Annotated in this window: 216 protein-coding genes, 2 tRNA genes and 10 pseudogenes (1 of these 228 only partly in view); 108 read left to right on the top strand and 120 right to left on the bottom strand. The window is 57.3% G+C overall.

The window, feature by feature from the left end; translation table 11 throughout:
* From KP808_RS25175 to KP808_RS25160, 4 genes are all read right to left on the bottom strand, one after another.
* Window positions 1-339, bottom strand: the 5' end (the start) of a protein-coding gene (locus KP808_RS25175) for a DUF3050 domain-containing protein (protein WP_005734794.1). It extends 438 nt beyond the left edge of the window; only the first 339 of its 777 coding nucleotides appear in the window; its start codon is at window positions 337-339; its stop codon lies off the left edge, out of view.
* An 813-nt stretch (window positions 340-1,152) separates the two neighbouring features.
* Window positions 1,153-1,890 carry a GntR family transcriptional regulator gene (locus tag KP808_RS25170; protein ID WP_122281625.1) on the bottom strand — a complete coding sequence of 246 codons (738 nt, stop codon included), beginning with the start codon at window positions 1,888-1,890 and terminating at the stop codon, window positions 1,153-1,155.
* A gap of 318 nt (window positions 1,891-2,208) precedes the next feature.
* The gene (locus KP808_RS25165) at window positions 2,209-3,216 is read right to left on the bottom strand and encodes an aldo/keto reductase (RefSeq protein ID WP_230017166.1); all 1,008 of its coding nucleotides are present in this window, start codon (window positions 3,214-3,216) and stop codon (window positions 2,209-2,211) included.
* 20 nt (window positions 3,217-3,236) lie between these two features.
* Window positions 3,237-3,926: an HAD-IA family hydrolase gene (locus tag KP808_RS25160; protein ID WP_004660956.1), complete on the bottom strand. Its 690-nt coding sequence runs from the start codon at window positions 3,924-3,926 to the stop codon at window positions 3,237-3,239.
* Between the two features lie 153 nt (window positions 3,927-4,079).
* Here KP808_RS25160 and KP808_RS25155 point away from each other — a divergent pair, with 153 nt between their 5' ends.
* On the top strand, window positions 4,080-5,561 hold the full coding sequence (locus KP808_RS25155) for a YdgA family protein (RefSeq protein WP_230017165.1): 1,482 nt from the start codon (window positions 4,080-4,082) through the stop codon (window positions 5,559-5,561).
* Between the two features lie 63 nt (window positions 5,562-5,624).
* On the opposite strand, the pseudogene KP808_RS26280 reads toward KP808_RS25155, so the two are convergent.
* The 4 genes and pseudogenes from KP808_RS26280 to KP808_RS25140 form a co-directional block, all read right to left on the bottom strand.
* Window positions 5,625-5,981: pseudogene (locus KP808_RS26280) on the bottom strand (methyl-accepting chemotaxis protein); the annotation flags it as partial.
* A 555-nt stretch (window positions 5,982-6,536) separates the two neighbouring features.
* Window positions 6,537-7,643, bottom strand: a pseudogene (locus KP808_RS26275) (FIST signal transduction protein); the annotation flags it as partial.
* A 102-nt stretch (window positions 7,644-7,745) separates the two neighbouring features.
* A pseudogene (locus tag KP808_RS25145) lies at window positions 7,746-8,556 on the bottom strand (mechanosensitive ion channel family protein).
* A gap of 172 nt (window positions 8,557-8,728) precedes the next feature.
* Window positions 8,729-8,965 carry an acyl carrier protein gene (locus KP808_RS25140; protein WP_230017163.1) on the bottom strand — a complete coding sequence of 79 codons (237 nt, stop codon included), beginning with the start codon at window positions 8,963-8,965 and terminating at the stop codon, window positions 8,729-8,731.
* A 152-nt stretch (window positions 8,966-9,117) separates the two neighbouring features.
* On the opposite strand from KP808_RS25140, the gene KP808_RS25135 reads away from it, so the two are divergent.
* From KP808_RS25135 to KP808_RS25125, 3 genes are all read left to right on the top strand, one after another.
* Window positions 9,118-9,450, top strand: coding sequence for a hypothetical protein (locus KP808_RS25135; protein ID WP_058400007.1), 333 nt, complete (start codon window positions 9,118-9,120; stop codon window positions 9,448-9,450).
* A gap of 182 nt (window positions 9,451-9,632) precedes the next feature.
* The gene (locus KP808_RS25130) at window positions 9,633-10,115 is read left to right on the top strand and encodes a hypothetical protein (protein ID WP_057401981.1); all 483 of its coding nucleotides are present in this window, start codon (window positions 9,633-9,635) and stop codon (window positions 10,113-10,115) included.
* The gene (locus KP808_RS25125) at window positions 10,108-12,552 is read left to right on the top strand and encodes a PEP-utilizing enzyme (protein ID WP_230017162.1); all 2,445 of its coding nucleotides are present in this window, start codon (window positions 10,108-10,110) and stop codon (window positions 12,550-12,552) included. Before KP808_RS25130 ends, KP808_RS25125 begins: the two co-directional genes overlap by 8 nt.
* Window positions 12,553-12,844: 292 nt before the next feature.
* Here KP808_RS25125 and KP808_RS25120 read toward each other — a convergent pair whose 3' ends face one another.
* From KP808_RS25120 to KP808_RS25050, 15 genes are all read right to left on the bottom strand, one after another.
* Window positions 12,845-13,396, bottom strand: a complete 552-nt coding sequence (locus tag KP808_RS25120; RefSeq protein ID WP_230017161.1) for a hypothetical protein — start codon at window positions 13,394-13,396, stop codon at window positions 12,845-12,847.
* Between the two features lie 63 nt (window positions 13,397-13,459).
* On the bottom strand, window positions 13,460-14,170 hold the full coding sequence (locus KP808_RS25115) for a hypothetical protein (protein ID WP_230017160.1): 711 nt from the start codon (window positions 14,168-14,170) through the stop codon (window positions 13,460-13,462).
* Between the two features lie 82 nt (window positions 14,171-14,252).
* A complete protein-coding gene (locus KP808_RS25110) occupies window positions 14,253-15,125 on the bottom strand; it encodes a hypothetical protein (protein ID WP_230017159.1) in 873 nt (290 codons plus the stop codon).
* Between the two features lie 271 nt (window positions 15,126-15,396).
* Window positions 15,397-15,747: a hypothetical protein gene (locus tag KP808_RS25105; RefSeq protein ID WP_230017158.1), complete on the bottom strand. Its 351-nt coding sequence runs from the start codon at window positions 15,745-15,747 to the stop codon at window positions 15,397-15,399.
* Window positions 15,748-15,758: 11 nt separating this feature from the next.
* Window positions 15,759-16,475, bottom strand: a complete 717-nt coding sequence (locus tag KP808_RS25100) for an RHS repeat domain-containing protein (protein ID WP_407692665.1) — start codon at window positions 16,473-16,475, stop codon at window positions 15,759-15,761.
* A 235-nt stretch (window positions 16,476-16,710) separates the two neighbouring features.
* Complete coding sequence (locus tag KP808_RS25095) at window positions 16,711-17,055, bottom strand: hypothetical protein (RefSeq protein WP_230017157.1); 345 nt, start codon at window positions 17,053-17,055, stop codon at window positions 16,711-16,713.
* 11 nt (window positions 17,056-17,066) lie between these two features.
* Window positions 17,067-18,479, bottom strand: coding sequence for an RHS repeat domain-containing protein (locus KP808_RS26270; RefSeq protein WP_407692689.1), 1,413 nt, complete (start codon window positions 18,477-18,479; stop codon window positions 17,067-17,069).
* 1,275 nt (window positions 18,480-19,754) lie between these two features.
* Window positions 19,755-20,075 carry a DUF7716 domain-containing protein gene (locus KP808_RS25085; RefSeq protein WP_230017156.1) on the bottom strand — a complete coding sequence of 107 codons (321 nt, stop codon included), beginning with the start codon at window positions 20,073-20,075 and terminating at the stop codon, window positions 19,755-19,757.
* A 258-nt stretch (window positions 20,076-20,333) separates the two neighbouring features.
* Window positions 20,334-20,879 (bottom strand): hypothetical protein, encoded by a 546-nt coding sequence (locus KP808_RS25080; RefSeq protein ID WP_230017155.1) that lies wholly within the window; start codon window positions 20,877-20,879, stop codon window positions 20,334-20,336.
* The gene (locus KP808_RS25075) at window positions 20,864-22,318 is read right to left on the bottom strand and encodes an RHS repeat domain-containing protein (RefSeq protein WP_230017154.1); all 1,455 of its coding nucleotides are present in this window, start codon (window positions 22,316-22,318) and stop codon (window positions 20,864-20,866) included. Before KP808_RS25075 ends, KP808_RS25080 begins: the two co-directional genes overlap by 16 nt.
* 246 nt (window positions 22,319-22,564) lie before the next feature.
* Entirely contained in the window at window positions 22,565-23,035 is a 471-nt protein-coding gene (locus KP808_RS25070) for a hypothetical protein (RefSeq protein ID WP_230017153.1), read from the bottom strand.
* Complete coding sequence (locus tag KP808_RS25065; RefSeq protein WP_230017152.1) at window positions 23,023-27,189, bottom strand: RHS repeat-associated core domain-containing protein; 4,167 nt, start codon at window positions 27,187-27,189, stop codon at window positions 23,023-23,025. Before KP808_RS25065 ends, KP808_RS25070 begins: the two co-directional genes overlap by 13 nt.
* Before the next feature lie 5 nt (window positions 27,190-27,194).
* On the bottom strand, window positions 27,195-27,662 hold the full coding sequence (locus tag KP808_RS25060) for a DcrB-related protein (protein WP_230017151.1): 468 nt from the start codon (window positions 27,660-27,662) through the stop codon (window positions 27,195-27,197).
* Window positions 27,663-27,695: 33 nt separating this feature from the next.
* Window positions 27,696-28,277 carry a hypothetical protein gene (locus KP808_RS25055; protein ID WP_230017150.1) on the bottom strand — a complete coding sequence of 194 codons (582 nt, stop codon included), beginning with the start codon at window positions 28,275-28,277 and terminating at the stop codon, window positions 27,696-27,698.
* Between the two features lie 11 nt (window positions 28,278-28,288).
* The gene (locus KP808_RS25050) at window positions 28,289-30,139 is read right to left on the bottom strand and encodes a type VI secretion system Vgr family protein (RefSeq protein ID WP_010195599.1); all 1,851 of its coding nucleotides are present in this window, start codon (window positions 30,137-30,139) and stop codon (window positions 28,289-28,291) included.
* Between the two features lie 653 nt (window positions 30,140-30,792).
* On the opposite strand from KP808_RS25050, the gene KP808_RS25045 reads away from it, so the two are divergent.
* From KP808_RS25045 to KP808_RS24995, 12 genes and pseudogenes are all read left to right on the top strand, one after another.
* Entirely contained in the window at window positions 30,793-32,280 is a 1,488-nt protein-coding gene (locus KP808_RS25045) for a DUF6861 domain-containing protein (RefSeq protein WP_058409574.1), read from the top strand.
* On the top strand, window positions 32,277-33,356 hold the full coding sequence (gene tri1, locus KP808_RS25040) for an ADP-ribosylarginine hydrolase Tri1 (protein WP_058409573.1): 1,080 nt from the start codon (window positions 32,277-32,279) through the stop codon (window positions 33,354-33,356). Before KP808_RS25045 ends, tri1 begins: the two co-directional genes overlap by 4 nt.
* A gap of 339 nt (window positions 33,357-33,695) precedes the next feature.
* Window positions 33,696-33,776, top strand: a pseudogene (locus tag KP808_RS26345) (DUF6861 domain-containing protein); the annotation flags it as partial.
* A 139-nt stretch (window positions 33,777-33,915) separates the two neighbouring features.
* The gene (locus KP808_RS25035) at window positions 33,916-34,239 is read left to right on the top strand and encodes a hypothetical protein (protein ID WP_058409579.1); all 324 of its coding nucleotides are present in this window, start codon (window positions 33,916-33,918) and stop codon (window positions 34,237-34,239) included.
* Between the two features lie 145 nt (window positions 34,240-34,384).
* Window positions 34,385-34,696, top strand: a complete 312-nt coding sequence (locus KP808_RS25030) for an immunity protein Tsi6 family protein (RefSeq protein WP_230017149.1) — start codon at window positions 34,385-34,387, stop codon at window positions 34,694-34,696.
* A 123-nt stretch (window positions 34,697-34,819) separates the two neighbouring features.
* Window positions 34,820-35,125 carry a hypothetical protein gene (locus KP808_RS25025; RefSeq protein WP_058396566.1) on the top strand — a complete coding sequence of 102 codons (306 nt, stop codon included), beginning with the start codon at window positions 34,820-34,822 and terminating at the stop codon, window positions 35,123-35,125.
* Window positions 35,126-35,284: 159 nt separating this feature from the next.
* Window positions 35,285-35,593 carry a hypothetical protein gene (locus KP808_RS25020; RefSeq protein WP_005759842.1) on the top strand — a complete coding sequence of 103 codons (309 nt, stop codon included), beginning with the start codon at window positions 35,285-35,287 and terminating at the stop codon, window positions 35,591-35,593.
* 39 nt (window positions 35,594-35,632) lie between these two features.
* The gene (locus KP808_RS25015) at window positions 35,633-36,019 is read left to right on the top strand and encodes a hypothetical protein (RefSeq protein ID WP_230017148.1); all 387 of its coding nucleotides are present in this window, start codon (window positions 35,633-35,635) and stop codon (window positions 36,017-36,019) included.
* A 106-nt stretch (window positions 36,020-36,125) separates the two neighbouring features.
* Window positions 36,126-36,382: pseudogene (locus KP808_RS25010) on the top strand (immunity protein Tsi6 family protein).
* Between the two features lie 123 nt (window positions 36,383-36,505).
* A complete protein-coding gene (locus tag KP808_RS25005) occupies window positions 36,506-36,808 on the top strand; it encodes a hypothetical protein (RefSeq protein ID WP_058428079.1) in 303 nt (100 codons plus the stop codon).
* Window positions 36,809-36,939: 131 nt separating this feature from the next.
* The gene (locus KP808_RS25000; protein WP_230017147.1) at window positions 36,940-37,494 is read left to right on the top strand and encodes an HD domain-containing protein; all 555 of its coding nucleotides are present in this window, start codon (window positions 36,940-36,942) and stop codon (window positions 37,492-37,494) included.
* A gap of 3 nt (window positions 37,495-37,497) precedes the next feature.
* Entirely contained in the window at window positions 37,498-37,845 is a 348-nt protein-coding gene (locus tag KP808_RS24995) for a hypothetical protein (RefSeq protein WP_003343680.1), read from the top strand.
* 43 nt (window positions 37,846-37,888) lie between these two features.
* Here KP808_RS24995 and KP808_RS24990 read toward each other — a convergent pair whose 3' ends face one another.
* The 18 genes from KP808_RS24990 to KP808_RS24905 all read right to left on the bottom strand — a co-directional run bounded on the left by KP808_RS24990 (window position 37,889) and on the right by KP808_RS24905 (window position 61,408).
* Entirely contained in the window at window positions 37,889-38,314 is a 426-nt protein-coding gene (locus tag KP808_RS24990; protein WP_057430490.1) for a DUF2628 domain-containing protein, read from the bottom strand.
* Window positions 38,315-38,491: 177 nt separating this feature from the next.
* On the bottom strand, window positions 38,492-39,589 hold the full coding sequence (gene tssA, locus KP808_RS24985; protein WP_230017146.1) for a type VI secretion system protein TssA: 1,098 nt from the start codon (window positions 39,587-39,589) through the stop codon (window positions 38,492-38,494).
* 92 nt (window positions 39,590-39,681) lie between these two features.
* On the bottom strand, window positions 39,682-40,200 hold the full coding sequence (locus KP808_RS24980; protein ID WP_003318810.1) for an Hcp family type VI secretion system effector: 519 nt from the start codon (window positions 40,198-40,200) through the stop codon (window positions 39,682-39,684).
* 154 nt (window positions 40,201-40,354) lie between these two features.
* A complete protein-coding gene (tssM, locus tag KP808_RS24975) occupies window positions 40,355-42,847 on the bottom strand; it encodes a type VI secretion system membrane subunit TssM (protein WP_057401784.1) in 2,493 nt (830 codons plus the stop codon).
* Entirely contained in the window at window positions 42,844-43,767 is a 924-nt protein-coding gene (gene tagF / locus KP808_RS24970; RefSeq protein ID WP_057401783.1) for a type VI secretion system-associated protein TagF, read from the bottom strand. The genes tssM and tagF overlap by 4 nt, the downstream gene beginning before the upstream one ends.
* A gap of 31 nt (window positions 43,768-43,798) precedes the next feature.
* The gene (locus KP808_RS24965) at window positions 43,799-47,719 is read right to left on the bottom strand and encodes a type VI secretion protein IcmF/TssM N-terminal domain-containing protein (protein WP_230017145.1); all 3,921 of its coding nucleotides are present in this window, start codon (window positions 47,717-47,719) and stop codon (window positions 43,799-43,801) included.
* Window positions 47,720-47,749: 30 nt separating this feature from the next.
* A complete protein-coding gene (icmH, locus tag KP808_RS24960) occupies window positions 47,750-48,463 on the bottom strand; it encodes a type IVB secretion system protein IcmH/DotU (RefSeq protein ID WP_044321978.1) in 714 nt (237 codons plus the stop codon).
* Complete coding sequence (gene tssK, locus KP808_RS24955) at window positions 48,460-49,803, bottom strand: type VI secretion system baseplate subunit TssK (RefSeq protein WP_057401781.1); 1,344 nt, start codon at window positions 49,801-49,803, stop codon at window positions 48,460-48,462. Before tssK ends, icmH begins: the two co-directional genes overlap by 4 nt.
* Window positions 49,800-50,555 carry a type VI secretion system lipoprotein TssJ gene (gene tssJ / locus KP808_RS24950; RefSeq protein WP_080396181.1) on the bottom strand — a complete coding sequence of 252 codons (756 nt, stop codon included), beginning with the start codon at window positions 50,553-50,555 and terminating at the stop codon, window positions 49,800-49,802. Before tssJ ends, tssK begins: the two co-directional genes overlap by 4 nt.
* A 25-nt stretch (window positions 50,556-50,580) precedes the next feature.
* The gene (gene tssH, locus KP808_RS24945; RefSeq protein ID WP_230017144.1) at window positions 50,581-53,184 is read right to left on the bottom strand and encodes a type VI secretion system ATPase TssH; all 2,604 of its coding nucleotides are present in this window, start codon (window positions 53,182-53,184) and stop codon (window positions 50,581-50,583) included.
* Window positions 53,181-54,251 carry a type VI secretion system baseplate subunit TssG gene (tssG, locus tag KP808_RS24940; protein ID WP_002551422.1) on the bottom strand — a complete coding sequence of 357 codons (1,071 nt, stop codon included), beginning with the start codon at window positions 54,249-54,251 and terminating at the stop codon, window positions 53,181-53,183. The genes tssH and tssG overlap by 4 nt, the downstream gene beginning before the upstream one ends.
* Window positions 54,215-56,047, bottom strand: coding sequence for a type VI secretion system baseplate subunit TssF (gene tssF / locus KP808_RS24935; protein ID WP_044324050.1), 1,833 nt, complete (start codon window positions 56,045-56,047; stop codon window positions 54,215-54,217). The genes tssG and tssF overlap by 37 nt, the downstream gene beginning before the upstream one ends.
* On the bottom strand, window positions 56,047-56,529 hold the full coding sequence (tssE, locus tag KP808_RS24930; RefSeq protein WP_003420335.1) for a type VI secretion system baseplate subunit TssE: 483 nt from the start codon (window positions 56,527-56,529) through the stop codon (window positions 56,047-56,049). Before tssE ends, tssF begins: the two co-directional genes overlap by 1 nt.
* A 25-nt stretch (window positions 56,530-56,554) precedes the next feature.
* Window positions 56,555-58,057: a type VI secretion system contractile sheath large subunit gene (gene tssC, locus KP808_RS24925; RefSeq protein ID WP_057404876.1), complete on the bottom strand. Its 1,503-nt coding sequence runs from the start codon at window positions 58,055-58,057 to the stop codon at window positions 56,555-56,557.
* A gap of 14 nt (window positions 58,058-58,071) precedes the next feature.
* Window positions 58,072-58,605 (bottom strand): type VI secretion system contractile sheath small subunit, encoded by a 534-nt coding sequence (gene tssB / locus KP808_RS24920; protein WP_002551425.1) that lies wholly within the window; start codon window positions 58,603-58,605, stop codon window positions 58,072-58,074.
* A 68-nt stretch (window positions 58,606-58,673) separates the two neighbouring features.
* Window positions 58,674-59,423, bottom strand: a complete 750-nt coding sequence (locus KP808_RS24915) for a hypothetical protein (protein WP_002551426.1) — start codon at window positions 59,421-59,423, stop codon at window positions 58,674-58,676.
* A 423-nt stretch (window positions 59,424-59,846) separates the two neighbouring features.
* Window positions 59,847-60,086, bottom strand: coding sequence for a hypothetical protein (locus tag KP808_RS24910; RefSeq protein ID WP_219170618.1), 240 nt, complete (start codon window positions 60,084-60,086; stop codon window positions 59,847-59,849).
* Window positions 60,087-60,586: 500 nt separating this feature from the next.
* Complete coding sequence (locus tag KP808_RS24905; RefSeq protein ID WP_057401778.1) at window positions 60,587-61,408, bottom strand: hypothetical protein; 822 nt, start codon at window positions 61,406-61,408, stop codon at window positions 60,587-60,589.
* Window positions 61,409-61,583: 175 nt separating this feature from the next.
* On the opposite strand from KP808_RS24905, the gene KP808_RS24900 reads away from it, so the two are divergent.
* The gene (locus KP808_RS24900) at window positions 61,584-63,512 is read left to right on the top strand and encodes a RecQ family ATP-dependent DNA helicase (RefSeq protein ID WP_230017143.1); all 1,929 of its coding nucleotides are present in this window, start codon (window positions 61,584-61,586) and stop codon (window positions 63,510-63,512) included.
* Window positions 63,513-63,578: 66 nt separating this feature from the next.
* Here KP808_RS24900 and KP808_RS24895 read toward each other — a convergent pair whose 3' ends face one another.
* From KP808_RS24895 to yrfG, 5 genes are all read right to left on the bottom strand, one after another.
* Window positions 63,579-64,040: a glycine zipper domain-containing protein gene (locus tag KP808_RS24895; protein ID WP_230017142.1), complete on the bottom strand. Its 462-nt coding sequence runs from the start codon at window positions 64,038-64,040 to the stop codon at window positions 63,579-63,581.
* 209 nt (window positions 64,041-64,249) lie between these two features.
* On the bottom strand, window positions 64,250-66,586 hold the full coding sequence (locus KP808_RS24890) for an FdhF/YdeP family oxidoreductase (RefSeq protein WP_005734100.1): 2,337 nt from the start codon (window positions 66,584-66,586) through the stop codon (window positions 64,250-64,252).
* On the bottom strand, window positions 66,583-67,419 hold the full coding sequence (gene fdhD / locus KP808_RS24885) for a formate dehydrogenase accessory sulfurtransferase FdhD (protein WP_058407929.1): 837 nt from the start codon (window positions 67,417-67,419) through the stop codon (window positions 66,583-66,585). The genes KP808_RS24890 and fdhD overlap by 4 nt, the downstream gene beginning before the upstream one ends.
* A 103-nt stretch (window positions 67,420-67,522) precedes the next feature.
* Entirely contained in the window at window positions 67,523-68,404 is an 882-nt protein-coding gene (locus KP808_RS24880; protein ID WP_002551430.1) for a LysR family transcriptional regulator, read from the bottom strand.
* A gap of 41 nt (window positions 68,405-68,445) precedes the next feature.
* On the bottom strand, window positions 68,446-69,123 hold the full coding sequence (gene yrfG, locus KP808_RS24875; protein ID WP_057401776.1) for a GMP/IMP nucleotidase: 678 nt from the start codon (window positions 69,121-69,123) through the stop codon (window positions 68,446-68,448).
* Between the two features lie 96 nt (window positions 69,124-69,219).
* On the opposite strand from yrfG, the gene nudE reads away from it, so the two are divergent.
* Together nudE and cysQ are read left to right on the top strand one after the other, a co-directional pair.
* The gene (gene nudE / locus KP808_RS24870) at window positions 69,220-69,786 is read left to right on the top strand and encodes an ADP compounds hydrolase NudE (protein WP_058400028.1); all 567 of its coding nucleotides are present in this window, start codon (window positions 69,220-69,222) and stop codon (window positions 69,784-69,786) included.
* Window positions 69,783-70,625: a 3'(2'),5'-bisphosphate nucleotidase CysQ gene (gene cysQ / locus KP808_RS24865; protein ID WP_230017141.1), complete on the top strand. Its 843-nt coding sequence runs from the start codon at window positions 69,783-69,785 to the stop codon at window positions 70,623-70,625. Before nudE ends, cysQ begins: the two co-directional genes overlap by 4 nt.
* 169 nt (window positions 70,626-70,794) lie before the next feature.
* Here cysQ and KP808_RS24860 read toward each other — a convergent pair whose 3' ends face one another.
* The 5 genes and pseudogenes from KP808_RS24860 to rfbB all read right to left on the bottom strand — a co-directional run bounded on the left by KP808_RS24860 (window position 70,795) and on the right by rfbB (window position 76,328).
* Window positions 70,795-71,268 carry a thioesterase domain-containing protein gene (locus tag KP808_RS24860; protein ID WP_230017140.1) on the bottom strand — a complete coding sequence of 158 codons (474 nt, stop codon included), beginning with the start codon at window positions 71,266-71,268 and terminating at the stop codon, window positions 70,795-70,797.
* Window positions 71,255-72,640: a sigma-54-dependent transcriptional regulator gene (locus tag KP808_RS24855; protein ID WP_058407924.1), complete on the bottom strand. Its 1,386-nt coding sequence runs from the start codon at window positions 72,638-72,640 to the stop codon at window positions 71,255-71,257. The genes KP808_RS24860 and KP808_RS24855 overlap by 14 nt, the downstream gene beginning before the upstream one ends.
* Window positions 72,637-74,449 (bottom strand): annotated as a pseudogene (locus tag KP808_RS24850) (sensor histidine kinase). The gene KP808_RS24855 and the pseudogene KP808_RS24850 overlap by 4 nt, the downstream one beginning before the upstream one ends.
* Before the next feature lie 170 nt (window positions 74,450-74,619).
* Window positions 74,620-75,165: a dTDP-4-dehydrorhamnose 3,5-epimerase gene (gene rfbC, locus KP808_RS24845; protein WP_058407923.1), complete on the bottom strand. Its 546-nt coding sequence runs from the start codon at window positions 75,163-75,165 to the stop codon at window positions 74,620-74,622.
* An 80-nt stretch (window positions 75,166-75,245) separates the two neighbouring features.
* Window positions 75,246-76,328 (bottom strand): dTDP-glucose 4,6-dehydratase, encoded by a 1,083-nt coding sequence (gene rfbB / locus KP808_RS24840; RefSeq protein ID WP_230017139.1) that lies wholly within the window; start codon window positions 76,326-76,328, stop codon window positions 75,246-75,248.
* Window positions 76,329-76,568: 240 nt separating this feature from the next.
* On the opposite strand from rfbB, the gene KP808_RS24835 reads away from it, so the two are divergent.
* The 5 genes from KP808_RS24835 (at window position 76,569) to KP808_RS24815 (ending at window position 83,953) form a co-directional block, all read left to right on the top strand.
* Window positions 76,569-79,481: an aminotransferase gene (locus KP808_RS24835; RefSeq protein WP_230017138.1), complete on the top strand. Its 2,913-nt coding sequence runs from the start codon at window positions 76,569-76,571 to the stop codon at window positions 79,479-79,481.
* A 536-nt stretch (window positions 79,482-80,017) separates the two neighbouring features.
* The gene (aguB, locus tag KP808_RS24830) at window positions 80,018-80,896 is read left to right on the top strand and encodes an N-carbamoylputrescine amidase (protein ID WP_004654103.1); all 879 of its coding nucleotides are present in this window, start codon (window positions 80,018-80,020) and stop codon (window positions 80,894-80,896) included.
* A gap of 5 nt (window positions 80,897-80,901) precedes the next feature.
* The gene (gene aguA / locus KP808_RS24825; RefSeq protein WP_230017137.1) at window positions 80,902-82,008 is read left to right on the top strand and encodes an agmatine deiminase; all 1,107 of its coding nucleotides are present in this window, start codon (window positions 80,902-80,904) and stop codon (window positions 82,006-82,008) included.
* Window positions 82,009-82,230: 222 nt separating this feature from the next.
* Entirely contained in the window at window positions 82,231-82,464 is a 234-nt protein-coding gene (locus KP808_RS24820; protein ID WP_080394820.1) for a hypothetical protein, read from the top strand.
* A 214-nt stretch (window positions 82,465-82,678) separates the two neighbouring features.
* Window positions 82,679-83,953 carry an OprD family porin gene (locus KP808_RS24815; RefSeq protein ID WP_004667253.1) on the top strand — a complete coding sequence of 425 codons (1,275 nt, stop codon included), beginning with the start codon at window positions 82,679-82,681 and terminating at the stop codon, window positions 83,951-83,953.
* 37 nt (window positions 83,954-83,990) lie between these two features.
* Here the strand turns inward: KP808_RS24815 and KP808_RS24810 are convergent, their stop codons facing one another.
* Window positions 83,991-84,485, bottom strand: a complete 495-nt coding sequence (locus KP808_RS24810) for a hypothetical protein (protein ID WP_058400036.1) — start codon at window positions 84,483-84,485, stop codon at window positions 83,991-83,993.
* A 159-nt stretch (window positions 84,486-84,644) separates the two neighbouring features.
* Here KP808_RS24810 and KP808_RS24805 point away from each other — a divergent pair, with 159 nt between their 5' ends.
* The 4 genes and pseudogenes from KP808_RS24805 to KP808_RS24790 all read left to right on the top strand — a co-directional run bounded on the left by KP808_RS24805 (window position 84,645) and on the right by KP808_RS24790 (window position 87,991).
* Entirely contained in the window at window positions 84,645-85,193 is a 549-nt protein-coding gene (locus KP808_RS24805; RefSeq protein WP_122281600.1) for a GNAT family N-acetyltransferase, read from the top strand.
* A 157-nt stretch (window positions 85,194-85,350) separates the two neighbouring features.
* Window positions 85,351-85,987: pseudogene (locus KP808_RS24800) on the top strand (DUF4062 domain-containing protein).
* The gene (locus KP808_RS24795; RefSeq protein WP_230017136.1) at window positions 85,980-87,419 is read left to right on the top strand and encodes an RNA-binding domain-containing protein; all 1,440 of its coding nucleotides are present in this window, start codon (window positions 85,980-85,982) and stop codon (window positions 87,417-87,419) included. The pseudogene KP808_RS24800 and the gene KP808_RS24795 overlap by 8 nt, the downstream one beginning before the upstream one ends.
* Window positions 87,420-87,517: 98 nt before the next feature.
* A complete protein-coding gene (locus tag KP808_RS24790) occupies window positions 87,518-87,991 on the top strand; it encodes a GNAT family N-acetyltransferase (protein ID WP_230018983.1) in 474 nt (157 codons plus the stop codon).
* A 10-nt stretch (window positions 87,992-88,001) separates the two neighbouring features.
* On the opposite strand, the gene KP808_RS24785 is transcribed toward KP808_RS24790, so the two are convergent.
* The 3 genes from KP808_RS24785 to KP808_RS24775 form a co-directional block, all read right to left on the bottom strand.
* Complete coding sequence (locus KP808_RS24785) at window positions 88,002-88,739, bottom strand: hypothetical protein (protein WP_058400043.1); 738 nt, start codon at window positions 88,737-88,739, stop codon at window positions 88,002-88,004.
* Window positions 88,740-88,883: 144 nt separating this feature from the next.
* Window positions 88,884-89,969, bottom strand: a complete 1,086-nt coding sequence (locus KP808_RS24780; protein WP_005746663.1) for a type I restriction endonuclease — start codon at window positions 89,967-89,969, stop codon at window positions 88,884-88,886.
* 551 nt (window positions 89,970-90,520) lie between these two features.
* Window positions 90,521-90,943, bottom strand: a complete 423-nt coding sequence (locus KP808_RS24775; RefSeq protein WP_122280848.1) for a DUF1493 family protein — start codon at window positions 90,941-90,943, stop codon at window positions 90,521-90,523.
* A gap of 189 nt (window positions 90,944-91,132) precedes the next feature.
* On the opposite strand from KP808_RS24775, the gene KP808_RS24770 reads away from it, so the two are divergent.
* Both KP808_RS24770 and KP808_RS24765 read left to right on the top strand, forming a co-directional pair.
* Window positions 91,133-91,474, top strand: a complete 342-nt coding sequence (locus tag KP808_RS24770; protein ID WP_230017135.1) for a DUF5713 family protein — start codon at window positions 91,133-91,135, stop codon at window positions 91,472-91,474.
* 103 nt (window positions 91,475-91,577) lie between these two features.
* Entirely contained in the window at window positions 91,578-92,192 is a 615-nt protein-coding gene (locus KP808_RS24765) for a histidine phosphatase family protein (protein ID WP_230017134.1), read from the top strand.
* Between the two features lie 232 nt (window positions 92,193-92,424).
* Here the strand turns inward: KP808_RS24765 and KP808_RS24760 are convergent, their stop codons facing one another.
* Window positions 92,425-92,991: a nucleotidyltransferase family protein gene (locus KP808_RS24760; RefSeq protein WP_230017133.1), complete on the bottom strand. Its 567-nt coding sequence runs from the start codon at window positions 92,989-92,991 to the stop codon at window positions 92,425-92,427.
* A 112-nt stretch (window positions 92,992-93,103) separates the two neighbouring features.
* The gene (locus tag KP808_RS24755) at window positions 93,104-93,376 is read right to left on the bottom strand and encodes a hypothetical protein (protein WP_230017132.1); all 273 of its coding nucleotides are present in this window, start codon (window positions 93,374-93,376) and stop codon (window positions 93,104-93,106) included.
* A gap of 230 nt (window positions 93,377-93,606) precedes the next feature.
* Here KP808_RS24755 and KP808_RS24750 point away from each other — a divergent pair, with 230 nt between their 5' ends.
* Both KP808_RS24750 and KP808_RS24745 read left to right on the top strand, forming a co-directional pair.
* Window positions 93,607-95,115 carry a DEAD/DEAH box helicase gene (locus tag KP808_RS24750; protein WP_230017131.1) on the top strand — a complete coding sequence of 503 codons (1,509 nt, stop codon included), beginning with the start codon at window positions 93,607-93,609 and terminating at the stop codon, window positions 95,113-95,115.
* On the top strand, window positions 95,051-96,619 hold the full coding sequence (locus KP808_RS24745) for a hypothetical protein (RefSeq protein WP_230017130.1): 1,569 nt from the start codon (window positions 95,051-95,053) through the stop codon (window positions 96,617-96,619). The genes KP808_RS24750 and KP808_RS24745 overlap by 65 nt, the downstream gene beginning before the upstream one ends.
* Window positions 96,620-96,828: 209 nt before the next feature.
* On the opposite strand, the gene KP808_RS24740 is transcribed toward KP808_RS24745, so the two are convergent.
* The 6 genes from KP808_RS24740 to KP808_RS24715 form a co-directional block, all read right to left on the bottom strand.
* Window positions 96,829-97,701, bottom strand: coding sequence for a hypothetical protein (locus tag KP808_RS24740; RefSeq protein WP_230017129.1), 873 nt, complete (start codon window positions 97,699-97,701; stop codon window positions 96,829-96,831).
* Between the two features lie 310 nt (window positions 97,702-98,011).
* Complete coding sequence (locus KP808_RS24735; RefSeq protein ID WP_230017128.1) at window positions 98,012-98,287, bottom strand: hypothetical protein; 276 nt, start codon at window positions 98,285-98,287, stop codon at window positions 98,012-98,014.
* Complete coding sequence (locus tag KP808_RS24730) at window positions 98,284-99,264, bottom strand: integrase domain-containing protein (RefSeq protein ID WP_230018981.1); 981 nt, start codon at window positions 99,262-99,264, stop codon at window positions 98,284-98,286. The genes KP808_RS24735 and KP808_RS24730 overlap by 4 nt, the downstream gene beginning before the upstream one ends.
* A gap of 528 nt (window positions 99,265-99,792) precedes the next feature.
* Window positions 99,793-100,707, bottom strand: a complete 915-nt coding sequence (locus tag KP808_RS24725) for an ImmA/IrrE family metallo-endopeptidase (protein WP_230017127.1) — start codon at window positions 100,705-100,707, stop codon at window positions 99,793-99,795.
* A gap of 17 nt (window positions 100,708-100,724) precedes the next feature.
* Window positions 100,725-101,036 carry a hypothetical protein gene (locus tag KP808_RS24720; protein ID WP_024667575.1) on the bottom strand — a complete coding sequence of 104 codons (312 nt, stop codon included), beginning with the start codon at window positions 101,034-101,036 and terminating at the stop codon, window positions 100,725-100,727.
* Between the two features lie 9 nt (window positions 101,037-101,045).
* Entirely contained in the window at window positions 101,046-101,282 is a 237-nt protein-coding gene (locus KP808_RS24715) for a colicin E3/pyocin S6 family cytotoxin (RefSeq protein WP_074844158.1), read from the bottom strand.
* Window positions 101,283-101,787: 505 nt separating this feature from the next.
* Here KP808_RS24715 and KP808_RS24710 point away from each other — a divergent pair.
* From KP808_RS24710 to KP808_RS24700, 3 genes are all read left to right on the top strand, one after another.
* Window positions 101,788-102,006 (top strand): hypothetical protein, encoded by a 219-nt coding sequence (locus KP808_RS24710; protein WP_024681392.1) that lies wholly within the window; start codon window positions 101,788-101,790, stop codon window positions 102,004-102,006.
* A 161-nt stretch (window positions 102,007-102,167) separates the two neighbouring features.
* The gene (locus KP808_RS24705) at window positions 102,168-102,458 is read left to right on the top strand and encodes a hypothetical protein (RefSeq protein WP_230017126.1); all 291 of its coding nucleotides are present in this window, start codon (window positions 102,168-102,170) and stop codon (window positions 102,456-102,458) included.
* Window positions 102,455-102,700 carry a hypothetical protein gene (locus KP808_RS24700; protein ID WP_005730142.1) on the top strand — a complete coding sequence of 82 codons (246 nt, stop codon included), beginning with the start codon at window positions 102,455-102,457 and terminating at the stop codon, window positions 102,698-102,700. Before KP808_RS24705 ends, KP808_RS24700 begins: the two co-directional genes overlap by 4 nt.
* 9 nt (window positions 102,701-102,709) lie before the next feature.
* Here KP808_RS24700 and KP808_RS24695 read toward each other — a convergent pair whose 3' ends face one another.
* The 9 genes from KP808_RS24695 to KP808_RS24655 form a co-directional block, all read right to left on the bottom strand.
* The gene (locus tag KP808_RS24695) at window positions 102,710-103,858 is read right to left on the bottom strand and encodes a site-specific integrase (protein ID WP_230017125.1); all 1,149 of its coding nucleotides are present in this window, start codon (window positions 103,856-103,858) and stop codon (window positions 102,710-102,712) included.
* Window positions 103,855-104,067 (bottom strand): hypothetical protein, encoded by a 213-nt coding sequence (locus tag KP808_RS24690; RefSeq protein WP_230017124.1) that lies wholly within the window; start codon window positions 104,065-104,067, stop codon window positions 103,855-103,857. The genes KP808_RS24695 and KP808_RS24690 overlap by 4 nt, the downstream gene beginning before the upstream one ends.
* 76 nt (window positions 104,068-104,143) lie before the next feature.
* On the bottom strand, window positions 104,144-104,377 hold the full coding sequence (locus tag KP808_RS24685; RefSeq protein WP_230017123.1) for a hypothetical protein: 234 nt from the start codon (window positions 104,375-104,377) through the stop codon (window positions 104,144-104,146).
* A 72-nt stretch (window positions 104,378-104,449) separates the two neighbouring features.
* Window positions 104,450-104,845 (bottom strand): hypothetical protein, encoded by a 396-nt coding sequence (locus tag KP808_RS24680; RefSeq protein WP_230017122.1) that lies wholly within the window; start codon window positions 104,843-104,845, stop codon window positions 104,450-104,452.
* 22 nt (window positions 104,846-104,867) lie between these two features.
* Window positions 104,868-107,561 carry a toprim domain-containing protein gene (locus KP808_RS24675; protein WP_230017121.1) on the bottom strand — a complete coding sequence of 898 codons (2,694 nt, stop codon included), beginning with the start codon at window positions 107,559-107,561 and terminating at the stop codon, window positions 104,868-104,870.
* Complete coding sequence (locus KP808_RS24670; protein WP_230017120.1) at window positions 107,558-107,797, bottom strand: hypothetical protein; 240 nt, start codon at window positions 107,795-107,797, stop codon at window positions 107,558-107,560. Before KP808_RS24670 ends, KP808_RS24675 begins: the two co-directional genes overlap by 4 nt.
* Before the next feature lie 76 nt (window positions 107,798-107,873).
* A complete protein-coding gene (locus KP808_RS24665; protein WP_230017119.1) occupies window positions 107,874-108,239 on the bottom strand; it encodes a hypothetical protein in 366 nt (121 codons plus the stop codon).
* Window positions 108,236-108,715 (bottom strand): YmfL family putative regulatory protein, encoded by a 480-nt coding sequence (locus tag KP808_RS24660; RefSeq protein WP_326839568.1) that lies wholly within the window; start codon window positions 108,713-108,715, stop codon window positions 108,236-108,238. Before KP808_RS24660 ends, KP808_RS24665 begins: the two co-directional genes overlap by 4 nt.
* Before the next feature lie 29 nt (window positions 108,716-108,744).
* Complete coding sequence (locus KP808_RS24655) at window positions 108,745-108,945, bottom strand: DNA-binding protein (protein ID WP_010204977.1); 201 nt, start codon at window positions 108,943-108,945, stop codon at window positions 108,745-108,747.
* 180 nt (window positions 108,946-109,125) lie between these two features.
* Between KP808_RS24655 and KP808_RS24650 the strand changes: the two genes are divergently transcribed.
* Window positions 109,126-109,413, top strand: coding sequence for a transcriptional regulator (locus tag KP808_RS24650; RefSeq protein WP_230018979.1), 288 nt, complete (start codon window positions 109,126-109,128; stop codon window positions 109,411-109,413).
* A gap of 327 nt (window positions 109,414-109,740) precedes the next feature.
* Here KP808_RS24650 and KP808_RS24645 read toward each other — a convergent pair whose 3' ends face one another.
* From KP808_RS24645 to KP808_RS24635, 3 genes are all read right to left on the bottom strand, one after another.
* Window positions 109,741-110,001, bottom strand: a complete 261-nt coding sequence (locus KP808_RS24645; RefSeq protein ID WP_003373152.1) for an ogr/Delta-like zinc finger family protein — start codon at window positions 109,999-110,001, stop codon at window positions 109,741-109,743.
* A gap of 75 nt (window positions 110,002-110,076) precedes the next feature.
* On the bottom strand, window positions 110,077-110,928 hold the full coding sequence (locus KP808_RS24640; RefSeq protein ID WP_230018977.1) for a phage portal protein: 852 nt from the start codon (window positions 110,926-110,928) through the stop codon (window positions 110,077-110,079).
* Window positions 110,855-112,909 (bottom strand): terminase large subunit domain-containing protein, encoded by a 2,055-nt coding sequence (locus tag KP808_RS24635; RefSeq protein WP_230017117.1) that lies wholly within the window; start codon window positions 112,907-112,909, stop codon window positions 110,855-110,857. The genes KP808_RS24640 and KP808_RS24635 overlap by 74 nt, the downstream gene beginning before the upstream one ends.
* A 161-nt stretch (window positions 112,910-113,070) precedes the next feature.
* Here KP808_RS24635 and KP808_RS24630 point away from each other — a divergent pair, with 161 nt between their 5' ends.
* From KP808_RS24630 to gpM, 3 genes are read left to right on the top strand one after another with little or no spacing between them, the layout of a single operon-like run.
* Window positions 113,071-113,994 (top strand): GPO family capsid scaffolding protein, encoded by a 924-nt coding sequence (locus tag KP808_RS24630; RefSeq protein ID WP_230017116.1) that lies wholly within the window; start codon window positions 113,071-113,073, stop codon window positions 113,992-113,994.
* Window position 113,995: 1 nt separating this feature from the next.
* Window positions 113,996-115,018, top strand: a complete 1,023-nt coding sequence (locus tag KP808_RS24625) for a phage major capsid protein, P2 family (RefSeq protein ID WP_087673223.1) — start codon at window positions 113,996-113,998, stop codon at window positions 115,016-115,018.
* Complete coding sequence (gene gpM, locus KP808_RS24620; protein ID WP_230017115.1) at window positions 115,015-115,737, top strand: phage terminase small subunit; 723 nt, start codon at window positions 115,015-115,017, stop codon at window positions 115,735-115,737. The genes KP808_RS24625 and gpM overlap by 4 nt, the downstream gene beginning before the upstream one ends.
* A gap of 141 nt (window positions 115,738-115,878) precedes the next feature.
* Here the strand turns inward: gpM and KP808_RS24615 are convergent, their stop codons facing one another.
* Window positions 115,879-116,160 carry a hypothetical protein gene (locus KP808_RS24615; RefSeq protein WP_230017114.1) on the bottom strand — a complete coding sequence of 94 codons (282 nt, stop codon included), beginning with the start codon at window positions 116,158-116,160 and terminating at the stop codon, window positions 115,879-115,881.
* A gap of 35 nt (window positions 116,161-116,195) precedes the next feature.
* Here KP808_RS24615 and KP808_RS24610 point away from each other — a divergent pair, with 35 nt between their 5' ends.
* From KP808_RS24610 to KP808_RS24510, 21 genes are read left to right on the top strand one after another with little or no spacing between them, the layout of a single operon-like run.
* Window positions 116,196-116,657: a head completion/stabilization protein gene (locus KP808_RS24610; RefSeq protein WP_230017113.1), complete on the top strand. Its 462-nt coding sequence runs from the start codon at window positions 116,196-116,198 to the stop codon at window positions 116,655-116,657.
* Window positions 116,654-117,097 (top strand): phage tail protein, encoded by a 444-nt coding sequence (locus KP808_RS24605; RefSeq protein WP_230017112.1) that lies wholly within the window; start codon window positions 116,654-116,656, stop codon window positions 117,095-117,097. The genes KP808_RS24610 and KP808_RS24605 overlap by 4 nt, the downstream gene beginning before the upstream one ends.
* A complete protein-coding gene (locus tag KP808_RS24600; protein WP_230017111.1) occupies window positions 117,087-117,755 on the top strand; it encodes a phage virion morphogenesis protein in 669 nt (222 codons plus the stop codon). Before KP808_RS24605 ends, KP808_RS24600 begins: the two co-directional genes overlap by 11 nt.
* 14 nt (window positions 117,756-117,769) lie before the next feature.
* Window positions 117,770-118,882, top strand: a complete 1,113-nt coding sequence (locus KP808_RS24595) for a DUF2586 domain-containing protein (protein ID WP_230017110.1) — start codon at window positions 117,770-117,772, stop codon at window positions 118,880-118,882.
* A 3-nt stretch (window positions 118,883-118,885) separates the two neighbouring features.
* Window positions 118,886-119,338, top strand: coding sequence for a phage protein (locus tag KP808_RS24590; protein WP_230017109.1), 453 nt, complete (start codon window positions 118,886-118,888; stop codon window positions 119,336-119,338).
* A complete protein-coding gene (locus KP808_RS24585) occupies window positions 119,338-119,550 on the top strand; it encodes a TraR/DksA family transcriptional regulator (protein ID WP_230017108.1) in 213 nt (70 codons plus the stop codon). Before KP808_RS24590 ends, KP808_RS24585 begins: the two co-directional genes overlap by 1 nt.
* Window positions 119,547-119,753 carry a hypothetical protein gene (locus tag KP808_RS24580; protein WP_003342302.1) on the top strand — a complete coding sequence of 69 codons (207 nt, stop codon included), beginning with the start codon at window positions 119,547-119,549 and terminating at the stop codon, window positions 119,751-119,753. The genes KP808_RS24585 and KP808_RS24580 overlap by 4 nt, the downstream gene beginning before the upstream one ends.
* On the top strand, window positions 119,750-120,277 hold the full coding sequence (locus KP808_RS24575; RefSeq protein WP_230017107.1) for a lysozyme: 528 nt from the start codon (window positions 119,750-119,752) through the stop codon (window positions 120,275-120,277). The genes KP808_RS24580 and KP808_RS24575 overlap by 4 nt, the downstream gene beginning before the upstream one ends.
* Window positions 120,274-120,753 (top strand): lysis system i-spanin subunit Rz, encoded by a 480-nt coding sequence (locus KP808_RS24570; protein WP_230017106.1) that lies wholly within the window; start codon window positions 120,274-120,276, stop codon window positions 120,751-120,753. Before KP808_RS24575 ends, KP808_RS24570 begins: the two co-directional genes overlap by 4 nt.
* A 33-nt stretch (window positions 120,754-120,786) precedes the next feature.
* On the top strand, window positions 120,787-121,077 hold the full coding sequence (locus KP808_RS24565) for a putative phage tail assembly chaperone (RefSeq protein ID WP_230017105.1): 291 nt from the start codon (window positions 120,787-120,789) through the stop codon (window positions 121,075-121,077).
* 20 nt (window positions 121,078-121,097) lie between these two features.
* Complete coding sequence (locus tag KP808_RS24560; protein WP_003342293.1) at window positions 121,098-121,241, top strand: DUF6890 family protein; 144 nt, start codon at window positions 121,098-121,100, stop codon at window positions 121,239-121,241.
* 5 nt (window positions 121,242-121,246) lie between these two features.
* Window positions 121,247-123,538 (top strand): phage tail tape measure protein, encoded by a 2,292-nt coding sequence (locus KP808_RS24555; protein ID WP_230017104.1) that lies wholly within the window; start codon window positions 121,247-121,249, stop codon window positions 123,536-123,538.
* Window positions 123,538-123,855, top strand: a complete 318-nt coding sequence (locus KP808_RS24550) for a DUF2590 family protein (protein WP_230017103.1) — start codon at window positions 123,538-123,540, stop codon at window positions 123,853-123,855. Before KP808_RS24555 ends, KP808_RS24550 begins: the two co-directional genes overlap by 1 nt.
* The gene (locus KP808_RS24545) at window positions 123,852-125,021 is read left to right on the top strand and encodes a baseplate J/gp47 family protein (RefSeq protein WP_122278817.1); all 1,170 of its coding nucleotides are present in this window, start codon (window positions 123,852-123,854) and stop codon (window positions 125,019-125,021) included. Before KP808_RS24550 ends, KP808_RS24545 begins: the two co-directional genes overlap by 4 nt.
* Window positions 125,018-125,542, top strand: coding sequence for a phage tail protein (locus tag KP808_RS24540; RefSeq protein ID WP_230017102.1), 525 nt, complete (start codon window positions 125,018-125,020; stop codon window positions 125,540-125,542). The genes KP808_RS24545 and KP808_RS24540 overlap by 4 nt, the downstream gene beginning before the upstream one ends.
* Before the next feature lie 8 nt (window positions 125,543-125,550).
* Window positions 125,551-127,995, top strand: a complete 2,445-nt coding sequence (locus KP808_RS24535) for a phage tail protein (protein WP_230017101.1) — start codon at window positions 125,551-125,553, stop codon at window positions 127,993-127,995.
* Window positions 127,996-128,595 (top strand): phage tail assembly chaperone, encoded by a 600-nt coding sequence (locus tag KP808_RS24530; RefSeq protein ID WP_230017100.1) that lies wholly within the window; start codon window positions 127,996-127,998, stop codon window positions 128,593-128,595. It abuts the gene before it with no gap.
* A complete protein-coding gene (locus tag KP808_RS24525; RefSeq protein ID WP_230017099.1) occupies window positions 128,592-129,518 on the top strand; it encodes a hypothetical protein in 927 nt (308 codons plus the stop codon). The genes KP808_RS24530 and KP808_RS24525 overlap by 4 nt, the downstream gene beginning before the upstream one ends.
* Window positions 129,515-130,051: a baseplate complex protein gene (locus tag KP808_RS24520; protein ID WP_230017098.1), complete on the top strand. Its 537-nt coding sequence runs from the start codon at window positions 129,515-129,517 to the stop codon at window positions 130,049-130,051. Before KP808_RS24525 ends, KP808_RS24520 begins: the two co-directional genes overlap by 4 nt.
* On the top strand, window positions 130,048-130,758 hold the full coding sequence (locus KP808_RS24515) for a hypothetical protein (RefSeq protein WP_230017097.1): 711 nt from the start codon (window positions 130,048-130,050) through the stop codon (window positions 130,756-130,758). Before KP808_RS24520 ends, KP808_RS24515 begins: the two co-directional genes overlap by 4 nt.
* A complete protein-coding gene (locus KP808_RS24510; RefSeq protein ID WP_230017096.1) occupies window positions 130,731-131,702 on the top strand; it encodes a hypothetical protein in 972 nt (323 codons plus the stop codon). Before KP808_RS24515 ends, KP808_RS24510 begins: the two co-directional genes overlap by 28 nt.
* On the opposite strand, the gene KP808_RS24505 is transcribed toward KP808_RS24510, so the two are convergent.
* The 4 genes from KP808_RS24505 to KP808_RS24490 form a co-directional block, all read right to left on the bottom strand.
* Entirely contained in the window at window positions 131,699-133,111 is a 1,413-nt protein-coding gene (locus KP808_RS24505) for a hypothetical protein (protein WP_230017095.1), read from the bottom strand. The two genes, KP808_RS24510 and KP808_RS24505, sit on opposite strands and share 4 nt — an antisense overlap.
* Window positions 133,112-133,192: 81 nt before the next feature.
* Complete coding sequence (locus KP808_RS24500) at window positions 133,193-134,758, bottom strand: SIR2 family protein (RefSeq protein WP_230017094.1); 1,566 nt, start codon at window positions 134,756-134,758, stop codon at window positions 133,193-133,195.
* 488 nt (window positions 134,759-135,246) lie between these two features.
* Entirely contained in the window at window positions 135,247-135,717 is a 471-nt protein-coding gene (locus KP808_RS24495) for a hypothetical protein (RefSeq protein ID WP_011269305.1), read from the bottom strand.
* Window positions 135,718-136,297: 580 nt separating this feature from the next.
* Window positions 136,298-136,373: transfer RNA gene (locus KP808_RS24490), tRNA-Thr, on the bottom strand.
* A gap of 103 nt (window positions 136,374-136,476) precedes the next feature.
* Between KP808_RS24490 and KP808_RS24485 the strand changes: the two genes are divergently transcribed.
* From KP808_RS24485 to KP808_RS24475, 3 genes are all read left to right on the top strand, one after another.
* Window positions 136,477-136,719, top strand: a complete 243-nt coding sequence (locus tag KP808_RS24485) for a hypothetical protein (protein WP_230017093.1) — start codon at window positions 136,477-136,479, stop codon at window positions 136,717-136,719.
* Window positions 136,720-137,130: 411 nt separating this feature from the next.
* Window positions 137,131-138,144, top strand: a complete 1,014-nt coding sequence (locus KP808_RS24480; protein ID WP_230017092.1) for a J domain-containing protein — start codon at window positions 137,131-137,133, stop codon at window positions 138,142-138,144.
* Between the two features lie 431 nt (window positions 138,145-138,575).
* Window positions 138,576-138,899 carry a DUF6124 family protein gene (locus KP808_RS24475; protein ID WP_058400054.1) on the top strand — a complete coding sequence of 108 codons (324 nt, stop codon included), beginning with the start codon at window positions 138,576-138,578 and terminating at the stop codon, window positions 138,897-138,899.
* A 295-nt stretch (window positions 138,900-139,194) separates the two neighbouring features.
* Here KP808_RS24475 and KP808_RS24470 read toward each other — a convergent pair whose 3' ends face one another.
* The 5 genes from KP808_RS24470 to KP808_RS24450 all read right to left on the bottom strand — a co-directional run bounded on the left by KP808_RS24470 (window position 139,195) and on the right by KP808_RS24450 (window position 143,467).
* Window positions 139,195-140,466 carry a methyltransferase gene (locus KP808_RS24470; RefSeq protein WP_230017091.1) on the bottom strand — a complete coding sequence of 424 codons (1,272 nt, stop codon included), beginning with the start codon at window positions 140,464-140,466 and terminating at the stop codon, window positions 139,195-139,197.
* 1 nt (window position 140,467) lies between these two features.
* Complete coding sequence (locus KP808_RS24465) at window positions 140,468-141,157, bottom strand: ABC transporter permease (RefSeq protein ID WP_002555785.1); 690 nt, start codon at window positions 141,155-141,157, stop codon at window positions 140,468-140,470.
* Entirely contained in the window at window positions 141,154-141,849 is a 696-nt protein-coding gene (locus tag KP808_RS24460) for an ABC transporter permease (RefSeq protein WP_117140104.1), read from the bottom strand. The genes KP808_RS24465 and KP808_RS24460 overlap by 4 nt, the downstream gene beginning before the upstream one ends.
* A 66-nt stretch (window positions 141,850-141,915) precedes the next feature.
* A complete protein-coding gene (locus KP808_RS24455) occupies window positions 141,916-142,680 on the bottom strand; it encodes an ABC transporter substrate-binding protein (RefSeq protein ID WP_230017090.1) in 765 nt (254 codons plus the stop codon).
* Window positions 142,681-142,693: 13 nt separating this feature from the next.
* Window positions 142,694-143,467, bottom strand: coding sequence for an ABC transporter ATP-binding protein (locus KP808_RS24450; RefSeq protein ID WP_016981246.1), 774 nt, complete (start codon window positions 143,465-143,467; stop codon window positions 142,694-142,696).
* 525 nt (window positions 143,468-143,992) lie between these two features.
* Between KP808_RS24450 and gabP the strand changes: the two genes are divergently transcribed.
* Window positions 143,993-145,384, top strand: a complete 1,392-nt coding sequence (gene gabP / locus KP808_RS24445) for a GABA permease (protein WP_058400057.1) — start codon at window positions 143,993-143,995, stop codon at window positions 145,382-145,384.
* Window positions 145,385-145,441: 57 nt separating this feature from the next.
* Here the strand turns inward: gabP and KP808_RS24440 are convergent, their stop codons facing one another.
* The 9 genes from KP808_RS24440 to KP808_RS24395 form a co-directional block, all read right to left on the bottom strand.
* On the bottom strand, window positions 145,442-145,927 hold the full coding sequence (locus tag KP808_RS24440; protein ID WP_058400058.1) for a hypothetical protein: 486 nt from the start codon (window positions 145,925-145,927) through the stop codon (window positions 145,442-145,444).
* 142 nt (window positions 145,928-146,069) lie between these two features.
* The gene (locus KP808_RS26010; protein WP_054995674.1) at window positions 146,070-147,416 is read right to left on the bottom strand and encodes a methyl-accepting chemotaxis protein; all 1,347 of its coding nucleotides are present in this window, start codon (window positions 147,414-147,416) and stop codon (window positions 146,070-146,072) included.
* A 312-nt stretch (window positions 147,417-147,728) separates the two neighbouring features.
* Window positions 147,729-148,007, bottom strand: a complete 279-nt coding sequence (locus KP808_RS24425) for a hypothetical protein (RefSeq protein WP_044324586.1) — start codon at window positions 148,005-148,007, stop codon at window positions 147,729-147,731.
* Window positions 148,008-148,187: 180 nt separating this feature from the next.
* A complete protein-coding gene (locus KP808_RS24420; RefSeq protein ID WP_230017089.1) occupies window positions 148,188-148,631 on the bottom strand; it encodes a helix-turn-helix domain-containing protein in 444 nt (147 codons plus the stop codon).
* A complete protein-coding gene (locus tag KP808_RS24415; RefSeq protein ID WP_005781631.1) occupies window positions 148,628-148,945 on the bottom strand; it encodes a DUF4258 domain-containing protein in 318 nt (105 codons plus the stop codon). Before KP808_RS24415 ends, KP808_RS24420 begins: the two co-directional genes overlap by 4 nt.
* 360 nt (window positions 148,946-149,305) lie before the next feature.
* A tRNA-Phe gene (locus KP808_RS24410) sits at window positions 149,306-149,381 on the bottom strand.
* 101 nt (window positions 149,382-149,482) lie between these two features.
* Window positions 149,483-149,755 (bottom strand): oxidative damage protection protein, encoded by a 273-nt coding sequence (locus tag KP808_RS24405; protein ID WP_002555777.1) that lies wholly within the window; start codon window positions 149,753-149,755, stop codon window positions 149,483-149,485.
* Window positions 149,752-150,819 (bottom strand): A/G-specific adenine glycosylase, encoded by a 1,068-nt coding sequence (gene mutY, locus KP808_RS24400; RefSeq protein WP_230017088.1) that lies wholly within the window; start codon window positions 150,817-150,819, stop codon window positions 149,752-149,754. The genes KP808_RS24405 and mutY overlap by 4 nt, the downstream gene beginning before the upstream one ends.
* Window positions 150,820-150,915: 96 nt before the next feature.
* On the bottom strand, window positions 150,916-153,141 hold the full coding sequence (locus tag KP808_RS24395; RefSeq protein ID WP_230017087.1) for an AsmA family protein: 2,226 nt from the start codon (window positions 153,139-153,141) through the stop codon (window positions 150,916-150,918).
* Window positions 153,142-153,565: 424 nt separating this feature from the next.
* On the opposite strand from KP808_RS24395, the gene KP808_RS24390 reads away from it, so the two are divergent.
* The 8 genes and pseudogenes from KP808_RS24390 (at window position 153,566) to KP808_RS24355 (ending at window position 160,860) form a co-directional block, all read left to right on the top strand.
* A complete protein-coding gene (locus KP808_RS24390) occupies window positions 153,566-155,227 on the top strand; it encodes an OFA family MFS transporter (protein WP_058400062.1) in 1,662 nt (553 codons plus the stop codon).
* A 267-nt stretch (window positions 155,228-155,494) separates the two neighbouring features.
* On the top strand, window positions 155,495-156,694 hold the full coding sequence (locus KP808_RS24385) for an amino acid aminotransferase (protein ID WP_122258795.1): 1,200 nt from the start codon (window positions 155,495-155,497) through the stop codon (window positions 156,692-156,694).
* A 92-nt stretch (window positions 156,695-156,786) separates the two neighbouring features.
* Window positions 156,787-157,380, top strand: coding sequence for an imidazoleglycerol-phosphate dehydratase HisB (gene hisB, locus KP808_RS24380; RefSeq protein ID WP_002551454.1), 594 nt, complete (start codon window positions 156,787-156,789; stop codon window positions 157,378-157,380).
* On the top strand, window positions 157,380-158,018 hold the full coding sequence (hisH, locus tag KP808_RS24375) for an imidazole glycerol phosphate synthase subunit HisH (RefSeq protein ID WP_005745046.1): 639 nt from the start codon (window positions 157,380-157,382) through the stop codon (window positions 158,016-158,018). Before hisB ends, hisH begins: the two co-directional genes overlap by 1 nt.
* Window positions 158,019-158,022: 4 nt before the next feature.
* Window positions 158,023-158,283 carry a DUF2164 domain-containing protein gene (locus KP808_RS24370; protein WP_002551456.1) on the top strand — a complete coding sequence of 87 codons (261 nt, stop codon included), beginning with the start codon at window positions 158,023-158,025 and terminating at the stop codon, window positions 158,281-158,283.
* 107 nt (window positions 158,284-158,390) lie between these two features.
* The gene (gene hisA / locus KP808_RS24365; RefSeq protein WP_058400064.1) at window positions 158,391-159,128 is read left to right on the top strand and encodes a 1-(5-phosphoribosyl)-5-[(5-phosphoribosylamino)methylideneamino]imidazole-4-carboxamide isomerase; all 738 of its coding nucleotides are present in this window, start codon (window positions 158,391-158,393) and stop codon (window positions 159,126-159,128) included.
* 19 nt (window positions 159,129-159,147) lie between these two features.
* Window positions 159,148-159,920 (top strand): annotated as a pseudogene (gene hisF, locus KP808_RS24360) (imidazole glycerol phosphate synthase subunit HisF).
* Between the two features lie 184 nt (window positions 159,921-160,104).
* Entirely contained in the window at window positions 160,105-160,860 is a 756-nt protein-coding gene (locus KP808_RS24355; RefSeq protein ID WP_122258840.1) for a substrate-binding periplasmic protein, read from the top strand.
* A gap of 4 nt (window positions 160,861-160,864) precedes the next feature.
* Here the strand turns inward: KP808_RS24355 and KP808_RS24350 are convergent.
* Window positions 160,865-161,155: pseudogene (locus KP808_RS24350) on the bottom strand (serine protease); the annotation flags it as partial.
* A 270-nt stretch (window positions 161,156-161,425) separates the two neighbouring features.
* On the opposite strand from KP808_RS24350, the gene KP808_RS24345 reads away from it, so the two are divergent.
* Both KP808_RS24345 and KP808_RS24340 read left to right on the top strand, forming a co-directional pair.
* A complete protein-coding gene (locus KP808_RS24345; protein WP_005781617.1) occupies window positions 161,426-161,608 on the top strand; it encodes a type II toxin-antitoxin system HicA family toxin in 183 nt (60 codons plus the stop codon).
* Between the two features lie 31 nt (window positions 161,609-161,639).
* A complete protein-coding gene (locus KP808_RS24340; RefSeq protein WP_058400065.1) occupies window positions 161,640-162,065 on the top strand; it encodes a type II toxin-antitoxin system HicB family antitoxin in 426 nt (141 codons plus the stop codon).
* Window positions 162,066-162,120: 55 nt separating this feature from the next.
* On the opposite strand, the gene KP808_RS24335 is transcribed toward KP808_RS24340, so the two are convergent.
* From KP808_RS24335 to gpmI, 4 genes are all read right to left on the bottom strand, one after another.
* Entirely contained in the window at window positions 162,121-162,903 is a 783-nt protein-coding gene (locus tag KP808_RS24335) for a divergent polysaccharide deacetylase family protein (RefSeq protein WP_230017086.1), read from the bottom strand.
* Between the two features lie 3 nt (window positions 162,904-162,906).
* On the bottom strand, window positions 162,907-164,244 hold the full coding sequence (locus KP808_RS24330; protein ID WP_230017085.1) for a S41 family peptidase: 1,338 nt from the start codon (window positions 164,242-164,244) through the stop codon (window positions 162,907-162,909).
* 33 nt (window positions 164,245-164,277) lie between these two features.
* Window positions 164,278-165,600 (bottom strand): murein hydrolase activator EnvC family protein, encoded by a 1,323-nt coding sequence (locus KP808_RS24325; RefSeq protein ID WP_029240926.1) that lies wholly within the window; start codon window positions 165,598-165,600, stop codon window positions 164,278-164,280.
* 153 nt (window positions 165,601-165,753) lie between these two features.
* Entirely contained in the window at window positions 165,754-167,286 is a 1,533-nt protein-coding gene (gene gpmI / locus KP808_RS24320) for a 2,3-bisphosphoglycerate-independent phosphoglycerate mutase (RefSeq protein ID WP_230017084.1), read from the bottom strand.
* Window positions 167,287-167,442: 156 nt separating this feature from the next.
* Here gpmI and KP808_RS24315 point away from each other — a divergent pair, with 156 nt between their 5' ends.
* From KP808_RS24315 to secB, 3 genes are read left to right on the top strand one after another with little or no spacing between them, the layout of a single operon-like run.
* Window positions 167,443-167,856: a rhodanese-like domain-containing protein gene (locus tag KP808_RS24315; protein ID WP_002551466.1), complete on the top strand. Its 414-nt coding sequence runs from the start codon at window positions 167,443-167,445 to the stop codon at window positions 167,854-167,856.
* A gap of 2 nt (window positions 167,857-167,858) precedes the next feature.
* Window positions 167,859-168,110: a glutaredoxin 3 gene (gene grxC / locus KP808_RS24310; protein ID WP_058400067.1), complete on the top strand. Its 252-nt coding sequence runs from the start codon at window positions 167,859-167,861 to the stop codon at window positions 168,108-168,110.
* A 40-nt stretch (window positions 168,111-168,150) separates the two neighbouring features.
* A complete protein-coding gene (gene secB, locus KP808_RS24305; RefSeq protein ID WP_002551468.1) occupies window positions 168,151-168,639 on the top strand; it encodes a protein-export chaperone SecB in 489 nt (162 codons plus the stop codon).
* A gap of 61 nt (window positions 168,640-168,700) precedes the next feature.
* Here secB and trmL read toward each other — a convergent pair whose 3' ends face one another.
* Complete coding sequence (gene trmL, locus KP808_RS24300) at window positions 168,701-169,156, bottom strand: tRNA (uridine(34)/cytosine(34)/5-carboxymethylaminomethyluridine(34)-2'-O)-methyltransferase TrmL (RefSeq protein ID WP_058407890.1); 456 nt, start codon at window positions 169,154-169,156, stop codon at window positions 168,701-168,703.
* Between trmL and KP808_RS24295 the strand changes: the two genes are divergently transcribed.
* Window positions 169,155-169,595 (top strand): hypothetical protein, encoded by a 441-nt coding sequence (locus KP808_RS24295; RefSeq protein WP_004655063.1) that lies wholly within the window; start codon window positions 169,155-169,157, stop codon window positions 169,593-169,595. The genes trmL and KP808_RS24295 overlap by 2 nt on opposite strands.
* A gap of 347 nt (window positions 169,596-169,942) precedes the next feature.
* Here the strand turns inward: KP808_RS24295 and tauC are convergent.
* From tauC to tauA, 3 genes and pseudogenes are all read right to left on the bottom strand, one after another.
* A pseudogene (tauC, locus tag KP808_RS24290) lies at window positions 169,943-170,707 on the bottom strand (taurine ABC transporter permease TauC); the annotation flags it as partial.
* 107 nt (window positions 170,708-170,814) lie between these two features.
* Complete coding sequence (gene tauB, locus KP808_RS24285) at window positions 170,815-171,600, bottom strand: taurine ABC transporter ATP-binding subunit (RefSeq protein WP_230017082.1); 786 nt, start codon at window positions 171,598-171,600, stop codon at window positions 170,815-170,817.
* Window positions 171,601-171,625: 25 nt separating this feature from the next.
* Entirely contained in the window at window positions 171,626-172,603 is a 978-nt protein-coding gene (gene tauA / locus KP808_RS24280; RefSeq protein ID WP_058407888.1) for a taurine ABC transporter substrate-binding protein, read from the bottom strand.
* A 770-nt stretch (window positions 172,604-173,373) separates the two neighbouring features.
* On the opposite strand from tauA, the gene KP808_RS24275 reads away from it, so the two are divergent.
* The 7 genes from KP808_RS24275 (at window position 173,374) to KP808_RS24245 (ending at window position 179,996) form a co-directional block, all read left to right on the top strand.
* A complete protein-coding gene (locus tag KP808_RS24275) occupies window positions 173,374-174,738 on the top strand; it encodes an OprD family porin (RefSeq protein WP_230017081.1) in 1,365 nt (454 codons plus the stop codon).
* A 169-nt stretch (window positions 174,739-174,907) separates the two neighbouring features.
* Window positions 174,908-175,546, top strand: coding sequence for a peroxiredoxin (locus tag KP808_RS24270; RefSeq protein WP_058407887.1), 639 nt, complete (start codon window positions 174,908-174,910; stop codon window positions 175,544-175,546).
* 427 nt (window positions 175,547-175,973) lie between these two features.
* Window positions 175,974-176,939, top strand: a complete 966-nt coding sequence (locus tag KP808_RS24265; protein ID WP_002555773.1) for a sulfonate ABC transporter substrate-binding protein — start codon at window positions 175,974-175,976, stop codon at window positions 176,937-176,939.
* A 28-nt stretch (window positions 176,940-176,967) separates the two neighbouring features.
* Window positions 176,968-177,765, top strand: a complete 798-nt coding sequence (gene ssuC / locus KP808_RS24260; protein ID WP_004655051.1) for an aliphatic sulfonate ABC transporter permease SsuC — start codon at window positions 176,968-176,970, stop codon at window positions 177,763-177,765.
* Window positions 177,762-178,574 carry an aliphatic sulfonates ABC transporter ATP-binding protein gene (ssuB, locus tag KP808_RS24255; RefSeq protein WP_002555771.1) on the top strand — a complete coding sequence of 271 codons (813 nt, stop codon included), beginning with the start codon at window positions 177,762-177,764 and terminating at the stop codon, window positions 178,572-178,574. Before ssuC ends, ssuB begins: the two co-directional genes overlap by 4 nt.
* 26 nt (window positions 178,575-178,600) lie before the next feature.
* Window positions 178,601-178,816 carry a TOBE domain-containing protein gene (locus tag KP808_RS24250; protein WP_002555770.1) on the top strand — a complete coding sequence of 72 codons (216 nt, stop codon included), beginning with the start codon at window positions 178,601-178,603 and terminating at the stop codon, window positions 178,814-178,816.
* Window positions 178,817-178,949: 133 nt separating this feature from the next.
* A complete protein-coding gene (locus KP808_RS24245) occupies window positions 178,950-179,996 on the top strand; it encodes an RHS repeat-associated core domain-containing protein (protein WP_230017080.1) in 1,047 nt (348 codons plus the stop codon).
* A 6-nt stretch (window positions 179,997-180,002) separates the two neighbouring features.
* Here KP808_RS24245 and KP808_RS24240 read toward each other — a convergent pair whose 3' ends face one another.
* Both KP808_RS24240 and KP808_RS24235 read right to left on the bottom strand, forming a co-directional pair.
* Window positions 180,003-180,635 carry a TetR/AcrR family transcriptional regulator gene (locus tag KP808_RS24240; RefSeq protein WP_219170578.1) on the bottom strand — a complete coding sequence of 211 codons (633 nt, stop codon included), beginning with the start codon at window positions 180,633-180,635 and terminating at the stop codon, window positions 180,003-180,005.
* Window positions 180,636-180,928: 293 nt separating this feature from the next.
* The gene (locus tag KP808_RS24235; RefSeq protein WP_003413528.1) at window positions 180,929-182,305 is read right to left on the bottom strand and encodes a glutamine synthetase family protein; all 1,377 of its coding nucleotides are present in this window, start codon (window positions 182,303-182,305) and stop codon (window positions 180,929-180,931) included.
* A 593-nt stretch (window positions 182,306-182,898) separates the two neighbouring features.
* Between KP808_RS24235 and KP808_RS24230 the strand changes: the two genes are divergently transcribed.
* The 7 genes from KP808_RS24230 to KP808_RS24200 all read left to right on the top strand — a co-directional run bounded on the left by KP808_RS24230 (window position 182,899) and on the right by KP808_RS24200 (window position 191,193).
* Window positions 182,899-184,257, top strand: coding sequence for a glutamine synthetase family protein (locus KP808_RS24230; protein ID WP_002555767.1), 1,359 nt, complete (start codon window positions 182,899-182,901; stop codon window positions 184,255-184,257).
* A 69-nt stretch (window positions 184,258-184,326) separates the two neighbouring features.
* Window positions 184,327-185,694, top strand: a complete 1,368-nt coding sequence (locus KP808_RS24225) for an aspartate aminotransferase family protein (protein ID WP_230017079.1) — start codon at window positions 184,327-184,329, stop codon at window positions 185,692-185,694.
* 142 nt (window positions 185,695-185,836) lie between these two features.
* Complete coding sequence (locus tag KP808_RS24220) at window positions 185,837-186,934, top strand: polyamine ABC transporter substrate-binding protein (protein WP_230017078.1); 1,098 nt, start codon at window positions 185,837-185,839, stop codon at window positions 186,932-186,934.
* A 171-nt stretch (window positions 186,935-187,105) separates the two neighbouring features.
* Entirely contained in the window at window positions 187,106-188,200 is a 1,095-nt protein-coding gene (locus KP808_RS24215; protein ID WP_230017077.1) for a polyamine ABC transporter substrate-binding protein, read from the top strand.
* 55 nt (window positions 188,201-188,255) lie between these two features.
* Window positions 188,256-189,398: a polyamine ABC transporter ATP-binding protein gene (gene potA, locus KP808_RS24210; protein WP_230017076.1), complete on the top strand. Its 1,143-nt coding sequence runs from the start codon at window positions 188,256-188,258 to the stop codon at window positions 189,396-189,398.
* Window positions 189,395-190,315, top strand: a complete 921-nt coding sequence (locus KP808_RS24205; RefSeq protein ID WP_003372160.1) for an ABC transporter permease subunit — start codon at window positions 189,395-189,397, stop codon at window positions 190,313-190,315. Before potA ends, KP808_RS24205 begins: the two co-directional genes overlap by 4 nt.
* Window positions 190,312-191,193 carry an ABC transporter permease subunit gene (locus KP808_RS24200; RefSeq protein WP_003318275.1) on the top strand — a complete coding sequence of 294 codons (882 nt, stop codon included), beginning with the start codon at window positions 190,312-190,314 and terminating at the stop codon, window positions 191,191-191,193. Before KP808_RS24205 ends, KP808_RS24200 begins: the two co-directional genes overlap by 4 nt.
* A 334-nt stretch (window positions 191,194-191,527) precedes the next feature.
* Here KP808_RS24200 and KP808_RS24195 read toward each other — a convergent pair whose 3' ends face one another.
* Window positions 191,528-193,915 (bottom strand): penicillin acylase family protein, encoded by a 2,388-nt coding sequence (locus KP808_RS24195; RefSeq protein WP_230017075.1) that lies wholly within the window; start codon window positions 193,913-193,915, stop codon window positions 191,528-191,530.
* A gap of 270 nt (window positions 193,916-194,185) precedes the next feature.
* Between KP808_RS24195 and KP808_RS24190 the strand changes: the two genes are divergently transcribed.
* Window positions 194,186-195,127: a phospholipase BipL gene (locus KP808_RS24190; RefSeq protein WP_219170568.1), complete on the top strand. Its 942-nt coding sequence runs from the start codon at window positions 194,186-194,188 to the stop codon at window positions 195,125-195,127.
* 14 nt (window positions 195,128-195,141) lie between these two features.
* Here the strand turns inward: KP808_RS24190 and KP808_RS24185 are convergent, their stop codons facing one another.
* A complete protein-coding gene (locus tag KP808_RS24185; protein ID WP_058400080.1) occupies window positions 195,142-195,894 on the bottom strand; it encodes a DUF2059 domain-containing protein in 753 nt (250 codons plus the stop codon).
* 141 nt (window positions 195,895-196,035) lie between these two features.
* Here KP808_RS24185 and KP808_RS24180 point away from each other — a divergent pair, with 141 nt between their 5' ends.
* Both KP808_RS24180 and KP808_RS24175 read left to right on the top strand, forming a co-directional pair.
* Window positions 196,036-196,671, top strand: coding sequence for a 2OG-Fe(II) oxygenase (locus KP808_RS24180; RefSeq protein WP_193601293.1), 636 nt, complete (start codon window positions 196,036-196,038; stop codon window positions 196,669-196,671).
* 136 nt (window positions 196,672-196,807) lie between these two features.
* Complete coding sequence (locus KP808_RS24175; protein ID WP_057453652.1) at window positions 196,808-197,245, top strand: DUF4399 domain-containing protein; 438 nt, start codon at window positions 196,808-196,810, stop codon at window positions 197,243-197,245.
* Between the two features lie 184 nt (window positions 197,246-197,429).
* On the opposite strand, the gene serA is transcribed toward KP808_RS24175, so the two are convergent.
* Window positions 197,430-198,659, bottom strand: coding sequence for a phosphoglycerate dehydrogenase (serA, locus tag KP808_RS24170; RefSeq protein WP_002555754.1), 1,230 nt, complete (start codon window positions 198,657-198,659; stop codon window positions 197,430-197,432).
* A 161-nt stretch (window positions 198,660-198,820) separates the two neighbouring features.
* Here serA and KP808_RS24165 point away from each other — a divergent pair, with 161 nt between their 5' ends.
* The 4 genes from KP808_RS24165 to KP808_RS24150 all read left to right on the top strand — a co-directional run bounded on the left by KP808_RS24165 (window position 198,821) and on the right by KP808_RS24150 (window position 203,079).
* Window positions 198,821-200,215, top strand: a complete 1,395-nt coding sequence (locus tag KP808_RS24165; RefSeq protein ID WP_230017074.1) for an FAD-binding oxidoreductase — start codon at window positions 198,821-198,823, stop codon at window positions 200,213-200,215.
* Between the two features lie 67 nt (window positions 200,216-200,282).
* A complete protein-coding gene (locus KP808_RS24160) occupies window positions 200,283-200,948 on the top strand; it encodes a fumarylacetoacetate hydrolase family protein (protein ID WP_058400082.1) in 666 nt (221 codons plus the stop codon).
* A gap of 182 nt (window positions 200,949-201,130) precedes the next feature.
* Window positions 201,131-202,063: an SdiA-regulated domain-containing protein gene (locus KP808_RS24155; protein WP_230017073.1), complete on the top strand. Its 933-nt coding sequence runs from the start codon at window positions 201,131-201,133 to the stop codon at window positions 202,061-202,063.
* A 110-nt stretch (window positions 202,064-202,173) separates the two neighbouring features.
* Window positions 202,174-203,079 (top strand): SdiA-regulated domain-containing protein, encoded by a 906-nt coding sequence (locus KP808_RS24150; RefSeq protein WP_230017072.1) that lies wholly within the window; start codon window positions 202,174-202,176, stop codon window positions 203,077-203,079.
* Window positions 203,080-203,124: 45 nt separating this feature from the next.
* Here KP808_RS24150 and rpiA read toward each other — a convergent pair whose 3' ends face one another.
* On the bottom strand, window positions 203,125-203,796 hold the full coding sequence (gene rpiA, locus KP808_RS24145) for a ribose-5-phosphate isomerase RpiA (protein WP_058400085.1): 672 nt from the start codon (window positions 203,794-203,796) through the stop codon (window positions 203,125-203,127).
* A gap of 162 nt (window positions 203,797-203,958) precedes the next feature.
* Here rpiA and ilvA point away from each other — a divergent pair, with 162 nt between their 5' ends.
* Window positions 203,959-205,473 (top strand): threonine ammonia-lyase, biosynthetic, encoded by a 1,515-nt coding sequence (gene ilvA, locus KP808_RS24140; RefSeq protein ID WP_230017071.1) that lies wholly within the window; start codon window positions 203,959-203,961, stop codon window positions 205,471-205,473.
* Between the two features lie 276 nt (window positions 205,474-205,749).
* Window positions 205,750-206,178 (top strand): DUF2269 family protein, encoded by a 429-nt coding sequence (locus KP808_RS24135; RefSeq protein ID WP_058402565.1) that lies wholly within the window; start codon window positions 205,750-205,752, stop codon window positions 206,176-206,178.
* Between the two features lie 13 nt (window positions 206,179-206,191).
* Here the strand turns inward: KP808_RS24135 and KP808_RS24130 are convergent, their stop codons facing one another.
* Window positions 206,192-206,848 carry a histidinol-phosphatase gene (locus KP808_RS24130; RefSeq protein WP_058402566.1) on the bottom strand — a complete coding sequence of 219 codons (657 nt, stop codon included), beginning with the start codon at window positions 206,846-206,848 and terminating at the stop codon, window positions 206,192-206,194.
* 142 nt (window positions 206,849-206,990) lie between these two features.
* Here KP808_RS24130 and KP808_RS24125 point away from each other — a divergent pair, with 142 nt between their 5' ends.
* The 6 genes from KP808_RS24125 (at window position 206,991) to KP808_RS24100 (ending at window position 214,473) form a co-directional block, all read left to right on the top strand.
* A complete protein-coding gene (locus KP808_RS24125) occupies window positions 206,991-207,470 on the top strand; it encodes an RNA pyrophosphohydrolase (protein WP_002555745.1) in 480 nt (159 codons plus the stop codon).
* 21 nt (window positions 207,471-207,491) lie between these two features.
* Window positions 207,492-209,771 (top strand): phosphoenolpyruvate--protein phosphotransferase, encoded by a 2,280-nt coding sequence (gene ptsP, locus KP808_RS24120; protein ID WP_002555744.1) that lies wholly within the window; start codon window positions 207,492-207,494, stop codon window positions 209,769-209,771.
* 1,691 nt (window positions 209,772-211,462) lie between these two features.
* Window positions 211,463-212,275 (top strand): prolipoprotein diacylglyceryl transferase, encoded by an 813-nt coding sequence (lgt, locus tag KP808_RS24115; protein ID WP_003432384.1) that lies wholly within the window; start codon window positions 211,463-211,465, stop codon window positions 212,273-212,275.
* A 52-nt stretch (window positions 212,276-212,327) separates the two neighbouring features.
* On the top strand, window positions 212,328-213,299 hold the full coding sequence (locus tag KP808_RS24110; protein ID WP_010434504.1) for a thymidylate synthase: 972 nt from the start codon (window positions 212,328-212,330) through the stop codon (window positions 213,297-213,299).
* A gap of 76 nt (window positions 213,300-213,375) precedes the next feature.
* A complete protein-coding gene (locus tag KP808_RS24105; protein WP_004654998.1) occupies window positions 213,376-213,573 on the top strand; it encodes a hypothetical protein in 198 nt (65 codons plus the stop codon).
* A gap of 3 nt (window positions 213,574-213,576) precedes the next feature.
* Entirely contained in the window at window positions 213,577-214,473 is an 897-nt protein-coding gene (locus KP808_RS24100; protein ID WP_230017070.1) for a hypothetical protein, read from the top strand.
* Window positions 214,474-214,494: 21 nt separating this feature from the next.
* Here the strand turns inward: KP808_RS24100 and cadR are convergent, their stop codons facing one another.
* A complete protein-coding gene (gene cadR / locus KP808_RS24095; RefSeq protein ID WP_230017069.1) occupies window positions 214,495-214,941 on the bottom strand; it encodes a Cd(II)/Pb(II)-responsive transcriptional regulator in 447 nt (148 codons plus the stop codon).
* 85 nt (window positions 214,942-215,026) lie between these two features.
* On the opposite strand from cadR, the gene KP808_RS24090 reads away from it, so the two are divergent.
* Window positions 215,027-217,285 (top strand): heavy metal translocating P-type ATPase, encoded by a 2,259-nt coding sequence (locus tag KP808_RS24090; protein ID WP_230017068.1) that lies wholly within the window; start codon window positions 215,027-215,029, stop codon window positions 217,283-217,285.
* A 186-nt stretch (window positions 217,286-217,471) separates the two neighbouring features.
* Here the strand turns inward: KP808_RS24090 and hutG are convergent, their stop codons facing one another.
* The 9 genes from hutG to hutU form a co-directional block, all read right to left on the bottom strand.
* The gene (gene hutG, locus KP808_RS24085) at window positions 217,472-218,272 is read right to left on the bottom strand and encodes an N-formylglutamate deformylase (RefSeq protein ID WP_230017067.1); all 801 of its coding nucleotides are present in this window, start codon (window positions 218,270-218,272) and stop codon (window positions 217,472-217,474) included.
* 11 nt (window positions 218,273-218,283) lie between these two features.
* The gene (gene hutI / locus KP808_RS24080; protein ID WP_230017066.1) at window positions 218,284-219,489 is read right to left on the bottom strand and encodes an imidazolonepropionase; all 1,206 of its coding nucleotides are present in this window, start codon (window positions 219,487-219,489) and stop codon (window positions 218,284-218,286) included.
* A gap of 15 nt (window positions 219,490-219,504) precedes the next feature.
* A complete protein-coding gene (locus tag KP808_RS24075; protein ID WP_230017065.1) occupies window positions 219,505-220,881 on the bottom strand; it encodes an amino acid permease in 1,377 nt (458 codons plus the stop codon).
* A gap of 106 nt (window positions 220,882-220,987) precedes the next feature.
* Window positions 220,988-222,535 (bottom strand): histidine ammonia-lyase, encoded by a 1,548-nt coding sequence (hutH, locus tag KP808_RS24070; protein WP_058401827.1) that lies wholly within the window; start codon window positions 222,533-222,535, stop codon window positions 220,988-220,990.
* A 55-nt stretch (window positions 222,536-222,590) separates the two neighbouring features.
* Window positions 222,591-224,132, bottom strand: coding sequence for an HAL/PAL/TAL family ammonia-lyase (locus tag KP808_RS24065; RefSeq protein WP_230017064.1), 1,542 nt, complete (start codon window positions 224,130-224,132; stop codon window positions 222,591-222,593).
* A gap of 12 nt (window positions 224,133-224,144) precedes the next feature.
* A complete protein-coding gene (locus KP808_RS24060) occupies window positions 224,145-224,975 on the bottom strand; it encodes a quaternary amine ABC transporter ATP-binding protein (protein WP_007247035.1) in 831 nt (276 codons plus the stop codon).
* Complete coding sequence (locus tag KP808_RS24055; RefSeq protein ID WP_003343849.1) at window positions 224,972-225,823, bottom strand: ABC transporter permease; 852 nt, start codon at window positions 225,821-225,823, stop codon at window positions 224,972-224,974. Before KP808_RS24055 ends, KP808_RS24060 begins: the two co-directional genes overlap by 4 nt.
* A gap of 73 nt (window positions 225,824-225,896) precedes the next feature.
* Window positions 225,897-226,865 (bottom strand): ABC transporter substrate-binding protein, encoded by a 969-nt coding sequence (locus KP808_RS24050; protein WP_122280908.1) that lies wholly within the window; start codon window positions 226,863-226,865, stop codon window positions 225,897-225,899.
* A 112-nt stretch (window positions 226,866-226,977) separates the two neighbouring features.
* Window positions 226,978-228,675 carry a urocanate hydratase gene (gene hutU, locus KP808_RS24045; RefSeq protein WP_230017063.1) on the bottom strand — a complete coding sequence of 566 codons (1,698 nt, stop codon included), beginning with the start codon at window positions 228,673-228,675 and terminating at the stop codon, window positions 226,978-226,980.
* Window positions 228,676-229,075 lie beyond the last annotated feature (400 nt).

The following is a 229,075-nucleotide window of genomic DNA, read 5'->3' as shown; positions in this document are numbered from 1 at the left end:
CTCGATCTGTAACGTGCTCGCGCCAATCTCGCGCATGGCGTCCAGGTACAGCTCGAAGTGGCTGTAATGACCTGAATCCAATCGGTCGTCGGACTCTTCCCCCAGCACGATCTCGTTGATCAGGCGGGCGGCGCAGGCATCGGTCGGTGGCAGCCACGGCAGTTGCGTGCAGGTCAGTTCCTGTTGCAGACGTTTGGTCAGAGACATGAAATCCCAGACGGCGAATACATGGGTTTCCATAAAGCGTCGCAATACGCCCAACGTCGTGATTTCGGCAAAAATCGGGTGACGGCTAAGTTCAACTTTCTTTTGGTCGAGCAGCGTTTTCTCACAATGCATGGTGATGTCCCTATGGTCATGGTAGCGGTAGGTGGCAGTACAGTTATTCGAAGTTTTAACGTGTCGTCCGTGCAGGATGAATGTGATGAAAGACCTGAATGCAAGGCGAACAAAGGCCTGAAGGCAGGGGCGATAATTAGCCGCAACTGCACGTCGGTTATAGCCATTCAAGAGCGTCCATAACTTCAACTTGCCGGTCTGTAGCCCTTATGGATTGCGGCTTTGCGTCCGGCTGCCGTCAATTACGCTGACGGCGAAGAAAACTTAAAACAAATTTAATGCAGTGCGCAATTCTTTTTTAATAATATTTAATTTGTTGTTTTTGCGGCGTGTAAGTTGCCATATAAAACACGTGGAATATGTTTTATAGGGACGCAGGCAACCCTTCCGACTGATTGAGTCAGAATTATCAATAATGAGTGAATGCCTCACTCAGCGTTGCCGTTATGCTGAATAATCAGGTGCCTGGGTTTTTTAATGGGCAATGTTGGAAATGACTTCCCATGTCGGTTTGCCCCGTTCAACAACTCCTTGTTCATTGGGTTCAAATGAACACAGAACTGCTCCGGTGCTGCGTGGACAGTTCAGCCGTAGCCAGAGAACACCCTCAGGTTGAGTCCTCTGGGCCTCACCCGAGTTTGCCTGATTCCTGTGTCGGGCCACCCGGCAGATCAGGAAAATAGCTATAAAAACGCCATGCCAGGCGTCGGGCCTGACCGGTGTTGAAGGCAGGTTGGGAAAGCGCGGGGGAAATGCGAGCGGCTAATCCGCAGGCGTCATGCCATTGCCTGGTGGATAAGCCGTCTCAATGATTCAGGCGGGGGTTTTCTTTGAGGTACGGGCTGGTTTGGCGTTGATGGCCTTGTTGCTGCTCAGGTACTGGGTAACGGCCTGCACGCCTCGGTTGAGGTGGTGCTGCAGCGCTTCGACACATGGCTCGACCGCTTTCTGTTCGGCGAGCCGCAGCAGATGCCAATGGTCATCCTGAGAAAGCTTGCCCAGCCCCATGGCGGAAAGATTGAAACGCAAGAAGCGCTCTTCCTCGTTCAGACCTTCTTCAACCAGGCGCATCAGGCGCTTGTTGTGAGTCTTGGCATACAACGACAAGTGGAACATCCGGTTGAGCCTGCCGATCTGACCGAAGTCCGTCTCGACTTCAAGCTGCTCGATATAGCCTGCAGCCGCTGCCAGATCGTCCGCGTCCAGCAACGGAATGGACAAGCGCAACGCCTCGGACTCCAGAAGGATCCGCAAGGCATAAGCGTCCACGGCGTCTTCGGTAATCAACGGTGCGACTACTGCGCCCTTGTGCGTTTCGACCCGCAACAGCGACTGTGCCTCAAGCTGGCGCAGTGCTTCGCGCACAGGCATGCGGCTGACGCCAAACAGTGTGGCCAGCTCCTGTTGGCGCAGGGCCGTGCCACTGGGAAGACTGCCATCGATAATGGCATTTCGCAGCTTTTCTTCAATCACGGTTCTGGCAAGGTGCGCCGGAGGCTGCTCGTTGCCCAGTACGGAGCTTAGAAAGGCTTCTCTATCTGATTTGCGCATCGGTCTACTTCTTCATCAACCTTGGCTGGATAAAGTCCAATTAATCGCTGGATTGCCGACAGACTAGCCAAGACTTGCCAGTAAGTCGCGAAAATAGAAGCATCATCATGTTTTGCTGCAAGTGCCGGGTTGCGGTTCAGCCCTGCGAGCCTCAATGAGTACGCGCCTATCTTAGCGCTCATTCGCTCCGTGTACCGAGTGGGCATTCGTAGGTAACAGGAGTTTCACGTTATGTTTTTATGAAATAACGCTCTGAAACGGGCGTTTCAGAGCGCAGTAGAGTGGCGTTCGCGGCATAAGGCCGCAGGCGGAATCGCTTCAGCGGGTCAGGCGGCCAGACACAAAGTGCTGAACGTCATTGAAACCGGGCGTCGACGCATGCCCAGGTGTTACCAGCGAATCGATAAATGCCTCGTCCTCGGCGGTAATATCAACCGTTAGTGCCTTAGTGTAACCGTCCCACTGCTGTTCGGTCCTTGGGCCAACGATTGCCGATGTCACGGCCCGGTTGTTGAGCACCCAGGCAATGGCGAACTCGACAATACCTACACCCTTGTCCTGCACGTACTCTTGAATTCGCTGCGCAATACGCAGCGACTCCACGCGCCATTCGGTTTCCAGCAGCCGCTTGTCCTGACGCCCGGCCCGGCTTTCACTGTCGGGGGCGATGTCCGGGGCGTATTTACCGCTGAGCACCCCGCGTGCGAGCGGGCTGAAAGGCACCACACCCAAGCCGTGATAAGCCGCTGCGGTGATCTGCTCGACTTCGGCCTGACGGTTGACGATGTTGTACAGCGGCTGGCTGATGACCGGCTTGTCTACGCCCAGGCGCTGCGCGACGTTGACGATTTCAGCGATTCGCCAGCCGCGAAAGTTCGACACACCCCAGTGGCGGATCTTGCCCTGACGGATCAGATCGCCAATGGCCGAGACGGTCACTTCAAGTGGTGTGTCCTGATCTTCCTTGTGCAGGTAGTAGATATCCACATAGTCGGTGTCCAGACGCCGCAGGCTGTTCTCGATGGCATTGAAGAGGTGCTTGCGGTTCAGACCGGCGCGATTGGGCACGCCGTCGGCTGGCCCGATGGCGACCTTGGTGGCCAGCACCCAGTCACTGCGTTGGGCGGCGATGGCCCGGCCCACGATTTCTTCCGAGCGCCCACCGTTGTAGACATCCGCCGTGTCGATGAAATTGATGCCCTGATCCCTGGCCTTGTCGATGATGCGCAGGGACTCTTCGGCACCGGTCTGCTCGCCGAACATCATCGAGCCGAGTGTCAGGGTGGAAACCTTGAGGCCGGACTGGCCGAGGGTTCGATAATTCATGCTCAACATCTCCATGTCATTCAGACGAGTTCAGGCAGCCCCCACGCCTTGAGCGGGAAGTCGGCCAGCGAGGCAAGCAGCAGGTCTGCATGCTCGTATTGCTCGACCGGCATATGCGAGTCCGGTACGGCAACAGCGTACATGCCCGCAGCCTTGGCGGCCGTCACACCGAACGGCGAGTCTTCGAAGACCAGGCAATCACTTGGCGAGACGCCAAGGCGGCGGGCGGCGACCAGAAAGATATCCGGGGCCGGTTTGGCAGCGCCGACTTCCGGGTCGTCTGCGGTCACGACGGTATCGAACAGCTCGAACCACGCGCGGTGCAGCGTTGTTTTGGCTTCGAAGTAATGCACCGACGAGCTGGTGCCTACGGCGATGGGAATATTGTGGGCTGCCAGATGCCTGACCAGCGCCTCGGCTCCGGGCATTGCCGGCGCTTTGGGGAAACGCTCTTCGAGCATCGGTTCACGGGTTTCGAGAAACTCGTCGATCGACATCGGCAGTTCAAGCGTCTTGATCACGTAATCCGAGAAATCCCGGGCACCGCGGCCGATAGTGTGCTGTTTGATGGACCAGTCGAAAGTGCGCCCGTGGCGGCTGGCGATCAAGTGGGTGACTTCGGTATAAACCCCCTCGGTGTCCAGCAACAGGCCATCCATGTCGAAAATGACGGCCTTGATCGGGCCTCGTTCGGTGTGTTGCTCGCTCATGTGATCACATCCCGTTCTCAAATTCGTTTCAGCCTAACGTTTCCGTGAATACCGTGGCTACCCTGTGTTTCTGATAATCTTTCGCGGTTTTCAACTGTGCTGCCAGTCCCGGTACGACTTTCCCACCATCAGAACGGATATCTTCACGTCACTATGAATAAATCAGCAGGTATAGCGATTGGCGTCATCGTCGTAGCGGGCGCACTGGTTACGGCGGGCGCCTGGTACACGGGCAATCAACTGGAAGGCGCGCTGACCGACTCCATCAGCAAGGCCAACCAGGAACTCGCGAAGTCGTTCAAGGGCACCGACACCAGCGTCAAACTGGAAATGCTCTCGCTGGAAAAGCACTTCTTCAGCAGCACGGCGCACTATCGCGTGGACATCCAGAACCTGTCCGATAGCACCCAGGGCGGCCAGTTCCTGTTTGTCGACCAGATCGAGCACGGGCCCATTCCGTTGTCGCACCTCAAGACCCTGAACCTGCTGCCCGTCATGGCCTTGAGCAATTTCCAGATGGAGAAAAGCCCCAGCGCCGAAAAGTGGTTCGCCATGAGCAAGGATGTTCCACCGCTCAAGGGGCAAGCCAGCATCGGCTATGACCGCGCCACCAAAGGCACGCTGCAGATGGCCCCGCTGGAAATGACCGACGTCGACGGTACGTTCAGGTTTTCCGGGCTCGACCTGAATGCAGAGTCGTCCGCCGACGCCGAAAAATTCAGTCTGGCCGGTAACATGGAAAACCTGCAGCTCAACGTCGCGTCGCCTGACGGCCCGGTCAGCATCGACGTCAAAGGCATGACCTTTGACACGGGCGGCACCAAAGGCCAGTCCGGTTTCTATCTGGGCCACACCAACATGAAAATCCAGAGCTCGGGCTTTCAGGTGGTGGGCAAGCCGCCGGTGCAGATCAAGGACTTCACCAACACCAACCTGGCGCAGGAAGATGCCGGTAACCTGGCTGCCCAGATCAACTACGATGCCGGCATGATTTCCTATGCAGGCAAGGACGTTGGTTCAGCGCATATGGGCTTCAAAATAGCCAACTTCGATGTGGTGGCCACGCAGGCGCTGTATCAGTTGTATCAGGATAAAATCCTGCCTCAACAGCAGCAGGCCGCGCTGGAGAAACGTCCGTTTCGTCTTGAACTGAACGCGGCTGATCAAGAGCTGATGAACACCCAGATGAAAAAGCTGCTGATCGCCAAGCCGCATATCGAACTGGAAAAACTCTCGCTCAAGACCAGCAACGGCGAAAGCCACATGCGCATCGCGGTGGACCTGGCCGATCCAGGCCCGCTCGATCAGCCTTCCGATTCGCTGCTCTTGAAAAGCCTCGGCGAAGTCAACGCCAGGGTTGTCCTGTCCAAGCCGATGATCCGCGATCTCGCTACCCAGCAAGCCATTCGTGAAGGCCAGACCGACCTCAAGGTCATCGCTGATCAGGCCAAGGCCGCTGGCGACATGGCCAGCGCCATGGCGGAGATGATGCAACTGGCCAAGGTCGATGGTGACAACATCGTTTCCGACCTGCGTTATGCCAACCAGATGGTCGACTTCAATGGCCAGAAAATGACCGTGCAGCAATTCATGAGCAACGTGATGGGCAAGGTCGGCGTGCTGGGCAACCAGTAAGCCGCCTGCAACACGGTCTGCTGTCAGGGCGGGCAATCTACCGTCCTGACAGCAGAGGCCCTGCTACCGAGTCAGCCCGCGCAGGGTATCCGCCAGTTGCCGGGTACGTTGCGAGGTGCCCGCCGTCATGTCGCTGGAGCCTTCCAGCTCCGCCAGCAGGCTGGTGAGCGTGCCGACTTCCAGGGATTGCTCTTCGATATGCTGCGCAACCTTGCGAATCTCCTCGGCCAGACGCTCGATATCCGTGCCGATGTCATTCGCGTTTTGCGTGGTTTTCTGCGCCAGCTGACGCACTTCATCGGCGACCACTGCAAAGCCACGGCCCATTTCGCCGGCCCGAGCTGCCTCGATGGCGGCGTTCAGCGCCAACAGATTGGTCTGCCCGGCGATCTGCTGAATCATCTGCACGACTGACTGGATGCGCAGGCTGGACTTGGCCAGCTCCCGAGAGCCAAGCACGACCTCGTCGGCCTGGCTGACCAGGCTCTTGACGGTATTACCCGCCTTGTCGATGACCGTTTCCTGCTGCGTGATGGTCTGGGACAGTTCATCCATCGAAACATGCAGCTCGCCTGAGTAGTGGCGCAACTGATCGGCGATTTCTTCCTGATCCTGATGAGCCTTGACCAGTACATCGCACAGATCGCTCAGGCCGCCGAACACCGGGCGGATCTGCTCGTCCAGACCACTCGGGTCAATGGTTTGCACAAAGTTACGCTGCTTGAACTGGTCGATCTGCTTGACCACCACATGGCTCAAACCGGCCAGCTTCTTGATCTGCCGACGCAGGAAGAACGCCTTGAATTCGCCGTAATAGGCAATGAAGTTATCGATGTAATCGTCGCGGAACGGCTGACCTTCCGGCACCTTGAAAAAGAACACTGCGGTGAGGGTCTGGTTGAGGTTCAAACCCAGAATCTCGCCGAAGGTCGAGAAGCCCACCACTGGCGTCTCGCCGAACACATCATTCATGCGGCCCAATTCACTGCCGTTGTTCAGACGACGCAGAATGCAGTCGCTCAACAGACCGAGCAGCGGCTTGCCGGACTTGCCCTGTAGAAAGCGCGTGAAGTCCTTGCGCGTGGTGTCGATCATCGACGTCCGTTTGACCATCACCAGTTCTTCGCCGGGTGCCACGTCGCAGAACAGATGAACCCGCTCGCTTTCATAATCGATGCGCGCAATGGAGCGTACGAACAATTCCTCGCCTACCCGAATGGCGAACGAATATTGCGCCAGCTTGCTTTCCAGCTCATGCCGCTCGCACTTCAGCGCATCACACAGCGCTGCAACCATCGTGGCAATCTCGCCTCTGGAATTGACCACCTGGCTGATGTAGCGCTCTTCCAGCGAGGCGGTCAGGACACTCAGACTCAGTGGCGTTGGCTCGAAGTTCTGGCTCTTGAAGACGCCAAAGCGCACATTCTTTGCGCTCTTGAGAAACACCACCTGAGCATGGTTCTCGTAGCTGCGTTTACCGTCGTGAATCAGCGTCTTCTTGAAGTCACTTTTGCCGCCTGCAGAGCCACCCACGAACAGGCATGGGAAACGCCCTGACTCGTAGAGCGCTTCCATGAAAAACGACTCCGAGGCCGAAAGGCCGTCAAAGGTGACGTAGGCCAGCGTATCCCTGTGGTCGATAGGCGTGCTGACCTGAGTGCGCTTGATCGAGTCGGTCAGCCGCGCAATGCGCTCACGCATGGACAGTCGCTTGCCCGTGCCGCGAATGTCTTCGCTGTGCAGGGGAATATGCACCACCTCGGCACTCTGGATAACGCTTGAGTCGAACAGCGCCAGCACGATCCGGTCCCACTGATTACCCGCCGCGCAATACAGCGAATCATTGTTGGAGCACAGTTCGCCGGATGTTGTGCACAGGCTGATCTTGGCGTTGGGAAAGCGTGCCGCGACAGACTGGGCAACCTGACCGAAGTCGACGTGAGGTGAAACGAAGCCTGTCAGGTAGACCGGGTCAAAACTTAACGCCGACAGCGTGTCGTTCAATTCCCGCGCGGACGTAATGACACTGAGTACGCCTCCGGTCCGCGAAGTGCCGGCCCGAAAACGAGATAGAAAGCTCATGGTTGAATCCGTAAGAGTAAAAGGCAGGGGCCATAAAAAAGGCCGAGGTCTTTTAATCGGCTGCTGACGGGTTCAGGTTAGCCGGTGGGCGATGAATTTTGCCTATGCGTGCCGCTCAGACATGTTCAGCATCAACGCTCTGATCAGGGCAAGCGTCTGGCGATGCACCGAATCATAGTGATTATTGTGGCAATAGGGCCGTACTCACAGGGTGATGGAATCGGCTATCGTAGAGGACAGATGCACATCGACCGCGGGGCTGCTCAGTACATTGGGGAGGCGGGCGATTTGATCCTTGAGGCGCGGAATGATCGCCTGCTCGTCGGCAGTGCCTGGCAATTGCGGTCAGTTCGACGCTGCGGAAATCATTGCTGGAAAAATTGATGATCGTGTCAGAGAAGATCTTGTTGTTGCCCACCAGATTCAACACGTTTTCCGAGGTGTTGATCGATGTGACGAACAGTCCGATTTCGACCACTGTCCCGGTCACACCCGCAGCCGAAATCATATCGCCGACCTTAAAGGGCCGCAGCACGATGATGAAACCACCTGCCGCCAGATTGGCCAGCAAACCCGACCACGCCATGCCGATCGCCAGCGCCACGGCCGCCAGCAATGCCGCAAAGCTGGTGGTCTCGATGCCGCAATAGCTCAAGATGGCGATCACCAGAATGATATTCAGCGTCACCGTGATGAACGAGCCGACATAGCGCAGAACCGTCGGATCAAACCGCTGCCGCGTCAGCGAACGCTGCGCCATCCTCACCAGCACGCCGATCACCCAGCGACCCACTATCCACAACAAGGCTGCGATCACCAGCCTCAAAACGACAGTTGTTCCGTACTGCAGAACGATATTGAACAACGAGTTGATTCCGTCAGTGCCGATATTGATGACATTCAGCGCATCCATCACCGCAACTCCCGACCGCAGGGCTCGCCCGGCAGATGGCCTGCGGAGCGGAGCCGTACATTGAAGGGCAAAGCAGGGCGGTGGCTACTGGTAGTTTTGACTGGAGGCAAAGGGCTTTCAAGTGGCGCTGGTCGCCGACTCGGTGATAGGCAGTAACCAGCGTACGTTGAGTTTATTTTTTGTTTTTTGATACGTAGTCAACGATGTCTTGTACAGTTTTCAGTTCGAGAAATTCTTTGTCCAGGATCATGAATCCAAACTCGTCTTGTAGAGCCATAACGGCTTCTGCGGAATCCAGGTCGTCCGAATTTAAGTCTTCGACTAACCTGTCTGTCGGTTTTATTCTTGATTCTGATAGGCCAAGTTTCTCGGACAAAATTGCTATCACTTTTGCTTCAGTGTCGCTCATGATCATGCGCTCCTTGCATGTAGATTTACAGCCATTTAAAAGAACGTTAGTCCACCTCAAAAACGCTGTCTACTGTCAGAAATAGCAGGTATTCGGGATTAATTCAGCATAGGCTTGAACCTCAATAGCCAAACGCCGAAAGAGGGTGACTCGTGACGTTTAAAGAACTCAAGGGGTATGTGAGCAGCGCTGACGCCGACCTGGTCCGTCTTGAGTCGGTCGACCAGAGCCATTACCAGACGCTGCTCAGGCTTGGATTTGTGGCCGCCGGTGAGCCGGGTATCCATGTGCTGGGTGTCATGGACGAGCAGCACAAGGCAAGAGTATTCGATGCATTGCGCCTGGAAGGTATCGCCTTTTCTGGCGGTCGAGAGTGGTGCCCTGCGCAGGTATTTGAATACATGAGAGACAAGGGACTGCTGAGCGGACCTTTCTTGACAGTCGTCTGGACAGCGCCGGGCCAATATCGGGTTGTCCATGGTTGAAAAGGGCATGACTATTTACGATGTTCTTACTGTTACGCCATTCCAGCTGACGATCAGCCCTTGTACTGCATAGGCATGCAACCCTTCAATCTAAAACGGGAAAAGCGGTAAGGCGGTCAGTATTAAGCCCCTCCCGAAATCGCTACACTCGCCACCTCACAAGGACGAACCAAGGACCTGCAATGCCGCTCCCTTCTACCACGCTGCGCCGCACGCTTGTGATCTGGTTGTATGCCGTCGCAGTCGCGCACGTGCTGGGCAGTATCGTGTTCACCTGGGCGGGTTTTTCCGGCTTGCTCGACGGCTACCTGACTACGCTTGAGCAGGCCTTCTGGACCGATGCGGTTCCCGCCGCTGCTCGCGCGCAACAGGTCTGGTGGATGGCGCTGTTTGGCGCAACCTTGCAAACGTATTCCGTGTACATGCTGGCGCTTGTGCATTTGGGCAATCGTCTGAAAAGCGCCATGCCTTGGGGCTGGCTGATCGCAGGCCTGCTGCTCTGGGCGCCTCAGGACATAGCGATTTCCGTGCGTGGGGGCGTTTGGTCGCATGTGTGGCTTGATCTGGCGGCGCTGCTGGCATTACTGCCGCCGTTATTCTGGCTGTATCGCCATGATCGCCGTACTTCTGCTGCCAGCGCGTTGAAGGAGCCCCGTGATGTCTGACTTGCCCCTTCTGTACCTGCTGGCGGGCAACGGCAGCAGTGCCGAATGGTGGGATGATGTGCTGCCGCATTTTCAGCAGCATCAGGTCGTGCCGCTGGAACTGCCAGGCTTCGGCAACAATCCCCAGCCACCCTGCGAAGACCTCGCCGCCTATGCCGATGCGCTATTGGCAGCGACGGTCAGGGGCAGTGCCATCGTCGCCGTGGGCGTCAATGCCTTGCTGGTCATGCATGCCTTGCAGCGCCAGCCGGGACACTTCTGCAGAAGCGTGCTGCTGGCGCCGGTGGGAGCTTTTCTGTGGCAGCGGCGCTTGCCTGCGCTGATGTCGCCGCTGCCCATTCGCAAGACCATTCACTGGCTGCTGGCCAACAAGCCCAGGCTGTTTGCTCACAAGTTCTCCAAGCAAGCCTGGCCTGCGGCGCACTACCAGCGCATGGGGGCCGGTTACGCCCGCTGCCGCGCCTTTGTACCGTATTGGGGCCTGTTGCGCGCCGACACTGCGCTGCCGCTTCTGGAATGGGTGCAAGACCCGATAGAGCTGGTCTGGGGCGATCAGGACGAGGTGTTGGGTATCGAGCAGGCGGCAGCGTGGTCGGCCATTCTGGCGCGTGCCGACCTGAGCATCAGTCTGAAACCGGGTTGGGGTCATTACCCGTGGATTGACTCGCCGGCCGAGTTTGCGCAGTGGCTGGAGTCGGGCGAGCGCGGCTTCGTCGCACACACCAAAGGTGGCCGCCTGCGTCTGGCAACCATCGCCGGGCAACCGGTGCCCGCAGCACTGTCGTTGGTGCAGGGCGATGACTCGGCCTTGCCCGCGTTTCTGGCCAGCCAGCCGGAGGCTATCTGGGCGGTGCGCTCGTCCAGCTTCGGCGAGGATCAGGCCGATGCGGCCAACGCTGGCCTGAGCACCACTTTCCTTCGCGAGCCCACCCAAAACGTACCTGCACGTATCGCAGAACTGCACGGCGCTGGCGTCGAAGAAGTCGTGGTGCAGCGGTTCATCACGCCGGTGCTTTCCGGCATCGCGTTTGCGCGTCACCTGTCGGTCGAGCTGGAGTGGGTCGAAGGGCATCTGGAGTCGCTGGCCGACGGTCAGGCAAGCCCGGAGCGAGCGATCATTTCCCGCCTCGGCGATGCCTGGAGCAGCTGCAGCTTCACACCATCCCACGGTTTGACACAAGAAATGCTCTGGGACTTCCTGCAAGGCGTGCTGCGCGTTTTCCATTACGTGCCGGGCGATGTCGAGTGGGCGTGGGATGGCCGCCAGCTTTGGCTGTTGCAGTACCGCCCGATCAGTGATTACGGCTGGCGCCGACACCTGACCGCCGCCAATATTGCGGAGATCCTGCCGCCGCAGCCCAGCAGGCTGGTCGAGTACGCACAGCGGCGTGCTGCAGGCAGCATCCCGGCGATCATGGCGCGTTGGGATTCACGCGTGTTGCAGGACAACGAGCCATTTACCGCACTGTTTGGCGCAGCGTCCTACATCAACAATGACCTGTTTCTCGCACGTCTGGCTGATTGGGGCGTCGCGTCCAGCAGTTACGCCGATGAAGTCGGCGGCGCAGCACCGCATCTGCCTTGGCGACCTCTGCGTTTGCTGCGCTCGTTGCCGGTATTCCTGCGCATGCAGCGTATCGCGCGCGGCCACCTGCTGACCCTGGAAAAGCAACTGCACCGTTTCGACCGAGAGCTGCATGCCTTGACGGCCCAAGGGGCTGACGGCCAGCAATTGGCTGACTGGTTCACGCGTTTCTACGTGTTCGTCGTGCAAGGTAACCTGTGTATCGCCACCTCGCTGGCCAGCAGCGGCGGTGACTTGCTGGGACGTCCGCCAACCGCTTACGACGACCTTGAACACTGCCCGCATCGGCTACCCTGGGAAACCGACCCCGCTACGCCACGCCCAGCACAGACCGACCTGCCGCTACAGGCCTTTCCGACCTGGCCGGGTATCATTCGCGTCGCTCACCGCGCAGGCCTGCCGGGCATGCGCGGCTACTACCTGCAAGTGCGCGAGTGGTATCGCGACAACCTGATGCGCCTGTTCTTCCGCCTGCATCACGCTATGCCCAGCGCCGACAGGGCACCCTGGTTTGCGCCTCATCCAGACATTCGCAGCCGCGCAGGCAGTTTCTGGCAGGACGGCCGCGAAGGCACCGAGCAGGCCGCCGGCTTCATGATCTATCCGGGCCAGGTCCAGGGCATTCTGGGCGACGACATCCTGCTGGAAGACACCCTCGACCCCGGACGCCACGCGCACTACCAGAACGCACGCGCCGTGATCGCGCGCATGGGCGGGCGTCTTTCCCACGGGTCTACGTTGCTGCGCGAACTGCGCAAGCCTTCGGCGGTGCTGCCGAATGTTGATATGGCGTGGGTGGGGAAGGAGGTGCGGTATAGGGATGGGGAATTGCTGCTGGTCGAGGGGCAGTGATAAAGCCAGCAGGTGATTTATTCACAGCGAACCCGCACGCTCATTGAAATGCAAGGTTGTGCTTCGCCGAGGTATAGCGAAAGGCTTACACGCGGTGGAGGGGTTTGGCCATTTCCGACCTGGTCCGTCCTCCGTAAGATTGGATCCATCAAGTGGTGAACAGGAGTTCACCAGGATCAAGGATGATCGACCATCGCCTCGGAGGCAGCCGACAGGGAGTCGGGATGGTCTTGGAAAAACCCGCTTCGGCGGGTTTTTTGTTGGGCGCGAGAAAGTCCTCGTTGAGCCTGGGCTACTTGCGCAGTGCCTTTCTCTTGCGCAGGCTTTCACGATGCACCTCGAGATCCCTGCGCCGCCGCATCTCCTGACGCGTCTCCTTGCGTTCGGATCGAATAATCCTCCATTGCATGCGCAACTCCCGGCCGCGCTCGCTGTTGAGCGATAAAAGGCCCAGCAACGGGAAAAGCAGCCCCAGCACGTAAAGCATCAACTCGAAACGCCGCCAGTGCGCATGGGCAGTGGGCAACACGGCAAAAAAGCAGCTCACCAGAATGGCCGCCAATATCCACATCCCACAGGCATGCCCGCGACTCATCATGATGCCGCCGAAACTCAAAACCAGTGATACGCCCATCATGAGCATCATCGACTGGCCGGTTCTCTCCGGCTCATTTGGAAAGTACGCATCGACCACCGTGCCTGCGGTAATGGCGAGGGAAAATATGCCCATGAAGATCGGAGTCAGAAAGGACAGCAGATAACGAGAGCGGAAAGCGGCAACGTGGCTGCGGTAAATCACCATTGGCTCCGGCGAGGCCCGCTTGCTGCGAGATTGTTTACCCATTTTTCTTCCTTGGTTGGGTTCGGCGGTTAGTTGTCTTCTTCGCTGATGGTCTGCTACCTGGCTTCATTTGCTGAGCGATATTACCCATTTCAAAAACCTACCTAACCACCAGCGACTGCGTGCTTCACGAAGCTGTTCGACGTACTCGAACGTGTAAGACCGATTGTGCTTCTTTTCCAGCGTCAGGATTTTTTTCAGTATTCGGATGGCGTCCCTGTTCCAGTAAAGAAGGTAAAGATTGCTCAGTGCTATCCAGATACTGACCATAATGATCAGTTCTATAGGCCACACGATCATTGCAGCGATTCCGGCCACAATGACGCCTCCGCTCAGTAAGTTTCCGTTTCTCGTGCTGACATAACCGTGCACCATATATACCTTGTTATCCCTGGTCTCAAAAGACAGCTGACCTGATCTCGATTTTGTAAAGTAAATAAATAAAAATGAAACGAGCATCAGTAAGGCCGGAATCATCGCCCACGATAAAGCATCTGTCGTTGAAGCGCCGTATTCAGATTTTGCTATAAGATAAATAACGCTTGTATTCATGAGTAGAAATGAAGAGAAAAGGCCTGTGAAAGAATGAACTGCGATTGCAGTGAAGCTTTCGCTCAGGTAAATCAAATATATTGTTCGCATGAGCAGGGTAAAGAGACCGAGGCATACCAGCCAGAAAAAATCCGATTTAAACGTCGACATTGTGCCAAATAAGGCAATCAGGAAGAAAGACCCGTAAAGTCCCTTTTTTATTGCGTTGGGTTGTGGTTCGATCATATGATTAACTCGGATTTTCAAGGCAGAAAGCTTATTGTGCCGGCTGAGGTATAACTAAAATTACTAGCTTGAGATGAAAAAGTCATGTTTCAAATATGTCACCACGCTGTTTGGTATCTTCAAGGAATATAGACATCCACGTATCCATTATTTCGAAAAAAACCACACATGATTCAGGCTCCAGCGGCTGCTCATGCCACCATATCAAGCCGTTGTCATTAGCTGCATTAATTGTATCTACAGCAAGATAGTCACCGCCGCCATTTGAAAATACTGCCAGCCATTTTGCCGCGAAATCAGTGTCGTGCTCGTCTATCAAATCAGAGACAAATACACAATCCTCTATTTTTTGTGGGCCCATCGATTGAGCAGGGTAAAAAGTGAAGCCGTTATGAATAGTGTAATAAAAATCCGCTATTCGCCCTCCAAAGATCAACGCATTGTCAGACCTGCTCAACGGCTCGCCTCCAATGTAATAGTAGAGGCCATTATTGTCATGAAATATATATAACAGCTCTATGGATGAACCGACCAGAATAGCGGTGCCAAGCAAACACTTGTCCATTAATGACGTTACCCACGGTAACTCATCAGAAAATGTTTGCCAGGCAAGAGGAAATGAGGGCGTTATTGATGAAGCGATTCCAAAATTTTGCCACTCACTACGAATCTCCAGGCCAGGCGGCAGTTGCACAGGTGAGAAGTAAATATCTCTTCCTGCGAACGCTGCCTTCGTTGCTTCAATGATTGCAGTGGCGTTTATCACCCAGTATCCCTCTTGGATTTGACTACTACGTTGTCTCTCGAACTTTTCACCCGCAACATCAAGAATACTACTGACGAGATCAGCAGTCACCTCACATTTTTCAAGGTGTTTGTAGCTCGTATAGTGCTCACCATAAGGGATTTCATAAAATTTTGCTGGCACTTGTTCTTCATAAATTATTTTTAACACACCACGTACGAGTTTTGACGTTTCTTGAAGGTCCCCCGTCGAAGAGCTCAATTTCTAGAACTGGATGAACGCAGTCGCAAAAGCTTAATGGTCTGCACAGGCAGTGATAAGTGTTAGCAGCCTCTCTTTCGACTTGATTTTTAAAGAGCTTTAATTTATATCTAAAAAATGCACTTTAAGAAGTTAATCTACTAGCTAAAAGCTCTACTTTGATTTATTCAAAATAAAAATCAATTGGATCTTTTAGTATTTTCAGTTTATAGCTCGCGAACTATTCGTAAACCCCGGCATCTTGTGCCTTTCCAATGAAAATATCAGCAAGACTACCCTGAATCTCTTTGCCGTCGCAAAGAAGCAAAAAGTCTCCATCTAAATCATCGGGAAAATGTACGCCATCCAAAGTTCCTAAAATCACAGATGCACTATCAAACATCACCACTTTAAAAAAATTTATTACTTGAGATCTTTCAGTTTCATCCAGCAATGCTAGAGCGTTTCTAGCTCTAGCAAAGGAGTCTTTGCCATCATCGATAGGCTGGCTTAAAATCTCCTTATAACGGTTGAAATTCTCCTCGAACAGCTCATCATATATAGCACGCACAAAATTTTCATCTAAAGACATAAGGACTCCGGCTAACGCATTTCTGGATACATAGATTTATTGAGTTGAATGAGTTCTTGTAGCTTTGTATTAGGCACTTCTGGGTAAACTCGTCTGAGTTCTTTAATGTCACGCGCCAAAACATCTCTTGCGCTCGTGAATGGTAGCCTTGTTGTAGGGTTTATTTTGCTGCGAGAGACTACTCCAAGGTTACCTTTTAAACTAGTGTGTCCGACTTTCGGCACCAGCATTGCTGGCCCAGTTGCAGGATCATAACCTTCGACCAAGTCCTTCATCAAGTCTTTCTGACCCACATGATGAGAATCCAAGCCGAGTTTTTTGCCTTTCACAGCGCTTTTATTTGCTTTATGTGAACTGACTGTCCATTTATCACACGCTAGCCCTAGAGCATCAATCCAAGATTGCGTGTTTGGAGCATATTGGTAAAGATTCTCCCCACCCAACAACCCAATCGGATCCTGCGTAGTAAACCGCCCAATCTCCGGGTCATAATACCTAAACGTGTTGTAATGCAGCCCCGTCTCGACATCAAAATACTGCCCCTGAAACCGCAGGTTCTGCTCAACCTCGTTCACCACCAGCTTCTCAACCGCCCCCCAGGCCCGGTACTTCGCCTGCCAGACAATCTGCCCTTCGGCATCAGTCATTTCCAGCGGTGTGCCGATCTGGTCGGTATGGAGATAGTAAACCTTGTTCTCTACCTCGCCTTCTTTCTCATCAACAATCATTAAAGAGGTGAAAACTTTAAAAAGTTGCTGATTTATTTAAAGCATAATTTATTACCCGGTTGGGAATTCAACGCATTCACGTCAGTCACAGCGTTGCCGGATCTAAATGATTTTGGCCAATCTCTCGTCTTGATGTTCCATTACGGTAGTAAAAGTTCGAAGCTTCTGTCTCCTGTCCCCCAATAACAGTATATTGAGGGGCGCTGAGTTTTTAGTTTATATGCCAAGCTCGGTATTAATTGTTGTAGCGATCATGAAGGTCGGCATTGGCATTCAGCTCTGTCGTCATGTTTCCTTCGTAGAGAAGGGATAAGGTCCCTTTATTTTCCGGATCTTCAATTGCGCGTACTCCATCTAATACGCAAAAAAAACCGAAAACAGCTTCCTCTACTGATTTTCTTATTATTTCTTCAATGTGTTTTTTTTCAGTTGCGCCTTGTTGATTGTAAAATTCGGAGATTTCTACTAGCTTTTTACTTGGCTTCCTTCCTGGAGGAGAAGATATTACATCTATAGTGTCAGATATAGCAGCATCACTGACAACCAGTCTAATAGCGTCAACAAATTCTTGAGGGGTCATTTTTATCAGTCCTACTTCAGAAAGGCTTCTGGGAACATCTCTTTATTCAGATTAATGAGTTTTCTAATTGCTGATGGAGGCGTGTTGGTATAGTTTCTAAGGTCTTGAACGTCTTTTGCCAACAAACTTCTTGGTGTGCCTGTAAACTCTCCTTTAATAGTTGGGATTAGTTTATGCTCTGCTCTAGGCAAAGCTATCGATGGAGCTGTTTTCGGATTGTAGCCTGGAATCACTTGACCTGCCGGATGCTTTTGTGCGGCATGGTGAATATCTAACCCATCACCTACCGAAGATTTTTTCTGTAACTTATCGAATGGGCCTACTTCGTATTTTTTTGTTGGCTCGCAACTGAGTCCCCACGAATCAATCCATCCAGTAGAGTTAGGCGCATATTGGTAAAGATTCTCCCCACCCAACAACCCAATCGGATCCTGCGTAATAAACCGCCCAATCTCCGGGTCATAATACCGAAACGTGTTGTAATGCAGTCCCGTCTCGCCATCAAAATACTGCCCCTGAAACCGCAGGTTCTGCTCAACCTCGTTCACCACCAGCTTCTCAACCGCCCCCCAGGCCCGGTACTTCGCCTGCCAGACGATCTGCCCTTCGGCATCGGTCATTTCCAGCGGCGTACCGATCTGGTCGGTGTGGAAGTAGTAAACCTTGTTTTCTACCTCGCCTTCTTTCTCATCAACACGCGCCAACGGTGCATAGCTGCCGGGCTCGTAAAGGTACAGGCTGCTCTGGCCGGGGCTTTCTTCGCGCAGCATGCGCAGGCCTTGCCAGAGGAAGCGTTTGTGAGCGGTCTGGCCTTTGATCTCGGACTGTTTGGCAACGCGTCGGCCCAGGCTGTCGTACTGATAGCTGCTGGTGCTTTCGACCTGCGTGTCGGCCATGGTTTCGGTTTTGACCAAGCGGTTTTCGCAGTCGTAGGTGAAGGTCTGCCAGCGCACGATGCCGACGACTTTTTCGATCAGGTTGCCCCAGGCGTCGTATTTGTACTCGTGGTTCGCCCATTGTTTTAGGCGGTTGTCTTTGACGTGGTCGAAGCGGCTGGTGTTGAAGTTCAGGCGGTTGGCCGCTGCGTCGTAGCGGAACTCTTCTCCATCGACCACTCGGCCGGTGTTGCGCGCCAGCAACTGGCCGTTGGCTTCGTATTCGTACTGGGTTTCGCCGCGCAGTTTGTCGAGGGTGCGGCTCAGTTCACCAGCCGGGTCGTATTCGTAGCGGCGGTGGACCGGGTTGTAAGCGTGTTCGACGTAGCGCTCTGGCTTTATGAGCGGGTTCTGGATCTGCGATAGCTTTTCCGCGGGCAGGGTGGTTGCGTACTGCCACGCTTTGCGGCCCATGCTGTCGTAGCCGAAGCAACTGGTGAGTTTGCCCTGGGTGCGGTAGACCTCGCGGTGCAGGTCGTCGCGCTCCATGTCGCTGATCAGCTGGCCATCCAGATTCAACTGGTGCAGGTGACCGCTGCCGTAGTACAGGTGGTTCAGGTGTTGACCGGTGGGCAGGGTTAGAGTGGTCAGGTTGCTGAGTGGATCGTACTCGTAGGCCAGCGCGCCTTGGGGTGTGGTCTCTTTGACGACGCGGCCCAGCAGGTCGTAGGCAAATTCCAGTTTTTCGGCGGTGACGCCCAGTTTTCTGCCGGTGTCCGTCGGTTTGCGCTCGATTGACAGCAGTCGGTCGCCGTCGTCGTAGGCGTAGTCCTGACGCGCGTCGTCGTTGAGTTTGGCCAACAGGCGACCAATCGGGTCGCGCTCCAGGTGGGTGCTGCGCCGTGGCTGTTCGCCTTTCTCGCCGTAGCCGATTTCCTCGACCTGTGTCAGGTGTCCGCCGAGGTTATAGCTGAAACGACGGGTCAGGTTGTCGATTCGCTTTTCTTCGATCAGACGGTCTGCGTTGTCGTAGTCAAAGCGGTAAGTGGCGTCGTTTTCGTTGGTCAGGGCGACGAGGCGAATGGCCTTGTCGTATTCGTAGGTGATGGTTTGCCCTTTGGCATCCTGTCGCCATTTGGGCAAGCCACGACCGTTGCGCAGCAGCTGGGTGGTCTGGCCTTTGCAATCGGTGTGGGTCAGGACCTGGCCCAGCTCGTTGTAGGTGAAGGTCTCGCTGGTGCCATCCGGATGGTTGATGCGCAGCACTTCGCCGTCGGGTTTGCGTTCCAGCGTGGTGGTGTTGTTCAGGGCATCGGTGACGGCCACCAGGTGGTGGCGCTCGTCATAGCGGTAATAAGTGCTTTTGCCCGAACAGTCCTGAAAGCGCTGCACTTGCGCCAGGGTGTTCCACCACAGGTATTTGGACTTGAGCGTAGGGTCGATGGTTTCCCAGTAGCGTGTTGCTGTGGCGGGTCGCCATGTCTTCGGTGTAGGTGAGACGAAGCGCACTGAGTCGCCGTTACCATTGAACACCTCGGCGAGCTTGCTGTTGCTGTCGGTAGTACAGTTTGATGTGGCGCGAGCGATAGCACAGCACTAATTCAAGAGAAAGTGGCAGCTGACTGAGACAAAGTGGGCAGTCATGCTGCGGTATACCTTATTAAAGAGCAATAGAGCTTTAGATATATGTGCGGTAGATTGCAAATGTGTTACAACGCATAAATTGTTTTTCACGCTTCTTATATCTGTGCCTTTCGAGCTAATAACTAGCCATGCATACAATTCTGGCTAGATTATTTTATTTTAAAGTTGCTTGAGATTTTTCTAGGTTTTAAAAATCTTAAATGCATCATTTTCATAATAAAACTTAAATGCATCGAAGTAATTTTCAACGCTTGACTGAGATAATTGCTCATTAACATTAGATATTATATCTTCGATAATAGGTGTTTCCAGGGCCTCCTTCCAACCCTCACTTAATACTTGTGGAGGCAAGTAGTCTGTGGAGTCGGGCGGAAAATCGCGACTATCTAGTGAAAATGCCCCTTTAGTATCCAATGTCCATGGTGTGTCAGGAAGATAAAACCATGAATCCGGCATCTCTGATATATTTAAAATAACTTCTCTAATGCTGTAAGTTTTCATTTTTACCTCAACATGATGAGCTTTGCTTCTTTTGAAATTACCCAGCTGGTTAGGGTGGTATCTGTTCTGCTCTTGGCTTGGAACCTTATGTTGCGCTCTAGAAATCAATTAAAAATCTTTAAGACTTTCAGCATTACGAAGCCACTAATGGTTTGGAAGACGCCTATCACTGAAATCTCCTCTAACACCAAGTTGAATGTGCTCTGTTGCTTCTGGAAGAAAAGCTGGCTTTAGTTAGGAATATAATGCTATGGCGTATTAAAGCATATGGCTGGTTACTAATTTTTCTAGCTCGCTAATACTTATGCCGGAAAAGGTTTTTGTATTTGATATCTTTATGGCTAGATCTAGCACAACGGCAATCTCATGTGAGGTCACTTTGTTTTCATCATATAGCTCGTCAAGCTCATAGTTCAACAAGTCTAAATTCTGCATGGCCATGTCTATGCATTTATGAAGTTTGGAAGTGTCGGAGTCAATAAGGAATAATAAAAAATAATCTAATGCAATCATCAGATTTTGTGCATAGCTACCTTCTTGCTCAGAAAATTCCTCGGTATCCGGTATGCTTTTCTTTACAGCATGCTCAATTCTTATAATAGAATCTTTCTTTGCGGATAGCGAGGTTTTGAGCGCTTCTAAAACTAAACCTTCAAGATTTTCTGAATAGCAATTATCAAAAGCTTTTATAAGACGTATTTGCCTATACAAATAGCTTGCTATCAGCAAGATTTTTTGTTGAGGGTTAAGTTTTTCGATATAGGACGACACGGTGGCGTCCTCAAAAATCAAATTCCACTGCATGTGCTTCCTCCTAACCGTTTTCGACTCTTTTTACCAGTTGTATGTGTGTCAGTCTTAACGCCGTGCTCCTTCATTAAGTGTTCACAGTCCAAACACACCCCTCTCGATGCATCTATATTGGTCGCGCCTTTACCCGCTTTTATTATAGTTTCCTCCGCATGGCCCTGCCCATTTACGACGTTAATCCCTTTACCTTGGGCCCACTCTCGTTGAATTTTAGGCACTGTCTTATCGCTTGATGCAATGAATAATCCCCCTTTGCTATCCATTCCCAAAGCAGTAGTCTTGAACTTTTGCGCGGTAGGATCAAGCAAAGCGTGAGCTTCGTTCACGAGGCCTAGTAATTCAGATAAGCCCCATGGATCAATCCAAGCTGCTGGGTTATGTGCATACTGATATAAATTAAACCCACCTTCCAACCCAATCGGATCCTGCGTTATAAACCGCCCAATCTCCGGGTCGTAATACCGAAACGTGTTGTAATGCAGCCCCGTCTCGACATCAAAATACTGCCCTTGAAATCTTAGGTTCTGCTCAACCTCGTTCACCACCAGCTTCTCAACCGCCCCCCAGGCCCGGTACTTCGCCTGCCAGACGATCTGCCCTTCGGCATCGGTCATTTCCAGCGGTGTACCGATCTGGTCGGTGTGGAAGTAGTAAACCTTGTTTTCTACCTCGCCTTCTTTCTCATCAACACGCGCCAACGGTGCATAGCTGCCGGGCTCGTAAAGGTACAGGCTGCTCTGGCCGGGGCTTTCTTCGCGCAGCATGCGCAGGCCTTGCCAGAGGAAGCGTTTGTGAGCGGTCTGGCCTTTGATCTCGGACTGTTTGGCAACGCGTCGGCCCAGGCTGTCGTACTGATAGCTGCTGGTGCTTTCGACCTGCGTGTCGGCCATGGTTTCGGTTTTGACCAAGCGGTTTTCGCAGTCGTAGGTGAAGGTCTGCCAGCGCACGATGCCGACGACTTTTTCGATCAGGTTGCCCCAGGCGTCGTATTTGTACTCGTGGTTCGCCCATTGTTTTAGGCGGTTGTCTTTGACGTGGTCGAAGCGGCTGGTGTTGAAGTTGAGGCGATTGGCGGCGGCGTCGTAGCGGTAATAAGTGTCTTTGCCTGAACAGTCCTGAAAGTGCTCAACCTGAGCGAGGCTGTTCCACCACAGGTATTTGGATTTATAGGTCGCATCAATGATGGTGTATGGCAGGCCATCTTCACTGTTGAGGTATTCGGTCTTGTTCCCGAGTGCGTCGGTTTCGACCAGAAGATTGCCTCTGGAATCGTAACGGGCCTTCCACGTGCTGCCATCACGGAAAGTCGTCTGGGTCACCAGCGTGGTCGCCAGATGATGCTTGTAGGTGATCTTGCGCCCTAGCGGGTCGGTTTCTTCAACTAGTCGCGAGAGGTGGTCGTACTTGAGTGCCAGCCAATTATCGTCGGGCAACGCAACAGGAAAGGTGCTGAAAATATCAGCACTCTCCGATAATCTAGATTTTTAAATAGCGTATAACTAATTTGCGTAAGATTTTAAGAGAGGCTTTAAATATGCAATATATATTTGCGGGCCCCTGCCTGCTTGATTGTCGTGCAGCGCGTTGTAAAAACAAGGTGTCATCACGTTTTTAATAATACATGGCAACACCCGTGTAATATTAAATTACTGGGCTCGACAAGGTTTTGTTGAGCATTTTTAAGTTATCAATTCATAGATAGATCTTAGTTGCTTGGCATAAAGTTTAGATTTGGGTATTCTGATTTTTTTTAAGTAAGAGTCGAGTGCTTCTGGATTTTCTTTAAGGATGAATAGCTCAAGAAGATATATGTTCAGAAAATTTCTATAAAATGGAAGGGTTTCTACTAGAGTATCTTCTTCATCTTCCTCATGTTTACCCTCCTGCTGATTCTCAGTGCCTTCGATTTCTTTCAGTTTAGTAAGTATGTATAGTTCACATAAATGCTTGTCGTTAGCTATTTTTTTTAGATCTTCTATAGTTGCATTTGCGGCATTTATATTTTCAATATCATACTCCAGGAGTATATCAGACACTCTCTTCTCATTCACGGCCAGCCCTAGCTTAAGAGCAATGTGAGAAAGAAGACTCGAATAAGTTTCTCCCTCGACCCAATCCCGGACCTCCTGCAAGCTTATCATTTGACCCATGTGTCTAGCCCCTTAATCATATCTACGAACCTATATCCCGTATGCCTAAATGTATCTACTGACTCGTGTGCCCATGGAGTTAAAGCATCAAGATTTCCTGCCTGATGTACTCCGTCCCCTCCGACTCGCTGAGGTATATCTCTATGATGCAGTTCCATAGAAACGTCTTTAATTTCAGGTTTGCCGGTTTTTCTATTTATAACCTCAACCTTCATTCTTGGCGCTTGACCTTTTGTCATTCGCGCCATGTTAGCTGGTGAGTATGTTTGAGTTGGATTCTTTGCTTCGGCTTTCCAGTAGTTTTTACGAGCCGTGCTCCAACATTCCCATCCCCATGGATCTACCCATGTTGTTGGGTTTGGTACATATTTGTAAAGATTTTCCCCACCCAACAGCCCAATCGGATCCTGCGTAGTAAACCGCCCAATCTCCGGGTCATAGTACCGAAACGTGTTGTAATGCAGCCCCGTCTCGACATCAAAATACTGCCCCTGAAACCGCAGGTTCTGCTCAACCTCGTTCACCACCAGCTTCTCAACCGCACCCCAGGCCCGGTACTTGGCCTGCCAGACGATCTGACCTTCGGCATCGGTCATTTCCAGCGGTGTACCGATCTGGTCGGTGTGGAAGTAGTAGATCTTGTTCTCTACTTCGCCTTCTTTCTCGTCAACACGGGCCAGCGGCGCATAGCTGCCGGGTTCGTAAAGGTACAAGCTGCTCTGGCCGGGGCTTTCTTCGCGCAGCATGCGCAGGCCTTGCCAGAGGAAGCGTTTGTGGTCGGTGTGGCCTTTGATTTCGGACTGTTTGGCGACTCTTCGGCCTAGGCTGTCGTATTGGTAGCTGCTGGTGCTTTCCACCTGCGTGTCAGCCATGGTTTCGGTTTTGACCAGGCGGTTTTCGCAGTCGTAGGTGAAGGTCTGCCAGCGCACGATGCCGACGACTTTTTCGATCAGGTTGCCCCAGGCGTCGTATTTGTATTCGTGGTTCGCCCACTGTTTGAGGCGGTTGTCTTTGACGTGGTCGAAGCGGCTGGTATTGAAGTTCAGGCGGTTGGCCGCTGCGTCGTAGCGGAATTCTTCGCCGTCGACCACGCGGCCGGTGTTGCGCGCCAGCAACTGGCCGTTGGCTTCGTATTCGTACTGGGTTTCGCCGCGCAGCTTGTCGAGGGTGCGGCTCAATTCGCCAGCCGGGTCGTATTCGTAGCGGCGGTGAATCGGGTTGTAGGCGTGTTCGACGTAACGCTCCGGCTTTATGAGCGGGTTCTGGATCTGCGACAGTTTCTCTGCAGGCAGGGTGGTTGCGTACTGCCAGGCCTTGCGACCCATGCTGTCGTAACCGAAGCAACTTGTCAGCTTGCCTTGGGTGCGATAGATCTCGCGATGGAGATCGTCGCGCTCCATGTCGCTGATCAGCTGGCCATCGAGATTGAGCTGATGCAGATGACCGCTGCCGTAATACAGGTGGTTCAGATGCTGGCCTGTCGGAAGGGTCAGCGTGGTCAGGTTGCTAAGTGGATCGTACTCGTAGGCCAGCGCGCCTTGGGGTGTGGTCTCTTTGACGAGGCGGCCCAGCAGGTCGTAGGCAAACTCCAGTTTCTCGGCGGTGACGCCGAGTTTTCTGCCGGTATCCGTCGGCTTGCGCTCGATTGACAGCAGTCGGTCGCCGTCGTCGTAGGCGAAGTCCTGGCGCGCGTCGTCGTTGAGTTTGGCCAGCAAACGGCCTATCGGGTCGCGCTCCAGATGGGTACTGCGCCGTGGCTGTTCGCCTTTCTCGCCGTAGCCGATTTCCTCGACCTGTGTCAGGTGCCCGCCGAGGTTGTAGCTGAAACGGCGGGTCAGGTTGTCGATGCGTTTTTCTTCGATCAGACGATCTGCGTCGTCGTAGGCAAAGCGGTAGGTCGCATCGTTTTCGTTGGTCAGGGCGACGAGGCGCATGACTTTGTCGTATTCGTAGGTGATGGTTTGCCCTTTGGCATCCTGTCGCCATTTGGGCAAGCCACGACCGTTACGCAGCAGCTGGGTGGTCTGGCCTTTGCCATCGGTGTGGGTCAGGACCTGGCCCAGCTCGTTGTAGGTAAAGGTCTCGCTGGTGCCATCCGGGTGGTTGATGCGCAGCACTTCGCCGTCGGGCTTGCGTTCCAGCGTGGTGGTGTTGTTCAGGGCATCGGTGACGGCCACCAGGTGGTGGCGCTCGTCATAGCGGTAATGCGTGCTTTTGCCCGAGCAGTCCTGAAAGCGCTGCACTTGGGCCAGGGTGTTCCACCACAGGTATTTGGACTTGAGCGTCGGGTCGACGATGGTGTGCGGCAGGCCGTCCTCACCGTTGAGGTATTCGGTCTTGTGGCCCAGCGCATCGATCTCGGCAACGAGGTTGCCTTTGGCATCGTAGTTGGCCTTCCAGGTACTTCCATCCGGGTAATCGACCTGAGTGATCAGCGTCGTCAGGTGGTGGTACTGGTAGCGAATACTGCGGCCCAGCGGATCGGTCTCCTTGAGCAACCGGGCGAACTCGTCGTACTCGAACGCCAACTGATTGCCATCGGGCAGGGTCAGCCCGGTCATGTTGCCGGTGTCGTCGATCTCGATGACGTAGTGATCGCCACTGTAGTCGCGGCTCGAGGTGACGCGATGGTCCTTGTTGTAATGAATCTCCAGCTCGCGGCCCAGTACGTCGGTGACCCAGGTGGTGCGGGCCTCGCGGTCGTAGCGGAAGTGGAAATGCTCACCATCGCTAGTCTGGTGTTCGACGACACGCGGCTGGCCGTCGATGGTTTCCCAACGGTACTCGCAGGTCAGGCCCAGTGCGTTGCTGTGGCGGGTCATGACGCCGTCGTTGTAGCTGAAGCGGCGCACGGAATCGCCGTTGCGGTTGAACACTTCACTCAACTGGCCATTGCTGTCGTAGCGGTACTGCACCAGTGTTTCGACGGCCTCGTGGTTGACGATGCGCTTGACCGAGTCGAGGCGTGTGGTCACTTCGTCGTAATGCAGGTGCACGCGCACGCCGCCCGTGGCGCTGATGTCTGTCAACGTGCCTTGTTCTGTGCGGGTGAAATGCAGGAACTGGCCCAGTGCGTTTTCGATACGGTCCAGCGGGACCGGCTTGTTGTCGCCGGGCACTTCACCGAAGTAGAAGAAGATGTTGTCCAGCGTCTGCAGCAGGTAGTGACCGCCTTGTGTGCAGACCAGATACACCTGTTCGTGAGGGTTGTAGATACGCTGGCCCGGCGCGATGTCCACGAACGGAACCGTACGGCCCTGGTTGTCTGTGAGGTACACGAAGCTGCCGTGCTTGCGCAGGCTTTGTTCCCACGGCAGCACCCAGCCTTTGCCAAGTACGCTGTCGACGTCCAGATTGCTGGCGTAAAAGCGTGACCACTCGATGGGCATCAGGCCGGGCAGGCTGAAGTCGATTTCATCGGGAATCAGTTTGCGCCCAGTGGTGGTGTCGACCGGGTTGCCGCTCAGGCCGCCGATCGCACTGCGCATCACAGGCTCAACCACATAGCGACTGCCCACTTCGCCGGCGACGAAACCTGCGGTGAACTTCAGGGCGCAGGGCAGCACTGCTTTCATGCCTGCCTGCGTTCCGGCCTTGATCAACTGGGCTATACCACCTGCCGCACCCGCCACGGCCATCAGCACATCGACGGTAGTGCGCAGCCAGCCTGGAATTTCGTCGTCCACTGGCAGATAGCGATACCTGCCGCCGCCGATGAACACGTTGTCGGAGCCGCCGGAGATGGTCGCGCCGCAGGTGAGTTTGTCGCCTTTGCGCGCCGCCGCCACACTGTTGATGAAGACGTTGGTCGAACCCTCGGCAATCTTGACCGGCCCCGGATGCTTGTCACAGGCACCAATGCTTTTTTCAACATGCGCTGCCTTGCGGTTGTTGATGTACACATTGGGTGAGGCCGTGATGATCGTGCCGGAAGGGGAGGAAAACATACTCCCTATCGCCTCTCCTGCGGCGGTGAGCAGGCTACCTCCGACGCCTGCTGCAAGTCCTGCCAGAAGAGCCACGCCGAACCCGCACGTGAAGGTCGCGATCGCCACCGTCGCGATGAGCGCAATACCGAGCACAGCCCCGATCAGGAAGCCTCCCAGGGCGCTGGAGTGTGATATTTCGTCACCGAACCGCGCGGCCTCGAACATGAGCGTTACTCCTGTTCGCTACCGTTGGAGGGAGAAGTGTCCGACACACGAGGCTGGAAACTGGCCAACAGGTTTTCCCAACCTTGGGTCTGCTCGTCACTGAAGTCCGTCGGGGATGTAGTGGAGAACACAATCGCGCGCTCTGGCTCGATCAAAAATGCCGCCTGACGCTGATAGTAAGGCCGTCCTTCGGTCATGTAGTACGCATCAATCTGAATGCCCTCAATGGGTGCCACGGTCGATAGCGAAACCGCTTTCCTGTTCAAGAGCGTGTAGCCACGCAACTTGGATGAAAGCATTTTGACCTGACGATCAACGTAAGCTTTCAAAAGCTCGGTGGACAGTAAGGTGTCTCTGGACACTGTAATGCTCAGGGGCGCCGGGAGCGTAGAGCCCATCACAAACATGTTCACTGTGCGGTCCTGAAACCCTTCTGGCAGCTTGATACTGCCCTCGTGCAACTCGTAGTCCATGTGATAAGAATTCCTGAAATCAAAAAAGAATAATCAGTGGGCGGCGAGACCACCCAGCATGCTGTCGAAGTCGGCCAGCCACAGACTCAGGTCGGGCTTGGTCGGATCGATCAGACAGGAGATTTCCAGCCACTGCAGCACGTCTCTACCTGCAACAGGGACAAGCGCGCCCACCAGGCGTGCATGTTGTTCTGCACTGCCTTCTTTGAAGTGGAAGTCCAGCGCTTTGGCTGCACAGCCAACGAGTGTGCAGCCTCGTTGACGAATAATACGCAGTTCCTTGTCTCGCGCACGAAAGGCCTGTACCGAGCTCTCGAAAAGCGCTTCCAGCGTCTCGCCCAGCATCACATCCTTGCGTTTGACCGACAGGGTCAGAGGCTCGCCTTTGTACTCTATGGTGGCCTGGATTTCGCGAAACAGAGCGCTTTCGGGAAAGGCCAGATTCAAACCACCAAAATTGAAACTACTGGGCACGTCTTGTAGTGGCGTGACCGGCTCGGGGTCAGGCTCGGGGACAGCTTCAACGACCGGAGCTTCCAGCGCCGCCTTGCGTGCTGCCTCCTCATCCGCAATACGTTTTGCGGAAATACGGTCGTAGAGACTTGTTCGTTCCATGCCCTGCGTTCTCACTTGTTGATGTCGACTCGGTCACCTTTGACGAAGGTGCTCTCGCCAAGAACATTGATCACTTTGCCTTTTATCTGGATGCCTTCCGGAGTGATCGAGATGCTGCTATCGCCCACTTTGAGAAGGATGTACTGCTTGGCATCCACCTGAATGAACTGGTTGTCGACCTTTAGCGTAAACGACCCCTGCTGCACGTTCGTCACAGTATCTTTCTGGATGATTTCCGTATTCGTGCCGCCGACCGTCACCTTGCGGTTATTGCCCACCTCGTGCTTTTCATCCAGCTCGATCTCGGTGTCCATGTTGCGCTCGGCATGCACAATCACCTGTTCGGCACCGGCCTTGTCTTCAAAGCGGAAGAAGTTGGCCGTACCGCCATCACCCTTGGCCGAACGTGTCAGGAAACCGCTTTGGGTCTTGTTGGCAGGCAACGACCACGGCGGCGTGTTCTGGCTGTTGTACAAACTGCCCATGACGAGTGGACGGTCGGGGTTGCCATCAAGGAAAACGACCACCACCTCGTCACCGACGCGCGGGATCTGGATGCTACCAAAACCGCCACTTGCACCGGATTGAGCGACGCGGACCCAGCAGGAGCTTTTGTCGTTGTGCTCGCCTTTGCGGTCCCAGTGGAACTGAATCTTTACGCGACCCAGTTCGTCGGTAAAGATTTCTTCGCCGGGCGGACCCACAACGATAGCGGTCTGCGGCCCGGAAATGACAGAGCGATTGGTAGTGAGCTGCGGGCGAAAAACTATCTTCTTGCGCACACAGGAGAAGGTGTTGAAGTAGCTGGCTTGCTGGCCGTTGAGATAATTGTTGTGGCCTTCACTATCAACAAGAACGAGCAGGAACTGGCGGTCTTCAGGTGAGCCTTGATCGTGGTCGTAATGCTGCAGCAGTTCGAAGGTGTAGCCAGGCTTCATGGCACGACAGTTACTGGTGCCCCTAAAGCTCTTGCCCCTCAGCTCAAGCGCTTCAACGCGCAAGCGCAACAGCGCTTCACCTTCATCGTAGGTACCATGGGTGTACTGGCCGGGAAAGTCGTACACCTCGAAGTTCTCGACATCACCCTGCTGGTTCAGGCTGTTCATGGCGACCGGCAGCCTGTTGTTTGGCTGACGATAGTCGAACGTCTGAACCGCTATTTTCCCTGATTGTAGTTTGCGGTCGCCGTTCCATTCGATGATGGAGTCGGCTGTCTCGGTGACCGACGCCGAGTGGAAGCGTATCTGGGGCTGCTCCGGCAACGGCACCAGCGTGGTGGAGTCGTCGCAGATGATCATGGTGTGACCTTCGGCGGTGTGCTCGAAGTAATAGAACATCCCTTCTTCTTCCAGCAGACGCTGGACGAAGTTGAAGTCAGATTCGCGGTATTGAGTGATGTAGGTATAGCGCTTGAGAGGCTTGCTCAGGCGAAACTCATGCTTGGAGAACGCGGTACACATCGCGAACACTTGGGTAACGACTTCCTCAACCGTATTTCCCTGGAAGATACGTGTGTCGAAGCGGTTCTTCAGCATGGAGAACCAGGGGTTGAGCGTTGCCGTGTATTTGGCCATGCCGCCGTCGCTGCCACCGCTGGCAAATCGCGTGAGATAGCCAGCGATATAGCGTGGCGAGCCATCGGCCAGCTCGATTTCGATAACCACGTGCTGGCCCATCATCGATTTCAGCTCGACTCCGGAGTCCTGGCACACCAGCAGCAGGTCAAATTGGTATGCACGTGACAGACCTTCAGACCCTCTAAAGGACTCCAGCAGCAGCTCCTGCTCGGGATTCGCGAGGTTCTTGAATTTAAAAAGGCGCCGGTTCTGCGGCGAAAGCATCGCGGCAAGGTCCATCAACATGTATATCTCCTTGAAGGCAGGGAGGCCAGCGCCGCCGGATTTAGCGGCTAACGGTTACAAACTGACAAGTCACGACACAGGTCTGGTGCATAAGCATCGACTATTTCAGGAGGGCTGCGATATCAAAAATCGACATCCACCGCTCATAAAATTCTGAAAATTTCGTAGGACCAGAGCTACAGACGCGTTCGGCATCTCGCAATTACTGCGAATGTGCGACCACAAAACAATATGAAAGTGCCACTAGCTCAGTAAAAAAACAGCTAACATTTCTCTCAAAACCGTTACAGTTCTTAAGAGATGAAAGGAGACACCGAGGCGTTGCGCCGTGTCAACCACAACGACGGCCTCGGACGATCACCCTCATTTTGGGATGTGTCTGATTTAGCTGGACGGTCGTAATTGTGGAGCACTTAGAGCGCGCATTAGTTGGAAGATTTTCAAGCGTAGCAATGAGTTAAGCAGGGACTCGAATAAGTGATAGCCTAATGACATTGTTGCGATCTGTTTTTTAGGTGAGAAAAATGAGCATGTCCTGAAATTTAGCTTCAGAATTCAGGTCCCATGGAGCCATGTACATGGCTCGGATCACGTCAATTTGTAGCCGCGCGATTGGTGCAAGCCTCCTTCAACCAAGGGACAGTGATGTGTAAATGGACCTATTAGCCAACATTCCTAGCTGGGATGACATCGAGCGGAACCTCGATGATAAATTCAACACGCTGAATCAAGCCTACAGCGATGGGCTGCAGAGCACCTATGACAGCTGGAATGGCTTCACGCGACGCGTCAATACCACCGCGACTCAAGCCTACGGATACATGGGCGGCAACCGCATTGACTATGTGAAAGCGGCGATGAGGCTTTCCTATCCCATCATCGAGTCAAACCTCAAGCGCAAGTGGGCATCCATCGAGATCGAACAGATCCTCCCGGTGCTGCTGCAACTGGTTAAAGAAGTCGCGATGATTCTCGGCGGCAGCGTTGCGGTCGGTACGGTCGCTGGCGGCGTTGCTGGAGCGTTTTTCTTTGGTGTCGGCGCTGTGCCGGTAGCGGCAGTTGGAGCGGGTATCGGTTTACAGGTTGGCAACCTGATCCTGATGGCGCTGGGCCTCTCAGCTATAGCTGAATATTTCTATAAAGGTCTGCCTGCTTGCCTCTCTACCTTGCAGGAAGGCTTCGCCACTGCCTGGCACGCTGACGAAGGGCTGAAACCCGAGGGCCTCGACCCCACTGGTGGTTCGGCATACGAAATCCAGGAGCGGATTGATCGTGCTGCCCGCCAAATTGCGAAGGGCCAGGAGCAACTGGTGCTGCTGCTCTTTACTGCCATCGTGACCTACATGACACGTGGGCAGGTCAAGGCAGGCATCATAGGTAGCGTGGATAGCATCGCAGCGCGCAGTGCCAAGCTTCAGGCAGATATTTCGAACAAGCAGTTTGCGAATTGGTTGGCGCGTAATGAGCAGAAGTTGTTGGCTCAGCCGGAGTTGCGGGTTAATGAGCCGGCGCCGTTGGCTAAGAAGCAAGCTGATATCGATCAGCCAGAAGTTTCAACCCCTTCTCCAGATAAAACGAAGTCACCCGCAAAACCTGTACCTGTTATGAGTCTGCATGATGCGGTAGGTAAGGAAATGGCTGATAGATGGATAGCTGCAGGACGCAGCAATGCTAGCGAAAGAAATCCTAAGGCATCACTTCTGCTTTCAGATGATGAAATTGGAGCTCTTTATGGTTATTCTACTAATGACGTATATAAAGAGTTTAATGCGGCTATGCGCTCGGATAATACTACCCCAGAGATTGAGGCTTTTGCTCATCATGCCACTCAAGGCTTGGCTAAGCTGCCTCCGTTTGTGGGAGGGCGAACCTACCGGGGGACAGATCTCCCCCCAGATGTTCTTGATAGGATGACTATCGGAGCCGTAGAAGTGGATAAAGCTTTTTTTAGCAGTTCGGCAACTAGCCCCTTCTCGGGCAATACTCAAATGGTGGTGCAAGGAACATCTGGAAAAGACATTTCATTTCTAACCCATCTTCCAGAAGCAGAGGTTCTATATCCGCCCGGGACAACTTTTGAAGTTTTAAATCGCCAAGAATCAGGTTTTATCACCCATCTTTCTCTTAAAGAAGTCCCATGATAAATCTACATAGCTCGTTAGACATCGTTACTGACTATGCTGAACGGTATAGAAGCCTTAGGCCTGCGCCTACTCCTAGAGTATCTACCTCAAGTGGAAGATCTTCAAAGGCTGATAGTTCCACAGACTCTTCCTTGGTCCCGGGCTGGCTAGCATCTAGAATACCTACGCTAACAGCCTCTCAGGCACTTGACCGATCAAAAGGCGCACTTCTTGGTCTTGCTATTGGTGATGCAGTCGGTACAACTCTGGAGTTTACTAGTCGCGATTCTAACACTGTGACAGACATGCAAGGCGGGGGGCCATTTAGACTCAACGCGGGTGAGTGGACAGATGATACCAGCCTAGCTCTTTGCTTGGCTGACTGTTACCTTGCGAATGGAAAGCTGGATTACGCAGACTATTTGAATCGGCTGTGCCGCTGGTATAAAAAAGGGGAAAATAGCGTCAACGGTGTTTGCTTTGATATTGGTAATGCGACACGCAACGCACTTGAAGGTTGGCTAAAGGAAGGATTGAGTTGGAACGGTAACTGGGAGCCTAGTACCGCAGGCAACGGTTCAATAATCAGATTAGCACCGACAGCTATTTTTCGGCGAAACTCTCTGATCACTACATGGATGGAAAGTCAAACGCAAAGCAGAACTACACACTGTGCGGTTGAGGTGATTAGTTGTTGTGAACTTCTAGGGGCAAAATTACACCTCGCTCTAAATGGGGCCAATAAGCAGGAGATTTTTTCTCCCATGATCGGCCCATTCCAGCCTCGGGTAATGATCATCAACGCCGGTGAATATAAAGAAAAAACTAGAGACCAGATCCGCTCCTCAGGTTATGTTATCGACACGCTGGAAGCAGCCCTGTGGGCCGTATGGCATACCGACAACTTCAAAGATGCTATTCTGCTAGCCGCTAATCTCGCCGATGATGCTGACAGTGTAGCAGCTACCGCTGGACAAATCGCCGGTGCATTGTATGGTGTGTCGGGTATGCCAGATGAGTGGGTAAAAAAAGTCGCTTGGTCGGATCATATTCAAGATTTAGCTCAGCAGTTGTTTGAGCGCGCACCAAGTTAAAATGCATTTTCGGCGCTGTCGTGGAAGTGTGCAATCCTTTAAAGGTCTATCGCTGATAGCGCCAAAATACAGTTTCTTGAGTGTTTATAATATAGATATTTATATGAATTTTTCGTAAGAAAAGTCAGAGGTACAAATGTTTACTGCGTGATAATGACGTTTTGTCATAATTACGATATTACGATCTATTTCGCGGATGAGAAAAGTGAGCTTGCTCTGAAATTTGGCTCAAAATTCAGGTCTGATCGGACCAAGTGCATATGGATCAGAACGTGTCAATTCGTGACTACCCAAATAAGTTGGTGCAACCCCCTTCAACCCAAGGACAGTGATGTATAAATGGACTTATTAGCCAACACTCCTAGCTGGGATGGCATCGAGCGGAACCTCGATGATGAACCTAACAAGCTGATTCAAGCTAAGAGAGGTTTTTGTGGGTAACGTCGCGCCGACGGAAAGTTGCCAGGTCTGGCGATGCTGTTCAGAGCATAGTAAACAATCGTGGTGAATGGTTTATGTCCAGACTAATCAGCACGATGAAACTAGGAGTAACATTAGCGTGGATGTTAGAGCTTTGAAAGTGGCAGCTACAACGCTCCGCGACAAACTTGAATTTTATAAACATCGCGACCCCGATGCTTCAATATTATTATTGACCCTTGATATGCTACTCTGCCGGGCAGAGCAAGGCCAAATAACAGAGATGGTTGAGCCTCGAGATATTCCAGGATACAAGATTTTTACCGAAACAAATTTACAAAGTTATGGAGATTTGGAAAAAGCCTACGCTGATTTTTGTCTTGAACTTTCAGAGGTGCGCGAAACAGATGCGTATAAGATGTTGGCGGCCAAGATGGCTAAGCGTCGAAAGTCTCTTCAATAGAGGGTAGTGCAGCGTACTTTGTTTCGAGTCTGAAACGGTAAAGCGAAGACGTTTCTTCTCTTTTCGATAATCTCTAGTCAAACGCCTGGAAAACAAATGACTTCCAGTCCAAAAAATCGCTTAAATTAATGGACGCGAGTGGGTGATGAAGTTTAATACTGCTATAGAGTTTGTAGATTATGCTATCGATCTGACTAGAGAGCGGATAAAACGCAATCCTTCATTTCCTGTTTATGCCACAGTTATAAACCAGCTATTATACATAAAAGCTGTTTTTGATGGTGTTGAGAAGGATAAATCTAGACTTCATAAGCTTTCCATTGGAGCTCTTGCGGCGAAAGAGTTTGAAGATACTGATTACGAGTTGGCACGAGCATTAATGGATGTTTATTACATAGCAAATCAATCAGCGAACGGACTGAAAGTTAAGCTTCCCGAAGGGTTGTGGCGTCCTTGAGAAATAAATTTTATTACGCTTGCCAAGAGCGAAAGAAGTTGCAATTTTCGCTCTTGAGGCCGGTCGCAGATGTCTGCTTTCCTTCGTCCCTTCGCCTATCCAGCTGCTGCCAAAGTCATTACTATGAATATTGAACATCTTAAGCAAAAAACGCAAAAGCTGCGTGAATTGATTGAAGATTTGAAAAAATCAGATCACGTGGTTGAAAAGCTTCGAGCTGAGATCGAACCACTGATGAAGCTGGCCGAATCTGGCATGATAACAGTTAAGTTGCAGTGGCGAGACATTCCGGGGCGTTACCTATTTACCGAAGAGGGCTTGCAGCAATATCCCCATCTTGAGCATGCTTTCGCAGAGTTCAGGATTGAGCTGACTGGTGGAGAGACTCCTTTGTTACGTAAGTTGAAAAGGGAAATGGGCGAGGAGTGAAGGTGAGTGTCACGGGCATTTAGATTTTGCTTTGTGTGGCGTACGTGCCTTGCTATCTTGATGCTGCATGACCTGCTTTCTGAGATATATATTATATGCACTGGTGAGAATTAGCTAATGCCCAGGATAACATGCGCCATAGCAAATAGGAGTAATATTATGGATGTTGAAGCTTTGAGAATGGCAGCCACAGCGCTTCGTGACAAACTTGAGTTTTATAAACATCGCGATCCTGATGCTTCAATATTGCTATTGGATCTTGAGGATTTGCTTTCCCGAGCAGAGCGAGGCCAAATCACTGAAATGGTTGAGCCGCGAGATATTCCAGGTTACAAGCTTTTTACTGAGACAAGTTTACAGTCATATAAAGATTTGGAGGCCGCATATACAGATTTCTATATGGACCTCATCGAGGGGCGGGAGACCGAGGCCTACAAAATTTTGCTGGCCAAAATGGCTAAGGACTAAAATATCTGCGAATAGGGAATAGGCTTGAGGAACAAAGCAGTGCAGCTCATTTCTAGCAGAGGTAGGGGGTCGAATAAATTTCTTTCTGGCTGTGACAGTTCAAATCATGAGGTGCTAAAAATTAACGTAGAAAAATTGAGCTCTTCAGCAAGAGTTTTAGAGGGAAAGTTGAAAGAGCATATGAATAAAGATGTACAGGTATCACATCTCTATAACGACCTGAGACCATTGCTGGAGTTGGCAAAGTCGAGGCGGATTTTAACCCCTATAGAGGTGGGAGCCGTTCCGGGGCGTTATCGCTTTACCGAGAATGGGCTTCAAGAATACAGTGATTTAGAGCATGCATATGCTGTATTTTCAATTGAGATTACGGGAGGGGAACCTCCGCTTTTAAAAATACTTCGCGCAGAACGAAATCGAAAATAGCTCGTCCGTTCTGCAGTGATGAAGCGTATTCTGTATTAGGGGCAAGCCGATAATAAGGTTTAATTCCGCCAAGGAGTTCATAGATCATGCTGTTTTACTTACCGAAATGCGTATAAGTCGCCACCCTGCGTTTTCGATATACGCAGCAGTTCTAAACAGCCTCTCTATATAAAATCAATTCTTGAGGTTGTTGAGGCAGACAAGTCCGGACTTCACAAACTTTTTATCGGGGCCCTTGCAGTCAAGAGGTTCAAAGAAAAAGATTACGTGCTGGCACAAGCCCCGATGGATGTTTATTACATTGCGAATCAGTCAGCAAACGAGTTGGAAATTAAACTTCCCGAAGGGTTGTGGCATCCTTGAGGAATAAATTTTATAATGGTTGCCCTGTGCAGAAAAATTTGCAATTTTCTCTCTTGGGGCCGGTTGTAGGTTTCTGCTTTCCTTCGTCCTTCTGTAAATTCAGCTGCCGCCAAAATTATTATTATAAATATTGAACATCTTAAGCAAAAAACGCAAGAGCTGCGTGAAGTGATTGAAGATTTGAAAAAATCAGATCACGTGGTTGAAAAGCTTCGAGCTGAGATCGAACCACTGATGAAGCTGGCCGAATCTGGCATGATAACAGTTAAGTTGCAGTGGCGAGACATTCCAGGGCGTTATCTATTTACCGAAGAGGGTTTGCAACAATATCCTCATCTTGAGCATGCTTTCGCAGAGTTCAGGATTGAGCTGACTGGTGGAGAGACTCCTTTATTACATAAATTGAAAAGGGAAATGGGTGAGTAATGAAAGTGCGTGTCACGGGCAGTTAATTTTTACTCTGTGTGGCGCACATGCCTTGCGGTCCTGATGCTGCATGACCTGCTTTCTGAGATATAGCATATGCTCCGATGAGAATCTCAAGGAATCTGACCCAAATGCCCAAATCATGCCCGCAACACCTCTTCAACAAAGCCTGGCTATTCGCATCCCAGGCCCACGTCGGCCAAAAAATGACAGGCTCGGACCTTCCTTACACCACCCACGTGGCGATGGTTGCCAACGAGTTGATCTTTGCCCATCGCGAAGAGTCTGTGGGCGCGCTTGAAATCGCCTTGCCCACAGCATTACTGCACGACGTGCTGGAAGATACGCCGGTAACTCAGGATGAGTTGGCTGAAGCGTTCGGTGTGGAGGTCGCCTCAGCCGTGGCGTGCCTGAGCAAGAACCTGATCGTGCCGTTTTCCGAAGCGCTTTATTTCGCCGGGATCGCCAGTCATTCCAAAGAAGCTGCGTCGGTCAAACTGTGTGATCGCATCACCAATCTCCAGTCAGCGCCGTCCACCTGGAAGAAGGCAAAGCGAGCGTCGTATCTGGTGGAGTCGGCGCAGATTCTGGCAGCCTTGGGGCATGCGAACGGGTATCTGCGGCAGCGGCTCATTGATACGATGGCGCGTTATGAGGCGCTTTATGTTGATGGCTTTGAAGGCTGAATAATGAGCTCTCATCATTGTCGGATCGAGAACGGGAGTCTCTGGATAGAAAGTCAGCGAGTCTGCCTTCCTTACCCGGCGGACACGTTTCTGCTGTTTAAGGGGATAGTGCTAATCAGGCTTGAATCCCCGCCGGGCGAGGGCTTCAACCGGAACATCTTCGCTTTCTCGATGGCTGGCGAAGTGCTCTGGCAGATCGAGGAAAGCCCGCACGGTACGCAGGCGGACAAGCCGTTTATGAGTCTTCACTGCGATGACAACGCTCAGGTCATCGCAGGTTGCTGGAATGGTGTGACCTACTCGGTGAATGTGGAGAACGGGAAGATTCAAGTTATCCAGTTCAACAAATAGCCGCGCTTCCGGCGTTTACCCTTCAGCTGATGCGCTCCGCGCTTCACCAACGCAACCCCTCAAACGGATTCCAGCTCTGCTCGCCTTTCACTTCCTTGAGGTAATACGCGTAATTAGTCAGTTGCCCATACAACGCATTAAACACAAAACCGACCGCAGAACTGGCCTCCTTGGCATAGCGGAACTCAAACATGTCCATCACCATGTCCAGCGCGATAGAGACCACCACGATCATTGCGATAAAGCACAGGTTCTTCTTCCACAGCCCCAGGATGAACAGGTAAACCGGCCCAAAAAAGAACGCGAAGAAATTGAAGTTGATTTTCACTTTTTTCAGAAAGGGCAGTTGCTTGAGCGCGGGTCTGAACCCTGGTGCGTTCGGGCCGCCATGCGCTTCAAAAAAGGCGAAGCGCTCTTTCCATTTGTCGCTGTAATGGCCTGATGCGTTTACCGGGTCTGACGTGTTCATTCTCTAATCCCTGATGTGTGTGAATCATGTGAATGGTCTTTCCCTGTTGTTGCGCTGGGTAAGACGCAACATACGGGTAAATCGAGGGCACGTCAGTCATACAGACGGACTCATCCTGTGGTGCATTTCCCGACGGTCTGTACGTACCTTCATACAGACCGATCCACCAGATCGCTCTTACTGCTTAGGCTCTTTCGTACCCAGCACATCGCGAATGCTGTCCACGACGTTGCTGTCTTTGATGACGTCGTTCAGCCAGCCTTCCAGCGGCATGTTGCCCCACTTGATGGCGCGCTCGATGAGGTACGGGACGGGGCTTTGCGGCTCGGTGTTTTTGAAGAACTGTGCAATACCGGCGAGCATGGTGAAGGCTTCGTCGCGAGTGGCCGGGGTGGTGCGCAGTGGTGCGGACGCGCTGTCCTGGCTGGCCTGGGTCATTACGGCACCTGCGGGTTGGTCGATGGCGATTTCGGGTGCGGTCTGAGCGGCGGCTGCCGGGGCAGGGCTCAGTTCTATTCCTCGGTCCTTGAGCAGCTTTTCGGTCAGTTGCCCGGCGCGTTGCAGGATGTCGCTCAGGGTGACGAGGCTGGGCGCGTCGCGGCCGAACAGGGTGTCGGCAGTGGCCTGGAGCTGCTGGCAGGCGTACAGGCTGGCAGCGATTTCGCTGGCCTTGAGGCGCAGGTGGTCCGAGTCGGTCAGTACCACGGAGCGCTGGAAGATTTCGGCGTTGATCTTGCCTTCGTCAACAGCAGCCTGCATGGCCTTGGGGTTTTGCAGCGCGAGGTTTTCCACGTGGCGCGACTCGTCGTAGCGCAACAGACCAAAGTTCTGCCCCTGGGTGATTGGCAGCCCGCCGACGACTTCGGTCAGCGTGGTTTTCAGCCAGGCCAGACGGGCGGCGCGTTCTTCTACGCCGTCTTCCAGCGACGGGTACAGATCGTCCCAGAAATTTTGCAGGATCCGCTCGGCCACGGTCAGGCCGAAGGTAATGCCGACAAAGTGGTATTTGTGCGCCAGGGCTTCACTGAGCCAGGCGACGAGCATCAGGTCCTTGCTTTGTTCAGCAAGGCCCTGTGCGGCCAACGTGATGGTCTGATCCCAGTCCGAGGACTTCAGATCGGTTTGCCAGTCACCTTGGGTGAGGTAATCGGGGTCTGCTCGACGAGCTTCCTTGACCTGATCGAACAGGGTGGAAAAGCTCAGGTCTTCGCCGCTGCCCCCGTTGATGGGCGCCGTCAGATCGGCAAGCGAAAGGTCGTTGAGAAATTCAGACATAGTCAACTCTGATCAGAGGATAAAAGAACACCGTGCCTGGGCAGACACGGTGCTGAAGACGGGCCGCTTGCGCGACCCGAGGTGTCACAGACTTATGCGAATACTTTGTTCGCAGTGCGGTCCCAGCCGCCAGTGACGTTACCGCCACCCTGGCCATCGGAACGGCTCTGTTGGGTGTAGGTAGTCTTGATGCGAGCAAAGTTGAAGCTGATTTCTTCAATCGGCAGATCGCTGACTGCGTTGTCTTCGCCTTTCTGGCTACCGCCAGCAACCGCCTTCACGGAAGACACAACCACTTCTTCCAGGTTGATGGTCAGGTAGGTCAGCTTGTCGCCGCCTGCACGGTTGACGTTCAGCTGGATCTTGGCGATGTGAGTGCCCTTGCAGCACGCTTCGAACAGCTTGGCGGAAGCCTTGTCCACAGACTTGCGGATGCTGAAGTCGCTCAGTGCAACGCGCTCGGACGAAGCACCGCCCGAAGAGCTTGCGGTCGCCGAGGTGGCCTGGGTAGCGCCGAACTCGTAGCCCAACACTTCGATCCAGTCCTTGTGCTTGTCGTCCAGAACTTCGCCTGGGATGCCGTCGATTTGGATGTATGCGTCAAATGCCATTTTCTGCTTCTCCTTCTTCATTTAAAGCCGTGGCGTCTGCGGACAGAACACGGCCCTTTTGATTAACCTTCCTGAAACGATCAAGAAAGGTTCTCTTGCCACGGCCCTGGTCTCATGTAGACAACCCGGGCTTCGGTTTGCTTGCACTGCGCGCTCAATTGAGCGCGCGCACTTCGATCTCTACGCGTCGATTCGGCTCAAGGCACTGAATCAACTGAGCCCTCGGCTGCTGCATATCGCATTTGACCAAGGGTTTCTCGCTGCCTTCGCCGACCGCGTCCACCAGCTCGGCGGGCACGCCCTTGCCGACCAGGTAAGTCTTGATGGTCTGTGCACGCTGCCTGGACACCTGCATGTTGCTTTGCGGGTCGCCCAGCTGGTCGGCGTGACCTGCAATCACGATCTTGCCGATGTTCGGTGTGCTCAACAGCTTGCCGGCGATCGCACTCAACTGGTTTTGACCTTCGGTTTTCAGGCTCTGGAAGTCGGCACGACCAAAGGCAAACAGGGTGTCCGATTCCAGCGTGATGGTTTCGATAGCCTTCAACGACTGCGTCAACAGGCTGTTGATGTAATTACGCGAACTGGATGTCAGGAATGCGTTGTCGAGAATTCTCGGCACGTCCAGTTCGTGAATCTGATCGCTGTAGAAGTTGATCTGGCGGCTGGCGTACTCGTAATCCTGATTGGAGCCTGCCTCGGCGTTCGCAGTGATGGTCTTGCCGGTCTGGCGCGCGATGGCCGGGTACCAGTAATCAGGCATCTTCGCTTTCAGGAAGGCCGGGTCAGCCTTCTCGCGCTGCGCTCGCGACAACATGACGTAAGTATCCAGCGTCGCCTTGCCGAAGGCCGCGATGGACTGCGCGCGGTTATCCGGCGGCAGTGCCTTGGGTTCGACGCTGTCGACGCCGGTGACCGGCATCAGGTCCTTGGCATTACGCTGGTAGACCTTGATGGTGGTCAGCAGGTAAAGCGAGCGCGTCAGGTTGTCTGCGGTCGGCTTGAGCATCACCGTTTCCAGACGGTTGAAGTAGCGTGTGCGCAGCAACGGCTCGACGTCATAGCCCCGGTAAAGACCCAGGCGCAAGCGCAGCGGTACGCCTTCGTCGTGATGACGATCGTAGTAAAGCGAAGTCCAAAAGCGCATGCGATCCAGCGTTTGCCACTCGGTGTACTGACCGGTGGCTTTGCTGTCATCGGCTGCAGCCTGGGCGAGTTCGGTGGAAATGGACTGGATGTTGTCCTTGTTGTTCCAGTACGACCAGCCCCACAGGCTGCAGATCAAGAGGGCAACAAGACTGGCACCGCCAATCCACGCAGCCTTGCGGCGACGCTCGCGATGGTTGGTGGTGTATAGCGCCACCAGATGCTGATCGGGAATGATCACCTTGCGGAACAGGCTGTTGATGAACAGCGGATGCGGCTGCGCATTGCCGTCGACCAGGTCCTGCTCGCTTTCCAGCTGGAAGCGCTCGGTCACCTGACGGGTGTGTCCGCCCATTTCGGGCTGGTCGGCGTCCAGTGCGCTGGTGAAGTAGAAACCGCGCAGCATCTCGGCGCTCTGATACGGGTTGGCGCGCAGCAGGGCATCGACGAACATCAGCAGGCGCGGTTTCAAGGCTTCCAGTTCCAGCGGGAAACGATACACCGCGGTGTCCTGACGCGTGATCTGGATGTCCTGAAGCACCAGCTGTTGGTTGGCGATCTCTTTCCAGTAATTGATCAGCTCGTCCATCGCCACACCGAAGCGCTGGCCCCAGTCAGCTTGCTCGAAGCCCTTGTGCGGGAAGGTCTTGCCCATCACTTCGCCACGCGCCACATCATCCAGCTGGCGATAGAAGGGCACAAAGCCCGGTACCAGATCGCACTTGGTGAACACCAGATACACCGGCAGACGCACTTCCAGCAGCGCGTGGGTTTCCTGGATTCGCTCGCGCAGACGTTTGGCGATGCGCTCCTGATCCTCCACCGAGGATTGCAGGATGTCATGAATGCTGACCGTGACAATCAGGCCGTTTAGCGGTCTGCGCTGGCGGTGCTGACGCAGTAATTGCAGAAAGGCGCGCCATTTGCCGGCTTCCTGCTGATCATTCATGTAGCGGCCAGCGGTATCCAGCAGCACGGCTTCCGAGCTGAAGAACCAGTCGCAATTGCGCGTGCCGCCCAGCCCGGCGACGCGTGCGCCTTCGCGCTCGGCGTAGGGGAAGTTGAGGCCCGACTGATACAGCATGGTGCTTTTGCCCGCTGCGGGCTGACCCACCACCAGATACCAGGGCAGGGCGTAAAGCGCGTCCTTGGCGTTGCTGCCGTTCGGCTTGTTGCTCTGCAACCGTTCGATGCTTTGCAGCAAGCGCTCACGCAGCAGGCTGACCTCTTCGCGATCCGCCGGGCTGGCGTTGAGCACGGCCTGATCGGCGTCATCACGCAGCAGACCCTCCAGGTTCTGATGCTGTGATACGCCCCGATACAGCAACAGCACATACGCCGCCGACAGCAGCAGGAACAGGCCTATTCCCGTCAGCAGGCTGTTCATCGAACTGAAGCCCAGGGCACGGCCGATGCTCCAGATGATGAAGATCGACAGAAAAAAGCAGACCCCGAGAACATAGGGCTGGTAGCGCAAAAAGTAGTATTTGATCTTGTTCATACGGACTTCAAATCCAGCACATCGACAAAGCGGTCGATAACGTCATAAAGAGGGCGGTCAATGTCTGGAAACACATGGCCTCGGTGGTGTTCGTCGAACGCGTCAAAGGGTGCCAGCACGTCATAGTTCTCCGAATGCTCGCCCACGCCCGTCACCACGCGGTACACGCCTGAGGTGTTGCGCGACGGGAAGCAGAACAGTCGGGGGCGCATGAAGTCGTCCGCCAGAATGCTGATTTGCGGCACTGCCTTGTTCGGGTCAATGCGTGTCAGCCAATTGACCCACAGATCTGCTGTCGGGTTCTTCAAGCCTCGCTCGGCAGGCAGTGGCAGCGAAATACCGATCGGTGCCCTGTACGACGGGCGACCCAGCGCTTGCAGTCGGGTGAGCACGGCATTGCTGATGAACTCGGGGTATGAGCTCTCCAGCGAAGTCGCAATGTCACGCAGGGTGAAGTTCACCAGAAACTTCTCATGCACACGCCGGAACAGTTCAAAGTCCTGTCCTTGCAACGGGCGCAAGGCCCTGATGCGTTCGAACAGCACTGAGGTGCCTTCGCCCTGTGCGGCCATGTGCAGCAGCGGTTTGATCTGCCCGGCGAACAGTTCGCTCAGGGTGAACGGGTTCACAAACAGCCCGGCGTCACTGGACTTCACCGTTTGAAAGATGAAGAACGGATAACGCCGAGCGCTTGAGTCCCTGGAACTGATCAAACCGCCCACCAGCCAGTTGCCGCTGCGTGCCCGGTAGCTGAAAAAGCACACCGGCAATCGATCGAACAGCGTGCGCCAGTCTTCGCGGTGCTGCATGTCGGCGAGAGCGCCCTGCAGCCATGCATCGAACTCGCAGACATCGTCGCTGGCGCCATGCAGGCTGACGAAATCTGCGCTCGCGGGCACTTTTCCGAAGCAGCCAATCATCGACCGCCCTCCAGATCGAGCATGTGCATCCTCACTTGGTCCGCCCATCTGTTGCGTTAAGCGCGCTCAGCGCCTTGACGTTCGCCAGGTCGGTCAGCTTCACGCCACCATAGTTGCGCACCACCAGACTGACCGGCCCCTTTGCCGTGTTCCAGCTGAAACGCTGCTGAATGCCGTCCAGGTCGGCGACCCGTGCGCTGTCGTTCATGCGCAGCAGGCCCCAGCGCCCGGTGTAGTCGAACACGGTGATGCGCTCGCCGGTCAGCGTGACCACATCCAGGCGTGCGCCCGGTGCTGTCGTGGTACCCGGCCATGAGAAGCGGCTCCAGCTGGTCTTGCCGTTGCGGTAATGCTGCTCCTGGCCATCCAGCGTGAAGATGATGTCAGTGAAGTAGGCCGACGGCTCCAGCATGATCTCGAAACCATTGTCGCGATCCGAGAGGCTGGCGATGACCTCGCCCAGCGAACTGGCCTTGTCAATGTTGCTGACCATTTTCGGATTGACCAGCGGCGCAGCCTTGGACCCGCTGCCCATACCCAGGCCTTCGCCATCGGACAGGTTGCCGATTTCGTTGCGCTTGAAGTTCGGTAGCAGGCCGGATTCCGGGTCAACGAAGCGTTGCAGGTCTTTCACCGATGCCTCGTTGCGGCTGTCCGCAGCAATCGGGTAACGATGCGCCATGACCTGTTCCCAAGGTTTGGCGACCTGTTTGGCCCAGGCTTTGGCGATCTGTTCGCCGGCCGGATCGCGCAGCGTTTCCCAGGCGAACTGGATCGGCAGGCTGAACAGGCTTTGCAGCGAGGTGGAAAGCCCGCCCTGACTGGTATCGACCGTGGTTTCAACGTAGTTACGCACGTTGGTGACTTCGCTCGGCTGCCCTTCAAGGGTTTCGCTGATCAACTGCTTGCTGCTCTTGCCGACATCCTGCGAGCGCTGGATGTTGTTCATCCGCACTTTGAGTTTACGCAGCGCTGCCAGGTAGCGATCCATGATGGTGCTGTCAGCGCCTTCGGCATTCTGCGCTGCGAAAACCCTTGATACAGGTTCGAAGCGTTTGGCCAGACTGCCGTCATCCACGGCAGGCAATGGCGAGATCAGTACGCTGGCCGCAGCTTCCTTGTTGTCGAAGATACCGCTGACCTTGCCCCAGAAGCCATCGTCGCGTTTGACTCCGGTCTGTTGCGCTTCGCGAGGCGCAGGCACGTCCCATTGCGTGTTGTCGTTGACGGCAGACAGCAGCAGTTTGACCGGCGAATTGCGTACGTCGCTGAGCAATGACAACTGCTGCGTGGCGTTGGCCATGTCGCTGAAGCGGCGCACACCGACGCTGTCGATCATGGTGTACCAGACCTGCGTGTAGTCGCGCTTGTAACGGGCCATGAATTCACGAACGAAGTTGGCTTTCTGCACCACGCTGTCGCCGCCTTCGCCATCCAGAACCCAGTCCGACTCGTTACGCAGGTTGCCGGACACCAGCTTGATCAGCTCGGGTTTCACGAACTCTTCCCAGCCCTGGCGGGTGAAAATCGCAGGTACAGCCTCCGAACCGTAGAGCAACTGGCGACCCGGCATAGGTACCAGATCATTCAGGCCGATTGCCGGGAACTGACGGCTGGATTCCAGTTGCAGGCGCAGGTATTCACGGTCCACCAGCGAGCTGGAGATCATGAAAAACTTCAGGCTCTTGCGGGTCTCGTCGATCAGTTGCTCATTGCGTGGCATGGCCGGCGCGTCACCATTCTTGAGCAGCTGTACGTAGACCGGCGAGTTGTCCTCGATGACGTCGTCGCTGATCGGATTGGTCTCGCTGGAAATGCCCGCCCAGGCCACCGGCAACGCTGCGTTGACGAACTCGGTTTCCGGATGCGTGGTCGGCTGAGTCAGAATCAGATAGAGCTTGAGGGCGTTGTATGACTCGATGATGGACGCCACTTGCCGTTCATCGAGTCGCCCGAGCATCTCTTCCGACAACGACAAGCCGCCTGTTGTGGCTGAAAGCTCGGCAGCATCGTTGGCAGTGGCCGGGTTGCGTAGCGCGGCAATCGCCTCGCTGCGTGTCTGGCTGGCTGTGCCTCTTGCTGCGCCGGTCAGACGATTGGCAACCTCGCCGGTGCTGCGCGGGATGCTGCTCAGGCTGGTCGGACGGCTCGCAGCGACGTTGCGCGCGCCGCGGTCCAGCAGTTTCTGACCTTGAGCGCGTACCTTGCCCGTTTTGGTTTCCGACCCTGCGGGTGTAGCCCCGAAGCCATACTGCGGGTCCATGGTTTTGGCGAACTCGTTGAATTCACGCATCTGCAATTGCAGTTTCAGCGTGATCGGTTCCAGCGCCTGGGTACGCAGTTGCTGCAGGTAGGCAGTCTGGGTGGCGAAGTAGATATCGTCGCCACGGTACAGGCCGCCACTGAGCTGAAGAGGCACGCCCTTGGTGCGGTATTTCTCGATGGCAGCCAGCTGGTTGCGCAGCAATTCCAGGCCTTGGCCGGAGGCGAGGCGCTGGGCACGGTCCGGGGACTGTTCCAGTTCGGTCAACTGTTGGCTGATCGCGGCCAGCCACTCGCGGTTTTTCTGGAACGACAGGGCCTGCCAGCCGATGAAGGCCAGCCCGGCGAACAGCGCCAGAGCGATGACAATCGGCCCCAGTGATTTGTCGCGGCCATGACGTGACTGGTACAGGGTCAGGTCACGGTCAGGGAAAATGACGCGGCGGAAGGTATCGGTGATGAAGTAACTGCGATCACTGATTTTCCGTTGTTCGCCCTCTTCCAGCGCATCGGGTGCGGTCGCTGGCCGCAAGACGAACGACTCTGAAAGCTCGTCTTCATACACCGGTGTCAGCTGCTTGTCGGTTTGCAGGGCACTGGTGAAATACAGGCCGCGCAGCAACAACTGGGTACCGTTGACGTTACTGCGCGCGAAATGCTGCAGAAACTGTTCGAGTATCGCCGACAGCTCGGCAAAGTAGTTGGGGAAGTTGAGCAGGGCGCTGTTGGCGTCGGCACCCAGCGCGATCATCTGTGCATCGACGTGGCGGCTGACATGCGCCTGCAGGTTCGCCAGTTTGCGATCGAGCACCGAACGCAGGCTTTCTGTGGTGATCTCTGTCAGACCGAACGTCATGCCCAGCGGCTGCTGGCGCTCATGCAGGTCCATACCGTCGAAAGCCTGGTTGAAGCCGGGCAGTTGGTCGGTCTTGGTCAGCATCAGATAAATAGGCGGGTTGGCGTCCAGGCAATCGGTATATTCCTCGATGCGCGTGACCAGGCGCGCACCCATTTCGTTACGTTCGGCGGAAGAGGCGGCCAACAGCTCCGGCAGGCTGACCACTAGCACCAGACCATTGACGGCGGCCTTGCTGCGCTGCTTTTTGAGCATACGCAGGAACGCAGCGAATTCGCTGGCAGACTGATCGTCACGCAGGTAGCGACCTGCGGTGTCGATCATCACGGCTTCAGGGCTGAAGTACCAATCGCAGTGCTGGGTGCCGCTTTCCGTGTCATTGGCGCTACTGGCAATGCTGGCCGACAGGCCGGAACGGGTCAGCAACGAGGTCTTGCCCGCCGCCGACATGCCGATGACCAGATACCAGGGCAGATCGTAGAGCGCCGAGGAGCCGCCACCGCCTGCCGAGCGATCGGTGCGCAGCATGGCAATGGCATGCTTGAGGCGGTCGCGCAGCACTTGCTGATCACGGAACTCACCGGTGGATTTCAGCGAGCGGTCAACTTCGATCTGAACCAGATTTTCGAGGTTGTGTTCGGTACGAATCCGTCGGTATTGGCGCAGTACGATCAACAGCAGATAGAAGGCGCTGATGATCGCCATCGCTTCGAGCGTATAGCCTTGCAGCCAACTGATCCTGGGGGCGAAAAACCAGCAGACAGCCAGGCTGATCAGCCACAGTATCGGGACCAGGAACCAGAAACTTTTTAACAGGCGCAGTAATGTCTTCATGTCTTCCTGACTCGTTTACCTGATCGGGACTCAAGCATTGAACAGTTGGCTGATTTGTTCGGCCAACGCGGCCACGTCTTTGCCCAGCAACCAGTCAAGCGTCAGATAGACACCCAGGCACACGAGGGCGATGAGCACCAGGTAAAGCCATACCGGAACTTCATGGCGAAGCATCTGCGACACCTGGTCAGGCAATGCCCAGTCAGGCGACAGCGCCTTTGGCGTCTTGCGGTAGCGTGCGATGTCCTGGCCCAGCGTGTTGGCCAGATAGCGCAACTGGTCTTTCTGGCCGAGGCCGAACTTGCCTTCGAAACCCAGCGCCAGGCACAGGTGATACACCTCAAGCACATCCAGGTTCTTTTTCACGTCGGCGCGCAGCAGTTCGATTTTCTCGAAGAAGCCTTCGCCCGCCAGGTGAACGCCGAAATAACGGAACTGCAGCGGCTCCATTTCGAAGTGGCGACGCATATCGTTGTCGCCCGAACGCAGCACGCTCTCATCAAGGAATGCGCACAGTGCGTACTGCGCGTCTTTCACCTGGTCGACACTGTAATTGGCGCTGCGCGCCTGACGCTCCAGGTTGGCGAAAAAAGTATCGACGCTGGCTTCGAACGCGGTGACCGAGATCGCCTGGCGGCCGCGACGGACAATCAGCGCCATGGTGATGAAGTCACGTACCAGGTCTTTGAGCGTAGGTTTTTCGGTTGCAGCCGCAGCGGCACCTTGCATCACGGCTTCAGTCATTTAAGCACCGCCAACAGTTCAAGCTTGAGATTGGTAAACGCGCTGGGCGCGTAGAAGGAAATGGCCTGGGCTTCCATCATGCGTTCGTACACCCGGCCATGTGGCTCTATGGAGAAGTAATGGTTGTCCAGGCGCACCGGAATGGCGTTTGGCAGGCGTGTCGAGTGGTTCAGGGTGACGCCCGGCATGGCGCTGTTGACGACCACCTCGATGTCTTCCGGCGAACCGACCTTGAACGCACGCGGAACCAGTTCCAGCAGGCTGGAGCCGGGCATGTCGGCATGCACCGAAATATAGAAGTCCGCTTCGGTGAGGCGTGGGTCGAGCAATTGGCCCTGCCAGTACGAAGGCCGGACCTGACTCAGGTTGATGACGATGCACTGGTTCGGAATCACATTCTCAAGCAGCAGACGAACCAGTTCGTCGAGCTTCACCAGCGAGGCCGCCGGGTCCTGATGATCGTAATCGGGGATGTCAGTGAGCTGGGTGTCTAGCGAGAACGTCAGCAAACCGCCCGCCAGTTCCGCGAGAAACAGATACAGGCGCTCTGGGTGCAGGCGTGGGTGCGCCAGCAGATGGGCCAGTTGCGGGTAGGCGCGGTTGACCGTATTCAGCAGCCAGAACAACGTAACGTCGCTGGAACCGAACTCGGCGATCTGGTCGGCACGCTCGCGGCGACGGCCTGAAAGTGCCTTGCTCTTGGCTTGCAGCACGCTGATCAGGCGTCTGCCAAGGCCAACCAGCGTCTCGTGGGTGCCCACGTGCAACGTAGGGTGCACAAAATGCGCATCCAGGTTGAAGCCGCCGATGCTGTTGCGTGCCAGTCGGGCAATCGGGCAATAGCTGTAGCCATCCAGAGTGTCGCCATCGACCAGCATCACGACGTTCAGACGCAGGCTGGTGATTTCGTTTTCCAGATCGCCTTCGTTGAGGTCCGGCAGGGTGTCGAACTGTTTGCGAAAGCGCCGGGCGCTCTTCTGTTCCTGGCCATCTTCAACGTAGTTCAGGCCAAAGGGCTCGGGCAGCTTGAGCGCCGCATAGACCTTGATTTCTCCGCCTTTGGTCAGGTTTTTCAGGTCGCGGGCGGCGGGCAGCGGGTCATGCTGTGGCGCGTCGTAAAGGCTGCCGTCAGGGAACACCAGCTTCAGGCGCTTCAGCTGCAACGAGCCTGTGGCCAATGCCTCGACGTCGACTTCCAGCGTTTGCACGCCCCAATGGAAAGGCGTGGAACGCAGTGTCGACTCAGCAAGCTGATGCTGGTGAAACTCATCCTGATATTGGAAATGTTGTGGCAAAAGGAACATGCCTTCCGACCACATCACGCGGCTTTGTTTACTCATTTGGCGCCTTCCAACAGAGAATTGAATTGTGAGTCCGCTGCCTTTTTCGCAGCACTGCCGGCCGAGTCCTGAACCTGCTGGACAGCGGCGTCCTGCACTCGCTCGGTAATACCTTTGCCGGCGGGTTGTTCGGGCATCGAATTGGATTTGGCGAACTGCTCTTCAGTCTTGAGCTTGTTCAACACATCCACGCCACGAACGGCGAGGATGTAGTTGTTGTCCACCAGCACGCGCACACCGTCGGACGAGAACCAGATACCGTCCTTGCGCAGCGTGTTGGCGTCGAACGCGACCTTCCAGCGGCTGTTTTCGTCGGTCCGGAAGAACGCCGCGATGCCCACATAGGACGCGTTGGGGTTCAGCGGCCATTGATCGGTCTGCCCTATGCCTGGCAACAGAATCAGCTCCTTGCTATCAACCAGTGTGTTGCCCAGAGCTTTTTGCGGATCATCCCAGAGGCTGTCGGCGTTGATCGACTCGAAGCGCTCCAGAGAGGCCAGTTGATAAACGCGCACCACCACCGAGAGCGGTTTGCCGTACTCATCGGGGTTGAGCTGATTACCGCCGTCAGTCGTCAGGATGACTTTTTCGTTGTCACCAAACATCATGTCGCCAGCCCAGGTGTCATCCATGCGCTTGGCGACACGGTCCGTCACGCCACAGGCGGACAGAGCCAGCATCATTGCCAGAACAGCCAGGCACCTTGCCAAGGCTGGCTTCGAGGAACAATTGCCTTGAAGTCTTTTATTCATCACGTCTTACCTATGGGGTGATCGATCAGGTCAGTGTGTAAGCGAAGTCGCCATCGCTGCCCAGATCGATGGTCAGGCTCTGAATCGGCTTGTCCTGCGCCATCCGCTCCAGCACTCGCTGGGCGAGTTCCGGCATGAGGGTCTTGGACAGGATGTTGTCGATGTTGCGTGCGCCGCTGTCGACTTCCGTGCAACGCGAAGCGATGGCCTTGATCAGCGCTTCGTCGTAACGCAGTACCGCCTGGTGATTGCGCTCGAAACGCTTGCGGATGCGCTCCAGTTTCAGGCCGACGATGCGCTCCAGAATCGCGTCTTGAACCGGGTAGTACGGCACGATGGTCAAGCGACCGAGGAACGCCGGTTTGAACACCTGATTCAGCTCGTCGCGCAGGCCTTCCACGATGTCATCGGGGGTCGGCTTCTGCTCGGTGTTCAGGCACCACTGCATGATGCGATCAGTACCGGTGTTGGAGGTGAGGATGATCACGGTATTGCGGAAGTTGATCTCGCGACCTTCGCCATCGTCCAGCACGCCTTTGTCGAAGACCTGGAAAAACAGCTCGAGCACGTCCGGGTGGGCTTTCTCCACCTCGTCGAGCAGTACCACGCTGTAAGGCTTGCGGCGCACGGCTTCGGTCAGCACGCCACCTTCGCCGTAACCGACGTAGCCCGGCGGGGAGCCTTTGAGGCTGGAGACTGTGTGGGCTTCCTGGTATTCGGACATGTTGATGGTGATGACGTTACGCTCGCCGCCATACAGCGTGTCAGCCAGGGCCAGCGCAGTTTCGGTCTTACCGACACCGCTCGGGCCGAGCAGCAGGAACACACCGATCGGCTTGTTCGGGTCTTCCATGCGGGCACGGGAAATCTTGATGCGCTTGCCGATCTCTTCGAGTGCATGGTCTTGACCCAGCACGCGTTCGCCCAGCAGCGCGGGCAGGCTTTGCACGGTGTCGATTTCGTCGCGCAGCATCTTGCCCAGCGGGATACCGGTCCAGCCGGAAATCACTTCACCGATGGTGCCACCGTCCACCAGCGCGTGAACCAGCGGTTGCTCGCCCTGCACACTGGCCAGTTCGGCACGCACTGCAGCGATCTGCTCAGCATCAGGCGCACCGTCTTCTGGCACGCTCAGGGCACCCAGCTTTTCGACCAGTTCCAGCTCGCGTTTCCACTGTTGTTCCAGCGACTCGCGGGTTTCCTGTTCGGCTTTCAGCTCTTCGTGCAGGGCCGTCAAACGGCGAGCGTGGTCGCTGCCCTTGGCGGTTTCCTGTTCGAGCACGGTGATTTCTGCGTTCAGGTTGTCGATGTGGCGCTTGCAGTCTTCCAGCGCGCCTGGCTGTGCCGATTGGCCCAGTGCGACGCGTGCGCAAGCGGTGTCGAGCACGCTGACGGCTTTGTCCGGCAGTTGGCGGCCGGTGATGTAGCGGTTGGACAGGCGTACGGCCTGCACCAGCGCTTCGTCCATCACCGTGACCTTGTGGTGCTCCTGCATCTTCGCAAGCAGCCCGCGAAGCATGTGGATGGCCTTGTCTTCGTCAGGCTCTTCGACTTTCACGACTTGGAAACGACGAGCCAATGCTGCGTCTTTTTCGAAATACTTTTTGTATTCTGCCCATGTGGTGGCGGCGATGGTGCGCAGCTCGCCACGCGCCAAGGCAGGCTTGAGCAGGTTCGCTGCGTCGTTCTGCCCGGCCTGGCCACCCGAGCCGATCAGCGTGTGGGCTTCGTCGATGAACAGAATGATCGGGTGCAGGCTGCGCTTGGTTTCTTCGATGACCGACTTGAGGCGGTTTTCGAACTCGCCTTTGACCCCTGCACCGGCCTGCAACAGGCCCAGATCCAGGGTGTGAATGGCGACGTCCTTGAGCACCGAAGGCACGTCGCCCTGCACGATGCGCAGCGCCAGACCTTCAACCACGGCTGTTTTACCCACACCCGCTTCACCGGTCAGGATCGGGTTGTTCTGACGGCGGCGGGTCAGGATGTCGACCATCTGCCGCACTTCGAACTCGCGCCCCAGCACCGGGTCAATGCGACCATCGCGGGCGCTCTGGGTCAGGTTGACCGTGTATTGGTCCAGGGCAGGGGTCTTGCCGTTGCCCTTGGTGGTTGCGCCCGTGCTGGCGTCGGCGTTGGCCAGCGGCTTGCTCAGTTTGGTCTCGGGGCTGCCTTCGACCAGCGCGCTCATGTTCAGGCGCAGGTCGTCAGCGTTGATCTTCTCCAGCTCCGGGGCCGAACCGATGACCACGCGGCGCAGGGCATCGTCATCCAGCAAGGCCTGAATCAGGTGCCCGGTGCGGATCTGCGACTGACCGAACTCGATCGACGCCAGCACCCAGGCCTGCTCGATCATGCGCGTGATGTGCGGCGAGAGCGCAGGCGTCCGTGTGTTGCCTTTCTTGAACGTCCCCAGCGCGGTGACCAACTGTGCTTGCAGGCGATCAGGCACCACATCGTAGTGGCGCAGGATCACCGGCAGGTCGTTATCGTTGTTGTCGAGCAATTGCAGCAGCAAGTGCTCGACTTCAACGTCGTAGTGGTTCTCCGACAGGCACAGCGCAGCAGCGCTTTCAGTGGCAGTGCGGCTCGTTTCGTTCAGCTTGGCGAACAGGGACTTCAGGTTCACAGGGAGACCCCATCAAAAGGAATATGGAAAACAGCGCAACGGGAGGGCTCCACGTCGACACCGGGGCGTTTGAGCCAGCCAAGCCAGCCCAGCGATACATTGCCTTGGCGACCCAGGCGGGCCACGGGTACAGCTTCGCGCTTGAGCTTCGGCGCAATCTGGAAGTCCAGTTCAGCGCCGATGTAAAAACGCACCAGTTCAACAAGCTTCTGGTAATCCTCGGTGCCCGGCTGAAAGCGCTGGTAGTCAGCCAGTTCCAGAGGCCCCATTTCGATACGTACGCACGACTGGTAATCCCAGACGCGATTGCCGGCCACGGCGCTTTGCCCCAGCACGGCGTTCTTGCGGCCCAGCTGCGTGCACTGGCTGCTGTCGAGCTTCAGCCAGCGCCCGGCGAACTGCTGGATCTTGAACGGCAGCGAGAAATAAAAACTCAGCATGACTTCAAGGTTCAGGGCGTTGCGCGGCTTCTGGGCGAACATCCCCGAGAAGTAGCTGAACAGTTCGCGGCGCAATGGCGACTCGCCCTTGTCGAACTTTTGCTTCAACGCTTCGGGGCCGAAACCCACCAGGTTGAGCAAATAACGATCAAAGTTCGACGTGCCGTTACGCTCGTACTCGATGTAAAACTTGTACTTCTGCCAGGCCTCGTAAAACAGCGTGGTCATGCGATGCGAAAAAATATCCAGAAACGCATGCGCAGCGTCGTCTCGGTACTGAATATGCCGATCGATGAGCAGCTCGGTGTACGGGCGCGGCAGCACGCCCGATGGGCCGACCAGGCCCATGAACGTGACCTGCACCTCGGACAGCGGCAAACCGGCCGCCGAGAGCTTGCCTTCGCGTTCGAACTGCAGGTCGCTGACTTCACTGGCCGGGAAGTTCAGCGACAGCTGTGAACGAAAGCGCAGAGGGTCCTCATGCGGCCTGGTTTCCAGGTCCATGCGCCCGTTCCTGCTGTAATGCAGGCGAAGCAAACGCACCAACTGAAAAAATTCGAATCGGTGCGGCTCAGCCCTTGCCTGGTCAATCAGACCAGGGGTTGATCGCCTGTTCGCGGGGGCCATTGGACCACTCTCTTTTCGCGCTGCACGGTGCGAAGGGTTAATTGGGTAAAGCTGTTCATCGAGCAGTACTGACCAAAGAAGTGGTCCAGCACCATGCCGAACAGGAACACGCCGCTGCCGGTGTACTGGCTTTCATCGAATTTCAGCGTGATGCCGACGCCGCGTACAAAGTTGGGGCGCGGATGCCCGATGCGCGCCACAACCGGTTCGCTGGTCACCGATACGATCCCGTTGATCTGTTTGCGAATCGCCGACACGTTGCGGTAGTTGTAAAGCGACAGCAGTTCCAGCAGCACTTCGCGACCCTTCGAAACCAGCGACATGTGGTTCAGCGACAGGTGCGAGATGAGCCGCCAGATCACGCCGTTGCCCAGCGGCACGCGCACCGTCGCCGTCGGTTTGCGCAGGCAGCGGATATCCTTGATCACCGAATTGGAGGGAATGTTGAAGTCCCCGCGCTCGCCGCCAAAAGGCAGCATCAGTGGTAAATCGCGATTGCTGCACGTCAGGCGGATACTGAGTGTGTCGTTGTTGGAATCAATCAGTTCCAGATCCCGATCCACGACGCGGATGAACATGTTCGAGCCATCGCTTTGTCGGCTCTGCGTCGGACGTCGCCGGGCGATCCAGAAGCTCTGACCGGGGCCTTGATCACCGCGTGGTTCAAAGAACGGATGGCAGGTACCGACCTGATCGTTGCCGTTGATCTTCTTCACCCGGCGTACGCGATCGATCGAGACCACTTCGGCAGAGCTTTGCAGGCGCACATCCGGCGTTACCGCGTATTCATGCTGAACGTGGGTCAGCTTGATCGGCTCGGCCTGCTGGCGGAACAGGTTGATGATCGGCGTGCAGTTGAGCTTGAAATTGTTACGGCCGATGTTCTGGGTCAGGCGTGCCAGACGATCCGTCAGGTCGTAATCGGAAAAGTAGAAATTGATTTCCACTTTGGCGATCTCTTTGCCAGCCAGAATACGGGCAAAGCCTGACAGGTCGAAGAACATGAACTTGTCAGGGAAGGTGAAGTATTCGTGCAGCAAGCGGTAACCCAGAAACGAACGTTCCGAGTAATCCACCAGCCCTTCATCCAGACCATAGCCGACAGACTTCAGGGCGTCGGCGGGCAGTACCACTTCACGAATGCGCCCTTCGTCTTCGAACGACAGGGTCGCTTTGGCCAGGTTGTTGAACAGCAGCTCATACAGTTGATGCATCAGCGTGCTTTCGCCATCAAGGAAAAAGCGCAGTCGGTCCAGTTCCATCTTGCCGAACAGGACGTCGGAGGTCGCACCCAGGCCGATGCGCAAGCGCGCAATCAGGTCTGCACTGTGGCCGTTGAACGCCGAACGCTCCATTTCAATGAACGAAGCGCTTTGTACTGCCACTGGCCACAGTTCGACCGGGTAGCACGTACGAAACTTGCACACTATTCCGTCTATCGGTGTGGCGTGCAGCTCGGTGTGCCGGGCTACACGATAGGATTCGGTGACTTTTTCCTGCTTGCCCATGTTGAACTCGACGATGGACATCGAAGGGGTAGGGCGCAGGTAGTGCGGGTACAGCACCTCCAGAAACGACTCGACGATTTCAGGAAACTCATCGTCGAGTTTCTTGTGTACGCGCGCCGACAGGAACGAGAACGCCTCGATCAGACGCTCGGTATGCGGGTCTTCGCAGTTGTCGCCCTCAATCAGTAATCGCGAAGCGATCTTCGGATATTGAGCGGCAAATTCCTGGCCCAGAAAGCGCAGGTGCGAGAGTTCCTTCTCGTAATAGGGCAGCAGATCGTCGAGCATCAGTTGAGGTTCTGCACTTTGTATTCCTGAGTGTTGACCTGCAGCACGGCGTCAAAGGAAACCTGACGCGAAATGTCCTGCAGACGCAGTACTGCGTCCACACGAAAAGTCAGCATGCGCTGGCCGGTCTGTTGTGCAAGCAACTGGACTTTCACGCTGCGGAAACGTCGGTCACCGACAGAAATTGCCTTTTCCAGCTGGCGCTGAATCAAAAGACGGTCCTGTGGGTCGAGCACGCTTCTACTGGTGAAGTCGGGCATACCGTAATCGAGGATGGTGCCGCTCAGATTGGCGAAACCTTCCAGCTCGTTAGCGACCAGAGACTGGCGAGTGTTCACCAGAATCTCCAGGTCACGAACGATGCTGGCCTTGTAATCGGCCAGCGAACTCAACCGTTGCGATGACGATTCCACGGACTGATGCGGACGATCGTCGAGCAACCGATCCAGCAATGAAGGCAACAGCTTGTGTTGACTACTCATGTTGCCTCCCTGGCTAAGTAATGGATCAGCCGCGAGTCGATTGCGGCAATTCGGCGACCAAACGCAACGATGCGGTCAGTTCATCGAGTTGGTAATGCGGACGCAGGTAAGTCACGGCCTTGTAGACGCCAGGCTTGCCAGGCACTTCAAACACTTCGGCACGCGCCTCGCGCAACGGGAACTTGGCCTTGGCTTCCTGACTGGCGGTGTCATCCAGCAACACATAGCTGGACAGCCACTTGTTGAGGAACAACTCGACATCCTTGCGCGATGCAAAACTGCCGATCTTGTCGCGCATGATCGCTTTCATGTAGTGAGCGATACGCGAGGTTGCGAAGATGTATTGCAGTTGCGCCGAAAGACGAGCGTTGGCGTTGGCAATGTCGGTGTTGTACTGCTTCTGCTTCTGGGTCGACTGAGTGCCGAAGAATGCGGCGTAGTCGGTGCCTTTGCAGTGCACCAGAGGAATGAACCCCAGGTCCGACAGCTCTTTTTCGCGACGGTCGGTGATGGCAATTTCAGTCGGGCATTTCAGCGCGATTTCGCCGTCATCGGTCTTGAAGGTGTGGGTCGGCAGGCCTTCGACCAGACCGCCGCCTTCCACGCCGCGGATCGCCACACACCAGCCGTAGCGGGAGAATGCATCGGTCACGCGAGTGCCCAGTGCGTAGGCAGCGTTCATCCACAGGTATTTGTTGTGGTCACGGCCATCGACGCTTTCGACGAAGTTGAATTCTTCGACTGGCGTGGTATCCGGGCCATATGGCAGGCGACCCAGCACGTGCGGCAGAGTCAGGCCGACATAGCGGGAGTCTTCAGAGGCGCGGAACGACTTCCATTTGGCGTATTCGACGGTATCGAAGATTTTCGCCAGATCGCGAGGGCCGGCCATGTCGGTGAACGAGTCCCAACCGAACAGCTCAGCCGATGCCGCGGAAATGAACGGCGCGTGGGCGGCGGCTGCAACGTGGGAGATCTCCTCGAGCAGGTACATGTCTTCCGGGCTGCGGTTGAACTCGTAGTCCCCCAGCAACATACCGAACGGTGCACCACCGAAGGTGCCGTACTCTTCTTCGTAGATCTTCTTGAACAGTGCGCTCTGGTCGAATTCGGACGAGGCCTTGAGGTCACGCACGAGGTCTTTTTTCGACGCATTGAGCAGGTGAATCTTCAGCGTGGTGCTGGTCTCGGTCTGGTCAACCTGATATTTCAGGCCGCGCCAGGACGCTTCCAGTTGCTGGAATTCACGGGCGTGCATGATTTCGTTCATCTGCTCGGAGAGCATCGAATCGATCTCGGCGATGCGCGCGTCGAGCACGGCAATCAGGTCCTTGCTTGGCGTCATTTCGCCTTCAAGTACTTGGGCCACCAGTTCGCCGATCAGATCGCGGGTACGGGTGCGCTCGGTTTCGGAGCGTGCAACGCGGCTTTCGGAAATGATGCTGTCGAGCAGGGAAGATTGCGGGGCGAAGTTTTCAACTTCAACCAGAGCGCTGTCCTGCTGAGTCACGGTTTGCTTATCGGTCATCGTCAGGCTCCTCCTTACTCTTTACTGTCGGTGGCTGGAACGGCGGCTTCACGGCCGAATTCCTTGCCCAGGGTTTTCAGCTTTTCAGTGTTCTGCAACACGTCCATCAGCAGTTCTTCAAGCTTGTCGTTGCCACCCATCTTGTTACGCAGGTCAGCCAGCTTGTTGCGCACTTCCAGCAGCTTGCGCAGCGGTTCGACCTGACGCACGACGTTCTGCGGCTCGAAGTCTTCCAGCGCATTGAAGTTCAATTCGACGCCAAGCTGAGTCCCGTTCTTGGCCAGGGTGTTGTCGACGCGATACGCCAGGCGCGGCTTGATGCCTTTAAGGACGCCGTTGAAGTTGTCGCGATCGATGAAGATGAACTTGCGATCCTTGAGCTTGGGCAGCGGCTCCAGGGGGTTGCCGGAGAAATCGCCGAGAACGCCTACAACGAATGGCAGCTCTTTCTTTTCCTGAGCGTCGCCGATATCAACGTCGTAAGTGATATGGACCCGAGGCGCGCGAACGCGGTCAAGTTTGTGCTGGGTACTTTCCTTCTTCGCCATCGTCATCTCCTGTGCGAGCAACTCGCTGCAAGTCGTTTGCGTACCGGGCCTGGACAGGCCGGGCGCGATTAGAGTCCTTCAATCGTCAGCAAAAGGCGCTGACGGATTTCATCGTTCATTTCCAGAATGTTTTCGTGCCCGACCAACTCTTCGAAGCTTGTATTGCCTGCGATCTGCGTGCTGTTGCGAATGACCGACTCATCCGGCAGCTCGGAGCGCACCGGTGAGCTGATCACGCAGAACGGCAGATCGCCGAAGTCTTTCAAGCGCTCGAAACTGACCGGGAAGCGCAACCCTTCGAAAAGGCGGCTCATGCCCGGTGACTTGCTCAGGCAATAGAACAGGACCAGATAATGCACAACGTAGCGATACAGCTCGGCGCTACTGCGATTCGGGTCCTTGATTACCTTGCGAAACTGCGCCAGATCGAAGGAGTTGAAGCCCACCACCCAGCGCACCGGGCTGGTGATGCGTATGGTCTGCCCGCTTTGTGACAGCACCATGTCGTATTCGAGCGGGAACAGCTCGGGCGTCGTACTGATCAGGTTGAGCGGCACTTCCAGTTCATTGACCAGCTTGAACGGCTCTGCCGATGCAATGCGGTCATAGAGCTCCTTGAGCTCCTTGAAATGGTGCTGAGTTTCTCGACCGCTGCTGCGTTGCGCGCCCTGCAGGTATTCACCGAAGAATGTCTGCGGGCGTATCAGCAACGCGAGGGTCGACAGATAGTCGGACGCCTGCACCTTGAGCGCGTCGGAAATAGCGCGCGTCTGCTTGCGCAGCTTGATCAATGCTTCTATATCGAACGTCTGAGTCATCGGTACATCGTCCTTGAACCCTTCACGACCGCTTCCCGGATCAGACCGGGGACGGGGAAGAGTTGCGAATTTCTCGACTGCACACCTGCTCATGAAGTGGTTTTGCCATGTGCGTAAAGCAAAACGCACCGCCACTATGAGGAAGGATTTGGTGCTGGCATATAGATGTCGTCTAGCCAGCAGTGTGGTCTATGGCACTATTTTCAGTAGGAAAGTTCCTACAGACGGTGGATATTTTCTCGGTTTTGTTACAGTAAGCAATGATTGCTATGAGCCACTACTGGTTAATATTGCAGCAGTAATATAGCCGTAAGCCTTGATTTATAAGGGCTTTGGAGCGTTATCTGGATCCGATTTCGAACGCAATTAAGCTTAAAAAGGTAAACTTATTTGCCCGCTGTTTGCGCCGTCGAGACGATAAAATCACGATGCCGTCTTGTGAGCTGATATTTCTAGGATGAGGGATGATGGCACCGCCAGTGGTGCAGGTGGCAGCAGGAGAGTGAGTGAGCGCACGCCGATTGTTGCCGAGCGCAAGAAGGAAGGTGCTTGCTGATAAACGTCCCCGGATTTTCTTGCAGCAAATAAAAAACCCGCCGAAGCGGGTTTTTCCAAGACCATCCCGACTTCCTGTCGGACGCCTCCCAGGCGATGGTCGATCATCCTTGATCCTGGTGAACTCCCTGTTCACCACTTGATGGATCCAATCTTATGCGCCGCGTGCAGGTTCGGAAATAGCCAAGTTCCCCCGCCGCGTGTAAGCCTTTCGCTATACCTCACGTGTTCATGCTCGAACAGCGGGGTGAGGGGCAGGGATGCTGGCGTCAGGAAAGATTTTGCATCTGCAGGTTTGCCGACAGCAAAAATCGCAGGCAATAAAAAACCCGCCGAAGCGGGTTTGTACCAAGACCATTCCAACTCCCTGTCGGCTGCCTTCCCGGCGATGGTCGATCGTCCCTGATCCTGGCGAACTCCTTGTTCGCCAGTTGTTGGATCCAATCTTACGGCGGTGATGGCAGGTGAAAAATAGCCAACCTTCCCCAATGCGTGTAAGCCTTTGGCTATACATGTGTAAGGTTTTGTATGTGGATTGCCGTGAACGCACGCATCAAAAAAACGGTTTTAGCGGCGAAACTGTTGGTCCAGAGGGGTTCAAGGTGTTGCTAAGGCGAGAAAGTCGCCGCCACTTCACAATAACGCTGCTCGGCATTTTTACTGTCCTCGTCGCGATTTCGGGCAGCACGTTTGGTCCACTCCCGGCATTCCTCCTTGAAGTTGACCTGCGCAGCCTTGCGACACTCGCGCCGTTCGAATGAGCGAATGGCGAAGTTTTCGCAGACGCTGTCGCCGTCGATGGTGTTGCCGTAAACCCGCCACTGCGCCCGATAGCGGTTTCTGCCGTCCCATTCACGGATGGAGGCCGTTGCGACGCTGTAGGGCCGAGCCGGGCGAGCGGGGTTGCGTGCAGCGTTGGCCTTGAAGTCGGCCATGTAGTCTGCGGACACCATGCCTTTCGCCGGTTCTGCCTGAGCGGGACGAGGGACCTGGCCAAAGCGACAGTTCAACACGCTCTCATCAATGACATTGCCGCTTTTCATGCAGTTATCCAGCGGCTGCACGGCGGCGGGCTGTTCCCTGGTTGCGGCGACAGGTAAAAGGTCGGGTGCCTTGGTCGACGGCGCCGGCGCGGGGCTTGCCACCATTGTCGGTTCGCTGTCGATCATGGTGGTCTCTGGTTCAGGTGCAGGTCGCTCGACAGGTGGTGCCAGTGCCACCTTTGGGCTTCGTGCATGAGACACAACCAACCCGGCCAGGCAACCCGCAACGATAAGGCCTGCCAGCCATAGCCAGTAGGGCCGCGACTTGCCCGGTCGAGCGCTGAGTTTACGGCTTGGATGTGCGCCCAGAACGACATCGACCTGGCCCGGCACAAGGCGCTGAATGCGGATGATCCCGTCGTCTTCGGGTTGCTGTGTGGAATCCATTCCTGCTCCAGATCAAGCGGTATGAAGGTGAGCGCCGCGCCTGCTGACGCAGCAGGCATGAAATCTCAACGTTATCGGCCACGCGCCGTGTTTCTGTAACGCTTTGGTGGTGTATGCATTTGGCCTGTCGCGCTAAGGTTGGGACCGTTTTGTTTGACTGATGGATGAACCGCGAATGCACCAGCGTCTTGAGCAGGTTTTTGGTTACACGCAGTTCCGGCCAGGCCAGGAGGCAGCGATCAGTGCCGTACTGGCCAGACGCTCGGCTGCGGCGATTTTCCCGACGGGCTCAGGCAAGTCGCTATGTTATCAATTGCCTGCGTTACTGCTGCCCAATTTGACGCTGGTGGTCTCGCCGTTGCTGGCGCTGATTCAGGATCAGCTTGCCTTTTTGCATCGCCACGGCATTGCGGCGGCAAGCATTGATTCGGCGCAAAGCCGCGATGACGTCGCCGACGTCATGGCACGCGCACGCTCCGGAGAGCTGAAGATCCTGATGATCTCGGTCGAGCGCCTCAAGAACGAGCGTTTCCGCAACTTCATCGCCCAGGTGCCGATTTCCTTACTGGTGGTCGACGAGGCGCACTGTATTTCGGAGTGGGGGCATAACTTTCGGCCTGATTATCTGAAGCTGCCGGACTACCAGCGCGAATTCAACATCCCTCAGGCACTGCTGCTGACGGCGACCGCGACACCGCAGGTCATTACTGACATGCAGGACAAATTCGTCATTACCCCGGAGGATGTCATCACCACCGGCTTCTACCGCGCCAACCTGCACCTGTGGGTCAAGCCGGTCAGCGGGCGTGACAAAAGGCGGCTGCTGGTCGAGTGGCTCAATGAGCGGCGCGGCCAACCGACAATTGTTTACGTGACCCTGCAAAAGACAGCCGAATATATCGCCGCGCATCTGGAACAGAATGGCCTGCCCGCCAGCGCCTACCATGCCGGGCTGCCCAACGATCAGCGCGAGTCGATTCAGAAGCGTTTCATGGGCGGCAGCCTGAACTGCATCGTGGCGACCATTGCGTTCGGAATGGGTATCGACAAAAGCGACATCCGTAATGTGGTGCATTTCGACCTGCCCAAATCCATCGAGAACTACAGCCAGGAAATCGGCCGGGCAGGGCGCGATGGTGGTGCCTCGGATTGTCTGGTGCTGGCCAACCGCGACAGCCTCAATGTGCTGGAAAACTTTGTGTATGGCGACACGCCGGAGCGCGAAGGTATCGCCCGTGTGCTGGCGGATCTGCTCGATGCACGCCATGACGGGCAGTGGGAGTTTCTGCTCGGGCCGCTGGCGGATCTCAGCAATATCCGTCAGCTACCGTTGAAGACCCTGCTGGTGCAGCTGGAACTGCGCGGAATCATCGCACCGCGTTACGCTTACTTCGCCGAGTACCGCTTCAAGTTTCTGCTTCAGCCGCACGATCTGATGGCGCGTTTCGAGGGTGAGCGGCGCGAATTCGTTCAGGCGTTGATCGATACGTCCAGCCGGGCGCGGACCTGGGCCACGGTCAACTTCGACGCGATGTACCAGCAATACGGTGCCGAGCGTGGCCGGGTGGTCAAGGCGCTGGATTATTTTCAGGAAAAGGGCTGGATCGAGCTCGAAAGCAAGCAAATGACCGAGGTCTACAGCGTGTTGCGTAGCGACTTTGATGCACAGGCCCTGAGCATCGAATTGCACGATTATTTCGCTCATCACGAGGCCACTGAAGTTGCGCGCATTCATGCAATGCTTGAGGTGTTCTCCAGTGATCAGTGCCTGACTCATCGGCTGGCACGCTACTTCGGTGATCACAACGCGCCCGAGCAATGCGGCCATTGCTCGGTCTGCCACGGTCAGATCGCCCATCTTCCACAGCCTCCCGCGTTGGAGCCTCTGGAGAGCCGGGATTTTCAGCAGGTGTGCGGCGATTTTATCCACAAGCATCAGGACTACACCGGCCAGCCGCCCAGCGCCGAATGCCTGACGCGCTTTCTGTGCGGCATCAGCGTGCCTTTGTTCACCAAACTCAAGGCTCGCGCCACCGGCGGTTTTGCCTTGCTGGAGGATTATCCGTATGCGCAGGTGAGGGCGTGGGTGCAGGCGATGCTCTAAAACAAAACCGGCCGCTCAAGAGCGGCCGGTTTTGATTCATCAGTAAATCAGTAAATAGCGGCTGTATCAGTCACGATGACGACGATGGCCGTGGTGCTTCGGGCGACGGTCATGATCGCGATAGTAGCGACGATCATCACGGCCACCGCGATAACGACGATCATCGCTGCGGCTTTCGTTGCCCATGTAGTTGCCAAGTGCGGCACCACCACCGCCGCCGACCGCCGAGCCGATCAGGCTGCCGGTGCTGCCGCCAACGCTGCGGCCTACAACGTTACCGCCTGCTGCGCCCAGACCGCCGCCAATGGCTGCTTCTGTACGGTTGCGACGGTCTGCACCGACCGCACCGCCGGCTGCGCCACCCAGGCCAGCACCAATCGCTGAACCGGTGCTGCCGCCGAGCTGTTGACCGACGACCGAGCCGAGTACCCCACCCAATGCTCCGCCTGCGCCTGATTCGAGGTTGCCTGCAGAGGCTGCACCGCCGATCAAGGCAAGAGACAACAACAGTATCGAGGAATACTTCATGTATGGAATCTCATAGGGATGACGGCGCGATCTTGGTGTCAAGTGAAGAATGTAGCAATGCAATTCCGACGAGTAACACGATTGCCACACAAACTGCTAAGTTATTGTTTTGGCTAAGGAACTTAAGTCGGAAAAGAGAGTCTGAGGTTACTTGTGAAAGGCCCGTTTCCAGCGAAACGGGCCTTTTTTGTGGGCGTCTTTTAAGGACGTCAGATGATGCGGGCGGACTCTGCCGATCGCTCAAGACGGATGGCTACGAACTTCGACGTCGGCGTGCTGCTGCCGTCGCCAACGCTTTCCAGCGGTACCAGCGGGTTGACCTCTGGGTAGTAGGCCGCAGCCTGACCGGCCGGAATGTCGAACGCCAACAAGGTGAAGCCTTTGACGCGGCGCTCGCGGTTGTCGCTCCAGATTGAGATCACGTCAGCTTTCTGACCCGGCTGAAAGCCCAGACGAATGATGTCGGCTTCGTTGACGAACAGCACATCACGCTGGCCTTTGACACCGCGATAACGGTCGTCCAGGCCATAGATAGTGGTGTTGTACTGATCGTGCGAGCGCATCGATTGCATGATCAGGTCCGGAATCTGCCCGGTCGAGCTGATGTCTTCATGGATCAGGCTCAGCGGCAACGCGTTGGATTTGAAGTTGGCGCGCGTCGAGGCTGTGTTCCAGCGGCGTGCACCGGCGGCGTTGCCCAGGTAGAAGCCACCCGGATGTTTTACGCGCTCGTTGAAGTCTTTGAAGCCGGGGATGGTATCGGCGATCAGGTCGCGAATGCGGTCGTAGTCTTCGACCAGCCACAACCAGTCCACAGGTGCCTTGCCCAGTGTTGCGTTGGCGATACCGGCGATGATCGCAGGCTCGGAACGCATCTGCTTCGACGACGGCTTCAACTGTCCGTTGGACGCGTGGACCATGCTGAACGAATCTTCCACCGTCACGGCTTGTGGGCCGTTGGCCTGGATGTCGATGTCGGTACGGCCGAAGCACGGCAGGATCAGCGCGTCCTTACCATGGAACAGGTGGCTGCGGTTCAGTTTGGTGCTGATCTGTACGGTCAGGTCGCAGTTGCTGAGGGCTTCTGCAGTGCGATGGCTGTCCGGTGTTGCCTGGGCGAAGTTGCCGCCCAGCGCGATGAACACCTTGGCGCGACCTTCGGCCATGGCGTGAATGGCTTCGACCACGTTGTGGCCATTTTCGCGGGGCACTTTGAACTGGAAGCGTTTTTCCAGAGCGTCGAGCAGGAACACCGGTGGGCGCTCGTTGATGCCCATGGTGCGGTCACCCTGCACGTTACTGTGACCGCGCACCGGGCACAGGCCTGCGCCTGGACGGCCAATGTTGCCGCGCAGCAGCATCAGGTTGGCGATTTCCTGAATGGTCGCAACCGAATGGCGGTGCTGGGTGATACCCATTGCCCAGCACATGATGACGTTCTTGCCCTTGGCGTACATGCGTGCTGACTGTTCGATGTCAGTAAGCGGCAGGCCGGACTGCTCGACAATCTCGTCCCAGGACGTGTCATCGATGGCGGCCAGGTATTCAAGCACGCCTTCGGTGTGTTCGTTGAGGAACGCGTGATCAAAGACCGACGGCTCATTCGCCAGCTGTGCATCACGCTCCCATTGCAGCAGGAACTTGGCCATGCCGCGCAACAGCGCCATGTCGCCGCCCAGGGCAGGGCGGAAGTAGGCGGTGTTGGTCGGACGGTCACCGTTGGTGAGCATTTCGACCGGGTGCTGAGGGTGCTGGAAACGCTCCAGACCACGCTCTTTCAACGGGTTGACGCACACCACCTGCGCGCCGCGTTGTACCGCTTCACGCAGGGGTTCCAGCATGCGCGGGTGGTTGGTGCCGGGGTTCTGGCCGAGGACGAAGATGGCGTCGGCGTGTTCGAAGTCTTCGAACGTCACGGTGCCCTTGCCCACGCCGACGCTTTGCGACAGCGCTACACCACTGGCTTCGTGGCACATGTTCGAGCAGTCCGGGAAGTTGTTGGTGCCATAGGCGCGCACGAACAACTGATACAGGTACGCCGCTTCGTTGCTGGCGCGACCCGAGGTGTAGAACTCGGCCATGTTCGGGCTGGGCAGGTTCTTCAGGTGCTTGGCGATCAGCGCGAATGCGTTGTCCCAGCTGATCGGCTTGTAACGGTCAGTTTCGGCATCGTAGGCCAGAGGCTCGGTCAGGCGGCCCTGATACTCAAGCCAGTAGTCGCTCTGCTCCAGCAATGCACTGACGCTGTAGCGGGCGAAGAAGGCCGGATCGACACGGCGTTTGGTGGCTTCCCAGTTGACCGCCTTGGCGCCGTTCTCGCAGAACTTGACCATGCCGCTTTCCGGCGAATCGCCCCACGCGCAGCCAGGGCAGTCGAAGCCGCCATTCTGGTTGGTCTTGAGCATCATGCGCAGGTTCTTCAGCGCGTTGTCACTGCCCAGCCAGTGTTGCGTCACGCTGATCAGTGCGCCCCAGCCGCCTGCCGCACCTTTGTATGGCTTGTAGCGGGGGATAGGTGTCTTGTCGGCTTGATGATGAGTGCTCACGCTTGAATCTCCATCGCAGGGCTATAGACCCGCGGCGCACTGTGCTGCGGCAGGTGAATTAAATTGAGGTTGTGGCGGCGTGCCCATTGCAGGGCCAGGCCGGTGGGCGACGACAGGCTGACCAGGGTCTGGATGCCGGCGCGCAATACTTTCTGAATCAGTTCCAGGCTGCAGCGGCTGGTCACGATGGCGACGCCGCCTGCCAAGGGGATGTCCTGACGGATCAATGCGCCGATCAGCTTGTCCAGCGCGTTATGGCGGCCAATGTCTTCACGTCCCAGCAACAGCTGGCCGTTACCGTCCATGAACACCGCAGCATGCACAGCGCCACAATGGCGGCCAAGCGGCTGGAACTCACCGATGCGCTGACGCAGGCCTTCCAGCCACTCAATCGGCGGCAAGGTTGCGCCGGGCAACACGTTCAGCTCGGGCAGTGCCTGCTCTACCGCTTCAACGCCACAGAGCCCGCAACCGCTGGTGCCGGCCAGTTGCCGACGTTGTTGCTTGAGTTCCCAGAAGGCACGGCTGGCGATTTCGACTTCGGCCTGCATCGCCGAGTCGCAACCGCTGATTTTGAAGTCGTAGATTTCGTCCTGCGAGGCAATGATGCCGCTGCCCAGGCTGAAGCCGACGATAAAGTCTTCCAGATCGGTGGGGCTGACCAGCATGACTGCCTGGCTGATGCCGTTGTAGGCAATCGCCAGTGCCACTTCTTCGGCAAGTTCGTTACGTGCAGAGTCCGTGCCCTCGAGGTTCGAGTAGCTGTAAGACTGGCTTGCTTCGGGGGCTGGCGTAGCAAAGGACGCCGAGCTGACCTTGCGCGTAACGGGCATGGGCTGAAATACCGGCAGAATGACATCTGCAAGACTAGGCCCGTTCTGGTAAGCCGTCTAATCGCTAGTGCTGATGTGCCGATAGATGACGTCGATCAACGCTCTAGCGCGGCATTTCTGCTACCAGTGCAAAGCAGGCTTCAGCCAGTGCCGAGCGCGGTGCACTGCGGCGCATGATCAACCCCAGCCGGGCCAGCGTACGGGCGTCGGCGATCGGGTGCAGGCGCAAATGCTCGGTGAGCGTTTCCAGGCCGCCATCCAGCGGCATGATCGCGCAGCAAAAACCGCCATGGACGGCCTGCAGCAACTGATGAACGGCATCGGTCTGGATCAATGGATTGGGCTGAAGGCCACGGCTGTGGAAGTTGTGATCGATCGATTGGCGAAAATGCATGCCGCTGGTCAGAGTGCCCAGCGGCAATTCGACCAGATCGGCCCAACTCAACGGTTCGTCACCAAAGGTAAAGTGCCGACGGTCATACAGCAGCCCCATGCGCGTGTCGTCCAGGGTCAGCGAGTCGAAGCGTTCGGTGTCCAGCCGTTCCAGGTACGAAACGCCCAGATCGATACGATTGCTCGCCAGTTGTTCCAGCACCTGCTCGGAACTCAGTGACGACAGCTCGAAGCGCAGATTGGGGTGCATCTGGTGCAGCCGGTGCAGCAATGGCAGCGGATCGAAGCTCGACAGCGGCACTACACCCAAGCGCAGTGTGCCGACCAGATGCCCCCGGCAGGCAGCCGCTTCCGCCTGCAGGCCGTCGTAGGCCGCCAGTACCGTGCGTGCCCAGGCCAACACGCGTTCGCCAGGCGCAGTAAAGCCTTCAAAACGCTGGCCCCGATTGACCAGGGGCAAACCGAGCTCTTCTTCCAGATTGCGCAGGCGCATCGACAAGGTGGGCTGGGTGATATTGCAACGCGCAGCCGCATGGCCGAAGTGCCTCGTTTCATCGAGGGCGATCAGAAACTTAAGTTGCTTGATGTCCATATTCACTCCGCTGGGCCGTCCAGACAGCCGATTCTACGCGTTCAGGCTGAAGGATGGAGCACGCCCTTGATCAGCTCCCGATAATCGTCCACCGCAGCGAACTCTTCGGTGTCTTTCGGGCCTTTCTGGCTGTTGGGCTGGCTGACGGCCAGCAAATGGGCTACACCAAAGTGGCGGGCACTGCGCAGGATCGGCAAGGTGTCGTCGATAAACAGACTGCGTGCCGGGTCGAAGGCTGTTTCGGCCTTCAGAGCGTCCCAAAAATGCTGGCTTTCCTTGGGAAAGCCGTAATCGTGAGAGCTGATCAGGCGTTCGAAATAAGGCGCCAGCTCGATTCGCTCCATCTTCAGCGACAACGAATCGCGGTGCGCGTTGGTGATCATGATCACCCGTTTGCCCGCTTGCTTGATGGCGGCGAGAAAGGTCTCGGCGTCCGGGCGCAGTGCAATCATGTGCGCAATTTCGCGTTTCAGGTCGCGAACCGACAGTTTAAGCTCGGCGCTCCAGAAGTCCAGGCAGTACCAATTGAGCGTGCCCGCGTTGTTTTCGAACAGCGGTTTCAACTCCAGCCAGGCCATGGCGAAGCTGATGCCGTGTAGCTCGGCATACCGCTGCGGCAGGTGTTGCATCCAGAAGTGTTCGTCGTAATGCAGGTCGAGCAACGTGCCGTCCATATCCAGCAGGACGGTATCGATTTCGCTCCAGGGCATGGAAAGCATTCAGGCCTCGTCAGGGGTTGAGAGCGGGTAAGCATATCCGACACAGACATCGGGAAAAGCTCGGTATAGTACCTCGTTCATGTAAAGGAGCCTGTCATGCGTCAGAAACCTACCGTACTTGCCCGTGCAATTGTCGCCAGTAGTCGTCTGTTCCGCGTTGAAGAGCTGCAACTGCGCTTTGCCAATGGCGTCGAGCGGACCTACGAGCGTCTGGCCAGCCGGGGGACGGGGCCCGGCGCGGTGATGATCGTGGCCATGCTCGATGCCGACCACGCGGTGTTGATCGAAGAATATTGCGGTGGTACCGATGCCTACGAGCTGTCCCTGCCCAAGGGCCTGATCGAGCCCGGCGAAGACGTGCTGGCGGCCGCCAACCGCGAACTCAAGGAAGAAGCCGGTTTCGGTGCCCGGCAACTGGAATTGTTGACTGAGCTGTCGCTGTCCCCCGGTTACATGAGCCAGAAAATTCAGGTGGTCCTCGCCACTGACCTGTATGAAGAGCGGCTGGAAGGCGACGAGCCCGAGCCGATTCGGGTCGACCGGATCAACCTGCGCGAGCTGTCGAGTCTTGCGCAGAATGCTCAGTTCAGTGAAGGCAGGGCGCTTGCGGCGCTGTACCTGACCCGTGACCTGCTAACCCAGCGTGGATTGTTCCTGCCATGACCGATTCGTTACAAAACCTGCCGCACCCGCTGCTCGCCCCGGTGATTGAACTGGTCCGCCAGGCGGGCGAGGTGATCCTGCCGTTCTGGCGAGCCAATGTCACCGTCACCACCAAGACCGACGACTCGCCAGTGACCGCCGCCGACCTGGCAGCCCATCAGGTATTAGTCGAGGGTTTGCAGGCGCTTGATCCGAGCATTCATGTGCTCTCTGAAGAAGATGCCGACATCCCGCTCAGCGAGCGAGCGAAATGGGAGCGCTGGTGGCTGGTCGATCCGCTGGACGGCACCAAGGAGTTCATCTCCGGCAGTGAAGAGTTCACCGTCAACGTCGCGCTGATCGAACACGGCCGTGTGGTGTTCGGTGTGGTGTCGATGCCCACCAACAACCGTTGTTACTTCGGCGGTGCAGGGCTGGGTGCCTGGCGCAGCGATGACATCGACCACATCCAGCCGATTGCCGTGCGCACTCAGCCGGGCGAAGGGCAGACCTTTACCGTGGTCGCCAGCCGTCGTCATTCCAGCCCGGAGCAGGAGCACTTGCTGGCTGGCCTGTCGAACGGGCTTGGGCATTTGCAACTGACCAATATCGGCAGTTCATTGAAATTCTGCCTGCTGGCCGAAGGTGCTGCCGATTGCTACCCGCGACTGGCCCCGACTTCGCAGTGGGACACCGCTGCGGCGCAAGGCGTGCTTGAAGGCGCTGGTGGCGAAGTGCTGCAACTGGACGGCAAACCGTTCAGCTACCCGGCACGCGAATCGCTGCTCAACCCGTTCTTCCTGGCGTTGCCTGCCAACGCCGAATGGCGTGACAAACTGCTGGTGCTTGCGCAGTCCTGAGGCCGGCTTCAAGGCCTCTGCCCGGCGAGCGTAGGAGCGAACCGGGCGACGCTTCGCTTGCTCGTGAAAGGGCCGGTGAATCCACAGCAAATCCAGTGCTTGAAACGACGCCTTCGCGAACAAGTTCGCTCCCACAGGTCTGCGTCCAGTGCATCAACTGCGCGCAGCCTCACCGGTGCAATACAAACTGCCCGACGAACTTCACGGCCTGTTCTTCGCTGTCCTGCGCGGTAATGCAGGTGTGCAAGGTCAGGCGGGCGCGGCCTCGGCGTTGGTAGGTGGCGATGAATTTGTCCCACTGCGCCAGCTCTTGCGCGTCGCAGCGGACGATGGCGTCGCTGCGTACCGGCAGTGGATAACTGATCTGCCCGTCCTGAATCACGATATGCCCATCGCTGATCCCGGCCTCGCGTAGCCGCAGGTGCAGCCAGCCCCAGCCCGCCAACACTGCGCCGCAATACAGACTGCCGCCGAACAGCGTGTTCTTGTGATTGACGTTAGGTGCCAGTGGCAGGTGCAGGCGCAGAGTCTGGTTGTGCCAGTCGATCACGCGCATGCCCATTTCGCGGGTCAGCGGAATGTCGTGGTGCAGCACCTGCTCAAGCTCGCGGGCTGCGTCATGCTCAGGCTCAATCGTTGTCATCGGAAGCTCCGCTGCTGTCGCCAAACGTCAGGCCGTGTTTACGCAGTTTGTCGTGCAGGGTTTTGCGCGGCACACCCAGCGCTTCCGCCAGGCTGCGAACCGAACTGTGCGGCCGAGCCAGCTCGGCGGCGATCAAGGCCCGTTCGAAGCTTTCCACCTGATCACTCAAGCCGCCGCCCGGCGGTGGCGCCTGCTCTGCATCGCCGCCCTCCAGCTCCAGTTCCAGGCCCAGCGCAAAGCGTTCGGCGGCGTTTTGCAGTTCCCGGACGTTGCCCGGCCAGTTATGACGCAGCAACAGCGCGCGCTGGCCGGGCTTGAGTTCGTGCTTGGGAATGCCGTGGCGCATGCTCGCAGCATCAGCGTAATGCTCGAACAGCATCAGCGCGTCTTCGCCACGTTCGCGCAACGGCGGGATACGCAGCGAGGCCACGTTCAACCGGTAATACAAGTCCGCCCGGAAGCGGCCCTGATCAGCCGCCTGCCGCAGGTCCTCCTTGGTCGCGGCGATGATGCGGATGTCCAGCGGGATCTGCTGATTGCTGCCCATTCGCTCGACCACGCGCTCCTGCAACAGGCGCAGCAGTTTGACCTGTACGTCCAGGCTCATGCTTTCGATTTCATCGAGGAACAGTGTGCCGCCGTTGGCAAACTCGAACTTGCCGATACGTCGCTTCTGCGCGCCGGTAAAGGCACCGGGCTCATGGCCGAACAGCTCGCTTTCCACCACCGATTCAGCCAGCGCCCCGGCGTTGATCGCCACGAACGGGCCGCTGCGGCGGTTGGACAGGTCGTGCAGTGCGCGCGCCACCACTTCTTTACCCGCACCGGTTTCGCCGAGGATCAACACGTCAGCGCGAGTCCCGGCCAACGCCCCGATCTGCTCGCGCAGACGCAGGATTGGCGGTGACTGACCGATCAGCCGTGTGCTCAATTGCTGGCGATCGCTCAGGGCCAGGCGCAGGCTGCGGTTATCCAGCACCAGACGGCGCAGCGCCAGAGCCCGGCGCACGCTGTCGAGCATGGCGTCGCTGGCGAAGGGCTTTTCCAGAAAATCGTAGGCTCCGGCGCGCATGGCTTTGACCGCCAGCGGCACATCGCCGTGACCGGTGATCAGCAGCACCGGCAGGTCAGGGTCCTGCGCGTGAAGCTGGTCGAGCAGTTCCAGGCCATCCATGCCCTGCATGCGGATATCGCTGACCACCACGCCAGGCCAGTCGCGGCCGATGCGTTCGGCCAGCCCGGTTGCCTCGGACAGCGACAGAACGTTCAGTCCAGCCAGGTCCAGGGTCTGGCGAAGCGCCTGACGCAGGTGCGAGTCGTCGTCGATCAGCACCACCTGAATCTGGCTGTCGATGGCTGTGTCCGAACTCATGCGGAAAGGTCCTCTGGCGGTTGAAGATTGGCCCCGGAAGCGCCGGCACGCAGGCGCAGGGTAAGCACTGCGCCGCCGCTCGGATGGTTGGCGAACAGCAATTCGCCGCCCAGCGCGCGCATCAGCGTATCGCAGATCGCCAGACCCAGGCCAAGGCCCTGAGTGCGGGTCTTGGTCGTGAAGAACGGCTCGCGAGCCCGCGCCAGTGCTTCCTGAGAAAATCCGGGGCCGCCGTTGTCACGAATGTACAGATTGACGCCCTCGGCAGTTTGCTCGGCACTTATCCACAGCCTGCGCGGCGGGCCTTTTTCGGTGAGGGCGTCCAGCGCGTTGGCGATCAGATTGCCAAGCACCTGGCGCAGGCGGGTTTCACCGGCCTGCACCCACAGCGTTGCGTCCGGCAGGTCCCGGATCAGTTCGACTTCCATGGCGCGCCGCCTTGGCCAGCAACGCCAGCGCATCGTCCAGCGCCGGTTGCAGTGCAACGCTTTCAGGGGCGTGCCGGTCACGGCGGGCGAAGGCACGCAAGTGAGCAATGATCGAGGCCATGCGCCCGGTCAGCTCGCTGATCAGCTTGAGGTTGCCGCGCGCGTCTTCGGTGCGCTGATGATCAAGCAGCACTTCGGCGTTTTCGGCGTAACTGCGAATGGCGGCCAGGGGCTGATTCAATTCGTGGCTGATGCTCGCCGACATGGTGCCCAGCGCGGTCAGCTTGCTGGTCTGCACCAGTTCGTCCTGAGCCTGCACCAGTTCCTGCTGCGCCTGTTCGCGCTCCAGCACTTCCTGACGCAGACGACTGTTGAGCCCTTCCAGATCGCTGGTGCGCTCGATAACCCGCATTTCCAGCTCGCGACGTGCCTTGGCTTCGAAGGCGATGCGGTCCAGATAATGACGGCGACGCTGCATCATCAGCCCCAGCAACAACATCAGCACCAGAAGCGCTGCGCCGCCAATCGCCACCACCGTGCGTACCTGGCGGTCGACAAGGGCGCGAGGCGCGAGAATGTTGACGTTCCAGCCGGTTTCTTCGATGGCCTGGGTCTGGGTCAGCCAGGCATGTTCATCAATCCTCAGGGGCCTTGGATCGCGGGTCGGGTAGGACTGAATCGCGACGATGGCCTTTTTCTCGTCATCGGTCAGGTCGCGGGTCGCCCGAAAGCGCCACTCAGGGTTGGAGGTCAGGATTACCACGCCGTTCTGATCGGTCAGCAGCAGTTGCTCGGGCGTCTTGCCCCACAGGGTTTCGGTGTGGTCCAGGTCGACCTTGACCACCAGCACGCCGATCACCCGATCACCATCGCGCACCGGGCCTGCGAAGAAGTAACCACGCTTGGCCGACGTGGTGCCAAGGCCGAAGAAGCGCCCGGTTCTGCCCGCCAGAGCATCGATGAAATAGGGTCTGAAGGAAAAGTTTCGGCCGATGAAGCTGTCCTTCTGTTCCGAGTTCGAGGCGGCCAGGGTCAAGCCGTTGGCGTCCATCAGGTACATGACGTCGGCACCGGTCTGGCGCGTTATCTCGCTGAGTAGACGATTGGCGTTTTTCAGCGTGGTGACATCGCTCGGTGCGGCCAGTGCGCCGCGCAATGCGGGCAGGTCGCCGAGAATCTGCGGCAGGGTTTCATAACGGTGCAGAGTGCCGAGCAGGTTGGCGACGTACAGGTCCAGGGTCTGGCGGTTCTGGTTGGCCAGCACGTTGCGGTAATAACGTTCGGCCAGATGCTCCAGCGGCCACAGCAGCGGCGCCAGGCACAGTGCCAGAAGGGCAAGGCTGCGCCAGCGAGGGCGAGGCGGCAGAGCAGCAGAAGTCATGGTCATGGATTGGCCGTCGCCGAAGGGTTGGCGATGCCTGTCGGCGACAAGGCCGGTACAGGCAACAGAAACACCCGGTCGATCCTGACGTGGGCATCAGGCGCGTATTATGCCCGCCGCTGGCTTGTCAGGCATCCGGACATTACGCCGGGTGGCCTGTGATCATGTGTTCAGGGAAACAGATCGGCTTCTTTCAGGCGTTTGCCTTGCTGGTCTTTGGCCGACAGATTGGGCTGGCCGTCGAATTGCCAGTCGATGGCCAGGTCCGGGTCGTTCCAGGCGATGCAACGCTCAGCTGACGGCGTATAGTAGTCGGTGGTCTTGTAGAGAAACTCGGCATTCTCGCTGAGTACTACGAAGCCATGCGCAAAACCTTCCGGCACCCACAGCTGCCGGGCGTTTTCAGCGGACAGCTCGACGCCGACCCACTGACCGAAGTTCGGCGAACTGCGGCGAATGTCCACGGCCACATCCAGCACCTTGCCAACGGTGACGCGCACCAGTTTGCCCTGGGCGTTTTCGATCTGGTAATGCAGGCCGCGCAGCACGCCTTGCTGCGAACGCGAGTGGTTGTCCTGCACGAACTCACGGGTCAGGCCAGTAGCAGCCTGAAAAGCCTTGGCGTTGAAGCTTTCATAGAAGAAGCCTCGTTCATCACCGAATACCTTGGGTTCCAGAATCAGGACTTCCGGCAATTTTGTCGCTACTACGTTCACGTGGCTTCCCCTGCAATCTTCAATAAATGGTGGCAGCTCGACAGTCTGCACTCACGCGCGTCTGCCGAAACGTAGGGCTATCAGGCAATCAGGTCCTTTGGGTCGGTAAAACCAAGTCGTTCGCCCTGATAACTGCCGTCCTGAACCCGGCGGCACCAGTCCAGGTTGTCCAGATACCACTGCACCGTCTTGCGCAGCCCGGACTCGAAGGTTTCTTCGGGCGTCCAGCCCAGGTCGTTGTCGATTTTGCTGGCATTGATGGCATAGCGCTGGTCGTGGCCCGGACGGTCAACCACGTAGGTGATCAGGTCGCTGTATTGCGCAACGCCCGTCGGATGCTGCGGGGCCAGCTCATCGAGCAGCGCACAGATACCGCGGACGACGTCGATGTTTTTCTGCTCGTTATGGCCGCCGATGTTGTAGGTCTCGCCGACTTTGCCTTCGGTCACGACCTTGAGCAGTGCCCGTGCGTGATCCTCGACGTACAGCCAGTCGCGCACCTGCAGGCCATTGCCGTACACCGGCAGCGGCTTGCCCGCCAGGGCGTTGAGAATCACCAGCGGGATGAGCTTTTCGGGAAAGTGGAACGGCCCATAGTTGTTGGAACAGTTGGTCACCACCACAGGCAGACCATAGGTGCGATGCCAGGCACGCACCAGGTGATCGGACGCCGCCTTGCTCGCCGAGTAGGGCGAGCTGGGCGCATACGGCGTGGTTTCGGTAAACAGATCATCGACGCCGTGCAGGTCGCCATACACCTCATCGGTAGAGATATGGTGAAAGCGGAACGCTTGACGTTCAGTTTCCGGGAGTTTCAGCCAGTAAGCGCGCGTGGCTTCCAGCAGGCTGTAGGTGCCGACGATGTTGGTCTGAATGAACTCGGCCGGGCCATCGATGGAGCGGTCGACGTGGGACTCAGCCGCCAGATGCATGATCGCCTGCGGCGCGAACCGCTCCAGCATCGCACTGACGCTGGCCTGATCGCAGATATCCGCCTGCACGAACTCATAGCGCGTGTCGGTCGCAATGGACTGCAACGATTCAAGGTTGCCCGCGTAGGTCAGTTTGTCGAAGTTCAGCACTTCGTGTTCGGTGTTGTTTATCAGGTGGCGGATCAGTGCAGAACCAATGAAACCTGCGCCCCCGGTAACGAGTATTCGCATTAACTGACCTTCTTGTGTGTTTTGACGTAATAGCAGCATAGCGCTTGAGCGCATATGGCGAGATAAGGCCATTAAACCCGAGCAGGCGGTTGAATAAAACTCTGGCGGGCTTCCAACACTGAAGTACTCGTGCTGATGGGGAGTGCAGAGCAATCCCCCGGCAATGCCCTTATAGTTGCGCGACTGCCCATGACGCCTTGCTCGTCGAGGCCGGGCCTTCCAACAAGATCGAGGTTCTCCATGCCGCTTGCCACGCTCATCCGCCGGTCCAGTCTGCCTTGCCCCGAGGTGAGCGTGGATCAGGCGCTGCAGTTGCTCGCGCAGCATTACGGCTTGAGCGGCACGCTGAAAACGCTGGGCAGCCAGCAGGATCGCAACTTTCTACTTGAAACCGACACGCGGCGTTATGTGCTGAAAATCTGCCACGGGGCCTATTCAACCACTGAACTGAACGCCCAGCACGCGGCGCTGCAACACCTGAGCAGCCACAGCGCCGTTGGCGTGCCCGGCGTGATTGGCGCCAATGACGGCGAGCAACTGCTATCCATCAGGATCGACGGGCAGGCGGTTCACGTGCGCTTGCTTGAATTCATTGATGGGCAGTCATTGGGGCACGCCGGGCATCTGGGCCATGAGGTGGTGGTCGGGTTGGGCGAACTGTGTGCCCGTGTAGACCTGGCACTGGCAGGCTTCGAGCATCCTGGCCTGGAGCGCATTCTGCAATGGGATCCGCGCCACGCTCATGCGCTGATCAAGCACCTGCTGCCGGTGATCAAGGACGCCGACGCTCGCGCCTGTGTCATCGAGGCTGGTGAACAGGCTCATCGTCGTTTGTTGCCATTGATAGCAGCGCTGCCGATACAGGCGGTGCATCTGGACATCACCGAGCACAACGTGGTCTGGCTGCGTGATGCACAGCGCCAATGGCAATTGCAGGGGTTGATCGACTTCGGCGATCTGGTCAGCACCTGGCGAGTGGCCGACCTGTCGGTGACCTGCGCGGCGCTGCTGCACCATGCCGACGGCGACCCGCTGTACATCCTGCCAGCCATTCGCGCCTACCACGCCCTCAATCCGCTGAAGACCGAAGAATTGCAGGCGCTCTGGCCGCTGATCGTCGCTCGATCCGCGGTGCTGGTGCTCAGCAGCGAACAGCAGGCCAGCATCGAGCCGGACAACGCGTACATCCAGGCCAACCTTGCCGGGGAATGGAACATCTTCGACGTCGCCACTTCGGTGCCGATGGCGCTGATGGAAGCGGCGATTCTGCAGGCCGTGGGTGTGGGATTTCCGTCTGCCGGTCAGCCCGCTTACCAGCCTATGCTGCCCGCTCTGCAGGGGCTCAAGCCGACAGTGGTGGATCTGGGCGTGCTCAGTGAGCACTTTGTAGCAGGCAACTGGGAGCAAAGTGGCATTGATGAATACCTGCTCTCCCAGGCTGCGGGTGACGATGGCCTGTCTGCCAGCCGCTTTGGGGAATACCGGTTGTCGCGCACCTTGCCTGACAGCGCGAAGGAGCCCGAAACCTTCGCCCTGCACGTTGAATTGCATGTGCCCGCGGAAACGGCGCTGCATGCACCGTTCAACGGCACTCTGCGGCTGACCGCGGATGCTGCATTGTTGCTGGTCGGGGAAGGCATAAGTCTGAAGCTGTGGGGCGTGCTGCCGGATGCTTCACTGGCTGATCAAGTATCAGCAGGCGCGTTGATCGGGCAGGGCGGTGGTTCGCTGTTGCTGCAACTGTGCACCATGGCAGACCTCAGCCCGCCGCTGTTCACCACACCTGCCTGGGCGGCAGCCTGGCGCACAGTGTGCCCGTCGCCATCGGCCTTGCTCGGTTTTGATTGTGACGCGCCAGCGCTCGCAGACGCCGCGCAGTTGCTGGCGCGGCGGGATGCCAGCTTCGCCCGCTCGCAAAAACACTACTATCAGGCTCCGCCGCAGATCGAGCGTGGCTGGCGCAATCACCTGATCGACATGCAGGGCCGTTCCTATCTGGACATGCTCAATAACGTCGCGGTCCTCGGCCACGGCCACCCGCGCATGGCCCATGAAGCGGCTCGTCAGTGGTCGCTGCTCAACACCAACTCGCGCTTTCATTACGCGGCAATTGCCGAGTTCTCCGAGCGTTTGCTCAAGCTGGCGCCCGAGGGCATGGACCGCGTGTTTCTGGTCAACAGCGGCACCGAGGCCAACGACCTGGCAATCAGGCTGGCCTGGGCCTACAGCGGCGGACGCGACATGCTGAGTGTGCTGGAGGCGTATCACGGCTGGTCGGTGGCGACCGACGCCATTTCCACCTCGATTGCCGACAACCCGCAGGCACTCAGCACCCGCCCGGACTGGGTGCATCCGGTCACCGCACCCAATACCTATCGCGGGCCGTTTCGTGGCGCTGACAGTGCGCCGGAGTATGTGCGCAGCGTCGATCAGGTACTCGCCACGCTGGCAGAGCAGCAACGGCAGGTGGCAGGCTTTATCTGCGAGCCGGTGTACGGCAATGCGGGCGGGATTTCCCTGCCTGCGGGTTATCTGCAACAGGTGTATCAGAAGATCCGCGCAGTGGGTGGCGTGTGCATTGCCGATGAGGTGCAGGTGGGTTACGGCCGTCTTGGGCATTACTTCTGGGGCTTCGAAGAGCAGGGCGTGGTGCCGGACATCATCAGCATGGCCAAGGGTATGGGCAACGGCCATCCGCTGGGCGCGGTCATCACCCGTCGTGAGATCGCCGAGGCGCTGGAGGCCGAGGGCTATTTCTTCTCCTCATCCGGTGGCAGCCCGGTCAGTTGCCGTATCGGCATTGCGGTGCTGGACGTCATGGAGGAAGAAAAGCTCTGGGACAACGCCCGGCTCGTGGGCGATCACTTCAAGGCGCGCCTGCTGGCACTGGCCGATAAACATCCGCTGGTAGGCGCGGTGCATGGCATGGGGTTTTATCTGGGCATGGAGCTGGTCCGCGACCGTCAGACCCTGGAACCCGCCACAGAAGAAACCGCGCAGCTTTGCGAACGCCTGCGTGAACTGGGCATCTTCATGCAGCCGACCGGCGACCACTTGAACATCCTCAAAATCAAACCCCCGATGTGCACCACCCGGCAAAGCGTGGATTTTTTCGTCGACAACGTATCGAAAGTGCTCCTCGAGCTGGAATAGAGGACGCAGAGCGTCCAGAACCGCATACCCACGCGGAGCATGGGCACGATAGGTGGTGCCCGGGCACCCACCGTTCCGCATGCACCGGCGAGGGAATGGGCACGATAGGTGGCGCTTGGACACCCATCGTTCCGCACGCCCCAGCGAGGGAATGGGTACGATAGGTGGCGCCCGGGGGCCCACCGTTCCGCATGCACCAGCGAGGGAATGGGTACGATAGGTGGCGCTCGGGCACCATCTTTCCGCACGCACCAGCGGGGGAATGGGCACGATAGGTGGCGCCCGGGGGCCCATCGTTCCGCACGCTCCAGCGTGGGAATGCCGTTCGTGACGCTCCGCGTCACACCCAGCTTGGGGAATGGGCAATGTCATGAATTTTAAGCCGATTAATATCGGTAAAAATAACAAAATATAGTGAGCGGAACAAGATTTTAGCTTTTAATGCCGATTTATATCCGCTATAAAGGCGTTCATAATCGTCATCGCTCGTCTGCTATGGTGATAAGTCCTTTGCATCCGCCCCTGGAGATATTTTCATGAGCCGTATCGTTTCTGTCGCTGCTACCCAGATGGCCTGTTCCTGGGATCTGGAAGCCAACATCGAGACCGCTGAAAAGCTGGTGCGTGAAGCTGCCGCCAAGGGTGCACAGATCATCCTGATTCAGGAACTGTTCGAAACCCCGTACTTCTGCCAGAAGCCGAACCCGGACTATCTGCAGTTGGCGACTACTATCGAATCCAACGTCGCAATCAAGCATTTCCAGAAGCTCGCCAAAGAGCTGCAGGTTGTTCTGCCGATCAGCTTCTTCGAGCTGGCCGGCCGTGCACGTTTCAATACCATTGCGATCATCGACGCAGACGGCACCAACCTGGGCATCTACCGCAAGAGCCACATCCCGGACGGCCCCGGCTACCACGAAAAGTACTACTTCAACCCAGGCGACACCGGCTTCAAGGTCTGGCAGACCCGCTACGCGAAAATCGGCGTCGGCATCTGCTGGGACCAGTGGTTCCCGGAGTGCGCACGCAGCATGGCGTTGCAGGGCGCAGAAATTCTGTTCTACCCGACCGCCATCGGCAGCGAGCCACACGATAAAACCATCAGCTCCCGCGACCACTGGCAGCGCGTGCAGCAAGGCCATGCCGGCGCTAACCTGATGCCGCTGATCGCCAGCAACCGCATCGGTAACGAAGAGCAGGATGGCTACGACATCACCTTCTATGGCTCGTCGTTCATTGCCAACCAGTTCGGTGAAAAAGTCGCCGAGCTCAACGAAACCGAAGAAGGCGTACTGGTCCACAGCTTCGACCTTGACGAGCTGGAGCACATTCGCAGCGCGTGGGGCACGTTCCGTGATCGCCGTCCGAACCTGTACGGCGCGGTGAAGACCCTCGACGGTTCGCTGGAGTCCTGATCGCCATGACCACGCTCAATAGCACGCCACGCGCCGACGGTTTCCACATGCCTGCCGAATGGGCACCGCAAACCCAGGTCTGGATGGTCTGGCCCGAGCGCCCGGACAACTGGCGCCTGGGCGGCAAGCCCGCCCAGGCCGCCCACGTTGCCATCGCCAAGGCCATCGCCCGCTTTGAGCCGGTTACCGTGGGTGTGTCTGCCGCGCAGTACGACAACGCCCGCGCACGGTTGGACATGCCGAACATCCGGGTCGTGGAAATGAGCAGCAACGACGCCTGGGTGCGCGACAGCGGCCCGACGTTCGTCATTAACGAGCGTGGCGAAGTACGCGGTGTGAACTGGGAATTCAATGCCTGGGGTGGCTTCGACGGCGGGTTGTATGCGCCGTGGAACCTGGACTCTCAACTGGGCAGCAAGGTACTGGAAATCGAGCGCTGCCCGCGTTACGTCACCGAAGGCTTCGTGCTGGAAGGCGGCTCGATTCACGTTGACGGCGAAGGCACACTGATTACCACCGAAGAGTGCCTGCTCAATCGCAACCGCAACCCGCACCTGACCCGCGAACAGATCGAAGCAATCCTCGGTGATTATCTGGCTGTGGATAAAGTCGTCTGGCTGCCGGATGGTCTGTTCAACGACGAAACCGACGGGCATGTGGATAACTTCTGTTGCTACATTCGTCCGGGCGAGGTGTTACTGGCCTGGACCGATGATCCCGAAGACCCCAACTATTCACGTTGCCATGCGGCGCTGGGTATTTTGGAAAACACACTGGATGCAAAGGGGCGCGCGTTTATCGTTCATAAAATGCCGATTCCTGGCCCATTGTTCGCCACAGAAGAAGAATGTGCAGGCGTCGATCAGGTGCACGGCAGCCAGGAACGCAACCCTTCGGTGCGTTTGGCCGGGTCCTATGTGAACTTCCTTATCGTCAATGGCGGCATCATTGCGCCGAGCTTCGACGATCCGATGGACGAAAAGGCCCTTGAAATACTGCAAACGCTGTTTCCAGAACACGAAGTGGTGATGGCACCTGGCCGCGAATTACTGCTGGGTGGCGGCAATATCCACTGCCTGACGCAACAGCAACCGGCACCTCACAACGCCTAGTTAGAAATAACTAGTAACATCGGATGGGCGCAACTGGTCCCGTTCTTGCTGTACCAAGCCCATCACCCGATGGGCTTTTTGTTTTTACCTGTCGAGTAACATCCTGTAACAGATGTGCAGGTCGCTATTCCTGAAGCAGGTTGGTAAACCTTCGTCTTCTTAGCTTGACTGTCATATGGCGTGAGTAGATTTAGCCCCTCATGAAATCAAGAGGTTTTCGTTATGAACGCAGGTATGAACCAGCAGCGTGCTCGTGGTTTTTCTGCTTCTCTCAGTAACGAGGCCCGCCAGCTAGTGGCGGATTGGTTAAGGACGACCAAGCCCGCGAAATCCAGACCGGATGTTCGCGCAATGTTGTTACAGCGTTACCCGGCAGGCCTGTTCAACGATGCCGAGCTCGAAGCGTTGCTCCGCGTGTTGACCGAGCGTGTTGATTGCTCCGGCAACCTTGGCTGAGCCGCTCTAGGCCGGCCATCTGCGTGTTTGACACCCCCATGCGTCGGGACTAGGATTCGCGTCCCACCGTCTGCGGCTCAACCCTGTACGTGCATCAGCAGTCCACTGCGATGAATTCGTGTCGCCTCCTATACTGCTTGTTCAGAGGCTGGAGGCCCCGATAGCCATTGGCTGTCGCTGCAGCGCGTGTCAATTCGCAGAAAAGGAAGACAAGATGCTTAACAAACGTATGGGCATGCTCGCTTTGGGCATCATCAGCGCAAGTCAGGCCATGGCCGAAGGGCAGGCAGACTCGAAGGGTTTCGTCGAAGACAGCAGGCTGATCGTCAACCTGCGTAACGCCTACATCAATCGCGACTACAAGAACGACCGTGAAGACAAGTCCGAATGGGGCCAGGCTTTCATGGGCAACTTCGCGTCCGGTTTCACTCAGGGCACTGTGGGCGTCGGCGTTGATGCCTTTGCCCTGTACGGCATCCGTCTGGATGGTGGCAAGGGTCGCAGCGGCAATGGCGGCATCGATTTTTTCAAGCAGGGTGACAGCGGCGCTGCTGCCGATGACCTGTCCCGTGCAGGCGCGGCGGTAAAGGCCCGTATCTCCAATACCGTCATCAAGTATGGCGACCAGATGCCTCAGTTGCCGGTGCTCAGTTACGACAACTCCCGTCTGCTGCCGGAAAGCTACACCGGCACCATGATCACCTCCAAAGAGATCGACGGGCTTGAAGTGGTTGCCGGACGTTTCACCCAGGAGGCGCGTAAAAGTGCTGAGGGTCGCGACAGTGGTGATCTGAAAAGCATCAACGTCTACGGTGCCAGCTACAAGTTCACCGATGCATTCAGTGCCGCTTTCTACGCCTCCGACAACGAAGACGTGCTCAAGAAGCAGTACGTCAACCTGAACTACGTCTTTGCGCTGCCGCAAGATCAGTCGCTGACCTTCGACTTCAACGGCTACAAGACCAAGCTGGACAAGGACTTCACCACCAGCGATGCGCGTGACAACAAAATCTGGAGCCTGGCCGCGACCTGGGCTGTGGGCATCCACTCCTTCACCCTCGCACACCAGCGCAGCACCGGCGACATGGGCTACGCCTACGGCGGCTACCGCAACGATGGCGGCTTTGGTGATGGCGGCAACACCATCTACCTCGCCAACTCCTACTGGTCCGACTTCAACGGCAAGGACGAGCGCTCGTGGCAGGCTGCCTACGGCGTCGACCTGTCCGGTCTGGTCCTGCCCGGTCTGAGCTACAAAGCTGCTTATGTACGCGGCGACAACATTGACGACGGCACGCCTGGAAGCGGCGATGGCACCGAACGCGAGATCTTCAGCCAGCTGACCTACGTGGTTCAGAGCGGTCCGGCCAAGGACCTCTCGATCCGCCTGCGCAACTCGTTCCTGCGCGTCTCGGATGATGCGTTGGCGTACAACAGCGAAGGCAACGAGACGCGTATCTTCGTCGACTACCCGATCAACGTTTTCTGATCCGAGGGCGGCGGCCTGGTAAAGGCCGTCGCCTGACTCAGTCCGCGACCAACTGAACAAACACCGCGAAGCTGCCGAGGAATATCCAGAAAAAGCTGAACAGCCAAGGGCTGCGCTTGGAGAACAGCAAGGACTTTTTCGGCCCGGTTTCGCTGGATTCCCAATCGCTGAACAGCGGTGAGTCGTCATAGGTCAGCCCGATGACCGGCTCGCTGAGCAGCAACTGAGCCTGTTTGTGATGCCAGTGCTGAATGATGTCGCACGCTGCCCGAATGCCCGGCCAGGCGAACAGCGTACTGAGCAGCCCCAGCAAGGCCAGCATCGGCGGCACCACCAGCGTGAACATCGCGCCCCATTCAGTGTTCATGTTCGCCATGGACGACGCGTAAGCAATCACCAGAAACGACTGCGCCGATAAATAGGCGTTGGTGCGGTTGGACAGGTTGGTGGTTTCGTAATGAATTTCGCGTCGATAGAAATCCAGCCGTTCCTTGGGCGAGCCAAACAATTTGACCTGCTGCTCATCCACCACGCTTTGGGGTGTCTGATCCGTAATGATTCTGGGCACTGGCGTTACCGATTTGTAAAAGATGCTGGATAGACTCCCTTGTGCATCGAGCAGTTCGGCTTAAATCCCCGCATAAGGGACCGTTCATCCTGTGAGCACGTTTCGACGAACAGGGACATAGTCATGACCATCACCCCCACGCTACACACAGACCGCCTGCTGCTGACGCCCTTGCAGCTAGAGGATGCGCCAGCTGTCCAGCAGCGTTTCCCTCTATGGGAAATCGTGCAGTACCTGAACAACCGCGTCCCCTGGCCTTATCCACAGGACGGTGCGCTACGTTACATTCAGGACGTCGCACTGCCCGCCATAGCAAACAGCACCGAATGGCACTGGATGATCCGCCTGCAGAGCGCGCCCCAAGAGATCATCGGCAGCATTACCCTCATGACCCACCACGGCAACAACCGCGGCTTCTGGCTACACCCGGACTGGCAAGGCAATGGCTACATGAAAGAGGCCTGCCGTGTGGTCAATCGACAGTGGTTCGAAGCACTGGGCATGCCCGTGATGCAAGTACCCAAAGCCGCCCCGAATGAAGCCTCGCGGCGTATTTCGATCAACGAAGGCATGCGCATAGTGAGCACCCAGGACGGGGAGTTTGTTGGCGGACGGTTCGAGGTAGAAGTCTGGGAGATGACGCGGGAGGAGTGGTTGCGCCTACACGAATAATAGTTACCTCTGTTTTCCTTCCTGATGATGTGTCCCTCAACCCTCTAGGCAGTCATGGCGCATGCCTGTACCTTTCTTCGCTTAAGACAATACAGCGCTGTGAGCCTACCGCATCTGCGAGAGCCGCGAGCTGAAAACCGGAGTGGCTCTGCAAAGCATGGAAGGCAAGAAGCTCAAAATTATGGTTTCCTCGACTGTCTACCTACGGCGTGGAAGAGTTGCTGGACCGTGTCTACACGTTGCTGACCAGCTTTGATTATGAAGTGTTGATGTCTCACAAGGGCACCATTCCCGTATCGTCAGGACAGACCGCATTTGAAAACTGCCTGGCAGCGGTGCAACAGTGTGATTTGTTTCTGGGTATCATCACGCCTCAATACGGTAGCGGTGTGGACACCACTGGCATTTCCATCACCCATCAGGAAATGAAACTCGCTATCGAACTGAAGAAACCTCGGTGGTTTCTGGCTCATGATCGCGTTGTATTTGCGCGGACCTTGCTCCGGGAGCTTGGTTACAAAAATCAGGCGCTAAGGCAAACCCTCACTTTGAGGCCCAAGGCCACTTCCATCACTGATCTGAAAGTCATCGACATGTACGAAGACGCCACTATGGAGCAGTTGCCCTTGAGCGATCGCCAAGGCAACTGGGTTCAGAAATTTGATCGTGATGATGATGCCGGCCTGTTCGTTGTGGCTCAATTCTCGCGCTACCAGGATCTTGAGCAGCGCCTCATAGATCATTTGGGTGACAGTGAAATGGTCGCCCAGCGTTTGAAGGAAGACCATGAGTAGAAGCCCATCCCAACTCAAGAAACTGCTGCTGGGCGAGAGCCAGAACCTTGAGCTCAAGCCGCGCGCGAGCGCTCAGATATGTGGGCCGCATGTTTGCGCCTTTCTCAACTCCCAAGGCCTCAACTCCCAAGGCGGCTACCTGCTATGCGGCGTCGACGATGATGGCCAGGTTCTCGGCGTGGATGACGCTCAGCGTGTTGCGCAGAGAATGGAGAGCCAGCTCAAAGCCCAGATCCAGCCCCCAGTATTATTTTCGGTTGAAGTGCAGGAGATCGATGATCGCCAAGTGCTGGTAATCGAAGTGCCCTCAGGCAAAGATGTCCCCTATGCCTTTCGAAATGATATCTACATCCGTCAGGGCGAAAGTACCGTAAAGGCCAGCGTCGATGTCATTCGCGATATGGTCCTGCGCAAGCAGATTGAGCCAGAGCGTTGGGAGCGACTGTTTTCCTCTGAACTGGACGAGCAACAGCTATCTCGCACAGCCTGTCAGAAACTACTTTCTGCACCTCGTATCCCATTGGAAGTCAGGCAGTCCGAGCAGGGGTTACTGCATCAGTTGCAGCTACTTTCACTCGCAAAATACGGTCGCCTTACCAACGCGGCCGATGTTTTACTCGCTCAGGATCCTGTGCGTCGTCATCCTCAGGCGCGAGTGCGAGCAGTTTGTTACAGCAGCAAAACCGCCAATGAGTATCAGGATCTGCAACATTTTGCAGGCCCGATGACAGAAGTGATCGAACAGTTATCCGCATTCATCATGCGTAACACCCCGGTCAAGGCGCGCTTTAGCCAAGGCCGCAATCAACGTGAAGACTTACCGTTGTATCCGGAGATGGCTATACGTGAAGGTATCGTCAACGCTTTCGCTCATCGAGACTACAGCAGCTTTTCCGGCGGCATCAAAGTAGAAATCAGTCCGGTCCGACTGCAGATCTGGAACTCCGGCAGCCTTCCTGACGGCGTCGATGCGGACAAGCTCCAACAGGGCCATATTTCAGTGCTGCGCAATCCTGATATTGCCCACGCACTTTATTTACAGGGCTATATGGAAAAGCTGGGTCGCGGCAGCGTACTTATTCGTCAGGCCTGCGAAGAGAACGGCCTTGCGCCTCCTGTTTGGTATAGCGAAGGAAACTCTGGAGTCACCCTCACGTTCTTTACCCCGGAAGTGACCCCGGAAGTGACCCCGGAGGTCACCCCGGAAGTCGAAAGGCTGATTGTGCTCGTAAATGGAGATATCAAACGCATAGAGCTTCAGCACCAGTTGAAGCTGGCTGACGCGGAACACTTCCGTAAACATTACCTTTCGCCCGCGCTTGAGCAGGGCGTTCTCGCCATGACGATTCCGGAAAAACCGACCAGCAGCAATCAGCGATATCGTCTGACGAGCCTAGGGAAAATCGTTCGTAAGCGACTCGACGGGCAATGAGCGCCTTGACGATCAGGCCCGCCAACAAAAAAGCTAAAGTGGTCGCGGTTCCTGGATAGGGAACCTGACGTCGAGCCTTTGGTACGGGAGCAAACACACTGAAACAGATTCTAGAAAATGACCCCGACATCACCCTGGCAACGGTCCAGCCCGAAGACTTCGAAACCTTGGTGGCCATACGTATCGACGCCATGCGCGAAAGCCTCGAGCGCGTTGGTCGGTTCGACCCGGTGCGCGCCCGAGAGCGTTTTCGTGAAGGGTTTTCTGCGTCATGCACACATTACATTCAGTTCGCCGGCAGTAAGGTCGGCTTCGTGGTCGTCAAACCGAGCAGCGACGGCCTGCTGCTGGATCACCTGTATATCAAGCCGGCTGTTCAAGGGCAGGGCATTGGTTCTGCCGTGCTTCGGCAGGTGTTCGCGCAAGCGGACGCAAGCGCATCCACAGTAAGAGTGGGCGTCCTGAAGGAAAGCGACTCCAACCGCTTCTACCTCCGCCACGGTTTTCAGCTCGTTGAGAGCGGCGAGTTCGACAACTACTACCTCCGCCCGCAACGTCTGCCGATGTGCTGACGGGTTGGGATCAACCCGCCGAGGCAGCTTTCTCCGCCGCACGTGCAGCGAGCATGGCCGCCTCCGATTCTTGGGTGTGCAGCTCACCTTTGTACGCCAGTTGATTGAAGAACATGCCGTCGATCTGATCTTTCGATGGCGTCGACGTCTTGGGAATAAACAACGCGCCCAGATCCAGCGAGCTGGCGAAGTTCTCTTTGGTCAGGTTGTACCGTCCCAGATAACTACCGCTCCACGGCGAATCGGCATCGACCATATCGATAGCCGTCTCCCGGTAGGTGGCGGCTGCAGCTTTCAGCCCACTGGACGCATTCAGCAGCGTGTTCAATTGCTGTGTGTCCGCATCGCTCAACTCACCGGAACTGTTGGTCGCCTTCAGATTGCCGTTTGCCTCAATCGTGAAGCCAAACTTCTTGCTGGCCAGATCCGGATAGACAGACGCCAGCGTCGACTTGAACGCTTCATACGAAGTCTTCAACGCCTCCGTAGAGTTAGTATGTTGCGCCGCCTTCTGCGGGAAGTCAGGTGACTGCGAGCGGCCTATCCAGGTATCGACTGCTTCCATCGGCTCAGTGGTTGCAGGCACTTCGGTACTCGGGTGGTAAACAACGGCAGGCGTGTTGGCGGCAGCGTTCTTCAGCGCTTCTTTCTGCGCATCGGTGAGCGGCTGCGGCGTGAGCGTGATGCCGGAATTGGGCAGGGTGATGGTGGGAGAGGTGTTGTTGCCGGGGGTTAGTGAGATAACCATTTCATCGATCCATGATTGCGGGGTGTAAGGAGGGTATCGACGGGGTGGGGGAGAGCTTGAGGGGAGGTCGGGGGGCGGAAAATATCCCGACGTACTTGCAAGGCGCGCATTGCCGCGCGCGCCCTTAACGGTATTAATGCTTCTTCAGGACTCTGCGTAGCTCAATACAGTGTCCTTTAGGGCATCGGCAAAACCGTAAATATCGTCCAGGGAAGCGATCGGGTGGCGGGTCTCGCCTTTGTCCTTTTCAAAAATACCGATGTATTTCTGAGCGCGATTGAAATGCAGGCGAGTGATGGGTTTTCGGTTGTTGTCATCCAGAAGAATGCCGAAATAACTTTGTGTATCACGATGAGCAATACGTTTCGCTTCAACCACAGTGCGGATAATCGACTTGACGATATGGAAGCCTTCCATTTCTTCCACCGTCGTTACGATCCGGTCGTCTAACGGCTCTTCCTTTTCAGGCTGAGTGTTATTTTCGATGATGGTTTCGGCCACCGTGGGTGCCTGAACTCCGCTCATTGCCAGCTTCAACCGGTCGTTGACCTGATCGTTCAGAAATTGCGAGGTGGCCTTTTTGGTCAGAATCGTGAACTGCTCACGTACCTTCTGAGTGATCGCGCCCTCATAAATGCGTGACGCGAAGTAACGGACGAAATCGTCGTCCGGCTGACTGAACTGGGCCGCAATCACACGCTTGATCTGACCTACGTACTTCAACTCACCAGCGGCATTGAGAATTGACTCAACGTCGAAGGACGACTTGGTCAGCTTCTGTAATTCCGGAATGGCATGGTCATCAATCGCCAACAGGTCCAGTTCAAGAAATGGTTTTTCATCCATCTTGTTAGGCGCGTCCAGGTCTGTAAAAAACTTGTAGACTCGGCCATTGGTGAGGATCGAAATCCTTGCAGTTGTCACATGGAAATAACGGAACAGCTGGCTGGCATGATTGATGTTCAGCGGCTCGCCGATTTTCTTGGTCTCTATGAGGATCTGAATATTGCCCTCTTTAACGATGGCATAGTCAATCTTCTCGCCTTTCTTGGTGCCTACATCGCACGTGTATTCCGGCACAACCTCAGAAGGATCGAATACATCGTAGCCCAGCACGGTATGGATAAACGGCATGACCAGAGCCGTTTTGGTAGCCTCTTCGGTGCGGATGGACGCAGCTTGCTGGCGGACTTTTGCGGAAAGGGAATTGAGTGCTTCAAGAAAATCCATTTTTATTGCTCCGTGCCGGGCTCATGAGCCCTCAGTCCTATCGATAGTCGATAGAGGCGCAACGCTACTACGATGGGCTGCGAAATAGCTATAGGATTTTGAGGCGTGAGCGGAGATATCTGAGGAAATCGGAAACTTCTTACGCGTGGCGGGGCATAGCGGGAGGAGTGGTCTGTTTTGGTTCGTGCGTAATGAAGATCTAAATGTGCGTTGCTAAATCTGATGCGAAAAAAGGGCTTGTAGGCTGAAAGCACTTATTTTGTATGGTGCCGGCACCAATATTCGAGCTTCTCGAATTGGTCCAGTCGTTGTTGATGCTACTGGTCGACACCTGCTTTCATGCCCAATGCCGAGTTGCCTTATGAGCTTTGCCTCGGGAGCTTGGTAGGTCGCGGCCTGCTTAAGGCCACGCGTACAGGAAACCTCCGTCACGCTGAAAGGAGGTTTGAATTATGTGGATTTCTGCAATCTGACGTCATCACCGAGCGCATCCACTTTTCGTAAGGCGCTTGGGGTATGACATGCATACCAAGCGGATCACGTAGGCAAGATCAACGGCTCTTTATCTTGTAGCCATCAACCGGAATATCTTCTGTGCGCTCATACAGTGGGGCATCGCTGAATGTGGCTTGTTCAAATGCTTGTGTATCCCAACGTCTCGCTTTCAAGGCTAAATACAACATGCCCACTCTCAGCGGTATGTTTCCGCGTCTGTCTTTGGCGCGCCTGAAGGAAAAGAAGTTGAAACCTTCTTCCAAAAAGTACCGATAAGGGTCGTAATCGTTAAGATCGATAGAGAACCTTTCGAAGAACTCGACCATCAGATCATTTGAATCGTCGCCATCTACACCCATGTCCCTCGCGACATCGGTCGCCAAGCTGAAGCTTTCAAATGCCTTCCTTCCAAAGCCTGCGGTATCGTGGATACAGACGACGATGCTATCCATTATTTTGTAATCAAGGGGTTCGTGCATGGCTAAAAAACCTGATCTTCGCTGCTCACAACGGAGTTATAAGTGACCACTGTCTTGTAGGCTATCAGCCCTGGCTCCGCCGCCGTATACGCCCAGCCCGCAGAGTGGGCAATAATCTTGTAATGCATCTCAGATTGTCACCTCAATTGGACTCACTGAGCGCTCACTGTACATCGACGAGGGATACCCATGCAGTTGACCAATGAAACCATGGTCAAATACACCTTCTTGAAAGGCATGTATCAGGACGAGTATTTCCCTGATGCCGTTGTGAAAATGTGCGAAGACGTGCTCGTCAACCTGTGTCACGAAATCGAGCGGCAAAAGCCTTCCGACCTGGATGCGCTGTGTGCCCTGACTCACAAAGCGACAGAGCAAATCAACGAGCTGGAGGAGGTGTTCGAAGAGAACTGCAGTGAGATCGAAACCTTCGCCCGCGAAACCATTGCTGAGGATTTTTTACGGATAGCAGACGCTTATGGTTTCACCGACGCAGACATTGAGGAGCTGATTGCGCCGCGCGAGTGGTAATCCGCCCCATGTATGCGGCGCCCCTGATGTTGATGGTTTTTGCCAGAAGAGGGCGTACGCTGGAATGAGCTCAGTCTCTACACCTCACACGAGTCTCTGATTAATGAAGCAGGTCAGACTAATTCGTCACGGACAAAGCGCTGCCAACGCAGGCGAAGCCAGTGTGGATCACGCGACTATTCCCCTCACACTGAAGGGTGTAGAACAAGCGCAACTAGTGGCCCTATCATTCACACATGCGCCGGACCTGATTATCGCTTCGCCGTTTTCCCGAGCGCAGGCAACCGCGATGGCGACCGTAGCGACCTACCCTGGCACCCCTTTTAAAACCTGGCCTATTCAGGAATTCACCTACCTCGAACCCGCGCGGTGTGCCAACACGACCGTTGCCCAGAGAAAGGATTGGGTCGACGCCTATTGGGTCAGGTCAGACCCGGCGTTTACGGATGGCGCAGGCGCTGAGTCTTTTTCAGAATTTATAACCAGAGCTAAGACTTTCCTGGCTCGACTCACAGACCATCCCGCCCAGAACATCGCAGTGTTTTCGCATGGGCAATTCATCAATGCCGTCGCCTGGTTGATCGAGTGCAGGCCGCAGAACATTTGTGGGCGGGCTATGGCTGAGTGGCGTGAGTATGAAATCGCGAACCATGTGCTTAATGGTGGTGGATATGTGCTCTCCAGGCGCGCAGGCGATGCTGGATGGGGGTTAGGCTGATATCGCTGACGTAGTCGTCGAGGCTTTCCGGAAGCAAAGTGCTTTGACGTCAATGTTCGCATCGGATGAAGCGCTTCATGGGTAATCTTGCGATGAGCTCTTCAGAAATCATAGCAAGGGGGCGCGGATGTGCTTTCACAAACCCGGTGCCGTTTGCAGCCCGTAGGGATAGACAGCAATCGGCTCTCATCCCCAATAAATGCCTTCATCGGCATACTCCGCGCGTTCCGATTCAACCTTGGGGGTCTACGATCCTGAGCCAGGGCCAGCGAGCTTGATAACTTTTCGCCTTCTGATAGAACAGATCTGGCTTGGGATTCTTTGGGTTGATACGAAGTAGCCCTTGCTCGGTGTCGGCCAAGCCATTGGGGGCATAGACTTCGCTAGTTTCAACATCCCAACCTATACAGGTACCGGCAATCAGGTAGCGATCAATCCCTTCTTTGGCCGACTGAAGCTGGGGGTAACTCCCGCCAAACCGCTGGCTGTACCACAGATGAACGCGAGCCTGATTTTTGATCTCAATGTTAACTTCTAGATCCTGAAAGAGACGCTGAACAGAGCCGATGACCTCATCCTCTGCCTCCCAAGACAGATCATTGTCGAAGTAAAAAACGTCGTAATCCTTCACCCCCCAGGCTGACGGCAAGTGAGACTGATGATTCCAGACGGCTTGGAACAGGCAGCCAGCAGTGAGCATGCATTGATTCAAGCCTAGTGAAGGTAGGCGTGAGATGAGTTCAGCGTTTAATGGATTGGCCATTGCTATCCTGGCCAGCCTTTCGACATTCAACGTCATTTTCGTCCCTTTGGAATCGATCTAACCCTAGCGACCGAGAATACACCATAGCCTTGTAAAGCTCCGCCAGTCGGGCCTAGCGGTCAGGGTGTCAAAGGTGACTTCAGAGGATCTACTGACTTAGAGATCTACCCTGTTTTCTAACCGCCAGTATGAAGGATAGGGCTGTCGGGGTTGCTGCCCATACCCGATACTCTTCCCAGCTCATGCCGAGGTACTCGTGCAGTTCCATGCCCCCAACGTCGCGGCCTTCGTGCCAGTCTTCCACGAACCGGTGGATATCTTCTTCCAGCACATCGCCCTTCAGGTAGAGCTCAATAAATCCCACTTCAGCCTCCTGGCTCGACGTCGCAGATAGTGTCTCAATCTGGATTTTCCAACCCAAAACGAAAAAACCCGCCAAAAGGCGGGTTTTTCGGAGATTTCAAAGGATGTGAAAGCCACCTTTGAAACCTTGTATGGTGGTGAAAGGAAGCTCGATCGTCTCCTATATGGGCTGATCAAGTATCTACCATTGGCGCTGAGGTGTATGGAATAATGGCGTTTTGATGCCGCGCCTCCGCATCGTGGCCTGAAGATCCTAAAAGACCCTATTTAATTACATGGAAGACCGCTGTGACTATCTTGGAATATCTGGATTCTACTGAAGAAAAGCTAAGAAAGTGTCAGTTAGAAGCAGTGCGCAGCTTCGTTAGGTATGCCGAAGAGAATGATACTGAGAGAGGCTTTCTGATCAACCTGCCGACAGGTGCGGGGAAAACTGGAGTTATCTCTCTTATATCACATCTGTCAGATGCCTTGAAGGTTCTTGTGATATGTCACAGAAAGGCCGTGAAAGATCAGTTATTTAAAGAGATTTCGAAAAAATTCTTCCGTAATACAATTGGTGATCAAGAGTTTGAGTTAAAGAAAACCTATAGGGACTCTGATTTTGATCAGGGTGACGGAGTTTATATCACAAGCTTTCAAAAGCTGACGATGCTGAGTGACGAAGAATTAAAGAATGTCCAAAGCGATTTTGATCTAATTATTGTAGATGAAGGGCACTCTGAGCCCTCTCCAGTTTGGCGTGAGATAATACGTCAGTCCGCAGCTATGAAAGTAGTGGTTACGGCAACTCCTTATCGTAATGATTTGTTTGAGCTGAGCGTAAGTACCGATCATTTTTATGTTTTTACATTTAAAGAGGCGATCGAAGATGGGGTTATTATGGAGCCCCAGTATGAGCAGGTTGATAGGGAGGAAGACTTGCTTGCGGGAATTCTAGGCTACCTGGGTGCAAATAAAGATGTGAAATGTATCGTGAAATGCAAGAGTCTGGAAGAGATATTAAAATACCATGAACTCCTGTCTCAATCATTTATCACGGCAAGCGTGCACGAGCGACTAGAAATCTACGAGGCGCAAAATAAATTTAAGCGAGTTGGTCCAGCTCTTAAAGTTGAGGGGGTGAGGGTGATAATTCACCAGCACAAGCTTGATGAAGGAGTTGACATCCCTGAGGCTAAGTTACTGATACTTACCTATGAGCTGGGTAGTGGTCGTGAGCTAGTTCAGGCAGTAGGTCGGATTGTACGCCGGTATGGAGAAACCCAACCGCTGGTGATCGACCTGAGCCGCGGGGCAAATGAGGGCATGTGGGATGGATATCAGAAGTTTGATAGCTATCTCGCCAATGGTGGTGCAGGCGAATTTGTCAGCTCATTAAGCACAAGTTATTTGATTGAATCTTTCTTAGAGAGCTTTCCAAAATATAGTTATTTTGATGGTAAGTTCAAGGAAAGAGTTGACCTCAATAGTGTTGACCCAGAAGATGATCTCAAGATTCCTCATGCGTCAGTCTGCTTTGTACAAAAAGAGGTTGATTTCTCTCTGCCGCTTCTGATGGATCGGCTGTATTGGGAGTTGCATGGTTCTGAGTCGCTAGTCAAATCTTATGAAGAAGTTCTTGATTTGCAGGTAATGATTTATGTTGAGTTTAAAAGTTCAAAGTTTTTTACAAATAAGCTTTTCTTTGAGCCTAGGCTGCATGTAGTTGTGGTAAAGGAAATTGATTCAGGTGTCGCTATCTTCGATAGCGGCGGTGGCCGTTATTATAATCAGGAGCAGTATAGGCATTGGTAATGCGATTCATATTGACAAACTGACTGCTTTGGCTGCAAAAACAGCAATTAATAAGATTAAGGAAACTCACGCTCGTGCTATTGGTCGGGCTTTGCGCCGTCCAGAGTCCGTAGCATTGAAAGGGCAGAATCTTGATTGCGGGCGCGGCAGTCAAAGTAACTCCCGGTACGCATTAACTATGGTGAAGGTCGATAATATTGGCCTGGACGGCAAAAGAGACAGTAGTTTTTACATTGGCGCTAGGTCCGGGCGGGTCGTCGATCAAAAAGAATCCAACTTCACTCTTCAAGACATTTCTGAATGGGTCGATGCGATAAGCCAATGTATCAATGCTGGAGGGAATGCTGGGCGACTGATCAAATCCTATGCTCAGCCTGTCAGCGAAAAGCCCACGTCAGAAATTTTGTCAGTTCTGCTAGATTTTACAGATCTTGAAGGCCCTAAAGCGACGGATAACGGTGTGGTTTATCCTGATTTTTTTTATGTCGACTATCAGCAGGGGATTACTTTCGACGCTCAAGGTGATCTTATAGAACTTTCGTTAAGTTACTCGGGTGATGATGGGTTTTTTGAGGTTGCTCTAAGCGGAGCGTCGGAGGGAAGAGCCGATATCGAGTGGGTAGTGGAGTACTTGAATTCCGGGCATAGATTGAAAGTGCTGTACGAGGACGGCGTAACTTATCTGGCAGGCGCCTTTTACAAGCTAGCCTTACCCTACGAACGCGGAATTCTTGCTGAAGAAAGCTTTGCAGGCAATGCCATTTTTCCGCTTGACGCACTTAGAGCTCCAGCTCTCAGGGAGAAGGGACACACTCTCGACCATAAGTATCATCGGACTACTAGAGCTGATTTTGATACGGATTCGATATTTTATTTGATCGACTTGCTGAAAGGGTATGGGGACCAAACAACCTCAATTGGAGCACTGGGTCCTTTCGCAACATATATCCCTGCTTGTGATATTGTTCTTTGTTGTGATATGGGTGTTGAGCCTGCTGATTTCATTTTGTCTTCGCCGGAAAAATTGTGCTTTGTTCATGTTAAGTGTGGTGATTCATTAAACCCTCAATCTCCAGCCGGTGCTATTGCGGAAGTTGGAAGTCAGGCAATAAAAAACGTTCATATGTTGATTTCAGGGCTTAAAAGGGTGAAGCCTGGGAACTTCTCTACATGGAAGCAAGCTTGGCCCGCTGCTGGTGCTGAGTTTCCGCTAGATACACGTTACAGGTTAGTGGAAGGTTCTATTAATCATCCTGCACCACTTGATGATTCACTCTCTGAGAGGGTCTGGGATGTTATCTGTGAGCGGAGAGTATCGATGAAATGTAAGAAGGAGATTTGGATCGTTGCCGGAAACTCTTTCTCAGCTAGTCATTTCACAAGAAGTATGCAGAGCCCGCTAGCGTGTTCGCCCACAAGTATTCAGGCGTATCAACTAATTGAAGATTGGCTGAGCACTGCAGATGAGCTTGATGTGGATCTCAAAATTTTTACATCCCCGTAAGCTCGCTTCTACTAGTAAGAATTAAAGTGTATAGGCCTCTAAGTTTCGAGGCCTTTTACCTTTGAAGGAAGGTGGAGGCGAGCCTTGCTTGGCTGCGCTGCGTGCTGGAGCGTCTGCCGCATGCGCGATCATGGAAGACTTCAAAGCCTTGTTACAAGGCCGGGCGAGAATTTTTCTGTGCGGAAACCATCACCAATTTTTCAACAGGATCACACGCGAGCATTCTCATAGATTCTGTCGTGACACTCAATGAAGGCGTTGAAGCGATCCTGTACATTCGGTTCCTTTCGACTAGTCCATGATGCAGATGTCCGAATCACATTAATTGGCGGATCCATATCTGGCACGTGAGCAATGAACGACGTGGAGACCAGCACGCCATCACATGCCCCTCGACTTGCTATGCGTGCAAAGTAACGCTCATTTTCCCGTATAAATTTTGTATTAAACTTATCCATACGCTTCTTGAGTTCAGTCTCTGTGGAAAATCCAAACAAAGGGCCCTTGGGGAGAATATCATCTAGATTGAAGGCAATCACTCCTGGCTTTCCATGAGTTTTAAGTTGATTACACCCCACCTTGAAGGATTCTTGAGCACCGGCTCTGGAATATATTTTCTTACATGCTATAGCGTACTCCCCGTGGCTCTCGCCAAGAGACACTACTAAATCCGGCTCTTCGAAACAAACGGGTACGCCTCCTAGTTTGAAGCGTCTATACAAATCAAGCTCCCATAATGCATCCTTTCCATTAGACTCTTGTCGGGTACCAAGATTCATGTCACTCGTCGTAATACGATGAATCGCCTCCTGCGCTCCAATGTCATCTAGCACGGCCTCGACAGCGTTGAGTATACGTATGGCCTCAGTGGACTTAATAAAAGATTTATGCCACTGTCTTTCATTCAGATTCTCTGATTTTTTAGCTATCCGGCGTATTGAGGAAAACAACGAGCCAAGCGCGCTACCGGAGTGGCACTTTAATCGGCGCGCAGCGAATGCTTCCTCCACCCGCGAGAGCGTTTCAATCACGTTCTTGTAATCAAAAAAAATTTGAGCTGGCTTATCTTCTTTTTTGTTCATACCAAACACCTCTATCAATTTATAGAATAAGCTATCATTGATGGAGCTGGAATGGAATTAGGATTTACCACTTTTAGTCAAAATGCTGTCTCTCAGAAAAAGCGAGAAGAAATTAGAGCTCTGCATCCCCTGATGACTGATCAATAGATCAGGGTAGGAATGGCTGACTACTGCTCCACACAGTTCTGTGCTAGGAACTTTAATGTTAGGTTCATGGAGCGGTTACACTGTAGCGATACAGGAATTCTAGATATCTCGCTCTGCTTCTTGCTAATTTCTGATGGCGATATCCAATAGCACCAGGTCGCAATTAAAGATAGAAAAGCCATGACGTGCCTAGACGTCGAGCGAGCAGACGGACCGTTAGCAAGTAGTAGTAACTTGTCGCCTCACAGCGGTGGCTAAGGTGGTGCTTGAGAAACCAGGTCAGATGCTTTTTCTGCCAAGCCCAAGGCGTTTCTAGTCGCCAGCGCTTCGCAATTTCGGCCTGGATGATTTTTGCCTGTCGCACATGGCGTTGCCGGGTTGCGTGCGAGCCGGTCAGAACGCCAGCCAAGAACAAATCCATATCGAATGGCTTGCTCATGGCTGTCCTCCAATATAGGCAGCAGCTACGTCGATCCGACCGTGTCCCAGCTCATAGCTGATTTGTCTCCGGGCCTCGCGATCAAGGTTGCGATATACCTGGCAACATTCACCGCCGTTGATAGGTGCGCGGTGTTGGGTGTTTTGCTCATAACGCTCACATGCGTAGGCCGCTCGTAGCTCATGGAAGCCTTTCAAGTTGTGTGCATGGAGGATGACCCGCGCAGGGCGGATGATTTCCTGAAGGACACTCAGGTAGGTTTGGTGGGGTGCGATCAGGTTGCGGCTGCCCACAGGCGACACTTGCCGTGAAAACTCAAGGGCGCCTCGAACACTGTCGCTCACCGCGATCCAACGTGGCGCTGAGGCGCCGGCGCGGCCGCCTTTGGTGCCGTCTTGGATATTGATCTTGTCGAAGGCTTCAGCCTCACGACTTAGCCGTGGCAGGTCAGCCAAGATGGCTTCACGCAAGCGCATGCCGGTGGCTCGCGCCAACGGAACGATCGCGGCGGCCCGGAGCAGATTTTGGCTGCAAAGCGCATCGACGATCTGCTTCACCTGTTCGCGGTCTTGGCCCTGTGGCACAGACTGGCGAACCCCGGTGCGCTGCATACCCAACGCCTTGCTCGGACTTGGCAACTTCACGTACTGATCACCGCGAAGCGCTGCCATGGTCCTGTTAACGCTGGAAAGCCGATTTTGTGCGGTGCTGATGGCGAGGTCGCCGCGCCTAACCACGTCGCGCAGATATGTCGCATAGTCGACCAACACACTTCGATCAATCTGCCGCGCATCATTGATACCGGGCCCTTGTTCGGAGCTGCACCACTTAACGAATGCCTGCCACCGATCACAGTGCGCCTTGACCGTGCCGTAGTGGCCTCCGCCGAACATGTCTTTCAGCGCTTGTGGCCCTGCGTAGCTCAGTTGCCTGCCGTACCCAAAATTGCGGCCATCCCGCCTGCCTACCAATGCCATGTCGATCACCTCATCTGCTGTTCTCCGATCCTCGCCCCACGTCATCCCGCCAAGAATGCTGAGTGTTATCAGGGATCAAGGCCCCTGCGACCTGTGGGGAGTGTCCTCTACGCGGGACTGGCGGCTCCTTACGACCTGGAGCACGGGCATCTCATGATCTGGCCTCCTGAACCGTTACCGGTGGGCGGGTGGAGGCAGCACTGGCTGACTAGACCAGCGCCTGAAGATCCTGAGCCGGGTGAACGCAGCACTGCGATGACCGGGGCATGCCTGACGGTCGGCCAGGTGCAGTCCAATCCATGATCTGCGGCACCATCATCTACATCGCTGTCACTGGTAACTTCGATGTTTGTCACGCCGATTGTCACGAGGAGGATTGCGGCAAAGTCAGGCGCGACCAGGGCTGCAGAATGGTCTGAGCACCCGGTTATTTCTGGAGGCGGGCAAAGGATTGGCGCAGGGAGCCGGGAAGGCGGATAAATTGCTGCAGCGTAACCGGAGGAAAAATTATTTCAAGGCGAGGTTTCGTTACTGTTTACAGCGAAGCTTCAATTCCCTGACCCGCTTGATAACGTACTGCTCGAACAACGGATGATTCACTACAGCTTTGTATCGTTCGTAATTCGAGAACGCCCGATATACCGCACCGCAAATATCGTGCTCGCTTTCAGTTTTGTTTTTGTTGCAAGCGCCTGCCAAGATAGCGCTGATGCTATTAAGGTTCGCATGCATCCCTGTTTCGTTGAGTATATCGATATAAATTGCACGCCAAGGTCGCGGGTCAACCTCGTTGATCTCACGGCCTACAAACCACCAGCTAACAAAGCGCTGGCCATCAATTACGAACTCTTCGTGTCGGTTGTCCGCCATGAAGCAGTCTGGGCCAGCCAAGGCGCTCTGTGTGAGCAGTGAGGGGGCGGAGGGCGATCGTTGTCCATTAAGTACGCGTGAATCCCTATCAACCTGGGCGCAGATTATCGGCGTTGGCAAAGATCTGAATAATTTGTAGAACGTCGCCTCTCTGGATGCGCCCACGGTGTCTTGCACCTTACGAAAGTAGGCCTCGACGGTGTCGGCATTTTCAAACTGATCGACCAGCCAATCTGAAGGCATGAGCAATTCTGCAGCGAAGCGATTGGCTTCGGTTTCCATCTGCATGTAAGCAGCATCTGCCTGATGAGGGTCGATGTGCGAAATAATGGTGCCGGTGTGCCACGGGATAACGATGTGCCCGAGTTCATGGGCCAAGGTGAATTTACGACGTTTCGCCGGAGCTGATTCGTTGACCAATATTCGAGGTTTTTGTGTGCTGCCGATTCCGATGGTGATGCCATCGACGTCGTAGGGAATGTTCAGGTATTCGAGTTCGCCGTATTCGGTTGCAAGGGCGTCGAGGTCAAATGGGGGAAGCAGATTGCGTCTGGCCAGCACACGGCGCGCCATTTTTTCCTCTGGATACATCAGATTTTGCCAACACTTCGCAGCCAGGCTTCCACTTTGGTCGCTTCGGCTACTGAGCCTGCGCGAGCGGCCATTTTAGATCTGTCCTGTGCGAGCTCTTGCTCCAGAGAGGTGCCCCGTTTTCTGGCGGCTAACACGAAAGAAAGCACTGACGGGGTTGTTGCCCAAATTTGGTATTCCTCCCAGCTCATGCCGAGATACTCATGCAGCTCCACGTCTGCACCTTCGCGTCCTTCGTGCCAGTCCTCGACAAACTGATCGATTTCTTCTTCCAGTACGCTTCCTTCAAGGCAAAGCTCAATAAAACTCATATGAACCTCTCAGTTCGGTTTGATTCTTCGTCCGCGGACGGCGGGCTTCAAGGAAAGCCCCGTATCAGGGCAGACCGAGCCCAAATGGAAGCCGCGTCGGTCGAAAACTTCAAACTCGCCATGGAGCGAATCCCATGAATAGTATCGCTGCTCTACGGCATCAAAATAATACTTACGGCCACCTTCTACATACGCGACTCTGAAACCGCTGACAATAGAGGGATCGGGTCTCGGCTTGCCACCCATCCAACATTCCTTATCCTGACGCTGGGCTCGGCATCGCTGCCAATGAGCTGAAACTATAGCCCAAGCTGTTCGGGGTGAGTGGCTTCGGACGGTACTGATTGGTATCAAGAAATCGCAGATTGCTGTTTTGCGTTCAAAACGAAAAAACCCGCCAGAAGGCGGGTTTTTCGGGGTGGGCCAGAGATTTTGAAAGCTTTCTCTGGAACCTTGTATGGTGCCGGCACCAGGAGTCGAACCCGGGACCTACTGATTACAAGGAAGATGCTTTTAACTTATAGATCATAGGGTTACAGATATTTTTGTTACGTGGCGTATGCCTGAAATGCCTGAAATACCGCAGCCTATCAGCCGTTATTACGTGGTTGAAAACGCTAGTTTTTTGTCGGTTAGCGCTTTAAGCCGTCGAAGATAGGCATCACAACGAGTCCTGCCGACCACCACATAATGTTCCCAGTCGTTGAGTGTCTGTGCTAACAATGGGCCATCACTAAAAGGAGCTGTACCTATGGCCATAGAAGACATTAAGCAACTCAAGACGGTTAACCACGAAGGCCCAGCCCAAGTGCTACTCGATGCTGGTTGGATATTGCTCGCTGTGTGTGTTTGCCAGGACGGCGCGAATCAGTACGCCGAATACCACCTTGGGCACGCTGATAAAGCCGAACGGCCCACGATGAAAATCTCGCAGGAAGCGCTGGCTAAAGCGGCTGAGAAGAAACAGTAGACGCCGCGCTGCGAATAACGCGCCCTATGTTCAATCGCCCCCCACAGCAAGGCCCGCACCGGCGGGCTTTTTTGCGCCTGCTGGACACCAGCCCCCGGCTGTCTGGACTACCATTACCGACGCTCACGGTTTGGAGCATCACGCAGCGCCAGGAGGTCCTTGTGTCGTTACCCATCACTGCTCGGCAACTGAATGCCTTGAGAGCCCTGCAACGTGCCCTCCCTGAGCTGGGCGAGCTGGCGATGTCGATCGCCTTGGCGTTTGACGCCTCACGCACTGATAGCCCGGAACTGGCCAGGCTCATTCTGGAAAAGACCTGCCGCCGCATGGTCGCCGGTGAACCGGGCAGTCACGACGCGATGATTCACCACCTTGAGACCTTCGGTGACCTGAACTGTCTGTCGCCCCAACAGGTCATCAAGTTTACCGACCAGGTCCGGAAGCTCGCTTGATCATGCGCCAAGGTATTCAGGAAGAAGCATTGCGAGTGATGATCGAAGGCGGTGCCGTGCGTGACGTGCTGGTCAGTCGTCACGACGAAAAGTGGACACTGGCTGTGCGCTTGGGCGGTGCCGGCAGTCGCTGGCTGCCAGTACGCTCACGCCGCGAAGCGCTGCGTACCTGGGCCAGTCTGACAGCAATCGGCCGGTTCGCGGAATCGGCCGGGATCCGCGCCTTTCAGGTCGAAGTCTGACGCCTGGTGCTACGTCTGGGACGCATTGACCAGCGGGACGCTGAGGTCGTAGACGTCCATCATCGCCCCGTCCCGGTGACCGCTGGCCTCCTGTTTGTCCGCCCGGTTGCCGGCCGTGTCAGTAATACCCCGCCGCTTAAGGTCATGCAGCCCAAAGCGCTGCTCGGCCGTGATGGTCCCGTCCTCGATGGCCGAGGTGATGAACCGTTGCCAGGCGGTATCCAAACTGGTTTTGCGCAAAGCACCTCCATGGCTGGCCACGACGATGTAGCGCCGATCGGGACGAATCGGGATGACTGTTGATTTGCTGGTCCACACCTTGGCCCGGTAAGCCTTCGCCCCTTCCCAGGCGGCGCGCAGTCGCGGCGTCCAGCGGACTATGTTGTCCCGGCTGCCTTTGCGCCGGTTGGTCATAATCCCTTCGGCCAGTTCATGGGCATCGGTCAGGGTGATGGTCTCAATGCCCCGCAAACGGCACAGGTAACCAATCTCCATCACGTAGCTCAGGTACTCCGGACAGCCACCTTTCTCGTTCCGCGCCAATCGACCGAACGCCAAGGCGCGGTCGACCAGCGCTTCCATGACCAGGTGTTCCGGCAAACGCCGGCGTTTGCGCTCCACCGGCGCTTCAATACCCTGCGCCGGATTGGTGTCGAGGTAGCCCCGGTTGCGGCCCCACTGCAGGACCCGGCGCAGGTAGCGCAGCACATGCGCCGCTTTGGACGGCGTGCCCTCGTCGGCCAGGCGATCGACAATCCGCTGGATCAATGCTGCCGTGAATTTCTTCACCAGTAGATCCCCCACCGGTTTGCCCAGCCGGGTCGGGATGCTCAGCAGGACGTCCCGCGAGTAGCAGTAGTCGTTGTGAGTTTTGAGGCTGAGTTTCTTGTAGCGGTCGCTCAGGTGAAACTGCGTGCACACATAACGCAAGGTGCCTTGGTCGACCCCCGAGGTTTGCTCCATGATTTGATGCAGCTCGGCAAGGGTCACATCAGCCGGTGCCACATTGCGCCGGCGTTGTTTGCCGGTCTCGTCGTAATGCAGCGTGTACCAGACGCCGGCGTTGCGATGATCAAAGTAAATGGCCGCTGGGAGAGCGGCCTGATCGATGTGGGGGGGAATGTGCGGATTGTGCTTCCGCTTACGCGCTTTCCTCATAGGATGTTGGTGTCATAACGCTCTGAGGTTACGGGCTCCATGCCCGCAGCGTGGTGAATGAGATCCAGCGTCGTCCAAGGGCCTGTGCGGCCCCGGAACATGCGGATGCCCTGAGTGATCAGCGACCGTTCGACGTCGGATCGGCGCTGGTAGCCGGTGATGCGCTGCAGGTCCTCAAAGGTGAGGACGTTGCTTGTTGGGGAATTCATGTTTGCTCTCTACGGGAGGCAGCAACCAGGGGAGTGTAACGCCTCGCCCTGGTGCCAAAAGCCAGAACCTGGCGGCTCAATTACTGGGGGAGGGGGTGGTGAGAATCTGCGTCAGGACATGCTGGTCACTGGCGGTCAAATCGCCTTGGATCTGCGCCTGACTGGCCAGACTCTCCAGTCGACCGCGTGTGTCCGGGGTCTTCTGCACCAGGTAACCGATCAGTGCCGTACCGACCATAGCGATAGTCAGCAGGTTTTTGGGGGGTGTGCTAGCCTTTGAATCGCTGCTGCTTAGGTGTTTCGTCTTCATCGCCGTACTCCTGGTTGTGGTGGGTACTGGGGAGCTGCAACTCTCCAGTACCATTTACTTAAATCTCCGGTGTCAGTTAATCCGGTGATAGTTCTCGTCGCTTTTGAACAGCAGGTCTACGTCTTCCATTCGGTAGCATCCGCCTACACCGCCCTTAACGATGTAACCCGATGGATCAGCCTCAAATCGCACCGGGAAGGGATAGTCTTTTCCATACCGCATCCAGCCGATCTGGGAGGCATACTTGCTTGAAGCCTTAATTTTCGCGTAAAGCTGTTGACCCAACACCCGCGCTGGGTTCGGCCTCAGCCCCTCTAGGTATGCGTCAAACACCAGTTGAACTGTTTTGTTAACGAAGCATTCTCCGTCGTGACCCAAGTTCTTTGGATCGATCTTGTGAAACATCAGGTCTATAAACGTTTTAACGTTCAGTTGCTGTTCGAGACGTTGCTTGTCTTGCTCATGCATAGGTGTTTCCTCTGGGTGGTGATTAGGCAGCTTGGAAAATCCAGCACCGCACGGTTTTCGGCTTATCGGCGGCGTCGATGTCCCACGACGAACACACGTTGCGGTTCGTCTCGATAAATTTTGGGCACTTACTGGTTTTTAGGTGACGTTTGAGCTCGACCAGGTCCGGGACTTTCTGTCGTTTGTTCGCGGCTGCCTCGGCAAAGTCGTTCAGGTTTACGGCAATCAGTCCTTCATTGCGTGAATGGTTGAGCGCACCGGCGTGGCTGTTCAGGTACTCGTAGAGCTCCCAAAACTCAACGACCGTCGGATGATCAGCGTTGATTGCCAACTGTCGATCCTTGGCCATGCTCTGTACTTCTGCATGTGCTGCGTCAACCTGATGTTGCGGCAGCGGCACGACATGCACCAAGGCGTCGACCAGCGCGTGCAACTGCGCGTGATTTTTTGCAATACGTACCGTGCGGATCTCGGGAAGCTGCAGCAGTCGCTGTTCATACAGAGGCACACTCACCTTAACGGTCTGCATCACCTGCGCCTCTCTGGTCGTTGCCATCAACAGAAAGCCGCTCACCTTGTCGACCGGCATCTGCTCGAGCTCTTCCACCAGCAGTTTGGTTTTGGCTGTCTGGCCGTCTTTGGTCATGCCGACGTGTGCGATCCGCTGCAGGATGGGCTCCGAGGCGTTGACGGCATGGTTTTGGGCGAATACGAAAGCACCCCGGAACGGCGGTTCCCGCGTGTCATTACCGTTGTTCTTAACCCCGGTCGACCGGACGCTACGGCCGTTGTAAGCGGTTTTCAGCTCGTCCCAGTCGTACTGCTTCGTCGCGCTGCCATCGGTCTTTTCCCGTTCGGATTCGATCAGCACGACCGGAAGGTTGCCGACCTGGGCGAAGTTACGGGCGCGGGCGACGGGTGTGCCCTTGGATGGGTCAAAGCCTTCGTAGTCGAGGCGACCGAGCAACTTCCACAAAAACTCGATCAGCGTGGACTTACCTGCACCCGCTTCGCCGACCACCTCAAGAAACAGGTAGCTCTTTTGGTGTTGCCGGATCTGCTCCGCGAACAATGCTCCAAGCCAGTACGCCAGAACGACGATTCCTTTGGCCCCAAAGCACTGCCACAGAATGTCGAGCCAGCGTGTGGTGAACTTGTTCAGGTCGGTGTTGATGTTCAGCGTGACGGACTGACTTAGCGTTTTAATGCTCAGTTTCTCCATGTCGAAAAAGTCTTCCTCGTTCAGTTTGTAAACCTTGCCGTCACGCACGGCCACGTCGCCGTAAACGTAGGCACCGTGTTCGCGGGTGTAGCCGGTAAAGTCGATTGTCTGAACGGTCTTGAGAGCGTTTGTCTGCTCTTCAATGAACGCGTCCAGTTGCTGCGTGGTGCCGGTGAACATCCCACCGGGTGCGATCCCGAGCAGTCGTTTCTTGAACTCGGCGGACGAGGCGATCTGAGAGCTGGTAAAGGTGTTCTTGATCGGCGCGGCGTCGTGGGCAAACGTAATCCGGAAGTAGTACCAGGACTCGTCGGTAAGCTTGTTCTCCTGGTAGTACAGGGCCTTGGGGTTGCAGGTGGCGATTCGCTGAATCGCGCCACATTGCTGCATGGCTTTGGCTCGACGTTGCTTGTCGTTCAGTAACTGATCGTCCTGATGCTCGCTGTCCTCGAGGTCTTGCATGGCCCGGTTGAATTTCTCCAGGTCGAGCTTGAACCAGTAGAGGCGGTTACCGAACTCAAGGTGGAATTCACTACGGCGTTTCCAGTCGAAAAGTACCAACGCCTTTTCCGTTGCGTTATCGGCGATCAAGAGGGCACCGTGGTGCCTGGCAACAGTCAGATCCTTCTGGGTCTGCTCGGTCCGTTTGTCATCCTCGTCGATGGCCCACCAACGCTGGTGCAGATCGTTCCAGTCGACCTTGCGTCCGTCACGCTGGGGGATTTGGGCCGCCTCGCAGACAAAGCCCAGTTCTCGCGCCTGGCGAACCCAGCGTTTGGTGTACGCGTGTGCACCTGGCTCGTTGTCCAATGCCCACACCAGCTTCGGTAATTTGCCTTCACGGTCTTTGGCGAGGCGCTTCAATGACTCGTCAGGAAATGCATTGGACGACATAGCGGATACTGCTGCCACGCCGTGATGCACCAGCGCGATGGCATCAAAGATCCCCTCGACAATCCACAGCTCTTTGACGTCCAGCAGCTCGACAGACGGGGGGCACCACCACACGCCTTTGTAGCTTTCGCCTGGTTTGAAGCGCGCCTTCATTTTCCCGAACCGGGCAGGGCGGTCAATCAACCGCTCCCAGTAGCCACCTTTCTCTAGTGCGAAACGCACTGTGGCGCTGCCAGCGTCATGTTGTGACGAAAAGAAAGTGTCTTGGGTGAACCAGCCGGTGATCAACGACATGTCGAAGCTGCGGGCAAATTCCATGTAGGCGCGAGCCGTTGCGGTAGGGGCGTTATCGGTCGCGGGTGCGCGCTTGCTCCAATCCTCAAACAGGTCGTCGTAAATCTCTTTGACGTGCAGCGTGTGACCACACTTCTCCTGCCGACCGCAAATCAACTGCCACGGGCTGTCAAAGCGAGTGTAAAGCTCCTTTTTGTTGCACTTGGGGCAGGTACCGCCGCGCATATAGTTGGTAGATATGCGGCGCTTCAAGCCATAGTCGGATTGAATGCGCTGCAAAACGTCGTGGCGTAGATCGTCTTTCATAAATGCTTCACTGCTTTGAGGCTTTGGCTCAGGGCTGCCATAAGGCGTTTTTGCGCTGCCATAACAGGGACACGGGCGAGAATTGCGCCATGGCGTTGGCCGTCCGCTACAAAGCGGTATTGGTCGTCGTACCAGTATTCATTGAGCCTCAGGCGGTACTGTTCACGCAGTGCTTCAAGCAGTGCTTGAGCCTCTGCCTGCGGCAACTGAGCGGTGACGATCACGGCGTTGGCCATCGTTAAACCTCGAATTTGGGCGCAGCTCACCCATACCCACGATGCATGGGGTAGGGCTCGTTTGTGTTGGTTGGTGTTAGGTGTTGGCTACGCGGTAGCGGGTGCAGTCGATTGATCCGACGATGCGTTCAAATATCAGGCTGGCGGGGATCGCCCACGCAGTACCCGTTTCAGGATCAACGATGACGGCGTGCGTGGAGGTGCTGCCGGCCGTATCGATCCGTTGGCGATCACAGATAGCCGTAATGTCGCTGACGGCAAGATCAACGATCCGCGAGGCTATGTGATCAACCACGTTGAAACCGCTGGTTAGAAACAGGGTGGCCCGCTCACGCAGGTGATAGTCATACGTCAGGTGTTCGGCATGATGACGCTGCAGGAATTGCACCGCCGCTGCTTTCAGTACGTCCTGAAAATCCTTCACTGCAGGCGAGTTGTTCATTGCGGTGTCCCTGACTTGGCGCGGTAAAGGTCGATGGCTGCCAGCACTTCGGAGTGACGCGCTGCCATATGAAGGTTGTGAGCATTGAGAATGTGCTCTGCCTCGGTCTCACTGATGCAACCGTCTGCGAGTGCCTTGGCAATCTCCTGGTCGACGCAACCCCGCTTTGCTGCCGCTTGAATCGATAGGGCATACATTTCGACGTTATCCAATGTCTCAGGGTCAGCAACAGGGACGAATAAGCCGCCATACATTGAGGCGACGTAGTTTGGTAGGTGTTGTGTCCCTGCCTCTTGCTCAAGCTGGAACAGCTGAGCGTCCGTCAGCGGCCGGCTGTTGTTGTTCTCATAGGCGTGATTGTCGAACTTCTTTAACCCCAGACCGATTCGAGCGGCTGCGCACTCGCGTCCACCTGGATAACTGCAGATGATTGCGCTGACTACTTCGCGGCGCGTCTTTAGAACTGCTTTTTTCATGTTCTGCTTTTCCCTGCTGATCAGCGCCATTACTGTTCAATCACGCCGTCTTTGATACCCAGCAATACGGCGGCGCGATGTGCCTCCCCTCGGCGACCTTTTTTGCGACCGTGCAAGAGGTCGCTAACCAAGTTCTTGTTCAATTCGTGCTTTCTGCTGAACTCGGCAATGCTTTCACCTCGACGATCAAGGGACTCACGGGCTTGCTCGGGTGTGAGAGTGACGGGCATAGTGTTGGCTCGTGTGTGTTGGTGTGGGTTGGTGTTCGTACAGCGCCAATTATGACCAGTTAATTTGTCTTGTAAAGGGCCTTATGTTTGAAAAACTTGTCTTCGAGAGAGTTCTCGGATCTGAGCGCGGGCGAATGCTTGCGTGAAGAAAGGAATCGACTGGGTCTTAAACAAGAGGAAATGGCCCAAATTGGCGGGGTGACGCGGAATACCCAAGGAAGCTATGAGCGGAACGAGCGGCGACCCGACACCGGCTACCTGAAAGCCCTGCACGGCGTGGGTCTTGATGTTCTATATGTCGTGACAGGCGTTAGAAGTGCCCCAAGCATCACGGATATCTCCGAAAACGAAGCCGCCTTGCTTACGCGTGTCAGAGCTCTGCCCCTCCATGACCAAGAAACAGTTCATCGTATGGTTGACGCTCTGGGTGCAGTGGCTGAAAGAGACAGCGCAGGACGCTTGAAGTAATCGTTTAAAATTGTGTCCAACCACGGTTTTGGCTCTACAGATGCCGTCTACGTCCGCTCCGGAATTTACAGAATGGAGTGGTTCGCATGTTAGATCTGGTTGAAGTGGAAAACGGCTGTATTGCCGAAGAGGAGCGCGAGTGGATGATAATTAGTCGGAAGGAGCGACTTCTTATTGAGCTCCATCGGCGGATATCAGAACGTGATCAACATCAACTCGTACGTCTCACCTCTGGACTTGTAATCCTAGAACAGGAACAAGTCTGAGTTGATCATTATTTAGACGTACCGAACGTGTATGGACCGCCGTCATCGCGCCGGTGGTCCATCAGGCAACAGCCTGCCTTCCGAGCTGTTCGAACAACTCCTTCTGTTTATCCGGTGTCAAATCACGTAACCGGTCAAACAACAGCACATCCAGCTGCTGTGCGGACGGTCTCAGCGTGTGCGAAAACATCAAATTGGCCACCCAGGTGTGTCCACATTTCGCATCAAGGCACTGGCAGTACAACTTCACATACGCCCTGGTCACCTCCTCCCTAGAGCTGATGCGTCCCTTGTGGCCGCACGTTGTGCAATAAATTCTCATGCTCCCTCCCCAGGGCCATCTTCTCGCTAGTATTTTGCCATACTCATGGTGGCATTATCTGTGGTTTCGGTCATATCAAGCCGTTGCAGGTGTCACCGGTACCAACTGCCAAGAGAACCGCCGGTCTTCTCGCAGCGTCTCATTGGCCTGGTCAAACAGCTGACAGATCGGCCTGATCTCGTTGCTTGTGTAAACGCGATCTATCTTCTCGATGTCACCGAAGCCGCCACTGTTTTCCGGGATGATCCCGGCCAGTGCCGGGTTCATGCGCCAGGCCGCGATCACGTCATTGCGCGTGATGTTCTTCACCTTCTCCAATTCGTCCTTGGCCTGGAAGTCACCCACCGGGATGATCTGGATGGCCTTCTCGGCACCGCCGGGAATGTTGACGAACATCGATCGGAAGTTGCCCACGCCTTTGCTGGCCGTGATCTGGGCACGCAACTCCTCTTCGTCCTCCTCGGTCAGGTTCGGGTCGTTGGTGTAGAAGATGTATCCCGCGTGCGCGCCGTTGCTGTAGTAGCGCCGGCGAAACAGTGTCGCGGCTTCGTTGAGCAGCAGCGCCTGCAGGCCGCCCAGGTACTCAGGCACGCCATAAATGTTCTGCTCTACGTCGTAGTTGAGGACGTGCTCGATCTCGTCGGCGTAAAACTCCGTTTCCTGGCCGTTTTGCTCCAACTGGACGAACCCACCGTCGACCTTCACCCGCATGTTGATAGCGGGAAGGTGACGCAGCTCCAGAATCTGGCCGAGCATATTGGGCACCCGGTAGAAATACGCTTCACCAAACACCATGAAGTCCAGCGCAGCCCGACTCATATCGGCCACTGACAGTCCGGCTGAAGGGATGAACTCACGCAGCAGCAGATTGCGCTTGAACCCTGGAATCGCGCCGTGGTGCGCGTTGGCCTTGAGCAGTTTGGCCAGCCCCCTGCGTGAAACTGGCGGGGTGAATATGCGACCGTCGTCGCTGGCGAACACGCCCAGATATTGCGCGATGTTGTCGGTCAGCACGGATTCCGGCGCGCCGAACGTGAACGCCCGCATGGACCGTTGCGCCGGCTTTTGTTGCTGATGAGTTTTGCGTTTTGCCATGAGGAGTTGATCCAGTGAGTGCGTAGCGACTGCGCCGCTTTTTGTCCGTGTTGAGGGGTTCGTACTGCAGGGCGTGCATGACCGCCCACGCCACGTCTGCGTGACCGGTGGCGTCGGTGCGCGAAGCGCTGTAGGTGACCTGGCCACTGGCGGTCGTGCCGCGCTTGATGGTCAGGAATGCCTGGGCGATATCGTTCCAGCCGGCGTCCCATTCGATGCGGCTGCCTTGGATGGTGTCCTGCGCCTTGAGCACCAAGAGGTTCTTGGTTTCCAGGCTGTAATGGATCGAGGTGGCGCGAGGATAGAAGTCGCGCACCAGGTCGAACACCCCGTAGCCGATGCCGGTCGTATCGATGCCGATGTGCTGGACGTTGAAACGCTCGGTGAGCTTCTTGACCTGCTCGGCCTGGTACTTGAACGACTGGCCCCGCCAGCTGTGCTTCTCTAGGATCCTGAACTTGCCGCCGTTCTCCAGCGGCGGTGCGATGACCACGCAGGTCGCGTCGTCGCGTGTCCGGCTTGGGTCGTACCCAATCCAGACCGGGCTGTTGCCATACGGGCGCGGGTCGTCCGGATCGAAGTCGGCCCACAACGACAGATCCGAATAGCAGCGCTCCAGATCGGCCAGGGAAAACGCGCTCTGGCTGCTGTCGATGAATTTGCACATGAACAACTGCTGGAACTTGTCGTCGTCGTACTCCAACTGCAGCTGCTCGAGGTTGAACAGATCGCAGCCGCCGGCGATCGCGTCCAGAATGGTGATGACCTTGCGCCACTGACCGTCCGGACACAGCGCGCCGGCAGAGATCTGTTTGTCGCTTGGCCATGGATCCTTGGCAGCCTTGCGTTTGCTGTTGCGGAATTTCTCGCCCTGCCAGAACGGGTAGGCCTGGTGCGACACGGCGCTGGGCGTGGAGAAGTAGGTTTTGCGCCACTTCTTGTGGGTGGCCATGGCGCTGGCCACGGTGTTCAGCTTCTCAAAGTCGCGGATCCAGAAATATTCGTCGACGTACACATGGCCATGGTGGCCCTGCGCGGTGCTGCTGTTGGTGCTCAGGAAGCGAAGCTCGGCCCAGGGCTTGCCGTCCTTGCTGAGTACGATCGGGTTGCCGGTCAGCTCCAGGCCAAACCACGACTGGGCAAAGGCGATGATGTAGCTGCGGAAAATCTCGGACTGGGCGCGGCTCGCTGACAGAAACACCTGGTTATCGCCGGTCAGCACCGCATCCATGAAGGCTTCGCCGGCGAAGTAGTAGGTCAGGCCCACCTGGCGGCTTTTGAGGATGTTCCGGATCCTGGCGGTCAGCGGGTTCTGTTTGGCGGCGAACAGCTCTTTCTGGTAGCCGTACATCTTGCTGATGAACTTGTCGAGAAAGTCCACCTCGCGCAGCTCGCTGACGTCGTTCTTGACCTTCTTTTCCCGCTTCTTGCCGTCGCGCTTGCCACGTTCCCGACGCTCGCCGCGCTGGTCGTCACGTCGATGGCCATCGTCGTCCTGCTCATCACGTACCGGCGCAACCGCAGGCTTTGCACACTGCTTGGCCAGGCGCTCGCGAACGGTCGTCAACCGGTCCAGTTCGTCCAGCTCGCCCTTGGTCAGCGAGTCGGCTTTTTCCAGGAGCAGGGTGATACGCCGGCTGACGGCGGTCAGCGGCTCTTCATCCGTCAGCATTTCTTCCCAGCCACCCACGCGGATCCAGTGGTACACGATCCGGATGTTGGGCAGGTTGAGTTGCGCCTGAATTTCCTTGGCCTTGTGGCGGCGCAGAAACAGGCGTTTGGCGGCTTCTTTGACTTCGGTTGAGTAGTACATGGGCCGCAGTCTATGCGGCGAAAACGCGGAAAACGTGCAGTTAAAATCCGCGTTTCTCCTATAAATCGAATATAGGAGAAGCGCGAAAGTAAACCGTTTGTTGGAGGCGTTGCGGCTCCCTATCTTGGGGCCTCAACTCACCGATGAGCGCAGTTCCTACCATGCCCCGTTCCCTTGTCAGCTTCTGGAAACGCGTCGCCACCAGCGGTCCTACCGTTGATGGCCGCGTCATCACGCCCCAGGAACTGCGCGACATCGCCGAGACGTACAGCACCGCCACTTACACAGCGACCATCTGGTCCGAGCATGAGCGCTGGCCAGGCTCCTACGGCACCGTGTTTGCCGTGCGCCTGATCGAGGACGTTGAGGGCCTGGCACCCGGTCAGGTCGCGCTGGAAGCGCAGTTGAAGCCCAACCAAAAGCTGCTGTGGCTCAACGACCAAGGCGAAAAACTCTTCACCAGCATCGAGATCATGCCCGACTTCGCCAACACCGGCAGGGCGTACCTGACCGGCCTGGCCGTCACTGACGAGCCCGCGAGCCTGGGTACTCAGGAACTCTACTTTTCCCGCAAGACCGGCAAGCCCGTGCATTACGCGGCGGCTGTTCCGTTCGGGACGATCGGTGAAGACGAGCCGCAGGGCGAGGTGGCCAAGCTGCTCAATCTGTTCTCCGGCTTTTTCAAGCGCTTTGGCATTGAAGAGGTGCCCGCCGAAACCACCCCGCAACCCCCTACCGAGAGCAAACCCCCAATGGATGAAGCTACAGCCAAAGCGCTGCAGGCCTTGATCGAACAGCAGCTGATCGTCGCCGCCGGCATTCAGGCGCTGATCGACAGCTTCGCAGAAGCCGCACCGGAACCCGACCAGGCACCGATTGACGACGTGCAGGCAGCCGTCGACGGCATCGTGGCCACCGCCGAAGAAGAGAAGCAGTTGAGCCGCAAGGCTACGGCAAACACTGCCGTTCTTGCTGGCCTGGCCAAACTGGAGGCCAAATTCAGCGCCTTGCTGGACAAGCCGGATGGCCGTCAACTGTCGCGCACCACCGGTGCGATTGACCCAAAACCGAAGCGGGTACTCTGACATGGCCCAGTCACTGAGCGCATTCGGCGCGAAAATGTTCGCGGCCCTGCAGGTTTCCCTGGCTGAATCCTACGGCGTCGAGCTGGCCAGCAAGACGTTTAGCGTCGAGCCTTCGATTGCCCAGGAACTCAACGAGGCAATCACCCACAAGTCCGATTTTCTGCAGCGCATCAATGTCATCGGCGTGACCGAGATCAAGGGTCAGAAGGTGTTCCTGGGCGTGTCCGGTCCTGTGACCGGCCGCACCAACACCAAGACTACTGATCGCGAAGCCAAGGACGCATCGGCGCTGGATGATACCCAGTACGAGCTGTATTCCACTGAGTCTGACGTGAGCCTGCCTTACGCCAAAATCGACGCCTGGGCCAAGTTTCCGGACTTCCAGCAGCGCTATTCCTCAGCTGTGCAGAAGCAAATCGCACTCGACCGCCTGATGATCGGCTTCCACGGCCTCAAAGCGGCTCCGCAAACCAGCCTCACTGAATTCCCGATGCTGCAGGACGTGAACAAGGGCTGGTTGCAGATCGCTCGCGAGCAGATCCCTGAGCAGGTCCTGAGTCAGGGCCTGACAGCCGGCAAGATCACGCTGGGCGAAGGCGGCGACTATGCCAACCTCGACGCCTTGGTGCATGACACCAAACAGATGGTCGACGAGCGTGTCCGCGACGGCGGCGATCTGATCGCAATCATTGGCAGTGACCTGTTGGCCTCCGACAAGGCCAAGCTGTACGCCAAACAGGGCGACGTGCCGACCGAGAAAGAACGCATCGAAGATGCTCAGGTCATCGCGACCTATGGCGGCCTGCCAAGCTTCAGCGTGCCGTTCTTTCCGGTCAACTCGGTGGTGGTCACCAGCTTCGACAACCTGTCGATCTATTTCCAGGACTCCAGCTGGCGCAAGCAGACCGTTGATAACCCGAAGCGCTCCCGCGTCGAGGATTACAACAGCCGTAACGAAGGCTATGTGATCGAGCAGCTGGAAAAGTTCGCCATGGCTGAAAACGTCGAAGTGGTGAAAGCATGAGCCTGGCACTGGCGCACAAACGCCGCTTGATCGCAGAAGGCCCAGCGGCCGCGATCGCCGGTGCCCCGATGGCTTATTCCGCTGACACCGCGCTGTCCAGCCCCGCCAATGCACGCAAGCATTTGAAGCTGATGGAAGACGCTCTGGCGGGCGATCTGGAGCGCATCAGCGCGATCAATAGTCGTGAGCAGCGCCAGTTGCTCAAGCGTGACGAGCTGCTGCCCAAGTACCTGGACTATGTACAGCGGTATCGCGATTCGGAATTGAATTTCCAGAACTCGGTGCTGGTGTACGTCCTGATCTGGCTGTTCGACACCGAGCAGTTCACCCAGGGCCTGGAGCTGGCCGACTTCGCCATCTCTCAGGGCCAGGCACTGCCTGAGCGCTTCAATCGCGACATCCCGACGTTCGTTGCAGACGAGGTGATCGACTGGGCCGAGGCTGAATTCAAGGCCAGGCGTAGCCCTGAACCCTACGTTTCCAACCTGCTATCGCGTGTCGACGGTGAATGGGAGCTGTTTGAGCGCATCCCGGCTCGCTACCACAAGTTGCTGGGAATGATCGCGCTGCATCGCAAGGACTGGCCTGTAGCGATTCACCACTTTGAACGAGCTGAACAGCTCTACGAAAGCATCGGCGTAGGGACACGTCTGGCTGACTGCCGCAAGGCACTGGCCAAGGCGCAAGCCAACGCAAACGCCGGCAACGGCAACGAATAATCGACTACCCCCCCCCCGGCGAGAAACTGTGGATGTGAGCCAACCATTTTATGGCCCTGACCCACTGAAACAGTTTTCCCGCCCCTAATACGAAAAGCCCCGCACTGGGCGGGGCTTTGTGAGGCACAGATGTTTAACGGATCACTGCGAAAGCATCTTTATCGTCACCTTCCCGTCGGGGAAAGTCGCGGTGATTTCCAGGTTGCTGCCCCCCAGTACATCTACACATTCTTTCAGGACTGCCAAGTAGTTGTCAGTAACCTTCAATGCGTCTTCGACGGTTTCCGGGCGGATATTTTGGGCTTCAAGCCACATAAGAGCCATGGCATGTGCCTGAACAAGCTCGTTGCTGTGTGCTGCGGCTGGCTCGCGGTTTTCAAGCCACGCGTTCAGGGTATCGGTTCGTTTAGTTTCTTCGGCCATTTTTCCCGTTCCTCTACGACATCTAGAGGGAGTGTATGAGCTTTTCCGGGAAACCCACCACCTTTGTGGAGCAAGCGATCGAGAACGACGGCTTCTGGCCGAACCTCTCCGTGGCTGAGTTTCAGAAAGGTTACCGCCTGCCGGCGGAGTACCTGGTAGAGATGCTGGCCGCCGATCTGACCACGGCCATGGTTGAGGTCAACACCGACCTGGCCAAGTTAAAAGCGCGCTGGCAGGGCGCTGGCGTGTCCAACGTTGAGTCTGCAGACACCACCGTCCTGCCAGAGCGCACCTTTCAAGCGGCGACGTACAAGCGTGCTGTCTACAGCCGGGCCAAAGCCAGCCTGCTGACTCAGTTCGCAACGGTCAATCGTCGCGAAAGCGCCGAAAACGTGGGCAAGGAACTGCCGGAACGATCCGAAACCTTCCTCGCTTTCAGCCAGGCCGCCGTGCGGTCGCTGCAGGGCCGTGGCCGCATCACGGCGGCGCTGCTGTGATCAAGCTCAAGGCGTTGACCGCCTATCTGCTGTCGCGCCAGATGGTCGCACCGGAACAGCTCGACAGCTGGACCGACCAGGTCCAGGTGGAATTGATCTGGAAGCCTGACACCCAGGGTATGCACATGGGTGACATGAACTACGGCGCGACGATCTCGATCGAGCGGTTCGCTGATCACCCGGCGCGTCTATTCGCCCTGGTAGGCAGTTGGCTGGAAAACAACGACCAGGACCGCGATGGTCTGCCCAATGTCGTGTTCGACGTGGTCATGCTCGATAACGACCTGGCCGACGTCGACATCAAGCTGCAGTTCACCGAGGCCCAATACCTGGCAGAGGATTCTGCCGGCGAGATCGAGGCATTAGGCAGCACCTGGTCATTTGTGCCGTTCGACCTGTGGGTCGCTGAGAACGGCGAGGTGACCGGCAATGGCCTTTGATCTGGACATTCGCGGCATGCTCGAAGCTCAGGATCTGCTGGCCCTGATGGAGCTGCCGTTGCCCAAGCGCAAGCGCCTGCTGAACAACGTGGCCAAGCGCGTGCGCAGCTTGAGCCGCCAGCGGATCCGCAACCAGCAGAACCTGGACGGCACGCCGTTTGAGGCCCGCAAGGACACGTTCAAGGGCAAGAAAAAGATGGAAACGGGACTGGGCAAGCTGCTCGACGTCACCCGTTTGACCGGCAACGAGGCTGAGCTGGGCTGGCGTAACACGCTGACCCGCTGGGTTGCCTCGCAGCAGCACAACGGCGTGTCCGAGCGGCGCACCGCCGCGCAGATGCGCCAGTGGAACACTGTTCCGCCGGGCACCGCCGCTACCGAAAAGCAGGCCAAGACCCTGCGACGTCTGGGTTTCAAGACCCGCCAGACCGGCAAAAAGACCCTGACCCGTCCATCCGTGGCGTGGATCCAGCAACACCTGAACTACGCCCGGGCGGGATTGCTGATCCGCGTCCTGGACGACCAACGAGCCGAATCCGCCGGCGCGCAAAGCTGGGACATCCAGCTACCTGCACGCCAGTTCCTCGGTGCCAGCGAAAGTGAAACCAGCCAGCTGGTGAATCTGGTGCTGCGACAAATCCTTAATTCACCCCGCTAACGAGGCACCGCTTTATGGCACTCGGCAAAGTCAGCGTTAACAATCTCAACCTCGGCCAGGGTGCCGTGAGCGAGATCGAACGCTATTTCCTGTTCATCGGTCCCGCTGCCAAGAACGTCGGCAAGCTGGTCCCGTTGGACACCCAAAGTGATCTGGACGTCCAGCTGGGCGTTGCGGACAGCGGCTTGAAAACCCAGATCCTTGCGGCGCGCAGCAACGGCGGCGATCGCTGGGCCTGCATCGCCGCTCCGATCGCAGGCGAAACCACCTGGCAACAGGCGCTTGAGAGCGCGGCCCGCAGTTATTCCTTCGAAGCGGTGGTGATCGTCAACCCGGTGACCACTCAGGCCGAGCTGTCAGCGATGCACGTTGCAGCCAATGACCTGAGCAACAAGCTGGGCCGCCGCGTCTTCGTGCTGGCGGCCACTGCCGGCATTGCTCCGCAGTTGAGCTGGAGCGCTTACGTCGTCGAGCAGAAGGCCATCGTCGACGGCCTGGCTGCGCCTCGGGTCCTGCCGGTACCGCAACTGCACGGCAATAACCTGGGCGTGCTGGCCGGTCGACTGGCCAATGCCGCCGTGAGCATTGCCGACACCCCGATGCGCGTTGCCACCGGCGCGGTCCTGGGCCTGGGCGCTGAACCCAAAGACATGGACGGCATCCCGCTGAGCACCGCGGTGCTTTCGCAGCTCGACGCAGCGCGTCTGTCTGTGCCGCAGACGTACCCGGACTATCCGGGCACCTACTGGGGCGACGGCAACCTGCTGGACACCCCCGGCAGTGACTTCCAGGTGATCGAGAACCTGCGTGTCGTCGACAAGGCTGCCCGCCGCGTGCGGATCTTGCTGATTCGCTATGTGGGTGATCGGAGCCTGAACAACTCGGCCAATAGCATGGCGACCACCACGTCCAAGCTGATGGCCCCGCTGCGCGCGATGGCCAAGTCCACCAAATTCGCCGGCCAAGTGTTTCCTGGCGAGATCGAGCAGCCCAAGGACGGCGACATCGTGCTGACCTGGACGAGCAAAACCTCTGTCGTGGCCTACCTCAAGCTGCGCCCCCTCAACTGCCCGAAAGACCTGACCGCGAACATCGCGCTGGACCTTTCCGTTACGGATTCGGAGTAACCCATGGCCGCAAAAATTGGCGGTAAGAACTTCGACGTGAACCTGGGCGATCTGCTCGTTCACGTCGAGGCCGGTACCATCGACATCACGGACAACAGCACCGTGGCCCAGACCAAGGGCGTGCCCAATGGCCACGTCGACGGCGATGTCGCTGCAGCTGGCGAACTGGAGCTGGACACCACCAACTTCAATCTGCTGATCGAGCAGGCCAAGACTGCGGGAAGTTTCCGCGAGCTGGAGCCGTTCGACCTCGTGTTCTTCGCCAAGGCCGGCGAGGAGGAACTGCGCATTGAGGCGTTCGGCTGCAAGGTTCGTGTGTCTAGCCTGCTGAGCATCGATCCGAAAGGCGGGGCGAAAAACACCCACAAGGTTCCGTTCGACGTCACCAGTCCGGACTTCATTAAGATCAACGGCGTGCCGTACCTGGCTGCTGCTGAAATCGAGGGCCTGACGTAATGGTCTGCCCGTTCGATCGTGCGCAGGCTCTGGAGCAGCGTCAACGTGACCAGGCCATTGCGGCCCAGTTGGCCAAGCCGCGAGCGAGCGGGCCGAGCCTCACCCATTGCCAGGACTGCGACAAGGAGATCCCGCCAGCACGCCAGGCGCTGGGTGGCATGACTCGTTGCGTGCCTTGCCAAACCCTGACTGAAAAGGGGCCTCGTCGATGAGCACCAATCAAGCTGCTCAGGACACCGCTATTGCATTGGTAAAGGCGTCGCCCGCGATCGGCGTCGCCGCCACCGGTGCGACCGGTGCCGTTGACTGGTCCGCCGTGGCCTACATGCTGACCGCGTTTTACATGGTGCTGCAGATCCTGCTGCTGATCCCCAAGTACCGCCAGATGCTGCGGGACTGGAGGGTCAAACCATGAGCCTGCGGGTCAAGATCACCGCAGGCGTGCTGCTGCTCTGCAGCGGCACGTTGACCGCGTTTCTGGGCACCTGGGAAGGGAACGGCCAGAACGTGGTGTATGCCGACAAGCTGGCCAGTGGTTTGCCCACGGTCTGCAAGGGCATCACCAAGCACACTAGCCCGGATCCAGTGGTGGTCGGTGAATATTGGTCCGATGCGCGCTGCGCCGAGGTGGAAGGCCTGGTCATCGCCAAGGGCCAGTTGAGCCTGGCCGACTGCCTGACCAACCAGATGATCGGGCAGAACACGTTCGACGCCTTGAGCAGCCATGGCCACAACTTCGGCGTGCCGACGACGTGCGCGAGCCGTGCTGTGGGCCTGATCAATGCGGGCCGCATTACCGAGGGCTGCAAGGCGCTGGCGTGGGCTTCCGACGGCACGACGCCCGTCTGGGCCTATGTGACGGGTGCCGATGGCCGCAAGACCTTTGTCCGTGGCTTGCACTACCGCCGACTGGCCGAAATGAGGCTGTGCCTGCAATGACCATCAGCCCGCTGCGCCTTGCCCTGTTTCTGCTGGTGGTCGGCCTGCTGACCTGGTGCGCTTTCGAGTACCAGGGCAACCAGCTCGATGTCGCCCGCGCTGATCTGGTCGACGCCGCTGCAGATCTGCACACCGAGCGAGAGGCTGCCCGCCTGGCCGGCGAACAGCTCGCAGCGCGGGACCAGCTCGACACCCACCATACCCAGGAACTGAACAGTGCCCGCTCTCAAATCAATACTCTGCAGCTGGCTGTTGCTGATGGCCGTTACCGGCTGCGCATCAAAGCCATCTGCCCCGCAATGCCCAGTGCCACCGGCACCGCCGGCCTGGCTGATGCAGGCAGCGCCGAACTCGCAGCAGACGCTCGACCTGATTATTTCACCCTCCGAGATCAGCTCGCCTTAAGCCGGCAAATGATCCTCGGCCTGCAGGACTACATCCGCCAGGTCGTGCAACGCACACCGGCACAACCCTGACCCTTTGCAACTCAACCCTACGGAAACACCGACATGAGCGAAGTAAACCGCAGCATCACCCTGGAACGTGGCGACAAGGAATTCACGTTCAACCTGAGCCCTCAGGTCATCACCAAGTATTTCAATGCCACCACCCAGGCGAACAAGGTCGCCCCGGCCCACAACCTGCTGATGAGCACCGTCAAGGACGAAGACAAAGCCGCGCTCAAAGCGTTGCTGGAAAACCCGATCACCACCATGACTCTGGCCGGCGCGCTGCTGGAAGAGTATTCGCCGGACGTTGAAGTGATCGTAAAAAAGCCCTCGAGCACGCTGACGGCTTGACCGAAGACGGGCTGGGCCAACTGCTGGCCCTGACCCAACGCTGGCTGCCTGGCGCTGAACCCACGATCGAGAGCATGGGCACCGCCAAGTGGCTGGAAGACGAACACTGGAGACGCATGGAAATTGCTGTCGCCAACGGTATTTCCACTGCCTTTAACGGATAACCCTGATGGCTGACCGTTCCGCCCGCCTGGCTTTCATCCTGAACCTGACCGACAAGGTCAGCGCCCCCCTGGGCAAGGTGAAAACCACGTTTAGCGACCTTGCCGCGCAGAGCCAGCAGAACATCATTCAGATGGGCGCGGGCTTGGCCGGCATGGTGGGCGCGGGTAAAGCCATCACCGAGTCACTGGAGCCGGCGCTGGAGGTCAACCGGGCGCTGGGTGACATGCGCGCCCTGGGAACGGCCGAGGACGCGCTGGCGTCGTTGAACCGCAAGGCCCTTGAATTTTCGATCACCTACGCCACCAGCGCCGCCGAGTTTGTGGCGTCGTCACGGGTAATCGATGGCGCGATCAAGGGCCTGGTCGGCGGCCAGCTGGCCGCTATCACCAGTTCCAGCAACCTGCTGGCCAAGGTCACCAAGGCCGATGCGGAAACCACCGGTGCGTACCTGGGCACCATGTACAACCTGTTCAAGACCGAAGCCGACAAGATGGGCAAGGTCGAATGGGTCGAGCAGTTGACTGGGCAAACGGCGCTGGCGGTGAAGCTATTCCGCACAGACGGTGCTCAGCTCAAGGACGCCTTCAAGGAAGTGGGCGCTATTGCCACGCAGGCCGGTGTGGGCGTGGCCGAGCAGATGGCCGTGATCGGTACGCTGTCCAGCACCATGGAAGGCGGCGACGCCGGCGGGCGCTACAAGGCGTTCTTTGAAAACATCGGCGCAGCGGCTGAGAAAACCGGCCTCACCTTCACCGATGCCGCCGGCAATACGCTGCCGATGATCCAGATCCTGGACAAGCTGCAGGGCAAGTATGGCGACCTGACCAGCGCCGCCGCCGGCACCAAGCTGGTGGAGGCCTTCGGCGGCGAGGGTGCCCAGGTGATCGGCGCGCTGGCCAAGGACACCGACCGGCTTCGCAACGGTATCAGCGAGCTGGGCAAGGTTCGGGGTCTTGAGAACGCCGAAAAGATGGCCAAGGCGATGGTCGATCCGTGGCAGCAGTTCGGTAAAGCCGTCGATGCGCTGCGCATTTCATTTGGCCAATCCCTGATTCCGACCCTGACGCCGCTGATGGAGCGCCTGGTGGGCATTGCCTCAACGCTGACGCGTTGGATGCAGCTGTTCCCCAACATTACGCGGGTCATCGGCATCACGACGCTGATCATTTTTGGCTTCGTCGCGGCCATGTCGTTGCTGACCCTTGTCGTGGGGGTCAGCAAGATGGTCTGGCTGGGCATGCTCACGGTCTGGAAGCTGCTTAACTGGCAGGGGTTCAAGTCCATTGCCATGTTCCTGTTTCACACCGTGCTGGTCGCGGCCTTCGCTGCAGGCCTGGTGATCCTGTACACCTGGATGGGTCTGGTGCGGCTCGGCATGTTGCTGTGGCAGGGCGCGATTTGGCTGGTCAACGCTGCCATGCTGGCCAACCCGGTGCTGCTGATTGTGGCTGGCATCGTTTTGCTGGCCGCTGCCGTGGTCGCCGCCGTCGTGTACTGGGACGAACTGTGCGCCGCATTGATGAACACCACCGCGTTCCAGTGGATCAGTGATCAGTTGAGCACCTTGTCCAACTGGTTCGGCTCGATGGGCGGCTGGTCGGGTATCGCCAAAACAGCGTGGGACAGCATCCTGGCCACCGTGAAAGGCGCGATCAATGGCCTGATCGAGATGGCCAACAAAATCCCCGGCGTGAACATCGAAACCACGTTTGGCGATCTGCCCGAGCCGCCTAAGGTGCCCGATCTGCCCGGTCAGGTGGGTGCACCGGTGCCGGGTCCTCAGTTGCCGGCAGTGGTGACCACACCACCAGTGGGCACCGTGCCGGGGCCGAAAGTCACGTCGGCTGCCCCTGCACCGGTGAGCCAACCACCCAAGCCGCTGGCCCTGGTGCCGGCTGCCGTCACCCGGTCTGCGCCGGCGCAGGTTCCCGCGCCTGTAGTCCAGGTTCAACCGGCACCGCCTATCAGCCTGCCGCAGGCGTCCGCTGACCTGGCGTTTTCAATGCCGCCCAAAGCGGCACTGCCGGCGCGCGTCGAGAAGGTCATCGAGCTGCCCGCCAAATCGGACAAGGGCATTGAAGCCCGCAAGGCGATCAACGCCAACACGTCGATCAGCCCCACCAAACCCCAGGCCGTCCCGAAAGGAGGACTGATGCAAAGCTTCCAGAACCAGAGCAACGCCATGAACCCCAACCAGCGCGCCGGCACCCACGTCGAGACGCTGAACATCAACACCGCCAAACCGATGACCCCGCTGGAGCTGGAAAACATGATGGCCATGGCGGTGGGCGGCTGATGAGCGAATACGTCGATCTACTGATCATGAACAACGACCTGGTGCTCGATCCGGCCCGACAGCCACTGTTGGTGACTGACCGCGCCTCGATCGCCCAGGACATCGCGCACCTGATCCGTGAAAGTGGCCTGCTGATCACGCTGGTGGCCGAGCGTGACCGGCTGCGTCAGCGCGACTGCATTCAGCAGATGGAATTGCTGGTGGAAGCGGACGAACGCTTGGTGCCAGGCACCGCGCAGATCGTTCAGAGCAGTCCGGGGCTGTACCTGGTCACCGCCACGACCGTTAAATTCGGCCTGCTGGAGCTCACCCTGTGACCGTCGATTTTAAAAAGGCCCTCAGTGATTCCGGCGTGCCCACCACTGATGCGCAGCTCAAGCAGGCCTGGGAAAAGCTGGCCGTCGAGCAGGGCAGCACGCTGAGCAACACCAGCGCTTACAGCCCGTTCTGGCGAATCATCACGGCGCTGGTCACAAAACCGGTGCTGTGGCTGCTTGAGTTCGTCAGCGGCACGGTGCTGCCGAACTTCTTCGTCAAGACCGCCGGCGCGCAGTGGCTGGATATGCTGGCCTGGGCGGTGAACATCGAGCGCAAGGCTGCCACGGTGGCCACCGGGGAACTGCTGTTCACCCGCGCCAATACCGGTGGCGAGCTGGAAGTGCCGATCGGCACTGTCGTCCAGTCGCCGACCCTCAATGGTCATATCTATCAGTTGGTGACCACCGAGCCGCGCAGCTTTGAAGAGGGCCAGAGCCAATTGGTGGTGCCGGTCAAGGCCGTGGGTGCCGGCAGCGGCTACAACCTGGCACCGGGTTACTACGCGGTGCTGCCCCAGTCTGTGCCTGGCATCGTCCAGGTGGTGAACAACACCGACTGGCTGCAGACGCCTGGCGCGGATTCCGAGCACGACGACCAGTTGCGCCTGCGTGTGCGCAACCAGTTCTCGGCGGTGAACCAGTGGCACACCGACGCGGTGTACCGGGCGATCATCACCGGGTTTCCTGGCGTTGCCGCTGACGGCGTGTACTTTGAACACGGCGCGCCTCGTGGCCCCGGCAGTGCCAATGCCTTTGTGCTGTTTGACGCCGGCGTGCCCGCCGATACGTTCCTGGAGCAGATCAACACGCACATTCGTGACGGCGGCAATCATGGCCACGGCGACGATCTGCTGGCGATGGCCATGCCTGAAACGCTGAACGCGATCAGCCTCAGGGTCTGGCCGGTGGCCAACCTCACCGTGCTGCAGCTGCAGACGCTGCAGGCCGAGATCGGGCTGTTCATCCGCGCTGCTTTTCGCGAGAGCACCCAGAGTGACTACGCGCCGACCCGCACGTTTCCTCAGTCGCGGTTCAGTTTCAGCCGCCTGACCGAAGAGTTGCACGCCCAGTTTCCGAACATCAGCTCGTTGCGGTTTGCCAACAGCGACATCGTGTCAGCGCTGGATATCCCGCGTATCAGCACCCTGGCAGTGGTCCTGCAATGATCAAGCTCAAACTGCCGTTCTGGCTCGAGGGACTGGAGCTGACCAAGCTGGTGGCCACCGCCCAGTTCTGGTGGGAGCAGGCCACCGAGTGGCTGCGCTGGCCTTACCTGCAGTTCGACGCGGACACCTGCCACCTGTCCATTCTGGAGCTGTGGGCCTGGCAGCGCGACGTCACCCGCTTTGCCGCCGAACCTGAAAGCCTGTTCCGGTTGCGGGTCAAGTACGCCTTTATCAACTCAGTGGACGCCGGCAGCACTACCGGATTGAAACGCATCCTGGAGCGCCTCGGCGTGGGCTACGTCGAGATCCAGGAGCGCATGCCCGAACGCGACTGGGACGTCGTGCTGCTCACCCTGAGCGATTCCCAACTGTCCGAGAACCCCGACTTGTTGCGCGTGCTAATCCGTCAGTACGGGCGCACCTGTCGCCGGTACGACTTCGTAACTATCACCCCGGTGCAACTTGCTGTTGCCCTGGTGGATTTCAATGACGATCAGCAAACGCTGGTCGCCAGCCTTTAGGAGCCCTCATGGCTGCAAGTATCACCCTCGCCGGCGAGAAACTGATCGCCCAGAAACAAGCGGCCAACCTGCCGCTGACCGTGGCCCGATTCGTGCTGGCCAACGTGCCAGGCCTCAACGTTTCCGGCCCGGTCAACCGCGCCGGCGTGAAGCCGCCAGCGGCTCAGATCGTCTACACCGCAAGCATCACCCAGCAGGGCTTCGTCAATCCCAACCAGGTGGTGTACAGCCTGTTGATGGGCACCGATATCGGGGACTTCGACTGGAACTGGATCGGCCTGGAGACCAGCGACGACGTGCTGCTGTCGGTCGCCTACGTGCCGTTGCAACAGAAGCGCAAGAACGTCCTGCCTGACCAGATCGGCAACAACGTGACGCGCAACTTCCTGGTGGTGTTCGACGGTGCCCAGCAGCTGACCGGCATCAAGATCGATGCAAGCACCTGGCAGCACGACTTCACAGTACGCCTCAAAGGCATCGACGAACGCGAGCGGCTGAGCAATCGCGATGTGTTTGGCCGTGCCTGCTTCTTTGATAGCGGTTTGAAGCTGGAGAAAGTCGGTAGCACCTACCAGCTCAAGGCGGGGGTGGCTTATGTCGAAGGAATTCGCCTGGAGTCGACAGCCGTCCTGCCGGTCGTCGTGCCGTCGGTGCCCAACAAGGCCTGGCTGGATGTGTCTCTGCAGCGCGATCACAGCGACGTGGTGGGTACGTTCCAAGTGGTGTTTGGCATGGACAAGGTGGATTACAACGACGGTGCCGGCGCACGCCATTACTTGGTGCCGTTGGCCGACTTGCCCACCTCATCGTTGATTACCGATCTGCGCAGCGTCGAGCCGATCATCACTGAACTGATCAAACACCTGGCCGCCCGGGTTGGCGACTATCCCAATCTGCGCGCCCGGGCTACCACTAAAGATGACGTGAAGCTGGACCAGATTCCCAACGCGATCAGCAGTGATCCAACCAGCAACAGTGATCAAGTGTTGGCCACCACCAAAATGGTCGTAGCTGTACGCCAACTGCTCGAGGCCCTGGTCGACACCAAGCTCAACAAAAACGGTGGGGATGTCACGGGTACGATCAACACTACGCAGTCCATAGTGCTCAATAACGGTAGCAGTGACTCGCCAGAGGTGCGCTGGGCGACGACGTTACGTACCGTCTTTGCTGATGTGTATAACCATACGTTCCGTATTTTTTCGACAGGCGTACCGGATCCGCTGAACCTGGATCTGGCCAACCAGCGTGCGTATCTGTTTGGCCGCGAGCCGTGGGACACCGGTAACTTCAATCCGGCCCTTAAAGCTGATCTGGCGGGGGCAGCATTTACCGGCCCCGTCAGAGTGCCTTCGCTACCGGCCACGACCAAGGACCAGCAGGCCGCGAACACTGCCTTTGTGCATTCGGTGGTCGCCGCCCTGGTGGACTCGTCGCCGGCGGCGCTCGATACCCTCAAGGAGCTGGCGACGGCCCTGGGCAACGATCCCAACTTTGCCACCAGCATGACCAATGCCCTGGCGGGGAAACTGTCGACCAGCGGCGGCACGGTGGCCGGCCGACTGTACAGCCGCAAAGCAGATGCTCAACTTGGCGTTTGGGGATCTGCGGGTCTGGTTCTGGATTCGGATTTGCACCCAGCCATTACCTTTCATGCCTCTTCGCGTGGTGTGGCGCGGATGCTGGGGCTCCAAACTGACAATGAGCTGTATCTGGGCGGATCTGATCCTAGCCAGCCGCAGTACAAGCTGTACCACTCGGGCAACTTCAATCCTGCCGGCAAGGCCAACGTCGCCACCACCCTCGGTGGCTATGGCATCACCGACGCCTATACCGCCAGCCAGTCAGATGGGCGTTTTGTGCGGCTCGCGGGTGAAAACGGCTACACCGCATTCAGCGTCGGTCAGGTTCCTTCGCTGGCAGCGGCGGGTGCTCACACCCAAGGTCACGCCCCTCTGGCGATTGTGAACGGCAATAACCCGGCCGCTGCAGCAGTGATTACATTTCATCGGGGCGGGTCCTACGGCACGTTCTTTGGTCTGGACACGGACAACCAGTTTGCTTTCGGTGGCTGGTCAGCGGGTAACGCTCGGTACCGTTTTTGGACCGAAGCCAACCGGCCGAAAAACACTGCCTCGGTTGAGGTCAACGGCTGGCACAAAGATGCTGACACCGGTCGCATCGAGCAGTGGGGGCGAGTCACGCTGGTATCGCCGAATGACGTCGGGGCAGTGGCGGAAGCGGGGATTTATTTTCCGATGTCGTTCCCGGCCGCGTTCCACTCTGTGACGTTCGGCATTGAGGCGGTCGGAGAGACCAGTGAAATTGCCGAGAACCTGGTGGGGTTTCATAGCCCTGGCTTGGGTGCCATGACCGTACGCATTCAACGCGTTGCCGGCAGTAACCCAAGCAACACCCCCATCACCATCCACTACCGCGTAACGGGGAAATAAATGGAGTTCTTTTACGGTCGCCCGTCGGGCGGGTTTTACAGCAGCGCGAGCCACGGGCTCCGAACCATCACTATCGATGACCCAACCTTCGAACGACCGAAGATCCTGGTCCCGGATCCCGCATACATCGCGGGCAACCACAGCCAGGAGGAGTCCGTGCCGATGATCGAGATCGATGACCTCGGCGTCCCGGTGCCGCAGATTACCGTCGACAATCCGGAATGCCTGCTGCCCCCGGCGAGCGATCTGATCGAGATCAGCATAGAGCACTACCAATCCTTACTGGAGGCACAGAGCAACGGCATGCGTATCGACCTGGATGACAGTGGTCGACCTGCTGCTATGGCGCCGTTTGGTCCCAGCATCGAGACGCTGCGCGAGAATGATCGTTGCTGGCGGGACTATCAGCTCAAACAGACCGATGGGATGGTCAACCGTCACCGTGACGAGCTCGAAGCGGGGCAGGCAGCGACGTTGTCGGTGGGACACTACATGGCGCTGCAGGCCTATCGTGGCGCGCTGCGTGATTGGCCGGAGCATTCGTCGTTCCCTGACATTTCAGCCCGCCCATCAGCCCCGACCTGGTTGGTGCTGCCATGAGTTGGACCAACATCAAGCTTCGCTGGCCGGCACAAGCCACTCAATGGATGGACCAGATGGCAGGCGCACGCGACCTGATCCAGAGCGAAATGGCAATCACCGGCCAGCGCGTCTCGATGCTGGCCGATATCGCCACCACCAGTCCTGGCCTGATTGCGGGTGCCGCGAAGTCGGCGATCAGCGCAGGACGTGATGCGTTGGTGGCGCAGTTTGAGAACGTCCCGTCGTGCATCGTGGTGACGCCGTTTCAGCACGGTGTAGGGCAGGGCAGCGGTGGCCATCAGCGCTTTTTGTCTGCGCCGAACTTGCTGCAGCTGCTGGCCGACAAGCTGACTGACACCACCGACGCTGTGCGGCCCCAAGGTCAGCAAAGCGCCCTGGTACTGATATTCCTCGCCACACGACTGGACCAGCTCGCGGCGACGTTGGGTCGGTTCAACGTGGTGTTGCCTATGCCTGACCTGGTGCGCGCCGAGCGCCGTGCCGAACACCTGGCCAAGCTGGAGGTGGAAAAGTGGGTGATGCCGATCGCGGGGCAAATGCCGCTCTGGAGCCAGTTGCCGCTGCAGCGCTGCCCGATCACCAAGCTGGCCAGCCAGTCAATGGCCGGTCAACTGGCGGTACTTGAGGGCTATGCCGCCGACAGTTCGCCGATGGCGGACCTGGCCGATCTGCAGGCACGAAAGAAGGCTCAGGTACAGGAGCGCGAGCAGCAGTTGGCCGACCTGAAAGCCCAGTTCACGAACAGTGCCGACGATGTATCGATCCAGTCCAGGATGCTGGGACCGGGGGACGTGGGCCAGCTGCGCCGCGAGCTGCTCGAGGGCGAAGCACCAGGTCATGAGTGGCCGCTCTGTGCCGGCGCACTGTTGGTGGGCTCTGCAGAGAGCCTGAGCTTTGTTCAGGAACTGGTGGGCCTATGACGCTGCTACTCAACGGCGAGCAGATCATCGGCCACCGCATGAAGCTGACGGCCAACCTCAAGATCGAGGCCGACGAGCTGGGCGGCCAGACATCGGCAACCGACAAATCGCACAAGGGGTTCAAGCCCAAAACGCTGACCGTGGCACTGACGATCCCCTACAAATCCCTCGAGAACCTACGCACCATCATGCGCCTGGCCGAGGCGACTGCAGGTGGTGGCCAGCTGCAGACGTACCGGATCGTCAATGACACGGCCAAGGCCTTTGGCATCCGCCAAGTGACGTTCTCCGACGGGGTCAGCGCCCGTGAAGACGACACACTGGCCCAGTGGATCGTCCAGTTCACCTTGAGCGAGAAGCTATCCAACCCGGAGAAGGTCGAGAACCGGCGCGCTGGCAACGGCGTGACATCCCAGTCCGCGCCTGGCGATGGTGTTGCGGGCAGTGGGTCCGGATCGGGCGCAGCCGAAGAATTGACCGGCTTTGAGGCCGTGCTCAAGAAGGTGGACACCTACCTGGGCGGCACGCCATGAGCATGAAGCTGCACAAGGTGCTGACGATCGGCGGCGTGGCTACGCCGCTTATCAATGACGATGTCCGGCTGGACCTCAAGAGTCCGGGCCGCGCCACGTTCACGATCAAGGCCGGTGCCACCGTCAAAGGTTTGGTCACGTTCGATATCGGCTACAACGAAGCGGTCCTGCAGCGTCATTTCATTGGCTATGTCGAGCGCTGCACCGCCACCAACGGCATCGAGCAGGTGGTGCTGTGTCGCGAGTTAGCCGCGGTGCTGATCAACCCTTTACCCATGAACCTGCGCCATGTAGATCTGCGCGCGGTACTGGCCGATATCGGCAGCAAGACCGGGCTGCGCTTCCGGGTTCCGGATCAGGCCTACACACGCGTAAAGACGCCGTTTTTCTACAACCTGGCCGCTGGATACCAGGCGCTGGACAGCATGGCGCGGGTGTTTGGCATCAAGGACTTTATCTGGCAGCAACAGGGTGACGGCGAGATCTACGTCGGTGCCTGGGCTGACAGTTTCTTCGGCGCTCGATCGCCACTGCAACTGCCGGTCAACCTTTTCGACGGTTACCAAGGCAGCCAAAGCGCAATGATCGCGGCCTTACCAGGCCTGCGACCAGGCGTATCAATCAACCAGGGCGAGCGGATCACGAACGTGACGCTGGCCGGCACACAGATGGCCATCAAATGGACGACGCAATCAAACGCAGCGTAGAGCGGCAATTCCCTGAACTCACTGGCGGCTATCACTTGCCGCGCTTCGCCAAGGTCGTGGCCGTGGCTGATGCGCCGGCCAGCGCCGGACTGTGTGACGACTTCCGACCACGCTTCTCGGTCGACCTGCAGGTGATGGGGCCGGACGGCGAGATCGATACAGCATTGCCGGTATTGGCCGGCGTGCCGCTGCCCATGCCGGTGGGTGGTGATGAAATGGGATTCTTTGCCTTTCCGGAGGAGGGCACCAGCGTGGTGGTGTGCTTCGCTTATGGCCTGCCGCACAAGCCCTACATCCAGACGATCCTGCCGCATGGCCTGACATTGCCAAAGGTCCCCAAGGGTGACCAGGTATGGCAGCACAGCGATGCGGTGCAGCAACGCGTCGACGCGGACGGTAACTGGTTGCGCAAGACAGACGGCAAGATCCAAGACCAGGCGATCGAGCGCGAAGTCGACGCCATGACCAACACTGAAAGCTTCCAGAACCACACCAGGACGGTGGATGACCATTCGACAGAGTCAGTGGGTGGGGTGAAGAAGATCGAGGCCTTGGGCGCACTCAAGCTGCTGTCGGGCGGATCTGCGAGCCTGGCGGCAGTGGACGACCTGCACCAGGCAACCGGTCGTGACCTTAACCTAGTGGTAGGCCAGAAGCACAACGCCACGGTGGGTGGCGACATGCACGAAAGGATTCAGGGTCTGCGTGAGAGCATCGCCAGTAAGAGCCAGCGTTTGCAATCTCCTAAAAGCTGGATCGGGTCCGAAGAAGTTAATCTTTTCAAGGTTGTATGTGATCTGATTGACCTAGTGCAGGATATGAACACCCAACTCGCGGCCCATGTACATGGGCCTTCACCTCTACCTAATAATGCTACGGTTTTTGCTGTCAAAGCAGCCATAGCCTCTGCACTATCAAACACGTTAGAGGCTGTAACTCTTTAATTGCTCTCATCCCCTATAGGTGACTTTAATAAGCGTGCAGGGTGATTAAGAGTGAAATAATCAATATATTTGTCGCTTCCTGAAGTCAGTTTCAGCATGATCCTATTGAGCATGACTGCCAATACTTTGGTTTCTCGAATCAAATCAATTTCGCCCCCAGATGGAACTTGATTGCCATGAGCAGCGTCATTTCTCCTATCCCACGCGCTTAGCTCAACGCTTCCTAAGTCTAGGCTGAGACGAGAGTAAAATCTCTCGGACAGAATTTTTTGTGGTGCTAAATTTCCGCTATCTATCTTGCTCTGCAAAAGCTTAGTCGCAGTCTCGTCTAAGTTTTGCTTATTTAAATATCGCGATAAAAATTTCTTTGTTTTTTTATATGTGGCCTTATCTAATATAGTTCTTGATATCTTTGCTTTCGGATCGGATGTGACTTTCCTTTGAATAGTTTCTATCAGTGCGCCATAGTAAGCTGGAGCCATGTAATAAGGTGCCGTACGAGCATACCATATTCTCCAAAGAATCTGCTGCAGGTCCGTTTTGTCGGCGTAATATGACAAGGCGTTTGCCATGCGCTCTATTTTGTTCTTATCAAGAATGGTAGATTTGTCACTTATCGGCGCAGGTGGAGCGCTGACTAGCTGCCAGACCCTTCCACCAAGGGTGTGAGGTGAAACAGCTTCCCTTTCTCTCCATTTTTGATTTTGGTCAAATGAAGAGTTACCAATGTAAACGAGCATAGTTCCTAGTGCAAACGAGATGCTGTCTCGGATTAACTTTCGAGTATCGTCATCAGGATTGCCAAGATAAATTATATATCCCGATTTCACGTTTTTGAGTTGTTTCGGCTTCTGCTTGGTCCCCAGTATAATGTCAAAGCCATAAATCTTCAGGCGTATGGCAGACGTGTTGTAGCTTTCTTTACTCCTCTCGGATCTGAGGGTAACTGATGGCAATCCACGAAAATGTCTTTCTACGATCGTCTTGCTTAATTCGCTATACATGTCAGGCCATGGATAGTTGTCGGGGACATTTTGAATCCAATCTATGCTGTAGTGTATAGGCGTATCAAGTTCTGAGCAGGTTTTTAATTTTTGTAGAGAAAACCTTATTTCAGTAATGCCATTTTTGATGGTAACTGATTTTTGAGCAACTCCCTCGACAACTCCAACGCTGTAGTGGGTTTCAAATTTAAAAGAATTTTCTTTTTTGTAAACCTCACCTAAAGCTCTAGCTGACTCGTTACCAAAAGAATAAGTTAATGAGGATGTTGATACTAGCTCAAGACTCTGATCTTCAAGTCTGTGAAGCATTAATTCCGAATCACATGGTATGAGCGGATTTTCTGCAAAGCTTATCATGTCGCTTCCTAATAACTGATCTAGGTCTTCCCATTCCCAAAAGTTCATGAGCTCTCCGCGAAAATGTGGTGAAGCCGCTGTCCCAAAAAAGCCGCTGGTGAAATGCTTGCTCTAATAAAGTTATAACCGTCAATACCTATTGCTGTTTTTTACTAGGTCGTAAAAGCACACAAGCTTAAAGAATCCACTGTTCTTGGGTGATGTATCTACGTGTTTTCTTAATATTTCACATAGGTCCTCTAGGCCGCTCTTTATCAAGGATGGTTCCATGTAAGGCACCATTCTCAAAAAAAGTTCAAATCCCTGTTTCTGGTAGAGTTCATTAACTCCGATAAGAACTTCTGGAACGGTTTTTGACCTTCGTAACTCACCGGCATTGACAACGTCAAATAAATTGGCCTCAAACCTAACAACTGCACCGGCACAGAGTGGTGGTGAAGTCTGATTCAATTCTCCATCTGCAAGTATGTAACCGGCTCTTTGTAGATAGTGGAATATAGGTAGACTTTGATTCCCCTTGGCTAGTTTGGGGAAAACAGTAGCTACAACATCTGCGGCATCATATTTCTCTGTTTCAAAAATAATATCTCGGACGAGGTCTGATCTCTCCAATCCAATCAAGCCTTGTTTTGAGATCGCTTCTCCTTTCTTTAAAGTAGAAATGGCTCCGTATCCTACAACAAACTCAGTCAAAGAGTCGCCCTGCTCTAAGTCCCTCTCATTTCGGACGTAAAGCTGACCTTTAGGGTCGTCAGTAATAACAAGTTCATAAAGTTGATCTTTTATTCTTCTGAAAATATGTGCTGGTATTCGTTTCTTGGTTTCAGCCAATACCTCGAACAACTCTGTAAAGCTGTTAGCTCGCACAAGCTTAACAGGTATGCGCTTGTGAATTACTGAGTCCGTGATTGATGGTTCATCTAGCTCCCGGTGCCACTCTACGAAAATTAGCTTATCTCTTAGGAACTCCAAGCTCTTTTCCGGAAAGCAACCAATAATGTCCTCTAGTATTTCTGCTATATGGGGGTCGGCAAGGGAGTAACCCAAAAAAATCACTGGCCGTTCAATAAAAATAGTAAGTAACTTTGATGAAAGATACGGGTTTTTTCTTCTGTATTCAGCATAGTCGCTTTCAGTGAGAACTAAAGAGTTTGGGTGGGTTGAGCAACCGTGAATTTTATATATTTCCGCTATCCCATGGCTCCTTCCTGCGATTAGTCCATCCTGTCCAATAAAAGTAGTGAAGTTAGGAAAGGCTTCTTCTAAAAGACAATCCCAGTTTGTTGTAATGATTCCATCGATGTTTGCTTTCTTTAATATTTCCAGTTCTGATGAGGTTTCAGAATTAATATTTTTATGAGCTGTTTGCAAATATCTTGATATCTGTATTTTTAATATTGAGCTGTCATTTATGAAGTGCTCACCAAATTGCCTAGAGATTTCAGCCGACTCTGGGCGTTCCCACCACTTATCTTCGTAGCTTTTCGCCAGTAACTGCGCATACTTTGTAGGGTCGCCTCCAGAGCTTGTTCTAAGCTTCAGTGGGTTTTCACCTATTTCGTTACAAAACCTGAGCAATAATTGCTCCCAATTTTCAGTGCCGAGGTAACGTTTGGACATTCCCGAACCAATAAACAGCATAGGAGAGGCTTCAAATTTTTTGAAATGCTCCTTGAGGGCTACTTTAAATTCCATACACTTAAAACCTTGGATTATGGTTAAACACTGCAGTGAGTATAGGACGTTCCTTCATTTGCGAGATTGTTTGTTTAGAAATCTTGGCAGTAAAGAAAAAACGTCTCGAAAAGCACTTATCCCCCTCCCGCCGACGGGCTTCGCGTCCGTTTTTTTTGCAAATCTCGATGCAGTGCAATAGCCCTTCAAGCCCAAGCGGGCCGTGGGCCTCTGCGGCTGATCAGCCATTTCACAGAGTGCAAAGTTTTGCAGAGGAATGCAGTGGGATTGCACTGTGGATCTTGGAAAGGCATTCAGGAGCTCCGTGCAGAAGCCCCCGGTTTCGCTGGGTGAAAAACTAAAAAAGACCCTGAGGCCAGGGTTTTCGAAATCAGGGTCGATCAAATCGCACGCCGATTTCGGTTACAGCCTCGTTCGCAGTGGATGGGCTGGAAGCCCTGAGCGACAAGGCTTCTAGGTCAGTTTGGAGGTTTCACTGCGTTACACAGTTACTCACGGGCTTGAAAAACCATGCACCTGACTGTTTTCTTCAATAAAACACTGGCCACGTTCTTGTTGGCCTCGACGAATTTCGGCTTAACGGACTCGGTTAGAAATCTGCGGAGAGATGAGTCGATCTGTAGCCCGCAACCATGCTTGTCCAGACGTGATTGCAGATCTTTGAAGTTGATCGCGAGCAACGACTCGGGTGCCGCCGAATGGTTGTACTGTTCGCCTTTGCCATCCAGTAGGTCGAGTGCTGACCAGAATGGAATCAATGCGTCCTCAGCTGACTGTTCGGGCAAGCCAATGGTATCGAGTGCCGGTATCGGCATGCAGAGCAGCGCAGAAAAATGGGCGAGCTGGTCATAGATCGCCGAACGAAGCGCCATGCTTCTGGTTCGATTCAGCTCCCTCAGGAGGAAAACTCGATGGCGGGACAACGCGATCTGGTCAGTGACGCATAAATCCTCGGACATGTTTATCTCCTATGCCCCGACCGGGTCGATGGCGCTGAAACGTGACCGGAACGTGGGATTTCGTTCTGAAAATGGGGGTGGGGTAAAAAAAATAGCGATATTAGCTAGATGTGAGGAAAAAAGGGTTGGAGGCCCCGGTTTTGCTGGGTCCTTCATATAGCAGGGCATAGCGATATGGTAGCTATATGAATAGCGATATTTTACCAAACCCCCGGAATCATTGGGTTTTAAGGAAGGTAAATATTACTGTTCATAAAGGTAATATTATCGCCTTCATATCGCTTCAATATCGCTATTTCCCGAAAACGCTGAGAGCCTTGATTTACAAGGGCTGTAGCCGTTTTCAGCAACGCATATTACTAATATCGCTCTTTTTTTCTGCCCCAAAAAATTTTGAGACGCTGCCCTTGGGTGGGCTGCTTGGGGAGGTGCGGACGTGTGTTGGCGTGTGCGCTTTTACCGGCGCGAGTAATCACGTCTAAGGCCTGGTCAGGCGCAGTGAAAGGATGGCTTGTTACGTGGCTTGTTACGTGTACCGCAAAAAACAAGGGCCTGCATCGCTGCAAGCCCTTGATTTATATGGTGCCGGCACCAGGAGTCGAACCCGGGACCTACTGATTACAAGTCAGTTGCTCTACCAACTGAGCTATACCGGCGTAATGGGCTGCGAGTATATAGCTTCTGATGCGCTTGTAAAGCCTAGCTGTCTGATTCAGTTGAAAAAATCGACCATTGGCGCTTTGGGTGGGATGCGGGCGGGTGGTGGTGCAGGACGTTTCTGTTGGTTTTGGCGGAATGGTCTGCTTGATGTGTGTGAGCACTGCGCATTTGGACGCTGATTTCGCCTCTGGCACGCGCAGCTTGTGCCTGACAGAACGCTCGATTTTTAACCTGGTCGTGCAAACCGATGCGTCCAGCGTTGATGGCTATCTGGTGCGTGAACAGGCACCCATCCGACCCCGCCATTTTTGGGCAGTTGCAGGGCAGGAGGGCTTTGCATAGGCTTGTTCTCAACGGCCCAGGCTACTGAGTCAGCAGCACGGGACGTTAGCTTTTCAGCCAGCAGATAAAGGACTATCTGATGAGTAATGCGATGGATCGTAACCGGTGTTGGGGTGTTGTTTGCCGCAGGCTGGTCATTCGCTGAGGAGTTGTTGAAGGGTATTTGTAGTTGCGTCTGGCCTGTTGGGTCTTGCGCAAGGTGGGGCTGAGGATTGCTGTCTGAATCGCATGAATGTGCGTCTGGACGCTCACGAAGGCTTCATCGATGTTTCAAGAAATGCCCGGATCCTCTGGATTCGGGCATTTTCTTGTGGGCTGGTTCTTGTTGCGTTGCATTTGCACTGGAGATATGGGCTTTTTGGCCGATACATCTGTATCAAAAATGGCAGTCAGCCATGGACAGCAAGTGCAATGCAGAGAACGCCCACGCATTACGAGCTGCTGAGTGTTGCTCGCGATGCCTCTCCTGAGCAGATCAAGAAGGCTTATCGCAAGCTGGCGCAGAAGCTGCACCCGGACAGGAATCCCGACCCTTACGCCTCGGACATGATGGGCGTGGTCAACGCGTCTCATGATGTGCTGGCGGACCCTTCGCGGCGTGCGGCTTATGATGCGCAGCTTGCTGCCGATGAGCACAAGGCTCGTATGGACGCGTTGCGGCGCAAGCAGGCGCGTGCGGGGGGCGGGCAGGCGGTGCATGTGTATGCCGCAAACTCTGCTACTGCCACTGCAGCGCCCTCTCGGGCGGCTCGGACGGGCCCGGCGCCCAAGGCTTCTCCTTCCTTTTCATCGCCTCCCAGTGACAAGCGGCGCCGCAGTGCGTTGCGTTGGGCGCTGGTGTTTGTGGTGTTTTGCGCAGCCGGGGCGTGGATGGGTTACGACCCTGATGCTGGCAAGGCGTTTGTGCCAGCCGAGCCGGTGCCGGTTGCGCAGACGTGGGTCAAGCCAGCGCCCGCCGCGCCGGTTGAAGAGCCTGTGGCCAGCCCGGCCAAGCCGGTTGATGCGGTAACGTCGGAGTGTGAGGTGCCGGCGCTGGATCCGATGGGCGCGCCCTGGCCGGAAAAGGCGGGTTACGTGAAAGATATGCCGTTGCTCAAGGACAACGGCTGGTCGCAGATAACTGTGGATAACTCGGCCGGCGAGTCGGCGGTGTATGCCAAGGTCACGGATGCGGTGGGGCGCAGGGCGTTTCGGCATGCGTTTGTGCCGGCCGGTGCGGTGTTTACGTTCGCCAAGATGGACCCGGGGCTGTATCTGCTCAAGTACAAGATGATGAGCACGGGCTGTGCCTTTGCGTCGGGCCGTATCTTGCTGGAGGAGACACCGATGGGCAGTCAGATCAAGTCCAGTGCGTACAAGCTGACGTTGCGCAAGTTGCAAAATCGCAGTGTGCCGTTTGCGCGGTTGAAGGATGATCAGTTTTAGTAGTGAGTCATGACAGGAATGCGGCGTTGCGTATTCCGCCTTCGCGAGCAAGCTCGCTCCCACGGCCTTAGGCAATCGTACGCGGAGATCATGTTTTGCAACGCTTTCAGGCCGGTTTTTGCAGGCTTGGTCTCTTTCTTTTGAAGGACATTTCCGAGAGAATCCCCGACCGCTTGCGCCTCTCGATGTGTGCTTCTAATCTCCGCCTGTCGCTGCACATCAGCGATCGGGTTTAGTCGCCCGGATTTGAGTTAAGGCGTATCGCGTCGCTGTTTTGGTCAGGTCTTCTTCCTGCACTCTATGGCGGCTGTGCGCGAGGGCACCTTCGGGTGCGCCGGTCTTAGCTCCCGGTCGACTAACCTTCGCACAGCTGCCACCTCAATCGTTTAGTCGCGACCCCAGTGGCAGTTCCATTGAGGAGAGAGCTAAGCATGGTCAAAATAACCCCCGACCCACCCAAACAGTCCAGCACCGCGCCAATCTTCGACAAGGCGGTCGTCAAACGCGCCATGGCGTGTTACCTGCCAATCCCCCGCACTGACAAAGAACCCCACGACAGCAAGTTCGACTTCATCAGCCTGGAAGCAACCTTGGTGCATGCGCTGGACTTCATGCGTTGTGCATCGGCCACCGCCCACGAACTGGGCGATGAATTGACCGGTGCGCAACGCGACCTGGCGTTTGCCTCCATGCATATGCTGGAAATGGCCAAAGTCATGGTCGAGCGCTCGCTGGAGTGTGTCGAAGAGGTCTGAAACCTCGCACTAAACAGGTCGTGCACAGGCACTTGCATGTGCGCGATTTAGCCAGGCAAAAAGCTTGTTCCAGAGCCTTTACCAAATCTTTATGCACAATCGCTTGATAAAAAAATACGCGCGTTACCAGATGTGCGAATGTTGGCCTGGTGGTCCGCAAGGCATTGTTTTTGCGGGTTACGGAAAGGATTGCGGGAAAAAATAAGGGGCTTCAGTAACTGGCGCGCCAAGCTTTAACGCACTCATCCACATTTTCATCAACAGACTTATCCACAGGTTGCTCAATCGATTTAGGTCACGATTTTCGAGCCAGAATCAGCAGGTTGCGTGGTGTAATCCGGCTGTCACAGAAAGTGCCAACGCTGACGCTGTAGCCCTGCTCGTGGACATACATTGCCCTGTCGAGCACCAGCCACATCTCCAACGGACGCCGAAACAGGTCGCGGACCAGTTCCAGGTTGCGCACTTCGGCCAGCCTTTTCCAGCCGGCGGCTTCCAGAGAAGCCCAGTCCTGCTGGCCCGGTGCCGGCAGATTCTTCAGTCGCGCCAGATGATTGCAGTAGTCCGCGTAGGACGCATCCAGCCAGGACGTCGGCAGCGAAGGCGTGGGCAAGTAATCGTCAATGCCGCGCAAGCTACGCTGCAGCATGTCGAAGCCCAGACGACGGGCCATCGAGGTGTCGCGTTGACGACGCACGCGAGCGCCAGCCGTTACGGTTTCGCTGAGCGGCAGACCGAGTTCGTCTCGTGACAGCTTCAAGCCCGATGCCTTGCCGTCGCTGGATAGCGGCCGATACAGGTCGTGCCGGGTGCGGTTATAGCAGCACGGCGCAATCGCCATGTGCCGACAGCCCGTCTGGCTGGCCAGCTCCATCAGCTGAATGTGCAGGTCGCCGCAGGCATGCAGCGCCACCGGCGTGTGCTCGGGTTGCAGGCAGCGCCAGGCGTCGTCGGCCATGACATCCTGCTGCACATGCCTGGCGTCTATGCCTTGCCGCGTACTCAGTGCCAAGCCTGCTTCGATCAGCGCCGGGTCGTGCTCCAGGCAGGTCAGACGCTGACCGCGCCCGGTCAGGCGCCGCCCCAGATGGCCTTTGCCTGCGCACCAGTCCAGCCAGTGCGTGGTGGTATCACGTCTGTTCAGATGGCCGGCGAAGGCTTCGATCTGCTGCCATTTGCGCCCCGGCACGTCGACACTCATGCGCGCATCGACTGGCTCCAGAGGATATGAAGGCAGTTCAGCAACGTGGCTCAGGGCGACGGCTTCGGCGGCCAGTTGCGGGAACGGAAACGGCGCGTCGAGTTGTTCCGGGTGGTTATGCGCGGCCTCGGCCTGTTCCAGCGTGCGTTGCCGCAGCCAGTGCGCTAGGTCCGGGTATTTGTCTTCCCACGGCAAGCGCAGGTGTGTGAACGGCTTGGGCCGCCACAGGGCCTGATGCGCGAACAGGAAGCTGTCCAGCGCACCAAAGTGGCTGCCGAGGTGTTCATCCTGCAAGCAAGGTTCAGAGGGCATGGTGGCGGCCTCGTGTGGCAAGGTGCTGACTGGATCGACGCCAGCACCCTTCATATCAGCGCCCCTGACTGGCGTCTACACGCAGCAGTTTTTCCAGCAGGCGGAAGCCTTGTACCAGCACGAACGTCATCACGAGGTAGAACATACCGGCGGCGAAGAAAATTTCTACCGGCAAGTAAGTGCGGGCGATGATCGTGCGGGCCATGCCGGTCAACTCCAGCAGGGTAACGGTGCTGGCCAGGGCACTGGCCTTGAGCATCAGGATGACTTCGTTGCTGTACGCAGGCAGACCGATACGTGCCGCGCGGGGCAGGACGATGTAGAACAGTGCTTTCCATTTCGACATGCCCAGCGCCCGCGCAGCCTCGACCTCGCCGACCGGCACGGCCTGAATGGCGCCGCGCAAAATTTCTGCGATGTAAGCGGCGGTGTGCAGGGTCATGGTGACAACTGCACACCAGAAAGGGTCGCGCAGGTACGGCCACAGCGGCCCCTGACGCACCACGTCGAACTGCGCCAGGCCGTAATAGACCAGAAACAGTTGCACCAGCAGCGGTGTACCACGGAAGAAAAAGATGTAGGCGTAGGGTAGGGCGCGCACCGGCCAGTGACGCGATGCACGGGCGATGCCCATTGGGATGGCGAGGATCAGCCCAGCGATGACGGCAATCGCCACCAGCTCAAGGGTCAGGGTCGCGCCTTGTGCCAGGCGTGGCAGCCACTTGATGATGACTTCCCAATTCATGACGCGCTCCTCAGAAAGCCGCGACTGGCGCGTTTCTCAAGGAAGTACATGCCGGCCATGGCCAGCACGGTCAGGCCCAGGTACATGAAGGCCGCGACCATGTAGAAGGTGAACGCTTGCTTGGTGAAGCCCACGGCGATTTGCGCGTGACGCATGATTTCTTCCAGGCCGATCACCGAGACCAGCGCGGTGTCTTTCATCAGAATCATGAACAGATTGCCCAGGCCTGGCAGGGCGATGCGCCACATCTGCGGCAGCACCAGCTTGAAGAGAATGCGCGGCCGTGACATGCCCAGCGCCAGCCCGGCTTCACGATGGCCTTTGGGGATGGCCAGAATCGCGCCGCGAAACACTTCGGTCGCGTAGGCACCAAAGCAAATGCCCAGGGCGATGACCCCGGCAGCGAAGGCGCTCAGGGCCAGGTCAGGAATGTCGAACAGTTTGCCCAGAGCGCGCATGCCGTTGACGGTGCCGAAGTAAATCAGCAACACCCAAAGCAGTTCGGGAATGCCGCGTACCAGGGTCGAGTAGGTACTGCCCAGCCATTGCAGCGGCTTGTAGGGCGAGGTCTTGGCCAAGGCACCGAGCAGTCCGAGTATCAGCCCCAGGCACAGGGCCGAGAGTGCAAGCTGGACCGTCATCAGCGCGCCAGCCGCAAGGGCCGGGCCGAATCCGTGGAGATCAATGTTCATGGGCAGGCTTTGTCAGGGCCGGTCGCCGCGCTTCTACAGGAAGCGGCGGCGACGCGGTCAGGTGAATCAGAGGATGCTGAAAGGGAAATACTTGTCGTTGATCTTCTTGTAGGTGCCATCAGCGATGATTTCTTTCAGGGCCGCGTTCAAGCGCTCGCGCAGGGCATCATCACCCTTGCGCACGGCGATGCCGATCTTGTCGTCTTCAACGACAGGCTCGCCCTTGAACTCGAAGTTTTGCCCGGCCTCGCTTTTCAGCCACTCGAAGCTGACGTATTTGTCGGCCAGCATGGCGTCGACGCGACCGGAGGACAGGTCGAGGAAGGCGTTTTCCTGAGTGTCATAGAGCTTGGCGTCCGGGATCTCCAGTGTGTCTTCCAGCCAGGTGGCGGCCCGCGTCGAGCGTTGGGCACCCACTGACTTGCCGGCAAGGCTTTCTTTGGCTTTTTCAGTGCTCGATACGTCGATCGAGGAAGTTTTCGGCGCGATGAATTGCAGCTTGTTCGAGTAATAGGGGTTGGTGAAATCGACCACCTGCTTGCGCTCTTCGGTGATCGACAGCGATGAGATCAGGAAGTCGAACTTGTTGGCCATCAACGCCGGGATGATGCCGTCCCAGTCTGACGTCACCGCTTCGCACTCGACCTTCATCCTGGCGCACAGGGCCTGGCCGATTTCATAGTCAAAGCCCACCACCTGGCCACTCGCGTCCTTGTTGTTGAACGGCGGGTAGGCACCTTCGATGCCCATTTTCATTGTTTCAGCAAAGGCACTGCCGCTGAAGGCAAGGGTGGCCGCTGCGATCAGCAAGATCTTTTTGTACGACTGCATGGGTGTTGCTCCGTTAGCGGTGACTCGACATGAATTGTTTGCACCTTGCCGACAGCGGGTTTTCGAATACTTGCTGCGGTGTGCCCTGTTCTTCGACCATTCCCTGATGCAAAAACACCACTTCAGTTGATACCTGACGTGCAAAATTCATTTCGTGGGTCACCAGCAGCATGGTCCGGCCTTCTTCAGCCAGTGCGCGGATGACGCCGAGTACTTCCTGAACCATCTCCGGGTCGAGGGCCGAGGTCGGCTCGTCGAACAGGATAACCTTTGGTTGCATGGCCAGCGTGCGAGCAATGGCGGCGCGCTGCTGTTGCCCGCCGGAGAGTTGCGCGGGGTATGCATGGCGCTTGTCGGCGATACCGACCTTGGCCAGCAACTCTTCAGCCACCGCAATGGCCTCGGCCTTGCTCTGACCGAGCACGCGACGTGGGGCTTCGATGATGTTATCGAGCACGCTCATGTGCGGCCACAGGTTGAAATTCTGGAACACGAAGCCGATCTGGCTGCGCAAGCGATTGATCTGCCGGTTATCGGCGGCAATCAGGTCGCCGTTGCGCGCGGCCTTGAGCTTCAATTCTTCGCCGGCCACCAGGATCTGCCCCTGATGCGGGTTTTCCAGCAGGTTGATGCAGCGCAGCAGCGTGGACTTGCCGGAACCGGATGAGCCGAGGATCGATATGACATCGCCGTCGCGAGCGGTCAGCGAGATGCCTTTGAGCACCTCAAGCTGGTCGTAGCGCTTGTGCAGGTTGCGGATTTCCAGGGCGGGCGTGGCCTCGGCCATGTGGGGTCCTCATTGAAGTGCGCGCGCTGGCTGCCAGCGAACGTCAAGCTAGCACAGCGTTTAAAGGACAACCATCAGCGTCTTTCGTCCAGCGTGGAGGGGCTCGACGGGTTGTCTCATCTGGGCAGCGGACGGTCGCATGAAGGCAAGCATGATGCCCTGTAAAACAGGGGCGTGCGCGAAAAAGGCGCGATGTTGCCAGCTTTGGCCTGGTGTTGGAAGTAGCATTTGCTGAGTGGTGGTCTGATTTCTGCACCATGTTTGCGCTTTGAGGAAGGTTTGGGGCATTTTTGGTGCGTGCATGTAGACGAATCTGAGGCGTTTGGTAACAAGTCCTACAGACTGCGTATAAAAGCTATCGCCCTGCATGCTTCACGGGCTAAGCCACAGGCCTCGTATTCTCTAAGCGACGTCGTTTTCGAAATATTTTGGCGCAATTCTTGCGTCAATAATAAAGAACGGCACCGTAGCTTTCTTTTTACGTAACGCTTCGGTGTGCCTCGCTCGTCTTGCACAGGTGGTTTTATGAGCAGTACCGCTAACTCTTCCGAGCTCGAACAAGGGCTGAAACCGCGACACATTACGATGCTGTCGATCGCCGGCGTTATTGGTGCCGGTCTGTTCGTCGGCTCCGGCCACGCGATTGCCGAGGCAGGCCCTGCCGTGCTGCTGGCCTATGCCGCTGCGGGTACGCTGGTGGTGCTGGTGATGCGTATGCTGGCCGAAATGGCCGTTGCCTCGCCAGACACAGGTTCGTTCTCAACCTATGCCGACCGCGCTATCGGGCATTGGGCCGGTTTCACTATCGGCTGGTTGTACTGGTGGTTCTGGGTGCTGGTGATTCCACTGGAGGCCAACGCTGCTGCAACCATCCTGCACGCCTGGTTCCCCAACATCGCGATCTGGATGTTCACGCTGGTCATCACGCTGGTGTTGACGGCGACCAACCTGTTCAGCGTGAAGAACTACGGTGAATTCGAGTTCTGGTTCGCGCTGATCAAGGTCGTGGCGATCATCGCGTTCGTGGTGCTGGGTGTTGCGGCGATCTTCGGTCTGCTGCCCACCAGCAACGTCAGCGGTGTCAGCCATCTGTTCGACACCGGCGGCTTCCTGCCAAACGGCATGGGCGCGGTGCTGGCGGCGATGCTGACCACCATGTTCTCGTTCATGGGCACTGAAATTGTGACCATTGCAGCGGCGGAGTCCAAGAACCCTGGCAAGCAGATCACCAAGGCCACCAACTCGGTGATCTGGCGGATCTTCCTGTTCTACCTGGTTTCGATCTTCATCGTGGTGTCGCTGGTGCCGTGGAACGACCCGCGCTTGGCCGAGGTGGGTTCTTATCAGACCGTGCTCGATGCAATGGGCATTCCGAACGCCAAGCTGATTGTCGATCTGGTGGTGCTGGTTGCTGTGACCAGCTGCCTGAACTCGGCCCTGTATACCGCTTCACGCATGCTGTTCTCGCTGGGCAAGCGCGGCGATGCACCTGCCGTGTCGAAGCGCACCAGCAAGGGCGGTACGCCTCACTGGGCAGTGATCATGTCGACTGCGGCGGCGTTCCTGACTGTCTTCGCCAACTACATCGCACCGGCTGCCGTGTTTGATTTCCTGCTGGCCAGCTCTGGTGCCATTGCCCTGCTGGTGTATCTGGTAATTGCCGTGTCGCAACTGCGGATGCGCCAGAAGCGCATCGCTGCGGGCGAGGCCATCGACTTCAAGATGTGGCTGTTCCCATGGCTGACCTGGGCTGTGATCGCGTTCATCGTCGCGGTGCTGACCATCATGCTGCTGCAGGAAGAGCATCGCCTCGAAATCATCGCCACCGGCGTACTCAGCCTGTTGGTGATCGGCGCTGGCCTGATCGTATCGCGTCGCCGCAAGGCCGGCCGCGTGGGCGCTGCTGCGCTGGGTTGATCGCGGCCCTTAGCGGATGATGCTCGTGCCAATGTCATACATTGGCACGAGCATGCATTAGCGTGCGGCTCTGGTGTCTCTCTTCATCAGCAGGTCGGACGCCAGCGTGTAATCTTTCTGGAAGGCGGGGCTTTCGATCCATTCGATCGCCGTGTCCTCGTCTTCATCGTGGTACATGGCGCGGTACACGATCAGCAGGCCCATCATGAAGTCCGTGGCAGGGTCTTCGTCCTCTTCGGAAATCACCAGTGCCAGCACCGGGTATTGCAGGAAGACGACGCACAGCGCCAGTTGGCTGATGGCCTCGGCGGCTTTCATGGCCACGAAGAGATCGTCATAGTCGGCCGGGTCGAAGCCGTTCTCCACGATGTCTTTGAAGTCGAACGTGTTTAGATCAAGTTCGACGTCATCAAACGGCAGATTGACCAGCGCAGAGGCGAACACCGGGTGGACGAGGCTGGTTGTGCCCTTGCCTGAGCGGTTCTGCTTGGCCTTGATTTTTGCGCGCTTGGCACGTTTTTGCTGCTTGTCTGGCGAGGCCATGAGCGGTCCTTTGACGGGCGTGAAATGCGATGGCCGCTATTGAAGCGCAGACGGGCTGGATAACCAAGGCTTGGCCGTAATCTCTGGACAATAAAAAAACCCGCAGAACGCGGGTTTTGATGTGCGGGGCGTTACTTGATCTTCATCGCTTGCCCGGTTTTGCAAACGCTTCAGCTTCATCCATGCGCGTGGCGAACATGTTCACGGCCTCGACCGCATCGCTTGCGCCGTCGCGGATCTGCACGATGACCTGTCCGGCCTGATCTGCCAGTGTCACACCTCGAATGGCACCTTCCTGCGTGGCATCCATGCTCGCCACGGCTTCACGTGTTTCGGCGAGGATCTTGCCGATCATTTCGGCAATCTCGGTGGTCGAGCCGCTGGTACGTCCGGCCAGTTGCCGGACTTCGTCTGCCACCACGGCAAACCCGCGACCCTGATCACCCGCCCGTGCCGCTTCGATGGCAGCGTTGAGCGCCAGCAGGTTGGTCTGGTCGGCGATGCCGCGGATGGTATTGACGATGGCGGTGATCTGCTCGGAGCGATCGCCCAGCTGGCTCACCAGCTTCGCCGACGCGCCGATGTTTTCGGCAATCTGGCGCATTTCCCGAGCGGTTTCCTGAATGACCAGGGTTCCTTGTTCGGCCACTTTCTCGGTTTCTGCCGAGATATGGTAAGCACGCGACGCACCATGCGCATCGGCTTCCTGCTTTTCAACACGCTGGGTGATGTCACTGGCAAACTTGACGATCTTGTAGAGCTTGCCGTCGACATCAAAAACCGGGTTATACGTCGCTTCCAGCCAGACAACCCGGCCATGTTTGCCGAGGCGTTTGAACTGATCGCCAATGAACTCGCCCTGATTCAACTTGCGCCAGAATTCGGCATATTCCGGGCTGTTGACCAGTGCCGGTTCGCAGAACGATCTGTGGTGTTTACCTTTGATCTCGTTCAGTGCGTAACCCATGACGTTCAGGAAATTACTGTTGGCGGTTATCACATTGCCATTGGGCTCGAATTCGCAAACAGCCATGGCCCGGTCTACTGCTGCCAGCTTGCCGTTGGTCTCGTTTTCGAGCATTACGCGTTTGGTAACGTCCAGAGCATATTTGACCACCTTGAACACTTTGCCCTGCGTATCGGTCACCGGGTTGTAGCTTGCCTCCAGCCAGACGCTACGGCCATTCTTGTCGATGCGCTTGAAGGTGCCGGAGATGAACTTGCCAGCCTTCAGAGACGCCCACAGGTCCGCGTATTCACGGCTGCGGAGCATCTCCGGCTCGCAAAAGTCGCGGTGCGTCTTGCTGGCCAGCTCATCGGCCCGGTAGCCCATCGTTGCAAGGAAGTTATCGTTGGCACGAAGGATCTTGCCGTCGAGACCCAGCTCGACCACCGCCATTGATTTTTCCAGTGCGTTTGTCAGTCCTTTGAGTCCATCTACCTCGGCCTTCATGGCTGTCAGTTCAGCTTTGTTCTTGTTTCCGAACATAACCTGCCCCTTGGTGTGTTTGTGGACTTGCTGTGATTAGAGTATCGGCTCGAAAAGCTGAGACATGAACGGGTCATCGCAACAATCGACTGGATAAATGAAGAGATTTATTGGCGTCAAAAAAGTGCAGTTTTTGGTCAAAGAAAAATACATTGACCATAAGTGCACAGATATCTGGAAAAGCGGTCTGCCCGTCAAATTCCGGACAAAGAAAAGCCCGCGATGGGGGAGCGGGCTTAAGGATTCACACTTGGGAGCAGCTCTACAATGACGCGGTCGCTGTGAAAACTTTGTGAAGAGTATTCACTGTTTTCACTTTTTTTCCGGCTGGATGGTGTTGGTCACTTCGGACGTCGGCACGAAGGTCTTCGACTCTTCGGCAGCCGCTTCCTTGGACGCCGCTTTGTCCTTGGCCGCTTCAGTGTTCTCTTTGGCAGCCTCGTTCACTTTGTCCTGAGCAGACTCCATCTTCTCCTGGGATTTCTCCTGATGAGCCTGAGCGTCCTGTGCTTTCTGTTCGGATTTGCTGTCGCAGGCAGCCAGACCCAGAGTGGCGACGATGAGGAGGGCGGAGGCAGTAAACTTGAGCACGTAATTTTCCTTGTGGAAGCAAATGTATGGCTTCGATGGCGGGCAGGGAAAATTAGTTCAATGGGATGGGGGTGGCAGGGCTCTGGATGGCTGGTATGAGTAGCAGAAGGCCGTTGTGATCTTCTCAAGTGTTGCCTTGAACGGTACCTTTACATGCCGCCAGACTAATCACCCTCTGAGTCAAGCGACTTTCAGCTCGGACTCTTTCCACTGTGTTCCGTCCAATTCGAACGCGGCTCCTTCGTGGGGTTGTGCATTTCGTTCGAAGATGATCGGACCAAAATTGGCGTGGATATAGGCAGCGTAAAAAGCCCTCATGGCAACGTCAGCTGGTCCCGATATTTCTTGAGATTCGCGCTTTTCCCAGTTGGCAATGGTCTGCACATCGACCCGGAAAATGGCTGCAGCCTCCTCCTGAATGAGATCCTGCTCCTTTCTCAAAAAGCGAAACTGACGCCCGGTCATTGGCGTTTTCTGGCCAATGATATCCACAGCTATCGCTCGATGAAGTCCGTCGATATCTTCGATCTTCACACCCTCGCCGTATGGCGTTTCGAGGATCGTATAACCATTTTTCAAGAAGATGCCGTCCAGTCCACTGCCTTTATATTTGTACATTTTCATACCTCCCACACCGTAATTGCGAAAAGCTCGTCAGGCTCAGGACTTGGATTGACGGCTACTACCATGCAGACAACATCTCTCGGCGCGAGCTCGCTCATCCGGAACTCGAAGTTGCCATGCCTCTCGCTGTACGTAGGCCCTCGGATGATTGCTCCTCGACGCAGGCATCTCAGGGCCTCCGTGGCGGTTATGCCGCGCTCATAGAGGCGCTCCAGGCAATGCTCGCGAAAGACGACTTTGGAGGAGTCTCTTGCCAGGACATGAACAAGATCCTCAAGTTGCTGCTTGCTCCACAAGGGCTGCCTGTTTTTCATGCTGCCTATAATCCTTATAGGTGACACCATAGTAGGGTGTCGTCCTTGCGTCGTAAATAATGATTATTTTCCGCTTGAGGCGTCGCGCTTGGAGCCTTTGAAATTAGCGGGTTTTGGTTTGCCGAGGCTTGGCTACCTTGTCACGCGCCGCGAAATGCAGGCAAGCGAATAAGCCGGATGGCGGCCGACGTGCGGCGCAGGAAGAGGCGACACGTGCAGTAGTCTGATTCGATTGGTCTCTTCTGCGCGCGCAGGGTGCAGGAACGTCTGTAATTCAAAAAACCAGACAACAAAAAGCCCGCACGAGGCGGGCTTCTTGTGTGTTTTCAGGTGTGCTTGGCATCACCTGAAAACGAAAGGTGGTGCCCAGAGACGGAATCGAACCGCCGACACGGGGATTTTCAATCCCCTGCTCTACCGACTGAGCTATCTGGGCAACGGGGCGCATTAGACGTGTTTTTCAGGAGGTCGTCAAGCGTGTTTTTTAAAAAATTTGAATTATTACCGACGCTTACGACCTTCACTGCGTGAAACGCTTTATTTTTCGGGGGGAACGTAGCCTTCGGCCTGGGCGTATTCTTCGCCGGAGAGAAACTTGTCCATCTCGGTCTGGAGGAATTTACGGTCTTCGGCGTTCATCATGTTCAGGCGACGCTCGTTGATCAGCAGGGTCTGGTGTTTCTGCCAGTCGGCCCAGGCTTTCTGCGAGACGTGGTTGAAGATGTCCTCGCCCTTGGCGCCCGGATACGGGGCGCGTTCCAGGCCGGGCAGTTCTTCTTTGTATTTGCGGCACATTACGGTGCGGGTCATGACGACTCTCCTGCGTTCAATACGTCGGCTGCGCGTTTGAGCAGCTTTTTCACCGGGGCGGCAAGGCCCAGGCGTGGCGGGGTGGCGAGGTTATACCAGAGCCAGTCAGCCTCGGCCACGTGATCGGTGGACTCCTGGACCTTGACCAGCCAGGGTTCGATGCTCAACTGGAAGTGGCTGAAAGTGTGGATCAGCCCCGGCAGTTCATGGTGCTCGCCCAGTTGCAGCGCGTGTTGGGTGGCCAGGTGCTGAAGGTCATCGAAGTCATCCAGTTCCGGCAGGCTCCACAGGCCGCCCCACAAGCCGCTGGAAGGGCGACGATAAAGCAGGATCGCGCCGTCTTCGTTGGCGAGCATCGGCATGAGCGTGCGTTTCTGCGGCACGGTCTTGCGCGGCTTGGGGATCGGGTAGCGCGTTTCCAGGCCCAGCATGTGCGCCTCACAACTGCGCTCCAGCGGGCAGAGCAGGCAGCTCGGTTTGCTGCGGGTGCAGAGCGTGGCCCCCAGGTCCATCATCGCCTGGGTGTAGTTGTTGACCCGGCGGTGCGGCGTGAAGCGTTCAGCGGTGGCCCACAGCTGCTTGGCCACCTTCGGTTCGCCAGGGTAGCCCTCTTGCGCGGTGAAGCGCGCCAGCACGCGTTTGACGTTGCCATCGAGGATCGGCGCGCGAATGCCCATGCTCAGGCTGGCAATCGCGCCTGCGGTGGACAGGCCGATGCCGGGCAGCAGAATGAGTTTTTCGACATCGCGGGGAAACTCGCCGCCATGGTCGGCGACCACGATTTTTGCCGTTTTCTGCAGGTTGCGGGCGCGGGTGTAGTAACCCAGCCCGGTCCACAGGTGCAGCACTTCGTCTTCCGGTGCCTCAGCCAGCGCCTGCACGGTCGGCAGGGCCTCCATGAAGCGGTCGAAGTAATTCAGAACGGTGCTGACCTGGGTCTGCTGCAGCATGATTTCCGATACCCAGACCCGATACGGCGTGATGTCTTGTTGCCAGGGCAGGTCATGTCGGCCATGACGGTCGTACCAGTCCAGCACGGCGCTGGAGAATTGTTCGGGTTGCATGGCCTGAAGGGCTCTCGTCGTCGGGGTATGAGTCGGGATAGGAAAGGTTGCGCCAGTGGAGCGCCGCGAGGGCGCTCCTGAGCAGTTCACGTTGCCCTAGCGCTTGAACAGTCCCTTGAGGGCGTCCTTGAGCTCGGGGCTGACCTTGTCGCCGAGTTTGTCGTTCAGCTTGTCCTCGAGCTTCTCGCTGATCCGGTCGCCCGCCAGTTTCGCAGCGATCTGGCCGACACCTTCCTTGTCCAGACGGCAAGCCTTGGCGCCCAGTTCCAGCGGGCCGCGGCACTGCACCGGCCACTCGATACCGACAAAGCGCGGATTGATCTCGCAGGCCGGGTCCGGCATGTCGCTCTTGTCGCCTTCGACGATGATGCCGACGCGGTAATTCATGCCCAGTACGCGCAGGTCGACGTCGCCGTTACCGTTGACGGCCATGCCCGGCGTACGAACCTTGAGGTCCGGATTGCTGGCCACGCCGTTGCGTACCACCAGATTGCCGTTGAGCTGCTGGAAAGGGGTGTCCTTGGCGCGCGGTTCGCCGCTAAGCGTCTTGCGGTTGAGGATCGAAATACCCTTGCACAGCTGCTGCTCCAGGTTGGCATTGACCAGTACGCCGTTATTGAGCGCGAAGCTGGCGGTGCCGTTCAGGCTGTCGATCAGGGCTTTTTCGCTGTTGCCTGTACCGGTCAGGTTGCTGTCGAGGTTCAGCAGGCCACGCACTGGCGGCGTCTGGCCCTGGCTTTCCAGAATGCGTTCGACCGGTACTTTGGCAATGCGCGTCTGTACCGTGGCCACAGGCGTGTCCGGACGCGCGTCCAGATTGCCCTTGACCTCGAAGTTGCCGTTGTACAGGTCGCCACTCAGCGTATCGACCTTGATAAGACCACCGTTGGCCTGGGTCTTGAACGCTGCGTTGTCGATGGGCAGTTTGTTCAGGGTCAGTTTGCCGAAGCTCAGGTCAGCCTCGACATCCAGCGTACGCAAGCGCTCCAGCGGCAGCAGCCTGGCAGTGCTCCAGGCGGCCTTGGTCGGTTGTTCGGGCAGCGGTGAATCACCCGCAGCAGCGGCGGCTTCACCGGACTGAACCTCGGATTTGCGCGCGGCCTTGGCACCTTTGCTTTCTTCGCTCTCAGCCGGACGATAGCGGTCGGCGTCGAAGGTATCGCCCTTGAGCTGGACACGCAGCGCTTGCTTGGCGAAGTCGTCCACGGCGATGCGACCCGTGAAGGTGCTGTCGTCGACTTTCAGGTTGAGGTTTTCCAGCGCAAGGCTGGTAGGCGTACCCGCCAGGCGCGTGACCATTTCAACCTTGCTCAGCGCGCCCTCGGACATGGCTGGCAACGGCTGACCGATGTTCTCGAAGAACGCGCGCAGATCGAGCTGGGCAATGGACAGGCCGCCGCTGATCTGTGGCGTTTTGTCCAGATCGCGGGCACGCAGTTCGCCCAGTGCGCGCAACTGGTTGGCTGACACTTTGAGGCTGTTCCATTCGGCGATATTGGCGGCAAGGTCTATCAGCAACTGGCCTTGCGCCGAGAAGGTCACGGTCTTGCCCTGCAGCGGTTCGCCTGCGACTTCGCCGGACAAGCGCATGTCTTCGAATTGATAGCGCTTGAGTACGCGGTCCATGCGCAGTTCGCCGACCAGTTCGGTCTTGGCGCGCACGACGGGCTGGTTGGTGCTCAGGAACGCCGTCAGTTTGATCGGGATGTCGGACGCTTCACGAATCGGCCCGGTGCTCAGTTGAATGCTCTCGGCGGTGAAGGTTCGGCCTTTTCGGGCATCGCTGTAATCCACGCGGGCGTTGTTGACGGTCAGGCTGTCGATATCCAGCCGGATGGGCTGGGAGGGGCGGTCGGCCTTGGGCGCGTCCGGGGCTGGTGCAGGCGCCGGTTCGCCAGGCGCTGCGGTGGTTGCGACAGCGGGCTTGCCGATGTCTTCCCAGTTGCCATGGCCGTTTTCGTCACGGTGCAGGGCCAGGTTAAGGCCTTCGACGCGGATGTCACTCATCTGCACCTGACGACGAAGCAGCGGCAGGACACGCACGGACAGGCCGAGCATCTGCACATCGGCAAACGGCTGATCGGGGGCGGTCAGGGTGGCGACATGGGCGTCGTGCAATTCCAGGCCGAGCCAGGGGAACAGGCTCCAGCCGATATCACCGTTGAGCGTCAGCTCGACGTTAGCCTTGTCGCGTGCCAGCTGGCGAATCTCGTCTTTGTAGTCGTTGGGATCAAACAGGTGGGTCAGGGCGAAGCCGAGAGCCACGATGATCAGCAACAGCCCGAGAATAAACAGCCCCAGGATTTTGCCGAACGCTTTCATGGGCGAGTCCTTGTGTCGATGTTCAAAAATAGCCCGTGAGTATACCGCTCTGACGCGCGTACCGGGCTGCGGATGCCTTTATTGCTGTCCGGTCTGTGGTTTGAGGTGTCCGCGCGCCTCTCGACCAGACCGCCAAACAGTTTTTGCCGCAACTAAGGTTCTGACAGTTTTTCTTATCATTTAATTGACTGCATCTATGGCGTCATAGAGCGCGCGGATTAACCGATGCAATAGATAATAAAAAGCATGTAACGAGATGCTTATTTGCCATCAGACAGTGATAGTCTCCGTTTTTGCTGGCTCAGGTGCGTCTTTTTGTCACGTATCTGAATAACCTGCCGATAAAACAGACATGGCCGCTCGGCATTGAGTCTGTGGCGGACCAGCGGACCATCTGCGAGCTTCACACATTGGGGTAATTATAATGAGCACAAGCACAGCCTTGGGCGGCGACGCCGTTCAGCCTGCGTTCTTGTCCAAAGAGCGCATTATCGCCAAGCCCGGTTTCAACCGTTGGCTTGTTCCACCAGCAGCATTGGCAATCCACCTTTGTATCGGTATGGCTTACGGCTTCTCGGTGTTCTGGTTGCCGTTGTCCAAGGCCGTGGGTATTACTGCACCCGTCGCCTGCACTCCGGACATGGGTTTCTTCGCGCAGATGTTCGCGTCGACCTGTGACTGGCAGATCTCCATGCTGGGCTGGATCTACACCCTGTTCTTCATCTTCCTGGGTTGCTCGGCTGCCATCTGGGGTGGCTGGCTGGAGCACGCAGGTCCACGCAAGGCCGGTGTTGTTTCTGCCGTGTGCTGGTGTGGCGGTCTGCTGATTTCCGCACTGGGTATTTATACCCACCAGATCTGGCTGATGTGGCTGGGCTCGGGCGTGATCGGCGGTATCGGTCTGGGGTTGGGCTATATCTCCCCGGTGTCGACCCTGATCAAGTGGTTCCCGGACAAGCGCGGCATGGCGACCGGTATGGCGATCATGGGCTTTGGTGGCGGCGCAATGGTCGGTGCACCACTGGCCACTGCGCTGATGGGTCACTTTGCCTCGGCTGAAAGCGTTGGCGTCTGGCAGAGCTTCGTGGTGATGGCGGTGATCTACTTCATCTTCATGATCGGTGGCGCGCTGGGCTATCGCGTTCCGCCAACCGGCTGGAAACCTGAAGGCTGGACCGCTCCGGCTGCCAAGGCCAAGAACTCGATGATCACCAACCGTCACGTGCACGTCAGCGTGGCCTGGAAGACACCGCAGTTCCGTCTGGTCTGGCTGGTGCTGTGCCTGAACGTATCGGCCGGTATCGGCATCCTGGGCATGGCTTCGCCGCTGTTGCAGGAAGTGTTCGCCGGCAAACTGCTGGGCGTCGATCTGACCTTCAGCCAGCTCAATGCCGACCAACTGAAAGCCATTGCTGCGATTGCAGCCGGCTTCACGGGCCTGTTGAGTCTGTTCAACATCGGCGGTCGTTTCTTCTGGGCTTCGTGCTCGGACTTCATCGGTCGCAAGGCAACCTACTTCGTATTCTTCGCACTGGGCTTCCTGCTTTATGCGTCGGTTCCGACCCTGAGCCACATGGGTAGCATCGCCCTGTTCGTGGCCGCGTTCTGCATCGTGCTGTCGATGTACGGTGGCGGTTTCGCGACGGTTCCGGCTTATCTGGCTGACCTGTTCGGTACGCAGATGGTCGGCGCGATCCACGGTCGTCTGCTGACTGCCTGGGCTGCGGCCGGTGTGCTCGGTCCGGTATTGGTCAACTACCTGCGTGAGTACCAACTCGCCCACGGTGTTGCACGTGCCGATGCCTACGACATCACCTTGTACATCCTCTCGGGTCTGCTGGTGCTGGGCTTTATCTGCAACCTGCTAATTCGTCCGGTTGCCGACAAGTACTTCATGACCGACGCCGAGCTGGCGGCTGAACAAGCCATCGGTCACGACAAGGGTGCCAATGCCACGACTTCGCTGGAGTGGAAAGCATCCGCAGGCAGTAAGCCGCTGGTCATCGCCGCCTGGCTGGCCGTAGGCATCCCGCTGGCGTGGGGCGTCTGGATTACCCTGCAAAAGACCGCAGTGCTGTTTCACTAAAAGCCTGTAGGTAACAGATAAGCGCTTGCACTTCGGTGCAGGCGCTTTTTTTTGTGCGCAGACTTCTTGTTCCACGCACTCTGAATCGGACGCAGAGCGTCGCACGATAGTTGAGGCTATCGTTCCGCACGCTCCAGCGTGGGAATGCCGTTCATGACGCTCCGCGTCACCTATCTGCGGCTCAATGTGTTTGATGCACTGCCCGTTCCCCCGCAGACGCTGCTACATTAGCAACCCCTGTTTTTATTGCCTGTAGGAGTTGTTTGCATGCTAGCCCACGTGGAGTCATACGCTGGTGATCCGATCCTTTCCCTGATGGAAACCTTTGGCAAGGATTCCCGTGCGGACAAGGTCAATCTGAGCATCGGCTTGTATTACGACGCGCAGGGCCGTATCCCTCAGCTGGCATGCGTAGCAACGGCACAACAGCAACTGGCCGAGGGCGAGCAGGCGGCTTCGGTCTATCTGCCGATGGAAGGCCTGGCGGCGTATCGGCAGGCGGTGCAAACCCTGTTGTTCGGTGCCGATCACCCGCTGGTTCAGGCAGGCCGTGTGGCCACCATTCAAACCGTGGGCGGCTCGGGGGCACTCAAGATAGGTGCCGATTTCCTCAAGTATGCGTTTCCGGACTCGCAGGTGTGGGTCAGCGATCCGACCTGGGAAAACCATAACGCGCTGTTCGGCGGAGCGGGCTTCAAGGTCAACGCGTACCCGTACTTCGATGCCCAGACGGGTGGCGTGAGGTTCGAGGCCATGCTCGACACGGTGCAGGGGCTGCCGGCGCAGAGCATCCTCCTGCTGCACCCGTGCTGCCATAACCCGACCGGTGCCGATCTGACGGTGGCGCAATGGGACCGCCTGATCGAAGTGATCAAGGATCGTCAGCTCATTGCGTTCCTGGATATCGCCTATCAGGGTTTCGGCAAAGGCATGGACGAAGACGCCTACGCCATCCGGGCGATGGCCAACGCAGGTATCACAATGCTGGTCAGTAACTCGTTCTCGAAAATTTTCTCGCTGTACGGCGAGCGGGTCGGCGGGTTGTCGGTCGTTTGCGAAGACACCGCGTCGGCTGCCAACGTATTCGGCCAGCTCAAGGCCACTGTGCGCCGCAACTACTCCAGCCCGCCTGCACATGGCGCGTTTCTGGTGTCGAAAGTGCTCAACACACCGCATTTGCGCGAGCAGTGGCTGGGCGAAGTTGAGGCCATGCGTGTGCGCATCATCGACATGCGCACGCGTCTGGTCGAGGTGCTGGCGCAGAAGGTCTCCGGACGTGATTTCAGCTTTATACTCAGACAGAACGGGATGTTCAGCTACACCGGTCTGACGCCACAGCAGGTCGATGAACTGAAAGACGTTCACGGTATTTACATGCTGCGCAGTGGCCGGGTGTGCATGGCGGGCCTGAATGAAGGGAATATCGACAAGGTATGTAACGCAATCGCGAGCCTCTTCACCCACTAAATGCCCTGCTGGTCGTCTGTTTGCTTCATGGCGGGCGCATCTGGGCCTATAATGCTCGCCTTTTTTCGCCCAATGATTTTGCGGAGCTGGTGATGGCCGAACGTAAGGCGTACGTCGAGCGTAATACTCTGGAAACCCAGATCAAAGCCTCGATCAACCTGGATGGCACCGGAAAGGCCCGATTCGATATCGGTGTGCCTTTTCTTGAGCACATGCTCGACCAGATCGCCCGGCACGGGCTGATCGACCTGGACATCGAGTGCAAGGGTGACCTGGCAATCGATGATCACCATACGGTGGAAGACGTCGGTATCACCGTGGGGCAGGCGTTCAGCCAGGCCATCGGCGACAAGAAAGGCATTCGTCGTTACGGCCACGCCTATGTGCCGCTCGACGAAGCGCTTTCACGTGTGGTCATCGATTTCTCCGGGCGTCCGGGCCTGCAGATGCATGTGCCGTATACCCGCGCCACTGTGGGCGGCTTTGATGTGGACCTGTTTCAGGAGTTCTTTCAGGGCTTCGTCAACCACGCGAACGTGACGCTGCACATCGACAACCTGCGTGGCACCAACACTCACCACCAGATCGAAACCGTGTTCAAGGCTTTCGGTCGCGCGCTGCGCATGGCGGTCGAGCTGGATGAGCGCATGGCCGGGCAAATGCCATCCACCAAGGGTGTGCTCTGATGCAGACGGTTGCGGTCATCGATTACGGTATGGGCAACCTGCACTCTGTCGCCAAGGCGCTTGAGCACGTAGGCGCAGGCCGTGTGCTGATTACCAGTGACGCCAAGGTGATTCGCGAAGCCGACCGTGTGGTGTTTCCGGGTGTGGGCGCGATTCGCGACTGCATGGCCGAGATCCGCCGTCTGGGCTTTGATTCGCTGGTCAGGGAAGTCAGCCAGGACCGTCCGTTTCTCGGCATCTGCGTCGGCATGCAGGCGTTGCTCGACAGAAGTGAAGAGAGCGGCGGCGTGGATTGCATCGGTCTGTTTCCCGGCCAGGTGAAGTTTTTCGGCAAGGACCTGCACGAAGAGGGCGAGCACTTGAAAGTGCCGCACATGGGTTGGAATCAGGTCGCTCAGGCGGTGGATCACCCGCTGTGGCATGACATTCCGGACCTGGCACGTTTCTACTTCGTGCACAGTTTCTACATCGATGCCGCCAATCAGCGTCAGGTGGTCGGGCGCGGTCACTATGGCCTCGACTTTGCCGCCGCGCTGGCCGACGGTTCGCGCTTCGCCGTGCAATTTCATCCGGAAAAGAGCCACACCCACGGTCTGCAATTGCTGCAGAACTTCGCTGCCTGGGATGGTCGCTGGTAATCGTATGAGCAAAACCAAGAGCAAGCCGCCGATCCTGACCCTTTCGCCCGAGCATGAGCAGCAGGCGATCGACAAGCTCAAGCGCCTGTTCGCAGAGCGCTTCGAGCTGGAGCTGGGTACGTTTGAAGTGGCTGAGGTACTGGAATTGTTCACCCGCGAGATAGCCCCGCATTACTACAATCGCGCCATTTTCGATGTTCAGCAGCAGCTCAAGGAGCGGTTCGAGAGCATCGAAAGCGACCTCTGGGCGCTCGAAAAGAATTGAATAGAAGCAGCTTTGAGCTTCAGGCTTCAAGCCGCAAGAATCAGTGAGTACGCATACTTGCAGCTAATCGCTTGCAGCTTGCCGCTCTTTTTGACCAAGGAATAAGCATGCTGATTATCCCCGCTATCGACCTCAAAGACGGTGCCTGTGTGCGTCTGCGTCAGGGCCGGATGGAAGATTCCACGGTGTTCTCCGATGACCCGGTGGCCATGGCTGCCAAGTGGGTCGACGGTGGTTGCCGCCGTCTGCATCTGGTCGATCTGAACGGTGCGTTCGAAGGACAGCCGGTCAACGGTGATGTGGTCACGGCCATTGCCAGACGCTACCCGAACCTGCCGATCCAGATTGGTGGCGGCATCCGTTCGCTGGAAACCATCGAGCACTACGTCAAGGCAGGCGTGAGCTACGTCATCATTGGCACCAAGGCAGTCAAAGAGCCCGAGTTCGTGGCTGAAGCCTGCCGCGCGTTCCCCGGCAAGGTGATCGTCGGTCTGGATGCCAAGGACGGTTTCGTCGCCACCGATGGCTGGGCTGAAGTCAGCTCGGTTCAGGTCATTGATCTGGCCAAGCGTTTTGAAGCCGATGGCGTGTCTGCCATTGTCTACACCGACATCGCCAAAGACGGCATGATGCAGGGCTGCAACATCCCGTTCACCGCCGCGCTGGCGGCCGCCACGCGGATCCCGGTAATTGCTTCGGGTGGCATTCATAACCTGGGCGACATTCAGGCGCTGCTGAACGCCAGGGCTCCGGGCATCATCGGCGCAATCACCGGTCGTGCGATCTACGAAGGCACGCTGGATGTGGCCGAAGCCCAGGCGCTCTGCGACCGCGAACAACGCTGAATAGCTGGAGACTGACCCTGTGGCCCTAGCCAAACGCATCATCCCTTGCCTGGACGTCGACAACGGTCGAGTGGTCAAGGGTGTCAAGTTCGAGAACATCCGGGATGCAGGCGATCCGGTGGAAATTGCTCGTCGCTACGATGAGCAGGGTGCCGACGAAATCACTTTTCTCGACATCACTGCCAGCGTCGATGGCCGTGACACCACGCTGCACACTGTCGAGCGCATGGCCAGTCAGGTGTTCATTCCGCTGACTGTCGGTGGCGGCGTGCGTACCGTGCAGGACATCCGTAACCTGCTCAATGCGGGCGCGGACAAGGTGTCGATCAACACTGCAGCGGTGTTCAACCCCGAGTTCGTCGGTGAAGCCGCCGCTCGTTTCGGGTCGCAGTGCATTGTGGTCGCTATCGATGCCAAGAAGGTCTCCGGCCCGGGCGAAACCCCGCGCGCTGGGAAATCTTCACCCACGGCGGACGCAAACCCACCGGGCTGGATGCGGTGCTTTGGGCGAAAAAGATGGAAGACCTGGGGGCTGGCGAGATCCTGCTGACCAGCATGGACCAGGACGGCATGAAGAACGGCTTCGACCTGGGCGTCACCCGCGCCATCAGTGATGCGCTGGGCATTCCGGTAATTGCTTCCGGTGGTGTCGGCAACCTTGAGCATCTGGCTGCCGGCGTCATCGAAGGTCACGCCAGTGCCGTGCTGGCGGCGAGTATTTTCCACTTTGGCGAATACACCGTTCCCGAAGCAAAGGCTTATATGGCCAGTCGCGGGATTGTGGTGCGCTGAGTACTGCGCATCAAAGCGGGCGTCGCTTGTTTCAGACCATGGGTTTGAAACAGCCGGCGCTCGCTCTGTTTCAGCCCTGTGGCATTCGAGTATTACCTGTAAGCGACATCGCCGGACAGCGCGCTAGACAGTGCGCCGGGTTCACGGCACTCTGCATGCGTCGTTCATGATCGAGTGCTGGAACATGTTCAAACGTCTATTTCTCGCACTGATCGGTGTCGGCTTGTTGCTGAGTGAAACTGCGCGAGCCAGCGACTCAGCGCCTTATTCCATGGTGTTGCTCACCGAGAATTTTCCGCCGTTCAACATGGCGGTCGATGGCAAGAATTTCGCGCAGGAAAACAACATCGACGGTATTGCCGCTGAAGTGGTGCGTGAGATGTTCAAGCGCGCAAACATTGGTTACAGCATGACCCTGCGTTTTCCGTGGGACCGGGTTTACAAGCTTGCCCTCGACAAGCCCGGTTATGGCGTGTTCTCCACCACTCGCCTGCCTGAGCGCGAAAAACTGTTCAAATGGGTAGGTCCGGTAGGCTCCTATGACTGGATCATGCTCACTCGCGGCGACAGCCCCATCACGTTAACGTCGCTTGAGCAGGCAAAGAACTACAGGATTGGTGCCTATAAAGGCGACGCCATCGGCGAGCGTCTGAACGCGATGGGCCTGAACCCGATTTTGATGCTGCGTGACCGGGACAACGTGAAAAAGCTCGACAATGGTCAGATCGATCTGTGGGCCGTGGGCGATCCGGTTGGCCGCTATCTGGCGAAACTGGAAGGGGTCACGGGGTTCAAGACCGCGTTGCGTTTCAACAGCGCCGAACTTTACCTGGCAGTCAACAAGAGCACGCCTGACGACGTTGTGGCTCGCCTGCAGAAAGCCCTCGACCAGATGCGTGCCGAAGGCTGGGTCGACGCCGTCAAGGCGCGCTATCAGTAATTGCTCAACCTGCTGCGGGAATGATGTCTTCACGTACGTTGGAAGGCTGCCCATTGATGTCATGGGCGAAAGTGCAGATCTTCAACGGCAGCAGTGTCTGGCGGGCCCATCTTGACCGTGTAATGGTCGATCGGGCGATGTTCGTACGACCAACTGACCGATATGCGCCGAATCGATTTTTTCCAATAATCACCTGTGGCTCGGGCGTCGGTCCCGCCGGTTGCAGCTCTATGGCAAGCGCAAGCGGCTGGATGCCGTCATTGATAACCGTGTCCTGCTCTCCGTTGTGGAGACCTCATCCTTTAAGCCGGAATTGATCGGGTTATCAAGGCTGAAACGGCGCGGGACATGGAAAACAGACCTTGCCTACTTTGCGTGCGGAACGTGCTGACTCGGTTTTGGCGGGATCGACGGTAAAATCCGTCAGCGTCATGTCTGGAAAGGCGAGCGCAGATTGGCGAAAGCCAATTATATGCAATTAAGAGCTATTTATATGCATCATAAGTGTTGCCCGTGCTACATAAGTGTTGCATATTGATGTTGCCGAAACGGTAGGATTCAAGCAATGAAATGCAACGAGTTTCGGCGATGGTTGCAGGCTCAAGGCGCTGAGTTCAGGGCGGCCAAGGGTAGTCATTTCAAGGTTTACCTGAATGGTAAGGCAACCATCTTTGCAGACCATGGCAGCAAAGAAATGCACGAAGGGTTACGCAAGTCGATCATCAAGCAGCTCGGCCTTAAGGATTGACGTCGAGCTGCTCCACTACAGGTGAGGCCTTATGTATCAATATCCATTGGATCTGCATCGGGAGCCGACAGGCGTTTGGCTTTCGTGTCCAGACATTCCCGAAATGAGCGCCTCTGGCGACACCCTGCCTGAAGCATTGAGCGAAGCTCTTGACGGCATGGAATCGGCTCTATCGCTCTACGTCGATCAACGTCGCAAGATTCCCCAGGCCTCAGTCGTACCCGGCCATGAACTGTTGATGCGTTTGCCTGCGCTGACTGTTGCCAAAATCATGCTATGGAACAGCTTGTTGGAAGAGGGCGTTAGCCGTGCTGAGCTGGCGCGTCGCCTGGGTTGTACGCGGCAAGTGGTGGATCGGCTTGTGGACTTTCTGCATGCCTCGAAAATCGAGCAGGTGGAGCGAGCGCTGGCTGAGCTTGGCCGGCGTATTACGTTGAGCATTGAGCGGACCGCTTGATGTGTAGCACCCTCATTTGAAAGACCAGCTGACGGGCGTTTCGTCGTTCGCAGGCTCAGCGATACACCCCATTCTTGCCGTGCGCCGCACTCGCCTGATTGCCGCGTTCGCTGATCATGCTGCGCAGGTCGATCCATTCGACGCCCTGGTCCTTGAGTTTGGGCAACTCGCGTTCCAGTACGTCCAGCGTGACCGGGTAGGGGTGACCGATGACCACTGCCGAGCCATGCTTGCGGGCGATTTTGATGGCGGTCTGCAATTGGCGGGTGATGGCTTCAGCCGTGCGCTCGTCGTCCAGAAACACGTCGCGCGAGACGCTGGCGAGGCCGATACGCTGCGCCTCGGCGGCTGCCACGGTTTTCGCGCTGGTGCGGCTGTCCACGAAAAACAGATGACGTCGTTGCAGTTCGGCCATCAGCCAGGCCATCGCGACCGGTTCGGCGGTCATCCGGCTGCCCATGTGGTTATTGATGCCGGCTGCATAAGGCACTTTCAGCAGCGCCGCATTGAGGCGGCTTTCCAGTTCAGGCAAGGGTAGTTCGGGGTGCCAGGCGTAAGGCCCGGTCGCCGGGTCCATCGGCATGTGCAGCATGACCGTCTTGCCTGCGCGGTGAGCCTCGCGGGCAAATTCAGTGGCGTGCGGAGTGTCAGGCATGATCGCCAGCGTTACCGGGCCGGGGAGCGCCAGTGTACGGCTATCCCGCGCCGGGTTCTGACCCAGGTCGTCGATGATCAGGCTGAGATAGGCCTTCGGCGGCTTGCCGGTGTTCTCGGCTGGCGCTGCATGGGCAGCACCAGTGATCGAGAGTGTCATCAGTAACAGAGCGAGAGCGCGCATCCGTCAATTGCCGCGGGTGATACTCAGCCCTTTCAGCAGGCTGAGCGCCTGGCTGAGCTGGAAGTCATCATCCTGCGGACGCGCCTTGGCTGCTGCGCCACCCTTGACGGTTGGCTTGTCGGCACCGCCGTTGCCATTGCCCAGGTGACCCATCAGGTCGGCTTCCTTGTAGTTCTCGCCGTCTGCTTCGCTGGTGACCTTGGCCCGACGTACCACGATGTCCGGGTTGATACCCTGCGCCTGGATCGAGCGGCCGTTCGGCGTGTAATACAACGCTGTGGTGATCTTCAGGGCGCGATCGTTGTTCAGCGGCAGAACGGTCTGCACCGAGCCTTTGCCGAAGGTGTCAGTGCCCATCAGGATGCCGCGTTTCTGGTCTTGCAGGGCGCCGGCGACGATTTCCGACGCAGAGGCGCTGCCGCCGTTGATCAGCACCACCAGCGGCACGCCTTCGCTGGCGTCTGCCGGGTCTGCCGAGAAACGCAGTTCGGAGTTGGCGATGCGACCTTTGGTGTAGACGATCAGGCCTTTGGTAAGGAAGTGGTCCGCCACCTGCACCGCCGATTGCAGCACGCCGCCCGGGTTGTTGCGCAGGTCGAGAATCAGGCCGCTCATCTTCTTGCCGTTGTCCTTGCGGAATTTGGCCAGCGCCTTGCCGACTTCGTCCCCGGTCTTGACCTGGAACTGAGTGATGCGGATATAGCCGTAGCCGTTCTCCAGCATCTGCGCCTTGACGCTCTTGACCTGGATGGTCGCCCGCGCCAGCGTCACATCAAACGGCGTACCGCCATCGCGCACCAGTGTCAGAGTGATCTTCTCGCCGATCTTGCCGCGCATCTTGTCGACCGCTTCCTGCATGTTCTGGCCTTGGGTCGGCGTGCCATTGATCTTCACGATCAGGTCGCCTGCCTCAATGCCAGCCTTGGAAGCAGGTGTGTCGTCGATGGGCGAAACCACCTTGACGACCCCGTCCTCGACGCCGACTTCGATGCCCAGGCCACCGAACTCGCCGCTGGTGCTTTCCTGCAGCTCCTGGAAATCTTCCGGGCCCAGGTAAGCGGAGTGTGGATCAAGGTTGCTGAGCATGCCCTTGATGGCGTTTTCCAGCAGGGTCTTGTCGTCAACCGGCTCGACATAGGCCGCCTTGACCCGGTCCATGACCTCGGCAAAGGTGCGCAGCTCGTCGAGCGGCAGCGGCGGCTTGGCGTTGGCATTGGGCTTGGCGGGCGAGACTGCTGCAGGCGTGGCTGGCGCGGTCTTTTCGGCAGCTTGCGCCAGAGGCGCGCCGATAACGATGGCAATTGCCAGGGCCAGCGAGGTGAGGCGGGACAAATGCAGCATGTCTAACGAACTCCTACAGATATTGACGCCGGCTTATCCTTGAGTGCGGCACCATTGGGCCGGATCGCTGGGGCGACCCTGCTGACGAATAGCAAAGTACAACGCTGCCGTGTCCTGACCGCCACTATTGCCGACCGTGGAAATCGCTTCACCGGCTTTTACAATGTCACCTGCCGACTTGAGCAGGCTCTGGTTATGCCCATACAGGGTGAGATAACCGTTGCCATGGTCGAGAATGACCAGAAGCCCGGCACCACGCAACCAGTCGGCGAACACCACTCGTCCGCCATGCACGGCATGTACCTGGCTTCCGGCGGCGGCGCTGATCATGACGCCGTCCCATTTGGTTCGCTCGTCATCACCGCGGGCTTCACCGAAACGCGCAAGCAGTCGACCATCAATAGGCCATGGAAGTTTTCCCCGGGCCTCTGCAAAAGGTCCGCCGTAGGAAACTCCGGCACTGGAAACGACTGCGCCGGGGGCTTTGACCGGGCGACGCGGTGTGGGTTCATCAGCGCTTTTACTGCTGCTGGTGCTGTTGTTGCGGGCGACGGCCTCAGCTTCGCGCTGACGTTTCTCTTCGGCCTCGCGAGCGGCGACCAGCGCCTTCTGGCGAGCCTCTTCAGCTTCACGTGCCTGGCGGGCCAGGGTTTCCTCGATGGTCTTGAGAACCTTGGCCAGGTCGGCCTGATCCTGCTGACGCGCCTGCAGTTTCTGATCGCGGGCCTTGTAGTCCTGATTCAGCTTGGCCAGTGCCTGTTGACGTTCCTGGCGAACCTTGGCCAGCTCTTCGCTCTGGCTGTCCAGGTTGCTCTTCTGCACCAGCAACTGTGCCTGTTGCAGGTCGATGTCTTTTTCGACATTGGCCAGCTGGCGCAGGGTTTCATTGAAGTTGCGTAGCTGCTCCAGGCGCGCCTGGCTCAGGTAATCGTAATACGTGAGGGTTCGGGCGAACTTCTCGGGGTGCTGCTGATTGAGCAACAGCTTGAGGTATTCCTGGCGGCCACTCTGATAGGCGGCGCGGGCCTGGATAGCGATCAGGCGTTGCTGTTCAACGCGGGCACTGTTCAGTTTCTTTTTTTCACTGTCGAGCTTTTGCAGCTCGGTTTCCGTCTTTTTTAGTTCCTTTTGCAGGACCTCGACCTGCTTTTCCAACTTGCCCATTTCGGTTTCGGTGGTGCGCAGGTCCTTCTGGACGCCTGCACGTTCTTCCTGAAGCTTGCCCAGGACTTTTTGCAGCTCCGTCACATCCTGACGCGCAGCATCTATCTGTTTTTGGGTTTGCACACGCTCGTCTTCGGCAAACGCCGGATTGAGCAGGCAGATCAGAGCAAGGGCAATCAAGGCGCGAAGCATGTGGGTGGGCGATACCGAGGAATTGTGAGAAAAAATGTCAGGCTTAGTATGCCCGCCATGCGCTGCAAAAAAAACGCCCCGCAGCCACTGCTTTAGGGCTTGAAACATAAAAAACCGGCTTTGCCTGATGGCTATAGGCCGGTTTTCAGCGTTTTACTTCGCCACAAGGATCGAGTGGCCCGTCATCTCTTGCGGTTTCTCCATGCCCAACAGATGCAGCATGGTCGGTGCCACGTCAGCCAGAACACCACCTTCGCGGACTTTCAGCGGGCGTTTGCCGACGTACACGAAAGGCACCGGCTCGGAGGTATGTGCAGTATGCGCCTGGCCTGTGGAGTCATCGGTCATCTGCTCGACGTTGCCGTGGTCAGCGGTAATCAGTGCTTCACCGCCGACTTTTTCCAATGCCGCGGTAATGCGACCGACGCATACGTCCAGGCATTCCACGGCCTTGATTGCCGCTTCCATGATGCCGCTGTGGCCGACCATGTCGCCGTTGGCGTAGTTGACGATAATCACGTCATAACGCTGATGTTCGATGGCATCGACAATTTTGTCGGTCACTTCCGGCGCGCTCATTTCCGGCTGCAGGTCGTAGGTGGCGACTTTCGGCGATGGAATCAGAATGCGCTCTTCACCCGGAAACGGCTCTTCACGACCGCCAGAGAAGAAGAATGTGACGTGCGCGTATTTTTCGGTTTCGGCGATACGCAGCTGAGTCTTGCCGTTGTCTGCCAAGTATTCACCCAGCACGTTTTTCAGGCTGCCAGCCGCAAATGCCGAGGGCGCAGGGATGCTCGCCGCGTACTGGGTCAGCATCACGTAATTGACCTTGGGCTGACGGGCGCGCTCGAAATCCTTGAAGTCGTCTTCGACGAACACACGGGTCAGCTCACGGGCGCGGTCGGCGCGGAAGTTCATGAACACCACAGCATCGCCATCCTCGACGCGAGCGGGTTCACCGGTGCGTGTGGCTTTGACGAATTCGTCGTTCTCGTCACGCGCGTAGGCTGCTTCAAGCCCGGCAACACCGCTGTCTGCGTGAAATTCGGCGGTGCTGTCGACGATCAGGTTATAGGCGGTGGAGACCCGGTCCCAACGGTTGTCGCGGTCCATGGCGAAGTAGCGGCCGATGATCGTGGCGGTGCGGCCCTTGCCCAGGCGAGCGAAGGTTGCGTCCATCAGCTCAAGGGATTTCTTCGCGCTGCGCGGTGGCGTGTCGCGACCGTCGAGGAAGGCGTGCAGATAGATTTTTTCTGCACCGCGCTTGACCGCCAGTTCGGCCATGGCGACCAGATGGTCCTGGTGGCTGTGCACGCCGCCATCGGACAGCAGGCCCATAATGTGGACCGCCTTGCCCGCACCGACAGCTTTATCCACAGCGGCACAGATGGTCGGGTTCTCGAAGAACTCGCCGTCGCGAATCGCTTTGGTCACTCGAGTGAAGTCCTGATACACCACGCGACCGGCACCCAGGTTCATGTGCCCGACTTCGGAGTTGCCCATCTGACCGTCCGGCAGACCGACGTCCATGCCCGACCCTGAAATCAGGCCGTTGGGCATGGTTTGGTAAAGACGATCCATGACCGGCATCTTCGCGGCCAGAATGGCATTGCCTTCATGGCTTTCGCTGTGTCCGAAGCCATCCAGGATGATAAGAACCAGAGGTTTTGGCGTGGCAGTCATAGAACCCACTCGATGCTGGTTGAATAAAGAGAGTAACAAAGTACAAGGGAGCGGCATTTTAGGGACAAGTTCAAACGGCGTCACTGCCGTACGGACTTTGGCCCACCTTGGCTGCTGTGTATACTGGCCGACATTTTAACGCCCTGGAACCTACTGATGGTTGCTCACCTGCTTGAATTCGCCACTAACCACTATTTGATCACCGGTGCCTTCGTCATTCTGCTGGGACTGCTGATCGCTTACGAACTGAGCAAGGGCGGTGCCAGCCTGAGCACTCGCGAGCTGACCGCGCTGGTCAACAGCGACCAGGGCGTGGTCATCGACGTGCGCTCGAAAAAGGATTTCACTGCCGGCCACATCGTGGGCTCCCTGAACTTCCCGCAGGACAAGGTGCTGACCCGTACCGCTGAACTGCAGAAATACAAGGACAAGACGTTGATCATCGTCGATGCAATGGGGCAGCATGCTGGCACCACCGCCCGCGAGCTGCTCAAATCCGGCTTCAAGGCGGCCAAACTGTCCGGCGGTATTTCCAGCTGGCGCGGCGACAACCTTCCCTTGGTGAAGTGAACATGGCCCAAGTCATCGTCTATTCCAGCGACTATTGCCCGTATTGCGTACGTGCCAAACAGCTGTTGCAGAGCAAGAGCGTGGCCTTCGAGGAAATCCGTGTCGACGGCAAGCCGCAACTGCGTGCCGAAATGACCAAGAAGGCCGGTCGCACTTCCGTACCGCAGATCTGGATCGGCTCGACCCACGTGGGCGGCTGCGATGACCTGTTTGCTCTGGAGCGTGCCGGCAAGCTTGATGCGCTGCTGGCCTGATTCCCCTTAAACTTTCAGCCCTATCTGACAAGGATCCGAGATGACCGACCAACCGAACAACGGCGCTGTTGCCAACGAAGAAAACGGCCCACAATTTTCCCTGCAGCGTATCTACGTTCGCGACCTGTCGTTCGAAGCGCCAAAAAGCCCGGCAATCTTCCGCCAGGAGTGGACTCCGACCGTCAGCCTGGACCTCAACACTCGTCAGAAGCAGCTGGAAGGCGATTTCTATGAAGTCGTGCTGACCCTGTCCGTGACCGTCAACAATGGCGACGAAGTTGCTTTCATCGTTGAAGTGCAACAGGCCGGTATCTTCCTGATCAAGGGTCTGGACGACGGCGCAATGAGCCACACCCTCGGCGCATTCTGCCCGAACATCCTGTTCCCTTACGCTCGCGAAGCCATCGACAACCTGGTTGTACGCGGCTCGTTCCCTGCGCTGATGCTGGCCCCGGTGAACTTCGACGCCCTGTACGCGCAAGAGCTGCAACGCATGCAGGAAGCTGGCGAAACGCCAACTGTTCAGTAAGCGTTACCACTGCAAGCAAAAAGCGCCTTTCGGGGCGCTTTTTTGTGCGTCGTCGTTCGCTCTACGCAAACCCGTGCTGGCGCCACGCCTCATAGACGGCCACGGCCACTGTGTTGGACAGGTTCAGACTACGGCAGCCTTCACGCATGGGCAGTCGCAGGCGATGCTCGCTGCTCAGCGAGTCGAGGATGTCGGCGGGCAGGCCACGGCTTTCCGGGCCGAACAGAAATGCGTCACCTGGTTCAAAGCTGACATCGTGAAAAGGCCGAGAGCCTTTGGTGGTGAAGGCGAACAACCTAGGGTTGCCGATCTTCTCCAGACAGCTTGCCAGGTCAGCATGCGTCTGCAGCGTGGCATACTCGTGATAGTCGAGCCCGGCACGGCGCAAGCGCTTGTCGTCCAGCTCGAAACCCAAGGGTTCGATCAAATGCAGGGTGCAGCCGCTGTTGGCGCATAGCCTGATGACATTGCCGGTATTCGGCGGAATTTCTGGTTGAAAAAGGATGACGTGAAACATGCACGGCTCCGAACGAAAGGACGGGATGCATTCTACCCCTGAAGAGGACCCGAGACCGAAGCTATGGCCGCGAGTTCTGGGTTCGATGGCGATTGTCGGCTTTACCGTGGGCACCATAATCGGTCGTCTGCAGCAACCTGACCCCGTTGAACTTGAGCAGATCGAGGAACTGCCTGCCGGGCTGGCGCTCTGGTTCAATGAAGAACCGAAGTACCAAGGGTCGACGGTGGATGGCGCTGTGGTGCTCAACGTCGATGCTTCAGGGCGGCCGTGGACGGGCCAACTGAGGTTCGACAACAGGGTTGCACGCTGGAAGGTGGAGCGAGGTGAGAAGGGGTTGGTGCTGACACTCCTGGCAGCCCGTCCACTTCATGGCGACTGGCGCACTGAGAAGGTGGACGGGCGCTGGAGACTGGAGGTCAGTCTCCGGGAGGAATAAAAGAGGGGAATCCCCGGCCTGCCTGTACCAAGGTCCCCAAAACTGGTGATGTAATACCTATTGCAGAGTGCGTGCCAGTTTTGAGAATTAACCCGAAAGAACAGGCTGACTTAGTCATATCCGGTTAAGCATTTCTTGAGTCAAAAGCCCTTCAACCTCATCAACATACTGAATTTATTAAGTATTTTTCATATTCGAAAACCTTGGATTGGTTGATGAGTCAGCCGCTGTGAATGCTCGGCGCTGGCATCTGGTCGCCCTGAATGTCGCGCCAGGCCCCGCAATGCGGTATCAGCGCATGCACTCAATTTGCGCACCGCAACGACGCACACACCCATACTGATGCATTAATGCTGCTGACCATGCCAGGGCACCAGCCTGCGTTGCAGTGCGCGCAGGCCCAGCTCCATGGCAAAAGCGATCACGGCGATCACCAGAATCCCCAGCACCACAACGTCTGTCACCAGAAACTGCGCCGCCGACTGCACCATGAATCCCAGCCCGCTGGTGGCAGCAATAAGCTCTGCGGCCACCAGCGTCGACCAGCCCACGCCCAGGCCGATGCGAATACCGGTAAGAATGTCCGGGAGTGCGCTGGGCAGGACCACGTGCCGAATCAACTGCCAGCGCGTCGCGCCCAGCGACTGTGCCGCCCGCACTTTGGTCGGGTCCACGGTGCGAACGCCGGTAGCCGTGGCAATGGCAATCGGCGCGAAGATCGCCAGATAAATCAGCAGTACCTTGGAGAATTCGCCGATACCGAACCAGATAACGATCAGCGGCAGGTAGGCCAGCGGTGGTATCGGTCGGTAAAACTCGATCAGCGGGTCGAATATCCCCTGAGCGATGCGGTTATGGCCGATGGCGATTCCTATCGGGATGGCTGTCAAAATTGCCGCGCCCAGCGCCAGACCGATGCGTTGCAGGCTGGCGCCCAGATGCTGCCAGAGTGTGGCGTCCATGTAGCCCTTGGTTGCCAGCAGCCAGCCTTTGCTCAGCACATCCGCTGGCGGTGGCAGGAACAGCGGCTCGATCCAGCCCCCGGCAGTTACGGCCCACCAAAGAATCAGCAGTACGGCGAGGGTCAGGATGCTGATCGCTCGGGTGCTCAAATAAACCTTCGGCGTGGGGGCAGCCGGTTGTTTGGCGAACGGTTGGCTGATTCCGGTCAGTTCGCGGCTATCTATAAGCTCATGGCTGCCAACAGGCTCAAGGCTACTCATACACGCTGCTCCCGGGTGCGCTGGGAAAACACGCTGGTCAGCACATGCTCGCGGGTTTCGATAAAACGCGGGTCAGACTTTATCGCGCGGGCTGATTCGCCAGCGCTATAGCGAAGGCCGAAGTCCAGGTGCAGATGCTCGGCGATACGACCGGGGTTAGGGGCGAGCAGAACAAGGTCGGTGGCTAGGAAAACCGCTTCTTCTATATCGTGGGTTATCAGAAACACCGGCTTGGCGGTACGTTGCCAGACTTGCAGCAATAGCTCCTGCATCTGCTCACGGGTGAAGGCATCCAGTGCACCGAATGGCTCGTCCATCAACAGGATGCGCGGGTCGGCTGCCAGCGCTCTGGCCAGGCCGACGCGTTGCCGTTGTCCACCGGACAGCTGCCATATTCGCCGCTGGTCAAAACCGGCCAGATCCACCAGTGCCAACATCTCCCGCGCTCTGGCTTCACGTTCCGAACGGCCGACACCCGCCAGTTCCAGGCCAAACGCAACATTGGCCAACACGTCCTGCCAGGGCAGCAAGGCATCATCCTGAAAAACTACGCCACGCTCTGCGCTCGGGCCCTCCACGGGAATGCCGTCGAGAGTAATGCGGCCGCTGCCGGGTTTGATGAAGCCGGCGATGAGGTTCAACAACGAGGTTTTACCGCTGCCGGAAGGGCCGAGCGCAACCAGCAGTTGCTGTGGGCCCAGGCTCAGGTTGATGTCCGCCAGCACGGGTGCCGCGGCACCGGGGTACTGAGCGCCAATACGCTCCAGCTGTAATAGCGCCATGCGTGTCTCCTTGTGCTGAGAGCGTTTAGCGTGGGATGAACCGGGCGCTGACGTACGGTGAGTAGTCAGGCAGTACCGCGTCGACCTTGCCCTGTTCTTTAAGGAATGCTGCGGTTTTGGTTACCGCCTCGATGGTCGGTGTACCCAGCAGCGCCGTCTGCTCGGCAGCCAGCGGGTAGACATTGCCTTGCAACAGGCCGGGTACGTCAGACGCCTTGGCGCCAGACAGTCGGGTCAGCTTGTCGACGTTGGCCGGGTTGGCGATCCATGCAGCGGGGTCCTGGCGATACCGGGCGTAGGCATCGAGCGTTACCTTGGCGAAGGCGCTGACAACTTCCGGGTGTTTGCTGGCGAAGTCCTTGCGCACAATCCAGGCATCGAAGGTCGGTGCTCCGACTTTCGCCAGTTCGCCTGAAGTGATCAGCACCTTGCCGGTTTCCTTGGCGACGCCCAGCGCCGGGTCCCAGACGTAAGTGGCATCAATGTCGCCGCGCTTCCAGGCCGCAGCAATGGCAGGCGGCGCGAGGTTGAGGATCGTGACCCTGGCCGGATCGATATTCCAGTGTTTGAGCGCTGCAAGCAGGCTGTAATGGCCGGTGGAGACAAAGGGCACGGCCACTTTCTTGCCGATCAGGTCCTGTGGTGAGTTGATCCCCGAGCCATTACGGGCAACCAGCGCCTCGGCAGCGCCGATCTGCGTGGCTATCAGAAAGGTCTCCACCGGGAGTTTGCGTGTAGCGGCGGCTGTGAAGGGGCTTGAACCGAGATAGCCGATCTGTACGTCGCCGGATGCGATTGCGGTGATGACGTCCGCACCATTATCGAACTTGCGCCAGGCGATTTTCGAGTCAGTGGCTTTTTCGTAGGCGTTATCGGCCTGGGCAACCTTGGCTGGGTCGACAGTGGTCTGGTAGGCGACGGTAAAGTCTGCTGCCTGTGCAATGAATGTTGCGCCAGTCAACGACAGCGCAGTCAGCAAGCGCAGGGAAAAATGCAGTTTCATGATGGAGCTCCGAATCGGACGGGCCGAGGACTGGCTGGATAAGGAGACTAAGTGATCTAAGAATCTGCAAATAAATAACTTTTGGGAATTAGCTTATGAAGGGTCTTTAGAGCCATCTCCAGAACCCATCTGCACATCAGGGACCTGTTACGCATCTGCCAATCGGCTCGGACGTCACCCGGCGGACACCAAAATTGCTTTTTTGTTCACCTGGTCTACAGTTGAGCGCATGTTTCAGAGGGTAAAAAACGCCCAAAAAGCGTGTTTTGAGCAGTTTTTAGAAAATATTTCATGACTGCAGAGCGTTGCGCGCCAAAGTGGTGACAACTGTCATATTTCTTTACTAATCTCTCTGAAGTGCCCGTTTTACAAGGCTTTTACTGGCAGGCAAATTGCGCTCTGTCGTTGGGGACTATGACCGGCTGGTCTCGATTTGGCCGGTCACTGGTACAAAACCAAAAGATCTGACGAACGGTACCAAAATAAATTTTGGGAATTACCCGATTAGGTCGATACACTCCGTGACGTCCTGGCTGACACGAGTTGTGACATATGCCTGATTGTTCTTAGAAGCTGCAAAACAGTTTCTTTTGAGCATGAAGAATTTTCACTAACGTGCGGCCACCGACATGCGCGGTCTAGTCAAAAGTCGGGGTGTACAGAATCCATTGACCTCCAGGTCGGGACTGTCACCTATCGCAATATCTCTGGGTCAGGGCAACGCCCGGCACCGGAGACATAAAAAATTAGATTCACGAGGAGCGTAGTTAATGAAGAAGTCCACCCTGGCCTTGGCCGTAACCGTCGCGGCATTGGCTCAGCAGGCCGGTGCAGCTGGTTTCCTTGAAGACAGCAAAGCGTCCGTCAGTTCTCGTACTCTGTATTTCGACAACGATTTCCGCGAAGGCACTACCCACAACAACCGTGAGACGGCCACCGGCCTGAAATTCGACTACCTGTCGGGCTTCACTCAAGGCACTGTTGGTTTCGGTCTGGACGTCCAGGGATTGGTCGGTGTTCACCTTGATGGTGGCCGTGGTAACCACGCAGCTGCTGCTAACGGCGGCATTTTGCCTACCGACACTGATGGTTCTGCAGTCAGCGAGTGGAGCCGTCTAGGCGCCAACGGTAAGGTACGCTTCTCGAAAACCGAGCTGAAAGTCGGTAACGCATTGGCTCCTAACCTGCCAATTCTGGTCAGCAACGACGGTCGTCTTCTGCCTCAGGCTTTCCAGGGCGGCATCCTGACCTCCAAGGATCTGGACACCGTAACTTTCACTGCTGGTCAGCTGAACAAGTCGATCGGCCGTGCTTCAAGCAACTGGACTGACCTGTCCGTTGCCGGTGCCTCCGAAACCAGCGATCATTTCCGTTTCGCTGGCGCTGACTGGAAAGTCACCAAAGACCTGACCCTGCAGTACTACTACGCCAACCTGGAAGACTTCTACAAGCAACACTTCCTGGGCCTGGTTCACGTCTACCCGATCAGCGACAACCAGTCCTTCAAGACTGACCTGCGTTATTTCAACAGTAGCTCTGACGGCAAAAACAGCGACGCGGCGACTGGCTATCGTTTCAACAACAACAACGGTTATGCCAAGAACACCGGCGAAGTTGATAACTCCACCTGGTCCGCCATGTTCACCTACTCGTTGGGTGGCCATGCGTTGATGGTTGGTCATCAACAAGTGGGTGACAACGGCGGTATGGTTTTCCTGGGTCAGGGTAGCGTCACTAAAGACGGCACCACACGTTCGAGCCTTGAAGGCAACGGCGGTTCGAGCTTCTACCTGTTCACTGATTCGATGATCAACGGCTTCAACCGCGCGGGTGAGAACACCACGTTCGGTCAGTACTCGTATGACTTCGCCAAAGTCGGCGTTCCAGGCCTGAAAGCAGCAATCGCTTATCTGAATGCTGACGACATCCGCGGCAATACTGCGGCCACTCGCAATAACAGTTACTCCGAGTGGGAAACCGACATGCGTGTTGACTACGTGATTCAGAGCGGTCCGTTGAAAGGCTTCGGCACCACCTTGCGTCACGGTACCTACCGTGCCGATGGTGATCTGAACAACTCGACTAACACCGATCAAACCCGTCTGATCTTCAACTACACCTACAACTTCATGTAAGTGTATTGAGGTTCAAGGAAACCCCGCCCCGTGCGGGGTTTCTTCTGCCCGTTTTTTTATATTCCTGGCAGGTCTATCAAGCGCATTATTTATTCTTTTTAACTTTTCTCAGCAGGGCGCACAGTAACGTCATACCAAGGCCTACCCGATACAGACAAGGAGCAACACCATGACACTGCGACTTGGCGACATCGCCCCTGACTTCGAGCAGGAATCCAGCGAAGGTCGTATCCGTTTCCATGAATGGCTCGGCGACAGCTGGGGTGTGTTGTTTTCTCATCCCGCAGACTTCACGCCTGTGTGCACCACTGAACTGGGCTTCACCGCCAAATTGAAAGACGAGTTTGCCAAGCGCGGTGTGAAAGCCATTGCGCTGTCTGTCGACCCGGTTGATTCGCACATCAAGTGGATCGATGACATCAACACTACGCAAAACACCCAGGTTAACTTCCCGATTCTGGCCGATGCCGACCGCAAGGTCTCCGACCTGTATGACCTTATTCATCCCAATGCCAACGACACACTGACTGTGCGCTCGCTGTTCGTGATCGACCCGAACAAGAAAGTGCGCCTGACGATTACTTATCCGGCGAGTACCGGGCGTAATTTCCACGAGGTTCTGCGCGTTATCGACTCTCTGCAATTGACCGACAACTACAAGGTTGCCACGCCCGCCAATTGGGTGGACGGCGATGATGTAGTGATTGTGCCGTCGATCAAAGACGAAGCCGAGATCAAGCAACGCTTTCCCAAGGGCTACAAGGCCGTCACGCCCTATCTGCGCCTGACGCCACAGCCAAACCGCTGATTTTCGATCTACCAAGCGTGGGGTTATTCGGGCCGATTTATCGGCCCTTTTTTATTCCTCCCTCATAGCCGCCGACTGCGTTGCTCGATCAAGCGCGGACGCAGAGCGTCCAGAACGGCATGCGACGCGGAGCGTCGCACGATAGTCGAGATCATCGTTCCTCACGCTCCAGCGTACGAATGCCGCTAGTGACGCTCCGCCGCCTGTTCAAGATCGGACGCAGAGGGTCCAGAACGGCATGCCGCCGTAGTACGCCGCACGATAGTTGAAAAATGGTGCTGCTCTTTATATTCATTTATGGAATAACTAAATGAATAAATAAGATTTATAGATATAAAAAAGTGCTGTTAATGTCGTCCCTATTCCCGCCTTGTTCGTCTGTGACTGGCTGAGCAGGCACTACCCAATACCCGCTAAAGGAGCGCATATGCGCACTGTCATTTTGCGTCGAGGCCTTGTCGCTCTGTTTGCTGCTGCGGTCGCGCTTGGCGCGGTCACCCAGGCCCAGGCGGAAGATCTGCGCATCGGTTATCAGAAATACGGCACGCTGGTGCTGCTCAAGGCCAAGGGTTCACTGGAGAAGCGCCTGGCCGAGCAGGGCGTAAAGGTTCAGTGGACAGAATTTCCGGGCGGTCCGCAGTTGCTTGAAGGTCTGAACGTGGGCTCGATTGATTTCGGCGTGACCGGTGAAACACCACCGGTTTTCGCTCAGGCCGCAGGCGCGGATCTGCTGTACGTCGCATACGAGCCGCCAGCGCCGACCAGTGAAGCCATCCTGGTGCCCAAAGACTCGCCCATTACCTCGGTCAAAGACCTGAAAGGCAAGAAAGTCGTCCTCAATAAAGGCTCCAACGTCCATTACCTGTTGGTCAAGGCACTGGAAGATGCAGGCCTGAAGTACACCGATATCCAGACTGTCTTCCTTCCCCCGGCTGATGCGCGTGCCGCTTTCGAGCGCGGCAGCGTAGACGCCTGGGTCATCTGGGACCCGTACCAGGCCGCAGCTGAAAAGCAATTGCAGGCGCGGACCTTGAAAGACGGCACCGGCATCGTCGACAACCACCAGTTCTATCTGGCGACCAAGCCTTACGCACAAAAGAATCCGAAGGTGATTCAAGCCCTGATCGAAGAAGTTCGTGCAGTGGGCGAATGGTCCAAGGCCCACCCCGATGAAGTGACCAAACAGGTTGCGCCGTTGCTGGGGCTGCCCGCCGATATCACCCTGACCTCGGTAAAACGCCAAGGCTACGGTGCGCTGTTCATTACTCCACCGGTTGTAGCGGCGCAGCAGAAAATTGCTGACACCTTCTACCAGCTCAAACTGATTCCGAAGCCGCTCAGCATTGCTGATGTGGTCTGGACACCTCCTGCTGCTGTTGCTCAAGCACAGTGATCGTCAGGCCCTTCGAGGAGACAACTCCATGAGCCTCAGTGCTTCGCAACGCATCATTCACCGACTGGCGCCCTGGGCACTTCCAGTCCTGTTGTTGGCCGTCTGGCAGCTGTCGGTCAGCGCCGGGTGGTTATCCACACGCATTCTGCCCGCACCCAGCGCAGTCATTGAGGCGGGTATCAATCTGGTCGCGAGTGGCGAAATCTGGACCCATCTGGCTATCAGCGGCTGGCGTGCCGGGATCGGTTTCGCCATCGGCGGCGGCATCGGTCTGGCTCTGGGCTTTATCACCGGCCTGAGCAAATGGGGCGAGCGCCTGCTGGACAGCTCGGTGCAGATGATCCGTAACGTGCCGCACCTGGCGCTTATTCCGCTGGTCATCCTGTGGTTCGGCATCGACGAGACAGCGAAGATATTTCTGGTCGCGCTGGGCACGCTGTTCCCTATTTATCTGAATACCTACCACGGCATCCGCAACATCGATCCGGCGCTGGTAGAAATGTCCCGCAGCTATGGCCTGTCAGGTTTCAGCCTGTTCCGGCATGTGATCCTGCCAGGTGCTATGCCTTCGATTCTGGTCGGTGTGCGCTTTGCGCTGGGCTTCATGTGGCTGACGCTGATCGTGGCGGAAACCATTTCTGCCAGCTCCGGCATCGGTTACCTGGCGATGAATGCGCGGGAATTCCTGCAAACCGACATCGTGGTACTGGCCATTGTGTTGTACGCCGTCCTCGGCAAACTGGCCGATCTTGCGGCGCGAGGCCTTGAACGTGTGTGCCTGCGCTGGCACCCGGCCTATCAAGTGAGCAAAGGCGGTGCCGCATGACCAGTCTGAAGCAGCAACCTCCACATTTGCTGCGCGGTATTCCGCTGGCAGTCCGCAACCTGAAAAAAGCGTTCGGCACTCGCGAAGTGCTCAAGGACATCGACCTGCATATTCCGGCCGGTCAGTTCGTCGCCATCGTCGGCCGTAGTGGCTGCGGTAAAAGTACCTTGCTGCGCCTGCTTGCCGGTCTCGACAAGCCAACCGAGGGTCAATTGCTTGCAGGCTCTGCACCACTGGACGACGCTCGCGAAGACACGCGTTTGATGTTCCAGGAGGCGCGTTTGCTGCCTTGGAAGAAGATCATTGACAACGTCGGCCTTGGCCTGAGCGGCGACTGGCGTGCGCAAGCACTCGAAGCGCTCGAGGCCGTCGGCCTTGCCGAACGCGCCAACGAGTGGCCAGCGGCATTGTCCGGTGGCCAGAAGCAGCGTGTTGCTCTGGCGCGTGCGCTGATTCACAAGCCGCGCCTGCTGTTACTCGACGAGCCGTTGGGCGCGCTGGACGCTTTGACCCGCATCGAAATGCAACAACTGATTGAAAAACTGTGGGGCCAATACGGCTTCACGGTACTGCTGGTTACTCACGATGTCAGCGAGGCAGTCGCCATCGCCGACCGCGTGATCCTGATCGAAGAAGGCCAGATCGGCCTCGACCTTCTGGTCGACCTGCCACGGCCACGTGCTCGCGGCTCGCACCGCCTTGCTGCGCTGGAAGCCGAAGTGCTCAACCGAGTATTGGCCATCCCCGGCTCGCCACCTGACCCGGAACCGTTTTCGCCACTGCCCACGCAATTGCGCTGGGCAAATTAACCCTGATCCCCAAAGGAAGACATGCCATGACTATCAAAGCCATCAACGTTCGCAACCAGTTCAAAGGCACCATCAAGGAAATCGTCCACGGCGATGTACTGTCGGAAATCGACGTACAGACCGCTTCCGGCGTTGTGACCTCGGTCATCACCACCCGCTCGGTAAAAGAGCTGGAGCTGGTCGTCGGCAGCGAAGTCATCGCCTTCGTGAAGTCGACAGAAGTCTCCATCGCCAAGCTGTAAACAATGGGTAAAAAACACCCCGGACGGTCCTGGCCCTCCGGGGTTTTTTGCTGTTTACCTAGCAATTATGTGAGGTAGGCGAAGTATCGGTTTTGCTGGATGCTGATGGCTGGTTCTATTTGAAGCATCAGCCATGACCTCTTCAGCCCAAGCAGTTTTATGCCGCTATCGCTACGACCCGCTGGACCGTCTGGCTTCCAGCTCGCTGGCGGGGCAGGAAGATATCCAGCGCTTCTATCAGAAGAACGTTCTGGCGACCGAGATTCAGGGTGCTTTACGGAGCACGGTCTTTCAGCATGAAGACCGGCTATTGGCTCAACAGCGGCACGTTGATGATCTAGTGGACACGACGCTGCTGGCGACCGATCAGCAACGTTCAGTTTTGCAACTTGTGGATAACACTGGGGTTGAGTCTGTGGCGTATAGCGTCTACGGACATCATCCGGCTGAAAGCGGACTAACCAGTTTGCTGGGTTTCAATGGCGAGCGACGAGATCCGGCGACCGGGCATTATCTGCTGGGGAATGGGTATCGGGCTTATAACCCGGTGTTGATGCGGTTTAACAGCCCGGACAGTCTGAGCCCGTTTGGCGAGGGAGGGTTGAATACTTATGGTTATGTGGGTGGGGATCCGGTTGGGTTTGGGGATCCGTCGGGGCATATAAGTGCGGCGTTGTTTGATAAATTAGTACGGGCCGGAATAATTATACGGGCGCCTAAAAAAATACCGTTATCACAGTTGTCTAGCATTGTTGATGATTTGCCATATTCCTCTACTACTGTTTCGTCAACTCCCTCGCTTCCCATTGCGTCATCAACAGGTGAGGGCTTGGCAAGTACAAGTTCAATTTCCAGCTCGTCTGTTGGTCCGAGTGCAGGCGGGACTTTAAAATCTATGGTCAGAAGTTATAAAGAAACACGTAAAGCTTTTAATCACCTTTATAAATCTGGTACAGATGAACAGCGCAAGGCAGGCTTACTCAAGTTCGCAGAAACAACCTTCCGAAAAGAGTTAGACGTTACAGTGAAAGCGCTCGAATTAATGGAGGCGTCGAAAGGAACCAGTGCTTTTGATCCTGAGAGGTACAATGCTCTGAGCGCCAGGCTTATCGAGCGAGAAAAAAAATATAGCAAACGTTTTACGCCTTATTCTGAAGTTGTGAAGGATATCCGTGAATAGTGAGCTTTAAATAACTCGCTTCCCCAAAAATACCGGCAAATACAACCCCAAATAAGCATCAAACACCCGCATCCCTTCCTCAGCCATGCGCGGTGTAATCTCGTCATGCAATTGCACTGATCGCGCATACACGCGATCCCCCAGTTCCATCGCCAGCGCAAACACGTCCACGTCATCCGGCAGCGCAGGCAACTGGAAGTGACGGTCAAAGACCTCAAGCATCAAATGCCCCAGCTCTATGTCGTGCTGGCGGTCGGCCTGGTTGATTTCGGTAAGCCCATGCTGGGCGAGGATCAATTGGCGGGCGGCAGCGTCGGCGTTGTAGATGGCCAGCATGCGCAGTTCGACGATACGCGACAGGTCGCGCCAGGTAGAGAGCTGGTCGTGATCGATAGGTGCCTGCAGCGACGCGCGGAAAGCCGCGTGAATATCGGCTGTCAGCGCTTCAAGCAGCGCCGGAACGCTGGCGAAGAAGTGGTACACCGAGGAGGGCGGAATACCTGCGCGTTCGGCCACGCTGTAAATCGACAGGCTGGCCACCCCTTGCTCGGCGAGCAACGTACGCGCGGCGTCGAGAATCGAATCGATCCTGGCCTGGCTGCGTGCTTGAGGTTTACGAGGTGCAGCGGCGCGTGTCATGGAGGCGGCTCTTGGATGGACTGGTGGTTATTGTAAGGCATTCTGTCTGAACGAATCTTGATCGTGTTTTAGCTTGCCGTCACATACAGTTATCGCTCCAACGCTCCGCGTGGTAGCGCATTTCTGGACGCTCTGCGTCCGATTTTGAGCATGCGGCGCGCCTCAGAGTTGTGACGCGGAGCGTCATCCACGGCATTCCCACGCGGAGCGTGAGGAACGAGGAGTGTTCCGGACGCAAACAAAAACGCCGCAAAGCTCAAGGCTTTGCGGCGTTTTGTATTACTCGGCTTCAATCAGACCGTATGCAGGTACCAGTTGTACTCGAGGTCGGAGATGGAGTGTTCGAACTCTTCCAGCTCGCTCTCTTTACAGGCGACAAAAATGTCGATGTATTTTGGATCGATGTACTTGGCCATCACCGGGTTGTCGTCCAGCTCGCGCAGTGCGTCGCGCAGGTTGTTCGGCAGGCTTTGTTCGTGTTGCTCGTACGAGTTGCCTTCTACCGGCGCGCCTGGTTCGACCTTGTTGACCAGGCCGTGGTGCACGCCCGCCAGGACCGAAGCCATTACCAGATACGGGTTGGCATCGGCACCGGCAACGCGGTGTTCGATACGTACCGCGTCGGCGGTGCCGGTCGGTACACGAACGGCGACCGTGCGGTTGTCCAGGCCCCAAGTGGGCGAGTTGGGCACATAGAACTGCGCACCGAACCGGCGATACGAGTTGACGTTCGGGCACAGGAAAGCCATTTGTGCCGGCAGGGTCTCGAGCACACCGCCGATTGCGTGACGCAATGCGGCGTTCTGCTCGGGATCCTCGCTGGTGAAGATGTTCTTGCCATCGCGATCCAGGATCGAGATGTGAACGTGCAGACCATTACCCGCCTGACCCGGATAGGGCTTGGCCATGAAGGTCGTGTCCATCTCGTGATCGTAGGCGATGTTCTTGATCAGGCGCTTGAGCAGCACAGCGTAATCGCACGCCTTGATAGCGTCGGCAACGTGGTGCAGGTTGACTTCGAACTGGGCCGGGGCGCTTTCCTTGACGATGGCGTCGGCAGGAATCCCTTGCTCCTTCGCACCTTCAAGTATGTCCTGAAGGCAGTCGACGTACTCGTCGAGGTCGTCGATCAGGTAGACCTGTGTCGAATGCGGGCGTTTGCCGGAAATAGGCGAGCGGGGCGGTTGTGGGCGACCGTTCACGTTCTCCTGATCGATCAGGTAGAACTCCAGCTCGAATGCGGCGCAGATGGTCAGGCCCATCTCGTCGAATTTGGCGACGACCTGACGCAATACTTCACGCGGGTCGGCGAAAAACGGATCGCCTTCGAGTTCGTGCATGGTCATCAGCAATTGCGCGGTAGGGCGCTTTTGCCATGGCTCGTTGCACAGGGTGTCAGGGATGGGATAACAGATTCGGTCAGCATCACCGATATCCAGGCCCAGGCCGGTGCTTTCCACCGTGGAGCCATTGATATCCAGAGCAAATAAAGAGGCAGGCAGGTTGATGCCCTTCTCGTAAACCTTATGGAGGCTGGTGCGTTCGATGCGTTTGCCACGCACCACACCATTCATATCTGCAATCAGAAGGTCAACGTACAGAACCTCAGGATGTTCCTTAAGGAACGCGTTCGCTTCGTTAAGCTGAACGGCACGCGGGGGTACCGACATGATGCAACACCTTTGTTGTTAAAAATATCAATCATCAATGATTGCGGATCTCAGTCAATCCGAAAGCCATGATGAAGTCAATAGAGCCTTTTTTGCCCTAAAACTGCGCCATATGGCCTTTTTTGCCGCTATTTAGGGCGTTTTATTCCGTTTCTGACCGCTGTTAAATACGAGCTAGAGCGGCCTGTCTTCTATTTTTAACGGGTTGTTGTATAAAAAAATGAACGAGGCTAAGCTCGATCGCAACCCAGTAGAGCAACAATAGCGGGGGTCCAATGCTTCACCTTTCCCTGGTCGACACGCGACTATCAAGCCCGTACAGCGCTCATCATGCCTGTGATATCGGTGCTCGTGGTGGGTTGCCACACCTTGCGACATCCCTGAACGGCTATCGAAGCCAGTCTGCTCTACTCTCAATGCTCGACATTACCACTATAACGGCTTCGTCAGTGTGACCGCGGCCGTCTGGAAATCCGGCCCCGCAGCTGTCACCTTACCCCTAATCGGCGTCTGCCGAAACGAGTTGTACAACATGACGCCGATGCGTCTGGAACGCCTGATCACGATCAGGACAATAAAACCCTGAGGTATTTATGAGTACCAACCTCGACCAGCTCACCGATTGGTTGAAAGAACACAAGATTACCGAAGTCGAATGCATGATGTCCGACCTTACCGGCATCACCCGCGGCAAGATCTCGCCGACCAACAAGTTCATCGCTGAAAAAGGCATGCGCCTGCCTGAAAGCGTGCTGTTGCAGACGGTGACTGGCGACTACGTAGAAGACGATATCTACTACGAGCTGCTGGACCCGGCAGACATCGACATGATCTGCCGTCCCGACCAGAACGCGGTGTATCTGGTGCCCTGGGCGGTCGAGCCCACTGCGCAGGTGATTCACGACACCTACGACAAGCAGGGCAACCCCATCGAGCTGTCGCCGCGCAACGTGTTGAAGAAGGTCCTCAAGCTTTACGCCGATCAGGGCTGGCAGCCAATCGTGGCGCCGGAGATGGAGTTCTACCTGACCAAGCGTAGCGACGACCCGGACTATCCGCTACAGCCACCGATCGGGCGCTCCGGGCGACCGGAAACCGGGCGTCAGTCGTTCTCGATCGAAGCGGCCAACGAATTCGATCCGCTGTTCGAAGACGTCTATGACTGGTGCGAACTGCAGAATCTGGACCTGGACACGCTGATCCACGAAGACGGCACGGCGCAGATGGAAATCAACTTCCGTCACGGTGATGCCCTGTCGCTGGCCGACCAGATTCTGGTGTTCAAGCGCACCATGCGCGAAGCCGCGCTCAAGCACGACGTTGCGGCGACCTTCATGGCCAAGCCGATGACCGGCGAACCGGGCAGTGCCATGCACTTGCACCAGAGCATCATCGACATCGAGACCGGCAAGAACATCTTCTCCAATGAAGACGGGACCATGAGCGAGCTGTTTCTGAACCACGTCGGTGGTCTGCAGAAGTTCATACCCGAGCTGTTGCCGCTGTTCGCCCCCAACGTCAACTCGTTCCGCCGCTTTCTGCCTGACACCTCGGCACCGGTGAACGTCGAGTGGGGCGAAGAGAACCGTACCGTCGGCCTGCGCGTGCCGGACGCCGTGCCGCAGAATCGTCGTGTCGAAAACCGTCTGCCAGGTGCCGATGCCAACCCTTATCTGGCCATTGCCGCCAGCCTGCTGTGCGGGTTCATCGGCATGGTTGAAGGTATCAACCCGAGTGCGCCGGTGGTCGGGCGTGGCTACGAGCGTCGCAACCTGCGCCTGCCATTGACCATCGAAGACGCGCTGGAACGCATGGAAAACAGCAAGACCATCGAGAAGTACCTAGGCAAGAAGTTCATCATCGGTTACGTCGCGGTCAAGCGCGCCGAGCATGAAAACTTCAAGCGCGTGATCAGCTCGTGGGAGCGGGAATTCCTGCTCTTCGCCGTCTGATCCCGCAGAGCGCCGCAGCAGCAGGTGTGCGGCGCTCTGATAACTGACCTGAATTAAAGGAAGTGCTGCATGAGTGCCCACAATAATCCGCAAACCCTCGAATGGCAGGCCTTGAGCAGCGAACATCACCTGGCACCGTTCAGCGACTACAAACAATTGAAAGAGAAAGGCCCGCGCATTATTACCCGTGCCGAGGGCGTTTATTTGTGGGACAGCGAGGGAAACAAGATCCTCGATGGCATGTCCGGCCTGTGGTGCGTAGCCATCGGTTATGGCCGCGAAGAACTGGCCGACGCTGCCAGCAAACAAATGCGTGAGCTGCCTTATTACAACCTGTTTTTCCAGACCGCCCACCCGCCGGTGCTGGAGCTGGCCAAAGCCATTTCCGAAATCGCTCCGCAGGGCATGAACCACGTGTTCTTCACCGGTTCAGGCTCCGAAGGTAATGACACGATGCTACGTATGGTTCGTCATTACTGGGCTCTCAAAGGCCAGCCGAACAAGAAAACCATCATCAGCCGCGTCAATGGCTACCACGGCTCCACTGTCGCCGGGGCCAGCCTGGGCGGCATGACCTACATGCACGAGCAGGGCGACCTGCCTATTCCGGGTGTTGTGCACATTCCTCAGCCCTACTGGTTCGGCGAAGGCGGCGACATGACGCCGGACGAGTTCGGCATCTGGGCTGCCGAGCAACTGGAAAAGAAAATTCTCGAGCTGGGCGTCGAGAACGTCGGTGCGTTCATTGCCGAGCCGATTCAGGGCGCAGGCGGTGTGATCGTGCCGCCCGAGTCCTACTGGCCGAAGATCAAGGAGATCCTTTCCCGCTACGACATCCTGTTCGCCGCCGATGAGGTGATTTGTGGCTTCGGCCGCACCAGTGAGTGGTTCGGTAGCGATTTTTATGGCCTCAAACCCGACATGATGACCATCGCCAAAGGGCTCACCTCCGGGTACGTGCCGATGGGCGGCCTGATCGTGCGTGATGAAATCGTTGCGGTGCTCAACGAGGGTGGTGATTTCAATCATGGCTTTACCTACTCCGGGCATCCGGTGGCGGCAGCCGTTGCGCTCGAGAACATACGTATCCTGCGCGAAGAAAGGATCGTCGAACGGGTCAAGTCGGAAACGGCACCGTATTTGCAAAAGCGTTTGCGTGAGTTGAGCGATCATCCGCTGGTGGGCGAGGTCCGTGGCGTCGGGCTGCTGGGGGCCATCGAACTGGTGAAGGACAAGGTCACTCGCGAGCGCTACACCGACAAGGGCGCCGGAATGATCTGTCGAACCTTCTGCTTCGATAATGGCCTGATCATGCGGGCCGTGGGCGACACGATGATCATTGCGCCGCCACTGGTGATCAGTTTTGCGGAAATCGACGAACTGGTGGAAAAGGCTCGCAAATGCCTGGATCTGACGCTGGCGGTATTGCAGGGCTGAAAACGTGGAAAAAAGCGTCGATTCAAGCGCAATGTGCATTGTTTAACGGGTGTCGGCTTGAAAGCCTGCCCAGGAAGTTGCCAGACTAATGGCTACACGCCGCTAACTGACGGTCAGTGATAAAAATACATTGGAGCTACGCATGAAAAAATTTGGCAAGACCCTTCTCGCGCTGTCCCTGATGGGCGTTGTGGCCGCCGCTGCGCAGGCCGATGATAAAGTGCTGCACGTCTATAACTGGTCCGATTACATCGCGCCGGACACCGTTGCCAAGTTCGAGAAAGAATCGGGCATCAAGGTGGTCTACGACGTTTTCGACAGCAACGAGACGCTGGAAGCCAAATTGCTCGCCGGCAAGTCCGGCTATGACGTCGTTGTGCCGTCCAACAACTTCCTGGCCAAGCAGATCAAGGCCGGCGTTTATCAGGAGCTGGACAAGTCCAAGCTGCCGAACTGGAAGAACCTCAACGAATCGCTGCTCAAGGCCGTGTCGGTCAGCGACCCGGACAACAAGCACGCATTCCCGTACATGTGGGGCTCGATCGGTATCGGCATCAACCCGGACAAGGTCAAGGCCGCACTGGGTGCTGACGCGCCGGTCAACTCGTGGGATCTGCTGTTCAAGCCCGAGAACGCTGCCAAGCTGAAATCATGCGGCATCAGCTTCCTCGACTCGCCGACCGAAATGCTGCCGATTGCCCTGCATTACCTGGGCTACCCGACCGACTCTCAGGACAAGAAGCAGCTCGCCGAAGCTGAAGCGCTGTTCATGAAGATTCGTCCGTCGATTGGCTATTTCCACTCGTCCAAGTACATCTCGGACCTGGCCAACGGCAACATCTGCGTCGCAGTCGGCTACTCGGGTGATATCTATCAGGCCAAGTCCCGTGCTGCCGAAGCCGGTGGCAAGGTAAAAGTCGCTTACAACATCCCCAAAGAAGGTGCCGGTAGCTTCTACGACATGGTCGCCATTCCCAAGGATGCCGAAAACGTCGAAGGTGCCTACAAGTTCATGACCTTCCTGATGAAACCGGAAATCATGGCTGAAATCACTAACGCAGTGCGCTTCCCGAACGGTAACGCGGCAGCAACGGCGCTGGTCGACAAGGAAATCACCAGTGACCCTGGCGTTTATCCGCCTGCCGACGTACAGGCCAAACTGTATGCAATCGCGGACCTGCCTGCTGCCACGCAGCGGATCATGACCCGCAGCTGGACCAAGATAAAATCAGGTAAATAAGCCTGTCATCAAACCTGTGGATGCTGCGTAGCCTCGGCCGCGCAGCGGCCAGCAGACAGGAATATTGCCTAAACCTTTGCTGGTTGGGCTCATAGACGGTAAGTTGCGCGCCGGTTTGGTTTTCCGGACGCCCTCCGGCGCTCAGGCCCCTCTGTTAAAAGGACTCATTCTTTGTCTATTTCTATTCTCTCCAAAGCCTTGCTGGCGGCTGCCGGGCTGACACTGTCGATCAGTGCCCAGGCTGAGTCCACCGTGCATATTTATAACTGGTCCGATTACATCGGCAAGACCACCCTGGCGGACTTCGAAGCCGCTACCGGCGTCAAGCCGATGTATGACGTGTTCGACTCCAACGAAACCCTTGAAGCCAAGCTGCTCGCCGGACGCACAGGTTATGACGTGGTGGTGCCGTCCAATCACTTCCTCGGCAAGCAGATCAAGGCCGGTGCGTTCCAGAAGCTCGACAAGTCGCTGCTGCCCAATTACAAGAATCTCGACCCGGCGCTGCTCAAGCGTCTGGAGAAGAACGATCCGGGTAACCAATACGCCGTGCCGTACCTGTGGGGTACCAACGGCATCGGTTACAACGTCGAAAAGGTCAAGGCCGTGTTGGGCGTCGACAAGATCGACTCCTGGGCGGTGCTGTTCGAGCCGGAAAACATCAAGAAGCTCTCCAGCTGTGGCGTAGCGTTTCTCGACTCCGCCGATGAGATGTTGCCTGCGGTGCTCAACTACATGGGGCTGGACCCCAACAGCACCAAGGAAGCTGATTACAAGAAGGCCGAAGCCAAGCTGCTGGCGATTCGTCCTTACGTGACCTATTTCCACTCGTCCAAATACATCACCGACCTGGCTAACGGCGACATCTGCGTCGCCGCAGGTTTTTCGGGGGATGTGTTCCAGGCCAAATCCCGGGCTGAAGAAGCGGGCAAGGGCGTGAAGATCGCCTACAGCATCCCGAAAGAGGGCGGTAACCTGTGGTTCGACATGCTGGCGATCCCGGCGGACTCGAAAAACATCAAGGAAGCCAGTGCCTTCATCAACTACATGCTCGACCCCAAGGTGATCGCCAAGGTCAGCGATGAAGTCGGCTACGCCAACCCCAATCCCGCCTCCGGCGAGTTCATGGACCAGAAAATCCGCACCGATGCAGCGGTTTACCCGCCTCAGGAAGTGCTGGACCGCCTGTTCGTGAACAGCGAGTTGCCACCCAAGGTGCAACGTCTGATGACCCGCAGCTGGACCAAGGTCAAGTCGGGCAAATAAAAATCCAGCACCCGGTCATATGGGCCGGGTTGCCTACCTGTTGGGAGTTTCACCCATGGCAGTTGCCTCCGGCGCCTACAAGAAAGCCATCGAAGGCGGTCAGCAACCCAAAGAGGTGCTGGTCAGGATCGATCGGGTCACGAAGAAGTTCGACGAGACGATTGCGGTGGACGACGTTTCCCTGCAAATCAACAAGGGCGAGATCTTCGCCCTGCTTGGCGGCTCCGGTTCCGGAAAGTCCACACTGCTGCGTATGCTGGCCGGTTTCGAGCGCCCGACCGAGGGGCGTATCTACCTCGACGGCGTCGACATTACAGACATGCCGCCGTACGAACGTCCGATCAACATGATGTTCCAGTCCTACGCACTGTTCCCGCACATGACCGTCGCGGACAACATCGCCTTTGGCCTGAAACAGGACAAGCTGGCCAAGCCGGAAATCGAAGCCCGCGTGGCGGAGATGCTCAAGCTGGTGCAGATGACCCAGTACGCCAAGCGCAAGCCGCATCAGCTGTCCGGCGGTCAGCGTCAGCGTGTGGCCCTGGCCCGTTCGCTGGCCAAAAAGCCCAAGCTTTTGCTGCTCGACGAGCCGATGGGCGCGCTGGACAAGAAACTGCGTTCGCAGATGCAACTGGAACTGGTAGAGATCATCGAGCGCGTCGGCGTGACTTGTGTGATGGTGACTCACGATCAGGAAGAGGCCATGACCATGGCCGAGCGCATCGCAATCATGCACCTGGGCTGGATCGCGCAGATCGGCAGCCCGATCGACATCTACGAAACCCCGACCAGCCGTCTGGTCTGCGAATTCATCGGCAGCGTCAACCTGTTCGAAGGTGACGTGATCGAAGACATGGAAGCCCACGCGCTGATCCGCAGCCCGGAGCTGGAGCGCAATATCTATGTCGGCCACGGCGTCAGTACGTCGGTGGAAGACAAGCACATCACCTACGCCTTGCGTCCGGAAAAACTGCTGGTTACCACTGAGCAACCCGGCTTCGAATACAACTGGTCGCGCGGCAAGGTCCACGACATCGCCTACCTGGGCGGTCATTCGGTGTTCTACGTCGAGCTGCCGGGCGGCAAACTGGTGCAGTCGTTCGTCGCCAACGCCGAGCGTCAGGGCGCGCGGCCTACCTGGGGCGATGAAGTCTACGTGTGGTGGGAAGACGACAGCGGCGTGGTACTGCGCTCATGAAAATCCGCAAGATCAAGCGCGCGTTCGAGCGCATAAAGCCGAACGGGCGGCAGATGGTCATCGGCGTGCCGTTCCTCTGGCTGTTCCTGTTCTTTGCCTTGCCGTTTTTGATCGTACTCAAGATCAGCTTCGCCGAAGCCGACGTCGCGATCCCGCCATACACCGAGATCTTCAGCTACGCCGACGAAAAGCTGCAGATGGTCCTCAACTTCGCCAACTACACCTTGCTCAGTGGCGATGACCTGTATGTTTCGGCCTATCTGGGCTCGCTGAAAATGGCCTTCATCAGCACTTTGCTGTGCCTGCTGATCGGCTATCCGATGGCCTATGCCATCGCCAGCGCCCGTAAAGACCTGCAAACCGTGCTGTTGCTGCTGATCATGATGCCGACCTGGACGGCGATCCTGATCCGCGTCTACGCCTGGATGGGCATCCTCAGCAACAACGGGCTGCTCAATGCATTCCTGATGTGGCTCGGGCTGATCGACGCGCCGTTGCAGATCCTCAACACCAACCTGGCGGTGTACATCGGCGTTGTCTATTCCTACCTGCCGTTCATGATCCTGCCGCTGTACGCCAACCTTGTGAAGCACGACACCAGCCTGCTGGAAGCCGCGTCCGACCTGGGTTCGAGCACCTTCAACAGTTTCTGGAAAATCACCGTACCGCTGTCCAAGAACGGTGTGATCGCCGGCTGCATGCTGGTATTCATTCCGGTGGTCGGCGAGTTCGTGATTCCCGAGCTGCTGGGTGGCCCGGAAACCCTGATGATCGGCCGCGTGCTGTGGCAGGAATTCTTCAATAACCGTGACTGGCCGGTGGCTTCGGCGCTGGCAGTCATCATGCTGCTGGTGCTGATCGTGCCTATCATCCTGTTCAACCGCAGTCAGGCCAAAGAACTGGAGGGCAAGGCATGAACCGCTTTCGATTCTCGAACCTGATGCTCGTTCTGGGTTTGCTGTTCATCTATGCGCCGATGGTGATTCTGGTCATCTACTCGTTCAACGCCTCGCAACTGGTGACGGTCTGGGGCGGCTGGTCGGTGAAGTGGTACGTCGGCCTGCTGGACAACTCGCAACTGATGGGCTCGGTGATGCGTTCGCTGGAAATCGCCTGCTATACCGCCGTTGCTGCGGTGGCGCTGGGGACGATGGCTGCGTTTGTGCTGACCCGCATCAGTCGCTTCAAGGGCCGGACGTTCTTTGGCGGGCTGGTAACTGCGCCGCTGGTAATGCCCGAAGTGATTACCGGCCTCTCGCTGTTGCTGCTGTTCGTCGCCATGGCGCAATTGATCGGTTGGCCGCAGGAGCGCGGCATCATGACCATCTGGATTGCGCACACGACGTTCTGCGCGGCCTACGTGGCAGTTGTGGTATCGGCGCGGCTGCGTGAGCTGGACCTGTCGATTGAAGAAGCGGCGATGGATCTGGGGGCGCGTCCGTGGAAGGTGTTCTTGCTGATCACCATCCCGATGATCGCGCCGTCGCTGGCAGCCGGCGGCATGATGTCGTTTGCACTGTCACTGGACGACCTGGTGCTCGCCAGCTTCGTCTCCGGGCCGGGCTCGACAACCTTGCCGATGGAAGTGTTCTCTGCCGTGCGTCTGGGCGTGAAGCCTGAAATCAACGCCGTGGCGAGCCTGATCCTGCTGGCCGTGTCACTGGCAACCTTTCTGGTCTGGTTCTTCACCCGCCGCGCCGAAAACAACCGCAAGCGTGCGATCCAGCAGGCTATCGAGGAAAGCGCGGCAGACGCCTGGAAGCAGCCTGATCCGAGGCGTGCTCCGGCTGCGTGAAGACCTGATCGTGCCCGGACTGCGTGGGAGCGAGCTTGCTCGCGAACTGCCGGGTACCGGCAGCAACTAGCTATCTGGGTTTATCGCTCCCACGCTCCAGCGTGGGAGCGCAGCTCTGGACGCTCTGCGTCCGATCTCGATAGCGCGGTGCTACGCAGACTTGTGACGCGGAGCGTCACGAAAGGCATGCCAACGCGGAGCATTGGCACGATGGTCAAACCCGGTTGTGCCTGATGTACCGCACGTGAAGGTTTCACTGTCGGTTCCCGACAGTTCGCGAGCAAGCTCGCTCCCACGAGAAGCCTCATTTCCGGGTTCGGCACAGAGAGTGTCTCTACGCCCCCGGCACCAGCCGCAAAACCCCTTCCGTATGCTCAGCCACGTCCTTCTCGCTGAAGCGCTGTGGCACGTACTCGCCACTCACAAACGCCTTGGCCTGATCCGAATAATGCTTGTCGAACGGCACGCCGCTTTGTCCCACCGGATTGATCCCCAGGCTGTGCGCCGGGTCGGCGAAGTCGATCAGGCGGCGGGTCGAGGGGCCGTAGCCGACGGGCCATGGGGCAGGGCGGATGCTGGATGACAGGTTGTTCGGCACTTCATGGGTGCCCGGCGCGGCATACGGGCCAACGTTGAAGATCATGTCCAGCGGCTTTTGCGACCCCATCGGATGCCCCTGAGTAAGGGTGTGCGCCTTGCCCCACACCCATTCATCCGGGTTGGTGCCGTACAGCGACCGCAAATGCGACACGCTGGCTCGCCAGGCTACCTTGACGGTATTGGCGCGGCTTTCTTCATGGGGTGAATTGCGATTGTTCCACCACGGCGAATCGGCGTCGGCGGCCAGACGCGGCAGGGCGGCGTCCAGTACGCGGGTCGACAGCAGCGTCTCGAACATTGTATCGCCCAGCTCGTCGTGGAATGTTTCTTCAGTCAGGTCGAACAGGAACTGGTTGAACAGTGTGGCACCCACCGAATCAACAGGGTAATCGCCTTTCCAGCTGGCCAGCCGCTCCACGAGGGCGAGTTCGTCCGGGTCGCTGACGACGCTGCGCAGTACCGGAATCAACGGTTTGAGAATGCTTGGTGCGTAATCGGTCTGCGTGCCCAATTGCAGCGCCTTGCTGGCTGCCAGGTCCCACTTGATGGTGGAGTCACTCAGTTGCCGGTTCAGTTCCTGGCCGCGCTCGGCCGGGTTGTAATAGCCGGGAATCTGCATGCCGGTCGGCGACAGCGGCTGGAAATTGGCGGACACGATGTAGCCACGCGCCGGGTTTTCTTCGTGCGGGTTGGCGCTGAACGGGTAAAAGCCGAGCTTATCGGCCTGTGCCGTGCTGCCGTCCAGAATGAAAGTGGGGTTGACGCCCTGCGGACGGATCGGCAGTTGCGCGGCCGCCCACCAGCCGATATCGCCTTTGGCGTTGGCCCAGACGATATTGAGGCCCGGCGACTGAATCTTCTCGGCCGCGCTACGCATCTTGTCCAGCGTATCGGCGCGGTTGGTCTCATAGAAACCGTCCAGCACCGGATTGGCGGATGCCAGAAACGACCACCACATCGCGATTGGCGTCTGGCCGGCGTTCTTGCCCATCACATTGTTGACGATCGGTCCGTGCGGCGATTCGAGCAGCGTCAGTGTGACCGGGGCCTGGCCCTTGACGGTGATTTGCTGCTCGGTGCGTTTCATGTCCACCCATTGCCCGTGGTACCAGACCTGATTCGGGTTGTCCGGGTTGGTCTTCTCGGCGATCAGATCCACGTCGTCGTTCTGAAACATGGTCAGGCTCCAGCCGAAATCCATGTTATGGCCCAGCAGTGCGAACGGGTTGAGCGCCGGAAAGTGCCCGTACAGTTCGAAACCCGGCGCCGATAGCTGCGCTTCGTACCATATCGAAGGCACCGAGAAGCGGATGTGCGGGTCGCCCGCGAGAATCGGCTTGCCGCTTTGCGTGCGGCTGCCGGAAATCACCCAGGCGTTGCTACCCTCGAATTGCGGCAGGCCAGCATCTTCAAGCGTCTTGTGACTCAACTGCGCCAGTTGATTCAGACCCTTCCAGTCGGCGTCGGCCAGTGCCGGTTTCGAGTCGAGCATGCCGTCCGGGTGCCAGTCCAGGTCGAAGACTTTCAAGTACTCCGGGCCGAGCTGGTCGCGGACGTAGGTCAGAAGTGGCTCGGTTCTGAACGCCGCAGCAAAACTGTAAGCCAGATAGCCGGCGATGCTGACCGTGTCTTCTGTGGTGAACGGTCGTCTGGGAATGCCCAGCGCGTCGAACTCCATGGGCCTTGCGTGGGTATCCTGATACTGGTTGATGCCGTCGATGTAGGCTTCCAGCGCTTTCCAGGTGGGGGTGTTCTTGTCCTGGTGTGCGACATACGCATCCGCATGTTCACGAATGCGCAGGCTGCGAAACAGCTTGTCGGTCTCGAGCAGATTCGGCCCCAGTACTTCTGCCAGCTCACCGCGTGCCAGGCGACGCAGCATTTCCATCTGGAACAGCCGGTCCTGAGCATGGGCATAGCCGAGCGCGCGGTAAAGGTCGGCTTCGTTCTCGGCGCGGATGTGCGGCACGCCACGCTCGTCGTAGCGCAGGGTGACGGGGGCCTGAAGACGGCTCATGGCGATCTCGCCGTCACGTACCGGCAGTTTGCTATTTACGTACCAGCCCGCGCCACCCGCAAGCAGGGCGAAGATGATGGCTAGAATGAAGAGGCTGCGTTTCATCCGGTTTCTCTGTAAATGGCGTAGGCGGGAATTAAGACTATCGTTGTGACGCAGTTGATTCGATGAAACCCGATACAAGAGCCCGTTCGAAACGGCTTCAGGGCGAATTCGGGCAGGTGAGCTCGCGAGCATCGCCCAATGTGCAGACAGCAATGTGCACGTTCAATGACAGATGTCTGCGATTACAGCCGCTTAGCTTGCCATGCCGGGGCAGACAGAAGAATATCGTTACACAACTTTACGAGTCATTTGTTGAAATCTGGAAACCACATGTCCGTCACGTTCGACCCCGATAACCTGCGTGCCAGCCTGCTGCCGCTGAGCGTTATTGATCCGCTTTCCATGGAGGGACTGGCTTATCAGCGCTTCTACGGTCTTGCCGGACTGTGTGGCGAAAACGTCATACGCAGCTGGCTGGGGCGCCTCGATGTGGCGGGCTATGAGGTGGTCGGGCAGGTCTGGCTGCCTGACAATCCGGTCGCCACGCTGTTTCTGTTTCACGGCTTCTATGACCACATGGGCCTGTACCGGCATGTAATCGAGTGGGCTCTGGAGCAAGGCTTTGCCGTGATCGCCTGCGACCTGCCGGGGCATGGTCTGTCGAGCGGCAGTCGCGCCTGTATCAATGACTTCGCCGAATACCAACTGGTGTTGCAACGCCTGCTGCTCGAAGCCGAAGGCCTTGGCCTGCCACATCCCTGGCACCTGTGCGGACAAAGCATGGGTGGGGCCATCGTGACCGATCACCTGCTTCATCAGGGGCATGACACGCCTGCGCAAGGTGAGGTGATCCTGCTGGCACCGCTGGTCAGGCCAAGGGCCTGGGGATGGTCGCGGTTGAGTTATCACCTGCTCAAACCGTTCGTAAACGGCATTGCCCGGCGTTTCACCGAAAACTCCAATGCGCCCGCGTTCCTGCCTTTTCTGATGGCCGATCCGTTACAGCCGCTGCGGCTGCCCACGGCCTGGGTCGGCGCGTTGTCGCAATGGATCGTGCGTATTGAGCGCGCGCCGCGCAGCCTGCGCAGCCCGTTGATCATTCAAGGTGACGCAGACATGACGGTCGACTGGTCTCACAACCTCACGGTTCTGAAAGGCAAGTTCAGCCAGCCACAAATCCTGATGCTGGGGCACGCCCGGCATCATCTGGCCAATGAATCGCCGGAGTTACGGGCAAGGTACTTTGATTTTCTGGAAGGGCGTTTGCGCTAAGCCGTCGGTACCGATCAGGGGTTCAGGCTCGACGCACTCTGCCCGACGGCCAGACCGGCGCGAATCGCAGCCAGTGCGGCCTGATAATAGGCTTTGCCTTCCGGCGACTCGGCGAAGGTCGAGAACTCTTCAAGTTCAGGGTCGGACAGGTCGCGGTACACATACAGCAGCGTGTTGTTCAGGTCGGCGCTGATCTGCGCCATCAGCCTTTCGCGCTGGCCTTCGAGCATGCCTTGCGCCTGACCGCCGCCCAACAGGCCGGGAATCATCTGGCTCAGGCTGTCGGCGGCAACGCCTGCGATGGCCAGGCTGACTTCCGCCCCGGCCTGTCTGGCTGGCAGCGCCTGGGCCAGGTGGCCAATCAGCAACTGACGCGTGGCATCCGCTTCGATATGTGGCAGCCCTTGCGCGTGCTTGGCTAACTGGTCGGCGCGGGTGGCGGTCAGCTCGGCGTTGACGATCTTGCGGCCCAACGGCGACTGAAAGAATTGCAGCGAGGGCTTGGGGTCCTTGAGGCTTTCACGCAGGCGCCTGGACGCGCGCTGATCCATGGCCTGTGGGGAAAAACGCTGATTGCTGTTATTGACCAGCGCTTGATAAACCGCAGGCGGCAGGTTGTTGCTGTAGCGCTGTTGGGCAGCCTTGAGAGCATCGTTGAAATGCGCGCGCTGTTCCGGCCAGCCTGCGGCCTTGTACAACTGATCGTAGCTGTCTGCCCAGGCAGGGGAGGTGCAGAACATCAACAGCAAAACAAACAAACGACGCATTGGGGACTCCTGTCGGCAGGCCGCTATTCTCCGGGTGTTAGCGTGGATTTGTCGAGTTATGAGTGCCGCCAGCGAGTGAAATCTCACGCGTGTGATACTGCATGTATACGCCTCTGTCAGATTTCATGGCTTATCGATACTATGCACGCCATGCGCATACCCTCTGACCACCCACTGCTGTTGCGAATCGTCGACGACCTGGCCGCCAACGGCTGGTCGCAGCAGAATGTTTTCCTGCCCGAAGCTCTGACTCTTGAACTTGAGCAAGAGTGCCGAAAACGTGCTGCCGAAGGTGAGCTGGAGCCTGCCGCTATTGGCAAGGGGGTAGCGCAGGAAATACGCGAAGGCATTCGTGGTGACCGCATTCAGTGGCTTGAAGCGGGGCAGGTGCAGTGTTGCGACAGCTATCTGGAATTGATGGAAAGCCTGCGTCAGGCGCTCAATCGCGGCCTTTTTCTGGGGCTGGAGGACTATGAAAGCCATTTTGCGCTGTATCCACCGGGTGCCCGCTACCTCAGGCATGTGGATCGCTTTCGCGATGATGACAAGCGCATGGTGTCGGCGGTGCTCTACCTCAACAATGCCTGGCTGCCCGAGCATGGCGGCCAGTTGCGTATGTATCTCAAGGACGATGTAGCTTACGACGTCCAGCCTACAGGCGGTTGCCTGGTGGTTTTTCTGTCCGGTGATATTCCCCACGAAGTCATGCCTGCCAGCCGTGATCGACTGTCACTGACAGGCTGGTTCAGGCGCCGCAGCAATGAGTTGTTCCAGTGACCTGTAGCCCGTTCATGAAAACTGTTTCATCAATGCAGTGAGCCATTGAGCCCGGCTGCGGTCTATCGTGAGCACTCCTGAACCGACGGATTTGTTGTGTGAGGGTCGACTTACGTCAACTGTAATCGGAGCAATCATGAAATCCTTATTTTCTGGAACGATGGTCGCGGGCCTGTTGCTCAGCGCATCCATGCTGGTCAGCGCCGCCGATATGCCACGCACTGCATCCCCTGAAGGCGCCGAGGTGTACATCATCTCGCCCAAGGACGGTGAAACCGTCACCTCACCGTTCACGGTGCAATTCGGCCTCAAGGGCATGGGTGTCGCGCCTGCGGGTGTCGATGTTCCCGAGACCGGTCACCATCACCTGCTGATCGACGTGAAGGACCAGCCGTCGATGAATGCGCCGCTGCCGGTCAGTGACAACATCCGCCACTTCGGCAAGGGCCAGACCGAAACCGAAATCAACCTGCCGCCTGGTCAGCACACATTGCAATTGCTGATGGGCGACAAAGGCCATATGCCGCTGAACCCGTCGGTCGAGTCAAAGAAGATCACGATCAATGTGAAGTAGGGCTGTCAGTGCTTGTGTGACGCCAAGCGTCACGAACGGCACTCCCACGCTGGAGCCTGGAAGAATACTTATCGTGCCCATGCTCCGCGTGGGCATGCAGTTCTGGACGCTCTGCGTCCGATCTTGAGGGGGCTTGTAGCGGAAGGCGCGCCCATGCAGAGCATGGGCACGCTGATCAGGGCGATCAGAACAGAACGCGGCTGCGGATGGTGCCTTTGATCTGTTGCAGCTTGGCTTGTGCCAAATCCGAGTACTCGGCGTCGACGTCGATGACCACGTAACCGACTTTCTCGTTGGTCTGCAGGAACTGACCGGAGATGTTGATGCCGTTCTCGGCGAAGACCTTGTTGATCTCGCTGAGCACGCCCGGGATGTTCTCGTGGATGTGCAGCAGGCGATGCTTGCCAGGGTGAGCAGGCAAGGCCACTTCCGGGAAGTTGACCGACGACACCGAGGTACCGTTGTCGCTGTACTTGACCAGCTTTTCTGCGACTTCCAGACCGATGTTGGCCTGCGCTTCGGCAGTGGAACCACCGATGTGCGGGGTCAGGATCACGTTGTCCAGGCCACGCAGCGGGCTTTCGAAGATGTCGTCGTTCGAGCGTGGCTCGACCGGGAACACGTCGATTGCAGCGCCGATCAGGTGCTTGTCCTTGATCGCGTCGGCCAGGGCGTCCAGCTCAACGACTGTGCCGCGAGCCGCGTTGATCAGGATGCTGCCCTTTTTCATCGCGCGAATTTCTTTTTCGCCGATCATCCACTGGGTTTCCGAGGTTTCCGGCACGTGCAGGGTAACGATATCGGACATGCCCAGCAGCTCGTTCAGGCTGGACACCTGAGTCGCGTTGCCCAGTGGCAGCTTGGTCAGCGTGTCGTAGAAGTACACCTGCATGCCCAGGCCTTCGGCCAGCACCGACAGTTGCGTACCGATCGAGCCATAGCCAATGATGCCGAGTTTCTTGCCACGGATTTCGAAAGAGTTGGCCGCGCTTTTGATCCAGCCGCCACGGTGGCAGGAAGCGTTCTTCTCGGGGATACCGCGCAGCAGCAGGATGGCTTCGGCCAGTACCAGTTCGGCGACCGAACGGGTGTTGGAGTAGGGCGCATTGAACACTGCAATACCACGCTCACGCGCTGCATTGAGGTCAACCTGGTTGGTGCCGATGCAGAAGCAGCCGACGGCAACCAGTTTCTTGGCGCAATCGAACAGCTCTTCAGTCAACTGAGTGCGGGAGCGGATACCGATGAAGTGTGCGTCGGCGATCTTTTCTTTCAGTTCGGCTTCCGGCAGAGACTTGGTGTGGTACTCGATGCTGGTGTAGCCGGCTGCCTTGAGGACGTCGACAGCGGACTGATGGACGCCTTCGAGAAGAAGGAACTTGATCTTGCTCTTGTCGAGGGAAGTCTTGCTCATCTGCGTAAACCTGTGTCCCGAAGAAAATTGGCAGGGGGTGCCCGGTTCGGCTCTGGGCACGACTCACGGGGGGCGTATGCTAGCATATGAGCCCCGCGAAACCTCATCCCGTAACGTGAACCGTTCTCAGGATGCCCATGAATTGTTCGAGAGTTGAGTCCATGACTGATCGCGCTTTGATTGATGAGCTGCAGACCCTGGTTGACACCGGCAAGGTGCTGACCGATGCCGATTCTCTGCAGACTTACGGCAAGGACTGGACCAAACAATTCACCCCCGCGCCACTGGCTATCGTGTTTCCCAAAACCACCGAACAAGTGCAGGCGATCGTGCGCTGGGCCAACCAGCGGCGTGTGGCGCTGGTGCCGTCTGGCGGGCGCACCGGGCTTTCTGCGGCAGCAGTGGCAGCCAACGGTGAAGTGGTCGTTTCGTTCGACTACATGAATCAGGTGCTGGAGCTGAATCTGACCGACCGTACGGCAGTCTGCCAGCCCGGTGTGATCACTCGCCAGTTGCAGGCGCTGGCTGAAGAAAGCGGCCTTTATTACCCGGTCGACTTTGCCTCTTCGGGCTCCAGCCAGATCGGCGGCAATATCGGCACCAATGCCGGCGGGATAAAGGTCATTCGCTACGGTATGACCCGCAACTGGGTCGCGGGCCTGAAAGTGGTCACTGGCAAGGGTGATCTGCTGGAGCTGAACAAGGACCTGATCAAGAACGCCACCGGCTATGACCTGCGACAACTGTTCATCGGTGCCGAGGGCACGCTGGGTTTTGTTGTCGAAGCCACCATGCGCCTTGATCGTGCGCCGAAGAACCTCACCGCGATGGTGCTGGGCACCTCTGACTTCAACTCGATCATGCCGGTGCTGCATGCCTTTCACGGCAAGCTCGACCTGACGGCGTTCGAGTTCTTCTCCGACAAATCCTTCGCCCGCGTCATGGCGCGCGGTGACGTACCGTCGCCCTTCGACACGCCATGCCCGTTCTATGTATTGCTGGAGTTCGAGGCGACCACCGAAGACCTGGCCGATCAGGCGCTGGCGACCTTTGAGCATTGCGTGGAGCAGGGCTGGGTGCTGGACGGGGTGATGAGCCAGAGCGAACAGCAGTTGCGCAACCTGTGGAAGCTGCGCGAATACATATCCGAAACCATCTCGCACTTCACCCCGTACAAGAACGACATCTCGGTCACTGTCTCGAAAGTACCGGAATTTCTGGCTGAAATCGATGCCATCGTCGCCAAGTACTATCCTGACTTCGAAGTGCTCTGGTACGGCCACATCGGCGACGGCAACCTGCACTTGAACATCCTCAAGCCCGAAAGCCTCGACAAGGACGAGTTCTTCGTCAAATGTGCCCGGGTCAACAAGTGGGTATTCGAGACTGTCGAAAAGTACAACGGCTCGATTTCCGCCGAGCACGGGGTCGGGATGACCAAGCGCGACTATTTGACGTACAGTCGCTCGCCGGTCGAAATCGAATACATGAAAGCGTTGAAAGCGGTGTTCGACCCCAATGGCATCATGAATCCGGGGAAAATATTCGCCGTTTGATGCCTGTCGTATGGTGCATCGCCACGCTAAAACAGCCACGCCACACTTATCAGCCTCAGGAGACGTCATGAGCTACCAGCACAAATATGTCGATGGCACCAACATCCACTTCCCGCTGGGCAAGGTGGTTTGCATCGGCCGTAACTATGCCGAGCACGCCAAGGAGCTGGGCAACCCGGTGCCTACCGAACCATTGCTGTTCATGAAGCCCGGCAGCGCAGTGGTTGCGCTGGAAGACAGTTTCACTATTCCGGCAGACCGCGGCTCGGTGCATTACGAAGCAGAGATCGTTGTCCTGATCGGCAAGCCCTTGAGCAAGAATCCGTCCCGTGAAGAAGTGCTCGACGCGATCAGCGGCTTTGCGCCCGGTCTGGACCTGACCCTGCGTGATGTCCAGTCGCGTCTGCGTGAGAAGGGCCTGCCGTGGGAGCTGGCCAAGTGCTTTGATGGCGCTGCAGTGATCCCGCCTTTCGTTCCGGCTGGCACCTTTACTGACCTGACAGATATCGGCATTCGTCTGACCATCAACGGCAAAGTGGTGCAGGACGGTAACAGCAGCCTGATGCTCAACCCGATTGTGCCGATGATCCAGCACATGGCAGCCAACTTCTCGTTGCAGGCCGGTGACCTGATCATGACCGGCACGCCTGCTGGCGTGGGGCCATTTGAGGCCGGTGACGAAATCGTCCTGGAGCTGGTTGGGCAGGCGCCGTTCAGCAGCGTCGTTCGCTAACTGCGCAGCCGCTTGCTGCAGTACCCAAAGCCACACGAGGTCATTCTCGGGTGGCTTTTGTTTATCCGGTGGTTGATAGTTCAGTCGATTTTGCGTTTTTTTCACACCTGCTCTGGATAATCCCGCCGACCCGTGCGGGCACCCATGTCGTCATGAAGTCTCATCTGCTCAGGAATACTTGAATGGCCCTTCCTGCCTCAACGCCCTCTCGCGCAAAAAAACGCTTCGCCTTCATACGCACACTGCGTTGGTATTCGTGGCTGCTGCTGGCTGTCGTGCTGGGCTATGGCCTGTCTCACATCATGCATTGGGATGATCGCGGGCTGCTTTGGCTCAAGGAACGGTTCGAGAGCAACGAAGAGCGCAGCGCAAGTATCTGGCTGCCGGACTATCACGTAGATATCGATGCCAAGGCGCTGCCGGGCATGGAAAAGGACGAGGCTTCTGATCTGTCCTACAGCCCGGCCACCAAAACGCTGTTTGCGGTCATGGGCAAGAATGCATTTCTGGTGGAGTTGACGCTCACCGGCGATGTCTTGCGCAAGATTCCGCTGGTGGGCTGGAGCAATCCAGAGGGGGTTGCCGTCATGAATGACGGGTTGATCGCGATTACCGATGAGCGTCAGCACAAGCTGACCATCGTCAAGGTGACGGCCGATACCAGCACCCTGAACATCGCGGATTTCCCCCAGTACGAACTGGGCAAGTCTGCAAACCAGAACAAGGGTTTCGAAGGCATTGCCTGGGACCCGCGTCGCCAGCAGTTGCTGCTCGGTGAAGAACGTCCACCGGCGCTGTTCACCTGGCAAAGTAACGGCAGTGATGTGCTCAACGGCGACAAGCAGAAACTCCCGAACCGCTCTCTGGACATGCGCAACCTTTCCTCGCTGAGCATCGACCCGCGTACCGGCCACATGCTGGCGCTCTCTGCCGATTCGCATCTGTTGCTGGAAGTCGACGAACAGGGCGAGCAGGTGAGCTTCATGACCCTGCTGGGCGGTATGAATGGCTTGAAGAATACGATTCCACGCGCAGAAGGTGTTGCGCTGGATGAAGCCGGGACGTTGTACATGGTCAGCGAACCGAACCTGTTCTATTCGTTTCGCAAGCACTGAGCCAGGACGGCAGCCACATAGCTGATAATCAAATAGCACTGCGCCATTAAGTTTGCTTTCAGAATGGCGTGGTATCAATGCCGCCCGCTCAACCTGTCCGAGTCACCTCAATGCGTCGTTCTACCCGCTCTTTACTCCTGCTTCTGGCCCTTGTTCCGTTGGCGGTGCTGTTCATGCTCGCCAATGAGCGATACCGCTACGTGGAGCGCGTGCTGTTCGACTGGCAAGTTTTCTGGCAGTCCGACTCGCTCCATTCCATCGGGCTCGATCAGTATCGTGTCGTGACAGAAGAAAAGGTGATCGAGGGGCTTGAGGATGATGTTTCCGGCCTCAGCTACGACCCGGACCGCAAGAGCCTGTTCACGGTGACCAACCAGAACCCCGAACTGGTCGAACTGAGCCTGGATGGCAAGGTGTTGCGGCGCATTCCGCTGGTTGGTTTCGGCGATGCCGAAGCTGTCGAATACATCAGCCCCGGCGTTTACGTCATCAGCGACGAGCGTCAACTGCGGCTGATTCAGATTCATGTGGATGACAGCACAAAAAGCCTGAACGCCGCCGATGCCGAGCAACTGACGCTGGGGATAAGTACCAGCGGCAATAAAGGCTATGAAGGGCTGGCCTATGATTCGGTCGGCAGGCGCCTGTTTGTCGCCAGAGAGCGTGACCCGGTGCAGATCATTGAAGTGCGTGGCTTTCCAAAGACCGATCTTCAGGCCCCCGGCAACCTGCAGGTCATTGCCAACAGCAAGCGCGATGGCCGACTTTCGGTTCGTGATCTTTCCAGCCTGCAATTCGATGAGATCAGCGGCCACCTGCTGGCCTTGTCCGATGAGTCGAAGCGGATTCTCGAACTTGACACCAGTGGTCACCCGATTGGCAGCAGCTCACTGGCAAAAGGGGCGATGGGCCTGAGCAAGGGCGTGCCGCAGGCTGAAGGGATGGCCATGGACGCAGAGGGAACGCTGTATCTGGTGAGCGAGCCGAACCTGTTTTACGTATTCCGCAAGCCTTGAGCCTGTGAGGTACATGCCCACCTTGCGTGGGCATGACCGGTTTTATCAGCGCTTCAGGGGCTTCACGCCTTCAGCAGTGCCGAGCAGCAGCAGATCAGCCGGGCGAGCGGCGAACAGGCCATTGGTGACCACGCCGACAATGGCGTTGATGCTCGCTTCCAGCTCCACCGGGTTGGTGATGCTCATGTTGTGCACATCAATGATGATATTGCCGTTGTCGGTCAGAACGCCCTCGCGATAGACCGGGTCGCCGCCCAGTTTGACCAGTTGGCGAGCTACGTGGCTGCGCGCCATCGGGATAACCTCGACCGGCAGCGGAAATGCGCCCAGCACCGGCACCAGCTTGCTGCCGTCGGCGATGCAGATAAAGGTCTTGGCCACTGCTGCGACGATTTTCTCGCGTGTCAGCGCCGCGCCGCCGCCCTTGATCAGGTTCAGATGCTCGTCGCTTTCATCGGCACCATCGACATAGAACTCCAGGTCGCTGACCGTGTTCAGCTCATAGACCGGAATGCCATGGCCCTTGAGGCGCGCGGCGGTGGCTTCCGAGCTGGCGACCGCGCCATCGAATGCCGCCTTGTGTTTAGCCAGTGCATCAATGAAGCAATTGGCCGTGGAGCCGGTGCCGACGCCCACAATGCTTTTGTCATCGAGCTTCGGAAGGATGAAGTCGACAGCTGCCTGGGCGACTGCCTGTTTGAGTTGATCCTGGGTCATGCGGGCTCCACGGTGCCTGATGTAGGTAAAAGAGGGGGTATGTAAAAAAGGCCCGCATTATAGCGGCGACTGCGCTGCAAAGCCCTGTCATTCGTATGGTCGTCTTTCGGCACGCAGGGTAGACTTCCCGACCTTGCCCGCTTCGTCAGTGATGCCGCCCCGATGCTCGAACACTACGTCAAGAAAATCCTCACCTCCCGCGTGTACGACGTGGCGGTCGAAACCCCGCTGCACGGCGCTCGCCAGCTGTCCGAGCGGCTGGGAAACCAGGTATTGCTCAAGCGCGAAGACCTCCAGCCGGTGTTCTCCTTCAAGATTCGCGGCGCGTACAACAAGCTGGCGCAATTGACCGCAGAAGAGGCCGCACGCGGCGTGGTCACGGCCTCGGCGGGCAATCACGCACAAGGACTGGCACTGGCGGCACGCGAACTGGGCATTCTGGCGACCATCGTCATGCCGCGCACCACCCCGGAAATCAAGGTCGAGGGCGTGCGCTCGCGGGGCGCCACGGTGGTGCTGCACGGCGATTCATTCCCGGAAGCGCTGGCCTACTCGCTGAAGCTGGTCGACGAACAGGGCTTCGTCTACATCCACCCGTATGACGACCCCGACACCATCGCCGGGCAAGGCACCGTGGCGATGGAGATTCTTCGCCAGCAGCCGGGGCAACTGGACGCTATCTTCGTACCGGTCGGTGGCGGCGGTCTGATTGCGGGTATCGCGGCGTACGTCAAATACCTGCGCCCGGAGATCAAGGTCATCGGTGTAGAGCCGGATGACTCCAACTGCCTGCAAGCGGCGATGGCGGCGGGCGAGCGGGTGGTATTGAGCCAGGTCGGGCTGTTTGCCGATGGTGTGGCGGTGGCGCAGATCGGCCATCACACCTTTGAAGTGTGCCGTTATTATGTCGACGAAGTGATCACCGTAAGCACCGACGAAATCTGCGCGGCAATCAAGGACATCTACGACGACACCCGCTCGATCACCGAGCCCTCCGGCGCGCTGGGCGTGGCCGGGATCAAGAAATACGTCGAGCAGCGCGGCGTCAGCGGCCAGACGCTGGTGGCGATTGATTCAGGGGCCAACGTCAACTTCGACCGTTTGCGTCACGTGGCAGAGCGCGCCGAGCTGGGCGAAGGCCGTGAAGCAATCATCGCCGTGACCATTCCCGAGCAGCCGGGCAGCTTCAAGGCGTTCTGCGAAGCCATCGGCAAGCGCCAAATTACCGAATTCAACTACCGCTACCACACCGATCGCGAGGCGCACATCTTCGTCGGCGTGCAGACCCATCCCGAGAACGACCCGCGCAGCGCGCTGATCGCCAGCCTGACCGGGCAGGGTTTTCCGGTGCTGGACCTGACCGACAACGAACTGGCCAAACTGCACATCCGCCACATGGTCGGCGGCCATGCCGAGCGCGTCGACGATGAAGTGGTGCTGCGTTTCGAATTCCCGGAGCGACCGGGCGCGCTGTTCAACTTCCTCAACCGCCTGGGCGGACGCTGGACCATATCGATGTTCCACTACCGCAACCACGGCGCAGCAGACGGCCGTGTGGTCGCTGGTCTGGTAGTGCCGGAGGAAGAGCGGCATCTGGTGGGCGCAGCGCTGGACGAGATCGGTTACCCGTATTGGGACGAGAGCGAAAACCCAGCGTACCGGTTGTTTCTGGGCTGAGGACTTAGATACTCCCGTTCCTCACGCTCTGCGTCACTAGAGGACGCAGAGCGTCCCGAACGGCATGCGACGCAGAGCGTCGCACGATAGCGGTAACGTTATCCCTGACGACCCTCGTTCCTCACGCTCCAGCGTGGGTATGCAGCTTACGACGCTCGGCGTCGCAAGAGGACGCGGAGCGTCCAGATCGGCATGCCCACGCTAGCTCTTAAGGCGCGGCCCTTGTGTCCGCGCTGCTAAACTCACCCAAGCCCGATTCCAGAGGAACACCGCGTCATGGAACCCATCACCACCCTCAATACCTTGCACATCGTCGCCATTGCGCTGTTGTTGATCAGCGCGCTGGTGTTGGCCAGCGGGGTGGTCAAGGTGCGTCTTGAAGGCGACACGACCATTCAGAATCGCCTGCTCAAGCGGCCTTTGCTGTTTTTCTGGGTCCTTATGGGCGTGTGCCTGGCGACACTGCCATTCAGCGGCTGGTGGCTGGTGCATCTGAAAGGGTTGTCACTGGGCCAGACCTGGGTGCTGGGCAGCAGCGTGCTTTACACCCTGGGGCTGTGCAGTTGGGTGTGGCTGGTGGTAAGGCTCAACCGGTTGCGCCTCGGTGCCAGGGGCGGCAAGCGAGGTTTTACCCTGGCGCTGACTGTGATCAGCGTCGTGTGCTTTGTGGCGATGGCCGGTCTGATGGGCTTCAAACCGGCCTGAGCAGTGCCGGCACTCAGTTACGCAGGGTGATAACCGGCCAGCCGCGCTGTTCGGCTTCGGCGCGCAATTTATCGTCCGGATCTACCGCAACCGGGTTGGCCACTTGCTCCAGCAGCGGCAGGTCGTTCATCGAGTCGCTGTAGAAATAGCTGTCCTTGAGGCTGAACGCGTTATCTTCCAGCCACTGATCGAGGCGTGTCACCTTGCCCTCACGGAAGCACGGAACGCCCGTAGTACGGCCTGTGTAACGTCCATCAACCATCTCGCATTCAGTTGCCAGCAGTGTATCGATGCCCAGCCGCGCCACAATCGGTGCGGTCACAAAGCGATTGGTAGCGGTGATGACCACCAGCTTGTCGCCTGCGTCGCGGTGTTTGGCGATCAATTCCAGCGCCTTGGGCAGCATGATCGGCTCGATGCAGTCGCGCATGAAGTCGCGGTGCCATTCTTCCAGTTGCGCCATATCAGTGTTGCCCAGAATCTCCAGGGTAAAATTCAGGTAGTCGGTCATGTTCAGCGTGCCGGCCAGGTAATCCTGATAGAACTCATCGTTGCGGGTCTTGTAGGTTGCGGCATCGAGGATCCCGCGTCGGCACAGATAATCGCCCCAGGCATGGTCGCTGTCGCCGCCCAGAAGCGTGTTGTCGAGGTCGAATAAAGCCAGACGCATAGGGTTACTCGCTGAAATAGTTGAAAAAAGAGTCCCAGAATACGAGGTTTTCACAAGTCTTCACATAAGGTGATAAGCCTCGTTGCTGGTTTGATCGCCTTTGTGGAACAATGCGGCGACATGCGTTTGCGAGGTTGTTGCCGTGATCGACCCCGATGGTTTCCGTCCTAATGTCGGGATTATTCTGACAAACGATGCTGGTCAGGTCCTATGGGCTCGGCGTATTAACCAGGATGCCTGGCAGTTTCCTCAGGGTGGAATCAACCCGCAGGAGACGCCGGAAGACGCGCTTTATCGTGAATTGAATGAAGAAGTCGGGCTGGAACGACATGATGTGCAAATACTTGCCTGCACTCGGGGCTGGTTGCGCTATCGTCTGCCGCAACGCCTGGTTCGTACGCACAGCCAGCCGCTGTGTATCGGCCAGAAGCAAAAATGGTTTCTCCTGCGCCTGATCTCCAACGAGCAGCGGGTGCGGATGGATTTGACCGGTAAACCGGAGTTCGATGGCTGGCGCTGGGTCAGTTATTGGTACCCGTTAGGCCAGGTGGTGACATTCAAGCGCGAGGTGTATCGACGCGCACTCAAAGAGCTTGCCCCGCGCCTGTTATCGCGCGACTGACACGGAGTTCGACCCCGAGCCATGCTCAATACGCTGCGCAAGATCGTCCAGGAAGTTAACTCCGCCAAGGATCTCAAGGCGGCGTTGGGCATTATTGTGTTACGCGTCAAGGAGGCCATGGGCAGCCAGGTCTGCTCGGTCTATCTGCTCGATGCCGAGGTCAACCGCTTTGTGCTGATGGCCTCCGAAGGCCTCAACAAGCGCTCCATCGGCAAAGTCAGCATGGCGCCGAATGAAGGTCTTGTCGGTCTGGTCGGCACGCGTGAAGAACCGCTGAACCTCGAAAACGCCGCAGATCACCCTCGTTATCGCTATTTTGCCGAGACCGGTGAAGAGCGTTACGCCTCGTTCCTGGGCGCGCCGATCATCCACCACCGTCGCGTGGTGGGGGTGTTGGTGATCCAGCAAAAGGAGCGTCGTCAGTTCGACGAGGGCGAAGAAGCCTTCCTGGTGACCATGAGCGCGCAACTGGCGGGCGTTATCGCGCATGCCGAAGCCACCGGCTCGATCCGCGGTCTGGGTCGCCAGGGCAAGGGCATTCAGGAAGCCAAGTTTGTCGGTGTGGCCGGTTCGCCGGGTGCTGCGGTCGGTGTCGCGGTGGTCATGCTGCCGCCTGCCGATCTGGAGGTGGTGCCGGACAAGACCGTCACTGACATCGCCGCCGAGCTGGCGTTGTTCCAGAACGCTCTGGAAGGCGTGCGCAATGACATGCGCACCCTGTCAGCCAAGCTCGCCACCCAGCTGCGCCCCGAAGAGCGCGCGCTGTTCGATGTTTATCTGATGATGCTCGATGACGCCTCGCTGGGCAGCGAAGTGACCGATGTCATCAAGACTGGCCAGTGGGCGCAGGGTGCCTTGCGCTCGGTGGTCAGCGAGCACGTCAAACGCTTCGAACTGATGGACGATGCCTACTTGCGCGAGCGAGCCTCGGACGTCAAGGACCTGGGCCGTCGCCTGCTGGCTTACCTACAGGAAGCGCGGCAGCAGGCGTTGGTCTACCCCGACAACACGATTCTGGTCAGTGAAGAATTGACCCCGGCCATGCTGGGCGAGGTGCCGGAAGGCAAGCTGGTCGGCCTTGTATCGGTTCAGGGTTCCGGCAACTCCCACGTTGCGATCCTGGCGCGGGCCATGGGCATTCCCACGGTCATGGGGCTGGTGGACTTCCCTTACTCCAAGGTCGACGGCATCGATCTGGTGGTCGACGGTTATCACGGCGAAGTCTTCACCAACCCCAGCGAAATCATGCGCAAGCAGTTCGGCAAGGTGGTCGAGGAGGAGCGCCAGCTTTCCCAGGGCCTGGATGCCCTGCGTGAACTGCCTTGCGTGACCCTGGACGGCCATCGCATGCCGCTGTGGGTCAATACCGGCCTGCTGGCTGATGTCGCTCGCGCCCAGCAGCGCGGTGCCGAAGGGGTGGGGCTGTACCGTACCGAAGTGCCATTCATGATCAACCAGCGTTTTCCGAGTGAAAAGGAACAGCTGGCGATCTACCGCGAGCAACTGGCCGCCTTCCATCCACTGCCAGTTACCATGCGCAGCCTGGACATCGGTGGCGACAAGTCGCTGTCCTACTTCCCGATCAAGGAAGACAACCCGTTCCTCGGCTGGCGCGGTATTCGCGTCACCCTAGATCACCCGGAAATCTTCCTGGTCCAGACCCGCGCCATGCTCAAAGCCAGCGAGGGCCTGAACAACCTGCGCATTCTGTTGCCGATGATCTCCAGCACCCACGAAGTGGAAGAAGCGCTGCACCTGATCCACCGGGCGTGGGGCGAGGTGCGCGACGAAGGCACCGACGTGCCGATGCCGCCTGTTGGCGTGATGATCGAAGTGCCTGCGGCGGTCTACCAGACCCGCGATCTGGCGCGTCAGGTGGACTTCCTCTCGGTAGGCTCCAACGACCTGACCCAATACCTGCTGGCGGTCGACCGCAACAACCCGCGTGTGGCCGATCTTTATGATTACCTGCACCCGGCCGTGCTTCAGGCCCTGCAAAGCGTGGTGCGTGATGCACATGCCGAGGGCAAGCCGGTGAGCATCTGCGGCGAAATGGCCGGCGACCCGGCTGCAGCTGTGCTGCTGATGGCGATGGGCTTTGACAGCTTGTCGATGAACGCCACCAACCTGCCGAAAGTGAAGTGGATGCTGCGTCAGATCAACCTCAGCAAGGCCAAGGAGCTGCTTGCGCAGTTGATGACCAACGACAACCCGCAAGTCATCAGCAGCTCCCTGCAACTGGCGCTGAAAAACCTCGGCCTGTCGCGGATGATCAACCCCAGCTCGGTCAAAGGGCACTAAGCGCCACGATAGTTACAGAACTATCGTTCCTCACGCTCCAGCGTAGGAATGCCGTGGGTGACGCTCCGCGTCACAAATCTGCGCCGCACCGCCCGCTCAAGATCGGACGCAGAGCGTCCAGAACTGCATGCGACGCAGAGCGCCGCACGATAGTGAGGTGATCGTTCCTCACGCTCCAGCGTAGGAATGCCGTGGGTGACGCTCCGCGTCACAAATCTGCGCCGCACCGCCCGCTCAAGATCGGACGCAGAGCGTCCAGAACTGCATGCGACGCAGAGCGCCGCACGATAGTGAGGTGATCGTTCCTCACGCTCCAGCGTAGGAATGCCGTGGGTGACGCTCCGCGTCACGAATCTGCGCCGCACCGCCTGCTCAAGATCGGACGCAGAGCGTCCAGAACTGCATGCGACGCAGAGCGCCGCACGATAGTGAGGTGATCGTTCCTCACGCTCCAGCGTAGGAATGCCGTGGGTGACGCTCCGCGTCACGAATCTGCGCCGCACCGCCCGCTCAAGATCGGACGCAGAGCGTCCAGAACTGCATGCGACGCAGAGCGCCGCACGATAGTGAGGTGATCGTTCCTCACGCTCCAGCGTAGGAATGCCGTGGGTGACGCTCCGCGTCACAAATCTGCGCCGCGCCGCCCGCTCAAGATCGGACGCAGAGCGTCCAGAACTGCATGCGACGCAGAGCGCCGCACGATAGTGAGGTGATCGTTCCTCACGCTCCAGCGTAGGAATGCCGTGGGTGACGCTCCGCGTCACAAATCTGCGCCGCGCCGCCCGCTCAAGATCGGACGCAGAGCGTCCATAACTGCATGCGACGCAGAACGCCGCACGATAGTCGAGATTATCGTTCCGCACGCTCCAGCGTGGGAATGCCGTGGGTGACGCTCCGCGTCACAAATCTGCGCCGCGCCGCCCGCTCAAGATCGGACGCAGAGCGTCCAGAACTGCATGCGACGCAGAGCGCCGCACGATAGTGAGGTGATCGTTCCTCACGCTCCAGCGTAGGAATGCCTTGCGTGACTCTCCGCGTCACAAATCTGCGCCACGCCGCCCGCTCAAGATCGGACGCAGAGCGTCCAGAACTGCATGCGACGCAGAGCGCCGCACGATAGTCGAGGTGATCGTTCCTCACGCTCCAGCGTAGGAATGCCGTGGGTGACGCTCCGCGTCACAAATCTGCGCCGCACCGCCCGCTCAAGATCGGACGCAGAGCGTCCAGAACTGCATGCGACGCAGAGCGTCGCACGATAGTTGAGGATATCGTTCCGCACGCTCCAGCGTGGGAATGCCGTGGGTGACGCTCCGCGTCACAGATATGCGCCGCACCGCCCGCTCAAGATCGGACGCAGAGCGTCCAGAACTGCATGCGACGCAGAGCGCCGCACGATAGTGAGGTGATCGTTCCTCACGCTCCAGCGTAGGAATGCCGTGGGTGACGCTCCGCGTCACAAATCTGCGCCGCTCCGCCTGTTCAGGATAGGACGCAGAGCGTCCAGAAAGGCGCTACCACGCGGAGCTTGGGAGCGATAACCCCGCTTCGTCACCGCCAGACACATCAGGTGCACCTTTTTTCACTTCGTTCAGCTGGCTTCCATCGGTAGCCGCTAGAGCATCCTGCCGGGCTCCGGTAACATGCGCGCCTGATTCAATCGCTCGCAAGGGCGTTCCAATTGAGGAGTCGCAATGCTGCCTTACCCGCAGATTGACCCGGTAGCCGTCGCTATCGGCCCGCTGCAAATTCACTGGTACGGGTTGATGTACCTGGTCGGCATCGGTGGCGCCTGGCTGCTCGCGTCGCGTCGTCTCAACAAATTCGACCCGACCTGGACCAAGGAAAAACTCTCCGACCTGATTTTCTGGCTGGCTATGGGCGTGATCGTCGGCGGGCGGCTGGGCTATGTGCTGTTCTACGACCTGTCGGCCTACATCGCCAATCCTCTATTGATATTCGAGGTCTGGAAGGGCGGCATGGCGTTCCATGGCGGCTTTGTCGGCGTGATGATCGCGGCTTGGTGGTTTGGCAAACGCAACGGCAAGAGCTTCTTCCAGCTGATGGACTTCGTCGCCCCGCTGGTGCCTATCGGCCTGGGTGCCGGGCGTATCGGCAACTTCATCAATGCCGAGCTGTGGGGCAAGCCGACCGACGTGCCGTGGGCCATGGTTTTCCCGCCGTTCAGCGACCCTGCGCAACTGGCGCGTCATCCTTCGCAGCTGTATCAGTTCGCACTGGAAGGCGTGGCACTGTTCATCATCCTCAATCTGTACGCCCGCAAGCCGCGCCCGACCATGGCCGTTTCCGGCATGTTCGCGCTGTTCTACGGCATCTTCCGCTTTGTGGTCGAGTTCGTCCGCGTCCCTGACGCCCAGTTGGGCTACCTGGCGTGGGGCTGGGTGACCATGGGCCAGATCCTCAGTCTGCCGATGATCATTGCCGGTCTGTTCCTGATCTGGCTGGCCTACAAGCGCGAACCGTCTGCCAGCAAGGCAGCGGCTTAATACCGAAACGCCGGGTGTCAGCACCCGGCGCGTTCAACAAGGCAGGTGATTTATGAAGCAATATCTGGAACTGGTCGCGCACGTGATCAAGCACGGCACCTTGCAAGCCAACCGTACCGGCGTGAACACCATCAGCTTTCCGGGTGCGATGCTGCGTTATGACTTGCAGGAAGGTTTTCCGGCCATCACCACACGGCGCATGGCATTCAAATCCGCCATCGGCGAAATGGTCGGCTTCCTGCGTGGCGTGAACAATGCTGCCGAATTCCGCGAATTGGGTTGCAAGGTCTGGGACCAGAACGCCAACGAAAACGCCCAGTGGCTGAACAACCCATTCCGCAAGGGCGAGGATGACCTTGGCGAAATCTATGGCGTGCAGTGGCGCAAGTGGCCTGCCTACAAGCGTATCGATGCTGGTAATGTCGCAGCCATCGAGTTGGCGCTTGGCCAGGGTTATCGCCAGATTGCCGAATCGGAAGAGGACGGCCAGTCGTTCGTAGTGCTGTACAAGGCCATCGACCAGATTCGTCAATGCGTCGACACCATCATCAATGACCCAGGCAGCCGCCGGATCCTGTTCCACGGCTGGAACTGCGCACAGCTCGATGAAATGGCCCTGCCGCCGTGCCACCTGCTGTACCAACTGCACCCGAACCCGCAGACCCGCGAAATCTCGCTGACGCTGTACATCCGCTCCAACGACCTCGGTCTCGGCACGCCGTTCAACCTGACCGAAGGCGCCGCGCTGCTCAGCCTCATCGGCCGCCTGACCGGCTACACGCCGCGCTGGTTCACCTACTTCATCGGCGATGCCCATGTGTACGAGAACCACCTGGACATGCTCAACGAGCAAATGACCCGCGAGCCGTACCCGATGCCAAAACTGGTGATCTCCGAGCGCGTGCCCGAGTTTGCCAAGACCGGCGTTTATCAGCCTGAATGGCTGGAACTGATCGAGCCTTCGGACTTTTCACTGGAAGGCTACCAGCATCACCCGGCAATGACGGCGCCGATGGCGGTTTGAGTGCGTAAGAGAGCGAATTGAGCGTTGTGCTATAGTTTTGGCGTAAATCCCCTGACCCTGTTCAATGGAATCGACTATGTTTTTCAATCGGATTGGACATCGTAGCGATACGAAGAAGGCTGAAGACGAGGCCTTCATGCAGGCAATCAAGAGCATCGACTCTCTGGTGGTAAGGGGTGGCCGCATGTCCATGGACGCCAAAGAAATCGAAGCCTTGGTTCGCTCCTCTCGCGACAAGGCTAAAAAACTGGTCACACCGCAAGCCGAATCCTGATAAATGGCTTTTTTACTTCTGCTGCCACTACTCGTCAGCGGCTTTTTGGTGTGCCTGAAGGATCCCACCGTTTACTGCAGGCTGCATCGCTATGAAGGCCAGATGCTTTACTTGCAGGTGGGGCGATACGGTATTTACTGCTTTGTAGCGGCCATGTGTGTCACCGCAGTCCTTGCAGGACTGTTCTCGCATGACTGGGGTGTGTTGTGTCCCGAATGGCTGCAAACGGCAAACGCTGCATCGCCAGTCTGTTTTGCCTTGAACACCGACTTCATGGTTGCCTTAGGTCAATTGGGACAGGACTTCGACATCACGGGCAGGAATTTTAGCCAAGTGGGTGTGTTCCTTGCCCTCTCAGGTTTACTGACCTTGGCGATGCCAAGTCTGGGGGCCTTTATTACTGTCAGGATTCTCAAGTGGCAACTGGGCGCCAGTAAAAAAGAAGAAATTGTGGCCTATCTGCTGGGCGAGTCTGTAGATCACAGCCCTATCTGCTCGACTCTTTTCGATGCATTTGTCGAAAAGGATGAAGTGATGATCACGATGGCAGATCGAAAGGTCTACGTCGGCTACATCATGGATGTCGGAGCCCCTACCGAAGTGACGGGTGTGAATCAGGAGATTCTGCTCATTCCCACCGTCAGTGGCTATCGGGATAAAGACACCCTCAGAGTGGTGTACACCACCGATTATCCAAGCGACACACCGCTCAGGCCTATTGGTTTTCGGCAGGAAAATATCGTCTCGATCAGCGTCTTCAGCGAGGAAGTACGCGAAGCGTTCAAGCGCGCTGATTCTGGGCGGGCGGGTGAAGAGGCAGCGAAAGAGAAAGCTGCCAAGGATCAGCTCGTAAAGGCGATCACTGAGCTTGTGGCGGTGGTGCAAGCTGCGCAGCGCTGAACCAGAGATTTCAAACCTGTCTCAATGCCCATGACTCCTCCCCACATGTGAAGCCTCGCCCTCTGGCGCAGCAACAGCGCCCGTCACCTCCAGCCTCTCAAGTATCGCGCAGTGCTCTGCCGCGTCATCGCTGCAGCGGCGGCGCAGGTCGAGTAGTTGTTCCTGAAGTGCTTGCAGGCTCGCGACGCGGGCGTTGACGTGTTCGATGTGTTCGTCGATCAGCGCATTGACGCTTTCGCACTGGTCCTGCGGGCTGTCGCGCAGGCTGAGCAGGTTGCGGATTTCCTCCAGGGTCATGTCCAGGCTGCGGCAGTTGCGGATAAACGACAGGCGCTCCATGTGTGCCTGAGTGTACAGCCGGTAGTTGCCATCGCTGCGAGCAGGGGCGGGCAGCAGGCCTTCGCGCTCGTAATAGCGGATGGTTTCGACCTGTGTGTCAGTCAGTTTTGCCAGTTCGCCGATTTTCATTTGGACTCATCTCGTTTGAGTGCTTGACCCTATAGTGGCTACAGGGTGTTCACTTGGCAACAAGCAGAATCCTGGAGCGCAAAGAATGGGTACGACGGTCAAGACTTCCCCCGCACACGGCCATGATCACGACCATGATCACGGCGCACATACGCCTGAGCAAAAGCCCGTGGAGCATGCTCATGCGTGCTGCTCCAGCGATGCACAACCTGCTGTGGTGACCTTTAACGATGCGCCTGCATCAGGTAGTCGCTTGAGCAGCTTTCGTATCGAAGCCATGGATTGCCCGACCGAGCAAACGCTGATCCAGAACAAGCTGGGCAAGCTTGCCGGGGTGCAGAAGCTTGAGTTCAACCTGATCAATCGCCTGCTGGGCGTCTGGCACGATCTGCCGTCTACCGACCCGATTCGTGACGCCATCAGTTCGCTGGGCATGCAGGCCGAGCCGGTCGAGGAGGGCGCAGCGTCTGACCAGCCGGCTCCAGTGGTGAAGAAACACTGGTGGCCGCTGGCATTGTCCGGCGTTACTGCGCTGGGTGCTGAAGTGGTCCATCTGGCGTCACTCGGCCCTACCTGGGTCGTTGCGCTGCTGGCACTGGTGTCGATCTTCAGTTGTGGGCTGACGACCTACAAGAAGGGCTGGATCGCGCTCAAGAACTTCAACCTGAATATCAATGCCCTGATGAGCATTGCGGTGACCGGTGCAATTCTGATCGGGCAGTGGCCTGAAGCGGCAATGGTGATGTTTCTGTTCACCGTGGCCGAGTTGATCGAAGCCAAGTCCCTCGACCGTGCGCGCAACGCAATCAGCGGGCTGATGCAGTTAACGCCGGAACTGGCCACCGTTAAACAGGCGGATGGCAGTTGGCAGGAAATTGAAGCCAAAAACGTCGAAATTGGCGCTATTGTCAGAATCAAGCCAGGTGAGCGCGTCGGGCTCGACGGTGAGGTAGTGTCCGGTAACTCGACCATCGATCAAGCGTCGATCACAGGTGAAAGCCTGCCCGTCGAGAAGACTGTCGGCGACAAGGTCTTCGCGGGCACTATCAATCAGGCGGGATCGCTGGAATACCGTGTAACCGCTGCGGCGAACAATTCGACGTTGGCGCGCATCATCCATGCGGTTGAGGCGGCCCAGGGTTCACGCGCGCCGACCCAGCGTTTTGTCGACAGCTTCTCGCGCATCTATACGCCGGTGGTGTTCGTTGTCGCCTTGGGCGTGGCGCTGATTGCACCGCTGTTTTTTGGTGGCGAATGGTTTGACTGGGTCTACCGCGCGTTGGTGTTGTTGGTCGTCGCTTGCCCCTGTGCGCTGGTGATTTCTACGCCGGTGACCATCGTCAGTGGTCTGGCGGCAGCGGCGCGCAAAGGCATCCTGATCAAGGGCGGCGTTTATCTGGAAATGGGCGAGAAGCTTGATTACCTGGCCCTCGACAAGACCGGCACGCTGACCCACGGCAAGCCGGTGCAGACCGACTACGTACCGCTGGACCCGACGGTCGCCGACAGTGCGCCGGCTATTGCTGCGAGTCTTGCGGGTCGCTCCGATCACCCGGTTTCCCAGGCGATTGCCAAGGCGGCCGACGGCAGCCTGAAGCTGCATGAGGTCACGGCGTTTGAAGCCTTGGGTGGACGCGGTGTGAAGGGCGCAATCAACGGCCAGATGTACCACCTGGGCAACCATCGGCTGGTTGAAGAGCTGGGTCTGTGTTCGCCGGAGCTGGAGGCGAAGCTCGATGTTCTGGAAATGCAGGGCAAGACCGTGGTGCTGTTGCTGGACACCTCCGGTCCTATCGCGCTGTTTGCGGTGGCTGACACTGTCAAGGAAACCAGCCGTGAAGCCATCGCCCAGTTGCACGAGCTGGGCATCAAAACGGTCATGCTGACTGGCGACAATCCGCACACCGCCAAGGCGATTGCCGACCAGGTCGGTATCGACGAAGCGCAAGGCAACTTGTTGCCTGCCGACAAGCTGAGTGCCATTGAGGCACTTTATGCTCGCAACCATCGTGTGGGCATGGTGGGTGACGGCATCAATGATGCGCCGGCGCTGGCTCGGGCCGAGATTGGTTTTGCGATGGCGGCGGCGGGTACTGATACCGCCATCGAGACGGCAGATGTCGCCCTGATGGACGATGATCTGCGCAAGATACCGACGTTCATTCGCTTGTCCCGTCGGACCTCGGCAGTGCTCAAGCAGAACATCGTTCTGGCAATCGCGACCAAGGTGTTGTTTATCGGCATCACGTTTGCGGGCATGGCGACCATGTGGATGGCTGTGTTTGCCGACATGGGCGTGAGTTTGCTGGTGGTGTTCAACGGGCTGCGGTTGCTCAAAAAGTGAACAGTCGAGGGCGTTGAAGGGCGGACGCGGAGCGTCCAGAACGGCATTCCCACGCGGAGCATGGGAACGATAATCGGTATTGCTATCGGCCGTCTTCGTGAGCAAGCTCACTCCCACAGAGGCATTGGCTATCGCTCCCACGCTCCGCGTGGTAGCGCTTTTCTGGACGCTCTGCGTCCGACGTTGTCAGCCGAACCGCTCCTCTCCCCAGGCGATGAAGGTTTCCAGCAACGGTTTCAGCACCGCGCGCGTCGGCTCGGCCAGGTCCGGGCGGTAGTGGAAGGGCACGAACTCCTCCATGTAGGTGCTTTGCGCCAGTTCCAGCTGCACCGCATGGATGTTGTTGGCCGGGTCACCATAGTGGCGGGTGATGTGGCCGCCCTTGAAGCGCCCGTTCAACACATGGCTGTAGTCTTTGGCCGCAGCGCAGACCTGCTCCATTCGGCTGGCCAGCTCCGGGTCGCAGCTCACACCATTGAAGGTGCCGAGGTTGAAGTCCGGCAGGCGGCCGTCGAACAAATGCGGAATGTGCCCGCGAATCGAGTGGGCGTCGAACAGCAGCGCATAGCCGAACTCGTCACGCATGCGCTGCAGCTCCTGTTCCAGCGTCTGGTGATAGGGCGTCCAGATCTGCTGCAGATACAGCGCCCGCTCTTCGGCACTCGGCGTCTGACCATCTTTGAACAGCGGCACGCCATCGAACAGAATCGACGGGAACAGGCCAGTAGTCGCGCCAGCGTACATCGGTTTGTCGTCGGAGGGCCGATTAAGATCGATGACAAAACGCGAGTATTCGGCGGCCAGGGTGCTGGCACCCAATTCAGCAGCAAAGTCATACAGGCGCGGGATATGCCAGTCGGTGTCCGGCAGGCTCAGGGCGTCGTCCACCAGCGCGGCTTCGACCACCGGGGTCAGTTTCACACCGGCATGCGGCATGCTGATCAGCAGCGGAACGCGGCCACGTTTGAATGTCAGAACGTTATCCACAGGGCTCTCCTTCAGATCGATGATTCGACGCCGTGGCGCACGATACGTTTGTCCAGATCGCCGCCCAGCCAGTAGGCCAGATCAGCCGGCCGTTCAATGTTCCAGGCGATGAAATCCGCCACCTTGCCGACCTCCAGCGAGCCGTGGGTCGCGCTCATGCCCAACGCCCTGGCGGCATTGAACGTCACCCCCGCCAGTGCTTCTTCGGGCGTCATGCGAAACAGCGTGCAGGCCATGTTCAGCATCAGGCGCAATGACAGGCCCGGCGAGGTGCCAGGGTTGAGGTCTGTGGAAATCGCAATCGGCACGCCGTGCTTGCGCAGCGCGTCCATCGGCGGCAGTTGCGTTTCACGCAGGAAGTAAAACGCCCCCGGCAGCAGCACCGCGACGGTTCCGGCAGCCGCCATGGCGATGGCGTCGTCCTCGGTCATGAACTCCAGATGATCCGCCGACAGCGCCTTGTAGCGCGCGGCCAGGCTCGATCCACCCAATGACGACAGCTGCTCGGCATGCAGTTTGACCGGCAGTGCCAGTTGCCCTGCGGTGATGAATACCTGCTCGACCTGCGCAGGTGAAAACGCCAGGTATTCACAGAAAGCATCCACCGCATCCACCAGCCCTTCGGCTGCCAGCGCCGGGAGCATGTCGTTGCAGATGTGCTTGATGTAGTCGTCGGCGCGATCGGCGTATTCCGGTGGCAGCGCATGGGCGGCCAGACAGGTGGCACGCACGGTGACTGGCTGGGTGTTGCCCAGACGACGAATCACCCGCAGGATCTTGCGCTCGTTTTCCAGGTCCAGCCCATAACCTGACTTCATCTCGACGGTAGTCACGCCGTCCTTGAGCAAGTGCCGCAAGCGCCGCTCGGCACTGGCGTACAGCTCGTCTTCACTGGCCGCACGAGTAGCGCGCACCGTGCTTGCAATACCGCCGCCTGCTGCGGCGATCTCGGCGTAGCTCACACCCTGCAGACGCTGTTCGAACTCACCGCTGCGGTTGCCGCCAAACACGGTGTGCGTGTGGCAGTCGATCAGGCCGGGCGTCACCCATGCGCCGCCCAGATCGATGCAGTTGTCATGCTCCTGCTCGGCCAGCTCGGTTTCAGGCCCGATCCACTCGATGAGCGCTCCGGAGGTCACGATGGCGGCATCCTCGATGATCGAGTATTTGCCGTGCGCCATGCTTGCGATGTGACAGTGTTTCCAGAGCGTTTTCATTCCGGGCCTCTTTGGTCAGTGGGGTTTGTTGAGCGCCTTTGGCTTGACCCACACCCCGTAGGCGATGAGCAGCAGCACAATCCAGATTGCGCCGACGATCAAGGCTGCACGGTTGTCCGGGAAATAGCCCAGCACTCCGAAGATGAACAGCATGAAGACGATGGCGGCGGCCGGTCCGTAAGGCCAGAACGGCACCGCGAATTTCAGTTGTGTGGCCTCGTCGCGGTTCATCGAACGGCGCATGGCAACCTGGGTGAGCAGAATCATCAGCCAGACCCAGACCGTGGCAAACGTTGCCAGCGAGGCGATCAGCAGGAACACGTCCTTGGGGATCAGGTAGTTGAGCAGCACGCCGCCCAGCAACGCGATGCCCATGACCAGCACGGTCATCCACGGCACACCATGCCGTGACAGGCGCGCAAAACTGGCGGGTGCCTGACCGTCACGGGCCAGGCCATACATCATGCGCCCGGCGCCGAAGATGTCGCTGTTGATGGCCGACACCGCAGCAGAGATGACCACGATATTGAGGATTGTTGCCGCTGACGCAATGCCCAGATTGTCGAAAATCTGCACGAACGGGCTGCCTTGGGTGCCGATCTGCGGCCACGGGTAAATGCACATCAGCACAAACAGTGTCAGCACATAGAACAGCAGAATGCGCAGCGGTACGGCGTTGATCGCCTGTGGCAGGCTGCGTTGCGGGTCTTTGGCTTCGCCTGCAGTGATGCCGATGATTTCGATGCCGCCGAAGGCAAACATCACCACCGCAAACGAAGCGATCAGGCCGGTAACGCCGTTGGGCATGAAGCCGCCGTGTGCCCACAGGTTGCTGATGCCTATTTCGGTGCCGCTGGTCGCGCTGCCGATGCCAAAGATCATGATGCCGAAGCCTGCGACGATCATGGCTACGATGGCGCTGACCTTGAGGATCGACAGCCAGAATTCGGTTTCGCCGAAGACCTTCACATTGCACAGGTTGAGCGCGCCGATCAGGAACACGATGCCCAGCACCCAGATCCAGCGCGGCACCTCCGGAAACCAGAAGCCCATGTAAATGCCGAATGCGGTCACGTCGGCGAGGCAGACAATGATCATTTCGAATGCGTAGGTCCAGCCGAGCACGAAGCCGGCCAGCGGGCCCATGTAGCGCGTGGCGTAATGGCTGAAGGAGCCGGAAACCGGGTCGTGAACGGCCATTTCGCCCAGTGCGCGCATCACCATGTACACCGCCGCGCCGCCGATCAGGTACGCCAGCAATACGGCAGGCCCGGCCTGTTGAATCGCCGAGGCCGAGCCGTAGAACAACCCTGTGCCGATGGCAGAGCCCAGGGCCATGAAGCGGATATGGCGGGCGGATAACCCGCGTTTCAAACCATCTTGTGACGTCATTTCAGGTCCATTTCATTACATACAGGTATGGCAAAAGCCGCGAAAACGCCTGCAACCGGCTTCCCGCAGCAATGACCAAAGCGAGCCCTGCCAGGCTCGCGGTACATCACAAACTCGGTAGCAGACGTGCAGGAACCAGCGGGTTCAGGCAAGTGGAGGACAACAGCTGACTGGCAGCTTCGATGTCCGGTGCAAAAAAACGGTCCTTTTCATAGAACGGGACCTTGCTGCGCAACAGGCTGCGGGCTTGCTCCAGCTTCGGAGAGGTTTTCAGACCCTCACGCAAGTCCAGACCCTGGCAGGCAGCCAACCATTCTACGGCAAGAATCCCGCGAACGTTTTCTGCCATTTCCCATAACCGCTTGCCAGCGGCCGGGGCCATCGACACATGGTCTTCCTGATTGGCGGATGTCGGCAGGCTGTCGACGCTGTGCGGATGAGCCAGCGCCTTGTTTTCACTGGCCAGCGCGGCGGCCGTGACCTGCGCGATCATGAAGCCGGAATTGACGCCTCCGTTGGCGACCAGGAAGGGCGGCAGTTGCGACATGTGCTTGTCCATCATCAGCGAAATACGCCGTTCGCTGAGCGAGCCGATCTCGGCAATGGCCAGTGCCAGATTGTCTGCGGCCATGGCGACCGGCTCGGCGTGAAAATTGCCACCGGATATGACGTCGTTCTCGGCGGCGAACACCAGCGGGTTGTCGGACACCGCATTGGCTTCGATTTCCAGCACTTCGGCAGCCTGCCTCAACTGGGTCAGACACGCGCCCATGACCTGCGGCTGGCAGCGCAGCGAGTAGGGGTCCTGAACCTTGTCGCAGTTGCGGTGCGATTCGGACACGCCACTGCTTTCGCCGAGCAAATCGCGGTAGCAGGCAGCGGCATCGATCTGCCCGCGCTGACCGCGTGCTGCATGAATGCGTGCGTCGAACGGCGAGCGTGAGCCAAGCACCGCTTCGACGGTCAGCGAGCCACAGGTCAGGGCCGCGGCGAACAGGTCCTCGCCCTCGAACAGGCCGCGCAGCGCGTAGGCGGTGGACACTTGCGTACCGTTGAGCAGCGCCAGTCCTTCCTTGGCGGCAAGGGTGAGCGGTTGTAGTCCCGCGACAGCCAATGCATCGACAGCATTCAGCCATTCGCTCTTGTAACGCGCCTTGCCTTCGCCCAACAGCACCAGCGACATGTGCGCCAGTGGAGCCAGGTCACCCGAAGCGCCGACCGAACCCTTGAGCGGAATATGCGGATAGACCTCGGCATTGATCAGCGCGATCAACGCATCGATCACCACCCGACGAATACCCGAGAAGCCACGGCTCAGGCTGTTGACCTTGAGCACCATGATCAAGCGCACCAGATCATCGCTGATCGGCTGACCGACACCGGCTGCATGCGACAGCACCAGCGAACGCTGCAGGTTTTCCAGGTCCTCGCTGGCGATTCGCGTCGAGGCCAGCAAGCCGAAACCGGTGTTGATGCCGTAGGCGGTGCGGTTCTCGGCCAGAATGCGCTCGACACAGGCGACGCTGTCGTCGATCTGCTGGTCTGCGCTGCTGTCCAGCGTCAGGCTGACCGGCTGCTGATGAATGGCGCGCAATTGCGCCAGGGTCAGTTGGCCGGGGATCAGGTTCAGCGTCTTGGCAGATAAGGTGGTCACGATGCAGCTACTCCTTGATTGATGTCAGCAACGGCGTGTGGCCGTCAGCCGCTTTTTATAGGTTTGCCGCATGATCGCGGCAGTGCTGGAAAACCCTTTCCAGCGATGTTGCGTCTTTGAGCAGGGCCGCGCTGCTGGCGATATCAGGGGCCAGCCAGCGGTCTTCATCGTAGGCCGGAACCCGTTCGCGCAGCAGTCGCCACGCAGCCGCCGTACCCACGCCAAACCCTTGCGCCTTGAGGAATTCGAATGCCTGGGCCGCCAGCAAATACTCGATGGCGAGAATCTGTGTGACGTTACCCAGCACCTTGTGCAGCTTCAGTGCGGCGCTGGTGCCCAGGCTCAGATGGTCTTCCTGCAGGCCGGAGGTCACGTAGTTGTCGACCACCGCCGGCTGGGCCATCTGGCGGTTTTCCGCGCACAGCGAGGCGGCGACGTACTGAACGATCATCATCCCCGAATTGACCCCCGGCTGACTGACCAGAAACGCCGGCAGGCCGCTGACCATCGGGTTGATCAGGCGGTCGAGGCGTCGCTCGGCGATGGAGCCCAGTTCTGCCAGCGCCATGCACAGCAGGTCTGCCGCCATCGCCACCGACTGGCCATGCGGGTTGGCCTGGGACACCACGCGCCAGTCATCGGGCGTGCCGAGCAGCATGGGGTTATCGGTGACCGAGTTCAGCTCGGTCTCGATCTGGCGAATGGCATGAGCCAACTGATCGCGGGTTGCGCCATGCACTTGGGGAATCGAGCGGATGCTCAGCGCGTCCTGGGTACGAATGCCCTGGCGGCTGGCAAGCACTTCGCTGCCAGCCAATACGCTGCGCAGGTTTTTGCCAACCTGCTGCATACCGGGATGCGGTTTGAGGGCAAGAATGCTCTCATCGAATGCATCCAGCTGACCGCCCAGTGCTTCGAAGGTCATCGCGCCGATCACGTCGGCCCATTGGCTCAGGCGCTCGGCATCGGCGATGGCCAGGCAGCTCAGGCCGGTCATGCACGGCGTGCCATTGACCAGACACAAGCCGTCTTTGGCACCGAGCAGCACCGGGCGCAGACCTTCCTCGTCCAGCGCTTGCTGCGCCGCGACGATTTGCCCTCGATAACTGACCTGACCGACGCCCAGCAAGGCGATGCCGACGTGCGCCATGTGGGTCAGGTAACCCACCGAACCCTGCGATGGCACGTGTGGCGTAATACCCCGGTTGAGCAGGGCCAGCAGTGCTTCGACCACTTGCCGGTGAATGCCGGATTTGCCCTGGCTGTAATTGAGGATTGCGGCGCAGATGATTGCGCGAGTCTGCTCGTCGGCCAGCGGCGCACCGACGCCGCAGGCATGGCTGAGCAGGGTATTGCGTGACAGGCGACTGAGCTGTTCGCCTTGCAGCGACACGTTGCACAGCGCGCCAAGCCCGGTGTTCACACCATAGGCGCGTTCGCCGCTGGCGACGATCTGCTGCACGATGGCCTGCGCGTTATCGATCCGCGCCCAGGCGGCATCCGACAGCACCAGTTGCGCGCCATGACGGGCCACAGCGACTACGTCCTGCCAGCCAAGCGGGGCTTCACCGATGACGATCTGTTCTGCTCGCGACATCTGCAACGGTCCTTAAAGGGTGGCCACGCGGCGCTGAACGAAACGGTCCACGTAATCGTCGGCGGGCGAGTGAAGGATTTCTTTCGGTGTACCGACCTGAATCAATCGGCCGTCCTTGAGGATCGCGATGCGATTGCCGATGCGTACCGCTTCGTCCAGGTCGTGGGTAATGAACACGATGGTCTTGTGCAGGCTGGCTTGCAGTTCCAGCAACTGGTCCTGCATTTCGGCGCGAATCAACGGGTCGAGGGCGCTGAAGGCTTCGTCCATGAGGATGATGTCGGTGTCGGCGGCCAGTGCTCGTGCCAGACCGACGCGCTGGCGCATGCCACCGGAAAGCTGGTGCGGGTATTTGTTTTCGTAGCCCTTCAGGCCAACGGTCGTGACCCAGTGCTGCGCGCGTTCCTGGCATAGCGCCTTGCTCTCGCCGCGCACTTTCAGGCCGTATGCGACGTTGGCCAGCACGGTCTTGTGCGGCAGCAGGCCGAAGCTCTGGAACACCATGCTGATCTTGTGCCTACGGAATTGGCGCAGCGCCTCCATGTCGTAGCGCAGGATGTCTTCACCATCAACCAGAATCTCGCCGCTGGTAGGGTCGATCAGGCGGTTGAAGTGGCGTACCAGCGTCGATTTGCCGGAACCGGACAGGCCCATGATGACGAAGATTTCGCCACTGCCGATCGACAGCGACAGGTCGTTGACCCCGACCACGCAGCCGGTTTGCGCCAGTACCTGATCCTTGCTCTGGTTCTGCTTGATCAGCGCCAGTGCTTCTTTCGAGCGGTTGCCGAAGATCTTGAATACGTTTTTGACGACGATTTTGTTCGGTTCCACGCTGCTCATTTGTGCGCCTCATGCCGTGGGCGGCCATAGGCCTGCGTGATACGGTCGATGACGACCGCCAGAATGACAATGGCCAGGCCCGCTTCCAGACCTCGCCCGACGTTGAGCGTCTGAATGCCCACCAGCACGTCTTCACCCAGCCCGCGTGCGCCGATCATCGAGGCGATGACCACCATCGACAGCGCCATCATGGTGGTCTGGTTGATCCCGGCCATGATGCTCGGCATGGCCAGCGGCAGTTGCACGCCAAACAGTTGCTGCCAGCGGTTGGCACCGAAGGCGTTGATGGCTTCCATCACTTCACCGTCAACCTGACGAATGCCCAGGTCGGTCAGACGAATCAATGGCGGCGCGGCGTAGATCACCGTGGCGAAGATGGCCGGGACCTTGCCCAGGCCGAACAGCATAAGCACCGGAATCAGGTAAACGAAGCTGGGCATGGTCTGCATGATGTCCAGCAGCGGCATCAGCACCGAGCGCAGGCGATTGCTGCGCGCGGAGAGAATGCCCAGTGGAATGCCGATCAGTACCGCAATGATCGTGGCGACCAGCATCAGCGCCAATGTCTGCATCAGCTTGTCCCACAACCCGACCGCGCCGACCAGAAACAGCAGGCCGACGATGACCAGCGTCGTGACGATCTTGCGTGTCGCGTGCCAGGCAATACCGCCGACGATCATCAGCATCAGCCACCACGGCGCCATACGCAGCAGGCCTTCGAGGTTGACGATGGCCCATAGCAGGGTGTCGGAGATGTGCCGGAACACATCGCCATACTGCGTGACCAGTGAGTCGACGCCATCGTTGACCCAGTTGGCGATCGAGAAAGTGAAGCTTTCAGGAAACATAAGCGGCTCTCAAATGAGGTGTGTCGGGTCAACGTCAGGGCAGTCGGACTTGTCAGTCCGACTGCCCTTTCGTTTACAGCGAAGCGTCCACCTTTTTCGCGGCGTCTTCGCTGACCCATTTGTGCCAGACTTCGGGGTGCTCTTTCAGGAAAATCTTCGCCAGCTTCGGCGATTCGATACGTTCCTTGGCCATGCGCCCCAGGTTCTGGTTGAGCAGGTCGATAGGCAGGTTGACCTTTTCCAGGATGGCGACCAGTTCAGGGGCCTCATCGTGGAACACTTTGGATACGCCAACCTTGATATCGATGGTCTTGTTGACCCCGGCTTTCTCCTCCAGACGCACCAGATCCACCTGGCCCATGAGTGGGGTCGGCGACCAGTAGTAGGTCAGGATCGGTTCGCCACGTTTGTAGCTGGACAGAATAGCCGCATCCAGCGCAGGGCCGGTGCCCGGGCGGAAGTTGGTGTATTTGCTTTCCAGGCCATAGCTCTTGAGCATTTCGCTGTTTTCCAGCTCGCAGGTCCAGCCAGCCGGGCAGTTGTAGAAGCGGCCTTTGCCGGGTTCTTCCTGATCCTTGAACACCGCCGAATACTGGGCCAGATCGCTGATGGATTTCAGGTTCGGCGCCTTGGCTTCAAGCTTGCGTTTGGCATCGCCTTCGATCACGTAACGCGGCACGTACCAGCCCTCGACTGCGCCGACGATGGGTGCGCCGACACCGACCACTTTTCCGGCTGCGGCTGCCTTGTTCCAGACTTCGCTACGGCCGACCCATTCTTCGGCGAAAATTTGGATGTCGTTGGTGCTCAGGGCGTTTTCCATGGCGATGGAGTTACCGGGCAGGGCGTCCACGGCGCAGCCGTAACCCTTGTCCAGAATGACCTGCAGAACGTCGGTCAGCAGCATCGCGCTTTCCCAGTTCAGACCAGCGAACTTCACCGGTTTGCCTGATTCGCACCAGCCGGCAGCCTGACTTGCGCCTGCACTGGCGAGCAAGCCTGCGGATACCAAGGTGGTCAACAGGGCCTTTTTCATTTTCATTATCGATGCTCCCAAGCTTGAAATGGATGGCGGCAGCTTCAAGTAGGCATCCGGCCCGTGGGCATGTTCATGCCCGTTCCCCGAGTCTGTCGGTTTGATAACCGCAGACTCCTTAACGCCCGATCATCGGCAGGTTCAAGCCCTGCTCTTTGGCACAGTCGATGGCAATGTCATAACCGGCATCGGCATGGCGCATCACACCGGTGGCCGGGTCGTTGTGCAGGACGCGGGCGATACGCTCGGCGGCTTCGTCCGTACCGTCACAGACGATCACCATCCCGGAGTGCTGCGAGAAACCCATGCCCACGCCGCCGCCGTGGTGCAGCGAAACCCAGGTCGCGCCGCTGGCGGTGTTGAGCAGGGCGTTGAGCAGAGGCCAGTCGGAGACGGCATCGGAGCCATCGCGCATGGATTCGGTCTCGCGGTTGGGGCTGGCGACCGAGCCGGAGTCCAGGTGGTCGCGGCCGATTACCACCGGTGCCGACAACTCGCCACTGCGGACCATTTCGTTGAAGGCCAGGCCCAGCTTGGCGCGCTGACCCAGGCCGACCCAGCAGATGCGAGCTGGCAAGCCCTGAAAACTGATGCGTTCACGGGCCATGTCCAGCCAGTTGTGCAGGTGATCGTCGTCCGGAATCAGTTCCTTGACCTTGGCGTCGGTCTTGTAGATGTCCTGCGGATCGCCCGACAGCGCGGCCCAGCGGAACGGCCCGATGCCACGGCAGAACAACGGGCGGATGTAGGCCGGGACGAAACCGGGGAAATCGAAGGCATTGGCGACGCCGACTTCCTTGGCCATCTGGCGAATGTTGTTGCCGTAGTCGAAGGTCGGAATGCCCGCTTGCTGAAACGCCAGCATGGCTTCGACGTGTTCGGCCATCGATTGCTTGGCGGCTTTCACAACATTGGCCGGTTCGCTGACTGAGCGGGCACGGTACTCGTCCCAGGTCCAGCCTTTGGGCAGGTAGCCATTGAGCGGGTCGTGGGCGCTGGTCTGGTCTGTGACCATGTCCGGACGCACGCCGCGACGGACCATTTCCGGCAGAATTTCTGCTGCGTTGCCGCACAGAGCGATGGAGATGGCTTTGCCTTCGGCGGTGTATTTGGCGATGCGTGCCAGAGCGTCATCCAGATCAGCCGCCTGCTCGTCGACGTAGCGGGTCTTGATGCGGAAATCGATACGGCTCTGCTGACATTCGATGTTCAGCGAACAGGCCCCGGCCAGTGTAGCGGCCAGCGGTTGCGCGCCACCCATGCCGCCCAAACCTGCGGTCAACACCCAGCGGCCCTTGAGGTTGCCGTCATAGTGCTGGCGACCGGCTTCGACGAAGGTTTCGTAAGTGCCTTGCACGATGCCCTGGCTGCCGATGTAGATCCAGCTGCCGGCGGTCATCTGGCCATACATGGCCAGGCCCTTGGCATCCAGTTCGTTGAAGTGCTCCCAGCTGGCCCAGTGCGGCACCAGGTTGGAGTTGGCGATCAGCACGCGCGGAGCGTTGCTGTGGGTCTTGAACACGCCGACCGGCTTGCCGGACTGCACCAGCAGGGTCTCATCATCGTTGAGCTGAGTGAGGCTTTCGATGATTTTGTCGTAGCACTCCCAATTACGCGCGGCGCGGCCGATGCCACCGTAAACCACCAACTCGTTGGGGTTCTCGGCAACTTCCGGGTCGAGGTTGTTCATCAACATGCGCAGAGGCGCTTCGGTCATCCAGCTTTTGGCCGTTAATTGGGTGCCGCGAGCAGCCCTTACGACGCCTTCGCGGTGGCGGGTCCAGTCCTGCTTCAGGTCTTGATTATTCTCGGTCACAAAAAAATCCTCGGCGATCAATTCGAACCAGCCCGTTGAAGGGCGAGCAGTGCCTGGCGAAGCAGGCCGATTCAGTCCGGTAGAAAGACAGAATGTCTAGCCTGTCTCTACTTGTACATACAAGCATATGCAATCAGAGGACCAACTTCACTTGGCGGCTATTCATTGATCGTTCGATGGCCCTGCGGCTCAGTATTTTCAGGGGGTAGCGGACTTTTCCGAACCGGCGAACAAATGTGTGAGGCGAGGTCAGGCCTGTTACCTGAAGCGTGATTTGCGCGCTTTTGGGGCGGGAGGTAACAGAATGGTGCGGGAAATATGCGCAGGGTCGCCGGGTCAACACCGGTTATTTATCGATGCCTGCAAAGTCCCTGTCGGGAGGGCCTGAATTGTGTCGCCT

It is taken from the genome of Pseudomonas savastanoi (genome assembly GCF_020917325.1).
GTDB lineage: Bacteria > Pseudomonadota > Gammaproteobacteria > Pseudomonadales > Pseudomonadaceae > Aquipseudomonas > Aquipseudomonas amygdali.
Note: the sequence above shows the minus strand (reverse complement) of the source record. Positions and strands in the feature narration are given on the sequence as shown.

Coding starts and splice junctions, on each gene's coding strand:
- KP808_RS25170 (WP_122281625.1), bottom strand. CDS start 1,890: ATGCGCAAATCAGATAGAGAAGCCTTTCTAAGCTCCGTACTGGGCAAC.
- KP808_RS25165 (WP_230017166.1), bottom strand. CDS start 3,216: ATGAATTATCGAACCCTCGGCCAGTCCGGCCTCAAGGTTTCCACCCTG.
- KP808_RS25160 (WP_004660956.1), bottom strand. CDS start 3,926: ATGAGCGAGCAACACACCGAACGAGGCCCGATCAAGGCCGTCATTTTC.
- KP808_RS25155 (WP_230017165.1), top strand. CDS start 4,080: ATGAATAAATCAGCAGGTATAGCGATTGGCGTCATCGTCGTAGCGGGC.
- KP808_RS25140 (WP_230017163.1), bottom strand. CDS start 8,965: ATGAGCGACACTGAAGCAAAAGTGATAGCAATTTTGTCCGAGAAACTT.
- KP808_RS25130 (WP_057401981.1), top strand. CDS start 9,633: ATGCCGCTCCCTTCTACCACGCTGCGCCGCACGCTTGTGATCTGGTTG.
- KP808_RS25125 (WP_230017162.1), top strand. CDS start 10,108: ATGTCTGACTTGCCCCTTCTGTACCTGCTGGCGGGCAACGGCAGCAGT.
- KP808_RS25120 (WP_230017161.1), bottom strand. CDS start 13,396: ATGGGTAAACAATCTCGCAGCAAGCGGGCCTCGCCGGAGCCAATGGTG.
- KP808_RS25115 (WP_230017160.1), bottom strand. CDS start 14,170: ATGATCGAACCACAACCCAACGCAATAAAAAAGGGACTTTACGGGTCT.
- KP808_RS25105 (WP_230017158.1), bottom strand. CDS start 15,747: ATGTCTTTAGATGAAAATTTTGTGCGTGCTATATATGATGAGCTGTTC.
- KP808_RS25100 (WP_407692665.1), bottom strand. CDS start 16,475: ATGATTGTTGATGAGAAAGAAGGCGAGGTAGAGAACAAGGTTTACTAT.
- KP808_RS25095 (WP_230017157.1), bottom strand. CDS start 17,055: ATGACCCCTCAAGAATTTGTTGACGCTATTAGACTGGTTGTCAGTGAT.
- KP808_RS26270 (WP_407692689.1), bottom strand. CDS start 18,479: ATGGAGCGCGACGACCTGCACCGCGAGGTCTACCGCACCCAGGGCAAA.
- KP808_RS25085 (WP_230017156.1), bottom strand. CDS start 20,075: ATGAAAACTTACAGCATTAGAGAAGTTATTTTAAATATATCAGAGATG.
- KP808_RS25080 (WP_230017155.1), bottom strand. CDS start 20,879: ATGCAGTGGAATTTGATTTTTGAGGACGCCACCGTGTCGTCCTATATC.
- KP808_RS25070 (WP_230017153.1), bottom strand. CDS start 23,035: ATGGGTCAAATGATAAGCTTGCAGGAGGTCCGGGATTGGGTCGAGGGA.
- KP808_RS25065 (WP_230017152.1), bottom strand. CDS start 27,189: ATGTTCGAGGCCGCGCGGTTCGGTGACGAAATATCACACTCCAGCGCC.
- KP808_RS25060 (WP_230017151.1), bottom strand. CDS start 27,662: ATGGACTACGAGTTGCACGAGGGCAGTATCAAGCTGCCAGAAGGGTTT.
- KP808_RS25055 (WP_230017150.1), bottom strand. CDS start 28,277: ATGGAACGAACAAGTCTCTACGACCGTATTTCCGCAAAACGTATTGCG.
- KP808_RS25050 (WP_010195599.1), bottom strand. CDS start 30,139: ATGTTGATGGACCTTGCCGCGATGCTTTCGCCGCAGAACCGGCGCCTT.
- KP808_RS25045 (WP_058409574.1), top strand. CDS start 30,793: ATGGACCTATTAGCCAACATTCCTAGCTGGGATGACATCGAGCGGAAC.
- tri1 (WP_058409573.1), top strand. CDS start 32,277: ATGATAAATCTACATAGCTCGTTAGACATCGTTACTGACTATGCTGAA.
- KP808_RS25030 (WP_230017149.1), top strand. CDS start 34,385: ATGAAGTTTAATACTGCTATAGAGTTTGTAGATTATGCTATCGATCTG.
- KP808_RS25025 (WP_058396566.1), top strand. CDS start 34,820: ATGAATATTGAACATCTTAAGCAAAAAACGCAAAAGCTGCGTGAATTG.
- KP808_RS25020 (WP_005759842.1), top strand. CDS start 35,285: ATGGATGTTGAAGCTTTGAGAATGGCAGCCACAGCGCTTCGTGACAAA.
- KP808_RS25000 (WP_230017147.1), top strand. CDS start 36,940: ATGCCCAAATCATGCCCGCAACACCTCTTCAACAAAGCCTGGCTATTC.
- KP808_RS24995 (WP_003343680.1), top strand. CDS start 37,498: ATGAGCTCTCATCATTGTCGGATCGAGAACGGGAGTCTCTGGATAGAA.
- KP808_RS24990 (WP_057430490.1), bottom strand. CDS start 38,314: ATGAACACGTCAGACCCGGTAAACGCATCAGGCCATTACAGCGACAAA.
- tssA (WP_230017146.1), bottom strand. CDS start 39,589: ATGTCTGAATTTCTCAACGACCTTTCGCTTGCCGATCTGACGGCGCCC.
- KP808_RS24980 (WP_003318810.1), bottom strand. CDS start 40,200: ATGGCATTTGACGCATACATCCAAATCGACGGCATCCCAGGCGAAGTT.
- tssM (WP_057401784.1), bottom strand. CDS start 42,847: ATGAACAAGATCAAATACTACTTTTTGCGCTACCAGCCCTATGTTCTC.
- tagF (WP_057401783.1), bottom strand. CDS start 43,767: ATGATTGGCTGCTTCGGAAAAGTGCCCGCGAGCGCAGATTTCGTCAGC.
- KP808_RS24965 (WP_230017145.1), bottom strand. CDS start 47,719: ATGAAGACATTACTGCGCCTGTTAAAAAGTTTCTGGTTCCTGGTCCCG.
- icmH (WP_044321978.1), bottom strand. CDS start 48,463: ATGACTGAAGCCGTGATGCAAGGTGCCGCTGCGGCTGCAACCGAAAAA.
- tssK (WP_057401781.1), bottom strand. CDS start 49,803: ATGAGTAAACAAAGCCGCGTGATGTGGTCGGAAGGCATGTTCCTTTTG.
- tssJ (WP_080396181.1), bottom strand. CDS start 50,555: ATGAATAAAAGACTTCAAGGCAATTGTTCCTCGAAGCCAGCCTTGGCA.
- tssG (WP_002551422.1), bottom strand. CDS start 54,251: ATGGCCCCCGCGAACAGGCGATCAACCCCTGGTCTGATTGACCAGGCA.
- tssF (WP_044324050.1), bottom strand. CDS start 56,047: ATGCTCGACGATCTGCTGCCCTATTACGAGAAGGAACTCTCGCACCTG.
- tssE (WP_003420335.1), bottom strand. CDS start 56,529: ATGAGTAGTCAACACAAGCTGTTGCCTTCATTGCTGGATCGGTTGCTC.
- tssC (WP_057404876.1), bottom strand. CDS start 58,057: ATGACCGATAAGCAAACCGTGACTCAGCAGGACAGCGCTCTGGTTGAA.
- tssB (WP_002551425.1), bottom strand. CDS start 58,605: ATGGCGAAGAAGGAAAGTACCCAGCACAAACTTGACCGCGTTCGCGCG.
- KP808_RS24915 (WP_002551426.1), bottom strand. CDS start 59,423: ATGACTCAGACGTTCGATATAGAAGCATTGATCAAGCTGCGCAAGCAG.
- KP808_RS24910 (WP_219170618.1), bottom strand. CDS start 60,086: ATGATCGACCATCGCCTGGGAGGCGTCCGACAGGAAGTCGGGATGGTC.
- KP808_RS24905 (WP_057401778.1), bottom strand. CDS start 61,408: ATGGATTCCACACAGCAACCCGAAGACGACGGGATCATCCGCATTCAG.
- KP808_RS24900 (WP_230017143.1), top strand. CDS start 61,584: ATGCACCAGCGTCTTGAGCAGGTTTTTGGTTACACGCAGTTCCGGCCA.
- KP808_RS24895 (WP_230017142.1), bottom strand. CDS start 64,040: ATGAAGTATTCCTCGATACTGTTGTTGTCTCTTGCCTTGATCGGCGGT.
- fdhD (WP_058407929.1), bottom strand. CDS start 67,419: ATGCCCGTTACGCGCAAGGTCAGCTCGGCGTCCTTTGCTACGCCAGCC.
- KP808_RS24880 (WP_002551430.1), bottom strand. CDS start 68,404: ATGGACATCAAGCAACTTAAGTTTCTGATCGCCCTCGATGAAACGAGG.
- yrfG (WP_057401776.1), bottom strand. CDS start 69,123: ATGCTTTCCATGCCCTGGAGCGAAATCGATACCGTCCTGCTGGATATG.
- nudE (WP_058400028.1), top strand. CDS start 69,220: ATGCGTCAGAAACCTACCGTACTTGCCCGTGCAATTGTCGCCAGTAGT.
- cysQ (WP_230017141.1), top strand. CDS start 69,783: ATGACCGATTCGTTACAAAACCTGCCGCACCCGCTGCTCGCCCCGGTG.
- KP808_RS24860 (WP_230017140.1), bottom strand. CDS start 71,268: ATGACAACGATTGAGCCTGAGCATGACGCAGCCCGCGAGCTTGAGCAG.
- KP808_RS24855 (WP_058407924.1), bottom strand. CDS start 72,640: ATGAGTTCGGACACAGCCATCGACAGCCAGATTCAGGTGGTGCTGATC.
- rfbB (WP_230017139.1), bottom strand. CDS start 76,328: ATGCGAATACTCGTTACCGGGGGCGCAGGTTTCATTGGTTCTGCACTG.
- KP808_RS24835 (WP_230017138.1), top strand. CDS start 76,569: ATGCCGCTTGCCACGCTCATCCGCCGGTCCAGTCTGCCTTGCCCCGAG.
- aguB (WP_004654103.1), top strand. CDS start 80,018: ATGAGCCGTATCGTTTCTGTCGCTGCTACCCAGATGGCCTGTTCCTGG.
- aguA (WP_230017137.1), top strand. CDS start 80,902: ATGACCACGCTCAATAGCACGCCACGCGCCGACGGTTTCCACATGCCT.
- KP808_RS24820 (WP_080394820.1), top strand. CDS start 82,231: ATGAACGCAGGTATGAACCAGCAGCGTGCTCGTGGTTTTTCTGCTTCT.
- KP808_RS24815 (WP_004667253.1), top strand. CDS start 82,679: ATGCTTAACAAACGTATGGGCATGCTCGCTTTGGGCATCATCAGCGCA.
- KP808_RS24805 (WP_122281600.1), top strand. CDS start 84,645: ATGACCATCACCCCCACGCTACACACAGACCGCCTGCTGCTGACGCCC.
- KP808_RS24795 (WP_230017136.1), top strand. CDS start 85,980: ATGAGTAGAAGCCCATCCCAACTCAAGAAACTGCTGCTGGGCGAGAGC.
- KP808_RS24785 (WP_058400043.1), bottom strand. CDS start 88,739: ATGGTTATCTCACTAACCCCCGGCAACAACACCTCTCCCACCATCACC.
- KP808_RS24780 (WP_005746663.1), bottom strand. CDS start 89,969: ATGGATTTTCTTGAAGCACTCAATTCCCTTTCCGCAAAAGTCCGCCAG.
- KP808_RS24775 (WP_122280848.1), bottom strand. CDS start 90,943: ATGCACGAACCCCTTGATTACAAAATAATGGATAGCATCGTCGTCTGT.
- KP808_RS24770 (WP_230017135.1), top strand. CDS start 91,133: ATGCAGTTGACCAATGAAACCATGGTCAAATACACCTTCTTGAAAGGC.
- KP808_RS24765 (WP_230017134.1), top strand. CDS start 91,578: ATGAAGCAGGTCAGACTAATTCGTCACGGACAAAGCGCTGCCAACGCA.
- KP808_RS24760 (WP_230017133.1), bottom strand. CDS start 92,991: ATGACGTTGAATGTCGAAAGGCTGGCCAGGATAGCAATGGCCAATCCA.
- KP808_RS24740 (WP_230017129.1), bottom strand. CDS start 97,701: ATGAACAAAAAAGAAGATAAGCCAGCTCAAATTTTTTTTGATTACAAG.
- KP808_RS24735 (WP_230017128.1), bottom strand. CDS start 98,287: ATGAGCAAGCCATTCGATATGGATTTGTTCTTGGCTGGCGTTCTGACC.
- KP808_RS24730 (WP_230018981.1), bottom strand. CDS start 99,264: ATGGCATTGGTAGGCAGGCGGGATGGCCGCAATTTTGGGTACGGCAGG.
- KP808_RS24725 (WP_230017127.1), bottom strand. CDS start 100,707: ATGGCGCGCCGTGTGCTGGCCAGACGCAATCTGCTTCCCCCATTTGAC.
- KP808_RS24720 (WP_024667575.1), bottom strand. CDS start 101,036: ATGAGTTTTATTGAGCTTTGCCTTGAAGGAAGCGTACTGGAAGAAGAA.
- KP808_RS24715 (WP_074844158.1), bottom strand. CDS start 101,282: ATGGGTGGCAAGCCGAGACCCGATCCCTCTATTGTCAGCGGTTTCAGA.
- KP808_RS24710 (WP_024681392.1), top strand. CDS start 101,788: ATGGCCATAGAAGACATTAAGCAACTCAAGACGGTTAACCACGAAGGC.
- KP808_RS24695 (WP_230017125.1), bottom strand. CDS start 103,858: ATGAGGAAAGCGCGTAAGCGGAAGCACAATCCGCACATTCCCCCCCAC.
- KP808_RS24690 (WP_230017124.1), bottom strand. CDS start 104,067: ATGAATTCCCCAACAAGCAACGTCCTCACCTTTGAGGACCTGCAGCGC.
- KP808_RS24685 (WP_230017123.1), bottom strand. CDS start 104,377: ATGAAGACGAAACACCTAAGCAGCAGCGATTCAAAGGCTAGCACACCC.
- KP808_RS24680 (WP_230017122.1), bottom strand. CDS start 104,845: ATGCATGAGCAAGACAAGCAACGTCTCGAACAGCAACTGAACGTTAAA.
- KP808_RS24675 (WP_230017121.1), bottom strand. CDS start 107,561: ATGAAAGACGATCTACGCCACGACGTTTTGCAGCGCATTCAATCCGAC.
- KP808_RS24670 (WP_230017120.1), bottom strand. CDS start 107,797: ATGGCCAACGCCGTGATCGTCACCGCTCAGTTGCCGCAGGCAGAGGCT.
- KP808_RS24665 (WP_230017119.1), bottom strand. CDS start 108,239: ATGAACAACTCGCCTGCAGTGAAGGATTTTCAGGACGTACTGAAAGCA.
- KP808_RS24660 (WP_326839568.1), bottom strand. CDS start 108,715: ATGAAAAAAGCAGTTCTAAAGACGCGCCGCGAAGTAGTCAGCGCAATC.
- KP808_RS24655 (WP_010204977.1), bottom strand. CDS start 108,945: ATGCCCGTCACTCTCACACCCGAGCAAGCCCGTGAGTCCCTTGATCGT.
- KP808_RS24650 (WP_230018979.1), top strand. CDS start 109,126: ATGGCCCAAATTGGCGGGGTGACGCGGAATACCCAAGGAAGCTATGAG.
- KP808_RS24645 (WP_003373152.1), bottom strand. CDS start 110,001: ATGAGAATTTATTGCACAACGTGCGGCCACAAGGGACGCATCAGCTCT.
- KP808_RS24635 (WP_230017117.1), bottom strand. CDS start 112,909: ATGTACTACTCAACCGAAGTCAAAGAAGCCGCCAAACGCCTGTTTCTG.
- KP808_RS24630 (WP_230017116.1), top strand. CDS start 113,071: ATGCCCCGTTCCCTTGTCAGCTTCTGGAAACGCGTCGCCACCAGCGGT.
- KP808_RS24625 (WP_087673223.1), top strand. CDS start 113,996: ATGGCCCAGTCACTGAGCGCATTCGGCGCGAAAATGTTCGCGGCCCTG.
- gpM (WP_230017115.1), top strand. CDS start 115,015: ATGAGCCTGGCACTGGCGCACAAACGCCGCTTGATCGCAGAAGGCCCA.
- KP808_RS24615 (WP_230017114.1), bottom strand. CDS start 116,160: ATGGCCGAAGAAACTAAACGAACCGATACCCTGAACGCGTGGCTTGAA.
- KP808_RS24610 (WP_230017113.1), top strand. CDS start 116,196: ATGAGCTTTTCCGGGAAACCCACCACCTTTGTGGAGCAAGCGATCGAG.
- KP808_RS24600 (WP_230017111.1), top strand. CDS start 117,087: ATGGCCTTTGATCTGGACATTCGCGGCATGCTCGAAGCTCAGGATCTG.
- KP808_RS24595 (WP_230017110.1), top strand. CDS start 117,770: ATGGCACTCGGCAAAGTCAGCGTTAACAATCTCAACCTCGGCCAGGGT.
- KP808_RS24590 (WP_230017109.1), top strand. CDS start 118,886: ATGGCCGCAAAAATTGGCGGTAAGAACTTCGACGTGAACCTGGGCGAT.
- KP808_RS24585 (WP_230017108.1), top strand. CDS start 119,338: ATGGTCTGCCCGTTCGATCGTGCGCAGGCTCTGGAGCAGCGTCAACGT.
- KP808_RS24580 (WP_003342302.1), top strand. CDS start 119,547: ATGAGCACCAATCAAGCTGCTCAGGACACCGCTATTGCATTGGTAAAG.
- KP808_RS24575 (WP_230017107.1), top strand. CDS start 119,750: ATGAGCCTGCGGGTCAAGATCACCGCAGGCGTGCTGCTGCTCTGCAGC.
- KP808_RS24570 (WP_230017106.1), top strand. CDS start 120,274: ATGACCATCAGCCCGCTGCGCCTTGCCCTGTTTCTGCTGGTGGTCGGC.
- KP808_RS24565 (WP_230017105.1), top strand. CDS start 120,787: ATGAGCGAAGTAAACCGCAGCATCACCCTGGAACGTGGCGACAAGGAA.
- KP808_RS24555 (WP_230017104.1), top strand. CDS start 121,247: ATGGCTGACCGTTCCGCCCGCCTGGCTTTCATCCTGAACCTGACCGAC.
- KP808_RS24550 (WP_230017103.1), top strand. CDS start 123,538: ATGAGCGAATACGTCGATCTACTGATCATGAACAACGACCTGGTGCTC.
- KP808_RS24540 (WP_230017102.1), top strand. CDS start 125,018: ATGATCAAGCTCAAACTGCCGTTCTGGCTCGAGGGACTGGAGCTGACC.
- KP808_RS24535 (WP_230017101.1), top strand. CDS start 125,551: ATGGCTGCAAGTATCACCCTCGCCGGCGAGAAACTGATCGCCCAGAAA.
- KP808_RS24530 (WP_230017100.1), top strand. CDS start 127,996: ATGGAGTTCTTTTACGGTCGCCCGTCGGGCGGGTTTTACAGCAGCGCG.
- KP808_RS24525 (WP_230017099.1), top strand. CDS start 128,592: ATGAGTTGGACCAACATCAAGCTTCGCTGGCCGGCACAAGCCACTCAA.
- KP808_RS24520 (WP_230017098.1), top strand. CDS start 129,515: ATGACGCTGCTACTCAACGGCGAGCAGATCATCGGCCACCGCATGAAG.
- KP808_RS24515 (WP_230017097.1), top strand. CDS start 130,048: ATGAGCATGAAGCTGCACAAGGTGCTGACGATCGGCGGCGTGGCTACG.
- KP808_RS24510 (WP_230017096.1), top strand. CDS start 130,731: ATGGACGACGCAATCAAACGCAGCGTAGAGCGGCAATTCCCTGAACTC.
- KP808_RS24505 (WP_230017095.1), bottom strand. CDS start 133,111: ATGAACTTTTGGGAATGGGAAGACCTAGATCAGTTATTAGGAAGCGAC.
- KP808_RS24500 (WP_230017094.1), bottom strand. CDS start 134,758: ATGGAATTTAAAGTAGCCCTCAAGGAGCATTTCAAAAAATTTGAAGCC.
- KP808_RS24495 (WP_011269305.1), bottom strand. CDS start 135,717: ATGTCCGAGGATTTATGCGTCACTGACCAGATCGCGTTGTCCCGCCAT.
- KP808_RS24480 (WP_230017092.1), top strand. CDS start 137,131: ATGCAGAGAACGCCCACGCATTACGAGCTGCTGAGTGTTGCTCGCGAT.
- KP808_RS24475 (WP_058400054.1), top strand. CDS start 138,576: ATGGTCAAAATAACCCCCGACCCACCCAAACAGTCCAGCACCGCGCCA.
- KP808_RS24470 (WP_230017091.1), bottom strand. CDS start 140,466: ATGAAGGGTGCTGGCGTCGATCCAGTCAGCACCTTGCCACACGAGGCC.
- KP808_RS24465 (WP_002555785.1), bottom strand. CDS start 141,157: ATGAATTGGGAAGTCATCATCAAGTGGCTGCCACGCCTGGCACAAGGC.
- KP808_RS24460 (WP_117140104.1), bottom strand. CDS start 141,849: ATGAACATTGATCTCCACGGATTCGGCCCGGCCCTTGCGGCTGGCGCG.
- KP808_RS24455 (WP_230017090.1), bottom strand. CDS start 142,680: ATGCAGTCGTACAAAAAGATCTTGCTGATCGCAGCGGCCACCCTTGCC.
- KP808_RS24450 (WP_016981246.1), bottom strand. CDS start 143,467: ATGGCCGAGGCCACGCCCGCCCTGGAAATCCGCAACCTGCACAAGCGC.
- gabP (WP_058400057.1), top strand. CDS start 143,993: ATGAGCAGTACCGCTAACTCTTCCGAGCTCGAACAAGGGCTGAAACCG.
- KP808_RS24440 (WP_058400058.1), bottom strand. CDS start 145,927: ATGGCCTCGCCAGACAAGCAGCAAAAACGTGCCAAGCGCGCAAAAATC.
- KP808_RS26010 (WP_054995674.1), bottom strand. CDS start 147,416: ATGTTCGGAAACAAGAACAAAGCTGAACTGACAGCCATGAAGGCCGAG.
- KP808_RS24420 (WP_230017089.1), bottom strand. CDS start 148,631: ATGAAAATGTACAAATATAAAGGCAGTGGACTGGACGGCATCTTCTTG.
- KP808_RS24415 (WP_005781631.1), bottom strand. CDS start 148,945: ATGAAAAACAGGCAGCCCTTGTGGAGCAAGCAGCAACTTGAGGATCTT.
- KP808_RS24405 (WP_002555777.1), bottom strand. CDS start 149,755: ATGACCCGCACCGTAATGTGCCGCAAATACAAAGAAGAACTGCCCGGC.
- mutY (WP_230017088.1), bottom strand. CDS start 150,819: ATGCAACCCGAACAATTCTCCAGCGCCGTGCTGGACTGGTACGACCGT.
- KP808_RS24395 (WP_230017087.1), bottom strand. CDS start 153,141: ATGAAAGCGTTCGGCAAAATCCTGGGGCTGTTTATTCTCGGGCTGTTG.
- KP808_RS24390 (WP_058400062.1), top strand. CDS start 153,566: ATGAGCACAAGCACAGCCTTGGGCGGCGACGCCGTTCAGCCTGCGTTC.
- KP808_RS24385 (WP_122258795.1), top strand. CDS start 155,495: ATGCTAGCCCACGTGGAGTCATACGCTGGTGATCCGATCCTTTCCCTG.
- hisB (WP_002551454.1), top strand. CDS start 156,787: ATGGCCGAACGTAAGGCGTACGTCGAGCGTAATACTCTGGAAACCCAG.
- hisH (WP_005745046.1), top strand. CDS start 157,380: ATGCAGACGGTTGCGGTCATCGATTACGGTATGGGCAACCTGCACTCT.
- KP808_RS24370 (WP_002551456.1), top strand. CDS start 158,023: ATGAGCAAAACCAAGAGCAAGCCGCCGATCCTGACCCTTTCGCCCGAG.
- hisA (WP_058400064.1), top strand. CDS start 158,391: ATGCTGATTATCCCCGCTATCGACCTCAAAGACGGTGCCTGTGTGCGT.
- KP808_RS24355 (WP_122258840.1), top strand. CDS start 160,105: ATGTTCAAACGTCTATTTCTCGCACTGATCGGTGTCGGCTTGTTGCTG.
- KP808_RS24345 (WP_005781617.1), top strand. CDS start 161,426: ATGAAATGCAACGAGTTTCGGCGATGGTTGCAGGCTCAAGGCGCTGAG.
- KP808_RS24340 (WP_058400065.1), top strand. CDS start 161,640: ATGTATCAATATCCATTGGATCTGCATCGGGAGCCGACAGGCGTTTGG.
- KP808_RS24335 (WP_230017086.1), bottom strand. CDS start 162,903: ATGCGCGCTCTCGCTCTGTTACTGATGACACTCTCGATCACTGGTGCT.
- KP808_RS24330 (WP_230017085.1), bottom strand. CDS start 164,244: ATGCTGCATTTGTCCCGCCTCACCTCGCTGGCCCTGGCAATTGCCATC.
- KP808_RS24325 (WP_029240926.1), bottom strand. CDS start 165,600: ATGCTTCGCGCCTTGATTGCCCTTGCTCTGATCTGCCTGCTCAATCCG.
- gpmI (WP_230017084.1), bottom strand. CDS start 167,286: ATGACTGCCACGCCAAAACCTCTGGTTCTTATCATCCTGGATGGCTTC.
- KP808_RS24315 (WP_002551466.1), top strand. CDS start 167,443: ATGGTTGCTCACCTGCTTGAATTCGCCACTAACCACTATTTGATCACC.
- grxC (WP_058400067.1), top strand. CDS start 167,859: ATGGCCCAAGTCATCGTCTATTCCAGCGACTATTGCCCGTATTGCGTA.
- secB (WP_002551468.1), top strand. CDS start 168,151: ATGACCGACCAACCGAACAACGGCGCTGTTGCCAACGAAGAAAACGGC.
- KP808_RS24295 (WP_004655063.1), top strand. CDS start 169,155: ATGCACGGCTCCGAACGAAAGGACGGGATGCATTCTACCCCTGAAGAG.
- trmL (WP_058407890.1), bottom strand. CDS start 169,156: ATGTTTCACGTCATCCTTTTTCAACCAGAAATTCCGCCGAATACCGGC.
- tauB (WP_230017082.1), bottom strand. CDS start 171,600: ATGGCGCTATTACAGCTGGAGCGTATTGGCGCTCAGTACCCCGGTGCC.
- tauA (WP_058407888.1), bottom strand. CDS start 172,603: ATGAAACTGCATTTTTCCCTGCGCTTGCTGACTGCGCTGTCGTTGACT.
- KP808_RS24275 (WP_230017081.1), top strand. CDS start 173,374: ATGAAGAAGTCCACCCTGGCCTTGGCCGTAACCGTCGCGGCATTGGCT.
- KP808_RS24270 (WP_058407887.1), top strand. CDS start 174,908: ATGACACTGCGACTTGGCGACATCGCCCCTGACTTCGAGCAGGAATCC.
- KP808_RS24265 (WP_002555773.1), top strand. CDS start 175,974: ATGCGCACTGTCATTTTGCGTCGAGGCCTTGTCGCTCTGTTTGCTGCT.
- ssuC (WP_004655051.1), top strand. CDS start 176,968: ATGAGCCTCAGTGCTTCGCAACGCATCATTCACCGACTGGCGCCCTGG.
- ssuB (WP_002555771.1), top strand. CDS start 177,762: ATGACCAGTCTGAAGCAGCAACCTCCACATTTGCTGCGCGGTATTCCG.
- KP808_RS24250 (WP_002555770.1), top strand. CDS start 178,601: ATGACTATCAAAGCCATCAACGTTCGCAACCAGTTCAAAGGCACCATC.
- KP808_RS24245 (WP_230017080.1), top strand. CDS start 178,950: ATGACCTCTTCAGCCCAAGCAGTTTTATGCCGCTATCGCTACGACCCG.
- KP808_RS24240 (WP_219170578.1), bottom strand. CDS start 180,635: ATGACACGCGCCGCTGCACCTCGTAAACCTCAAGCACGCAGCCAGGCC.
- KP808_RS24235 (WP_003413528.1), bottom strand. CDS start 182,305: ATGTCGGTACCCCCGCGTGCCGTTCAGCTTAACGAAGCGAACGCGTTC.
- KP808_RS24230 (WP_002555767.1), top strand. CDS start 182,899: ATGAGTACCAACCTCGACCAGCTCACCGATTGGTTGAAAGAACACAAG.
- KP808_RS24225 (WP_230017079.1), top strand. CDS start 184,327: ATGAGTGCCCACAATAATCCGCAAACCCTCGAATGGCAGGCCTTGAGC.
- KP808_RS24220 (WP_230017078.1), top strand. CDS start 185,837: ATGAAAAAATTTGGCAAGACCCTTCTCGCGCTGTCCCTGATGGGCGTT.
- potA (WP_230017076.1), top strand. CDS start 188,256: ATGGCAGTTGCCTCCGGCGCCTACAAGAAAGCCATCGAAGGCGGTCAG.
- KP808_RS24205 (WP_003372160.1), top strand. CDS start 189,395: ATGAAAATCCGCAAGATCAAGCGCGCGTTCGAGCGCATAAAGCCGAAC.
- KP808_RS24200 (WP_003318275.1), top strand. CDS start 190,312: ATGAACCGCTTTCGATTCTCGAACCTGATGCTCGTTCTGGGTTTGCTG.
- KP808_RS24195 (WP_230017075.1), bottom strand. CDS start 193,915: ATGAAACGCAGCCTCTTCATTCTAGCCATCATCTTCGCCCTGCTTGCG.
- KP808_RS24190 (WP_219170568.1), top strand. CDS start 194,186: ATGTCCGTCACGTTCGACCCCGATAACCTGCGTGCCAGCCTGCTGCCG.
- KP808_RS24185 (WP_058400080.1), bottom strand. CDS start 195,894: ATGCGTCGTTTGTTTGTTTTGCTGTTGATGTTCTGCACCTCCCCTGCC.
- KP808_RS24180 (WP_193601293.1), top strand. CDS start 196,036: ATGCACGCCATGCGCATACCCTCTGACCACCCACTGCTGTTGCGAATC.
- KP808_RS24175 (WP_057453652.1), top strand. CDS start 196,808: ATGAAATCCTTATTTTCTGGAACGATGGTCGCGGGCCTGTTGCTCAGC.
- serA (WP_002555754.1), bottom strand. CDS start 198,659: ATGAGCAAGACTTCCCTCGACAAGAGCAAGATCAAGTTCCTTCTTCTC.
- KP808_RS24165 (WP_230017074.1), top strand. CDS start 198,821: ATGACTGATCGCGCTTTGATTGATGAGCTGCAGACCCTGGTTGACACC.
- KP808_RS24160 (WP_058400082.1), top strand. CDS start 200,283: ATGAGCTACCAGCACAAATATGTCGATGGCACCAACATCCACTTCCCG.
- KP808_RS24155 (WP_230017073.1), top strand. CDS start 201,131: ATGGCCCTTCCTGCCTCAACGCCCTCTCGCGCAAAAAAACGCTTCGCC.
- KP808_RS24150 (WP_230017072.1), top strand. CDS start 202,174: ATGCGTCGTTCTACCCGCTCTTTACTCCTGCTTCTGGCCCTTGTTCCG.
- rpiA (WP_058400085.1), bottom strand. CDS start 203,796: ATGACCCAGGATCAACTCAAACAGGCAGTCGCCCAGGCAGCTGTCGAC.
- ilvA (WP_230017071.1), top strand. CDS start 203,959: ATGCTCGAACACTACGTCAAGAAAATCCTCACCTCCCGCGTGTACGAC.
- KP808_RS24135 (WP_058402565.1), top strand. CDS start 205,750: ATGGAACCCATCACCACCCTCAATACCTTGCACATCGTCGCCATTGCG.
- KP808_RS24130 (WP_058402566.1), bottom strand. CDS start 206,848: ATGCGTCTGGCTTTATTCGACCTCGACAACACGCTTCTGGGCGGCGAC.
- ptsP (WP_002555744.1), top strand. CDS start 207,492: ATGCTCAATACGCTGCGCAAGATCGTCCAGGAAGTTAACTCCGCCAAG.
- lgt (WP_003432384.1), top strand. CDS start 211,463: ATGCTGCCTTACCCGCAGATTGACCCGGTAGCCGTCGCTATCGGCCCG.
- KP808_RS24110 (WP_010434504.1), top strand. CDS start 212,328: ATGAAGCAATATCTGGAACTGGTCGCGCACGTGATCAAGCACGGCACC.
- KP808_RS24105 (WP_004654998.1), top strand. CDS start 213,376: ATGTTTTTCAATCGGATTGGACATCGTAGCGATACGAAGAAGGCTGAA.
- KP808_RS24100 (WP_230017070.1), top strand. CDS start 213,577: ATGGCTTTTTTACTTCTGCTGCCACTACTCGTCAGCGGCTTTTTGGTG.
- cadR (WP_230017069.1), bottom strand. CDS start 214,941: ATGAAAATCGGCGAACTGGCAAAACTGACTGACACACAGGTCGAAACC.
- KP808_RS24090 (WP_230017068.1), top strand. CDS start 215,027: ATGGGTACGACGGTCAAGACTTCCCCCGCACACGGCCATGATCACGAC.
- hutI (WP_230017066.1), bottom strand. CDS start 219,489: ATGAAAACGCTCTGGAAACACTGTCACATCGCAAGCATGGCGCACGGC.
- KP808_RS24075 (WP_230017065.1), bottom strand. CDS start 220,881: ATGACGTCACAAGATGGTTTGAAACGCGGGTTATCCGCCCGCCATATC.
- KP808_RS24065 (WP_230017064.1), bottom strand. CDS start 224,132: ATGTCGCGAGCAGAACAGATCGTCATCGGTGAAGCCCCGCTTGGCTGG.
- KP808_RS24060 (WP_007247035.1), bottom strand. CDS start 224,975: ATGAGCAGCGTGGAACCGAACAAAATCGTCGTCAAAAACGTATTCAAG.
- KP808_RS24055 (WP_003343849.1), bottom strand. CDS start 225,823: ATGTTTCCTGAAAGCTTCACTTTCTCGATCGCCAACTGGGTCAACGAT.
- KP808_RS24050 (WP_122280908.1), bottom strand. CDS start 226,865: ATGAAAATGAAAAAGGCCCTGTTGACCACCTTGGTATCCGCAGGCTTG.